General features: G+C 70.9%; 228 protein-coding genes and 5 pseudogenes (2 of these 233 cut by a window edge). 115 read left to right on the forward strand and 118 right to left on the reverse strand.

Annotated features, from left to right (window positions below; translation table 11 throughout):
* Window positions 1–26, reverse strand: the start of a protein-coding gene (locus FHR33_RS03380) for a hemerythrin domain-containing protein (protein ID WP_183643354.1). 616 nt of this gene lie to the left of the window's left edge; 26 of the gene's 642 nt are visible here — the first part of the coding sequence; the start codon lies at window positions 24–26; its stop codon lies off the left edge, out of view.
* Between the two features lie 102 nt (window positions 27–128).
* On the opposite strand from FHR33_RS03380, the gene FHR33_RS03385 reads away from it, so the two are divergent.
* Window positions 129–3,434, forward strand: coding sequence for an ATP-binding protein (locus tag FHR33_RS03385; RefSeq protein WP_246451635.1), 3,306 nt, complete (start codon window positions 129–131; stop codon window positions 3,432–3,434).
* 216 nt (window positions 3,435–3,650) lie between these two features.
* Here the strand turns inward: FHR33_RS03385 and FHR33_RS03390 are convergent.
* The 7 genes and pseudogenes from FHR33_RS03390 to FHR33_RS03420 form a co-directional block, all read right to left on the reverse strand.
* A pseudogene (locus tag FHR33_RS03390) lies at window positions 3,651–4,240 on the reverse strand (response regulator transcription factor).
* Entirely contained in the window at window positions 4,237–5,445 is a 1,209-nt protein-coding gene (locus FHR33_RS52405) for a sensor histidine kinase (RefSeq protein WP_183643356.1), read from the reverse strand. The pseudogene FHR33_RS03390 and the gene FHR33_RS52405 overlap by 4 nt, the downstream one beginning before the upstream one ends.
* A gap of 33 nt (window positions 5,446–5,478) precedes the next feature.
* The gene (locus FHR33_RS03400) at window positions 5,479–7,299 is read right to left on the reverse strand and encodes a hypothetical protein (RefSeq protein WP_183643359.1); all 1,821 of its coding nucleotides are present in this window, start codon (window positions 7,297–7,299) and stop codon (window positions 5,479–5,481) included.
* Entirely contained in the window at window positions 7,284–8,051 is a 768-nt protein-coding gene (locus FHR33_RS03405) for an ABC transporter ATP-binding protein (protein WP_183643362.1), read from the reverse strand. Before FHR33_RS03405 ends, FHR33_RS03400 begins: the two co-directional genes overlap by 16 nt.
* A gap of 475 nt (window positions 8,052–8,526) precedes the next feature.
* Window positions 8,527–9,096, reverse strand: a complete 570-nt coding sequence (locus FHR33_RS03410) for a GNAT family N-acetyltransferase (protein WP_183643365.1) — start codon at window positions 9,094–9,096, stop codon at window positions 8,527–8,529.
* Between the two features lie 143 nt (window positions 9,097–9,239).
* Window positions 9,240–9,440, reverse strand: coding sequence for a ferredoxin (locus tag FHR33_RS03415; RefSeq protein ID WP_183643368.1), 201 nt, complete (start codon window positions 9,438–9,440; stop codon window positions 9,240–9,242).
* Window positions 9,437–10,663 carry a cytochrome P450 gene (locus tag FHR33_RS03420; RefSeq protein WP_183643371.1) on the reverse strand — a complete coding sequence of 409 codons (1,227 nt, stop codon included), beginning with the start codon at window positions 10,661–10,663 and terminating at the stop codon, window positions 9,437–9,439. The genes FHR33_RS03415 and FHR33_RS03420 overlap by 4 nt, the downstream gene beginning before the upstream one ends.
* A 65-nt stretch (window positions 10,664–10,728) precedes the next feature.
* Here FHR33_RS03420 and FHR33_RS03425 point away from each other — a divergent pair, with 65 nt between their 5' ends.
* Window positions 10,729–11,325, forward strand: coding sequence for a TetR family transcriptional regulator (locus FHR33_RS03425; protein ID WP_312895344.1), 597 nt, complete (start codon window positions 10,729–10,731; stop codon window positions 11,323–11,325).
* Window positions 11,326–11,334: 9 nt separating this feature from the next.
* On the opposite strand, the gene FHR33_RS03430 is transcribed toward FHR33_RS03425, so the two are convergent.
* A complete protein-coding gene (locus tag FHR33_RS03430) occupies window positions 11,335–12,147 on the reverse strand; it encodes a winged helix DNA-binding domain-containing protein (protein ID WP_183643374.1) in 813 nt (270 codons plus the stop codon).
* A gap of 145 nt (window positions 12,148–12,292) precedes the next feature.
* The gene (locus tag FHR33_RS03435; RefSeq protein WP_183643377.1) at window positions 12,293–12,715 is read right to left on the reverse strand and encodes a VOC family protein; all 423 of its coding nucleotides are present in this window, start codon (window positions 12,713–12,715) and stop codon (window positions 12,293–12,295) included.
* Window positions 12,716–12,864: 149 nt separating this feature from the next.
* Between FHR33_RS03435 and FHR33_RS03440 the strand changes: the two genes are divergently transcribed.
* Window positions 12,865–13,851: a helix-turn-helix transcriptional regulator gene (locus FHR33_RS03440; protein WP_183643380.1), complete on the forward strand. Its 987-nt coding sequence runs from the start codon at window positions 12,865–12,867 to the stop codon at window positions 13,849–13,851.
* 90 nt (window positions 13,852–13,941) lie between these two features.
* On the opposite strand, the gene FHR33_RS48910 is transcribed toward FHR33_RS03440, so the two are convergent.
* Window positions 13,942–14,649 carry a helix-turn-helix domain-containing protein gene (locus FHR33_RS48910; RefSeq protein WP_221240908.1) on the reverse strand — a complete coding sequence of 236 codons (708 nt, stop codon included), beginning with the start codon at window positions 14,647–14,649 and terminating at the stop codon, window positions 13,942–13,944.
* Window positions 14,650–14,703: 54 nt separating this feature from the next.
* Here FHR33_RS48910 and FHR33_RS03450 point away from each other — a divergent pair, with 54 nt between their 5' ends.
* Complete coding sequence (locus tag FHR33_RS03450; RefSeq protein ID WP_183643383.1) at window positions 14,704–15,084, forward strand: DoxX-related protein; 381 nt, start codon at window positions 14,704–14,706, stop codon at window positions 15,082–15,084.
* Window positions 15,085–15,169: 85 nt separating this feature from the next.
* Here the strand turns inward: FHR33_RS03450 and FHR33_RS03455 are convergent, their stop codons facing one another.
* A complete protein-coding gene (locus tag FHR33_RS03455; RefSeq protein WP_183643386.1) occupies window positions 15,170–16,066 on the reverse strand; it encodes a glycoside hydrolase family 16 protein in 897 nt (298 codons plus the stop codon).
* A gap of 209 nt (window positions 16,067–16,275) precedes the next feature.
* Window positions 16,276–18,225, reverse strand: coding sequence for a serine hydrolase domain-containing protein (locus FHR33_RS03460; protein ID WP_246451637.1), 1,950 nt, complete (start codon window positions 18,223–18,225; stop codon window positions 16,276–16,278).
* 102 nt (window positions 18,226–18,327) lie between these two features.
* Between FHR33_RS03460 and FHR33_RS52410 the strand changes: the two genes are divergently transcribed.
* On the forward strand, window positions 18,328–20,034 hold the full coding sequence (locus FHR33_RS52410) for a sensor histidine kinase (protein ID WP_183643392.1): 1,707 nt from the start codon (window positions 18,328–18,330) through the stop codon (window positions 20,032–20,034).
* Here the strand turns inward: FHR33_RS52410 and FHR33_RS03470 are convergent.
* Both FHR33_RS03470 and FHR33_RS03475 read right to left on the reverse strand, forming a co-directional pair.
* Window positions 19,975–20,583: a response regulator transcription factor gene (locus FHR33_RS03470; RefSeq protein ID WP_183643395.1), complete on the reverse strand. Its 609-nt coding sequence runs from the start codon at window positions 20,581–20,583 to the stop codon at window positions 19,975–19,977. The genes FHR33_RS52410 and FHR33_RS03470 overlap by 60 nt on opposite strands.
* Before the next feature lie 199 nt (window positions 20,584–20,782).
* The gene (locus FHR33_RS03475; RefSeq protein ID WP_183643398.1) at window positions 20,783–21,664 is read right to left on the reverse strand and encodes a LysR family transcriptional regulator; all 882 of its coding nucleotides are present in this window, start codon (window positions 21,662–21,664) and stop codon (window positions 20,783–20,785) included.
* Between the two features lie 133 nt (window positions 21,665–21,797).
* Here FHR33_RS03475 and FHR33_RS03480 point away from each other — a divergent pair, with 133 nt between their 5' ends.
* Window positions 21,798–23,156, forward strand: coding sequence for an MFS transporter (locus tag FHR33_RS03480; RefSeq protein ID WP_183643401.1), 1,359 nt, complete (start codon window positions 21,798–21,800; stop codon window positions 23,154–23,156).
* Window positions 23,157–23,229: 73 nt separating this feature from the next.
* On the opposite strand, the gene FHR33_RS03485 is transcribed toward FHR33_RS03480, so the two are convergent.
* The 4 genes from FHR33_RS03485 to FHR33_RS03500 form a co-directional block, all read right to left on the reverse strand.
* The gene (locus tag FHR33_RS03485; protein WP_183643404.1) at window positions 23,230–24,468 is read right to left on the reverse strand and encodes an RNA polymerase sigma factor; all 1,239 of its coding nucleotides are present in this window, start codon (window positions 24,466–24,468) and stop codon (window positions 23,230–23,232) included.
* 5 nt (window positions 24,469–24,473) lie between these two features.
* Complete coding sequence (locus tag FHR33_RS03490) at window positions 24,474–24,809, reverse strand: YciI family protein (RefSeq protein WP_183643407.1); 336 nt, start codon at window positions 24,807–24,809, stop codon at window positions 24,474–24,476.
* A gap of 117 nt (window positions 24,810–24,926) precedes the next feature.
* On the reverse strand, window positions 24,927–25,382 hold the full coding sequence (locus tag FHR33_RS03495; RefSeq protein WP_183643410.1) for an SRPBCC family protein: 456 nt from the start codon (window positions 25,380–25,382) through the stop codon (window positions 24,927–24,929).
* A complete protein-coding gene (locus FHR33_RS03500; protein ID WP_183643413.1) occupies window positions 25,379–25,699 on the reverse strand; it encodes an ArsR/SmtB family transcription factor in 321 nt (106 codons plus the stop codon). Before FHR33_RS03500 ends, FHR33_RS03495 begins: the two co-directional genes overlap by 4 nt.
* An 83-nt stretch (window positions 25,700–25,782) precedes the next feature.
* Between FHR33_RS03500 and FHR33_RS03505 the strand changes: the two genes are divergently transcribed.
* The 4 genes from FHR33_RS03505 (at window position 25,783) to FHR33_RS03520 (ending at window position 28,351) form a co-directional block, all read left to right on the forward strand.
* On the forward strand, window positions 25,783–26,217 hold the full coding sequence (locus FHR33_RS03505) for a DUF1579 family protein (protein ID WP_183643416.1): 435 nt from the start codon (window positions 25,783–25,785) through the stop codon (window positions 26,215–26,217).
* Between the two features lie 221 nt (window positions 26,218–26,438).
* Window positions 26,439–26,900: a pyridoxamine 5'-phosphate oxidase family protein gene (locus FHR33_RS03510; RefSeq protein WP_183643420.1), complete on the forward strand. Its 462-nt coding sequence runs from the start codon at window positions 26,439–26,441 to the stop codon at window positions 26,898–26,900.
* Between the two features lie 74 nt (window positions 26,901–26,974).
* The gene (locus tag FHR33_RS03515) at window positions 26,975–27,325 is read left to right on the forward strand and encodes a PRC-barrel domain containing protein (protein ID WP_183643423.1); all 351 of its coding nucleotides are present in this window, start codon (window positions 26,975–26,977) and stop codon (window positions 27,323–27,325) included.
* 492 nt (window positions 27,326–27,817) lie between these two features.
* Window positions 27,818–28,351: an MBL fold metallo-hydrolase gene (locus FHR33_RS03520; protein WP_246451639.1), complete on the forward strand. Its 534-nt coding sequence runs from the start codon at window positions 27,818–27,820 to the stop codon at window positions 28,349–28,351.
* A gap of 25 nt (window positions 28,352–28,376) precedes the next feature.
* Here FHR33_RS03520 and FHR33_RS03525 read toward each other — a convergent pair whose 3' ends face one another.
* Window positions 28,377–29,291: an IS982 family transposase gene (locus FHR33_RS03525; RefSeq protein WP_183643426.1), complete on the reverse strand. Its 915-nt coding sequence runs from the start codon at window positions 29,289–29,291 to the stop codon at window positions 28,377–28,379.
* Window positions 29,292–29,359: 68 nt separating this feature from the next.
* Here FHR33_RS03525 and FHR33_RS03530 point away from each other — a divergent pair, with 68 nt between their 5' ends.
* Entirely contained in the window at window positions 29,360–29,809 is a 450-nt protein-coding gene (locus FHR33_RS03530) for an MBL fold metallo-hydrolase (RefSeq protein ID WP_221240911.1), read from the forward strand.
* On the opposite strand, the gene FHR33_RS03535 is transcribed toward FHR33_RS03530, so the two are convergent.
* A complete protein-coding gene (locus FHR33_RS03535) occupies window positions 29,796–30,152 on the reverse strand; it encodes a hypothetical protein (RefSeq protein WP_221240912.1) in 357 nt (118 codons plus the stop codon). The genes FHR33_RS03530 and FHR33_RS03535 overlap by 14 nt on opposite strands.
* Window positions 30,153–30,351: 199 nt before the next feature.
* Here FHR33_RS03535 and FHR33_RS03540 point away from each other — a divergent pair, with 199 nt between their 5' ends.
* On the forward strand, window positions 30,352–30,576 hold the full coding sequence (locus tag FHR33_RS03540) for a hypothetical protein (protein ID WP_183643432.1): 225 nt from the start codon (window positions 30,352–30,354) through the stop codon (window positions 30,574–30,576).
* A 205-nt stretch (window positions 30,577–30,781) separates the two neighbouring features.
* Window positions 30,782–30,922 carry a hypothetical protein gene (locus FHR33_RS03545; RefSeq protein ID WP_183643435.1) on the forward strand — a complete coding sequence of 47 codons (141 nt, stop codon included), beginning with the start codon at window positions 30,782–30,784 and terminating at the stop codon, window positions 30,920–30,922.
* A gap of 183 nt (window positions 30,923–31,105) precedes the next feature.
* Here FHR33_RS03545 and FHR33_RS03550 read toward each other — a convergent pair whose 3' ends face one another.
* Window positions 31,106–31,789 (reverse strand): DUF899 family protein, encoded by a 684-nt coding sequence (locus FHR33_RS03550; RefSeq protein WP_183643438.1) that lies wholly within the window; start codon window positions 31,787–31,789, stop codon window positions 31,106–31,108.
* Window positions 31,790–32,050: 261 nt separating this feature from the next.
* Window positions 32,051–32,518, reverse strand: a complete 468-nt coding sequence (locus FHR33_RS03555) for a site-specific integrase (protein ID WP_183643441.1) — start codon at window positions 32,516–32,518, stop codon at window positions 32,051–32,053.
* Between the two features lie 265 nt (window positions 32,519–32,783).
* Here FHR33_RS03555 and FHR33_RS03560 point away from each other — a divergent pair, with 265 nt between their 5' ends.
* Window positions 32,784–33,293: a flavin reductase family protein gene (locus FHR33_RS03560; RefSeq protein WP_221240913.1), complete on the forward strand. Its 510-nt coding sequence runs from the start codon at window positions 32,784–32,786 to the stop codon at window positions 33,291–33,293.
* A 105-nt stretch (window positions 33,294–33,398) separates the two neighbouring features.
* Here FHR33_RS03560 and FHR33_RS03565 read toward each other — a convergent pair whose 3' ends face one another.
* Window positions 33,399–33,776: a winged helix-turn-helix transcriptional regulator gene (locus tag FHR33_RS03565; protein WP_183643444.1), complete on the reverse strand. Its 378-nt coding sequence runs from the start codon at window positions 33,774–33,776 to the stop codon at window positions 33,399–33,401.
* 68 nt (window positions 33,777–33,844) lie between these two features.
* Between FHR33_RS03565 and FHR33_RS03570 the strand changes: the two genes are divergently transcribed.
* Window positions 33,845–34,513, forward strand: a complete 669-nt coding sequence (locus FHR33_RS03570; RefSeq protein ID WP_183643447.1) for a nitroreductase family protein — start codon at window positions 33,845–33,847, stop codon at window positions 34,511–34,513.
* Window positions 34,514–34,564: 51 nt separating this feature from the next.
* Here the strand turns inward: FHR33_RS03570 and FHR33_RS03575 are convergent, their stop codons facing one another.
* The gene (locus FHR33_RS03575; RefSeq protein ID WP_221240914.1) at window positions 34,565–34,762 is read right to left on the reverse strand and encodes a helix-turn-helix domain-containing protein; all 198 of its coding nucleotides are present in this window, start codon (window positions 34,760–34,762) and stop codon (window positions 34,565–34,567) included.
* A gap of 447 nt (window positions 34,763–35,209) precedes the next feature.
* On the opposite strand from FHR33_RS03575, the gene FHR33_RS03580 reads away from it, so the two are divergent.
* Window positions 35,210–35,809: a dihydrofolate reductase family protein gene (locus FHR33_RS03580; protein WP_183643450.1), complete on the forward strand. Its 600-nt coding sequence runs from the start codon at window positions 35,210–35,212 to the stop codon at window positions 35,807–35,809.
* A gap of 44 nt (window positions 35,810–35,853) precedes the next feature.
* The gene (locus FHR33_RS48915) at window positions 35,854–36,138 is read left to right on the forward strand and encodes a sigma factor (protein WP_221242511.1); all 285 of its coding nucleotides are present in this window, start codon (window positions 35,854–35,856) and stop codon (window positions 36,136–36,138) included.
* A gap of 49 nt (window positions 36,139–36,187) precedes the next feature.
* Here FHR33_RS48915 and FHR33_RS49730 read toward each other — a convergent pair.
* Window positions 36,188–36,625 (reverse strand): annotated as a pseudogene (locus FHR33_RS49730) (DUF4158 domain-containing protein); the annotation flags it as partial.
* Here FHR33_RS49730 and FHR33_RS03595 point away from each other — a divergent pair.
* Window positions 36,624–37,073 carry a VOC family protein gene (locus FHR33_RS03595; RefSeq protein ID WP_183643453.1) on the forward strand — a complete coding sequence of 150 codons (450 nt, stop codon included), beginning with the start codon at window positions 36,624–36,626 and terminating at the stop codon, window positions 37,071–37,073. The pseudogene FHR33_RS49730 and the gene FHR33_RS03595 sit on opposite strands and share 2 nt — an antisense overlap.
* A 161-nt stretch (window positions 37,074–37,234) precedes the next feature.
* Here FHR33_RS03595 and FHR33_RS03600 read toward each other — a convergent pair whose 3' ends face one another.
* Together FHR33_RS03600 and FHR33_RS03605 are read right to left on the reverse strand one after the other, a co-directional pair.
* Window positions 37,235–37,567 carry a winged helix-turn-helix transcriptional regulator gene (locus FHR33_RS03600; RefSeq protein ID WP_312895345.1) on the reverse strand — a complete coding sequence of 111 codons (333 nt, stop codon included), beginning with the start codon at window positions 37,565–37,567 and terminating at the stop codon, window positions 37,235–37,237.
* A gap of 39 nt (window positions 37,568–37,606) precedes the next feature.
* Complete coding sequence (locus FHR33_RS03605; RefSeq protein ID WP_312895994.1) at window positions 37,607–37,951, reverse strand: TetR/AcrR family transcriptional regulator C-terminal domain-containing protein; 345 nt, start codon at window positions 37,949–37,951, stop codon at window positions 37,607–37,609.
* A gap of 23 nt (window positions 37,952–37,974) precedes the next feature.
* Between FHR33_RS03605 and FHR33_RS03610 the strand changes: the two genes are divergently transcribed.
* The 6 genes from FHR33_RS03610 (at window position 37,975) to FHR33_RS03635 (ending at window position 42,447) form a co-directional block, all read left to right on the forward strand.
* Entirely contained in the window at window positions 37,975–38,265 is a 291-nt protein-coding gene (locus tag FHR33_RS03610; RefSeq protein ID WP_183660635.1) for a hypothetical protein, read from the forward strand.
* Window positions 38,266–38,545: 280 nt separating this feature from the next.
* Window positions 38,546–38,848: an antibiotic biosynthesis monooxygenase gene (locus FHR33_RS03615; RefSeq protein ID WP_183643456.1), complete on the forward strand. Its 303-nt coding sequence runs from the start codon at window positions 38,546–38,548 to the stop codon at window positions 38,846–38,848.
* Window positions 38,849–38,938: 90 nt separating this feature from the next.
* Window positions 38,939–39,853, forward strand: a complete 915-nt coding sequence (locus FHR33_RS03620) for an ABC transporter ATP-binding protein (RefSeq protein WP_183643459.1) — start codon at window positions 38,939–38,941, stop codon at window positions 39,851–39,853.
* A 1-nt stretch (window position 39,854) separates the two neighbouring features.
* A complete protein-coding gene (locus FHR33_RS03625; RefSeq protein ID WP_183643463.1) occupies window positions 39,855–40,637 on the forward strand; it encodes an ABC transporter permease in 783 nt (260 codons plus the stop codon).
* A gap of 11 nt (window positions 40,638–40,648) precedes the next feature.
* Complete coding sequence (locus FHR33_RS03630) at window positions 40,649–41,812, forward strand: sensor histidine kinase (protein WP_312895346.1); 1,164 nt, start codon at window positions 40,649–40,651, stop codon at window positions 41,810–41,812.
* Window positions 41,803–42,447: a response regulator transcription factor gene (locus FHR33_RS03635; protein WP_183643465.1), complete on the forward strand. Its 645-nt coding sequence runs from the start codon at window positions 41,803–41,805 to the stop codon at window positions 42,445–42,447. The genes FHR33_RS03630 and FHR33_RS03635 overlap by 10 nt, the downstream gene beginning before the upstream one ends.
* On the opposite strand, the gene FHR33_RS03640 is transcribed toward FHR33_RS03635, so the two are convergent.
* Window positions 42,448–43,608, reverse strand: a complete 1,161-nt coding sequence (locus FHR33_RS03640; RefSeq protein WP_183643468.1) for an FAD-dependent oxidoreductase — start codon at window positions 43,606–43,608, stop codon at window positions 42,448–42,450.
* A gap of 97 nt (window positions 43,609–43,705) precedes the next feature.
* On the opposite strand from FHR33_RS03640, the gene FHR33_RS03645 reads away from it, so the two are divergent.
* Entirely contained in the window at window positions 43,706–44,371 is a 666-nt protein-coding gene (locus FHR33_RS03645; protein ID WP_183643471.1) for a TetR/AcrR family transcriptional regulator, read from the forward strand.
* 117 nt (window positions 44,372–44,488) lie between these two features.
* On the opposite strand, the gene FHR33_RS03650 is transcribed toward FHR33_RS03645, so the two are convergent.
* Window positions 44,489–45,025, reverse strand: coding sequence for an RICIN domain-containing protein (locus FHR33_RS03650; protein WP_183643474.1), 537 nt, complete (start codon window positions 45,023–45,025; stop codon window positions 44,489–44,491).
* Window positions 45,026–45,421: 396 nt separating this feature from the next.
* On the opposite strand from FHR33_RS03650, the gene FHR33_RS03655 reads away from it, so the two are divergent.
* A complete protein-coding gene (locus tag FHR33_RS03655) occupies window positions 45,422–48,649 on the forward strand; it encodes an AfsR/SARP family transcriptional regulator (RefSeq protein ID WP_246451641.1) in 3,228 nt (1,075 codons plus the stop codon).
* Window positions 48,650–48,786: 137 nt separating this feature from the next.
* On the opposite strand, the gene FHR33_RS03660 is transcribed toward FHR33_RS03655, so the two are convergent.
* From FHR33_RS03660 to FHR33_RS03670, 3 genes are all read right to left on the reverse strand, one after another.
* Window positions 48,787–49,575 (reverse strand): NAD(P)-binding domain-containing protein, encoded by a 789-nt coding sequence (locus tag FHR33_RS03660; protein ID WP_312895347.1) that lies wholly within the window; start codon window positions 49,573–49,575, stop codon window positions 48,787–48,789.
* Window positions 49,576–49,734: 159 nt separating this feature from the next.
* The gene (locus FHR33_RS03665) at window positions 49,735–50,748 is read right to left on the reverse strand and encodes an NADP-dependent oxidoreductase (protein ID WP_246451643.1); all 1,014 of its coding nucleotides are present in this window, start codon (window positions 50,746–50,748) and stop codon (window positions 49,735–49,737) included.
* A 42-nt stretch (window positions 50,749–50,790) separates the two neighbouring features.
* Window positions 50,791–51,474, reverse strand: coding sequence for an SDR family oxidoreductase (locus tag FHR33_RS03670; RefSeq protein ID WP_183643484.1), 684 nt, complete (start codon window positions 51,472–51,474; stop codon window positions 50,791–50,793).
* Window positions 51,475–51,589: 115 nt separating this feature from the next.
* On the opposite strand from FHR33_RS03670, the gene FHR33_RS03675 reads away from it, so the two are divergent.
* A complete protein-coding gene (locus FHR33_RS03675; protein WP_183643486.1) occupies window positions 51,590–52,150 on the forward strand; it encodes a TetR/AcrR family transcriptional regulator in 561 nt (186 codons plus the stop codon).
* Between the two features lie 282 nt (window positions 52,151–52,432).
* Here FHR33_RS03675 and FHR33_RS03680 read toward each other — a convergent pair whose 3' ends face one another.
* The 3 genes from FHR33_RS03680 to FHR33_RS03690 all read right to left on the reverse strand — a co-directional run bounded on the left by FHR33_RS03680 (window position 52,433) and on the right by FHR33_RS03690 (window position 54,611).
* The gene (locus FHR33_RS03680; RefSeq protein ID WP_183643489.1) at window positions 52,433–53,578 is read right to left on the reverse strand and encodes an RNA polymerase sigma factor; all 1,146 of its coding nucleotides are present in this window, start codon (window positions 53,576–53,578) and stop codon (window positions 52,433–52,435) included.
* A gap of 6 nt (window positions 53,579–53,584) precedes the next feature.
* Entirely contained in the window at window positions 53,585–53,992 is a 408-nt protein-coding gene (locus FHR33_RS03685) for a YciI family protein (RefSeq protein ID WP_183643492.1), read from the reverse strand.
* A gap of 121 nt (window positions 53,993–54,113) precedes the next feature.
* Window positions 54,114–54,611 (reverse strand): pyridoxamine 5'-phosphate oxidase family protein, encoded by a 498-nt coding sequence (locus FHR33_RS03690; protein ID WP_183643495.1) that lies wholly within the window; start codon window positions 54,609–54,611, stop codon window positions 54,114–54,116.
* A 266-nt stretch (window positions 54,612–54,877) separates the two neighbouring features.
* Here FHR33_RS03690 and FHR33_RS03695 point away from each other — a divergent pair, with 266 nt between their 5' ends.
* On the forward strand, window positions 54,878–56,281 hold the full coding sequence (locus tag FHR33_RS03695) for an amidase (protein ID WP_183643498.1): 1,404 nt from the start codon (window positions 54,878–54,880) through the stop codon (window positions 56,279–56,281).
* Window positions 56,282–56,403: 122 nt separating this feature from the next.
* On the opposite strand, the gene FHR33_RS52415 is transcribed toward FHR33_RS03695, so the two are convergent.
* On the reverse strand, window positions 56,404–56,538 hold the full coding sequence (locus FHR33_RS52415; protein WP_312895348.1) for a hypothetical protein: 135 nt from the start codon (window positions 56,536–56,538) through the stop codon (window positions 56,404–56,406).
* Window positions 56,539–56,717: 179 nt separating this feature from the next.
* A complete protein-coding gene (sigJ, locus tag FHR33_RS03705) occupies window positions 56,718–57,605 on the reverse strand; it encodes an RNA polymerase sigma factor SigJ (RefSeq protein ID WP_183643501.1) in 888 nt (295 codons plus the stop codon).
* Between the two features lie 177 nt (window positions 57,606–57,782).
* Here sigJ and FHR33_RS51545 point away from each other — a divergent pair.
* Window positions 57,783–57,974 (forward strand): annotated as a pseudogene (locus FHR33_RS51545) (carboxymuconolactone decarboxylase family protein); the annotation flags it as partial.
* A 339-nt stretch (window positions 57,975–58,313) separates the two neighbouring features.
* On the opposite strand, the gene FHR33_RS49745 reads toward FHR33_RS51545, so the two are convergent.
* Window positions 58,314–58,469, reverse strand: coding sequence for a dihydrofolate reductase family protein (locus FHR33_RS49745; RefSeq protein WP_246451647.1), 156 nt, complete (start codon window positions 58,467–58,469; stop codon window positions 58,314–58,316).
* A gap of 415 nt (window positions 58,470–58,884) precedes the next feature.
* Here FHR33_RS49745 and FHR33_RS03720 point away from each other — a divergent pair, with 415 nt between their 5' ends.
* Window positions 58,885–59,097: a hypothetical protein gene (locus FHR33_RS03720; RefSeq protein WP_183643504.1), complete on the forward strand. Its 213-nt coding sequence runs from the start codon at window positions 58,885–58,887 to the stop codon at window positions 59,095–59,097.
* A gap of 59 nt (window positions 59,098–59,156) precedes the next feature.
* Complete coding sequence (locus tag FHR33_RS03725) at window positions 59,157–59,885, forward strand: hypothetical protein (RefSeq protein ID WP_183643507.1); 729 nt, start codon at window positions 59,157–59,159, stop codon at window positions 59,883–59,885.
* Window positions 59,886–60,018: 133 nt separating this feature from the next.
* Here the strand turns inward: FHR33_RS03725 and FHR33_RS03730 are convergent, their stop codons facing one another.
* Window positions 60,019–61,002: an alpha/beta hydrolase gene (locus tag FHR33_RS03730; protein WP_183643510.1), complete on the reverse strand. Its 984-nt coding sequence runs from the start codon at window positions 61,000–61,002 to the stop codon at window positions 60,019–60,021.
* A gap of 136 nt (window positions 61,003–61,138) precedes the next feature.
* On the opposite strand from FHR33_RS03730, the gene FHR33_RS03735 reads away from it, so the two are divergent.
* From FHR33_RS03735 to FHR33_RS03745, 3 genes are all read left to right on the forward strand, one after another.
* The gene (locus tag FHR33_RS03735) at window positions 61,139–61,657 is read left to right on the forward strand and encodes a TetR/AcrR family transcriptional regulator (protein WP_312895349.1); all 519 of its coding nucleotides are present in this window, start codon (window positions 61,139–61,141) and stop codon (window positions 61,655–61,657) included.
* Window positions 61,658–61,752: 95 nt separating this feature from the next.
* Window positions 61,753–62,556, forward strand: coding sequence for an AraC family transcriptional regulator (locus FHR33_RS03740; protein ID WP_183659857.1), 804 nt, complete (start codon window positions 61,753–61,755; stop codon window positions 62,554–62,556).
* A 192-nt stretch (window positions 62,557–62,748) separates the two neighbouring features.
* Window positions 62,749–63,666 (forward strand): sterol desaturase family protein, encoded by a 918-nt coding sequence (locus FHR33_RS03745; RefSeq protein ID WP_183643516.1) that lies wholly within the window; start codon window positions 62,749–62,751, stop codon window positions 63,664–63,666.
* Window positions 63,667–63,728: 62 nt separating this feature from the next.
* On the opposite strand, the gene FHR33_RS03750 is transcribed toward FHR33_RS03745, so the two are convergent.
* The 5 genes from FHR33_RS03750 to FHR33_RS03770 form a co-directional block, all read right to left on the reverse strand.
* Window positions 63,729–64,637, reverse strand: a complete 909-nt coding sequence (locus FHR33_RS03750) for an LLM class flavin-dependent oxidoreductase (RefSeq protein WP_183643519.1) — start codon at window positions 64,635–64,637, stop codon at window positions 63,729–63,731.
* Between the two features lie 122 nt (window positions 64,638–64,759).
* The gene (locus FHR33_RS03755) at window positions 64,760–65,851 is read right to left on the reverse strand and encodes an NAD(P)/FAD-dependent oxidoreductase (RefSeq protein WP_183643523.1); all 1,092 of its coding nucleotides are present in this window, start codon (window positions 65,849–65,851) and stop codon (window positions 64,760–64,762) included.
* Window positions 65,852–65,935: 84 nt separating this feature from the next.
* Window positions 65,936–66,400, reverse strand: coding sequence for a MarR family winged helix-turn-helix transcriptional regulator (locus tag FHR33_RS03760; RefSeq protein WP_183643526.1), 465 nt, complete (start codon window positions 66,398–66,400; stop codon window positions 65,936–65,938).
* Window positions 66,401–66,453: 53 nt separating this feature from the next.
* A complete protein-coding gene (locus FHR33_RS03765; RefSeq protein ID WP_183643529.1) occupies window positions 66,454–67,722 on the reverse strand; it encodes an MFS transporter in 1,269 nt (422 codons plus the stop codon).
* A 122-nt stretch (window positions 67,723–67,844) separates the two neighbouring features.
* Entirely contained in the window at window positions 67,845–68,633 is a 789-nt protein-coding gene (locus FHR33_RS03770; protein WP_183643532.1) for an MBL fold metallo-hydrolase, read from the reverse strand.
* 89 nt (window positions 68,634–68,722) lie between these two features.
* Here FHR33_RS03770 and FHR33_RS03775 point away from each other — a divergent pair, with 89 nt between their 5' ends.
* Entirely contained in the window at window positions 68,723–69,322 is a 600-nt protein-coding gene (locus FHR33_RS03775; protein WP_183643536.1) for a CGNR zinc finger domain-containing protein, read from the forward strand.
* A gap of 311 nt (window positions 69,323–69,633) precedes the next feature.
* A complete protein-coding gene (locus FHR33_RS03780; protein WP_183643539.1) occupies window positions 69,634–70,068 on the forward strand; it encodes a hypothetical protein in 435 nt (144 codons plus the stop codon).
* Between the two features lie 207 nt (window positions 70,069–70,275).
* Here the strand turns inward: FHR33_RS03780 and FHR33_RS03785 are convergent, their stop codons facing one another.
* Window positions 70,276–71,226 (reverse strand): helix-turn-helix domain-containing protein, encoded by a 951-nt coding sequence (locus FHR33_RS03785; RefSeq protein WP_417629341.1) that lies wholly within the window; start codon window positions 71,224–71,226, stop codon window positions 70,276–70,278.
* Between the two features lie 87 nt (window positions 71,227–71,313).
* On the opposite strand from FHR33_RS03785, the gene FHR33_RS03790 reads away from it, so the two are divergent.
* Genes FHR33_RS03790 through FHR33_RS03800 form a run of 3 tightly spaced genes read left to right on the forward strand, consistent with a single transcriptional unit; the run spans window position 71,314 to window position 74,339 of the window.
* The gene (locus tag FHR33_RS03790; RefSeq protein WP_246451649.1) at window positions 71,314–72,249 is read left to right on the forward strand and encodes a glycoside hydrolase family protein; all 936 of its coding nucleotides are present in this window, start codon (window positions 71,314–71,316) and stop codon (window positions 72,247–72,249) included.
* 60 nt (window positions 72,250–72,309) lie between these two features.
* On the forward strand, window positions 72,310–72,894 hold the full coding sequence (locus FHR33_RS03795; protein WP_183643545.1) for a TetR/AcrR family transcriptional regulator: 585 nt from the start codon (window positions 72,310–72,312) through the stop codon (window positions 72,892–72,894).
* Window positions 72,891–74,339 (forward strand): MFS transporter, encoded by a 1,449-nt coding sequence (locus tag FHR33_RS03800; protein WP_183643548.1) that lies wholly within the window; start codon window positions 72,891–72,893, stop codon window positions 74,337–74,339. The genes FHR33_RS03795 and FHR33_RS03800 overlap by 4 nt, the downstream gene beginning before the upstream one ends.
* A gap of 14 nt (window positions 74,340–74,353) precedes the next feature.
* Here the strand turns inward: FHR33_RS03800 and FHR33_RS03805 are convergent, their stop codons facing one another.
* Both FHR33_RS03805 and FHR33_RS03810 read right to left on the reverse strand, forming a co-directional pair.
* Window positions 74,354–75,052, reverse strand: a complete 699-nt coding sequence (locus FHR33_RS03805; RefSeq protein WP_183643550.1) for an alpha/beta fold hydrolase — start codon at window positions 75,050–75,052, stop codon at window positions 74,354–74,356.
* 128 nt (window positions 75,053–75,180) lie between these two features.
* Window positions 75,181–76,155 carry a helix-turn-helix transcriptional regulator gene (locus FHR33_RS03810; RefSeq protein WP_183643553.1) on the reverse strand — a complete coding sequence of 325 codons (975 nt, stop codon included), beginning with the start codon at window positions 76,153–76,155 and terminating at the stop codon, window positions 75,181–75,183.
* A gap of 133 nt (window positions 76,156–76,288) precedes the next feature.
* On the opposite strand from FHR33_RS03810, the gene FHR33_RS03815 reads away from it, so the two are divergent.
* Together FHR33_RS03815 and FHR33_RS03820 are read left to right on the forward strand one after the other, a co-directional pair.
* A complete protein-coding gene (locus FHR33_RS03815; RefSeq protein ID WP_183643556.1) occupies window positions 76,289–76,684 on the forward strand; it encodes a RidA family protein in 396 nt (131 codons plus the stop codon).
* A 61-nt stretch (window positions 76,685–76,745) separates the two neighbouring features.
* Window positions 76,746–77,237 (forward strand): DUF488 domain-containing protein, encoded by a 492-nt coding sequence (locus tag FHR33_RS03820; protein WP_221240919.1) that lies wholly within the window; start codon window positions 76,746–76,748, stop codon window positions 77,235–77,237.
* Between the two features lie 57 nt (window positions 77,238–77,294).
* Here FHR33_RS03820 and FHR33_RS03825 read toward each other — a convergent pair whose 3' ends face one another.
* Window positions 77,295–78,461, reverse strand: coding sequence for an erythromycin esterase family protein (locus tag FHR33_RS03825; RefSeq protein ID WP_183643558.1), 1,167 nt, complete (start codon window positions 78,459–78,461; stop codon window positions 77,295–77,297).
* Between the two features lie 90 nt (window positions 78,462–78,551).
* Between FHR33_RS03825 and FHR33_RS03830 the strand changes: the two genes are divergently transcribed.
* Entirely contained in the window at window positions 78,552–79,235 is a 684-nt protein-coding gene (locus FHR33_RS03830; protein WP_183643561.1) for a TioE family transcriptional regulator, read from the forward strand.
* Window positions 79,236–79,431: 196 nt separating this feature from the next.
* A complete protein-coding gene (locus FHR33_RS03835) occupies window positions 79,432–80,526 on the forward strand; it encodes a M20 family metallopeptidase (RefSeq protein ID WP_312895351.1) in 1,095 nt (364 codons plus the stop codon).
* A gap of 70 nt (window positions 80,527–80,596) precedes the next feature.
* Here the strand turns inward: FHR33_RS03835 and FHR33_RS03840 are convergent, their stop codons facing one another.
* Window positions 80,597–83,725 carry an AfsR/SARP family transcriptional regulator gene (locus FHR33_RS03840; protein ID WP_183643564.1) on the reverse strand — a complete coding sequence of 1,043 codons (3,129 nt, stop codon included), beginning with the start codon at window positions 83,723–83,725 and terminating at the stop codon, window positions 80,597–80,599.
* A gap of 123 nt (window positions 83,726–83,848) precedes the next feature.
* Here FHR33_RS03840 and FHR33_RS03845 point away from each other — a divergent pair, with 123 nt between their 5' ends.
* Window positions 83,849–84,994 (forward strand): serine hydrolase domain-containing protein, encoded by a 1,146-nt coding sequence (locus tag FHR33_RS03845; protein WP_183643567.1) that lies wholly within the window; start codon window positions 83,849–83,851, stop codon window positions 84,992–84,994.
* Between the two features lie 103 nt (window positions 84,995–85,097).
* Here FHR33_RS03845 and FHR33_RS03850 read toward each other — a convergent pair whose 3' ends face one another.
* The gene (locus tag FHR33_RS03850; RefSeq protein ID WP_183643570.1) at window positions 85,098–85,655 is read right to left on the reverse strand and encodes an SET domain-containing protein; all 558 of its coding nucleotides are present in this window, start codon (window positions 85,653–85,655) and stop codon (window positions 85,098–85,100) included.
* A 4-nt stretch (window positions 85,656–85,659) separates the two neighbouring features.
* Entirely contained in the window at window positions 85,660–85,986 is a 327-nt protein-coding gene (locus FHR33_RS03855) for a dihydrofolate reductase family protein (protein ID WP_183643573.1), read from the reverse strand.
* Between the two features lie 151 nt (window positions 85,987–86,137).
* Between FHR33_RS03855 and pdxR the strand changes: the two genes are divergently transcribed.
* Window positions 86,138–87,577, forward strand: coding sequence for a MocR-like pyridoxine biosynthesis transcription factor PdxR (gene pdxR, locus FHR33_RS03860; RefSeq protein ID WP_183643576.1), 1,440 nt, complete (start codon window positions 86,138–86,140; stop codon window positions 87,575–87,577).
* Between the two features lie 44 nt (window positions 87,578–87,621).
* Here pdxR and FHR33_RS03865 read toward each other — a convergent pair whose 3' ends face one another.
* The 3 genes from FHR33_RS03865 to FHR33_RS51550 all read right to left on the reverse strand — a co-directional run bounded on the left by FHR33_RS03865 (window position 87,622) and on the right by FHR33_RS51550 (window position 92,280).
* Entirely contained in the window at window positions 87,622–88,977 is a 1,356-nt protein-coding gene (locus tag FHR33_RS03865; protein WP_183643579.1) for an FAD-binding oxidoreductase, read from the reverse strand.
* Window positions 88,978–89,128: 151 nt separating this feature from the next.
* Window positions 89,129–91,594 (reverse strand): 3-keto-alpha-glucoside-1,2-lyase-like domain-containing protein, encoded by a 2,466-nt coding sequence (locus tag FHR33_RS03870; protein WP_183643582.1) that lies wholly within the window; start codon window positions 91,592–91,594, stop codon window positions 89,129–89,131.
* Between the two features lie 128 nt (window positions 91,595–91,722).
* Entirely contained in the window at window positions 91,723–92,280 is a 558-nt protein-coding gene (locus FHR33_RS51550; protein WP_183643584.1) for a TetR/AcrR family transcriptional regulator, read from the reverse strand.
* A 111-nt stretch (window positions 92,281–92,391) separates the two neighbouring features.
* On the opposite strand from FHR33_RS51550, the gene FHR33_RS03880 reads away from it, so the two are divergent.
* Window positions 92,392–93,045 carry a class I SAM-dependent methyltransferase gene (locus FHR33_RS03880; RefSeq protein ID WP_183643587.1) on the forward strand — a complete coding sequence of 218 codons (654 nt, stop codon included), beginning with the start codon at window positions 92,392–92,394 and terminating at the stop codon, window positions 93,043–93,045.
* A 42-nt stretch (window positions 93,046–93,087) separates the two neighbouring features.
* Here FHR33_RS03880 and FHR33_RS03885 read toward each other — a convergent pair whose 3' ends face one another.
* The gene (locus FHR33_RS03885) at window positions 93,088–94,251 is read right to left on the reverse strand and encodes an MFS transporter (protein WP_312895352.1); all 1,164 of its coding nucleotides are present in this window, start codon (window positions 94,249–94,251) and stop codon (window positions 93,088–93,090) included.
* Window positions 94,252–94,432: 181 nt separating this feature from the next.
* Between FHR33_RS03885 and FHR33_RS03890 the strand changes: the two genes are divergently transcribed.
* The gene (locus FHR33_RS03890) at window positions 94,433–95,635 is read left to right on the forward strand and encodes a PucR family transcriptional regulator (protein ID WP_183643590.1); all 1,203 of its coding nucleotides are present in this window, start codon (window positions 94,433–94,435) and stop codon (window positions 95,633–95,635) included.
* On the opposite strand, the gene FHR33_RS03895 is transcribed toward FHR33_RS03890, so the two are convergent.
* The 4 genes from FHR33_RS03895 to FHR33_RS03910 all read right to left on the reverse strand — a co-directional run bounded on the left by FHR33_RS03895 (window position 95,601) and on the right by FHR33_RS03910 (window position 100,188).
* Window positions 95,601–96,470, reverse strand: coding sequence for a bile acid:sodium symporter family protein (locus FHR33_RS03895; protein WP_183643593.1), 870 nt, complete (start codon window positions 96,468–96,470; stop codon window positions 95,601–95,603). The two genes, FHR33_RS03890 and FHR33_RS03895, sit on opposite strands and share 35 nt — an antisense overlap.
* A gap of 15 nt (window positions 96,471–96,485) precedes the next feature.
* On the reverse strand, window positions 96,486–97,595 hold the full coding sequence (locus tag FHR33_RS03900; protein ID WP_183643596.1) for an alkaline phosphatase PhoX: 1,110 nt from the start codon (window positions 97,593–97,595) through the stop codon (window positions 96,486–96,488).
* Between the two features lie 220 nt (window positions 97,596–97,815).
* Window positions 97,816–99,246: an MFS transporter gene (locus FHR33_RS03905; RefSeq protein ID WP_183643599.1), complete on the reverse strand. Its 1,431-nt coding sequence runs from the start codon at window positions 99,244–99,246 to the stop codon at window positions 97,816–97,818.
* A 78-nt stretch (window positions 99,247–99,324) separates the two neighbouring features.
* On the reverse strand, window positions 99,325–100,188 hold the full coding sequence (locus FHR33_RS03910; protein WP_183643601.1) for an SDR family oxidoreductase: 864 nt from the start codon (window positions 100,186–100,188) through the stop codon (window positions 99,325–99,327).
* 89 nt (window positions 100,189–100,277) lie between these two features.
* Between FHR33_RS03910 and FHR33_RS03915 the strand changes: the two genes are divergently transcribed.
* On the forward strand, window positions 100,278–101,234 hold the full coding sequence (locus tag FHR33_RS03915; RefSeq protein WP_183643604.1) for a helix-turn-helix transcriptional regulator: 957 nt from the start codon (window positions 100,278–100,280) through the stop codon (window positions 101,232–101,234).
* 232 nt (window positions 101,235–101,466) lie between these two features.
* Here the strand turns inward: FHR33_RS03915 and FHR33_RS03920 are convergent, their stop codons facing one another.
* Entirely contained in the window at window positions 101,467–101,859 is a 393-nt protein-coding gene (locus FHR33_RS03920; RefSeq protein WP_183643608.1) for a phosphopantetheine adenylyltransferase, read from the reverse strand.
* Window positions 101,860–101,870: 11 nt separating this feature from the next.
* Here FHR33_RS03920 and FHR33_RS03925 point away from each other — a divergent pair, with 11 nt between their 5' ends.
* A complete protein-coding gene (locus FHR33_RS03925; RefSeq protein ID WP_221240920.1) occupies window positions 101,871–102,752 on the forward strand; it encodes a helix-turn-helix domain-containing protein in 882 nt (293 codons plus the stop codon).
* Window positions 102,753–102,792: 40 nt separating this feature from the next.
* On the opposite strand, the gene FHR33_RS03930 is transcribed toward FHR33_RS03925, so the two are convergent.
* Complete coding sequence (locus FHR33_RS03930) at window positions 102,793–103,164, reverse strand: DUF4345 domain-containing protein (RefSeq protein WP_183643611.1); 372 nt, start codon at window positions 103,162–103,164, stop codon at window positions 102,793–102,795.
* Window positions 103,165–103,349: 185 nt separating this feature from the next.
* Between FHR33_RS03930 and FHR33_RS03935 the strand changes: the two genes are divergently transcribed.
* Window positions 103,350–103,544 (forward strand): ATP-binding protein, encoded by a 195-nt coding sequence (locus FHR33_RS03935; protein WP_281388285.1) that lies wholly within the window; start codon window positions 103,350–103,352, stop codon window positions 103,542–103,544.
* On the opposite strand, the gene FHR33_RS49755 is transcribed toward FHR33_RS03935, so the two are convergent.
* On the reverse strand, window positions 103,514–104,002 hold the full coding sequence (locus FHR33_RS49755; RefSeq protein WP_246451651.1) for a hypothetical protein: 489 nt from the start codon (window positions 104,000–104,002) through the stop codon (window positions 103,514–103,516). The two genes, FHR33_RS03935 and FHR33_RS49755, sit on opposite strands and share 31 nt — an antisense overlap.
* Before the next feature lie 64 nt (window positions 104,003–104,066).
* Here FHR33_RS49755 and FHR33_RS03945 point away from each other — a divergent pair, with 64 nt between their 5' ends.
* Window positions 104,067–104,885 (forward strand): S1 family peptidase, encoded by an 819-nt coding sequence (locus FHR33_RS03945; protein WP_183643613.1) that lies wholly within the window; start codon window positions 104,067–104,069, stop codon window positions 104,883–104,885.
* A 237-nt stretch (window positions 104,886–105,122) separates the two neighbouring features.
* Here FHR33_RS03945 and FHR33_RS03950 read toward each other — a convergent pair whose 3' ends face one another.
* On the reverse strand, window positions 105,123–105,989 hold the full coding sequence (locus FHR33_RS03950) for a helix-turn-helix domain-containing protein (protein WP_183643616.1): 867 nt from the start codon (window positions 105,987–105,989) through the stop codon (window positions 105,123–105,125).
* Between the two features lie 280 nt (window positions 105,990–106,269).
* Between FHR33_RS03950 and FHR33_RS03955 the strand changes: the two genes are divergently transcribed.
* Complete coding sequence (locus FHR33_RS03955) at window positions 106,270–106,662, forward strand: NAD-dependent epimerase/dehydratase family protein (protein WP_183643619.1); 393 nt, start codon at window positions 106,270–106,272, stop codon at window positions 106,660–106,662.
* 28 nt (window positions 106,663–106,690) lie between these two features.
* Here the strand turns inward: FHR33_RS03955 and FHR33_RS03960 are convergent, their stop codons facing one another.
* The 4 genes from FHR33_RS03960 to FHR33_RS03970 all read right to left on the reverse strand — a co-directional run bounded on the left by FHR33_RS03960 (window position 106,691) and on the right by FHR33_RS03970 (window position 110,572).
* Complete coding sequence (locus FHR33_RS03960) at window positions 106,691–107,476, reverse strand: MerR family transcriptional regulator (protein ID WP_183643622.1); 786 nt, start codon at window positions 107,474–107,476, stop codon at window positions 106,691–106,693.
* A gap of 95 nt (window positions 107,477–107,571) precedes the next feature.
* Window positions 107,572–109,113 carry a serine hydrolase domain-containing protein gene (locus tag FHR33_RS03965; protein ID WP_246451652.1) on the reverse strand — a complete coding sequence of 514 codons (1,542 nt, stop codon included), beginning with the start codon at window positions 109,111–109,113 and terminating at the stop codon, window positions 107,572–107,574.
* A gap of 82 nt (window positions 109,114–109,195) precedes the next feature.
* The gene (locus FHR33_RS53160) at window positions 109,196–109,450 is read right to left on the reverse strand and encodes a transposase family protein (protein WP_350656116.1); all 255 of its coding nucleotides are present in this window, start codon (window positions 109,448–109,450) and stop codon (window positions 109,196–109,198) included.
* 549 nt (window positions 109,451–109,999) lie between these two features.
* Window positions 110,000–110,572 (reverse strand): C39 family peptidase, encoded by a 573-nt coding sequence (locus FHR33_RS03970; RefSeq protein ID WP_183643624.1) that lies wholly within the window; start codon window positions 110,570–110,572, stop codon window positions 110,000–110,002.
* A gap of 939 nt (window positions 110,573–111,511) precedes the next feature.
* On the opposite strand from FHR33_RS03970, the gene FHR33_RS03975 reads away from it, so the two are divergent.
* A complete protein-coding gene (locus FHR33_RS03975; RefSeq protein ID WP_183643627.1) occupies window positions 111,512–112,087 on the forward strand; it encodes a DoxX family protein in 576 nt (191 codons plus the stop codon).
* Between the two features lie 315 nt (window positions 112,088–112,402).
* Here the strand turns inward: FHR33_RS03975 and FHR33_RS03980 are convergent, their stop codons facing one another.
* On the reverse strand, window positions 112,403–112,894 hold the full coding sequence (locus FHR33_RS03980) for an RrF2 family transcriptional regulator (protein ID WP_183643630.1): 492 nt from the start codon (window positions 112,892–112,894) through the stop codon (window positions 112,403–112,405).
* A gap of 81 nt (window positions 112,895–112,975) precedes the next feature.
* Here FHR33_RS03980 and FHR33_RS03985 point away from each other — a divergent pair, with 81 nt between their 5' ends.
* Window positions 112,976–113,719 (forward strand): SDR family oxidoreductase, encoded by a 744-nt coding sequence (locus FHR33_RS03985; RefSeq protein WP_183643633.1) that lies wholly within the window; start codon window positions 112,976–112,978, stop codon window positions 113,717–113,719.
* Window positions 113,720–113,755: 36 nt separating this feature from the next.
* Here the strand turns inward: FHR33_RS03985 and FHR33_RS03990 are convergent, their stop codons facing one another.
* The gene (locus FHR33_RS03990) at window positions 113,756–114,640 is read right to left on the reverse strand and encodes a LysR family transcriptional regulator (protein ID WP_183643637.1); all 885 of its coding nucleotides are present in this window, start codon (window positions 114,638–114,640) and stop codon (window positions 113,756–113,758) included.
* A 79-nt stretch (window positions 114,641–114,719) separates the two neighbouring features.
* Here FHR33_RS03990 and FHR33_RS03995 point away from each other — a divergent pair, with 79 nt between their 5' ends.
* Together FHR33_RS03995 and FHR33_RS04000 are read left to right on the forward strand one after the other, a co-directional pair.
* A complete protein-coding gene (locus tag FHR33_RS03995; protein ID WP_183643640.1) occupies window positions 114,720–115,943 on the forward strand; it encodes an MFS transporter in 1,224 nt (407 codons plus the stop codon).
* 3 nt (window positions 115,944–115,946) lie between these two features.
* Entirely contained in the window at window positions 115,947–116,606 is a 660-nt protein-coding gene (locus FHR33_RS04000; protein WP_183643643.1) for an NAD(P)-dependent oxidoreductase, read from the forward strand.
* Here FHR33_RS04000 and FHR33_RS04005 read toward each other — a convergent pair.
* Window positions 116,590–117,153, reverse strand: coding sequence for a GNAT family N-acetyltransferase (locus tag FHR33_RS04005; protein ID WP_183643646.1), 564 nt, complete (start codon window positions 117,151–117,153; stop codon window positions 116,590–116,592). The two genes, FHR33_RS04000 and FHR33_RS04005, sit on opposite strands and share 17 nt — an antisense overlap.
* Window positions 117,154–117,221: 68 nt before the next feature.
* Between FHR33_RS04005 and FHR33_RS04010 the strand changes: the two genes are divergently transcribed.
* Both FHR33_RS04010 and FHR33_RS04015 read left to right on the forward strand, forming a co-directional pair.
* Window positions 117,222–118,250, forward strand: a complete 1,029-nt coding sequence (locus FHR33_RS04010; protein WP_183643649.1) for an aminotransferase class V-fold PLP-dependent enzyme — start codon at window positions 117,222–117,224, stop codon at window positions 118,248–118,250.
* 60 nt (window positions 118,251–118,310) lie between these two features.
* Window positions 118,311–118,628 (forward strand): DUF952 domain-containing protein, encoded by a 318-nt coding sequence (locus FHR33_RS04015; protein ID WP_183643651.1) that lies wholly within the window; start codon window positions 118,311–118,313, stop codon window positions 118,626–118,628.
* Here FHR33_RS04015 and FHR33_RS04020 read toward each other — a convergent pair.
* The 4 genes from FHR33_RS04020 to yczR form a co-directional block, all read right to left on the reverse strand.
* The gene (locus tag FHR33_RS04020) at window positions 118,607–119,410 is read right to left on the reverse strand and encodes an ABC transporter permease (protein ID WP_183643654.1); all 804 of its coding nucleotides are present in this window, start codon (window positions 119,408–119,410) and stop codon (window positions 118,607–118,609) included. The two genes, FHR33_RS04015 and FHR33_RS04020, sit on opposite strands and share 22 nt — an antisense overlap.
* Before the next feature lie 2 nt (window positions 119,411–119,412).
* The gene (locus tag FHR33_RS04025; protein ID WP_312895353.1) at window positions 119,413–120,156 is read right to left on the reverse strand and encodes an ABC transporter permease; all 744 of its coding nucleotides are present in this window, start codon (window positions 120,154–120,156) and stop codon (window positions 119,413–119,415) included.
* Between the two features lie 14 nt (window positions 120,157–120,170).
* A complete protein-coding gene (locus FHR33_RS04030) occupies window positions 120,171–121,115 on the reverse strand; it encodes an ABC transporter ATP-binding protein (RefSeq protein WP_312895354.1) in 945 nt (314 codons plus the stop codon).
* Between the two features lie 175 nt (window positions 121,116–121,290).
* Window positions 121,291–122,739, reverse strand: coding sequence for a MocR-like transcription factor YczR (gene yczR, locus FHR33_RS04035; RefSeq protein ID WP_183643660.1), 1,449 nt, complete (start codon window positions 122,737–122,739; stop codon window positions 121,291–121,293).
* 101 nt (window positions 122,740–122,840) lie between these two features.
* On the opposite strand from yczR, the gene yczE reads away from it, so the two are divergent.
* The gene (yczE, locus tag FHR33_RS04040) at window positions 122,841–123,455 is read left to right on the forward strand and encodes a membrane protein YczE (protein ID WP_183643662.1); all 615 of its coding nucleotides are present in this window, start codon (window positions 122,841–122,843) and stop codon (window positions 123,453–123,455) included.
* Between the two features lie 76 nt (window positions 123,456–123,531).
* Here the strand turns inward: yczE and FHR33_RS04045 are convergent, their stop codons facing one another.
* Window positions 123,532–123,759: a hypothetical protein gene (locus FHR33_RS04045; protein WP_183643665.1), complete on the reverse strand. Its 228-nt coding sequence runs from the start codon at window positions 123,757–123,759 to the stop codon at window positions 123,532–123,534.
* 188 nt (window positions 123,760–123,947) lie between these two features.
* Between FHR33_RS04045 and FHR33_RS04050 the strand changes: the two genes are divergently transcribed.
* The 4 genes from FHR33_RS04050 (at window position 123,948) to relB (ending at window position 128,276) form a co-directional block, all read left to right on the forward strand.
* Window positions 123,948–124,412 (forward strand): hypothetical protein, encoded by a 465-nt coding sequence (locus FHR33_RS04050; RefSeq protein WP_183643668.1) that lies wholly within the window; start codon window positions 123,948–123,950, stop codon window positions 124,410–124,412.
* Window positions 124,413–124,431: 19 nt separating this feature from the next.
* Entirely contained in the window at window positions 124,432–124,677 is a 246-nt protein-coding gene (locus tag FHR33_RS04055; protein WP_183643671.1) for a hypothetical protein, read from the forward strand.
* 345 nt (window positions 124,678–125,022) lie between these two features.
* Window positions 125,023–126,696, forward strand: coding sequence for an enoyl-CoA hydratase-related protein (locus FHR33_RS04060; protein ID WP_183643674.1), 1,674 nt, complete (start codon window positions 125,023–125,025; stop codon window positions 126,694–126,696).
* Between the two features lie 50 nt (window positions 126,697–126,746).
* Entirely contained in the window at window positions 126,747–128,276 is a 1,530-nt protein-coding gene (gene relB / locus FHR33_RS04065; protein ID WP_183643676.1) for a type II toxin-antitoxin system RelB family anti-toxin, read from the forward strand.
* Window positions 128,277–128,433: 157 nt separating this feature from the next.
* Here the strand turns inward: relB and FHR33_RS04070 are convergent, their stop codons facing one another.
* Window positions 128,434–129,609 carry a macrolide family glycosyltransferase gene (locus tag FHR33_RS04070; RefSeq protein ID WP_183643679.1) on the reverse strand — a complete coding sequence of 392 codons (1,176 nt, stop codon included), beginning with the start codon at window positions 129,607–129,609 and terminating at the stop codon, window positions 128,434–128,436.
* A 98-nt stretch (window positions 129,610–129,707) separates the two neighbouring features.
* On the opposite strand from FHR33_RS04070, the gene FHR33_RS04075 reads away from it, so the two are divergent.
* Window positions 129,708–130,748: a tyrosine-type recombinase/integrase gene (locus FHR33_RS04075; protein ID WP_183643682.1), complete on the forward strand. Its 1,041-nt coding sequence runs from the start codon at window positions 129,708–129,710 to the stop codon at window positions 130,746–130,748.
* 8 nt (window positions 130,749–130,756) lie between these two features.
* A complete protein-coding gene (locus FHR33_RS04080; RefSeq protein WP_183643685.1) occupies window positions 130,757–131,383 on the forward strand; it encodes a LysE family translocator in 627 nt (208 codons plus the stop codon).
* Between the two features lie 13 nt (window positions 131,384–131,396).
* On the opposite strand, the gene FHR33_RS04085 is transcribed toward FHR33_RS04080, so the two are convergent.
* Complete coding sequence (locus tag FHR33_RS04085; RefSeq protein ID WP_183643688.1) at window positions 131,397–132,179, reverse strand: SDR family NAD(P)-dependent oxidoreductase; 783 nt, start codon at window positions 132,177–132,179, stop codon at window positions 131,397–131,399.
* A gap of 76 nt (window positions 132,180–132,255) precedes the next feature.
* Window positions 132,256–132,510 carry a helix-turn-helix domain-containing protein gene (locus FHR33_RS04090; protein ID WP_183643691.1) on the reverse strand — a complete coding sequence of 85 codons (255 nt, stop codon included), beginning with the start codon at window positions 132,508–132,510 and terminating at the stop codon, window positions 132,256–132,258.
* 50 nt (window positions 132,511–132,560) lie between these two features.
* Here FHR33_RS04090 and map point away from each other — a divergent pair, with 50 nt between their 5' ends.
* The gene (gene map / locus FHR33_RS04095; RefSeq protein WP_312895356.1) at window positions 132,561–133,334 is read left to right on the forward strand and encodes a type I methionyl aminopeptidase; all 774 of its coding nucleotides are present in this window, start codon (window positions 132,561–132,563) and stop codon (window positions 133,332–133,334) included.
* 313 nt (window positions 133,335–133,647) lie between these two features.
* Here the strand turns inward: map and FHR33_RS04100 are convergent, their stop codons facing one another.
* The 3 genes from FHR33_RS04100 to FHR33_RS04110 all read right to left on the reverse strand — a co-directional run bounded on the left by FHR33_RS04100 (window position 133,648) and on the right by FHR33_RS04110 (window position 137,205).
* Window positions 133,648–134,121: a PaaI family thioesterase gene (locus FHR33_RS04100; protein WP_183643694.1), complete on the reverse strand. Its 474-nt coding sequence runs from the start codon at window positions 134,119–134,121 to the stop codon at window positions 133,648–133,650.
* A gap of 302 nt (window positions 134,122–134,423) precedes the next feature.
* Window positions 134,424–135,254, reverse strand: a complete 831-nt coding sequence (locus tag FHR33_RS04105; protein ID WP_183643697.1) for a nitroreductase/quinone reductase family protein — start codon at window positions 135,252–135,254, stop codon at window positions 134,424–134,426.
* 523 nt (window positions 135,255–135,777) lie between these two features.
* The gene (locus FHR33_RS04110) at window positions 135,778–137,205 is read right to left on the reverse strand and encodes an FAD/NAD(P)-binding protein (protein ID WP_183643700.1); all 1,428 of its coding nucleotides are present in this window, start codon (window positions 137,203–137,205) and stop codon (window positions 135,778–135,780) included.
* Window positions 137,206–137,379: 174 nt separating this feature from the next.
* On the opposite strand from FHR33_RS04110, the gene FHR33_RS04115 reads away from it, so the two are divergent.
* Complete coding sequence (locus tag FHR33_RS04115; protein WP_183643703.1) at window positions 137,380–138,453, forward strand: helix-turn-helix transcriptional regulator; 1,074 nt, start codon at window positions 137,380–137,382, stop codon at window positions 138,451–138,453.
* Between the two features lie 81 nt (window positions 138,454–138,534).
* On the opposite strand, the gene FHR33_RS52420 is transcribed toward FHR33_RS04115, so the two are convergent.
* Window positions 138,535–139,059: a GyrI-like domain-containing protein gene (locus FHR33_RS52420; RefSeq protein WP_183643706.1), complete on the reverse strand. Its 525-nt coding sequence runs from the start codon at window positions 139,057–139,059 to the stop codon at window positions 138,535–138,537.
* Window positions 139,056–139,844 carry a MerR family transcriptional regulator gene (locus tag FHR33_RS04125; RefSeq protein ID WP_183643710.1) on the reverse strand — a complete coding sequence of 263 codons (789 nt, stop codon included), beginning with the start codon at window positions 139,842–139,844 and terminating at the stop codon, window positions 139,056–139,058. Before FHR33_RS04125 ends, FHR33_RS52420 begins: the two co-directional genes overlap by 4 nt.
* 79 nt (window positions 139,845–139,923) lie before the next feature.
* Here FHR33_RS04125 and FHR33_RS04130 point away from each other — a divergent pair, with 79 nt between their 5' ends.
* From FHR33_RS04130 to FHR33_RS04140, 3 genes are all read left to right on the forward strand, one after another.
* Window positions 139,924–140,688: a MerR family transcriptional regulator gene (locus FHR33_RS04130; RefSeq protein ID WP_183643713.1), complete on the forward strand. Its 765-nt coding sequence runs from the start codon at window positions 139,924–139,926 to the stop codon at window positions 140,686–140,688.
* Between the two features lie 85 nt (window positions 140,689–140,773).
* A complete protein-coding gene (locus tag FHR33_RS04135) occupies window positions 140,774–142,177 on the forward strand; it encodes an MFS transporter (RefSeq protein WP_312895357.1) in 1,404 nt (467 codons plus the stop codon).
* 121 nt (window positions 142,178–142,298) lie between these two features.
* Window positions 142,299–142,886 (forward strand): TetR/AcrR family transcriptional regulator, encoded by a 588-nt coding sequence (locus tag FHR33_RS04140; protein WP_183643716.1) that lies wholly within the window; start codon window positions 142,299–142,301, stop codon window positions 142,884–142,886.
* On the opposite strand, the pseudogene FHR33_RS52425 reads toward FHR33_RS04140, so the two are convergent.
* Window positions 142,886–143,042 (reverse strand): annotated as a pseudogene (locus FHR33_RS52425) (DNA-binding response regulator); the annotation flags it as partial. The gene FHR33_RS04140 and the pseudogene FHR33_RS52425 sit on opposite strands and share 1 nt — an antisense overlap.
* Window positions 143,043–143,510: 468 nt before the next feature.
* On the opposite strand from FHR33_RS52425, the gene FHR33_RS04150 reads away from it, so the two are divergent.
* Both FHR33_RS04150 and FHR33_RS04155 read left to right on the forward strand, forming a co-directional pair.
* On the forward strand, window positions 143,511–143,651 hold the full coding sequence (locus FHR33_RS04150) for a hypothetical protein (protein ID WP_246451656.1): 141 nt from the start codon (window positions 143,511–143,513) through the stop codon (window positions 143,649–143,651).
* A gap of 102 nt (window positions 143,652–143,753) precedes the next feature.
* A complete protein-coding gene (locus FHR33_RS04155; RefSeq protein ID WP_183643719.1) occupies window positions 143,754–144,581 on the forward strand; it encodes an SRPBCC domain-containing protein in 828 nt (275 codons plus the stop codon).
* On the opposite strand, the gene FHR33_RS04160 is transcribed toward FHR33_RS04155, so the two are convergent.
* Window positions 144,556–145,602, reverse strand: coding sequence for a DUF4037 domain-containing protein (locus FHR33_RS04160; RefSeq protein WP_221240922.1), 1,047 nt, complete (start codon window positions 145,600–145,602; stop codon window positions 144,556–144,558). The genes FHR33_RS04155 and FHR33_RS04160 overlap by 26 nt on opposite strands.
* Before the next feature lie 172 nt (window positions 145,603–145,774).
* Between FHR33_RS04160 and FHR33_RS04165 the strand changes: the two genes are divergently transcribed.
* Complete coding sequence (locus tag FHR33_RS04165; RefSeq protein WP_183643722.1) at window positions 145,775–146,110, forward strand: DUF3817 domain-containing protein; 336 nt, start codon at window positions 145,775–145,777, stop codon at window positions 146,108–146,110.
* On the opposite strand, the gene FHR33_RS52430 is transcribed toward FHR33_RS04165, so the two are convergent.
* The 3 genes from FHR33_RS52430 to FHR33_RS04180 form a co-directional block, all read right to left on the reverse strand.
* Window positions 146,068–146,811 carry a GNAT family N-acetyltransferase gene (locus FHR33_RS52430; RefSeq protein ID WP_183643725.1) on the reverse strand — a complete coding sequence of 248 codons (744 nt, stop codon included), beginning with the start codon at window positions 146,809–146,811 and terminating at the stop codon, window positions 146,068–146,070. The genes FHR33_RS04165 and FHR33_RS52430 overlap by 43 nt on opposite strands.
* Entirely contained in the window at window positions 146,808–148,238 is a 1,431-nt protein-coding gene (gene purB / locus FHR33_RS04175; RefSeq protein WP_183643728.1) for an adenylosuccinate lyase, read from the reverse strand. Before purB ends, FHR33_RS52430 begins: the two co-directional genes overlap by 4 nt.
* 91 nt (window positions 148,239–148,329) lie before the next feature.
* Window positions 148,330–151,539, reverse strand: coding sequence for an efflux RND transporter permease subunit (locus FHR33_RS04180; protein WP_183643731.1), 3,210 nt, complete (start codon window positions 151,537–151,539; stop codon window positions 148,330–148,332).
* Between the two features lie 112 nt (window positions 151,540–151,651).
* Here FHR33_RS04180 and FHR33_RS04185 point away from each other — a divergent pair, with 112 nt between their 5' ends.
* From FHR33_RS04185 to FHR33_RS04195, 3 genes are all read left to right on the forward strand, one after another.
* Window positions 151,652–152,128, forward strand: a complete 477-nt coding sequence (locus FHR33_RS04185; RefSeq protein ID WP_183643733.1) for a MarR family winged helix-turn-helix transcriptional regulator — start codon at window positions 151,652–151,654, stop codon at window positions 152,126–152,128.
* Between the two features lie 221 nt (window positions 152,129–152,349).
* Window positions 152,350–153,162 (forward strand): aminoglycoside 3'-phosphotransferase, encoded by an 813-nt coding sequence (locus FHR33_RS04190; RefSeq protein WP_183643736.1) that lies wholly within the window; start codon window positions 152,350–152,352, stop codon window positions 153,160–153,162.
* Window positions 153,163–153,305: 143 nt separating this feature from the next.
* The gene (locus tag FHR33_RS04195; RefSeq protein WP_183643739.1) at window positions 153,306–154,091 is read left to right on the forward strand and encodes a GNAT family N-acetyltransferase; all 786 of its coding nucleotides are present in this window, start codon (window positions 153,306–153,308) and stop codon (window positions 154,089–154,091) included.
* Window positions 154,092–154,148: 57 nt separating this feature from the next.
* Here the strand turns inward: FHR33_RS04195 and FHR33_RS04200 are convergent, their stop codons facing one another.
* From FHR33_RS04200 to ilvE, 5 genes are all read right to left on the reverse strand, one after another.
* Entirely contained in the window at window positions 154,149–154,337 is a 189-nt protein-coding gene (locus tag FHR33_RS04200) for a hypothetical protein (RefSeq protein ID WP_183643742.1), read from the reverse strand.
* A gap of 146 nt (window positions 154,338–154,483) precedes the next feature.
* Window positions 154,484–154,615 (reverse strand): hypothetical protein, encoded by a 132-nt coding sequence (locus tag FHR33_RS51555; protein WP_281388143.1) that lies wholly within the window; start codon window positions 154,613–154,615, stop codon window positions 154,484–154,486.
* Window positions 154,612–154,800: a hypothetical protein gene (locus FHR33_RS04205; RefSeq protein WP_183643745.1), complete on the reverse strand. Its 189-nt coding sequence runs from the start codon at window positions 154,798–154,800 to the stop codon at window positions 154,612–154,614. Before FHR33_RS04205 ends, FHR33_RS51555 begins: the two co-directional genes overlap by 4 nt.
* A gap of 243 nt (window positions 154,801–155,043) precedes the next feature.
* Window positions 155,044–155,412, reverse strand: a complete 369-nt coding sequence (locus FHR33_RS04210) for a cupin domain-containing protein (protein WP_183643748.1) — start codon at window positions 155,410–155,412, stop codon at window positions 155,044–155,046.
* Entirely contained in the window at window positions 155,412–156,353 is a 942-nt protein-coding gene (gene ilvE / locus FHR33_RS04215) for a branched-chain-amino-acid transaminase (protein WP_183643752.1), read from the reverse strand. The genes FHR33_RS04210 and ilvE overlap by 1 nt, the downstream gene beginning before the upstream one ends.
* Window positions 156,354–156,425: 72 nt before the next feature.
* Here ilvE and FHR33_RS04220 point away from each other — a divergent pair, with 72 nt between their 5' ends.
* Window positions 156,426–157,382 carry a LysR family transcriptional regulator gene (locus tag FHR33_RS04220; protein WP_183643755.1) on the forward strand — a complete coding sequence of 319 codons (957 nt, stop codon included), beginning with the start codon at window positions 156,426–156,428 and terminating at the stop codon, window positions 157,380–157,382.
* A 37-nt stretch (window positions 157,383–157,419) separates the two neighbouring features.
* Window positions 157,420–157,824, forward strand: a complete 405-nt coding sequence (locus tag FHR33_RS04225; protein WP_183643758.1) for a MarR family winged helix-turn-helix transcriptional regulator — start codon at window positions 157,420–157,422, stop codon at window positions 157,822–157,824.
* Here FHR33_RS04225 and FHR33_RS04230 read toward each other — a convergent pair.
* Window positions 157,784–158,623, reverse strand: a complete 840-nt coding sequence (locus FHR33_RS04230; protein WP_183643760.1) for a LysR family transcriptional regulator — start codon at window positions 158,621–158,623, stop codon at window positions 157,784–157,786. The two genes, FHR33_RS04225 and FHR33_RS04230, sit on opposite strands and share 41 nt — an antisense overlap.
* Before the next feature lie 72 nt (window positions 158,624–158,695).
* On the opposite strand from FHR33_RS04230, the gene FHR33_RS04235 reads away from it, so the two are divergent.
* Window positions 158,696–159,922: an MFS transporter gene (locus FHR33_RS04235; RefSeq protein WP_312895358.1), complete on the forward strand. Its 1,227-nt coding sequence runs from the start codon at window positions 158,696–158,698 to the stop codon at window positions 159,920–159,922.
* 80 nt (window positions 159,923–160,002) lie between these two features.
* On the opposite strand, the gene FHR33_RS04240 is transcribed toward FHR33_RS04235, so the two are convergent.
* A complete protein-coding gene (locus FHR33_RS04240) occupies window positions 160,003–160,638 on the reverse strand; it encodes a maleylpyruvate isomerase family mycothiol-dependent enzyme (protein ID WP_183643764.1) in 636 nt (211 codons plus the stop codon).
* A 60-nt stretch (window positions 160,639–160,698) separates the two neighbouring features.
* On the opposite strand from FHR33_RS04240, the gene FHR33_RS04245 reads away from it, so the two are divergent.
* The 3 genes from FHR33_RS04245 (at window position 160,699) to FHR33_RS04255 (ending at window position 162,809) form a co-directional block, all read left to right on the forward strand.
* A complete protein-coding gene (locus FHR33_RS04245) occupies window positions 160,699–161,682 on the forward strand; it encodes a sigma-70 family RNA polymerase sigma factor (protein WP_183643767.1) in 984 nt (327 codons plus the stop codon).
* A 249-nt stretch (window positions 161,683–161,931) separates the two neighbouring features.
* Entirely contained in the window at window positions 161,932–162,249 is a 318-nt protein-coding gene (locus tag FHR33_RS04250) for a hypothetical protein (RefSeq protein WP_183643771.1), read from the forward strand.
* 149 nt (window positions 162,250–162,398) lie between these two features.
* Window positions 162,399–162,809 (forward strand): VOC family protein, encoded by a 411-nt coding sequence (locus FHR33_RS04255; RefSeq protein ID WP_183643774.1) that lies wholly within the window; start codon window positions 162,399–162,401, stop codon window positions 162,807–162,809.
* Between the two features lie 52 nt (window positions 162,810–162,861).
* On the opposite strand, the gene FHR33_RS04260 is transcribed toward FHR33_RS04255, so the two are convergent.
* Entirely contained in the window at window positions 162,862–163,506 is a 645-nt protein-coding gene (locus FHR33_RS04260) for a dihydrofolate reductase family protein (protein WP_183643777.1), read from the reverse strand.
* Between the two features lie 182 nt (window positions 163,507–163,688).
* On the opposite strand from FHR33_RS04260, the gene FHR33_RS04265 reads away from it, so the two are divergent.
* The 3 genes from FHR33_RS04265 to FHR33_RS04275 are packed head-to-tail and all read left to right on the forward strand — an operon-like array spanning window position 163,689 to window position 165,644.
* Window positions 163,689–164,057 (forward strand): YciI family protein, encoded by a 369-nt coding sequence (locus FHR33_RS04265; RefSeq protein ID WP_183643780.1) that lies wholly within the window; start codon window positions 163,689–163,691, stop codon window positions 164,055–164,057.
* 7 nt (window positions 164,058–164,064) lie between these two features.
* The gene (locus FHR33_RS04270; RefSeq protein WP_183643783.1) at window positions 164,065–164,403 is read left to right on the forward strand and encodes a YciI family protein; all 339 of its coding nucleotides are present in this window, start codon (window positions 164,065–164,067) and stop codon (window positions 164,401–164,403) included.
* Complete coding sequence (locus tag FHR33_RS04275; protein WP_183643786.1) at window positions 164,400–165,644, forward strand: RNA polymerase sigma factor; 1,245 nt, start codon at window positions 164,400–164,402, stop codon at window positions 165,642–165,644. Before FHR33_RS04270 ends, FHR33_RS04275 begins: the two co-directional genes overlap by 4 nt.
* A 95-nt stretch (window positions 165,645–165,739) precedes the next feature.
* Here the strand turns inward: FHR33_RS04275 and FHR33_RS04280 are convergent, their stop codons facing one another.
* Both FHR33_RS04280 and FHR33_RS04285 read right to left on the reverse strand, forming a co-directional pair.
* Window positions 165,740–166,873, reverse strand: a complete 1,134-nt coding sequence (locus tag FHR33_RS04280) for an aminotransferase class I/II-fold pyridoxal phosphate-dependent enzyme (RefSeq protein ID WP_183643788.1) — start codon at window positions 166,871–166,873, stop codon at window positions 165,740–165,742.
* Window positions 166,870–167,514, reverse strand: coding sequence for a helix-turn-helix transcriptional regulator (locus tag FHR33_RS04285; protein ID WP_183643791.1), 645 nt, complete (start codon window positions 167,512–167,514; stop codon window positions 166,870–166,872). Before FHR33_RS04285 ends, FHR33_RS04280 begins: the two co-directional genes overlap by 4 nt.
* Window positions 167,515–167,723: 209 nt before the next feature.
* Between FHR33_RS04285 and FHR33_RS04290 the strand changes: the two genes are divergently transcribed.
* Together FHR33_RS04290 and FHR33_RS52435 are read left to right on the forward strand one after the other, a co-directional pair.
* Window positions 167,724–168,404: a hypothetical protein gene (locus tag FHR33_RS04290; RefSeq protein WP_183643792.1), complete on the forward strand. Its 681-nt coding sequence runs from the start codon at window positions 167,724–167,726 to the stop codon at window positions 168,402–168,404.
* Between the two features lie 167 nt (window positions 168,405–168,571).
* Window positions 168,572–170,236: a bifunctional NAD(P)/FAD-dependent oxidoreductase/class I SAM-dependent methyltransferase gene (locus tag FHR33_RS52435; RefSeq protein WP_183643795.1), complete on the forward strand. Its 1,665-nt coding sequence runs from the start codon at window positions 168,572–168,574 to the stop codon at window positions 170,234–170,236.
* Here FHR33_RS52435 and FHR33_RS04300 read toward each other — a convergent pair.
* On the reverse strand, window positions 170,220–171,218 hold the full coding sequence (locus FHR33_RS04300) for a saccharopine dehydrogenase family protein (protein ID WP_183643798.1): 999 nt from the start codon (window positions 171,216–171,218) through the stop codon (window positions 170,220–170,222). The genes FHR33_RS52435 and FHR33_RS04300 overlap by 17 nt on opposite strands.
* Before the next feature lie 39 nt (window positions 171,219–171,257).
* Here FHR33_RS04300 and FHR33_RS04305 point away from each other — a divergent pair, with 39 nt between their 5' ends.
* Genes FHR33_RS04305 through FHR33_RS04315 form a run of 3 tightly spaced genes read left to right on the forward strand, consistent with a single transcriptional unit; the run spans window position 171,258 to window position 173,495 of the window.
* On the forward strand, window positions 171,258–171,917 hold the full coding sequence (locus FHR33_RS04305) for a TetR/AcrR family transcriptional regulator (RefSeq protein WP_183643801.1): 660 nt from the start codon (window positions 171,258–171,260) through the stop codon (window positions 171,915–171,917).
* A 35-nt stretch (window positions 171,918–171,952) separates the two neighbouring features.
* The gene (locus FHR33_RS04310; RefSeq protein ID WP_183643804.1) at window positions 171,953–172,294 is read left to right on the forward strand and encodes a YciI family protein; all 342 of its coding nucleotides are present in this window, start codon (window positions 171,953–171,955) and stop codon (window positions 172,292–172,294) included.
* Window position 172,295: 1 nt separating this feature from the next.
* A complete protein-coding gene (locus FHR33_RS04315) occupies window positions 172,296–173,495 on the forward strand; it encodes an RNA polymerase sigma factor (protein ID WP_183643807.1) in 1,200 nt (399 codons plus the stop codon).
* Between the two features lie 29 nt (window positions 173,496–173,524).
* Here the strand turns inward: FHR33_RS04315 and FHR33_RS04320 are convergent, their stop codons facing one another.
* Entirely contained in the window at window positions 173,525–173,893 is a 369-nt protein-coding gene (locus FHR33_RS04320; RefSeq protein WP_183643810.1) for a DUF1801 domain-containing protein, read from the reverse strand.
* A gap of 57 nt (window positions 173,894–173,950) precedes the next feature.
* Here FHR33_RS04320 and FHR33_RS04325 point away from each other — a divergent pair, with 57 nt between their 5' ends.
* From FHR33_RS04325 to FHR33_RS04340, 4 genes are all read left to right on the forward strand, one after another.
* Window positions 173,951–174,547, forward strand: coding sequence for an ArsR/SmtB family transcription factor (locus FHR33_RS04325; RefSeq protein WP_183643813.1), 597 nt, complete (start codon window positions 173,951–173,953; stop codon window positions 174,545–174,547).
* A gap of 1 nt (window position 174,548) precedes the next feature.
* Window positions 174,549–175,259 (forward strand): SRPBCC family protein, encoded by a 711-nt coding sequence (locus FHR33_RS04330; RefSeq protein WP_183643816.1) that lies wholly within the window; start codon window positions 174,549–174,551, stop codon window positions 175,257–175,259.
* A 69-nt stretch (window positions 175,260–175,328) separates the two neighbouring features.
* Window positions 175,329–176,153: an alpha/beta fold hydrolase gene (locus FHR33_RS04335; RefSeq protein WP_183643819.1), complete on the forward strand. Its 825-nt coding sequence runs from the start codon at window positions 175,329–175,331 to the stop codon at window positions 176,151–176,153.
* Window positions 176,154–176,181: 28 nt separating this feature from the next.
* Window positions 176,182–176,943 carry an SDR family NAD(P)-dependent oxidoreductase gene (locus FHR33_RS04340; protein WP_183643822.1) on the forward strand — a complete coding sequence of 254 codons (762 nt, stop codon included), beginning with the start codon at window positions 176,182–176,184 and terminating at the stop codon, window positions 176,941–176,943.
* 26 nt (window positions 176,944–176,969) lie between these two features.
* Here FHR33_RS04340 and FHR33_RS04345 read toward each other — a convergent pair whose 3' ends face one another.
* The gene (locus tag FHR33_RS04345; RefSeq protein ID WP_183643825.1) at window positions 176,970–177,317 is read right to left on the reverse strand and encodes an ArsR/SmtB family transcription factor; all 348 of its coding nucleotides are present in this window, start codon (window positions 177,315–177,317) and stop codon (window positions 176,970–176,972) included.
* A 91-nt stretch (window positions 177,318–177,408) separates the two neighbouring features.
* Here FHR33_RS04345 and FHR33_RS04350 point away from each other — a divergent pair, with 91 nt between their 5' ends.
* Complete coding sequence (locus FHR33_RS04350; protein ID WP_183643827.1) at window positions 177,409–178,407, forward strand: zinc-dependent alcohol dehydrogenase family protein; 999 nt, start codon at window positions 177,409–177,411, stop codon at window positions 178,405–178,407.
* A 102-nt stretch (window positions 178,408–178,509) separates the two neighbouring features.
* Here the strand turns inward: FHR33_RS04350 and FHR33_RS04355 are convergent, their stop codons facing one another.
* On the reverse strand, window positions 178,510–178,959 hold the full coding sequence (locus tag FHR33_RS04355) for a MarR family winged helix-turn-helix transcriptional regulator (RefSeq protein ID WP_183643831.1): 450 nt from the start codon (window positions 178,957–178,959) through the stop codon (window positions 178,510–178,512).
* Window positions 178,960–179,100: 141 nt separating this feature from the next.
* On the opposite strand from FHR33_RS04355, the gene FHR33_RS04360 reads away from it, so the two are divergent.
* A complete protein-coding gene (locus FHR33_RS04360; RefSeq protein WP_183643834.1) occupies window positions 179,101–179,907 on the forward strand; it encodes an aminotransferase class IV family protein in 807 nt (268 codons plus the stop codon).
* A gap of 39 nt (window positions 179,908–179,946) precedes the next feature.
* Here FHR33_RS04360 and FHR33_RS04365 read toward each other — a convergent pair whose 3' ends face one another.
* From FHR33_RS04365 to FHR33_RS04375, 3 genes are all read right to left on the reverse strand, one after another.
* The gene (locus tag FHR33_RS04365; RefSeq protein WP_221240925.1) at window positions 179,947–181,446 is read right to left on the reverse strand and encodes an MFS transporter; all 1,500 of its coding nucleotides are present in this window, start codon (window positions 181,444–181,446) and stop codon (window positions 179,947–179,949) included.
* A 40-nt stretch (window positions 181,447–181,486) separates the two neighbouring features.
* A complete protein-coding gene (locus tag FHR33_RS04370) occupies window positions 181,487–182,557 on the reverse strand; it encodes a sigma-70 family RNA polymerase sigma factor (protein ID WP_221240926.1) in 1,071 nt (356 codons plus the stop codon).
* A 339-nt stretch (window positions 182,558–182,896) separates the two neighbouring features.
* Window positions 182,897–183,382, reverse strand: a complete 486-nt coding sequence (locus FHR33_RS04375; protein ID WP_183643837.1) for a PTH2-like family protein — start codon at window positions 183,380–183,382, stop codon at window positions 182,897–182,899.
* Between the two features lie 112 nt (window positions 183,383–183,494).
* Between FHR33_RS04375 and FHR33_RS04380 the strand changes: the two genes are divergently transcribed.
* Window positions 183,495–183,953, forward strand: coding sequence for an Lrp/AsnC family transcriptional regulator (locus tag FHR33_RS04380; protein ID WP_183643840.1), 459 nt, complete (start codon window positions 183,495–183,497; stop codon window positions 183,951–183,953).
* A gap of 861 nt (window positions 183,954–184,814) precedes the next feature.
* Here the strand turns inward: FHR33_RS04380 and FHR33_RS04385 are convergent.
* Window positions 184,815–185,285, reverse strand: a complete 471-nt coding sequence (locus tag FHR33_RS04385; protein ID WP_183643843.1) for a pyridoxamine 5'-phosphate oxidase family protein — start codon at window positions 185,283–185,285, stop codon at window positions 184,815–184,817.
* A 246-nt stretch (window positions 185,286–185,531) separates the two neighbouring features.
* On the opposite strand from FHR33_RS04385, the gene FHR33_RS04390 reads away from it, so the two are divergent.
* The 3 genes from FHR33_RS04390 (at window position 185,532) to FHR33_RS04400 (ending at window position 189,079) form a co-directional block, all read left to right on the forward strand.
* A complete protein-coding gene (locus FHR33_RS04390) occupies window positions 185,532–186,677 on the forward strand; it encodes an MFS transporter (RefSeq protein ID WP_183643846.1) in 1,146 nt (381 codons plus the stop codon).
* A gap of 303 nt (window positions 186,678–186,980) precedes the next feature.
* A complete protein-coding gene (gene blaOXA / locus FHR33_RS04395) occupies window positions 186,981–187,871 on the forward strand; it encodes a class D beta-lactamase (protein WP_183643850.1) in 891 nt (296 codons plus the stop codon).
* A 2-nt stretch (window positions 187,872–187,873) separates the two neighbouring features.
* Entirely contained in the window at window positions 187,874–189,079 is a 1,206-nt protein-coding gene (locus tag FHR33_RS04400; RefSeq protein WP_183643854.1) for an MFS transporter, read from the forward strand.
* 185 nt (window positions 189,080–189,264) lie between these two features.
* On the opposite strand, the gene FHR33_RS04405 is transcribed toward FHR33_RS04400, so the two are convergent.
* The 4 genes from FHR33_RS04405 to FHR33_RS04420 are packed head-to-tail and all read right to left on the reverse strand — an operon-like array spanning window position 189,265 to window position 192,353.
* Window positions 189,265–189,498, reverse strand: a complete 234-nt coding sequence (locus FHR33_RS04405) for a hypothetical protein (protein WP_183643857.1) — start codon at window positions 189,496–189,498, stop codon at window positions 189,265–189,267.
* A 9-nt stretch (window positions 189,499–189,507) separates the two neighbouring features.
* Window positions 189,508–190,113, reverse strand: coding sequence for a LysE family translocator (locus FHR33_RS04410; protein WP_183643860.1), 606 nt, complete (start codon window positions 190,111–190,113; stop codon window positions 189,508–189,510).
* Between the two features lie 41 nt (window positions 190,114–190,154).
* Complete coding sequence (locus FHR33_RS04415; protein ID WP_312895359.1) at window positions 190,155–191,960, reverse strand: propionyl-CoA synthetase; 1,806 nt, start codon at window positions 191,958–191,960, stop codon at window positions 190,155–190,157.
* 39 nt (window positions 191,961–191,999) lie between these two features.
* Entirely contained in the window at window positions 192,000–192,353 is a 354-nt protein-coding gene (locus FHR33_RS04420; RefSeq protein ID WP_183643865.1) for a VOC family protein, read from the reverse strand.
* Window positions 192,354–192,496: 143 nt separating this feature from the next.
* On the opposite strand from FHR33_RS04420, the gene FHR33_RS04425 reads away from it, so the two are divergent.
* Genes FHR33_RS04425 through FHR33_RS04435 form a run of 3 tightly spaced genes read left to right on the forward strand, consistent with a single transcriptional unit; the run spans window position 192,497 to window position 196,433 of the window.
* Complete coding sequence (locus tag FHR33_RS04425; protein ID WP_312895360.1) at window positions 192,497–195,055, forward strand: MXAN_6230/SCO0854 family RING domain-containing protein; 2,559 nt, start codon at window positions 192,497–192,499, stop codon at window positions 195,053–195,055.
* Window positions 195,052–195,696 (forward strand): nucleotidyltransferase domain-containing protein, encoded by a 645-nt coding sequence (locus FHR33_RS04430; RefSeq protein ID WP_183643868.1) that lies wholly within the window; start codon window positions 195,052–195,054, stop codon window positions 195,694–195,696. The genes FHR33_RS04425 and FHR33_RS04430 overlap by 4 nt, the downstream gene beginning before the upstream one ends.
* Window positions 195,693–196,433: a nucleotidyltransferase domain-containing protein gene (locus tag FHR33_RS04435; RefSeq protein WP_183643870.1), complete on the forward strand. Its 741-nt coding sequence runs from the start codon at window positions 195,693–195,695 to the stop codon at window positions 196,431–196,433. Before FHR33_RS04430 ends, FHR33_RS04435 begins: the two co-directional genes overlap by 4 nt.
* Here FHR33_RS04435 and FHR33_RS04440 read toward each other — a convergent pair.
* Genes FHR33_RS04440 through FHR33_RS04450 form a run of 3 tightly spaced genes read right to left on the reverse strand, consistent with a single transcriptional unit; the run spans window position 196,426 to window position 203,507 of the window.
* Complete coding sequence (locus FHR33_RS04440; RefSeq protein ID WP_246451657.1) at window positions 196,426–196,920, reverse strand: hypothetical protein; 495 nt, start codon at window positions 196,918–196,920, stop codon at window positions 196,426–196,428. The two genes, FHR33_RS04435 and FHR33_RS04440, sit on opposite strands and share 8 nt — an antisense overlap.
* Before the next feature lie 45 nt (window positions 196,921–196,965).
* Window positions 196,966–201,564: a hypothetical protein gene (locus FHR33_RS04445; RefSeq protein ID WP_183643873.1), complete on the reverse strand. Its 4,599-nt coding sequence runs from the start codon at window positions 201,562–201,564 to the stop codon at window positions 196,966–196,968.
* The gene (locus tag FHR33_RS04450; protein WP_183643876.1) at window positions 201,561–203,507 is read right to left on the reverse strand and encodes a CHAT domain-containing protein; all 1,947 of its coding nucleotides are present in this window, start codon (window positions 203,505–203,507) and stop codon (window positions 201,561–201,563) included. Before FHR33_RS04450 ends, FHR33_RS04445 begins: the two co-directional genes overlap by 4 nt.
* Before the next feature lie 129 nt (window positions 203,508–203,636).
* Between FHR33_RS04450 and FHR33_RS48935 the strand changes: the two genes are divergently transcribed.
* Together FHR33_RS48935 and FHR33_RS04455 are read left to right on the forward strand one after the other, a co-directional pair.
* Entirely contained in the window at window positions 203,637–204,482 is an 846-nt protein-coding gene (locus tag FHR33_RS48935; RefSeq protein ID WP_221240928.1) for an ATP-binding protein, read from the forward strand.
* Window positions 204,449–205,048: an AAA family ATPase gene (locus FHR33_RS04455; RefSeq protein WP_221240929.1), complete on the forward strand. Its 600-nt coding sequence runs from the start codon at window positions 204,449–204,451 to the stop codon at window positions 205,046–205,048. The genes FHR33_RS48935 and FHR33_RS04455 overlap by 34 nt, the downstream gene beginning before the upstream one ends.
* Here FHR33_RS04455 and FHR33_RS04460 read toward each other — a convergent pair.
* Window positions 205,034–206,242 (reverse strand): lanthionine synthetase LanC family protein, encoded by a 1,209-nt coding sequence (locus tag FHR33_RS04460; RefSeq protein WP_183643880.1) that lies wholly within the window; start codon window positions 206,240–206,242, stop codon window positions 205,034–205,036. The two genes, FHR33_RS04455 and FHR33_RS04460, sit on opposite strands and share 15 nt — an antisense overlap.
* A gap of 74 nt (window positions 206,243–206,316) precedes the next feature.
* On the opposite strand from FHR33_RS04460, the gene FHR33_RS04465 reads away from it, so the two are divergent.
* The 3 genes from FHR33_RS04465 (at window position 206,317) to FHR33_RS04475 (ending at window position 208,974) form a co-directional block, all read left to right on the forward strand.
* On the forward strand, window positions 206,317–206,766 hold the full coding sequence (locus tag FHR33_RS04465) for a hypothetical protein (RefSeq protein ID WP_183643883.1): 450 nt from the start codon (window positions 206,317–206,319) through the stop codon (window positions 206,764–206,766).
* Between the two features lie 91 nt (window positions 206,767–206,857).
* The gene (locus FHR33_RS04470) at window positions 206,858–208,156 is read left to right on the forward strand and encodes an MFS transporter (protein ID WP_183643885.1); all 1,299 of its coding nucleotides are present in this window, start codon (window positions 206,858–206,860) and stop codon (window positions 208,154–208,156) included.
* Window positions 208,157–208,350: 194 nt separating this feature from the next.
* Window positions 208,351–208,974: a hypothetical protein gene (locus FHR33_RS04475; protein WP_183643888.1), complete on the forward strand. Its 624-nt coding sequence runs from the start codon at window positions 208,351–208,353 to the stop codon at window positions 208,972–208,974.
* Window positions 208,975–208,992: 18 nt separating this feature from the next.
* Here FHR33_RS04475 and FHR33_RS04480 read toward each other — a convergent pair whose 3' ends face one another.
* Entirely contained in the window at window positions 208,993–209,787 is a 795-nt protein-coding gene (locus FHR33_RS04480) for a class I SAM-dependent methyltransferase (protein ID WP_183643891.1), read from the reverse strand.
* 158 nt (window positions 209,788–209,945) lie between these two features.
* Between FHR33_RS04480 and FHR33_RS04485 the strand changes: the two genes are divergently transcribed.
* From FHR33_RS04485 to FHR33_RS04505, 5 genes are read left to right on the forward strand one after another with little or no spacing between them, the layout of a single operon-like run.
* Window positions 209,946–213,755: a Pls/PosA family non-ribosomal peptide synthetase gene (locus FHR33_RS04485; protein WP_312895361.1), complete on the forward strand. Its 3,810-nt coding sequence runs from the start codon at window positions 209,946–209,948 to the stop codon at window positions 213,753–213,755.
* Window positions 213,746–214,999, forward strand: a complete 1,254-nt coding sequence (locus tag FHR33_RS04490; protein WP_183643896.1) for a M1 family metallopeptidase — start codon at window positions 213,746–213,748, stop codon at window positions 214,997–214,999. The genes FHR33_RS04485 and FHR33_RS04490 overlap by 10 nt, the downstream gene beginning before the upstream one ends.
* Window positions 215,000–215,023: 24 nt before the next feature.
* Complete coding sequence (locus tag FHR33_RS04495; RefSeq protein ID WP_183643899.1) at window positions 215,024–215,458, forward strand: hypothetical protein; 435 nt, start codon at window positions 215,024–215,026, stop codon at window positions 215,456–215,458.
* 21 nt (window positions 215,459–215,479) lie between these two features.
* Window positions 215,480–216,580 carry a cation diffusion facilitator family transporter gene (locus FHR33_RS04500; protein ID WP_183643902.1) on the forward strand — a complete coding sequence of 367 codons (1,101 nt, stop codon included), beginning with the start codon at window positions 215,480–215,482 and terminating at the stop codon, window positions 216,578–216,580.
* A 56-nt stretch (window positions 216,581–216,636) separates the two neighbouring features.
* Complete coding sequence (locus FHR33_RS04505) at window positions 216,637–217,815, forward strand: zinc-dependent alcohol dehydrogenase (RefSeq protein WP_183643905.1); 1,179 nt, start codon at window positions 216,637–216,639, stop codon at window positions 217,813–217,815.
* Window positions 217,816–217,915: 100 nt separating this feature from the next.
* On the opposite strand, the gene FHR33_RS49780 is transcribed toward FHR33_RS04505, so the two are convergent.
* On the reverse strand, window positions 217,916–218,110 hold the full coding sequence (locus FHR33_RS49780) for a hypothetical protein (RefSeq protein WP_246453653.1): 195 nt from the start codon (window positions 218,108–218,110) through the stop codon (window positions 217,916–217,918).
* A gap of 25 nt (window positions 218,111–218,135) precedes the next feature.
* On the opposite strand from FHR33_RS49780, the gene FHR33_RS49785 reads away from it, so the two are divergent.
* Window positions 218,136–218,300 (forward strand): hypothetical protein, encoded by a 165-nt coding sequence (locus tag FHR33_RS49785; RefSeq protein ID WP_246453654.1) that lies wholly within the window; start codon window positions 218,136–218,138, stop codon window positions 218,298–218,300.
* Between the two features lie 210 nt (window positions 218,301–218,510).
* On the opposite strand, the pseudogene FHR33_RS49790 reads toward FHR33_RS49785, so the two are convergent.
* Window positions 218,511–218,951: pseudogene (locus FHR33_RS49790) on the reverse strand (NAD-dependent epimerase/dehydratase family protein); the annotation flags it as partial.
* An 81-nt stretch (window positions 218,952–219,032) separates the two neighbouring features.
* On the opposite strand from FHR33_RS49790, the gene FHR33_RS04515 reads away from it, so the two are divergent.
* Window positions 219,033–219,205, forward strand: the 5' portion of a protein-coding gene (locus tag FHR33_RS04515) for an MmcQ/YjbR family DNA-binding protein (protein WP_183643908.1). 175 nt of this gene lie beyond the right edge of the window; only the first 173 of its 348 coding nucleotides appear in the window; it begins with the start codon at window positions 219,033–219,035; its stop codon lies beyond the right edge, outside the window.

Genomic DNA, 219,205 nt, shown 5'->3' on the forward strand with positions numbered 1-219,205 from the left:
TCCATGTCCTGGGTGTTGACGCTCATCTGTTCCTGCCCTTCATCGGTTGCGACGTGTTCAGACTGCTCCCGGGTGTTTGGAGGGGATTTGGAGTCGACTTGGAGCCGTCCGCGTAGGATGTGCGGGTCATGGTCTTGATCGGGGTGCTGGGCGCGTTCACGGCCGAGGTGAACGGTGAGTCCGTGCACCTCGGCGGGCCGCGGCAGCGGGGCGTGCTGGCGTTGCTGGTGGCGGCGCGTGGGCAGGTCGTGCCGGTCGACCGGATGATCGAGGATCTGTGGCGCGGGGAGCCGCCCGCGCGGGCGCTGATGTCCTTGCAGGCGTATGTGTCCAACCTGCGCCGGCTGCTGGAGCCCGGCCGCCCGCCGCGCACGCCGGCCCGGCTGCTGGTGAGCGCGCCGCCCGGCTATGCGCTGCGGCTGCCGCCGGAGTCGGTGGACGCGTGGCGGTTCGAGGACCTGCTCGACCAGGCCCGTACGGTCACCGACCCGCGCGTCGCCCAGGCTCGGCTCGCCGAGGCGTTGGGGCTGTGGCAGGGGCCGGCGTTCGCCGAGGTCGCCGACGAGCCGTGGGCCGCCGCCGAGACGGCCCGGCTGAACGAGCTGCGCCTGGTCGCCACCGAGCTGCACGTCGCGGCGGGTCTGCGAATCGGCGACCCCGCCGCGGTGGTTCCCGAGGCCGAGCGGCTCACCCGCGACGAGCCCCTCCGCGAGGAGGGCTGGCGGCTGCACGCCCTGGCACTGTGGAGCAGCGGCCGCCAAGCCGACGCGCTGGCGACGCTCCGCCGCGCCCGCGGCATCTTCGCCGAGGAGCTCGGGCTCGACCCTGGCCCGGCCCTGACGGCGTTGGAGGAGGCGATCCTCAACCAGCGCACGGACGTCATGCGCGCGTCCGTGCCCCCGCCACCGCCGACCGCACCGCCGACCGCACCGCTGCCGCGGCCGGCTCCGATCATCGAGGCGCCGTTCGTCGGACGCGAGGCACAGCTGTCGGCACTGGTCACGGCCGCCGCCGAGGCCGCGGCCGACGGCGCCCGCATCGCCCTTGTCACCGGCGAGGCCGGGCTCGGCAAGTCGACGCTGCTGAAACACCTGGGCAGGCGGCTCGAACGTGACGGGTGGCTGGTCGCCGTCGGCCGCTGCCCCGAGGTCGACAGCGCGCCGCCCGCGTGGGCCTGGACGGAGGCGCTGAGAGCCGTTGCCGCGGCCACGTCCCCTGGCGAGTTCGCCGGCGACCTCGCGCCGCTGCTCACCGACACCGGGCAGGCGGACGACGACGCCACCGCGGGACGGTTCCGGCTGCGTCAGGCCGTGTGGAAGTGGCTGGCGGCGGTCGCCGCGCAACGCCCGGTCGCCGTCGTGCTGGACGACCTGCACTGGGCGGACGCCACCACGCTGGAGCTGCTCGGCGGCGGCCTCGGCATGCGGGCCCCGATCCTGGTCGTCGCCGCGTACCGCGCGGACGAGAGCGGGCACCTCACCGAAACCCTGGCCTCCCTCGCGCGCGCCACGCCCCTCCGCCTGGCGCTGCCGGGGCTGGACGACGAGGCCGTCGCGGAGCTCGTACGGACCGAGTGCGAGGCCGACGAGGAGACCATCGCAGGGATCGCCGAGCGCACCGGCGGCAACCCGTTCTACGTGCGCGAAAGCGCCCGGCTGCTGAACGGAGAGGGCGCGCTGGTCGCCCTCTCCGAGGTCCCCGAGGGCGTACGGGACGTCCTCCGCCGTCGGCTCGCGCGGCTGCCCGAAGGCGGCGTGTCCATCCTCCGGCTGGCCGCGGTCGCAGGCCGGGAAAGCTCAGTGGACGTCCTCGTCAAGGCCGCCGACACCGACGAGGACGGCGTGATGGACGCGCTGGACGCGGGCGTCATCGCCGGGCTCCTCGACGAGCCCGGCCCAGGCCTCATCCGCTTCGTCCACGCCCTCGTCAGGGACACGCTCGTCGCCGACCTCAGCCGCCTCCGCACAGCCCGCATGCACGCCCGGATCGCCGCCGCTCTTGAAGGCACCGACGACATCGCGGCGCTGGCCCACCACTACGCGCGCGCCGGCTCACCGAAGGCCGTCGGCTACTGCGTCCAGGCCGCCGAGCTTGCCGAGGCCCGCTACGCCCACGACGTGGCGGCCGACCTCCTCACCGACGCCGTCGCCAACTCGACCGGGCCGGACGAACGGGTCGAACTGCTCGGCAGGCTGCTGCGCGCGCAGATCCGGGCGGGAGCCGTCGGAGCCGCCCGCGAGACACGCCGTGAAGCCGTGGAGTACGCGGAGTCCCTGGGCCGCGACGACCTGATGATCGCCGCATTCACCGCGTGGACAGAGCCGACCCCCTGGCAGGCCCGTACGTACGGCACAGTAGACCGGCCCATCGTCGACCGCCTGAGCCGCCTGTTGAAGCGCGACCTGACCCCTTCGGTGCGGTCCCGGCTCCTGACGGCGTACGCGGACGAACTGGTCGGCGAGGACGACCCGACCGTTCTGGAGGCAGCGCAGGAGGCACTCGACCTCGCCACCGGACCCCGGCTGCGGGCCGCGGCGCTTCAGATCCTGGCCCGAGTCCACGGCGACGCCGAGCTCTGCCGGGAGCTCGTGGAGATCGGCACCGAGCACGACCTGCCGGTCTACCGCGTCACCGGGCTGCTCAACCATGCCAACGTCGCCGCCGCCGCCAACGACCCGGTGACCATGCACCAGGTGATCACCGAGGCCCTGGAGCTCGCGCGCACCTACCGAATGCGCGAGGCGATCGCCGTCACCGAGATCACGCTGGCGAGCCTGGCGCTCATCGAAGGCCGATTCGCCGACGCCGAACTCCTCTACATCAAGGCCGACGAGGGCATGCGGCGCGCCGGATCGGTGCACGCCACGGGCTTTCTCCACCTCGCCCTGGCCATGATCTGGCTGAACGACGGCACGCTCGGTGCGCACCTGGACGACGTGCGCGCCCTCCATGCCACGCTCGGCTCCATGACCTCCGACCTGCTCGCGCTCGCCCTCCACGCCAACGGCCTGGACGCCGAAGCCCGCGAGGTCCGCGCGTCACCCGGCCCGATCCGCCGCGACTTCTTCTTCACCTTCCTCACAACGTTGCGCGCGATGGCCATCGTCGCCTTGAACGACCGCGACGCCGCCGAGGAGATCTACGCGACGCTGCTTCCCCACCGCAACGGCCCCCCGGCGGGCGCCACGAGCCTGTCGGTGGCGCTGCGCCCGGTCGCCCACACCCTCGGCGAACTGGCTGTCCTCCTCGGCCGCACCGACGAGGCCGCCACCCACTTCGCCCAGGCCGCCACCATCGCCGACCAATGGAACGCACCCCACTGGGCCGCCGAGGCCCGGTTGCGAACGACCACCCAGCCTCTGCCCACGGCGCCTCCCGCACCGCCAGCACCTCATCATCGTCAGGGTCGGGCTCAACGCGATAGCCGAGCTTGAACAGGGCGCCTGAGTATCGGGCGAGTTCCTGCGCGGACACCTCGGCGTCGTCGGCGCGGGCGACCTGGAACGGCTTTCCGTCGCCCCCCTCGACGACGAACCCACCGTGGTGGTCGCTGAACTCGGCCTGTCGGTAAGGCTGGCCCCACCAGCCGCCATCTGCGGCGTTCCTGAGGTGGGCAGAGGTGGGCTCGGTAAAGGCGGGCTGTTGGCCGACTATCTGAGGAAACCTCGTCGATAGCCCTCGCCGACGGCCGCGGCGCGGTCGCGGACGCCGAGTTTGTCGTAGATGTGCAGCAGGTGGGTCTTGATGCCGGCCTCGCTGATGAAGAGTTCGGCGGCCGCCTGGCCATTGGAGGCGCCGTCAGCGACGAGGGCGAGAACGTGGAGTTCGCGGTCGGTAAGGGCAGCCTTGACCGGTCTGCGTACCTGGCCCATCAGGCGGCCGGCGACGGAGGGGGACAGGACCGGCTCGCCGGCGGCGGCGGCGCGGACGGCGCGCAGGAGTTCGTCGGTAGGGGCGTCTTTGAGGAGGTAGCCGGTGGCGCCGGCTTCGATGGCGAGCAGGACGAGGGTCTTGATGTGGGGATGGGAGTGGCGCAGGGCGGTGATGGCGGTGACGCCGTCCATTTCGGGCATGCGCAATCCATGATGACGATGTCGACGTTGAGTGCGGCGGCGCGGTCGATGCCTTCGCGGCCGTCGGCGGCTTCGCCTGCGACGTGGATATCGGTTTCGGTTTCGAAGGCGGCGCGCAGGCCGTCGCGGACGATGGGGTGGTCGTCGACGAGGAGGAGGCGGATCACCGGGGGTTTCCCTGGAGCGCCGGGATGGTGGCGCTGACGGCGGTGCCCTCGCCGGGCGTGCTCTCGATTTCGAGGGAGCCGCCGACGCCGCGTAGGCGTTGTCTCATGCTGCTGAGGCCGAATCCTTCGCCGTTGGGGTTGTGGATGCCGGTGCCGTTGTCGCGGATGTCGAGCAGGACGATGGCGCCGGTGTAGGAGAGGGTGAGGCCGGCGCGGGTGGCGCCCGCGTGTTTGGCGACGTTGGCGAGGGCTTCCTGGGCGACGCGGAAGAGGGTTACCTCGATGGCTGGGCTGAGGGGGACGCGGTCGCCGGTCACTTCGACGTGGAGGTCGACGCCGGTGCTCTGGATCCAGTTGCGGGCCAGGGTGGTCATGGCTTCGGGAAGATGGGCGTCCTCAAGCTGGTGGGGCTGTAGGGCTGCGACGGAGCGACGGGCTTCGGTGAGGCTGTCCTGGGCGAGGTTGAGCGCGAGTTCGACGTGGGTGTCGGAGTCCTCGACGCGCTGGGCGGCGCGTAGCTGGGTGATGATGCCGGTGAGGCCTTGGGCGAGGGTGTCGTGGATCTCGCGTGCCATGCGCTGGCGTTCGTCGAGGATGCCGGCCTGGTGGGCTTGGGTGAGGAGCTGGGCGTGGAGGTCGGCGTTCTCCTCCAGGGCGGTCTGGAGGTCGTTGACTGCTTTGCGGTATTTGCGCTGCCGGTCCTCGATCTTGATGCCTGCGATGGAGCCGCCGCCGATGGCGACGGTCTGCACGGCGATGATCGCCAGGTAGAAGACGATGAGTTGGGTGGTGGCCTGGGTCCAGTCGAGCGACGAGCCGTACAGGACGAAGGAGGTGGCGGCGACGGCGGCGAAGGTCCACCTGGAAGGGGCGAAGTTGGCGGCGAGGAAGAAGCCGGAGATGCAGTAGATGATGAAGCTTGGGTGGTGGGAGGCCAGCAGCGCGGCGGTGGCCAGGACGCCGGCGAAGTGAACGGTGACGGCGACCCGGCGTCCGCGCACGGCGGCGGGGAGGAGGGTGTGGGCGCCGAGACACCAGGCGAGGGCCAGGGCCGTGAGCGCGAGAGTACGGGCAATCCCGCCTTCGGGCTGGTCGGGTGAGGCCAGGCTGATGACCAGGGAAGCGACGAGGGTGATGTAGGGAACGATCTCGACGGCGCGCTCGAAGCGTCGCTCCCAGGCCGAAAGCGGGAAGGGGTCGTTCACCGGGGGCGCCCTCCTCTCGGGTGCGGATGAGTTTCAGCTGGTGGCGGCCGAAGAGGACGAGCCTAGGCGCATGGGGATCAGGATGGCGTAGCCGTACATGAGCAGCCCCAGGGCGATCATGAAGATGATGGTGGGCCATTGCCAGACCGGCGGGAGATGAAGGGCGAGGAACCATCCGCGGTCCTCGATGCCGACGATCTTCATGACCATGGGCACGAGTCCTTGGGGGAACAGGGGAAGCCAGGCGATGAGGTAGCTGATCGTGACGCCGATGCGGTGCTGGATGGGCAGGTCCGCGGTGGTGGGCTTGTCGGCCTGGGGTGCCGGGCCGTGCTTCATGAGGTTGAGCAGATCGATCCCATGGTTCTCGAGTCTGCGGTGGGCGATCCGGCCGAGACCCCAGGCGCTGAGGGCGCCGGTCAGCACACCGGTGGCGATGCCGGCCCAGGGGTGAAGGAGGATGGCGCCGGCCGTGGGCAGGGCGGTGGCGGGGACCGCGATGAGCACGAGCCAGGCGACGCTGGTTTCGGCGGTTTCGTCGGCACCGGTGCTGAGCGGGTTGCCACCGCGCTTGTGGGGGTCGGTGCCGGGAACGAGCGAGGTGACGCCGAGCAGGACGATGAGCCCGGCGGCGCCGCCGAGGAGCGCGGGCAGCAGGCCGAGTACCCAGGGCCAGGCCCAGGCCTGGCCACTGACGAGGGTGCCAGCCAGGGACAGCACCACTGCGGCTGGGCCGACGACGACGAGCCAGGCCAGTTGGCGTCCGCGGACGTCGGCGCGTTCCGCGCCGGGGGTCATGAGGGTGAGCCACAGGGCAGTCCCGTCGGCGCCGTAGAGGTTGGCCGAGGACGCGGCGGCCATCACGATCGCGATGAGTCCCGCGAAGGGGACCATGATCCAGGAGTCGATGGTGACGAGGAGGAGGGGGGTGACGATGGCGTAGGAGAGGGCGAGGGCGAGGAGCTGGATGCGGACGAGGTCGCGCCACCAGGCGCGCAGTTCCTTGACGGCGGTGATGCGGGCGCCGCTGGCGGCGGGGAAGGGGCGGGGAGCGCCGCGGCGGGTTGGCATACCGCCGCGAGCGGCCGAGACGACGCGCCGCGACAGCAGGACGGCCCAGGCGGCCAGGAGGAGGGCGATCACGCCGGCGCCGGCGACGAGGATGGCGAGGGCGAGGGGCCAGGGGGCTTCGATGGCGGCCACGCCCCAGCCGGAGGGCAGCGCCCGGACGAGGACCTGGGACCAGGCGGCGGTGTCGGTGCCGCCCAGAGCTACGAAGGGCGCCCAGCCATTGCTGCACAGGGCGATGGCGGTGCCGATCGCGATGCCGACGGCGGCCGCGGTGGCGCGGGAACGGACGAACAGCCCGATGAGCGCCACGATGACGCGGGAGACCATCACCATGGTGATGAGCGTGGTGACGGCTGCTCCCAGGCCGATGAGCACTCCGGCCGGGCCGAAGCGCCAGCCGTACACGGGCAGGGACAGCAGGGCAATGAGATTGACCGCAGGTGCGGGGCCCGCGAAAGCTCCAGCGAGCAGTGCCGCCGCGATCCGGCCTGGCGTGGCCGGGAGCATGGAGAAGTATTCGGGGCGCAGGGCCTCGCTGCCGCCCCCGAAGAGGATGGGGCCGAAGATCCAGCCGGAGAACCACACGGCCAGGGTGTGGGGCAGGTAGGCGGGCCACAGCACGGCGACGGCGATCGTTCCGAAGGCCAGGAGCACCCCGAGCGAGACGCCGGTGTAGAGGTTGGCGGCGTCATCACCGCGCAGAGAGTTGCGCATGAGAGCCAGCCGCATGCGGATCATGTGCTGCGCCAGGGCGGTCGGGCCGGGGGTCAGGAGGTGAGCCATGCCAGCCCCTCCGTTCCTCCGGCGCGGGCGCCGACGAGATCGACGAAGGCGTCCTCCAGGGTTCCGGCGCCGCGTACATCGGCCAGCGTCCCGGCGGCCACGACGCGGCCGTCGGAGATGACGCCCACGTGGTCGCAGAGCTGCTCGACGAGGGCCATGACGTGGCTGGAGATGATCACGGAGCCGCCGTTGGCTGCGAACCTGCGCAGGATGGTCCTGATCGTGGCCGCGGAGACGGGGTCGACGGCCTCGAAGGGCTCGTCCAGGACGAGCAGACGGGGCGCGTGCAGGAGGGCGACGGCCAGCCCGATCTTCTTGCGCATGCCGGTGGAGTATTCGATGACCAGGCTCCGCTCCGCGGAGTCCAGTTCGAGGATCTGGAGGAGTTCGTCGGTGCGCTCGGCGACGACGGCGGGCGGCAGGCCGCGCAGCAGGCCGAGGTAGGTGAGGACCTCGCGGCCGGTGAGCCGTTCCGGCATGGCGTTGCCGTCGGGCAGCACGCCGATCAGTCCCTTGGCCTGAACGGTGTCGCGCCAGACGTCGACGCCGAAGATCTCGGCGCTGCCGGCGTCGGGGCGGAGCAGGCCGACGGCCATGGCCAGGGTGGTGGTCTTGCCGGCACCGTTGGGGCCGACCAGACCGTAGAAGGATCCGGCGGGGACGGTGAGGTGGATGTCGTCGACGGCCAGGTGGTCGCCGAAGGCTTTGCGGAGTCCGATGGTGCGCAGAGCGGGCTCCCGGTGTGTTGGCATGCCTTGAGAATCTCGCGGGGGCAGGGGGTGGCGGATCGTCCGGCCGGAGAGCGGGATGGTGGATTCCGGCATCAACCGATCGGTTGATGCCGGAAGGGGCGACCCGCCCACCGCAACCGAAGTGCCGACTTGCCATATCCCGGTCGTCCGCACCGGCTCAGGCTGGACCGCCGCCGTGCCGAGCCCGCGCACGCCCGGGTTCGTCTCACTTCGCGCGGCGGCGACAGCGGGCGCCGCACTGACGCAGACGATCACCCGGGGCCTACGCCGTGGGCTGATCCCTCTGGCCTCTGGTACGGCTGAGCGAGCAGCCGTACCAGAGCGCCGGCAACCTTGTCCGAAGGTGAAGCCGATGCGGGCGGGTGGGCGCGCGGGCAAGCCCTGCGCGCTCAGCCGGAGGGGACGACGCCCGGCTGCTGATCCTGAACGGCACCCCGATCGCGGGCGCACGACGACCAGGTGCTGCCTGTCGCTGTCAGGTGGTGAATGCGTGCAGGCCGGCGGTGCTCAGGGTCTGCTCCGCGCCGAACTCCTCGAAGGTGCTGACATGGCGGAAGCCGAGACGGGCGGCGAGCTTGAGGGAACGCAGATGGGCTGTCTGGGTCACGACCACGACCGGCTGATCGGGTAGTTCCTCGGCGGCGGCGCGCAACACGGTCGTCGCGGCCTCGAACGCGAGTCCCGCGCCCCACGCGCTGCGCCGCAGCACATAGGACAGTTCCAGCTCCTCGCCATCCTCGATGACGTGGCCGGGCCGGTCGGCCGACCGGCGCTCGAGGGCCAGTGTTCCGACGAGCCGGTTGGTCGTGATGTCCGCGATGACGAAACTTCCGGGATGGGATGTCAGGCCGGCGGCGCCGACGGCATCGATGTACCACTCGACGTCGCCGCGGGGCTTCGGACCGCCCAGATATGCCCTGACCTCGGGATCGGTGGCTAGCTCAATGAATCCTTCGCGGTCGATCTCCTGCGCCTTGCGCAGCAGGAGCCGATCCGAGGCGAGTTCCGTCGCGGACAGCGTGAGCGAATGGATCATGGTGACCATCCTGGCGGTGAACCTCCTTGGCGTTCAAGCGGACCATCCGCCACCGTTGGCTCCATCGCGCCGGACCCCGCCGTGACCGGAGCCACCACCGCCCGCGTTGAGCGCGGGTTCCCGCGCCGATGACGAGCACGGCGGCGGAGCCGTCATCGGCCTTCCTGGGCGCGGATGGCCGCGGCCGGGCAGAGCGCCACGGCGTCGCGGACGGCGTCGTGCAGGTCGGGGTGGGGTGTGGGATCGCGAAGCATGACGACGCCGTCCTGCTCGCGCTGGTCGAAGACGTCCGGCGCGGACAGGACGCACTGACCGGCGGCCACGCAGCGGTCCTGGTCGGTGATCACTCTCATGCCTGCTCCCAGGTGACGGGAAGCCGCCGCACCCCGTAGGCCAGGGACGCCTCGCGCATGGAGATCTCAGCCGCTGGCACGGCCAGGCGCAGTGCGGGAAACCGCTCGAACAGCATGCGATAGCCGATGCGCATCTCGATCCTCGCCAGCTGCTGACCGAGACACTGGTGCACGCCGTGGCCGAAGGCCAGGTGGTGCCGGGCTCCCTCACGTCCGAGCCGCAGGACGTCGGGGTCGGCGAACCGCGCCGGATCACGATTGACCGCGGGCAGCCCGATGATCACGGTCTCGCCCGCGCGGATGAGCTGCCCGTCCAGCTCGACGTCCGCCAAGGCGGCACGACTGGGCGAGCCCCGGTGAATGATGGTCAGGTAACGTAGCAGCTCCTCGACCGCGCTGTCGGTCAGTGAGGTGTCGGCGCGGTAGGCGTCGAGTTGCCCGGGGTGGCGCAGGAGGGCGAAGACGCCGAGGGCGAGCATGTTCGCGGTGGTCTCGTGCCCGGCGATCAGCAGCGCCAACCCGATGGTGGTCAGCTCCTCGTCGGTCAGGTCACTGTCGGTGATCAACCCGCCCAGCAGGTCGTCGGTGGGGCTCGAACGCTTGTGCCGCACCAGGTCGGCGAAGTAGTCGGTGAGCCGTCCCGCGGCGACCGTGGCCTGTTCCACGGAGGCCTCCAGATCGACGGCCACGGCGGTCTGCTCCTGGAAGAAGGCGTGATCCTCGTAGGGAACGCCGAGCAGCTCGCAGATCACCAGCGAGGGGATCGGCAGAGCGAACGCCTGCACGAGATCGACGGGCGGCCCGGCCTTGGCCATGGCGTCCAGGTGGTCGGCGGTGATCTGGACGATCCGAGGCTCGAGGCGCCTCATCCGCTGAACGGTGAACTGCCCGGTCAGCAGGCGACGGAACCGCCTGTGATCCGGATCGTCCATGACGACGAACATGCCGGGCGCCGGCTTGTCACCGCTCCCGGCCAGGACGTTGCGCCGCGGAAGCGGCGAGTGCTTGAGATCCATCCGGACGCTGAAGCGTGGATCGGCCAGGACCCTGCGTGCGGCGTCGTAGCCGGTGACCAGCCAGCCGACGTGGCCGTCCGGAAAGGCCAGCCGGGTGAGGGGCTGGGAGTCACGCAGCCGCGTCAGCTCTTCGGGCGGGTCGAACGGGCAGGCGGGGTCGCGCCGGGTGGGCAGGGTCACCGGGGTTCCGAGATTCTGATCGGTCACTGACGCAGCTCCGTTCCGGAAATTTGATATCTGACTCTATTTTGAGAGTAAACCATCATTTGCTGGTGCGGTACATTTCGAGCATGGGCACCAGCGGGCTACGCGAACGCAAGAAGGCCAGGACCAGGGAGGCGATCCTGCGCGAAGCGTTCAGGCTCTTCCGTGAACGCGGCTACAACGCCACCACCATCGACCAGATCGCCGAGGCCGCCGAGATCTCGCCCGCGACCTTCTTCCGCTACTTCCCGACGAAGGAGGACCTGGTCACCTTCGATCGTTTCCCTCCGCTCATCGAGGCTCTCCAGGTCCAGCCGCCCGGTGACCCGGTCGCCGTCCTGCGCGGCGCGTTCCGTACGGCGTTCGCCTCCCTGACCGCCGAGGAGATCGCCGCGGGGCATGCGCGGGAGGTGTTCGCGGCGACCGTCCCCGAGCTGCTGGCCGCCAACCTGTGCAGGAGCCCCGGCTTGCTGCGGGAGCTTTCCGAGATCGTCGCGGACAGGGCGGGATGCGGCGCGGACGACCCCCGGATCCGCAACGTCGCCGGCGCCGTCTTCGGGGTCGTGGCCATGGTCTGGCTGCAATGGGCGCAGGACCCCGACATGGACGGGCCCGCCGAGATCGACAGGGCACTCGCCCACCTGGAGTCCGGCCTAAGCCTGTAGGCGTGTCGCTCAACTGGGCAAGGCGGCGATCTCCACGCGGTGACCGTCGCTGTCGGACAGGAACGCCGCCAGCGCCCGCCCCTGCTCGGCCACGGTGGTGCGGTCGGCTCGTGAGAAGCGGCGCAGCGGAGTGACGGTCACGGCGCCTGCCTTGACGTTCCAGGTCGCGGCGACCCGGCCGTCGACCAGGACAACGCGGGCGCCTGCGACCGACAGGCCGCGATGGGCGTCGTCGATGATCCGGCTGCGGTCGTGGTAACCGAGGATCGCGTTGTCGAAGGCCGGCAGGAACCGCACGGGGGCGGGTGTGTCGGGGTCGGGGCGCGGCGCGTCGGGGAGGTCCAGCAGTTCCCGGCCTCGCTCGTCGCGGAAGGTGACCAGCTCCTCGCGTATCGCGGCCACCGCGGCCGGCAGTCCGGCCAGGCCGCACCAGGCTCGCAGGTCGGCCGTGGCGGCGGGGCCGAAGGCGGCCAGATAGCGCCGTACCAGCGCCTCGCCGACCGGATCGGAGCCCTCGGGGGCCGGCGGGTCGATGTCGTGGCGGGCCCGCCAGGCCAGGACGTCGTCGGCGGCGAGGAGGTGGACGGTGCGGCGCATGAGGTGGGTCCGGACCACGCTCCGCCCGGTCAGCAGGGCCGAGAGCACCGCCGGGTCGAACGCGCGCAGCCGCGACCAGAGCCCGACGAACGGTTCCTGCGGTTCCTGCGCCTGCAGTCCGCACAGGTGCGCGACGGCGTCGAGGACCGGCATGTCCGCGCGATCGAGCAGCAACTGCCGCGCCAGGGTCGCGCGGTTGAGCGTCCGGGTGTCGAGAACGGTCATCGGGGCCACGCCGCTCGTGTGGTGGGCGACGGGTCGTAGGACACGCTCAGGATCATGGTGGTTGTTCCCTTCGGAAGAAGGTGCGGAGACAGGAGGGTGGTGGGGAGGACGGACGGGGCGCGCCTCCCTCACCACGCATGACGGCTCAGCCGTTGTACTCGCTCACGACGTCCACGACCCAGACGACGCCGAAGCGGTCCGTGAGCATCCCGTACAGCGGCGCCCACTGCGCAGGCGCCAACGGCTGCGCGATGGTCGCTCCGGCGGACAGTTTCTCCCAGTACGCGGTGACTTCCTCCGTGGTCTCGCCGCGGAGGGAGACGAAGAAGGAGTTCTCACCCCGCTCCCACGGCGTTCGCGAGGGCACGTCGTAGGCCATCACGTGGAAGCCGTTGTCCGCGACCACCTGGCCCCACATCACCTGGTCCGCCTCGGCGGGGTCCTGCACGCTCCCAGCGTCCTTGTACGTGACGGCGGCGAGGTCACCACCGAACACGGCCTGGTAGAACTCGAGCGCCGCGCGGGCGTCGCCCCGGAAGTTCAGATGAGTCACGGACTTGACGGACATGGTCGGCTCCCAGCCTTCGGTGATTGTCTCCGGACGCTCTGAAGCGCCCGGACCGGACTGCCGATCTCGGAATCGGCTGTCCGGCCTGAGGCAACAGTCGCAGGGGTAGCGGTCAGGGTGTGGCCGCTTCTCGGGGCAGTATGGGGTTCATGCCGAAGACCTCAGCGCGACTGCTGTCACTGCTCTCGCTGCTCCAGGCGCGCCGGGACTGGCCGGGGGCGCTGCTGGCCGAGCGGCTGGACGTCAGCCCGCGCACCGTGCGTCGTGACGTCGAGCGCCTGCGCGAGCTCGGCTATCCCATCACCGCCTTCAAGGGGCCCGACGGCGGGTACCGGCTCGACGCCGGCACGGAGCTGCCCCCGTTGCTGTTCGACGACGAGCAGGCCGTCGCCCTGGCCATCGCGCTCCAGATCGCCGCCACCGCCGGTGCCGGCATAGAGGAGGCCGCGGCGCGCGCGCTGAACACCGTCCGGCAGGTGATGCCCGCACGGCTGCGCCGCCGGATCGACACCCTCCAGGTGAGCGCCGTCGAGCGCCCCTCGACCCGGCCGGACCCACAGGTCGACAGCAGCGTGCTCATGGCTCTCAGCGCCGCCGTCCACGCCCGCGAGGTGCTGCGCTTCGACTACGCGCCCGCAGGGGCGGACGACGACGGCGGCCGTACCCCGCCTCGCCGGGTGCAGCCCCATCACCTCGTCACCTGGGGCGGGCGCTGGTACCTCGTCGCCTGGGACCTCGACCGCGAGGACTGGCGCACCTTCCGGGCCGATCGGATCACCCCGCGCACCCCCACAGGGCCCCGCTTCAGCCCGCGCGAGCTGCCCGGAGGCGAGGTGGCCGCCTTCCTGGCCGGCAGGTTCCGGGGCTCCGACGGCTCCGGCGACTGGCCCTGCCGTGGCGAGGTGATCCTCGACCTGCCCGCCGCCGCGGTGTCCAGCTACACCCGCGACGGAGTCGTCGAGGAACTCGGCCAGGACCGCTGCCGGCTCGTCCTTGGCTCGTGGTCATGGACCGGCCTGGCCGCCACCGTCGGCACCTTCGACGCAGACATCGAGGTCGTCGGCCCGGCCGAGCTCAAGGAAGCCTTCGCGCACCTGGCCGGCCGTTACACCAGGGCCGCGACCGCCACCCTCTAGAGCGGCCCTGTGGCCTGGCCTGTGGCGTGGGGCGGCTCTCGGCATGCTGCTCGTCCTGGCCGGGCGGTCGTGCTGCAGGGATCGGCCTGGTCATGCATGCTCGCCGTACGGCCGTCGGCCGGGCCCGGTAGCCGCCGGCCGTCCGAGGCCTGTCGCCGGTGTGGCGCGGTGCGCGAGCGACACGGGAGTGCGGCCCAGCAGGGCGCGGGAGGTGCGGGCCAGGTGGGCCTGGTCGGCGAACCCGGCCGTGGCCGCCGCCGACGCCACGGACGAGAGGCCGAGCAGGGTGACGGCCGCCCGCAGCCGCGCCCACTGGCGCAGCCGTACCAGCGGAATCCCGACGGACGCGCGGACCAGGGCGCGCAGCCGCGGCGGCGACAGCCCTACCTCGGCGGCGATGACGTCGATGGGCAGCAGGTCGGCGGCCAGATCCAGGGCGTGAGCCACTCTCGGGTCGAGGAGCGGGCCGGGGCCGGCGAGCGTGACGAGCTCCGTCAAGGCGGCGCCGGAGCCGAGGGCCGCCCGCATCCGCCGTACGGCTCGCTCGTCGAGCACCGTCATCTCCTGGCGCGGGCGCAGCAGCCACGGATCGACGAACAGCGCCGTGTAGGCCGAGCTCACCGCGGCGGTGTGGGCGAGCTGCGGCGGCACGAGCAGCCCCGCTCCCGAGATCCGCCCGGCCACTGCGGGCCCTCGCTCAGGAAGGACGATCTTCCACACGGGATGCACGTGACGGGCGACCCTCGCAGGTCCGTTCTCCTCGAACACGGTCATCCCGCCGCCGGGGACGGACCGCAACCGGCGATCGTTTCGTTCAAGCGCCTGCGCGGGCGTAGGGGTCAGCATCGCGTCATGCACGATATCGCCGCCATCGCTCTGGCTCTCTTCCTGATCGCCGTGGGAGCCTCGCACTTCCTCTTGCCCGGATACTTCCGCACGCTCGTCCCCGGCTGGTTCCCCTGGGCGGGGCCCGCCGTCGCCGCCAGCGGGGTGGCGGAGATCCTCGTGGGCGGGCTGCTGGTCGTTCCGGGTGGCAGGGCGGCGGGGGGCTGGGCCGCCGCCGCGCTCATCACCGCCTACCTCGCCTCGCACGTGGACGCGCTACGGCACGCGCATCGCGACCGGCCGCGACTGGTGGACCGTCCGGCGGGCGCGGTGGCCCGCCTGGTGGTCAACGCCGCCTACATCGGCTGGGCGGTCACGGTGGCGCTGACCGCTCCAGGAGGCGGCTGAGACCGGTCGAGGCCCCGACGGGCAGGGCCTCGACACCAGGGCCTCGACATCAGGGCTTCGGCATCAGGTGAAGCTCCGCGACGCGTCACCAGGCGCGGGTACGCCCCACCCACACGTTCCGGGCACGGAAATAGGTGTTGCCGGAAGGGCCTGGTTGCTCGTTCCAGCCAGGACCGCCAGGCTCGATCCCGGAAGCCCAGGAGCCCATCTGCAGGTTGATGATGAGCCACTGCGGGACACCCGCCCAGCCGACTCCCCGGTGGGTCGCCTTCCAGACCCCGTCGAAGTAGTAGTCGAGCATGACGTCGTCGCCGTCCTTGTACATCCAGACGCGGTACTTGTGCCAGGCATCGGGGTTGTGGCCGCTGACCGGTTCACGCTCGACGACCTCCTCGCCACTGGCGTTCTTGCTCCAGGTGTTGAAGAGGTTGGTCGAGTTGCCCACGTATTCCAGGATGTCGCTCTCCGGCGGCCAGGCCGGCCAGGTACCCGTCGTCCAGAACGCCGGCCAGATGCCCTGTCCGGTCTGGGTCCGGAACTCGCCCTCGATGTCGTACTCGGGGAACTGGTCGTTGACGAGGATCTGCTCCTTGGCGTGAACGGCGCCCGAGCGGTACCACAGCGGAGCGTTCGGCGCGTGCGGGCTGTTCCCGTCCGGCGCGGCCAGCCGGGTCGCCGTCAGGGTCAGCACGCCCTGAGCGAGAGAGACCTGGCCGGCGTGCATCCTGGCGGCGCCGTTGTGGGTGTCGGCGCTGCCGTCCCAGGGGTAGAGGTGATTCCACTCCTGGTTGAAGGCCGAGGTACTGCTGAAGGAGGACTTCTCGATGAGGTTCTCCCATGAGGCGCCGGTGCGGCGGGCGCGGGCGGCGGCTGAGGACGTGGCATGGGCCGCGGTGGGGGCGAGTGAAAGGCCGAGGGACAAACCGCCGACGGCCGCCGCCGAGGCCAGGAGTTGACGCCGATTGATTCCTTGTTCGGACACGTTCTTCCTTTCTTCGACCCCCGTCACCGGCGTGCGAAGTGAGCCGGTACTGAGCGGGGACCAGGGCGCTCACGCAGGGAGGGACGCTGTGGACCGCGTCGAAGGGCAGTCGAGGCACCCCCCAGCGCTGGGGGGTTTGCCGACTTCGCCGCAAGCGGTCCTCGTTCAGGCGAATGATCATGATTGGGCGGGAACAGTATGCCGGTTGATCAGTTGGTGGGGAAGGGCAGGGCGAGAAGGTTGTAGGTCATGGCGATCTTGAAGAACACCACGCCGGCCAGTGCGAGCGTCGTGTGGCACAGCCGTCCTGGCCGGCCCCACCAGCCCTTCACCCAGGCCGGAACCGCGGTGACGGCGACCAGGACGGCGCACAGGAGCCCGACCGTGGCGAGGACCGGCAGCGCGGCGAGCGGGGGCGCGTTGAGGGCGGTCAGCTCCGCGGCCACGTTCGGGTCGGACATGATCATCGCGAACCCGGCGATGAAGGCGGTCACCAGCGCGGCCGTGATCCAGGCCAGGAGCCGGGCGGCACGGGCGCCGGTCGGCTGAGGCGAGGCGCCGGCGCGGGAGCGCCGCCGCAGGAGGCGCACCGAGGCGATGATCGGCAGGAGGAGGAAGGCGAGCACGAACACCAGGGCGCTGAGGCCGAACAGGATGGTGTGCGGCGTCGGGACGTCGTACCAGGCCAGCTTCTCCAGGACCTCGGACGGGTTCATCGAGCTGGACAGCGTCCCCTCGCCGTCGAAGGCGATCCGCGCCTGGCCGTCGCGCTCCTGGAAGAGGCCGGGGCCGGTTCGCATCCAGTGCTGGGTCGTCCTGGCCGGGTCGGGCGACAGCCCGGTGGTCGTCAGGGTGCCGTCGGCGTTGGCCTGCACGGTCGGCGCGGCGAACAAGGAGCCCGCCTTCATGAGGCTGGTACGGCTGGCGCGCGTGGAGCGGTAGGTGCCGGCGTATCGCGTCACGTCGTCGCCTCCGGCGGTGGCACGCGCGGTCCCCGCGGTGGCCGTTGCCGCGGGCAGGTAGCGGTCGACGATCCGGTTGACGAGGCTCTGGCCGTTCCATCCGGCGACGGCGCCGACGCCGTCGCCGTTGTAGACGACGTAGACGCCGAGGTGCTCCTCGGGGAGCAGGGCCATGACGTTGTGGTGGCCGGGCACGTCGCCGTCCTTGTAGATAAGCCTGCGACCGTTGCGCGACCGCAGCTCGAAGGCGTAGCCCATGCCCGGGATGCGGGAGTCCTGAGCGTAGTGCTGCTCCTGAAGGCGGCGGGCGAGGTTCCTGCCCAGGCGAGGATCGTCGCGGAGCTGGGCGAGCATGAAACGGCCCATGTCGGCCGGGGTGGAGACGGGGCCGGCTCCGGTGGGGGTCCACGGCGCGTACTGGCCCTTGACGGTGGCGTAGCCGTCTCCGCTCGGGCGGTAGGCGCCGGCGAGGTCGTCGTCCAGCACCGCGGCGTGCGGCACGGCCATGCTGGTGGCGTTCATCCCGAGCGGCTTGAGGATGTGCTGCTCGACGTACTGCGCGAACGGTTGCCCTGAGGCGGCCTCCACGAGGTGGCCCGCGAGCGCCATGCCGTAGTTGTCGTAGGCGACGCGCGTGCCCGGTGGGCGCACGCGAGGCGGTTGCCGGTCGGCCAGGCTGCGCGACAGCGGGCCGACGTCTTCGGGATCGGCCTCGGCGAGCCCGACGATGTCGTCGTCGAAGCCTGCCGTGTAGGTCAGGAGGTGCTCCAGAGTGACGGGCCGGCCTGGATAGGAGTCCTCGATGGTGAACGAGGTCAGGTACCGGTTGACGTCCGCTCGCAGATCGAGTTTGCCGTCCTCGACGAGTTGCATAGCCGCCGTGGCGGTGAACAGCTTGGCGAGCGAGCCGGTGAAGAAGCCGGTGCGGCCGGGGTCGATCGGCCGCCCCGTGGCCACGTCGGCGACCCCATATCCCTTGGCGAGGACCGTGCGCCCACCTGAGACCACGACGACCGCCGCACCGGGGATGCGGTCCCTTACCAACTGCTCGGGGACGACACGGTCGACCAACTCGGCCAGCCCCGGCAGATCGACCTGCCCTGGGGTCGGCTCGACGGCCGACAGGGCGGGTCCCGAGGTGAGGATCGCGGCGCCGGCCAGCGCCGTCGCCAGGATGCGAAGGAGGTGGGCTTTCATGGAGTCGACCCTGCCGACCTGGGGCGATGCCGGGCCAGTGTCAGGAGCACCGGCACCGCATGCGAAACGCATAATCAGTACATATCGGTAAGATCCTCCGCTGTGACGGTCATCCTGGTGATCCTGGCAGCCGTGGTGTTCGACCCTCTGGCCCCACTGCCCAGCGTTCCTGCGGCCGCCATGGTCACCCTGCAGATCGTGCACAGCCTGCCGCGCCTGCGCCGCCTGCGCGGTCCGTGGACCCTCGCCGCCCAAGGCCTGCTGTTCCCGTGGGCAGGGCAGGGCGCCCCCGGGTTGCTCGCCGCCTCCGCGCTCCTGATCGCGCGAGGCCCCCTGCGCTGGGTGCTGTTCTGCGCCGTCGTGGCCGCTGCAGGCCTGCTGAACACGGCCGACGCCTACACCTGCGTGAACGCCATGGTGAACGCGCTCACCCAGGGACTGGTCCTGTTCGGCGTCACCCGCCTGAACGATCTGCGCACCCAACTGCACGCCGCCCGCCACGAACTTGCCGAGGCGTCGGTCGCCGAGGAACGCGAGCGTGCCTCCCGCGACCTCGAGAGCGTCCTGGGCTCCAGCCTGTCGGCCATCATCACCTTGGCGGCGCAGGGGCGCACCGGCGACATCCTCACCCTGGCCCGGCGCGCCGCCGCACGCGCTCGGCAGGCTCCCCCCGCCCCGGCGCAGCCGTCTTTCGACGACCTCACGCCCAGACTGGCGGTCCCCATCCTGGTGGCCGCGCACCTGGGTTTCCTGACCGTCACAGCGGTGTTCCTGTGGCGGGCGGCTCTGCCTCCCGCCGTCCTGGCCATCGGCCTGCCGGCCGTGGTCGTCGTCACGCTCCTGCAGCTCCACCACTCGTTGCCCCGGCCGCCCGGTGTCCGGCCCCGGCACGCCGGGTGGACGCTTCCGCTGCAGTTCGTCCTCATCCTGGTGCCGCTGTTCCTGCCGGACCGCCCCTACCCGCAGTTGATCGGCTTCGCCGCGGGCTCGCTCCTCATCCTGTGGACCCGCTGGGCGGCCTTCCCCGCGGTCGGCGCCATGCTGCTGGCGACGGCCGCCACGATGGCGCTACGCGGTGTCCCCCCGGCCGACAACCTCTACTGGACGCTGAACGCGCTGGCCATAGCGGTCATGTTCCACGGCCTGGCGCTGCACACCGACATGGTCACCCAGGTGCGCCAGGCACGCCTCTCCCTGGCCGGGATCGCGCTGGCAAGGGAGCGCCGCCGCATCTCCAGGGACGTCCACGATCTGCTCGGTTACAGCCTGTCGGCCATCGTGGTGAAGGGGGAACTGGCCGTCCACGTCCCCGAGCGGGCCGCCGAGCAGCTCGCCGACATCACCCGCATCGCCGAGCGCGCCCTCACCGACCTGGCCGCCGTTCCGGGCGACAGCGGTCACGCGCTGTCGCTGGGAACCGAGCTGGCCTCCGCTCGTGAGGTGCTGTCCGCCGCGGGCGCGACCGTCCACGCCGATCCCTTCGTCGAGCTGCCAGGGGAGATCGACGCGCTGCTGGCCACCGTCCTGCGAGAGGCGGTCACCAACGTCCTGCGTCACAGCCGCGCCCGGCACTGCCGCATCGAGCTCACCCGGCAGAACGCCACCGCACGCCTGCGGATCACCAACGACGGTGTCGGCGAAGCCACCGCGCCGCCCGGTCAGGGCCTGACGAATCTGGCCCAGCGGGTGACCGCGCTGGGCGGCACCCTGCGGACGGCGCGCGTGCCGGGAGGCTACGAGCTCCTCGTCCTACAGCCAACCGGCCTCGGTCGCGATCCGGACGGCGTCAAGACGGTTGCGCGCGTCTAGCTTGGTGACGATCGCGCCCAGGTAGTTGCGCACCGTCCCCTTCGACAGGAACAACGTCGAGGCGATCACCGCGGGCTCCACGCCGTCGGCTGCCAGCCGCAGCACCTCGATCTCCCTGGCGCTCAGGGGGTTGGGCCTGCCCATGATCGCCTGCGCGGCAAGCTCCGGGTCGAGCACGCGCTCTCCCGCGGCCACCCGCCGGATCGCCTCGGCCAGTTGGGCGGGCGGCGCGTCCTTGAGCATGAACCCACTGACCTCGGACGACAGCGCCTTGCGCAACGTCTCAGGACGCCCCACCGACGTGAGGATCACCACTCGGCACTCGGGAAGCCGCTCCGCCAGCACCCCTGCCGCGGCGAGCCCGTCCATCTCGCCTGGCATGTGTACATCGAGCACCGCCACGTCCGGCCGCTGCTCCAGGGCTGCCGTCACCGCCGCTTTCCCCGACGCGACCTCCGCCACGACGGTCAGGTCGCTCTCCAGCCCCAGCAGCGCGACGATGGCCCCGCGGATGAGGTCCATGTCCTCCGCCAGCAGTACCCGAATCACGATCGCTCCTTCACCTCTGCACCGGCCGCTCATCATCCGCCGTGCGACCGGACGCCGGCGCATCGGGGGTCGGCCCGCGCGCTCATCCGCGCGTCGAGTCCGGTTCGGCTTACACGCACCAAATGAGTCGTCGTCTTAGACTCCCCGCCCCCCGCGGCTCTGGGGGGTGTGGTCCTGGCAGTACGGCGGGGTTCGCTGTTCAGGGACGGGCTGCGGCGTACAGGATGTCGCGCATGCCGGGCAGCGACTCCCGGTCTTCTCGCCACACGAGCCGCAGGCTGAGATCCGGGAGCGGAAGGTCGAGCGGGACCAGGGCGCCGGAGCGGAGGCTGTCGGCGACCGCGAACCGGGGGAGCAGCGAGATGCCGAGCCCGTGCTCGGCCCATGCGCGCATCACCGGGACGCCTCCGGCTTTGATCCGCCGGGGGCCCGAACCGAGGATCTTCTTCCCTGCCATCCAGAACGAGCACTCCGGCACGTTGACCAGGAGCCGCTCGTGCTCCAGGTCACCGGGTGTCAGAGCGGCGCGGGCGGCGAGCGGATGGGCGGGTGCGGCCACCAGCGCGAGGGGCACCGGGTCGAGGTCGATGAAGGCGAGCGGTCCTGCGGGGGCGGGGAAGCCGAGTCCGCCGACGTCGTCACCGGAGTCGAGCAGCAGGGCGGCCTCCAGGCGTCCGTCGATCACGTCCGCCAGGAGGCCGTCGCGGGCGCGTTCGGTGTGCACCTCGACCTCGATGTCGGGACGGCGTTCGGCGAATCGGGCCAGGACCTGGGGCACGTAGGAGCCGGCGAGCGTTTCCAGCGCGCCGAGACGCAGCAGCCGCCGTTCGGCTCTGACGTCGCGGACGGCCTGCTCGGCCTGGTCGAGCAGGGAGCGCGCCCACCCCTGCAGCCGCTGTCCTGCGGGGGTGAGGTCCATTCCCCTGGGACCGCGCACGAACAGGGCCACGCCGAGCATTCCCTCGAGGGCGCGGATCTGCTGGGAGACGGACGAGGGGGCGAGGTCGAGCGCGACGGCGGCGTCGGTCACGGTCCGATGCCTGACGACCGCCTCGAAGGTTCTGAGCTGGCGGAACTCCACGCGGAGAGGAACCGCGTGGAGCGTTCGGGAATTCCGAACGGGACGTGCGGCTGTGGCGGTGGAGCCGTGGGCCTGCGGAACGCACAGTGGGTCGCCTCCTCTCCATCTTTTGTCTTCGGGAGCTGTCTCGGACATGACCCTTGTGAACTCACCCATGCCCATGTCGGGGAACCGCCGTCCGCGCCAGGGGAGCGCTCGCGCGCTGGCGGGCCTCTCGCTGGGCTACTTCATGGTGCTGCTGGACATGACGGTGCTGTCGGTCGCCGAACCCGATCTGGCGTCGTCTCTGGAGACCTCGATGGCCGGGCTGCAGTGGGCGACCACCGGCTATACCGTGGCGTTCGCCGCCCTGCTGCTGTCGGCGGGGGCGGCGGCGGACCGCTTCGGTGCCGAGCGGCTCTTCCGCGCCGGGATCACGGTCTTCACGCTGGCGTCCCTGCTCAGCGCGTTCGCCCCCGGACTGTCGGCACTGGTCCTCCTGCGCGTGATTCTCGGCGCCGCCGCGGCGGCGTGCGTGCCCGCCTCGATGGCGATGATCGCTCAGCTCTACCCGGAGCCGGCGGCGCGGGCGCGCGCGGTGTCGGCATGGGCCGCGATCAGTGGTGCGGCCGTCGCAGCGGGTCCGCTCGCGGGCGGCGCGCTGGTCGGCGTGGCAGGATGGCGCTCCATCTTCCTCGTCAACGTGCCCATCGGCCTGGCGGTGCTGACCCTGACACTGGGCCGGGCGGTGGCCTGCCCGCGCAGTGAGCGCAGGATCGACTGGGTCGCACAGGCGGCGGCCGCCGCGGTGCTGGCCCTGTTCACAGACGCGCTGATCGCCGCCGGTGCGCAGGACTGGGCCCACGCCGTGTGGTCGTCGGTGGGGCTCGGTGTGTCTTTCGCGGCCTTCCACGGCCTGGAGCGTCGCAGCAAGGCGCCGGTCGTGAACCGGGCTCTGACGCGGTCAGGCCGGGTACGTGCCGGACTGCTGGCCGCCGCGGCCGTGAACTTCGCGTTGGCGGGGAGTCTTTTCGTCCTGCCGCTGCTGTTGCAGCGGGAGTGGCACCTCAGCCCGCTGCAGACGGGGCTGGCGTTCCTGCCGCTGACCGTTCCCTTCGCCGCCAATCCGCCGTTCACAGGCAAGATCGTGGCACGGGTGGGTCCACGCCCTCCGATCCTGGCCGGTTTGGTGATGCTGGCCGTCGGCGGAGCCGTTATGGCCGGCGCGGTCTTCGCAGGCGGAGGGTACCCGTGGCTCGCGGTGGGCCTCATGATGAGCGGCCTGGGCGTCTCCTACGCCTTGCCCGCCCTGGTGGCGGCCCTGGTCAGCGTCGCCCCGGCGGGGACGACCGGCGCGGTGGGCGGCCTGCTCAACGCCGTGCGCCAGGTCGGCGCCACCCTCGGCGTCGCCGTCATGGGCGCCGCCGTCGCGGCGGGCACGGGGTGGGCCCTGCTGGTGTCGTCCGCGGTCTGCGCCATCGCCTGGTTCGTGTTCGCTCTCACGCGCCGATGAGACGAGCGGCGCCAGCGGCACACCTGACAGACGCGCCGCCGGCCGGTCTGCTCCCGCGGCGGCGGGCGGCGCCTCAGCCCGAAGAGTGCGAAGCCGCCTCGTCGGCCCGATCGAGCAGGGCGCGCCGTTCGGGTTCGGAGTGGGCGACGGCGGCGGCCTGCCGGAACAGGGCCGCGGCCCGCTCGCGCTGGCCCTGCCGGGCGAGGAGGTCCGCTTCGGCCGCCACGGCCAGCGGGTAGCCGTCCAGCGCGCCGCCCGCGCGGGCCTGGGCGAGCAGGGCGAGACCGACCGCGGGCCCGTGCGCGTAGCCGTGCGCGACGGCGCGGTTCAGCTCGATCACCGGCGAGGGCTGGAGCTCTGCCAGCCGGTCGTACCAGGTGGCGATCGCCGGCCAGTCGGTGGAGTCTGCGGAGGCGGCGGTGGCGTGGCAGGCGGCGATCCTGGCCTGCAGCGCGTACGGCCCTGCTTCTGGCGCGCCGTCGAGGACGCGCAGACCCTCGGCGATCGCGGCGTGGTCCCACCGGCGCCGATCCTGCCTGTCCAGGGTGAGCAGGTTGCCCTGTCCATCTCTGCGGGTCTCGCGCCGCGAGTGCTGGAACAGGAAGAGCGCCAGCAGCGCGGACACCTCGCCCTGGTCGGGCATGAGCCGCCGCAGGAGCCTGGCCAGGCGGATGGCCTCCTCGGCGAACGCGGGCCGTCCGTCGGCGTTGTAGCCGTGGGTGAACAGCAGGTACAGCACCGCCAGCACGCCGGGCAGCCGCTCGGTGAGCGCAGAACCTGTCGGCACCCCGTAAGGGATGCCGGCCTCCGCGATCCTCGTCTTGGCCCTGGTCAGGCGCCTGGTCATGGTCGACTCGCTGACCAGAAAGGCCCGCGCGATGTCAGCGGTGGGCACCCCGCCGATCGTCCGCAGGGTCAGGGCCACGCGCGCCTCCAGGGCGAGGGCGGGGTGGCAGCAGGTGAAGATGAGCCGCAGCCGGTCGTCCACCACTTCCTCTCGCGCCGGGGCGGGGCCCTGATCGTTCAGCGCGAGCACCGCCAGCTCGGCCAGCTTGCGGCGTTCGACCGAAGCGCGGCGCAGCACGTCGACCGCGCGGTTGCGGGCCACCGTCATCAGCCAGCCGCCCGGGTTGCGCGGCACCCCCTCCAGCGGCCACCGCTGCAGCGCGAGCGTCAGCGCCTCCTGGGCACAGTCCTCGGCCAGCGTCCAGTCGCCGGTGACGCGGATCAGCGCCGCCACGATCCGCGCGTACGCGTCCACGCTCGCGGCGGCGACGGCCGAGGCCGTCGCCGCCGCACGAACATCGGTCACGCCGGTCAATCGTTCAGGTCGGCCAGCGGGCGCAGCTCCAGCCGTCCTGCCCTGGCCATCGGGTGGGCGCGGGCCACCTCGATCGCCTCGTCCAGGTCGGCGCACTCCAGCAGGTCGTAGCCCACGATCACCTCCTTGGTCTCCGTGAAGGGGCCGTCGGACACCAGCAGCCTGCCGTCGCGAACCCTGACCGTCGTGGCCGCCGACGTCGGCGCCAGCGCGCTGCCCTCCAGACGACGACCACGCGCGTCATTGTCCGACACCCACACCTCGATGTCGGGCTCGGCCGCCTTGTCGGTGTCGGGCTCGGTGTCGGTGCAGACGAACATCATGTACTTCATCGCTGTTCCTCACTCCCGTGAACTCACCACTATGACGAACGAGCGGCCCGAGTCCGGACAGCGTGGTCGCCGGAGCGCCGGTGGAGGGGCGTCACGAGTGCAGCGGGTGATCATCGCCTACGAGGCGGGGCTGGTGCCGCCGCCCCGCTGAGGCCGTCCGCGCCCGTCCGCGCTCTGCGCGAGACGGCCGAGCACATCGGCCCAGCCGCTGCCGGTCTCCTGTTCGAGCAGGTCGGGAAGGCCGCTGTGGCGGAGGGTGAGCCGGGTGCCCTCGCCGTCCTGGGTCAGGGTGACCTCGACCCTGGTGGTTCCCGGCGGGATGTCGGGGGCTCCGGGGGTGGCCTCCCAGCCGAAGGTGAAGACGATCCGCTCGTACGGCACGAGCTCCACGAACCGCCCGTGCATGACGGGGCGTGGGCCTCCGTCCATGTGAACCCGCAGGGTGCCGCCCGGGCGGGCGTCCAGCTCGGCCGTTCCCCACCACTGGGTCAGGCGGGCAGGATCGGTGAAGAACCGCCACACGGTCTCTGGACCCGCGTGGATGTGCAGCGTCTGCTCGATCGTCCTGCTCACAATGACCCTCTCGCGTCCCGGTCCTCTCGCTCGGCCGCCTGCCTGAGGCGGCCGAGCGAGGTGGACCACATCGTCTCCAAGAACGTCAGCGCCTCGGTCAGGCCCTCGGGGCGCAGGCGGTAGAAGCGGCGGTTGCCCGCGCGGCGCACCTCGACGAGGCCGGCGGAGGCCAGGGTCCGCAGATGCTGGGACACCGCGGGGCGGCTGATCTCGGGGAAGCGCTCGGCGATCTCTCCTGCCGGCACCTCCCGCTCCCGCACCAGGTCCAGGATGGCGCGACGGGTCGGATCGGAGACCGCCCTCAACACCTCGTCCACGCTCGGCCGCCTCCGTTGCGCGCTGCTCGCATTGTATGTAAGTGTTTAAGCACTATCTTACACAGCTAGGAGGAGCGTGCACCATGAAGGATCGGCGACCTCTTGACGCGCTGGCCGGTCACTGGCGCTCGCGCGGGCAGACCGTGGCCACCGCCTCCGAGCCCGCGATCCACGTCGCGGGGACGGACACCTACACGTGGCTGGCCGGCGGGCATTTCCTCATCCACCGCGTGGACGTGCGCATGGGGGAGGAGCGGGTCGAGGTCATCGAGATGATCGGGCCCTACGACGAGGCGAGCAGGACCTGCCCCATGCGCTCCTTCGACAGCCACGGCGGCTTCGTCACGATGCTGGCCAGGGTGGACGACGAGGGCGTGTGGACGTTCGAGGGCGAGACGGAGCGCGCGACGCTGACGATCGCCGAAGACGGTGGCGCCATGGCGGCCGTGTGGGAGCGCAGGGGCGATGACGCGACCTGGCGGCACTGGATGGACATGGCCTTCACCAGGGAGGGCTGAGGCTCCGCTCGTTCCTGCAGCGCCGCGGCAATGCCGTTGAGCAGGCGCTCCAGGCCGTACCCGTCGAGACAGCCGAGGACGAAGTCGTACACCCGGAGCGCGTGGCGCCCGAGGGTGGGACGCCTGGTGATCGACGCCACCGGCTGCCCGCGCACGAGTGGCCGACCTCGGCTCGATACCATCGGCGCGATTTTTCCGGTCGCCTTGAGGAGTTGTCCGCGATGACCCTGCCAGCCGCCCGCACCTTCGAACAGCGCAGGCTCGACACCCTGCATCGGCTGGAGCACGATGTCGACGCCTGGGTGGCCACGGCCGGCCCGGAGGGCGGCGAGCCGTACATGGTGCCGCTGTCGTTCCTGTGGGACGGCGACACGCTGCTGTTCGCCACGGCCGCCGACTCGGCGACCGCCCGCAACCTGGAGGCTTCGGGGAAGGCGCGACTCGGCCTCGGCCTCACCCGCGACGTGATCCTCATCGAGGGTACGGCCGAGCCGCTGCGGATGGGCGAGGTCCCCGCTGAGGTGGGCGACGCCTTCGCCGTCAAGACGGGCTTCGACCCCCGTGAACTGAGCAGCCCGTACCTGTACTTCCGCATCCGTCCTGAGCGGATCCAGGCGTGGCGGGAGGTCAACGAGCTCGAAGCCCGCGAGCTCATGAGGGACGGTCGCTGGCGCCTCCCCTGAGGGACGCCGGGGTTTGGCGCGCCTTCGCCGGGTAGCTGGGCGACTCACATTCTCGACAACTGGGAGTCATCTACATGACTGAGCACTGGAGCTACCGCGAGGGTGTCGTCTCCGACCCGACCATGAGCATGGTCGGCTTCGACGTCGAAGCCACCGACGGCAAGATCGGCTCAGTGGACGAGGAGAACAACGCGGTCGGCGCCAGCTACCTCGTCGTCGACACCGGGTTCTGGATCTTCGGCAAGAAGGTCGTGATGCCCGCGAGCACCATCATTCGGATCGACCCGCAGGAGAAGAAGGTCTACCTCGCCCGCACCAAGGAGGAGATCAAGAACGCTCCGGAGTTCGACGAGAACACCTACCAGGAGCCGACGTACCGCCAGCAGGTCGGCGACTACTACGGCCGCTTCCCGCACCGCCCGTAACTCGCACGGCGTCTGAGCGTCAACGGCTCTCCCCGATCGGGGAGAGCCGGGGCGTGAGCGGCAACCGAACGGCCAGTGGCGTAAACGAGCCCGCGGACAGCGCGCTACCGCCACTGGCCGTTCTGATGCGGGTGGCCTGGTTCCTGGTCCGGCTGTGCCTGGTCGGGTAGCAGGTCGGCGCGGGCGGTCCGTACGGTGGCACGGATGGCGGCCATCTCGGTCTGGACCTCCCATAGCTACGGCGAGCCGCCATCCCGGCCAGTCCTGAGGACGGCTCGGGCGATATGCGAAGAGTTAGCTCTCGGTCAGCACGTAGCTATCTCAGGTGGTGCATACCTTCCGGTAACTCCTCGTCCTCCGTGGTGATCGGGCCGCCGATAGCATCGGCCTGCGGAGGAGCTCCGGCGTGCGTACCGACTGGGAACTGGATGAACTGATCAGCGCGTGGATGCTGGTCGAGGGCGATGGGGACCTGGTCGGGGTTTCGCATGGATGGGGACCCGACAGATGGCCGCGACCGGCGACCGCGGCCAGGACGAGGCCGCGCTGCGCGTGCAGGGCATGGCAGGATCGCGGCCATGTCCCTCACCGTTCCCCGCCTCCGGATCGGCTCGACCGAGATCATCGCCCTCGCCGACGGCGAGGGCCCGTTCTTCTCCCCCCCGCGCCGAGGCCTTCCCCGAGGCCACGGCCGCTCAGTGGGCTGAGGCCGACCGCTACGACCCGGGCGCGGTCGACGCCGAGGGCCGCTGGTGGCTCCAGTTCCGCGCGTACGCCATCCGCGGCGACAAGGGCCTCACCGTCGTGGACGCCGGGATCGGTCCGGCGAACGGCCCGGCCGGCTCGTGGGCGCCCGTACCCGGTGCGCTACCCGAGTCGCTCGCCGCTGCGGGCATCGACCCGGCCGAGGTCGACACCGTGGTGCTCACGCATCTGCACACCGACCACGTCGGGTGGGCGGTCGTGACCGAGGCGGCCGTCCCATCAGCGGGCGGCGCGGTGGACGGCAACCCTTCGACTAGATGAATGAGTCCAAGGCGTATGGTCACGTTCAGTGGTCGTAGGCGATCAGGGATCGTTTGATCGGCTGGCTGGTCTTGTCGTTGTGCCAGATCACGGTGGTCAGCGCGAGGATCCTGGACAGCACGCGGATGAGGACTCCGGCTGGGGTCCGGCCCCCGTGGCGTTCCAGGTCGAGCTGGCCCTTGAAGGTTTGGTTGATCGATTCGATGGTCTGGCGTAGCGGTTTGAACAGCCGCGCTCCGGCCCGCTCGCTTTCGCCCTGGCGGGCCGGTCGCAGCAGGCGCAGATCACGCTCGGTCAGCGCGTGCTCGAAGTCCCGCCCGTAGTACTGCCGGTCGGCGATGATCGACTGGCCCGGATGGCCGGCCACCACCTCGGGAGCGGCATCGAGCATCCCGAGCAGGGTGTGGCGCTCATCGGCCTTGGCGCCGGTGAGGGCGAACATCACCGGCAGCCCGCCCAGGGTGCACAGCAGATGTAACCGCAGCCCCCAGAAATAGCGGGAGTGACTGGCGCAGTAGCCGTACTCGGCCCACCCGGCCAGGTCACTGCGCCGAGCGGTATCGCGGGAGCGGCCGCACTCCACCGGGGTGGAGTCGACGACCCACACATCGTCGCTCCACAGCGTGGTGTCGGCGGCCAACATCCTGATGATGTGCAGGACCAGCCCCGATGCCTTCCGTAGCCGTTTGCCGTACCCCGACTGTCCGGGCAGGTAAGGGAACATCCCGCCCAGTTCGGCGTGGGCATAGCGCAGCCAGCGTCGTTCGGAGACGAAGCCCAGCAACGCTGACATGACCGCCAAGGTCACCAGTTCGGCGTCGCTGAGCGTGGGCCCGATACCTGTCTTCGGCCGCCACGGGGCCAGGCCTGGTGAGGCCTTCAGTAGATCATCGACCTTCACATACAGTGCGGTTGCGAGGGTGTCCAACTTGGTCGTCACAAACTGAGGGTGGGCGCCCTCGCCCTATCTCCGCAGCTACGCCTTGGACTCATTCATCTAGCGGCGCGGTGGGCGGCGCCCGTGCGCCCGGCAGCGCGACCAGCGACCGCCGCCCCTACTTCCCGAACGCCGAATACCTGCTCCAGCGGGCCGAGTTCGACGCCCTCGACGCGCTCAACCCGCAGCTTCGCGAGACCCTCACCGACCCGCTCGCGGCGGCCGGTCGGCTCCGGCTGCTCGACGGGGACACGCCGCTGCGCGCCGGGCGGGCGGTCGCCACGCCCGGTCACACGCCCGGTCACCAGAGCGTGCTGGTCACCGACGGGCGCGAGCTGGCGCTCGTCACCGGCGACCTCCTGGTGCACGCGCTGCAGTTGCTCCACCCCGAGCTCGCCTACTCGCACGAGATCGACCCTGAGGCGGCCAGGCACTCAAGGGAGCGCATGCTCGGCCGCGAAACCGCCACCACGCTGCACCTGGCGACGCCGCACCTTACGGAGCCGTTCATCTCGGCGTGATGCGCGCAAGCACCTGTTGGCTGAGCACGACGTCGTGCGGCAGCCGCCTGAGCGCGGCCGCGTCGACAATGACTCCCTGCTGCTGGGCGATCTGCTGGAGCGAGGCCCAATGGTCTGCTTCCATGTCTTCCTGGGAACGGCCGCTGAACGGCTCATCGGGCCCGACCACCGCCCGCGTCGTCTCTTGTATGTCTGCCACCGACGTCGCGGCCCAGCCTTGCGACGAGCCCCAACCTCGGTCATTCAGCAGCAGCACCCGAGTTCCGTCGACAAGCTCTGCCTCGTGACGCGCCGACACCGAGATGGTGTCAGCCGCCTGATCATCGACGTCGACGAACGTCACTAGACGTGTGAGAGCAGTCATACACCTCATCCTCGTTGAAAGTATCTACGAGTGCAGCGGCGGCGGCCCGCGCCTGCCCGCCAGAAGACAGCGAAGCCGAAGTGCCACTGCAGCTCATCATGGGCAAGACCGGCACAGGAACCCCCACACCGCCATGCGCTACGTCAAACCCGGCGCCTCGACGGCATCGTGTTGCCCGGTGTGCGGCGCGGGGATCGGCCAGGCGCAGGCCGCCCGGCCCGCTACTGCGGAACCCCTTGCCGGCAGGCCGCGCACCGGGCCCGCCGCCGCGGTGCCGAGGCCGCCCGTCATGCCGCGCGGCTGCGAGCGCCTGGCCGACGACGCGGCGATCGCCGCCGCAGGCCTCGGCCAGGCCCTCGAGGCCGGACCGCCGAACGGGCGGGAGAGCGACCTGCCGAACTGACAGGCCAGCTGACCAAGCTGGTCGGCTCCATCAGCGCCCACGTCCGCGACCTGCCACGCCGCCACGCACCAAGTACAGCCCCACCGGCTCGAAGCTCGGTTCTTGCTGGTCGCCCTGGTAACTCAAAGTAACGTTGCACATACTCTCAGTGGTAGGCTAGAGGCGGTCCGGTTCTCCATGGCCCTGACGAAAGGACCACAACCTCATGAAAAAGCTGCTTTACATGGCCGCCGTAGCGATCACCCTGGCGATGGCGAGCGCAACCCCGGCCGCAGCGATCGACCTTCCGATCAATAACGTCCTCGACAACCTCGGCATCCTCGACAACCTCAACGTTGGTCGATAGGTGGCTGATGTGCGGGACGGGTAGGACGCGGCCTGCTTCCCCCGCCGGTGGCGGGCTGCGCGATGGCCGTGCCGTACGGTTCGACTGGCCTGGCCATCGGGCGGAGCGGATGGTGGCTTCCGCCTGAGGAGATCACACAGGCGGAAGCACTACCGGGAGCTGCGCCGGGCCGTTGTAGAGAGGTCAGTAGTCGAGGCTCGCGTCCCAGTCGCCGCGGCCCTGCGGGGTCAGGTCGAGGAGGTGCCAGACGGGGGCCAGGAGGTCGATGCCGCGCTGATCGATGTCGTCGGCCATGCGTGGGTGGGTGGAGTAGAAATGGCGGCACGTGCCGTCGCCGTCGCGGGTGAAGACGGAGATGGTGGAGTCCTGTTCGCCGTCCTTGTCCTCGCTGCCCAGGTCGTACTTGAACGTGCTGTCGCCGCAGCTCAGGAGCCGTAGCCGGTGCCAGCCGCGGTTGCGGGCGTGCTGCCGCAGGGCGGGCGGGTCGGCGGCCGCGGCGATGGCGAAGTCGGCGTTGCGGACGATGTGGTGGGCGATGCCATTGAAGCCGTCGATCCACAGCGTGCACATCGGACAGGGGTCGGTCTGTAGCTTGCCGTACATGAAGTGGTAGACGATCAGCGGGCGGTCAGGGGCGGAGAACAGCCCGCTCAGGGTGACCTCGCGGACCGGTGTGTCGCCGGCGTCGAGGTCGACGGGGCCCTCGATGAAGGTGTAGTCGTCGACGGGCGGCCCCTGCGGGAGCGCCCGTCGCTGGGCCGCGACCTTCTCGCGGTGGCGCATGAGGTCGATCTCGGCCAGGCGCAGCTCTTCGCGGGCGGCGAGGTAGTCCGCTGATTCCCCGGCCAATCTGGTGTGTCGCAACATCGCGTCCTCCTGAGATGGCCATCCCCGGTGCCAGGTCCGGATCCCGAGCTCCCAGTCCCCGCGTCCCCCGAACCGGTCCTTTGAGTTTACGGCGGCCCCAAGATTCGCCGATGGTTGAGCTGAAGTCCACGTGGTGTGCTGATCCGGGAGCTGCATGTTCCCCTCGGTCGGTCCTCCGCAGCCGTCTGGGATACCGATCTCCTCGGGGTCCCGGAGTACGCCGAAAATCGGGCGGATATGGCTGACCAGCAAAGATCGGGTTCAGGTGCTGTCGCGGTTGCTGGTCATGCGGGCGGTGAGTTCGTCGGCGTTGGGTGTCCAGGTCCCTCGCTGGGCGTCGAGCCCGTCGAGGCTACGATGGGTGCCTTCTTTGCTGGGTGTGAGGTAGCGCTGGAGGGTGCGGCGGTCTTCGCGGCCGGAGAGGTTCATCAGGTCGGCTTCGGTGGCGCCGTCCTCGCCGGCGTGGGTGAGTCGGGAATGGCGCGGGTCGTGCAGATTCCAGCCGTCGGTCGGGGCGCCGAGGTGGCGTTCGGCGGTGCGGTAGGTCATGCGTCGGCGGCGGCTGTCCGGGTCGACGTCACGTACGGGCGCGGCGCCGTCGTCAGGGGCGATGCGCGCGGACAGGACGATCGGCCCGCGGGTGCGGCGGCCGAGGAGCTGGCCGAGCATCCGGGCGGTGCGGATGTCGTAGAGCACCTCGACATCGAGGGTGTGCCCGACCCGGAGCACGTCCCCTGGATCGACCCCGACCCATCCGGCCTGGCGAGCGGCCCTGGTGTCAGCGGCTTCACCGATCAGAAATCCTCCGCCACGTCGTCAGTTCTGTCAGCCCTCTCGCACCGGTGAAAGGATTGATGACCATGACCGACGGACGTGGTCCCCGAGCTCAAGGTGTTTTACTTCGGCACGCCGGTGGTGCTGATCAGCTCGCGTAACGAGGACGGCACCGCGAACCTCGCGCCGATGTCCCCGCGTGGTGGCTGGCCCGTCCTGCATGCTCGGTCTCGGCAACAGTGGCCAGACGACCGCCAACCTGCTGCGCGAGGGCGAGTGCGTGCTCAACCTGCCCTCATCGGCAATGGTCGACGCCGTTGACCGGCTCGCGCTCACCACCGGGAAATCCGCTGTGCCGGACCGTAATGCGGCGCAGGGCTACCGATACGAGCCGGACAAGTTCTCGGCCGCGCAGCTGACTGAGCAGGCATCGGAGCTGGTCCGGGCGCCTCGGGTCGCGGAATGCCCGGTCCAGTTGGAGTGCAGGGTCGTCTCGTCGTACCCCTTCGGCAGTCCTACTCCTCATGCCACTGCCTTCCAGGTCGAGATCCTCCGCGCCCACATCGAGGAAGACCTGGTCATCCCGGGGACGCACTATGTCGACCCGCTCGGATGGGACCCGCTCATCATGAAGTTCTGCGAGTTCTTCGGCGGTGGACACAACGTGCATCCGTCGAAACTCGCCGAGGGCTGGAAGATGCCGTATCAGCTCCGGCCAGCGCTCGTCTGAGCTGGTATCGCGTGCTGGCAACCAGCCTGTGTTTCGTGGTCGTTCGTACGGAAGATGGCGGTATGTGTGGCGGGGATGGGCTGTTCGACGTCGAGCCCACGACGATTATGAGGTGTGGAACGCGGCCCTGGCTTGTTCGATGTCGTTGATGTGCGCCTCGGTCCATTGCCGGAGGGCGGTGATGGGCTCGGCGAGGCTGCGGCCGAGCTCGGTCAGCTCGTAGTCGACTCGGGGCGGGATGGTGGAGTGCATGGTCCGGGTGATGAATCCGTCCGCCTCGAGCGCGCGTAGCGTCTGGGTGAGCATCTTCTGTGAGACGCCCTCGATGCGGCGGCTCAGATCGGTGTACCGCATGGTGCCGCTGAGCAGCGCGTCCACGACCAGGATCGTCCACTTGCCGGCGATGTGGTCGAGGACTTGGCGGGTGGGGCACTTGGCGGAGTAGACGTCAGCCGGGAGTCCGGACGACTCAACAATGGCCATGAAGGGAGAGTAGCGCACTAATTAGTGCCTTCTTCCCAATGGAGAGTGACTCTCTCATAGTTGACCGCATGATGAACACACTCTCGGTCGCCGAGGCGATCCGCCACCGCCGGACCGTCCGCCATTACCTGCCCGAACCCCTCCAGCCCTCCCAGCTCTCCGAGCTTCTCGCCCTTGCCGTCCAAGCACCGACCAGCTGGAACCTGCAGGATCGCTCGATCGTCGTGATCGATACCGCCGAAGGCCGCCAAGGGCTGGTGTGGGCCACTGGCGGGCAACCCCAGCCGCAGGAGGCACCGGTCGTCTTGGTCTTCGTCGCCGAGCCCGAGTCGTGGCGCGAGGACCACAGCGACGTCTACGACCAGGCACGCCGCAACGGGGCCTGGAACGAGGAGTTCATCGCGATGTTCTCCGCGGCTTCGCAGGCGTTCCAGCAGGACCTGCAGGCGCGCGGTCTGCTGCGTGAATACGCGGTGAAGGACGCGATGATCGCCGCCACCTACGTGATGCTCGCCGCCACCGAGATGGGCCTGGCCACCTCGCCGATGAACGGCTGGGACGAGGCCAAGGTGAAAAAGATCATCGGCATCGACGACCGCGACGACCTGGCCATCGCCCTGCTGGTCTCGATCGGACACCCGGCCGAGGAGCGGCGCCATCCCGGCCGCCGCCCCATGGAACGCACCATTTTCCACCACCAGCATGGGACCCCGTGGAACACCACGGCTCAGGGATGACGGGGTTGAGTCGCGACCGGCACGCCACCGACTCATGAGGATGCACCACCCTCAGGTCACCAGGTAACGGTGCAGGGAAGTCTTGGGGATGCCGGTCTTGGCGGCGATGACACCAAGAGAATCACCCTGCCCCTTCAACAGCCGGGCGTACTCGATCTTGTCTTCGGGGTGAGCAACTGGGCGGCCGATCTGGCGGCCGCCGGCCTCGGCGAGGGTGCGGGCGCGTTCGGCGGTGAAGGTCCGTTCCATTGGGTCGTATGACGCGATCCTTACCACCACCCCTGCTTCGGCCTGCCGTTAAGGAAGCTGTCACCAGGTGCACGGAGCACGTCTGACCTGGTCAGGGCGGCGCAGATGGGAGTCCGTCGGCGGTCGCGACTTGCTGGTCGTGCTCGCGGAGCATGCGTAGGACGGTGATGGGTGCTGGCCCTTCTTCTTGCCCTTGGTGATGACCAGGCGGGCGGCGATGTCGCGTAGGTGGAGCTGTTCGTCCTGGTGGGTCCTCGTAGGACGGGGTGTTTCATAGGTCTGACGCCTATGAAACAGCTGCTCGGCCACGGCGTGTTGGGCGGTGGCGGTCGGCGTGCGGGAGAAGTCCTTGAAAAAGTTCGAAGGCGGTGTCGGATCGGGTCAGTCGTGTTCGTGGAAGTGGTGAAGCCGCCCAGCGGAGGTGGCCCAAGAAGAGGGAGTGGCACCATGAGCACCACCTTCACCGTCGACTTCTTCTGCAGCCTCGACGGCTACGGCATGGCCAGAGGTTGGCCCGGGTACTGGGGGAAGGAAGGTCCCGAGGTCCGCGAGGACCGGGTCCGCACCTTCGCGCAGGACCAGGTGCTCGTCTTCGGCGCGACGACATTCCGAGAGTTCCGGAAGTTCGTGGTCGAGTACGACGAGCCGTACTACGACAGCCTGAACGAGCTGCCGAAGATCGTGTTCTCCAGCACGCTCGAAGACCCGCTCGGGTGGCGGAACTCGATGGTTCTCAACGAGGACGCGGTGACGGCGATCGAGCGCCTGAAGCGCACCACCGACGTCCCGATGCGTTCGCACGGCAGCATCTCGCTGAACCGCGCTCTGCTCGCCGCCGGCCTCGTCGACCGGCTCGAAGTCGTCATGTTCCCCGCCATCTCAGGCCGCGCCGGCGGAGCGGCGCTCTTCCACGACGGGGCGGAGTTCGATCTGGAGCTCATCGAGTCGACCGTGCTCGACGGCCGGACGCAGAAGCTCGTGTACACCCCGCACCTTCACGGCGAGATCCCCGAGGGTGTCGGGCCGCGGCCCCGAAACGCGGGCTAGGTGTGGCGGAGCAGTGTCTTGACACCACAGGAGAGGATCTTCAGATGCGTTATCTGGGTTCCGTGATCGATGACAAGAGCAATCCCGGCAGCACGGACAGGCAGCCCGCCATCAGCGCGTTCAACGAACGGCTGATCGCCGAGGGTTACTGGGTCTTCGCGGCCGCCGTGGAGCGGTGGCCGGCCGACGGCGTACCGCCCAATCCCGGCGCCTGGCTGACCACGACCGCCAACCGCAAGGCCATCGACCGGATCCGCCGCGAGAACGAGCCGGAACAGCAGGGTCGGCGAGTCGTGTTCCATCGCCGTGGCGAGCAGGAACTCGTCTAGTTCCTTGCGCTCCAGCGTGGTCGGCAGCCGCCACCCCAGAATGCTCGGTCCGCGTCTTCGCCCGCCGCCCGTACGAGCGCAGCCCGGCCGGGTCGACGCCGAGCTGCTCGGCCAGCCTGGCCCCCGCCACCGGCGGGGCCGAAAGCACCTTGTCCGGCACGAACCCCAGCCACGGCAACGTGCATAACGCCACGGCCAAGCCGGGCCGGTCCGCCGGACCACGGCCACGACCGGGCTCGACGAACGCGACATCCGCCGGAGTCAGGGTGAAGAACCTCGCTAGCTCGTCCCTGTCAATCCCCGGGAACCCCCGCAAGCGCTCCAGCTCCTCGTCCGCGAACACCTGCGTCGCCAAGAAAGACCTCCCGCCAGGCCCAAGCCGCCCTCCAATACCTTGGATGGCCAGGAGCCCCCTTCCATCCGGGCCGTGACCCGTCCGGGCCGTGAGCCGACAATTGTCGGATGGGTCCGGCAGGATGGCGGCCATGGTTTCTTATCAGCTGGTCATTGACTGTGCGGCACCCGAGCGGATGGCCCGGTTCTGGGCGGGCGCGCTGCGGTACACGGTGGAGCCGCCGCCGGGTGGATTCGACACGTGGCGGGATTACTGGCGCAGTCTCGGAGTGCCGGAGGACGAGCTGGGCGAGGGGGACGGCAGCGACAGCATCGTCGATCCCGAGGGGCACGGGCCGAGGATCTGGTTTCAGCAGGTGCCTGAGGGCAAGGTGGCCAAGAACCGGTTCCACCTGGATGTGAAGGTGGGCGGCAGGCGGGAGGACGTACCGCTGGAGACCCGGAAAGCGCGCGTGGATGCCGAGGTGGAGCGGCTTGTCCAGGCGGGGGCGTCCGTTGTGCGGGTGCTGTCGCAGTCCGGGGTTGATCACTATGCGGTGGCGATGGTGGATCCCGAGGGGAACGAGTTCGACGTGGTCTAGCGCCGTTTTCCGCACGTCATCGGCTATCCCGCGTCTCCGCACCCCCCGCCGCACTCTGCCGGCACCCGCGCCGGAAGCCGCCTGCGACGGCGACCCGTGAACCGCCCGTACGCGACCCTTTGACGCGTGGCGGGGCGCGGCCGGCCGCACGGCGTTCCCGCTCATCTATGCAGGCTCTCGATACGCTCCATGTGCTCCTCGCCCCACTCGCCGAGCGGCGCCATCGCGGTGTTGAGCGACTGGCCGAAGTCGGTCAGCGAGTACTCCACCTTCGGAGGAACCTGATGGTAGACCTCGCGGTGCACCAGACCGCTGCCCTCCATCTCCCGCAGCTGCAGTATCAGCACCCGCTCGCTGATGCCCGGCACTGAGCGCCTCAGCTCTCCGAACCGCAGGGGCCCCTCGGCGAGCGAGAAGAGGATCAGCCCCTTCCACTTGCCTCCCATGATGTCGATCGCGGCGTCCAGCCCGCACGTGAAGGTCCGCTTCTTCACCAGCGCTCCTCCTGCAAAAGGTCCGTCCCTGCTGCCAGGCTACTCAGGAGGCAGGAGCGGGCCGAACGCCTGCAGGAAGGTGCGGACGGCGGCGCGGGTCACCTGCCGGAGCTCGGTGTCGCCGACCTCGCGGGTGCCCATGCGACAGCGCGCCTCCATGGGGCCGATGAGCAGGGCGGTGAACTGCTCGGCCGCCTCGGCGGGGTCGGTCGCGCGCAGCCGCCCCGCGAGCGTGAGCCTGGCGAATCGGTCGGCCAGAGCGTCGTTGAGCCGGTGCGCCCCGTGCTCCCTGACGATGTCGAGCACGTCCGGGAATCTGGTGATCTCCGCGTGGAGCAGCCGCCGAAGCGCGCACGACCGGTCGTCGCAGTGCTGGCGCAGCAGGGTGTGGCCGACTCCAGCGTGGCTTGCAGGTCGTCACCCGGCTCGGCCAGTGGTTCGAGTGCGGCGAGCCGCTCTTTCAGCATGGCGGCCGACGCCTCCATGGCGTGCCTGAACAGCGTCGCCTTGTCGGTGAGGTGGTTGTAGACGGTCGGCTTGGCCGTGCCCGCCCCCTGAGGCGCGGTTACGACGGTGTGGCCGCCCAGATGCAGGCCGGCAGGGCCGACGACCTGCTCGGCGTGGCCTTCGCGGCCGAGCACCCGGCGGCGAGAACGCGTTACGTGCTGGTCAATCCCGGCGACCAGTTTCGCCGGTGAGTACGACGCGGCGACCGCGGCGCACGTCGAGAGGCTCAGGAGGTACGGCCGGCCGGCCGGTCGGCGAGGGCATCGGGCCGATCGTCGCCCGCGTCGACGCGCCGCCGTCCGAGCCGGTCAGCGCCTTCGTGCTAGGTAAGCGGATCGGCCTGGGCGACCCGTCCTTCGACGGGAGGGCCGCCGCAAGGCTCCACGACCCCACCCAGAAATTAGTCACTTAAATTGACTATAATGATACGTGACTATATGGTCTCCTCATAAGCGTTCGAAGGAGACCCCGATGAGCACGACAGTCGAGCTGACCCGCTTCACGGTGGCGCAGGACAGGACCGAGGCGATGCTGGCCGCGCGTCCGGGGATGCTGGCCGATTTCCGCGCCGACAGGGAAGGCTTTCTCGGCGCCCGCCTGGTGCGGCTACCGGGCGGCGAGTGGCTGGACGTCGTGGAATGGCGCTCGGCCGACGACTTCGCCGCCTCCCGCCGCAAGGGCGCCAACCTGCCCGGCATCGCCGCGTTCTTCGCCACGATCGCCGAGCTGGTCAGCGCGGAGGAGGGTGTCCTCGCCGACGACGCCGAGCGGTGAGCTCGGCGGTCCGGTTACGGGTTTCCGCCATCGAGGTCGGCGGCCGGCCCCCATGGTCACCGCGCCCCCCGCTGCCTAGCGTGGTCCGACGTGATCAGTCTCAAGGGTTTGAGCAAGCGCTACGGCGACAGGATGGCGGTCGACGAGCTGACCCTGGAGGTGAGGCCGGGCGCGGTGACCGGGTTCCTCGGGCCGAACGGGGCGGGCAAGTCGACCACGATGCGCATGATCCTCGGGCTCGACCGTCCCACGGCGGGCACGGCGCTCATCGGCGGCGTGCCGTACCACCGCATCAGATATCCGCTGCAGAAGGTGGGGGCGCTGCTCGACGCGCGGGCGCTGCATCCGGGACGCAGCGGGCACGCCCACCTGGTGGCGATGGCGCGCAGCAACGGCATCGCGCGCGGCAGGGTCGCCGAGGTGCTGGAGACGGTCGGGCTCGGCGAGGCGGCGCGCAAGCGGGCCGGCGCGCTGTCGCTGGGCATGAGCCAGCGCCTCGGCATCGCCTGCGCGCTGCTGGGCGACCCCGAGGTGGTGATGTTCGACGAGCCCGTCAACGGACTCGATCCCGACGGCGTGCGGTGGGTGCGCCACCTGATGCGCTCGCTGGCCGACGAGGGCCGCACGGTGTTCGTCTCCAGCCACCTCATGAGCGAGATGCAGCTCACCGCCGACCATCTGGTCGTGCTGGGCAAGGGGCGGCTCATCTTGGACGCGCCGCTGGCCGAGGTCATCGCGCGCAGTTCGCTGACCGCCGTGGTCGTGCGCACGCCGCACGCCGCCGACCTGGCCGTACGGCTGAAGGCCGGCGGCGTCGCGGTGGAGCGCGTCGGCGAGAACGAGCTCGTCGCCACCGGCGTCGCGATCGAGCGCGTCGGCGACCTGGCCCACGAGGCGGGCATCAGGCTGCACGAGCTGCGCACCCGCGAGGCCTCCCTGGAGCAGGCCTACCAGGAACTGACGGCGAGCAGTGTGGAGTACGGCGCGCAGAAGGCGGGGGTATGACATGCGGCAGGTGATCGGCGCCGAATGGGCGAAGCTGTGGTCGGTCCGCTCCACGTGGTGGTGCCTGGCGGGCTTGACGGCGCTCATGGTGCTGAGCGCGCTGGCGCTGGGCGGCGCGACGGCCACGGACCTGATGCGGGAAGGCGTGCGGAGCGCCCGCTTCGCCGTGAGCGAGCCGGTGGTCTCGGCCACCACGTTCGCGCAGTTCGCCCTGGTCGCGCTGGCGATGCTGGTGATCACCTCGGAGTACGCCTCGGGCAGCGTCAGGAGCACGTTGCAGGCCACCCCGATCAGGGGCCGGATGCTGGCGGCGAAGGCGCTGGTGGTGCTGCCGGTGATGTTCGTCGCCGGGGTGCTGTCGGGCGCGCTGGCGACGGCGGCCGGCTACGTCGTCCTCTCCCTCGACACCTTCGGCGGCCACGCGGCGCTGCCGCTCGGGGAGGTCACGCTCGACCTGCTGCGCGTGGGCGTCTTCTTCGCCCTGGTCGCGGTGATGACGCTCGGCGTGGGCACCGCGATGCGCAGCGCGGCAGGCACGCTCACCGTGGTGTTCATGCTGCTCATGGGGCTGCCGCTGATGCTGTTGATGGCGGGAGGGCCGGCGGCGGTCGAGGTGTCGCTGCGCATGCCGCTCTTCGCCGGGCTGGCCTTCATGGAAAGCACCGACAACATGACCGGCGGGCCCATCCCGTACCCGGCGGGCGAGGGGCTGGCGTGGCTGCTGGTCTGGACGGCGGCGGCGTTGGCGGCGGGCTATGCCGTCCTGCGCGGACGCGACGCCTAGACTCTGTGGCCGTGTCAGCCAACCGGGTCATCCGCGCGCTGGTGGGAGTGCTCGCGGGCATGGCCCTCGGCGTCGTCGAACTCGCCTTCCTCCTCCTGGCCTGGCCCGTCACGCTGCTGCCCGCCACCCTGTTCCCCACCGCGCGGCCGGCCGTCGACAGAGGCGTCGCGAGGCTGCTGACGCTGGAGCGGGCCAGGCTCGCCACGTGGCTCGAGCACTCTCCGACGGGGGAGGGCGGCGGCTACGGCTACCTGGCCGTCCGCGCGGCAGTGGGTGTCGTCGGCGGCTACTGCTGCGCGACGCTGGTCTTCCTGGGCGGCCTGCTGCTGGTCGGCGGCGTGTGGGAGCTGATCGGCGGCCACGCGCACGTGGTGCCCGTGAACCTGCCCGGTGTGAAGGTGGTCACCAACAGCGCCGCGGTAGGGGTGAGCGGTGCGGTCGCGCTGCTGGCGCTGGCCGTGCTCGCCGTCCTGGCCATGGGGACGGCCGAGCGGCGGCTGGCCGACCACTTCCTCGGTCCCGGCAGGCACGAACTGATGCGCAGGCGCATCGCCGAGCTGACCGCGACCCGTTCCGGCATCGTCAGGGCCGTCGACGACGAGCGGCGCAGGATCGAGCGCGACCTGCACGACGGCGTGCAGCAACGAGGGGTGGCGCTGGCCATGCTGCTCGGCCGCGCCAAGCACAGCCCCGACCAGGCCAGGACGGCCGAGCTGGTCGCGCAGGCCTACACCGAGTCGCGTCAGCTCCTGGACGAGCTGCGCAGCGTGGCGTGGCGGATCTACCCGACCGCGCTCGACGAGCTCGGCCTGCGTGCCGCGCTCGCAGGGGTGGCCGAGCGGGCCGGCGTGCCGGTGACCGTCCACTACGGACTGACCGAGCGGCCCGTCTCCGAGGTCGAGACCGCGCTCTACTTCGTGGCCAGGGAGGCGATCACCAACGCGGTCAAGCACGCGGGCGCGCGTGACATCCTGGTCGTGTTGACCGAGGACGAGCGGACGGTGGGCGTGGCGATCTCCGACGACGGCGCGGGCGGCGCCGACCCCTCGGGCGGCGGGCTGTCGGGCCTGGCCAGGAGGGTCCTGGCGCTCGACGGCGAGTTCACCGTCGAGAGCGCGGAGGGCGGCCCCACCAAGATCGCCGCGAGGCTGCCGAAGGCGGCGCCGTGCGGCTGATCCTGGCCGACGACTCCGTGCTGCTGCGCGAAGGGTTGAGCCGCCTGCTCGAGGACGCGGGGCACGACGTCGTCGCGGCCGTCGGCGACGCCGCCGCGCTGCTCGACGCGGTCGAGCGGCACGAGCCCGACGTGGCGGTGGTCGACGTGCGCATGCCGCCGACGCACACCGACGAAGGGCTGCGCGCGGCGCTGGAGATCCGCGAGCGCTGGCCGGGCGTCGGCGTGCTGGTGCTGTCGCAGTACGTGGAGAAGACCTACGCGGCCACGCTCCTCGCGGGCACTACCGAAGGGCTGGGCTACCTGCTCAAGGACAGGGTCTCGGAGGTGGCCGACTTCCTCGACTCCCTCGAGCGGGTGCGGGGCGGCGGCACGGTCTTCGATCCCGAGGTGGTCAGGCAACTGCTCGCCCGCACCACCCACGCCGACCCGCTCAGCAGGCTGAGCCCGCGCGAGAGCGAGGTGCTGCGCCACCTCGCCGAGGGGTTCGTCAACGCGGCGATCGCCGAGCGGCTGCACGTGTCGCTGAGCACCGTCGAGAAGCACGTCAACGCGATCGTCGACAAGCTCGACCTGCCGCGCGACCCCGGCTACAGCCGCAGGGTGCTGGCGATCCTGCGCTACCTCGACGGCTGATCACGGCCTGCCCCCGAGGGTGCCCAGGTCGTGGGTGTAGAGCCAGGCCGTGGCCCTGTCGTAGAAGTGCCTGAAGACGATGGGCATGATCAGTTCGTTGAGGCGGCGCCTGAACGGGCCCGCGATCTTGGCGTCGCGGTTGCTCGCGGCCGATCGGGACAGCTTGCCGACCCTGGCTCTGCGCAGGCGGTCGTAGGCGGCCAGGCCGTCCTCGACGGTGGCGGCGCTCGCCACCGACTGGGCCAGGACGACGGCGTCCTCGATGGCCATCGAGGCGCCCTGTCCCGCGCCGACCGGGTGCGCGGCGTCGCCGACGAGCACGACACGGCCGCCGTGCCAGGTGGGGACCTCGGCCAGCGTGTGCATGAGGGTCGGACGGTGCAGCAGCGTGGTCGCCCTGATGATCGCGCTCGGCTGCCGCTCGGCCCGGTGGAGCGCGGTGAGGCGCTCGAGCCACTGCTCGTCGCTCACCCCCGCGAGTTCGGGCTGCAGGGGCTCGGCCACCTGCGCCGACCACCACACGGTTCCGTCGGGCGCGCCGAGGTGCAGGAAGGCGCCGTTGCGGGCGAAGACCATGTTGAACGTGCCAGGCCTGGACGCCACACCCTCGGCGATGCCGGAGACGGTGTAGAGCCCGGCGTAGGCGGGGGAGGGGGCCCGGGGGTCGAGGGCCCGCCTGGTGGCCGACCACAGGCCGTCGGCGCCCACGAGCAGGTCGGCGCGGGCGCTCGAGCCGTCGGCGAAGCGCGCCACGACGCCGTCGCCGTCGGGGGTGGTCCCTGTCAGCCGCCTGCCCGTGACGATCCGCGCCCCAAGGCCCCTTGCGTGCTCGCGCAGCGTCTCGACCAGATGGCCGCGCATCAGGGTGGTGCTCAACAGCGGGTCGTCGGCCCGCCGTCCTCGCGGCACCTCACCGAGGAGTTTGCCTGAGGCGGCCCACATGCGCTGGTCGGGTACGGCGAAGCCGGCCTGCCGTACCTGCTCCATGCAGCCGAGCGCCCGCAGACCGCGCAGGCCGTTGGCGGCCAGGCTCAGGAACGAGCCCACCTGACCCGCGGGGTCGGCATGGGCCTCGTAGACGGTGACCTCCGCGCCGATCCCGCGCAGCGCGATCGCGCAGGCAGCCCCTGCCACACCCCCGCCGATGACGATGACGTTCACACACACCCCTGAATTCGTATTCGGTGAATCTCGATTCGGTGAAATCGAACTCAGTATGCTGAGCGGCGAAGACGCGCGTCAAGCGGAAGGGGCAGCGGTGGGAGTGCGCAAGGAGAAGGCGGCGGGCACCGAGGCGGCGCTCAAGGAGGCGGCGCGGCGGCTGTTCGTGGAGCGCGGCTTCCCCAACACGAAGATCACCGACATCACCCGAGCGGCAGGGCGGTCGACGGGCTCGTTCTACGACCACTTCACCGACAAGGACGACCTGCTGCAGTCGTTGCTGCGCGACATGGAGGCGCAGGCGGACGCGGGCCTCGACGCCGGTGAGCACGAGCGCGACCACGATCTGGCCGACCGTGACCAGCTCCGGCGGCACCTCGCCGTCTCGTGGGGCGTCTTCCGCGACCATCTGCCGGTGGTGACGGCGCTGTTCCAGTCGATGATGTCCGACTCGCCGGGGTCGGGCAGGGTGTGGGAGAGCCTCGCCGCCGAGACCGGCCCGCTGCGCGACCACCTGGAACACATGCGTGAGCAGGGTCAGGTCCTGCCGGGCCCGCCCGAGCTGGTCGCTGCGGCCATGGGCGCCATGACCTCCCTGCTCGGCTACGCCGTGCTGACGGGGGGCGACCACGCCCCTGCCGCCTCCGACGACGAGATCGTCGACACCCTCACCGCGCTGCTGCACCACGGACTGGCCGGCGCGCCCACCTGTGAGCAGTGCGTCGGGGTCGTCCCCTCTGCGGGCGAGTCGTTTTCACCGTGACGGCGGAGCCGGGTCCGGCATGCCCCCGCGCAGGACGTTCGGATTTGAGGGGGGAGGGCCGGGACCGGGCGGGTGAGCCCGGGTCGCGGCCCTTGGTGTGTCTGGTGTGGCCGGCGGTCAGGCCAGGGTGTCCTGGAGCTTGATCTTGCCGTCGTAGATGACGAACTTCTGGTTGGCGTTGTTCATGCACTTCCACAGGCGGACCTTGGTGCCGTTGGCGCGGGAGTTGCCGACGTCCAGGCACATCGGGCTGGCGGTGTCGATGGTGTCCTTGATGACGATCTCTCCTCTCCTGATGACCCAGAGCTGGTTGGTGTTGCTGACGCATTGCCACAGCTGGACCTGGGCGCCGTTGGTGCGGGACTTGGTGGCGTCCAGGCACATGGGGGTGGCGGTGCCGGCGGTGTCCTCGACCTTGATCAGGCCGTTGTCGATCACGAACCTCTGGTTGGCGTTGCCGACGCATTGCCACAGCTGGACCTTGGTGCCGTTGGTGCGGGACTTGGTGGCGTCCAGGCAGACGGGGGCGTCGTGGGTGAGGGTGTCGGGGGCGGGCAGGTGGGCGGCGGCCGTGGCGGCCGCGGCGGGCAGGACGGTGGACGCGCTCACGACGGCGACGGCGACGCCGGCCAGTAGGTGGCGAGCAAGCAGCATGGTGCCTCCTGGGCAGGTTGATCAGAACGCGAACACCATCCCGCAACTGAGGGTGATTGACCAGTTGCGTTAGGTTAATGTCTGGTCATCCACGCAATTGATCGGCATTCCGCGCCCGTCCCCTTCGGCGTCCAGGGCAACCAGATCCTCCCGCGGCTCTAGGACGACAGGCTCAAGACGTGGGCCGCCTGGCGCGACCTCGCGACGGAGGCACGCGGTCACACCGCCGCCGCCCCGACCGCCCAACCCGGCGACCGATCCGCGGGAGAGCGCAGACCACACCAGGGGAACCCTCGGCCCTCATTCCACGGATGGATCACTTCTGAGACGCCCTGCAATCGCAGGGGCCCGTAGCATCCGCATCACATTCGCTCGACCTGCGATGATAACGGTCCGATGAAGGTCGGCGGTGTGCGCGCAGTGGTGGTTCGGCCGTCGCCACGATTCGGCACAATGACTGACGTGAGAGTCGAATTGCTCGGACCGTTCGAGGTCAAGAACGGCGACGGGGCCGTGGTGGAGGTTCCTGGGGTTCGGCTGCGCGCACTGCTGGCTGCACTCGCCCTCGAACCCGGCCGGATCGTCACGCGTGCGAGGCTGGTGGACTGGATCTGGGGGCAACGGCCGCCCGCGGACGAGGTGAACGCCCTGCAGGCGTTGGTGTCCAGGCTGCGCAGGGTGTTGCCGGACGGCGTGATCGAGGCGGAGTCCGGCGGGTACCGGCTGGCCGTGACCCCTGATGCCGTGGACGTGAGCCGGTTCGAGCACCTGGTGGCTCAGGCCCGTGCCGCCGAGCCTGCGGCGCGGGCGGATCTGCTGCGCTCGGCCTTGGCGTTGTGGCGAGGTACGGCCATGGCCGACATCGCCCTGCAAGACAGCGACGCGTTCGACGCCGTGGTCGCGCGTCTGGACGAGCTCTACGTCGCCACGCTCGGGGATCGGGTGGATGCGGATATCCGTCTCGGCCGTGGCTCGGAGCTGATCTCTGAGCTGACCGAGCTGGTTGCCACGTATCCGCTACGGGAGGGGTTCGTTGCCGCCTTGATGCGAGGGCTCGCCGAGGCGGGCCGTGGGAACGAGGCCTTGACCCTGTACCAGCGGACGCGCGAGCGGCTCGCTGAGGAGCTGGGCGCCGATCCGTCAGCCGAGCTGTCCGCGCTGCACACCGCGTTGCTCCGTGGCGAGTTGGGCGAGCGGGCGGAGCACCACAGGACGAACCTGCGCGCCGAGCTGACGAGCTTCGTCGGCAAGGACCATGACGTCTCCGCGGTCGCCGGTCTGGCCATCAGTTACCGACTGGTCACCTTGACCGGACCGGGCGGCTCTGGCAAGACAAGGCTGGCCACGGAGACCGCGCGAACGTTGCTCACCGAGCTGCCGGATGGGGCGTGGCTGGTCGAACTGGCCTCGGTGGGGGGCAGCGGTGAGCTGGCGCAGGCCGCCCTTACCGCGATCGGCCTACGTGACCAGGCACTGCTCGGCAGCGCGCGGGGTGGGGAGGCGATGGATCGGCTCATCGCCGCGGTCAGGGAGCGCGCCATCCTGCTGATCCTGGACAACTGCGAGCACGTGATCGAGGCGGCCGCGGCTTTCGCGGATCGGCTTCTGGGGGAATGCAGGAGGCTGCGGATTCTGGCCACCAGCAGGGAGCCGCTCGGTATCACCGGGGAGGTGCTGTGGCAGGTCGAGCCACTCGCGCTGCCCGCGCAGGGAGCCGACCCCTCCGAGGTCGAGTCGTCACCCGCGGTGCGGCTGCTGCGGGACCGCGCGGATCTGGTGCGCAAGGACATCGGTTCCGACGCGCACACCCTGGCGGCCATGACGCGGATCTGCCGGGCGCTCGACGGGATGCCGCTGGCGATCGAACTGGCCGCGGCACGGCTGCGCACCATGTCCATCGACCAGCTGGCACGCCGCCTCGATGACCGATTCCGTCTGTTGACCGGCGGCAGCCGTACGGCGCTTGCCCGGCACAAGACGTTGCGCGCGGTCGTCGACTGGAGCTGGGACCTGTTGACCGAGGCCGAACGCAGCGTGCTGCGGCGGCTGTCGGTGTTCTCCGGCGGGGCGAGCCTGGAGGCGGCCGAACGGGTGTGCGAGGACGAGGCCTTCGGCGGGCGGGAGGCGTTCGCCGAGGAGCAGGTGCTCGACGTGCTGACCGCGTTGATCGAGAAGTCGCTGCTGGTCGCCGACGGCGAGGACACGCCGCGCTACCGGATGCTCAACACCATCAGGGAGTACGCGGCGCACCGGCTCGCCGAAGCCGGGGAAGCCGAGCTGGCGCACCGGGCGCACCTTGCCTACTTCACCGAGCTGGCCGAGGCGGCCGAGCCGCACCTGCGTCGGGCCGAGCAGCTGGAATGGCTGGCCACGCTCGGGGCCGAGCACGACAACATCGGTACGGCCCTGCGCGGCGCGATCGCCGCGGGATGGGCGCACGAGGCCATGCGGCTGGTCGCGGCCGTGGGCTGGTACTACTTCCTCAGCGGGCACAGGGGCGAGGGCACGGAGTTGAGCATCGCGGCCGCCTCGCTGCACGGTGAGGTGCCCGATGCGGTGCGGGCGCTGGCGTACGGCATCGTGGCAGTGTTCGTGACCTCCGGGCCCGGCCGGGATCAGTATCAGGCGCGGGAGTGGATCGAGGAGGCGCACCGGCTCACCCAGCGCAGCGGGTATCGCCACCCGATCCTCGGGTTCATCGCGCCGTTGGAGCGGATGCTGCGGGAGCCGACGGGTTTCCTGTCCGCGTTCGAGCCGCTCGTCACCGGCGACGAACCGTGGGTGCGCGCGCAGGCCAGGCTCACTCGTGGCCGGCTGCGGCTCACGCTCGGCGGCGACGAGACTGACGTGGACACCGACATCGAGACCGCCCTCTCCGAGTTCCGCACCCTGGGTGACCGGTGGGGGATCTCGTTGGCGCTGACCTTCCTGGCCGATCGGCTCGCCATGCGCGGCGAGTTCGCACGCGCGTGTGTGCACCACGAGGAGGCGGTCACGGCGCTGACCGAGGTGGGCGGGGTCGAGGACGTGGTCGGCCTGCGGGCGCGGCAGGCTCAGCTGTACTGGCTGCTCGGCGATGAGCGATCCAGCACGTCCGCCATGGCTGAAGCGCAGCGGTATGCCGGTGGGATCACCTGGCCGGACGCGCTCGCCGACCTCGCGCTTTCGAAGGCGCAGCTGGCGCGCTGGCGCGGCGAACCGGACCTGGCCCACCAGCACCTGGCCACGGTGCGGGCGATGCCGGGCTACGAGGATCTGAGCGACATGGCCCGCGCCAGGGCCATGAACCTGTACGGCTACCTCACCGAGGATCTCGAGAAGGCCGGCCTGTATCAGAGCGAGGCGTTCCGCGCGGCGGTGGACTCGACGTATCCGCCGCTGATCGCCGAGATGTTGGTCGGGATCGCGGATCTCGCGCTGCGCCAGGGACAGTACGAGCAGGCCGTGCGATTGCTCGCGGCGAGCGACGGCGTGCGCGGTACGCCGGATCGTTCGCTGCCGGACGCTTCCAGGATCGCCGAGGAAACGCGCGATCGCCTCGGTGAAACCGTGTTCGCCGAGGCGACTCGTGCCGGGCAGCAGCGGGATTGGCGTGAGCTGGCCGAGATCACGCTCGCTTCGTGAAGGTCGCGCGCGCCCACAGGTAGCCGATCAACGAGAGCCACACACACCAGGCGATCGCCGCGACGGCCGACGGCGCGCGCAGGGTTTCGGTGATCGTCTCGCTGCAGACGTTTGCGAGAAACCGGGTGGAGCTGCTGTTACCGCTGACCGCTGTCCCGTTGTCCGTCAAGGCCGGTGAGGAGGTCATCGAGGGCCTTGTTGAGGGCTTCTGAGTTGGCCGGAGTGAACCATGTGGTGCGGATGCGTTCGTTGCTTCCGTTCGGGGTCTCGTGGTCGGCCGCGAGCTCGTGCAGGGAGCGGGTCTCGTCGCTCAGGGAACGACCGACGCCCTGGAAGAGGCTGCGAACGTAGCTGTCCGCATCGTCGGAGGCGATGCCGTGGCCGACGGCCCACGACGTGAGCGTGGCGAGGTACGAGTAGTGGGTGGTGAGCGTTCCCGTCAGCGCGGAGAAGACGTTGAACGCCGCCTCGTCCTCCACCGGGAGCGCCCCGCCCAGGTGTGTGAAGAGGGAGTGGACCGTCGGGTGTGAAGGGTAGGTCACCGTGACGGAGCGGCGTTCGCGTACGGCGGGCAGGGGGATGGCCCGTACCAGTGGGGCGTCAGTGGCCAGCGTCTGGCGCAGGTCGTCGATGCCGACGCCGGCCATCACGTTGACCACCACCTTGTCGGTGTCCACCTTCAAGCCGGCGAGTGCTTGGTGGCGGTCCTGACCGCGTACGGCGATGATCACCACCTCGGAACGGTCCACCACCTCCTGGTTGTCGGCGCAGACCCGCACGGACTCGAAGCGCTCGGACAGCTCCGCGACCGTGTCCGCTCCCCGAGGGGAGAGGAACACCTCCGGCGACTTGTCGCCTCCGTCGCACAGACCCGTCACGATGGCCCGGCCGATCTCGCCTACCCCGATGATGCCGATGCGCTTCACGCGTCCTTCTCCATTCACGTCCATGCGCGTCGCCTCTCCTCGGAGGCTTGCGGACCCGGCTGACGCTATCCGAACTCCGGATCGAAGCGATTGAGAAGTTTCGCGCCGCGACGCGATAATTTACGGTGAGCCGGCGTCGGCGCGAATCGTGCGGTGCGCTCATCTCCAGGGAGCTGTTCCTGAGGTCATTGTGACGACGACCTTGCCGGCCCTCGCGCGTCCCGCCTCGACGTAGGCGAGCGCTTGTCGCGCTTCGGTGAACGCGAAGACGCGGTCGACGACGGGCCGGATCGCGCCCGCGTCAATGAGCGAGGTGAGCTCACGGAACTGGTCTCCACTGGCCTTCATGAACAGGAACGAGTACGCCACGCGGTGGCGCCTGGCGCGGCGGCGGATCTGGAAGCTGAGCGCGCTCATCGCCAGCCTGACGATCGGATTGGCCCCGATCTCCCGGGCGAAAGCGGCGTCGGGCGGCCCCGCGATGCTGATGAGCTTCCCGCCGGGTTTGAGTACCCGCAGGGACTTGGTGAGGTTCTGGCCGCCGAGGGGGTCCAGGACGACGTCGTAGTCGTGCAGGACCGTCTCGAACGCCTGCTTGGTGTAGTCGACGATGATGTCCGCGCCCAGGCTCTTCACCAGGTCGACGTTGGCGGTGCTCGTGGTCGTGGCCACGGTCGCGCCCAGGTGTCTGGCCAGCTGGATGGCGATGGTTCCCACGCCGCCGGAGCCCGCGTGGATGAGGACCTTCTGGCCCGGCCGCAGGTGGGCCCGCTCGACCAGCGCCTGCCACGAGGTCAGGGCGACCAGGGGAAGCGAGGCGGCCTCGGCCATGGTGAGCGTGGCCGGTTTGATCGCGACGTCGTCCTGGTGCACGGCGATGAGGTCGGCGAACGTGCCGATCCGGTCCTTGCCGGGCCGCGCGTAGACCTCATCGCCCACGGCGAACCGGCTGACGGCCGCACCCACGTCGACCACCACCCCGGCCAGGTCGTTGCCCAGGATGAACGGGACCCGGTAGGGCAGGATCGCCTTGAACTCCCCGTCCCGGGTCTTGAGGTCGAGCGGGTTGACGCTCGCCGCGTGGATCCGGATCAGGACGTCGTCCGCGCCGACCCGCGGGTCCGGCACGTCACCGGCCCGCACACCGGCCTCGCCGCCGTAGCGTTCGACCATGAAGGCCCTCATCGTCGCCTCGCTTTCTCGTTGACGGCCGACTCAGGCCGGGTTCGGCGTGGTGGCCAGGCTCTGCTTGACGTTTCGTGTGGCCTCGTCGGCGAGGATCTCGGGCAGGCCGTTGGCGATGCCGTGCAGGACCTGGGCGGCGACGTCGGCAGGGTCGGCCTTCTCAGCGGCGACGCCGGCGGCCATGTCGGTGTCCATGAACCCGACGTGGAGCGCCGAGACGGCGATGCCGCGGGGCGCCAGTTCCTCGCGGACCGCGTTGGTCTGCGCCCAGGCGGCGGCCTTGGCCGCCGCGTAGGCCCCGACCCCGGCCGGATGCCACCAGGACAGCAGGGACAGGACGTTGCACACGGCGCCGCCGCCGTTGCCCTCGATGACCGGGGCGAAGGCCCGTGTCACGCCGAGCGTGCCGAAGAAGTTCGTCTCCATCTCCAGCCGCACAGCTTTCAGGTCGCTGACGATCAGAGGGGTGCCGGTGGAGATCCCGGCGTTGTTCACCAGCAGCGTCGCATCCGATGCGATCCGGGCTGCGGCCTGGATCGACTCCTCGTCGGTCACGTCCAGGCGCAGCGGGATGACGTCGGCCATGTCCACGCTCTGCGGGTGGCGCGCCGCCGCGTACACCTTCGCTCCGCGCTCCACGAGCTGGGCGGCCAGATGGCGCCCCAGTCCCCGGTTGGCGCCGGTGACCACGGCGACCGCGTCCTTCAGTTCCATGTCTGCTCCTCACGTCGCGGGGCTCATATGACCAAACCCACGAATAGATGATGATGACAATCTAATCTGGAGGATAGGATAGAAGTCAACCGACATCCAAAAGAAGGGGTGGCCGATGGGCCGCGCGTCACGGGCACAGGCACAGGAGAACCGCAAGCGGATCGTGGAAACCGCCTCCCAACTCTTCCGAGAGCAGGGCACACACGTCAGCGTCGCTGACCTGATGAAGGCGGTCGGCCTGACCCACGGCGGCTTCTACAAGCAGTTCGCCTCCAAGGAGGCGCTCATCGACGAAGCCACCGCCCACGCGTTCGGCGAACTCACCCGACGCCATACGGCTGCGCTCGAACTGCACGCCGGACAACTCGACGCCGCCCAGCAGGCGCTGATCGACGCCTATCTGTCCGTCGAGCATCGCGACAATCCCGCAGACGGTTGCCCCGTCGCCGCGCTCGCCGGCGACATGGCGCGCGAACCCAGCAACCATGAGGCCCACCGCGTCTATGCCAAGGGCGTCAGCGACTTCGCCGACCGGCTCGCCACCGAAGACCAGGACGGCATCACCCGGCTGTGCACGATGCTCGGCGCACTCCTCCTGGCCCGCGCCACCAAGGACTCCCCCCTGTCGGAGGAGATCCTCACCGCAGCCCGCACGGCCCTCACCGCGACCACCTGACGACGGCGGCCTTGGCCGCGGCCGGCTCGCCGGGCGTCACGGACCGTCGCGGCGCGCGCAGGACGCGCCGATAGCCGCGCCTGCCCTACCGCCACAATCCGTACGATCCTCCCCGAAGGCCTGCCCGTCACCCGGAGCGGCTCATGGCTAGCCTGAAAATCCTGACAGCCGAGAGCCGAGCCGACCCCTGCGGCTATGTCGAAGCCGTTGCCGAGCGGCGCGGGCGCGTGGCGCAGGCCTCGGCGATGCATCGCCGACCAGCGCGGCCGAGGCGAGCCGTACTCACGCCTGTAGCAGTTGCCGCACCCGGGCGGCCTCGCGGGTGAGGTGGTCGCGCTCCGGCAGGCTGGTCGCCGCGCGGGCGGCCTCGGCGTACAGCTCGGCGGCCTGCTCAAGGCCACCGGCGCGTTCGAGCAGGTAGGCCCGCACCGCGGCGTAACGGGGCAGGTCGGGGCTCACCTCGGCCAGTGCCGCCAGGCCTGCCTGTGGTCCGTCGGCCTCGCCGACCGCCACCGCGCGGTTGAGCCGTACGACCGGACTGCCGGTGAGGAGCAGCAACTCGTCATACCACTCCACGATCTGCAACCAGTCGGTCTCGGAGGTGCTCGGGGCGTCCGCGTGCAGGGCGGCGATCGCGGCCTGCGCCTGGTACTCGCCCAGCCGGTCGCGGGCCAGCGCCGCCTGCAGGATCGTCACTCCCTCGGCGATCAGACGAGTGTCCCAGCGCGATCGGTCCTGCTCGGCGAGCGGAATCAGGCGGCCTCCAGGGCCGGTGCGAGACGCGCGGCGCGCGTGGTGCAGCAGCATGAGCGCCAGCAGCCCCGCGACCTCGGGCTCGTCGGTCAGGGCGAAGAGCTGGCGGGTGAGGCGGATCGCCTCGGCCGCCAGGTCGACGTCCCCGCCATGCCCCTCGTTGAACACGAGGTAGAGCACGCGCAGCACGGTGGCCACGTCACCGGGCTGGTTGAACCTGACGGACGAGACGGTCCGCTTGGCCCTGCTGATGCGCTGGGCCATGGTCGCCTCCGGCACGAGGTAGGCCTGCGCGATCTGGCGCGTGGTCAGGCCGCCGACCGCGCGCAGCGTGAGCGCGACGGCCGAGGCCGGTGTCAGGGACGGGTGGGCGCACAGGAAGTACAGCTGGAGCGAGTCGTCCGCCATCTCGCCCTGGCCTGGCACGGGCTCGGCCTCGACGCGTACCTCGCGGTGCCGTCGGGAGGTGTCGGCGCGGGCGGCGTCGAGGAACTTGCGCCAGGCCACGGTGACCAGCCAGCCCTTGGGGTCGCCCGGTGGGTCGTCCGGCCACACGCGTACGGCCTCGATCAGGGCGTCCTGCATGGCGTCCTCGGCCGCCGCGAAGTCGGCTCCTCGGCGGACGAGGATGCTGATCACCGTGGGGGTGAGGGTCCGCAGCAGGGACTCGTCCACCGTTCGTCATTCCGTGATGGTCGGGGGCGCGTACAGGAACGGGCGCACCTCGAGCCACTCGTGGATCGGCTTGCCGCCCGCGCCCGGGGCCGCGGACAGCTCGGCGGCCAGCTCGAGCGCCCGCTCGTAGCTCTCGACGTCGATCACCATCCAGCCGGCGATCAGGTCCTTGGTCTCCGCGAACGGGCCGTCGGTGACCGGCGGACGCCCCTCGCCGTCGTAGCGGACGAACGTGCCCTCCGGGGAGAGCGCCTGGCTGTCGACGAACTCACCGGTGCTCTCGAGCCGAGCGGCGAAGTCCTGCATGTACTGCACGTGGGCCGTGATCTCCTCCGGCGTCCACCGGTCCATCGGCACGTCGTTGACCGCTGCCGGCGCGCCCCGGTAGTGCTTGAGGAGCAGGTACTTGGCCATCGTGTTCTCCCTTGTGCGGTACGGCCCATTGTGGCCGGTGTTCAGTGCGGGGACGGAGCCACGCGCGGATTCTCGACATCCGCTGCGACATTTTTTCGGCGGCTGTGTGCGCGGACCCCGCTCAGGCGCTTCGGCGTTCTTCGCGCTGCCGGACGAGCTCCTCGACGGCGCTCGGCAGGGTCGTCTCGAAGTCGATCAGTTTCGCCCACGTCGGGGTCACCACGATCCGCACCATGCCGTCGTAGAGGGAGCGCACCTCCGCCTCCCACCCGACCCGCTGCTCGGGCGTCATCTGGTAGCTGCCGTTCATCTGCAGGTACTCGTCCGGGATGCCGTCGACGACGTCCAGCTCGGCCCGGCCACGGACCAGCAGGATCTTGGGCGGGTGCACCTCGGTGTCGATCGTCAGGGCGACCATCGGGTTCTCGCGCAGAGCCGGGAGCTTCGGGGCATTCTTCGAGGTGCACATGACGATCTCCGAACCGTTCCAGGTGAACGCGATCGGGACGTTCCTGGGCGTGCCGTCCTTGGCCACGTACGCCAGCCGGGTCACGTCGCGTGCCAACAGCTCTCGGCTGATCGGCCGGTCCAGGATCTCGTTGATCTCGTTCGCTCGCATGGCCGTCCCTCCAGGGTGGTTGTCGTGATCCGCCCCAGGGACGGAGCCGTCTGAGCATTCTCGACACCGCCGGCCTTCTTCTCGCAGCCACCGCCATGGCAGCCGTGGATGGCGGCGACTCCGCCCTCGACGGCTCACGCCACTGGCCGAGTGCTTGCTGCGCAAGCCCCACAGGTGAGGACGGCTGAGGCCGCCGGGGAACACAAGACTGCTCTTTTCTGACGTCTCCCTCTAGATTTCCCGGCACGGACACCGAGGAGGACGCGTTGACGGAGCTGTGGGCATTGGGCGCGTGGGATCTGTCGGAGCTGGTTCGCGGTAGAGAGGTGTCGTGCCGGCAGGTGATCGAGGCGCACCTACGGCGGATCGACGGTGTGAACCACCGCGTGAACGCGATCACGGTCACGCTGGGGGAGGAGTCGCTCGACGCGGCGGACGCGGCCGACAGGGCGCTCGCGCGGGGTGACGAGGTCGGCCCCCTGTGCGGCGTGCCGATGACGATCAAGGAGAACATCGACGTCGCGGGGTCGGCGACGACGATGGGCATCGTCGCTCTGCGGGAGGCGATGGCGGCCGCCGACGCGCCTCCCGTCGCCGAGCTGCGCGCGGCGGGAGCGATCCCGATCGGCCGGACGAACATGCCCGAGTTCGGCATGCGCTGGCACACCGACAACGCGCTGCGCGGCGCGACGGTCAACCCCTGGTCCGCCGAGCACACGCCGGGCGGGTCGAGCGGCGGAGAGGCGGCCGCGGTGGCGACGGGAATGTCTCCGCTGGGAATCGGGAACGACGGCGCGGGCTCGCTGCGCTGGCCCGCCCAGTGTTGCGGCGTCAGCGCGTTGAAGCCCTCGTTGGGCAGGGTGGCACAGGCCGGGGAGCGGGCGGCCGGGCCGACTCCCTTCGCCTTCCAGCTGCTCGGCGTCCAGGGCCCGATCGCCCGGCACGTCCGGGACCTGCGCCTGGCCTTCGGCCACATGTGCGGACGGCCTGGCGGGGACCCGTGGTACGCGCCGGTGCCCCTGTACGGCCCGCCCCTGCCGGCGCCGGTGCGGGTCTGCGTGGTGACCGATCCCGACGGAGCCGAGACGGACCCGGAGGTGGCCGGCGCGTTGAGGCGCGCGGCCGGAGCCCTGGCCGACGCGGGCTACCTCGTCGAGGAGGGCCGGGCTCCGGCCCTCGCCCGCGCGAGTGAGATCTACACGCAGATCATGTCGAGCTACGGCCGGGTGCACCGGGAGCAGCCCCCTGTAGAGGCGGTCGCGTCCCCCGGGTTCGTGCACTTCTGGCAGGCGTACGAGCCGATCTGGACGCGAGCCGCAGGGGAGCAGGCGTTCGACCCGATGATGGAGCGGGCGTCCATCGCGCGCCTGTGGAGCGCGTGGATGAGCCGTACACCGCTGGTGCTCGCGCCGATTCGCACGCGTCCGGCCTTCCGGGTCGGATCGGATCTCGATCCCCGGTGGCTGGCCGACTGGCCGGACACGATGCGCCTGGCCGTGGTGGTCAACCTTCTCGGGCTGCCCGCGGTCGCCGTGCCTGTCGGGCCGGCCGGTGACCTGCCCCATGCCGTGCAGATCATCGGTCCGAGGTTCCGCGAGGATCTGTGCCTGGACGCCGCCGCGGTGGTGGAGGCGGCGATCGGGGCGCTGACGCCGATCGACCCGCGCTGACCAGGGCGCCGACCGCAGACACCCGATGGGAGCCCCTTCACTCGGGTCCGCGCGATGCGCCCCGAAGTGCACGCACTCAGCGTCACTCCGGCCAGTGCCAAGTCACCCCCTTCAAGAGGCGTTCACCACGTCACCGGCAGGGTGTTCAAGCCGTACACGACACTGAAGACCCGGAAGTCGACCTGCTCGTCCGCATCGGCCAGCGCGAGGCCGGGGAAGCGCCGCAGCAGGGCAGGGAAGGCGATGCGCATCTCCATCCACGCCAGCGGCGCCCCGAGACAGTGGTCCCCCGTGACCGAAGGCGACGTGGCCGGCGGCTCCCCGGGTGATATCGAGGGTGTCGGGATCGTCGATGAAGGCAGGGTCACGGTTGGCGGCGGGCAGCGAGCAGATCACGAGCGAGCCCGCGGGGATGGCACCGGCCGCGAAGTTGGCATCACGGCTTCAGGCGGGTGAGGTTGAGCTGGGCCAGCCGCTCGGGGTCGGACAGGATGTCGATCGTGGCGATCTTGCTGTCGGAGACGGTGAAGCTCATGACGGAGATGAGCCGGTCGTCGATGGTGTTGACCAGGCCGGCGAGGCCGTTGACGAGGGCCGGGTGGGTGGCGGCGCTGGTGGCCATGCGCTGGAAGGTGGCGAGCTGTCCAGCCACGGCCGTGGCCCCGCGGATGACCTTCATGCCGCTGGTGAGCATGCCGCCGTCGGCGCGCAGCACCACCTCGGGGTCGAGGATGGACACCAGCGCGTCGAAGTCGCCGCCGCGTGCGGCGGCCAGGAACGCATCCACTACCCGACGCTGAGTGGTCAGATCGGGGTCGGGGTTCGGGGCCGCGCCGCGGACGCGCTGGCGCGCGCGGCTGGCGAGCTTCTTGGCTGCCACGGGGGTGCGGTCCACGATGGGCGCGATCTGCTCGAACGGCATGCCGAACATGTCATGGAGCACGAACGCCAGCCGTTCGGCCGGGGTCAGCGACTCCAGGACTACCAGCAGCGCCAGGCCCACCGAGTCGGCCAGCAGCACTTCCTGTTCCGGGTCGGCGACATCCGCACGGCTGATCACCGGATCGGGCAGGCGCTCCTCCAGCGACTCCTCGCGCCGGGACTTGCGGGCGCGGAGCATGTCCAGGCACACCCGGCCGACCACGGTGGTCAGCCAGCCACCGAGATTGTCGATGTCACCCGAGTCCGAACGCGCCAGCCGCAGCCATGCCTCCTGGACCGCGTCCTCGGCCTCGCTCAGTGAGCCGAGCATGCGGTAGGCGACCGCCTTCAGATGGGGGCGGTGCCCCTGGAACTGGTCGGCCAGAAAGTCTTGCGGCGTCACGGTTGTCTTCCTCTCATCTCTGCCACGTCAGAGAGCTGACGCATCAAACCAGTCAAAGGTGACCGCGAACGAAACCGGTCACCCTCTTTCGCGCCATCCGTCACGCAGTCACGCCTGCCCAACCCCGCCCTGCTCGCCCCCGAGCTCAAGGACATCGGCGGCGCCCTGTACAAGGCGATAGGGAACGGCACGATCCCGCAAACCACCATCAGCCTGGTACAGCTGCGCGCTTGCCAGATCGCCGGCAGCACGTGGCTCACCGTCCTGCACACCGGCAACCTCCGCAAGGCGGGCGGGAGCGAGGAGAGCATCACCGTCGTGGTCTCCTGGCGGGACGCGCCCTATTTCACCGCCGCCGAAAGGGTCGCGCTGGAGCTGGTCGCATTACTGACCCCGAACCCGTCCGGCGAGCACGTGAGGGCACGGCAACCGTACCCCGCCCTGAGCAGGCCAGATCAAGGCCGCCCCCACCCAGCGCCGGCCCCGGCCTGTCCAACACCGACATCCGCAAGGGGAAACGAATCATGCACGTTCGGATGCGCGGTGCCGGACGCGGACACGCGATCGGGACCCTCATCCAGGCCGTGCGGCACGACAGGAGCAAGGCATCGTTCCGGCGGTCACGCTGATGCCGGCCGCCAAACGCGACTCAAGAGCCGCGAACCAGGGCTCCATGATGCGGCCGGCTCGGGCTGGCCAGCCCGATGGCTACCTTCTCGGCTCGTAGCGCATCGCCACCGCCCCCGAGCCGAACTCCCGCCGGCTCACGAGCTTCAAGTCGACATGCTTCGACAGCCCCGCGAACAACGTCGGGCCGTGGCCCGCGAGCCTGGGCTGCACCACGAACTCGTACTCATCGATCAAGCTTCACACCTCTCACGAACAGTCCCTTGCCCGATACCTGCTTGAGCTGCTGAACGGCCTTGCCCAGATCCCCGCGCACGAGTTCCGCGTTCCATCGACCCGCTCCAGGTGCTCGACACGACGTACTTCTTTGCCGCGTTGATCGTCTGGGCGAAGGGTTCCGTCCACTCAGGTCTCGCTCCCGTCGGCGCTGCGGCCGCCACGCTGCCTCCATCATTACGTAGGTCACCTGGCCGAAGAGGAGCGCATCGGCCTGGTTGAGGTTTCCGACGTGGTGACGATGCAGTCCGCGGGGACCGCACTCGCAGCACCCGTCCAAGGGGCGAGGCGTGGCCGCCCTGTTGCGCTCGGGCGACGATGTCGTGGAAGCGATCGTGCATGGCAGGTTGCACACGGGTGCCCGAGGACGCTCTGCGTGCTGGTCGACGGGTCGATGGCGGCCCGGCACGGGACCACGGTGGCCCGGATGTGGCAGGCACGGCGGATCCGGCCGTGGAAGGTGGAGACCTTCAAGCTCTCCACAGACTCGAGCTTCGAGTCGAAGCTGCATGACGTGGCCGGCCTGTACGTGAACCCCCCGGCTGCCGCAGCGTTGTGCGCCAGGCCGGGGGACGCGGCCGCCGGGTGACGGGCCGAGCGGGTCAAGAGCTATCGCACTGTGTAGAAAGTGCCCTAATATCCGCTCTCGTGATCGTCAATGTCCTCACCGGATTGGCCCTGCTGGCCGGTCCTGCAGCGGCCGACCCCGTGATCGGCGCACCCGAGCTGACCCATAACGAGCTCTACAAGAAGGGCAGGCTGGCCAAGATCAAGTGCTCGCTGGACAAGGGCACCAGCAAGGCCTCGACCGAGAAGTACGTCAAGAACCTGGTCGGCTGCCTCAACAAGGCCTGGGGCCCGTTGATCCCCGAGTATGAGGACGTTGACGTCAAGTTCCTCAAGAACCCCAAGGGGACCTGCACCGGGATCGAGTTCAAGGACTCCTTCATCGACCTGTGCTACGACGTCGACGTGCGTCTGGCCAACGACTGGATCAAGGCCAAGGACGACCTGGCCATCCAGATCCAGTTCGCCGGCGCCTTCGCGGGAGTGATCCAGGGCCAGACCGGGATCGGCCGCGCCTACTCGGCGCTGCCGAACAACGGCGACGAGAAGCTGCTCGACGAGCACCGCCGCCGCTTCGGCTACCAGCAGGACTGCCTGGCCGGGGCGACGATGAAGGCCCTGGGCCGCACGGCCAAGAACTGGAAGCCGCTGCTGCGCGCAGAGGCTCCCAATCCGGTCGACGAGGGCTACCGCAAGCACTGGCACTCGAAGGTGACCAAGAACGAGCTCCACTGGTTCACCCGGGGCTACCAGGCCGGCAGCCCCAAGGCGTGCAACACCTGGAAGGCCGCCGAGTCCAAGGTCAGCTGATGCAGTCCGCCAGTGCCCGCTCGTAGCGGGCCCGGCATCTGCCGAGCAGCTGGGGCTCGGCGATCCCTCCCAGGTCAGGAGGCATGGGGGAGAGGGGTCGAGACCCGCCAGGGTGACAGGCAGGGGCCCGTCATCAAGCGAAGGCCGTCCGGAGGAACTCGAGGATCTCCGCCCGCGCGGCCTTCGCCTGCGGCACCACGCCCGGCATGCTGAGGAACGCGTGCGTCGCTCCGGGATATTCGGTGAGCCGCGCGGGCGTCCCGGCCGCTCGCAGTCGTTCGGCGTAACCGCGTCCGTGATCGGCCAGCGGGTCAATGGTCGGCACCACCACGAGCGCCGGGGCCAGCCCGCTTAGATCGTCGGCATACAGCGGCGACATCGCACGAGGATCCGTTCCCGGCGGAACGGCGAACCGGCGGAGCAGCCGCATGTACGACACGGTGAGGGTTGGGCTGCTGGCGTGCTCGGTGAACGAGGCGTGGTCGTACATCGTCGAGGTCAGGTCGACGGCGGGGTTGACCAGCACCTGCGCCCGCAGCGGCAGGCCGGCTTCTCTGGCCCGGATCGCGGCCAGGGCGGTGACCATCGAGCCGGTGCTCTCACCGAAGACGGCGGTCCGCGCCGGGTCGACTCCCCACCGCGCGGCGTGCGCCACCACGTGCTGCAGCACGTCCCAGCCGTCGGCGACGGCCGCCGACAGCGGAGTCTCCTGGTCGAGGAGGCGGTGCTCGACCGAGACGACGACCGCGGGCAGTCGCGCGGCGAGGTGGCTGTTGACCCAGTCGCTCTGCGCCGCCGTCCCCACGAACCCGCCTCCGTGCACGTGGAGCACGAGCGGCAGGTCGTCGCGACCGGCGTCGCGCCCGGACGACGGACGGTACACCCGGACAGGGAGCCTGCGGCCGGGCAGCGCCACCTCCTGCCACTGGATCGCGGCGCCGCGGTCCGGACACCCGGTGACCACCCGCGCCAGGCGGGAGGCCCGCTTGCGGTTCTCCGCGTCGCGGAAGGCGACCAGTTCCTCGGCTGTCATCGCCGACCAGTCCGGCTCCTTGCCCAGGGCGCGCAGCAACCGGATGCCCAGCGGCGGCCGCTCCGTAATGGTGACCTCGCTCATGTCTTCTCCTCCGCCGAATAGTTTCGCTACCGTAAGTATCGATACCGAGAGTAGCGTAAGGGGATATCGTGTGGCCATGAGCCGAGCGAGCACATCCGCCAGACCGCCCGGTCGTCCGCGCTCCGGCGTCAACGCCGTGGTCTTCGCCGCGACGCTGAGCACGATCGACGAACTCGGCTACGCGCGTGCCACCGTCGACCGCATCGCCGCCGCGGCGGGCGTCGCCAAGACGACGATCTACCGTCGCTGGCCGTCGAAGGGCGAGCTGATCGTGGACTGTCTCCTGGACGCGTTCGGCCCGATACCGCTGGAGGGCGCCGGTCGAGCCGAGCTCATGTCCTCGGCCGTTCACTGGATCGCGGCGAAGATCGGCGAGCCTGGGGTGGGCGACGCGTTCGCAGGCGTGTTCAGTGACGCGGTCAGCGATCCGGCCCTGCGTGTGGTTCTGTCCACGCGGCTGCAGGACCGCTACCGGCTCGCGCTGCAGGACGCGCTCGGCGAGCCGGAGCACCGGGTCCTGTTCTTCATTGACGTCGTCGTCGGAACCTTGCTCCACCGGATGGGCATGACCGGCGAGCCGATGGTCGACGCCGACGTCGCCGCCCTGGTCGAGATGGTTCTGCCGTACTTCGCTGACGGCGCCGATCCGACCTAGACCTGCTGTCGGACGGACGGCGCAGGCGGTCAGAAGGCCGCCTGCGCCGCCACATCATCCACCCTCATCGGTGATCGCCTACTGTGGAATGTGTGATGAGTTCGCAGGTGCGGAACCCGCCCCGCCCGGCCGGAATCCGGGCCCCGGCGAGCTGGGCGGGAGCGGCGAGCGCCGCGCCTGGGCTGCTGGTCTTCACCGGGGAGATCGGCTCGGCCGCCTCACACGCGCACGCTGCCGTGCAGGTGCTGCTGGTGCTCGAGGGTGAGGTGCTGCTGACCGACCGGCGTGGCCGCCGGCGCCACGTGAGTGCCGCGGTCATTCCCGCGGGTGCCCGGCACGAGCTGAGCTCCACCGCCGGCGCGCACGGCCTGCTGGCCTACCTCGATCCGGCCGGTCGGGCGGGACGGGCGGCCACCGCCCTGGTGGCCTCCAGCGGCGACCCTGGCGAGGTGGAGAGTTGGCAGGCCGCCGCGCAACCCCAGGCAGGAGAGCCGGCGGACGCCGTCTCGCCGGTGTCGGCCGTGCTCTACTCGGCTGCCCAGCCCGAGGAAAGGGCCGGGCTGCCGGTGGCGCTGGCCAGCGCCCTGGAGGCGATCCCGCAGCTGATCAGTGGACCCCTGCTGCTGGAGGAGCTGGCCGCCCGCGTGGGCTTGTCGGCCAGCCGCCTGGGCCATCTGTTCGCCGAGCACCTGCATCTGCCGTATCCGGCCTGGCGGCGCTGGGCCCGGTTGCTGCATGCCATGGAGGCGGTGCGCGGCGGCGCGACGCTGACCGACGCCGCCCACCGTGCCGGGTTCGCCGACAGCTCCCACCTGACCCGCGCCTGCAGGGAGATGTTCGGCCTGGCCCCCTCGCACCTGCTGCACACCATCCGCCCCGCCACTGCCGGCGCCACCTGAACCAGCTGCTGACGGCAACGTCCACGGGGCAGCCTTTCGCCCCAAGGCCGGAGGGCAGATCCGGTAGGCCTGGAAGTCGGCGAGTTCGCCGACATTCTCCTGCGGCCGCGACGGCGATGCCTCCGTCACGGGCCCCAAGGTCAGCGGATCCGTCCAAGCCCCGGACGGCCGACCGCCGCGACGCTGGACGGCATGCACCGCACCCTGATCCAACCTGTGATCCGCTATGGCTACGTGCCGCTCATGCTGCTCGGCGTCAACGGCGCCGCCGTCGCCCTTGCCGCCTCCGGCGCCTCCAAGCTCTGGCTCGTGGGCCTGCTGCTGGCCGCGATCGGCTGTTCGTTCGCCGCCGAGCGGGCCCTGCCGTACGAGCAGGAGTGGAACAGCCCGGCCGGGGACGGCGGCCGTGACGTCGCCCATGCCAGCGTCAACGAGTTGCTGCTGCTCGTCAGCGTGGGCATCATCCCGCTGCTGGCCGCCACCGTCACCGTCGCCGATCTGTGGCCGCACTCCTGGCCCTTCGCACTGCAGGTGCTGGCCGCCGTCCTGATCGCCGACCTCGGCATCACGCTGACCCACTACGCCAGCCACAAAATCGGCGTGCTGTGGCGCTTCCACGCCGTCCACCACTCCATCAAGCGCTTCTACGGCTTCAACGGCCTGATGAAGCACCCCCTACACCAGACCCTGGAGATGAGCGCAGGCGTCGCCCCGCTCATCCTCATCGGCCTACCGCTCGACGTCGCCTCGGCCCTGGCCGTCACCGTCGCCGTGCAACTGCTGCTGCAGCACTCCAACGCCGACTACCGCATCGGCGCGCTCAAGTACGTGCTCGCCCTCAACGAGGGCCACCGCTTCCACCACCTGAAATGGGCCGGAATCGGCGACGTCAACTTCGGTCTGTTCACCCTGGTCTGGGACCACCTGCTCGGCACCTTCTCCTACGACCCCGCCCGCCGCTTCACCTCCGACCAGCTCGGCATGGCCGCCAAGCCGAACTACCCCACCGGCTACCTGGCCCAGCTGGCTGAGCCCTTCCGCGCCTCCGGCAGCTGCCACACCGCCGACGCGCCCACCGACGACGAGGTCCTGAGCGCCGCTCGCGACTGACGCCGCGGCGGCGCGCGGCCGGATCCGCCCTGCTGCCGGGCCACGTTGAGCGGGCCGGTGTCTCACTCCTTCGCGATCGCCTCGCGTACGGCCGGGACGATCTCCCTGGCCCAGCGGGCCAGGAGGGTGAGGTCGGGGGCGCCGTGACCGGGGGAGAAGAGCGTGAAGCCCGATGCGCCGTGCTCCAGCACCGCCTCGGTCAGCTCCTCGACCCACTGGGCGACGGAGCCGCCGAGCCAGCGGCCGTCGCGGTCGCGGGTGGCGGCGAGCGGCTGGTCGGTGACGCGTCCGGGGAAGTTGAAGATCGTACGGATCTCGCTCGGGTCGCGGCCGACGGCCGCCGCCGCCTCGTCGATGACCGGCCGCGAGGCCCGGTAGCGCTCGCTGAGCCAGTCGGCCGCGTGGCCGGGGATCCAGCCGTCGGCCACCCGGCCGGTGGCGGCCAGGGATTTCGGGCCGACCGACCCGGTCCAGACGGGAGGCGCGGCCACTGGAGCGGGTTCGATCTGGTTCACCTGGTAGTGGCGGCCCTGGTAGGTGACCGAAGGGCCGCCACCCGACAGCAGCTTGACCAGGACGATCGCCTCCTCGAAGGCGTCCACGGCCGCGCCCGGCGACAACCGAGGCACCCCCATGTCGGCGATGCGGTCCCACAGCCCGCCCGCGCCCATGCCCAGCACGATCCTGCCGCCCGACAGCGCCGACAACGACGTCACCATTCTGGCCAACATGGGAGCGGGCCTGGTCGGCAGGTTGGTGACGTTGGCGAAACCGGCGATGTGCTGGGTACGCCCGAGAACGAAGCCGAGGGCGGCGTAGGCGTCCAGACCTCGGCCGATGTAGGGATGGTCCGACAGGGTGAAGATGTCGAGGCCGTCCTGGTCGGCCTGCTGGGCCATGCGCAGCAGGTCGGGTATGTCCTCGATACCGGAATGCGCGCCAAAACCGAAAACAACGTCATGTGCGGACAATGCTCTGCCTTTCTGTGCAGATGGAAATGTTCACCGGGCGGCTGGCCGTACGCCCTCGTCAAAGGTGACCGCCGATGGCCGCGCACACCTTCTCGTACGCCTCGAGCCGGGTGTGGTCCATGTCAGGCGGCGCCGAACTGCTCGGTGAAGCGGCCGGTGAACAGGTCGGCTCCCTTGTACGCCGAGACGGTCTCGGCCGGGACGACGGCCGGGCCGTCAGGAGTGGGCAGCTGACCGACACCCCCACGCGGGCCGAGGGGCAGCAGGATCATGGGGTGAGGCAGCGGCTGGTAGGTGGCCGACGGCTGCTCGCCGCGCAGCTGGGCGATGATGTTCTGGGCCACCACCTCCGCGTGCTGCATCGCGTACCCGGCCATCTTCGTCTCGGCCACGTCGGTGAGGTCGCCGATGGCGTAGACGTGGTCGTACCCGTGAACGTTGAGGGTCTCGGTGACGGGCACCTGCCCCTGCGGCGTACGGGTCGTCAGCCCGCCGTCGGCCAGGTAGTCGCTGTTGACGCGCACGCCGTGCGCGCGGAACCAGATGTCGGCGGTGATCTCCTCCCCGCCGGTCGTGGCGACGGCGAAGGTCGCCGCCTGGCCCGGCTCGGTCGCGGGAGGCGTGGTGAGGCCGGTGCCCAGCCGCAGGTGGATGCCCAGCTCGTCGAGCTGGCGGTGCAGGTCCTCGCGCATCTCCGCGGGGAAGGCGGCCAGCAGTCGCTCGGCCGGGTCGACGATGGTCACGTGCTTGTGCGGCCAGACCTCCTTGATCTCCCCGGCCAGCTCCAGGCCGACAGGCCCGGCGCCGAGGATCAGCACCCGCTCGGAACCGGCCAGTTCCTTGTGGGTCCTGAGCAGGTCGTCCAGGACCTCGTCCCTGGAGTCAGAGGTGGGCTTGGCGGGGTAGGCGTAGCTGGAGCCGGTGGCCAGAACCAGGTAGTCGGCCTCGACCCGACGGCCCGAGGCCAGGGTGACGCCGCCGGGGTCCACCGATACCGCGCGGTCGCGCACCACCGTGCCGCGCCTGAGCCACTGGTCGTAGGGGTAGAACATGTTGGCCGCCCAGTCGGGCTGGGTCAGCGCCCGCAGCGAGCCTGCCGAGTTGACGAACGCGTCGCGGGGATCGATGAGGACGACGTCGGCCTCAGGGTCCAGCGCCTTGGCGACCGCGGAGCCACCGTAACCTCCGCCGACGATCACGACTGTACGACTCATGATTCACGCTCCAACACGAAAGGGGTTGAGTTCGTGCTACGAACAATATTAGTTCGTGGCACGAACTGCAACTCCTTCTCGAGTTCAGCGCGTGGGGCCTGGTTCCAGGAAAACGGTGGGAACCTTGTTGTCCATGACGACGCGGCCGAGCAGGGCGGCCAGTGTCTCTCGTTCCTCGGCGGCGAATCCCGAGGTCAGCTCCTCGATGCGGCGGCAGGTCTCGGTGTAGAACTCGTCGGCGAGCTTGGCGCCCTGCCTGGTGAGCGCCACCCTCACCGCGCGGGAATCCTCGGGATCCGGCTTGCGCTGGACCAGGCCGTTGCGCTCACTGCGGTCGACCAGGCCGGTCAGGCTCGACTTGGCCAGACGGAGCACCGCCCCGAGCTCGCTCATGCCGTACGGCTGCGCCATCAGGACACACAGCAACTGGCCCTGCTGCTGGGTGAGGCCGTACTCGCGGGCGGAATCTGCGTACACGGCATTCACCAGGAACGTGGACCGCACCAGCGCCGCCACCGTCCCGATCTGGCCGTCAACTTGCTTGCTCACCGCCCCAGAGTAACAAAATTCGTGGGACGAACTACTGCCCTCTACGGGTACGTTCAGCGGCCGCGCGCGGCGGCGACCACCGCCGGCACGATGGCCAGTGCCAGAACTCCACCACCGATGGCCAGGAGAGGGTAGCCCGCCGCGGCCACCACGAGTCCCGAGGCCACGCCGCCTGCGGCGCCCGCGATGGCGATGGAGACGTCGACCAGGCCCTGGGTTCTGGCGCGGGTGGCCGGCGGGACGGCGTCGGTGATGATCGCGGTGCCGGTGACCAGGCCGAGGTTCCAGCCCAGGCCCAGTAGTGCGAGGGCCGCCGCGAACAGGGTGACGGAGTGGCCGGGGGCGTTGGCGGCCACGATTCCGGCGGCCAGCAGGGCCAGCGCGGAGGCGGCGGCGATCGTGAGGCGGCCGTAGCGGTCGACGAGCCAGCCGGCCAGAGGCGAGGGCAGGTACATCGCGCCGATGTGGATGGCGATGACCAGGCCGGAGACGGCGGTGCCGTGGCCGTGGTCGTGCAGGTGGACGGGTGTCATCGTCATGATCGCGACCATGACCAGCTGGGTGAGCGCCATGACCAGCGTGCCGACCAGCACGCCGGAGCGGCGTCCTTCGACCGCCGGGTACGGCCGGCCGCCGGCGTAGGCCGCCTGCGCGTACGCCGCGGCGGCGCGTTCGGCCTCCAGGGTGCGGGCCAGCAGCAGCGGGTCGGGGCGCAGCCAGACGGCCAGGATCAAGGCGGCTATGGCGTAGGCGGCGCCGGCGAGAAGGAACGGCCCGGCCAGGTGGGGGATGCCGAGGCTATGAGCGAGGTCGCCGGTGGGTGCGGCGAGGTTGGGGCCGACCACGCCGCCCAGGGTCGTGGCGACCAGCACGGTGGACACGGCGCGGGCGCGGTGCGCGGGGGCGGCCAGATCCGCCCCGGCGTAGCGGGCCTGCAGGTTGGTGGCCGTGCCGGCGCCGTAGACGAACAGCGCGAGGAACAGCAGGACGGCGTCGCCTGCGACGGCGGCGGCGATGACGCCCGCGCTGCCGACCGCACCGGCCAGATACCCGGCGGCAAGGCCGGGGCGGCGGCCGCGGGCCTGGGAGATCTGCCCGACGGCGATGGCCGCCAGCGCGGAACCGGCGGTGCCCACGGCGCTGGGCAGACCGGCAAGGCTGGTGGAGCCGAGCATGTCCTGTGCGAGCAGGGCGCCGACCGTCACGCCGGCCGCCAGCCCGGCGCCACTGAGGACCTGGGCTGCGACCAGGACGATCAGGATGCGGCGCTGCGCCTGGGGGTGCGGGCGGTCCTCGATCGGGGCACGCGCGGTATTCGTCACAAGAGCGTTCTTTCGATAGGCGTGGCCCGGCCGGACGGGGGCTCACGGGTGAGGTCGGCGGCAGGCCGAGCCGACGGGCCCCGCCGAGGTATCGGTCGGGGTCCGGCTGCCCGGCCGCGTGGTCAGCCCCTGTCACCCAGGTCCAGGCGGTCGATCAGCCCGGCGTCGGTGAAAGCGGCCACCAGTTCCTCACGGCCCTCGGTGAAGTGCGCCCAGCTGTCGTAGTGGACGGGAACCACCCGGCGGGCGCCGAGGATCCTGCAGGCCTCGGCGGCCTGCGCGCTGTCGAGGACGATCAGCGCGCCGTCGAAGAGGACGGTGAAGCGGGGAGCTCCGGCGAAGAGGATGGCGGTGTCCACGGGGCCGAAGCGCTCGGCGATCTGCTCGACCAGGTCGAGCGAGGCGTTGTCGCCGCTGACGTAGACCGTGGGTAGGCCCTCCCCGGTCAGGACGAATCCGACGACCTGGCCGGTGAGCGGTTCGACCTCCTCGCGTGCGCCGGGCCCGTGGACGGCGGGCACACCCGTGACGGTGATCGTGCCGCCGCCGGGGCGGTCCAGCTCGATCGATTCCCAGTCGGCCAGCCCCTTGGCGCCCTTCCCCAGGCGCTGCCCGCCCCCGGGGGTGGTGAGGGTGAGCGGGACGTCGGCGAGCAGCGCTCGGCCTGCGTGGTCGAGGTTGTCGGGGTGCTCGTCGTGGGAGAGCAGGACCACGTCGATACGGCCGAGTCCGGCCGGTACGGCGGAGGAGGGGGCGGTCTTGGTGAGCCGGCCGCCCGGCACCTGGTAGTCGCCGGGAGCGTCGAAGGTCGGGTCGGTCAGGAAGCGCAGGCCACCGTACTCGAAGAGGGCGGTCGGACCGCCGAAGACGCGGACGGGGAACTGCTCAGTGGTCGTGCCGGTACTGGCCATATAAGAACACCTCACGGATGAGAAGCGGTTTATCCGTGAAGGACGGTACCGGTCTCTCACGGATGGATGCAAGCCGTACCATGAGGGTTATGAGCGAGACCCTGACCGCCGAGTCGGTGCTGCCGCCCGCGCCGGGGGCGGAGGACTACCTGGCCCTCGACTTCGTCAACAGCGCCATCGCGCTGCCCGGTGGGCAGTTCATCGATCTGCTCGGCACCCCCGGAGCGACGAACCAGTGGCTCACCGAACGCGGCCTCGCTCCGGCCGATGCCGGGGTGCAGGAGATGTGCACGACGCAGCTGCGTTCGCTGCGCGAACATCTCAGGGGGTTGTTCGCCGCCCGTGTGGCCGGGGTGCCCGCCTTGCCCGCGGCTCTGTCCGCCGTCAACGACGCGATGAGCAGGGCGCCCACGGCCGCCCTGCTGCAATGGGACGAGAAGAAGGGCCCCTACCGCGCGACGCCGTGCCCCACCACCGAGATCCTCGACCGCGCTCTCGCGACCCTCGCGGCCAACACGGCCGACCTTCTCACCAGCCCCGACGCCGACCGCCTCACCACCTGCGGTTCCACCCCCTGCAACCGCTACCTGCTGCGCCACGGCCGCCGCCACTGGTGCTCCATCCGCTGCGGCGACCGCGCCCGCGCCGCCCGCGCCTACGCCCGACGCACCCAGTCGAAGCCAGACTGACGAACCCCCCGGGCGCGACGGGGCACCTTCATGCCCGGACGGCACGGCGACGCACAGGCATGCCGGACGCCGGTGCGCCATCGCGCCGTCGAGACGGAACTCGTCGTCAACCAGACGAGATGTCGCTCTCTTCGAGTAGGTGTCTCTCATCCTCCGTTCTTCCCATGAACGTCATTGTTTGCCTGGCTGATCAGGGATGCCGAACAATCTCTCCGTCACGATCCTGGTGCCACAGGCCTCGGGGGAAGCGGTCAAGGGGACCACTTGCCGCCGGGGATCGGGAAGACAGGACGGGGTCTGGCATGAAACGCATGAAGAAGCTCGGTGTGGCGCTCGCCGCCGCTACGTTCGTCCCGTTGGGGTCGCTGGCCATGCCCGCGCCGGCGCAGGCGGCCGCCGCTCACCTGGAGATGCAGTGTTACTCCGGCGGGTATCGCGGGAGCCTGCGGGTGTACTACAACAGCACCTCCACGCACGACATCTTCAACCGGCTCAACTGGTACAGCTCCGGCCTGGCCCAGGGCCCGAACAACAAGGTCGAGATCAAGATCTTCAAGGACCTGTCGTGGAAACCGGATCAGGCCGTCAAGACCTGGAAGATGAAGACCCGTAAGGGCTCGGGAGGACGCAGCGTCAACGTCGCCGTCAATCGGAGGGACCGGATCTACGTGACCTTCACATTCACCTTCGACAAGCGCAAGGGGACCATCGACGGCAGCTGCTATCGCCGCAGCCGTACCATCTGACGGATTGTCAGCGGCACGCCAGGGCGGCCCAGTCGCTCGGAACGACGAGAGTGCCTGGGCCCAGGGCTCGGCCACCGATCCCACGCATGTGCCAGTTAGGCCTTCGAGGAGGCCGAGTGTGTGAGTGGTCCGTGATGGGGGCGTCCAGAGCTGTCCGATTCTCACGATGTGCCGTTCGCGTGCGACCGGTGAGGGCCGGGCGGCCGATCAGGTGCGGTGGAAGGCGTGGCGGTAGGCCGCGGGGGCGACGCCTCGGCGCGCGGCGAAGTGGTGGCGCAGGGTGTCGGCGCCGCCGAACCCGGCCCGCACGGCCACGGCTTCCACGCTCAGGTCGGTGGTCTCCAGTAGTTCCTCGGCGAGCTGGAGCCGCCGTTCGAGCAGCCACCGGTGCGGTGTCGTCCCCGTCAGCGCCTTGAACCGCCTGGCGAACGTCCGCGGCGACATCGCCGCGCGCGCCGCGAGCAGCTGCACCGTCAGCGGCCGGTCGAGGTGCTCAAGAATCCAGTCGAGCAGCTCCGACAGCTCGTACGGTGTGCGTGGCGGCGGCATGGGCGCCTCCACGTACTGGGCCTGCCCGCCGGAGCGGTGGGCAGGCACGACCAGACGCCTGGCCAAGGCGTTGGCTGTGGCGGCGCCGTACTCCAGGCGAATGAGATGCAGGCAGGCATCGATTCCAGCCGCCGCCCCGGCACTGCTGAGCACCGGGCCGTCCTCGACGTACAGGATGTTCGGATCGACCCGGACGCGGGGGTGGCGCCGGGAGAGCAGTCCGGCGAACTGCCAGTGAGTGGTGGCACACCGGCCATCGAGAAGCCCGGCGGCGGCCGGCAGGAAGGCGCCTGTGCAGACGGTCAGCACCCGGGCGCCGCGCCCGGCGGCCTCTCGCAGGGCCGCCAGCAGGGGCTCAGGGACGGGCGCGTCGAGCTGCGGCCAGGCGGGAACGGCCACGAGGTCCGCGCCCGCGATGCGGTCCAGCCCGTGCTCGACCTGGACGGAGAACCCCGAGGTCGTCGGGATCGCGCCCGGCCGCGGCGCGCAGACCGCGAAGGTGTGGACGGGCAGCCCGTCGTCGGCACGATCCAGGCCGAACACCTGGCAGACGATCCCGAGCTCGAACGTGGCGACTCGGTCTCCGACCACGGCCACGACGTCGCGGATCACGACATCGAGTATGGCAGGAAGTTCCCGTACTTGGGCATTGCTGCCACTCCCGCCAGGCCTCCTGCCGATACGAGGCTTGAGGGCATGACATCGAACACTCACCGCAGCGCCGCGCGAGCGTTCCCCCTGCCTGGTCGGGGACGCTCCGCGGTCGCTGTTCCGGCGCCCGGTCCCGGGCCGCAACGCTGGGCGGGCGCGCCGAGCGCCGCGCTCGACGCCGACGGCACGTTCGTCCTGGCCTACCGTGTACGGGACGGCGAGGACCACAACGTCGTGGCCCGCTCCGCCGACGGCGAGCGCTTCACCACGGTCGCCCTCCTGCCACGCCACCGCTTCGGCGCCGCGATGGTGGAGCGACCCGCCCTGGTGCGCACGTCATCCGACCGCTGGCGGCTGTACGTCAGCTGCGCCACGCCGGGGACCAAGCACTGGTGGATCGGAGTCGTCGAGGCCGCATCCCCTGAGGGGCTGGCGGAGGCGGACGTCCGGCCGGTCTTCGAGGGCGACGCGCGTACCGGGGTCAAGGACCCGGTGATCCGGTACGACGGCCGGAAGTGGCGGGCGTGGATCTGCTGCCACCCACTGGACGTGCCGGGCGAGGAGGACCGCATGACCACCGCATACGCCACCAGCCAAGACGGGCTGCGTTGGCAGTGGTTCGGCACCGTTCTCACCGGCCGGCCCGGCTCCTGGGACGCCCGCGGCGCCCGCCTGACGAGCGTCCTGCCGGACGGCCGCGCCTGCTACGACGGCCGCGCCTCGGCGGCTGAGAACTGGCGCGAACGCACCGGCCTAGCGGCGCCACGGAGCCTCGACGACTCGCCGCTGCTGACACCGGTCGCCGGCTCACCCGTCGCGGACGTCCGCTACCTCGACGTGCTCCCCCTCCCGAACGGTGGCCACCGGCTGTTCTACGAGGCCCGTCTACCGGACGACAGCCATGAGCTACGCACCGAACTGGTGACCCACGCCGCGAGACCGCCGTCGCTCGACGGCACCTCGACGGCTCCTCGACCGTGACGGGCATCCTGCCGGCCTCCTGCATAGACACTGTCTACGCGGCGATGGTAGACAGTGTCTATGCAGGAGGATGACGAAGGGCTGCGTGCCCGCCTGATCAAGGTCGGCGTGGAGTTGGTGACCCGCGAGGGGACGCAGGCGCTGTCACTGCGTGAGATCGCCCGGCGGGCCGGAGTCTCACACGGCGCACCGCGCCGTTACTTCCCCACCCACCTCGAACTGCTGTCCGCCATCGCCCGCGAGGGCTTCGCGGCCCTGGGCGCCGAGGTCGCCCGGGCACTGGGCGACGGCCGGGCGGATCCGCGTGCGCAGTTGACGACGCTGGGCCGGGCCTATCTCGGCTTCGCGCTGGCCAACCGCGGCATGTACGAGCTGATGTTCCGCCACGACCTGCTCGAGAGCAACCATCTGGGCCTGCGGGAAGCCAGCCTGCCGCTGTTCCACGTCGTGACGGATCTGCTGATCCGGGCAGGCCTGCGGCCGGGCGTGGACCCGCGGATCGCCGCGGGCGTGTTGTGGGCGAACGCGCACGGCCTCGCCCAGCTGTGGGGGTGGGGCAGCCTGCAGCTGACCACCGGATCGGCTGAGCTCGAACCGCTGTTGCGGGCCACTCTGGAGGCGCACCTCGGGCCGGAACCGCGGTGAGGCCGGGACGCCAGCGCCACCTCACGCTGACCTGCAGCGTCACCGGGGCGGTCATCGTCGCCCTCGACGGAACCGTGCTCACCATCACGCAGCCCGCCCTGCAACGAGACCTGCACGCCTCCTTCGCGCAGGTCCAGTGGACCAGCACCGGCTACCTCATCGCCGTGGCCGCCCTGCTCGTCCTCGCCGGCAGGGTCGGCGACCGCTACGGTCACCGGGAGGTCTTCGCCGCCGGGACCCTGGGCTTCGCCGCCACCTCGGCGGCGATCGCGCTGGCGCCCGACATCGGCTGGGTCATCGGCCTGCGCGTCGCCCAAGGCATTTTCGGCGCGCTGCTGCAACCGGCCACGCTCGGGATGCTGCGCGCCGCGTTCCCTGCCGACCGGCTCCCGATGGCCATCGCCGCGCGCAGCAGCGCCATCGGCCTGGCGGCCGCCGCCGGCCCGCTCGTCGGCGGCGCGCTGACCGCCCACTTCGGCTGGCGCTCGGTGTTCCTCCTGAACGTGGCTCCCGCGCTCGCGATCGGCGTAGCCGCTCTGGCCGTCCGTGTGCCGGCGCCGCGCAGCACCGGCGCCGGCACCGGCACCGGCACCAAGGCTGGTGGCCGCACGGCCCGGCTCGGCCTGACCGGCGCCTGCCTGCTGGCCTCGGCCCTGGCGTGCCTCGTCCACACCCTGGTGGAGTTACCGCGTACGGGATGGACCGTGGGCACCGCGCTCGGACTGACCGCGGCCGTCGCGGCGGGCGGCGCGTTCGTCCAGCACCAGCGGGTCGCCGCCCACCCGCTGATACCCCGGCAGGTGCTCGCGTCGCGGCCGCTGACCGCAGCGCTGGCTGTCCTGCTGGCGGCCTCCGCGGCGATGTTCGGGGCGCTGTTCGTCGGCAGCTACTTCCTGCAGGAGGTGCTGGCGCTGGACCCGCTGCAGAGCGGGCTGCGCGTGCTGCCGCTGGCGGTGATGATGGTGGTCGCCGCGCCGGTCACCGCCGTGCTCCTGCGTCGTCAAGGTCCCCGCCGGACAGCCCTGACGGCGTTGGCCCTGGTCAGCTCGGGAATGGTGCTGCTGGCCGGCGCGGACAGGTCGGCGGCCTCACCGGCGATGGCAGGGGCGTTCCTCCTGCTGGGCGCCGGCTTCGGCACGGTGATGGTCACGGCGACGGCCGTCGTCGTGCAGCAGGCGTCCACCGACGACGTGGGGGTGTCCGGCGGGCTGAAGCAGACCATCGTGAACATCGGCCCGGCGCTGGGCATCGCCCTGGCCACCACGTCGATCACGCTCATCGCGCCCGGCCTGGCCGGTGACGGGGCATCGCGGTGGACAGCCGCGGCCTTCGGCGGCGCGATGGGGCCCACGCTGCTGCTTCTCGCGGGCGTCGCCGCGCTCGGCGTACCGGCGGCCCTGAGGCTGCCCTCGCGCGCCGCCGCCGACCCGGTATCGCGCACATGAGGGAGAGCCTGCGGTCACTCCCCGGCTGCTTCGAGGAAGATCTGCGCCAGTTCGCGCGGCTGGGAGAACATCGGCCAGTGGCCGGTGTCCATCTCGACCAGCCGCCAGTGCTTACCGGTCAGCAGCGTGGCCACGTCGTCGCTGAGCTCGGCTCCGGCGAGCAGACAGTGGATGTACGTGGCAGGAAGTTCGTCAAGTGGCCGTGCCAGCACGGCGGGCTCGGTCAGGGTGGCGCCCGGGTGCGGCGTCGAGCCACCCACGATCCGGGCGATCTGCTTGTCGGTGAGGCCCTGGCCGTCGTAGTGGGCCGCGGGCACGAGCGGCCAAAACCCTCCGTTGTCGGCGATCGACGCCTTCACCATCGCCCCACCGTCCGGCCAGGCGGAGACGAACGCCTCGCCATCGGCCGGCACGCTGGAATCGACGAAGATCACGTGGGCCAGCCGGTCACCGATCCGCTCTGCGGCCTGACCGACCGGGATGCCCGAGTAGCTGTGACCCACCAGGACGACGTCGCGCAGATCCTGGCCTTCGACCTCGTCGACTATGTCCTGGACGTGGATCTGCTGCCCAGCCGGCACACCCCGCCTGTCGGCAATACCGGACAGCGTCACCGGGTGGGCGCCCTGGCCGGCCGCGCGCAGATACGGCACCACCTCGTCCCACGCCCACGCCCCGAGCCGCGCGCCTGCGACCAGTACGAAATTCGCCATGGCTGCACCGTAACGGAGCAGCCTGACAACCGCCCGCTCGCGTAGGGGAGCTGGCGCGCGTCGTTCGGCGCGCTTGGGCGCCTCCCCGTATGGAGCGGCCGGCGGCGGCCCGCAGAAGGTGACAACCGTCAGGATGACACTCCGTAGCGGCTGGCGATCGCGGCGGCGCGGGTGCGCAGGGAGTCGCGCAACCACTGCGGGGTCAGGGCCTCCGCGCTCGTGGCCAGCTGCCACAGCGCCCATTCGGCGTGTCTCGGATCTTGGAAGGTCACCTCCAGCCGCAGCCAGCCGTCGGCGTCGACTTCTTCGGCAAGGACGGCCAGCGCGGTGCCCACCAGGTCCTCCCGCCGCTTGGGGTGCACCCGTACCAGCACGGTGACCTGGTCGCCGCCGGTCCGGAACCGCGTGCTGCGTTCCTGCCAGGCTCGGTCCAGATTGACCCGGTCTGGTCGTTGTGCGGGTTCGGCGAGTTCCTTGGCGGCCACGATCCTGGACAGCCGGTAGGTGCGGTCCGCGCCGGACCTCGTTGCCAGCAGATACCCCCGGTCGCGTACGGTGACCAGCCCGATCGGGTCCACCGTGCGCCACTTCGGGCCCTGGTCCACGGCCGCGTAGTGAATCTGCAGTTTGTGTCCGGCGAACACCGCGCGCAGGACCTCGGCCACTATGGCGTCAGGCACCTCCTCATCGACCAGCCGACGCGAGAGGAGGTCGGTCTCCGGGTCGATGAGCAATCGCTCGGCCGCCCCGGCCGCGGTGTCCCGATAGCTTTCGGGTAGCGCGTCAACCACCTTGAGCATCGCCGAAGCGAGCGCCGAGCCGAGGCCGAAGGCCTGCGCGCCGCGCCGCGATCCGGCGACCAGCAGGGCAAGAGCCTCGTCGTGATTCAGCCCGGTGAGCTCGGTCCGGAAACCGGGCAACAACGCGAAACCGCCGTGCCGGCCGCGTTCGGCGTAGACAGGGACGCCCGCTGCGGACAGCGCCTCGATGTCGCGCAGCACCGTGCGCGTGGAGACCTCCAGCTCGCGGGCCAGCGCGGCCGCGGACAGCCGACCGTGCTGGCGCAGCAGCAGCACCAGCGACACCAACCGGTCGGCGCGCATACGAAAACTCTACCGAAATACACGACACAGGATGTCGTGATTTGTTGGGAGGCTCATCAACGACCAGAAGATGACGGCTACCGAGCCGATCGACATAGCTGATGTCGACATATCGAATGGAGCTGATGTGGCAATGGAGCGAACAGCGGTCAACCCGTGGGCATGGTCGGTGGAGATGGGCTACAACCAGGGTGAGGTCGTCTCCGGGCACACCCGGACCCTGTACTGCGCCGGGCAGACGGCGATGAGCGGCGACGGCAAGCCCCAGCATACCGAGGACATGGCGGCGCAGTTGGCGCTGAGCCTCGACAACCTGGAGGCCGTGCTCGGCGAGGCCGGCATGACCCTCGCGAACCTCGTCCGGCTCAACGTCTACACCACCGACGTCGATCGGCTTTTCCAGCACTACGGCGTGCTGGCGTCGAGGTTGGGCGCCGCCGGGGTGGCGCCGTCCACCACGATGCTCGGGGTGACACGGCTGGCGATCCCCGACCTGATGGTCGAGCTCGAGGGGACCGCCGTCGCGTGATGTGACCTCGCCGCCTCCGGCAGGGCTGCCGGAGGCGGCACGAGTAGGAGGCAGGTGGGTGATGTCGGTGCTCAGAATGGTGACAATCGGCGTCTATGGCTTCGGCGGCGAGTCCTTCCTGCAACGACTGCGGCAGGCGGACGTCCGTCTGCTGCTCGACGTACGCCAGCGCCGCGGGGTCCGCGGACCCGAGTACGCCTGGGCGAACGCGGGTCGGCTGCAGGCGGCCCTCGCCGGTGCCGGGATCGCCTACGAGCACCACCGTGAGCTCGCTCCGACCACCGAGTTGCGCCAACTCCAATACGCCGAGGATGACCGGCAAGGGGTCGGCAAGCGCTCGCGCCGCGAACTCGCCGCCGGGTACACCCGCCGCTACACCACCGAGATCCTCGACCGCGCCGACCTCACGCCGATCGTGTCGGAGCTGCCAGACAGGGGGACCGCGGCGCTGCTCTGTGTCGAACGCGACCCCGAGGCCTGCCACCGCTCGTTGATCGCCCGGCGGCTGACCGAGCAGCACCACGTCACGATCGAGCACCTGCGCCCGTGGTGACGCGTGCCGCCGCTGCCCCGGCCAGCGTCCAGCCCGAACCAGACACGCGCGCGCCGGTCAACCCAGCTTCTTCATCCTGACAGCCTGTTTGAGGAAGACGACGCCGTCGATGTGGCCGAGCTGGGCCGCATCCAGCGGGAAGTAGGCGAAATCGTGGGAGACGCGCGGGGCGGGCTGCGTGACGGCCTCGGCCAGGCGGCGGGCGTCGAGGAGAGAGTGGTCCCACGGGAGAGTGGACAGCATGCCCTCGACGGTGTCCGGTGCCGGGGCGTCGTCGCCGACCGTGCCGAGGGCCGAGGCCAGGAAGGCGTACCGGTCGCCCAGGTGCGTCGCGGTGATCGCCCCTGCGCTCCACCACTCCAGCTGCTGGTCGCCGAGCGGCATGACGCTCTTGTTCCGCTGCAGGTGAAGGTTGGAGGCGAAGACCAGGGCAGGGCCGTGCTCGGCGACCGCACGCAGGTTGGCGGCCATCATCGCGTCTCGCAGGGCAGACAGCCGGGTCCACCGTTCCGGGGACGCGTCGGCCATCCAGTAGTGGTAGCGGAGCAGACCGGTCGCGGTGCGCCCGTAGAGTGCCGCCCGCTCCCTGTCCTGCGCGCTCAACCGCGGCGCCTGCGTGTCGAGCAGCGCCACCAGGTCGTCGGCGATCAGTCGCAGCCGCTGGGCGTCGGCGGACTGGCCGATCGACTGGGACGGGTCCATGGCCGTGGCCTCGTTCGACCACCGCTCGTCGGGGCCCAGCAGCGTGTCGAGGGTTTCCCTGGTCCAGGGGAGCGGTCCGTCGAGGAGGCCGTGGAGGGCGGTGAGCGCCTCGCGTGGGCTGGCCGCCCAGTACTCCAGTGGGGCGTCGAACCCGAAGAACCGGAGTTTTTCGTCATGCTCCTCGTTGTAGGCCCGCATCCAGCGCACGAGCTCGCGGTTGGCCGGTGACGCGCCGAAGGCGTGGCTGAAGCCGCGCTCCATGACGTCATCGAGCGTGTGCGCGCCCGTCGTGAGGTAGTCGTCCACCAGGAGACCCATGAGACAGTCGCTCTCGATGGCGAACGACCGGTAGCCCTCGTGCTCGACCAGATGCCGGAAGACCTCGTTGCGAATCTCGCCCAGCTCCTCCACGAAGTGCCTGGCCTCGCCCAGGCCGAGCAGCAGGGGCTTGGCGGGCAGCGAACGGAGGAAGGCCGAGACACCCGCGCCGTCGAGCGGCCGGGCCGTGTCCTTGATATCCATGGCTTCAACGCTATCGTTGAACCTTCGGTGTAAACTTTCCCCGGTAAACCCAGTGATCGTCACGATGAACCTTCAATCGGGGATGCATTCATGAGGCCGGTGGACCTGGCGCGCGAGCACGGCCTGTCCACTCAGGCGATCAGGAACTACGAGGACGCCGGCATCCTGCCCCCGGCCGAACGCACCGTCCACGGCTACCGCACCTATACGCCGCTGCACGCGCAGGCCCTGCGCGCCTTCCTCGCCCTGGTGCCCGGGCACGGTCACCAGACGGCCACGTCGATCATGCAGGCGGTCAACCGGGGCGCCACCGAGGACGCGCTGCGGCTCATCGACGAGTGCCACGGCCAGCTCCTCGACGACCGCCGCACCCTGCAGGCCGTCGAAGCCGCGCTCCGCGATCTGGCGCCCGTGCCGCAGGAGCGCGGCGACACCTTCATCGGCCCCCTGGCCAGGAGGCTCGGCATCCGCCCTGCCACCCTGCGCAAATGGGAGAACGCCGGGCTGGTCCGGCCAAGCCGCGATCCGCAGACGGGCTACCGGGTCTACGGCGCGGCCGACGTCCGCGACGTCCGGCTGGTCCACCAGCTCAGGCGGGGCGGCTACCTGCTGGAGCAGATCGCCCCGCTGATCGCTCAGGTCCGCTCCGCCGGAGGCGTCGCCCCGCTGGAGTCGACCCTGCACGACTGGCAGGCCCGCCTGTCCGCCCGGGGCCGCGCCATGCTCAAGGGCGCCGCCGACCTGGACGCCTACCTCTGCGCCCGCCAACCCTGAGGCCGAGCCACGTCCACCCCAGGAAACGGCATGGTTACGGAGGGCAAGGTGACCATCGTCTTCATGCCCGGCCGGCGCTCCTTCCGTGCGCACGGCCCTACCAACCGCCGCTCTTTCGGTCCATGCGACGAAGCGGCGCGGGGCTCAAGCCCAGCACAATCCGAGGCGACAGCGCCGTTGTGAAGGAGAACGCCCCGTGAGCACGTCTCTCGATGTCCGCCAGATGGTCCGCGACCTGGAAAGGCTCGTCACCTGCGAGTCGCCTTCGCACGACGTCAAGGCCACGATGCGCTGCGCCGACGTCCTCACCGAGATCGCCTGGCGCATCACGGGGCGGCGGCCCGAGGTGGTGAGCAGGCAGGACAGGCCGCATCTGCTGTGGCGGTTCGGCGGCAGGACCACGGTGCTGCTGGTCGGGCATCTGGACACGGTGTGGCCGCTCGGCACGCTCGACCGCTGGCCGTTCGAGGTCGACGGCGATCTGGCCACCGGGCCCGGCAGCTTCGACATGAAGGCGGGGCTCGTCCAGGCGCTGCACGCGGTCTCCACGCTGACCGACCTGGACGGCGTCACGCTGCTGGTGACCACCGACGAGGAGCTGGGCTCGCCGACCTCGCGCGCCTGGATCGAGGAGCAGGCCCGCGGCGCCAGGGCGGCGTTCGTCCTGGAGGCCAGCGCGGACGGCGCGCTGAAGGTCCAGCGCAAGGGCGTCTCGCTCTACGAGGTGATCGTCGGAGGAAGAGCCGCCCACGCGGGGCTGGAGCCGCACAAGGGGGTCAACGCCGCGGTGGAGCTGGCCCACCAGATCCTCGCTGTCCAGGCGTTCGAGCGGGACGGCACCACGGTCACTCCGACGGTGCTCAGCGGCGGGACGACCACGAACACCGTGCCCGCCCACGCCGGGTTCACCGTGGATGTCAGGGCCGAGACCGTCGCCGAGCAGGCGCGGGTGGACGCGGCCTTCGGCGCCCTGCGAGCGCACCTTCCCGGGGCGTCGGTCGAGGTGAAGGGCGGGCCGAACCGGCCGCCGCTGGAGAGCTCCAGCTCCGCGGAGCTGTTCGCCAGGGCCGTACGGCTGGCACGTCAGCTCGGCCTGCCCGAGCTGCGGGGCGTCGCGGTCGGCGGCGGCTCCGACGGCAACTTCACCGCCGGCGTCGGCGTGCCCACCCTGGACGGCATGGGCGCGGTGGGAGACCACGCCCATGCCGAGGGCGAGTACATCGTGATCTCGGCCATGGCCGAGCGCGCCGCCCTGCTGGCCGCCCTGATCGACGACGTCCGCGCGGGCTGAGCCCGGCCGATCGCGGGTTCTCGGGGGCGCCTGCCGACCGTGCGGTGGCCGGGCGCTCACGTAGGCCCGGTCAGCTCGGTGACTCCATGACGCTGTCGATCACGCGGTCGATCGCTTCATGCCGCGGCAGGCCGGCGCCCCGGTGGTAGGCCTTGGCATAGCCGGTGCTGCCGAGCCGGTCCGCCAGGGTGGACACGAGCGAGCTCAGCTCCAGGTCGCCCCGGTCGAAGGTGCCGCGGATGACCTCGCTCATGCCGAGCGCGGTGGCCGCACCCGCCGGGTCGCCCTCGAGCGACAGCAGCCGGGCCAGGAGCTGGGCGGCCAGCGGAAGGTCCATGTTCGCCTGTGCCGCCCGGACGGCGCCGGGCAGCATCGCGCGCGCCCGTGTGGTGTCACCGGCAGTGAGGAGGTTCGTCGTCCTGGCAGGCAGCAGCAGGCTCTCGCTCGTCTCGGCAGGCAGGGACAACGCGCGGGCGACCCTCTCCAGCCGGTCGAGTTCTTGATCGGCTCGGTCGATCTCGCCGCAGCGGCGGTACAGCTCTGCCGAGCAGGCATGGACCTGGATCTCCAGCATGGGCTGACCGCGCTCCCATGCCGCCTGTTCCGCGCTCTGGAGGTCGTGCCTGGCTCCCTTCGGATCGCCGGCGCGCATGCGCTGCGTGGCGAGTCCCAGCCGGGATGAGATCTCCTCCTGCCAGGCGAGGCCTGTGCTGATCGAGATGCTGCGCTCGTAGTCGGCGACCGCTTCGTCGTGACGGCCCTCGATGGCATGGATCTGCGCCGTGCCGTTCAGCATCATCGCAGTCCAGCACCGGTCGCCCGCCTCCTCGAACGCGCGTAACGCCCTGGCCGCCGCGCTCGCGCCGCCCGTCCAGTCTCCACGGGTACGGCTGCGCAGCGCCTCGACCAGGTGGGTGTGGGCGATGGCCCAGCCGTCCGAGCCGTCCCGGACCCGGGTCATCTCCCGCTCGACCAGGTCGTCCAGGCCGGCCATGAGGGCCGCCGTCAGCGTCATGGTCAGCAGCATCGGATAGCGCGGCAGCGCGCCCGTCCTCGCACAGTCCTCGATGGCCGCCCGCAACCGCCCGGCGTCTCCTCCACCGGCCAGCAGGTGGATCGTGGTGAACGCGGCCCTGGCCGCCGGAGGCAGCGCGTCGCCGTACTCCAGCACCCTGGCCACGTAGACGTCGGCCCGGCCGTCGTAACGCAGCATGTCCCAGTACCAGTACAGCGGGGCGAGGATCCGGGCCGCCGCCTCGGCGTCGCCGTCGTCGATGGCCGCCTGGAGGGCGTACACGAAGTTGTCGTACTCGACGTCGAACAACCGCAGCGTCTCCACCTGCTGGGGCGAGCGCAGCAGCGGCTCGTGTCGCTCGGCCAGGCCGGCGTAGTGGCGCGTGAGCCTTCGCCGTACGGCTTCGCGCTCCTCGGCGGAGCGGAGGTCGTCGGCCGCGTAGGCCCGGATGCTCTCCAGCATCCGGTAGCCGTCACCGGCCCGCTCCACGATGGACTTGTCGACCAGGCCATCCAGCAGATAGGCGACCTCTCCCGCGGAGTCCTCCGAACACACCGCCTCGATCGGGCCGAGACCGGCCCTGGCCGGAAACATCGACATCCGGCGGGCGAGTGCCCGCTCTTGATCGGTGAGGAGGTCCCAGCTCCAGTCGATGACCGCACGTAGAGTCTGCTGCCGCGGCTGGGCCGTCCTGTTGCCGGCGCCGAGCAGCCGGAAGCGATCATCCAGCCGCCGGAGGAGCTCGTCGGCGTTCATCGTGCGCAGCCGCGCAGCCGCCAGCTCCAGCGCGAGCGGCAGGCCGTCCAGCCGGCGCACGATGTCCACCACCGGGCCCGCCGTCGATTCGTCCAGCGCGAAGCCGGGCCGTACAGCGACCGCCCGATCGAGGAACAGCCGTACCGCCGTCGCCTGCGCGGCGCGAAGGGGGTCGGCGTGTGCCGGGGGCAGGGCGAGCGGGGCCAGACGGCACAGCGCTTCACCGGTGACCTCCAGCGGCTGTCTGCTGGTGGTCAGGATGGTCAGGTTCGGCAGGCGCTCGAGCAACTGCCAGGCGAACTCGGCCACCGCTTGTGCGATCTGCTCCCAGTTGTCCAGCATGAGCACGCCCTCGCCACCGGCGAGCAGGGTCACCGATCGATCGAGCGGGGTCCCCGGCGGCAGGGCCTCTGTCGTGGTGATCGCGCCCAGCACCGCCTCGGGCAACCCGGCCGGCGTGTCCACCCCGGCCAGGGGGATGAGCCAGACCCGGCCGCGCCGATGGGCCCGATGCCGGCTCACCGCCTCCACGGCCAGGCGGGTCTTGCCCACTCCTCCGGGTCCTACGACTGTGACCAGCCGTGAGCTCTCCAACAGGCCGGCGAGCAGTTTCAGCTCCTGCTGGCGGCCGACGAAGCCGGTCAGCGGGGCCGGCAGCCGACCCGGTGCCGCCCGGGAGCGCTCCGACAGCTCACTCTCGCCGCGCAACACCGCCAGGTGCGTCCTGCGCAGCTCCTCGGATGGGTCGACGCCCAGTTCCTCGGCGAGCGTGCGGCGCACCTGTTCGTACAGGGCCAGAGCCTCGAACTGGCGGCCGGCGGCGTGCAACGCCCGCATCCTCAGGACGGCCAGCCGTTCGCGCAGCGGATGCGCCGCGGTCGCCGCCTCCAGCTCGGCCAGGATGTCGCCGGGGTTGCCCAGCAGCAGCTCCGCCTCGAACCAGTCCTCGGTGGCCGCGGCACGCAGCTCCTCCATGCGGGCGGCAGCCGTACCGGCGAAAGGAACGTCGAGCACGTCGGCCAGCGCGTCGCCCCGCCACAGCGTCAGCGCGTCGCCCAGCAGCGCGACCGCCTTCCTTCCGGCCCCGGCGGCCAGTGCGCCGCGGCCCTGCTTGGCCAGCTTCTCGAAGCGGTAGGCGTCGACGTCCTCGGCGCGTACGTGAAGACGGTATCCACCGGACGCCAGCTCCACGACCTCGTTCTCGCCCAACGCCCTCCGCAGCCGGTACACCAGCGCGTGCAGCGCTCTGACGCTCTGCCGCGGCGGGCGCTCGCCCCACAGCCCGTCGATGAGCGTGTCGACCGGCACCACCTGGCCACCGGCCAGCGTCAGCCTGGCCAGCAGCGCACGAACCCTGGTCCCGCCGACGTCGATCGACGCCCCGCCGTCGCCGTAGGCCCGGACCGGCCCCAGCACCTCAATCCGCATGGCCATCAGATTAGGAGGCGCCGCTTACAGCGACCGCGCCGCCTGTCGTAGCGCTGTAAGAGGGCTGTCATCGCCGACGCGCATCGTCGAGACCGTCAACGACGGCTCACCGAAAGGCGCGACATGACAGGCAAAGGGCATGAGAAGACGCAGCACGTGCTCGAGTGGGCGGTGGCCGAGCTCGAGATCCCCGGCATCGTCGCCGAGGTCAAGGACTCCGACGGCCTCTGGTTCGGTACCGCAGGAGTGGCCGACCTCACGACCGGGGCCCGGCGCGGGCCGGGGGAGTGCCTGCCCATCGGCAGCGCCGCCAAGGCCTTCACCGCCGCCGCCATCCTCACCCTGGAGGCCGAGGGCCGGTTGGACATCGAGGACCCGGTCAACAGATGGCTGCCCGGCCTGCTGAACGCCGGTGGCTACGACGGCGACAGGATCACCATCAGGCACCTGCTCAGCAACACCGGTGGCCTGTTCGCCACGGGTCTCGCCCCGGAGCTGGTGGCCGGCTATGCCAGCCGATCCCGATTCGCCGAGCATCGCTTCGATGTCTGGACCCTCGACGACCTGCTGCGGTTGACGGTGTCCCAGCCGCCGGTCGGTCAGCCCGGCGAGCGCTTCGTCTACGCCAACGGCGGCTTCTCCATCGCCCGTGCGATCATCGAGAAGGTCACCGGCCACACCTACGCCGACGAGGTCGAGCGCACGGTCATCCGGCCGCTCGGCCTGACCGCCACCTACGTGCGCCCGGAAGGCGAGACGGGGTACCGCGGTCCGCACCCGCGCGCGTACTCGACCCAGTTCTACAAGGACGGCGTCGACCCGGCGTCCGTCACCCCGGAGAACTGGGAGTCGATGATGGAGGAACCCGGGCTCGAACCCCTCGACGTCACCGAGTTCAACACCTCCTGGGAGACGGGGAACCTCGTCTCGACCACCGGCGACATGATCCGATTCGTCAACGCCGTGGCCGGCGGCGGCCTGCTGCCACCCGCGCAGCACCACAAGATGTGGACCACGGTCTCCACCGAGGGCGCCGGCTGGCTGCCGCACACCCGCTACGGCCTCGGCCTGTTCGAGCTCGACCGTGCGGTGACGGGCGGGCGTACCGTGTGCGGTGTGGCCGGCAGCTACTGGGGACACATGTTCTGCGCGCTGGGGACCTCCGACGGGGAGCACACCATCGCCTTCCACACCAACACCGAGGCGAAGAGCTGGGACCTCCTCTTCAAGATCGTTGAAGCGGAGTTCGGCATCACGATCGGCGCGTGAGCACGAGGCTCGTGCCGACCCCTGTACGGTCTCGTATGACCTCTCGCCCGTGACGTCCGCCTCGCATGAGGCCGTGATCGAGTGATCTCGATTCCCGTCTCTGTCACTCCGGTTGGTCACTGAGCGTAGAGGTCCCGGTGAGTGGTGATGAGCGGTCAACGGCGGCGGCTTCGATGCGTTCGAGCAGGGGTGGGCTCCAGTGGGTGCCGTAGGTGTCCTGCAGGCGTGGCAGTCGCCAGTCGTTGCCTGTGACGACGCCCCGGCACAAAGGCGTGTCACAACGGCAGGCCATCGACCACGCTTCGACGCCGGTGTGCGTGGCGTAGTCGATGGTGAGCTCCTCTCCTGGATCGACATCGCGTCGTGCGATCACCGTTGCTGCGTCGCGGTGCCAGAGAGTGGGGTCGCAGGAGTGGTTGCCGTAGCGCACCGGGTGAGCGGGATCGACAAGCAGGTGGATGCCTTCGGCGACGGTGAGGCTGCTGTAGGGCGGTGCGAGGCGGGCCAGAATCTCATCGGTGATGACGCGTCCGCCGAGCCGCATCACGACCTCGTCCTGTCGGATCTGCTCGATGGCGAACAGGCCGGTGCCGTGGATGGGGGAGTGCTGGGGCTGAGCGCTCGGGCTGAGCCAGCAGTCAGCCTCGTATGTCCCGCTCATGACCTCACGCACCGTCCTTCACGTCCGACGGGGACCCGCCGGTGAGCAGGTGGGGCCGGTACCGCACGTTCACGACCGCCGTGGGGTCGCCTTCGCCGACCCGGTGCAGGCGGACCGGCTCACCACCGGGGTTGTCGTAGAGCCGGATGCCGTCGCCGAGCAGGACCGGTGCGATGTGCAGGTCGATCTCGTCGATCAGGCCAGGGCGGGCTGACATCCCGGTGGTCATCCAGTCCATCTCGTGGTTCGGCCCTGCCACGAAGCCGTCCAGTGACATCGTGAAGTGCCAGAGCACCTTCCCGCCTGCGGTCTGCGGCTCGGTGTCGGTCATTCGTCGCCTCCTGCGATCTGCCTGCGGTTTGTGACGTTGCCGAAAGGAGAGGGCTCTGCCTGTCGCTCGGCTACGGTGCCGGTCTCCGTGCCCGGGCCGGGAGGTCACCCAGCCTGGCAGGGATCGGTACCTGCCGATAGGGTCCGATCCTGTGGGCCGATCGAGGACCAATTCGGGCCTGGCCGAGGACCTGCTCATCGAGCTGAACCGCGAGGCCGGGGTGCCGCTGCACCGGCAGATCGAGGCGTCCATCCGCGCCGGCATCCGGGCCGGACGGCTGCGAGCGGGCGCGTCGCTGCCGCCCAGCCGCACCCTCGCGGCCGGCCTCGGGGTCTCCCGCGGGGTGGTCGTGGAGGCCTACCAGCAGCTCGTCGCCGAGGGCTACCTCGCCAGCCGATCGGGGGGCTACACCCAGGTCGCCGCGTCGATGCCGCCGGCCGCCGACGGCGCGGGCTCCGCGGCTTCGACGGCGCAGCCGGCCGCGCGCGCAGCCGGCCTCAGGGTCGACTTCGGGTACGGGCGCACCGACGTGTCGCAGTTCCCGCGGGCCGCCTGGCTGCGCTCGGTTCGTAGCGTGCTCACCACCACGCCCAACGACCGGTTCGCCTACCTCGACGGGCGTGGCGTGCCGGAGCTGCACGTGGCCCTGTGCGACTACCTCAACCGGGTGCGCGGCACATCGTCCGTCCCGGGCAACGTGGTGATCTGCAGCGGCTACGGGCAGGGCATCGCGCTGCTGATCCAGGTGCTCGTCCGGCACGGCGCCAGGCGGATCGCCCTGGAGGACCCGTCGTCCAACGACGACGCCAGGGTGCTGGCCGCCGCCGCCGGTCTGGACGTGGTCGGCATCCCGGTGGGTCCGGACGGCGTGCAGGTCGATGCGCTCCATCGGGCCGACGCCGATGCGGTCGTGCTCACGCCGTCGCACCAGTGGCCCACCGGGGGAGTGCTGTCGGCCGCGGCGAGGGCCGAGGTGATCGGCTGGGCGAAGCGCCGCGGCGCGCTCGTGGTCGAGGACGATTACGACGCGGAGTACCGCTACGACCGGTCGCCGGTGGGCGCCATGCAGGGCCTGGCACCCGATCAGGTCGTCTACTGCGGTACGGCCAGCAAGACGCTCGCGCCGGGGTTGCGGCTCGGCTGGCTGGTCGTGCCTTCCCACCTGGTCGCCGACGTCGCCGCGGCGAAGGTGCTCGCCGACCGCGGTTCGCCGGTCATCGACCAGTTGACGTTCGCCGACTTCCTCACCCGCGGCGAGTTCGACCGCCACCTGCGCCGGATGCGTCCGGTGTACCGCCGCCGCCGCGACGCGCTGCTGGACGCCCTGCGCGCTCACCTGCCCGATCTGGAACCGGCCGGGATCGCCGCCGGGCAGCATGTGGTCGCCTGGCTCCCGCCCGACCTCGACGAGGCGGCGGTGGTGACGGCCGCAGCCCGGCACGGGCTCGGCATCCATGGCCTGGGCCCGTATCGGATCGCCGGCACCGGACCGGGCGGCCTCATCTTCGGCTACGCCATCCTCGGCGAGAGCGCCATCGCCGAGGGGGTCGCGCTGCTGGCGGCGGCCGTCCGGGAGGTACGGGGATCCTGATCACGCGCAGGCGCTCGGCCGGCGGCGCATCCAGGATCTGCGCATCAGTGTGCCGGGCGGATGTTCTGGTTCAGGTGGAACACGTTGGCCGGGTCGTAGGCGGTCTTCACCGAGGTCAGTCGGGCCAGCTTCGCGGCCGAGTACGCCCGCCGCAGGCCGCGCTGCCCATCGGCCAGTTCGTCGGCCGTCAGCGAGTTGACGTACACCCCACTCGCGTACGGCTCGAGCGACGCACCGGCGGCGCGGGCGGCGCCCATCCTGGCGTCGTCCTCGGCCGGGTCGCTCCAGCGGGAGCCGGCACCGAACTCGAACATCGTGCCGCGGTGGCTGAACGCCGCGTCTGCTTCAGGGACATCGGCGATCGCGCCGCCGTGCGCCTGCAGGCCGACGCCCGGCAGGTGCGGGCTCGCGCTCAGGTCGGCGCCGCCGCGCAGCAGGAACGCCTCGATCGCCGCGGCGGGGAATCGCCGCAGGTAGTGCGCCTGGGAATAGCGGCGGTAGGCGTGAGCGCCGGTGGAGTCCTCGCGTCGCTGAAGTTCGAGGTACGACGGGGTGGTGACGCGCGACGCGATCGGACGCCCGAGCGCCCGCATCGCGGGGAGCAGCCGGCTGCCCTCGGCCGGGTCGCCGACCCACACGAACCCCAGCGTGGCGATCGGGCCGGCGGGACCGCTGGTGACACTGGCGGTGAACGTCGCCTGTCGGGGCGCGACGGCGTTCAGGTCGCGCCAGCCCTCGATGACCGGGACGGCGTCCTCGGCGCGGAAGTCGAACTCGGCGAGCAGCGTCCTCGTGCCGGTGCGATGCAACTGGAACTCGAACTCGGTGACGATGCCGAAGTTGCCGCCACCGCCGCGCAGGCCCCAGAACAGGTCGGGGTTCTGGTCGCGGCTCGCGGTCACCACGTCCCCCTCGGCGGTGACCATCGTGTAGGAGACGACGTTGTCGCAGGCCAGGCCGTACTGGCGGGCCAGCCAGCCCATGCCGCCGCCGAGCGTGAGCCCGCCGACGCCGGTGTGCGAGACGTTGCCGGCGGTGGTGGCCAGGCCGTAGGCCTGGGACGCCCGGTCCAGCGCGCCGAGCAGCGCGCCGCCCTGCACCCGGGCCCGGCGGCGGGCCGGGTCGATCCGCACGCCGCCCATGGGCGTCAGGTCGATCATGAGACCTCCGTCGGGTACGGCGAAGCCTGCGACGTTGTGGCCGCCGCAGCGCACGCCGATCTCCAGGTCCAGTTCCCGGCCCATCCGCACGGCGGCGACCACGTCGGCGACGCCCGCCGCGCGCACGATCACGCGTGGTCGCCGGTCGATCATGGCGTTCCAGACAGTACGGGCGGTGTCGTAGCCGGCGTCGCCAGGCGTGAGGAGCCGGCCGGCCAAGCGAGTCGCTGTCGTTGTCATGCCTCTCAGCCTGACAGGAATCGGTACACCCGATAGGGTCCGATCCCGTAGGCCGAATGAGGACCAATTCGGCCCACCACTCCGAGGCGCGGGTCCGCCGACGGGTGGGCCGCGATCGAGCGGCCCGCCGGCGTTGATCACGGAATGGCGGTCAGATGACGCTGATCCTTATGTTGCGGAAGCAGACGCGCCCGGTATGGGCCTGCAGGCCGAGGTAGGCGGGCGCGTCAATGGTGGTCGGCAGGCCGCGGTCAGGATCGGTGTTGGTGAAGGTGGTGACCTGCCGGCCGTTGAGGATCACGGTGTAGTCCTGGCCGCGGACGCGGATCTCGTAGTCGTTCCACTTGCCGGGCGGCCTTGCCGGTGTCGCCGTGTAGGTCTGACGGTCGACTCCGTGGATGGCGCCGGTGCGGTGCATGTCGGCGCCGTCGGGCCGGGCCAGGTCGTCGATCTGGATCTCGAAGCCGAAGTCGACCGCCACCCAGGCGGAGTTGTCGTAGCCCTTACTGGTGGGATCGGGGAAGCGGATGAAGATCCCCGAGTTGTCGTCGGGGCGCGTCAGGCGGTACTGCAACCGCAAGGAGAAGTCGGTCGGGGTGGGGCGGGTGCACCACAGCAGGCCGAGGCCGTCGCCGGGGATGGACTGCAGCGCGCCGTCCACGATCTGGAATCGACCGGCGCCGGCCATCCGCCAGGCGCTCATGTCGGTGCCGTCGAACAGCACCTCGTGGTTGTCGGTGGCGACGAAACGGCGGGTGGGAGTGAGATGTTCGGCCAGCCGGCGGGCGAGCGCGACGCCTGTGAGCATCGGGTTGGGCGAGCCCAGCCGCGGGAACAGCGCAGGGCCCGCCGCGTAGGCGTTGTCCACCCCGTGCAGGCGGCAGTCCGCGGTGGTGACGGAGCCGGCCGGGTCGTCGCCGAGACGCAGAGTCCCGCCCTCATGATGGGTGGTGCCCAGTCCGTCGCGGCGGCGGATGAACGGCACCACGTCGCAGGGAGCCTGTCCGGCGGCCGCCGGGCGGAACGTCGTGCCGTCGAGGACCTCGAACGGTGACCCGTTGGCGAAGGCCAGGGCAGCGGCGTCGGCGCAGGCGTCCATCTCGTCCCACAGTTGCCTGTCGGCCTGGCTGGGCGACAGTTCTACCAGCGCGCGGGGGATCCCGTACTCGTCGAGTTCGGGATCCAGCCGGATCTGGTTGGCCGGGTTGTCGGGATCCATCTCACCGATCCCGCGCAAGGTGATGACCACGTGTGTGTCGCTGGCGGATTGGAACCGGTTGAACAGGTCGATGTCAGGGAGCTTCTTGAACAGCTCCGCCTCGGAGTCCGCACTGCGGGATCCGAGGCCGGCGGCCGTGATCTGCAGGTGGAAGAAGCGCTCGCGCCCGTCGGCGTCCACCGCGTGTCCCTTGAGAAGCAGGGCCGCGGCCATGAGCTCGTGTTCGGTGATCTGGCCCAGCGCCTCCCGTGGGATCCGGATGGTGAGGTTGGAGCGCAGGTGCGCCATCAGCCCGCTGCCGATCGGGCCGGTCCCCGGCAGGGCGTCGAAGGCGTGTAGCGCCAGCCGGGTGCTTTCGATCGTGCCCAGCGCGATCACGACCGCTCCGCCGGGCGGCAGCGGCACATACCCGTGGCTGGTCTGCACGCCTACGACCTCGCTGCCGCGGGTGTCCAGGCGCAGCACGTGACATCGAGGGACGATCATCAGCCGCTTGTCGGCGTCGTCTCCACCCGAGTCGGCCCAGGCGGCACGGGCGGCCTGCACCAGCAGCGGTCCTGCGCTGAACTTGTTGTTCGGGAAGAACCCGGGGCGCGTGCTGGCCTGCACGGCCAAAGGGGCCTCCAGCTTCAGCTGATCCGCCAGTTCCTGCGCGCCGCGCTCACCGGCGGCCTCTGGGTTCATGCCCAGCAGCTGACCCAGCTGCGCAGGTGAGGGGAGCCCGTCGCGCAGTGCCGGATGGTGGGGGAGCGCCCCCAGGTCCATCGCCCCGGGTACGCGTTGCCCGCGCACCGCCTCGTGCAGACGCTCCCGCAGGGCGTTGTGCAGCGGGCCGAAGATGAAGTCGTTGGTCTGGTCGACGCCGATCTGCTGGCTTGCCGTATCGAGCTGGCCGTCCTCCAGGTCGTCCACCAGCGCCTTCGGCCAGACCGTGGGTGACAGCTCCTCGGGCAGCGGCCGGGGCGCCCAGCCGCCCCAGTACAGCGACCGGCCTCCCACGCAGTAGGCCAGCCCCGGGAACGGCACCGGTGAGTGCCAGGCCAGTCCCCACACCTCGTTGCGTGCCACGTGCGCCTGCCCGGCTTGACGCAGCGCGGCGATGCTCGTGGCGGCGGGCACGTTCAGACCCAGCATCGGGAGGTTCTGGACCTGCTCGGGAAGCATGAAAGGGCCACCCTCGAGCACGAGGATCCGGTGGGTGCGCGAGACGTCGACGTTGAACATGTGCGCGGCCACCACCGCGCCGAAGCTGCCGCCTCCGATGACCACGACATCGAACGGGCGGGCGCCCGGCGTCGCCTGACTGTCTGTGCTGGCCATCGCCTCGGCCAGGGTGTTGCACACGTACCGTCCGAGGACATCACGCGAGAACTCGGTCACTTGGGTCTGCGTCGCCATGGGCGTCGCCTTTCGCCAGCGCCCGGCAACGATTCCGCAGCATCAGACGCATATCGACACTTTCCGTGACTAAGCTACCACAGTCAGTAATCGGAAGCTCAGGCCACGAGCGGGGCAGCCGCCGGCGGTCACGCCTGGGCCAGCATCGCCCGCACTCCGGGCCCCACCGCCGCGTGGAAGGCCGCGTCCAGTTCGGCGGGAGTGGCGGTGAGCTCCTCATCCACCCACCGTGACAGCAAGGCCATGAACGCCCCGACGACGCAGGTCACCACCAGCTCCAGCGATGTCGAGCGGCCCGCGCCCCGGGCGAGCAGTTCGTCGCGGATGAGGTCCTGCAGCAGCTGCTCGCCGTGGGCCATCACCACCCGGCCGCTGCGCCGCCCGAGCAGCGCCCGCACCAGGTCGCGCTGCTCGAGCACGTGCTCGAACATCGCCAGGCTGAAGGCGAACAGCGGGCCGTCGGCGCTGATCGGCGGGTGCAGGAAGGCGATCTCCGACAGGTTGGAGAACAACACCGCCTGCTTGCCGTCGAAGTGCGCGTAGAAGGTGGAGCGGCCGACGTCGGCGCGGTCGATGAGGTCGGTGACCGTGACCGCCTCATATCCCTTCTCCAAGATGAGCTCCACCAGCGCGCGCTGGATCGCCTGCCGGGTCCGCCGCACCCGCCTGTCGAGGTTTCCGGGCACTTCGCCACCCCCTGTTCGGTACCGCACAGCCGGCCGGAAGTGATTGTTGACCCCGCCACCGTAACGAACACATCATGCATTACCGAACAGGTTGTTCGAGAGGAGAGATCCATGGGACTGGGCAAGCTGCTGCACGATCACGCTGAGCACGCCGATGCCGGCGGGACGATCGATCGCCCACGCGCTTACGAACTCGCCGCGGAGATCGGCTTCCTGGGACGGCGGCGTGAGATCTTCACCCGGCTGGCCACGCTGTCCGGGGTCCGTCCGGGTGACCGGGTCCTCGACGTCGGCTGCGGCACCGGCTACCTGACCCGCATCCTGGCCCCCATCGTCGGTCCGGCCGGCCGGGTGACGGGCGTCGACGCGTCGGCGCCCATGGTCGAACACGCTCGTCGTCGCGCCCCGGGCAACTGCTCCTACCAGGTGGGCGAGGGCCAAGCGCTCGACCTGCCCGACGCGGGCTTCGACGTGGTGGTCTCCAGCCTGGCCGTCCACCACATCCCGGCCGCCGAGCGTGGTGCCGCCCTGCGGGAGATGTTCCGGGTGCTGCGGCCGGGTGGACGTCTGCTGATCGCCGAGTTCCGCCCGCCCACCAACCACCTGCTCGCCCATCTCGTCGGCATGGTGTCGGGCCCTGCGATGCGGCACAGCCCGCACGACCTGCTCGGCGACCTGATCCCGGCCGCCGGATTCCACGTCCAGGACGAGGGCGACCTGCCGGTCATGCTCTCCTACGTCCGGGCCTTGCGGCCCTCGACCTGACCGGCGTGACGATCAGGTCGACGGGAGAGCGCCCGACTCCTGTCAGATCCCTTCGCGACGTGGCCGGGCAGCAGCCCAGGCGCACAGCACCATGAGGACGGCGACCGCGCCGCCGAACGTCATGACCGCCGAGGGCGAGGCGGCGTCGACCACCACACCCCCGAGCAGGGCGCCGACGGCGATGGTCGCCTGGAAGGAGGAGGTGAACATGATGGTGGCCGCCTCCGTCGCGTGCGGCGCCGAGGCCGCGAACCAGGTCTGCGAGCAGACGGGCACCGCGCCGTAGGCCAGGCCCCACACCACCAGCAGTGCAAGCGCGCCCAGGTGGCTGGTCCCGAGCAGGGGCAGCAGCAGGGTCGCGCAGGCGATCAGGCCACCGCTCACGGCGAACGTCGCCCCGAGCGCACGCCTCGCCGTGGCTCCCGCGACGAAGTTGCCCGCGATGCCGGCGACGCCGTACACCAGCAGGAAGGCCGTGACCACGCCGGGGCCGGCGCCTGTGACCTGCTGCAGGAAGGGGGTCACATAGGTGTAGGTGCCGAAGTGGGCCAGCACGACCAGGAAGGTCAGCACCAGCCCCGCCCGCACGCCGCTGTCGCGCAGCAGCCCGGTCAGGACACTCAGCCTGGTCACGTGTTCGGCCGGCAGCGGCGGGAGCAGGACGGCCAGCGCCACGAGGATCGCGACGGTCAGCACCCCCATGATGACGAAGGTCGCCCGCCAGCCCGCCAGGTGCCCGACGAGAGTGCCCGCGGGCACGCCGAGCACGGAGCCCAGGGGGACCGCCGAGAAGATCACCGCGGTCGCGGTGCCGGCGTGCGCGGGTCGCACCAGGCGGGCGGCCAGGCCCGCGCCGATCGACCAGAACCCGCCGATGACCAGTCCGACCAGCACCCTGGACACCACCATGACCCCATAGGAGGTGGCGGCGGCGGCCAGGAAGTTGGCGACGGCGAGCAGGAGCATCAGCGCGCACAGCATGAAGCGCCTGTCGAGCCGTCCCGTCGCGACGGTGACGGCGGGGGCGGCGACCGCGGCCAGGATGCCCGGCATCGTCATCATCAGCCCCGCCGCCCCGTCGGAGATCTCGAAGTCAGAGCCGATGGAGGTCAGCAGGCCGATCGGCAGGATCTCCGCGGTGACGATCGAGAAGATTCCCAGCATCACCGAGACGACGGCCAGCCAGCCGATCAGCGGCGAGCGCACGGCGGAGAGGTCCCCGGCAGTGGTTGAGGTTGAAGTGGACACGTGCTCCACTTCAGCGGTTCAGGACCGTGGGGCGCTGGCGGGATTGAGACCTCACCGTCAGCGGGAGGACGGAGACGGCTGTCCCGATCGCGACAGAAAGGGCATTCTGGGGTGTCGTCGTGACACCTGGGAGCGGCCGATGCCCGAACCACTGCGCCTGGCGGGGCGCGCCGTCCACGAGATCCTGGACGGGCAGGCGGGCAGGCTCGCCCGCGAGCTGGTCCGCGGCTTCGTCGCCGAAATCCCCTTCTACAGGGAGTTACCCGACGAGGAGCTCACGAGCGACATCATCCAGATCACCGAGCTGAACCTGCGCCTGGTGGCCAGGCTGCTGCGTGAGCGGCGGGCGCCGACGACGGCCGAGCTGGCGCCGCTGCGCGCCTCGGCCGTCCGCAGAGCGCAGGAAGGAGTGCCGCTCGAGGCGATCCTGGCCGCCTACCATCGGGGCGCGGGCCGGATCTGGGACCACGTGCTGGCCGGGGCCGCCCCCGAGGACCTGGCCGACGCGCTGGCGGCCGGACGGCTGATGCTCGGCTACACCGAGGCCGTCACCGCCGCCGTCTGCGCGGCCTACCGGCACGAACGCGAGAGCCTCCTACGGCAGGAGCAGCACGCCAGACACGCCGCCATCTCCGCCCTGCTCAGCGGCGAACCGCAGGCCACCACCGGGATCAGGCTGTCAGCCCGCTACCTGGTGCTGTCGGTGACTCTGGACGCCCACCCGGACGAGCGCTCTGCCACGACCGCCGCGCGACGCAGGCTGCACCGCGTGCGCGAGGCGACGCAGAGGTTCTCCGCCGAGCCGGTGCTGTCGCTGCTCGACCTCACCGGCGGGCTGATCCTCGTGCCCGAGCTCACGTGGGACTCGGCGGGCGCGCTGGTCGCGGCGATCTGCGAGGCGGCGGGTGCGCAGGTACGCGCGGCGGGCGAGGTCGCGCCGCCCGAGCGGGTGGCGGCGGCGGCCAGGCTGACCCAGGAGGTGCTCGACGTGGTGCACCTGTTCCACCATCCGCCTGGCCTCTACCGGCTGGCCGACGTGCTGCTGGAGTATCAGCTGACCAGGCCGAGCGAGGCGGTGAGCGGCCTGGCCAGGCTGCTCGACCCGCTCACCGACAACCCCGACCTGCTCCAGACGCTCACCGTCTACCTGGAGACGGGCCTGGACAGGCGGCGGACGGCCGAGCGACTGCACGTGCACCCCAACACCGTCGACTACCGGCTGCGCAGGGCCGTCGCGCTGACCGGACTCGACCCCGTGGACCCCGCGCAGCTGCAGAGCATCGGCGCGGCGCTGGCCGCGCGCCGCGTCATGAACCGGCCGCGACAGGCTCCTCCTTCCTAGCCCTGAGCAGGAAGCCCGCGACCGCGGCGGTGAAGAACATGAGCACGCCGTAGGTCGCCGAGGGGATGGCCATCTGCGTGTTGGCGAGCAGACCCGCCGCCACGGTGATGGACAGCGTCGCGTTGTGGATGCCGATCTCCATGCAGGAGGCGATCGCCTGACGCCTGCCGACCCGCGCCAGCCTGGGCGCCCAGTAGCCAACGGCGAGGCTGACGACGCTGAACAGCAGCGTGATCAAGCCGACGTCGCGGATGTAGCCGCCGATGTTGTCGAGCTCCTGGAGCACCGAGGCGACGATCACCAGGGCCAGGATCACCGCCGAGGTGATCTTCACGGGGGTGTGCATGCGCTCGGCGAAGGCGGTGAACCTGGCCCTGGCCAGCATGCCGATCGCCACGGGCACCAGGACGATCGCGAACACCTGCACGCTCTTGTCGAACTGCAGCCCGAGCGTGCCCGCCTCGGCGCCGAAGAAGCCGATCGACAGGTTGGTGATCAGCGGCAGCGTGAAGACGGCCAGCACGGAGTTGATCGCGGTGAGCGTCACGTTGAGCGCCACGTCCCCGCCGAACAGATGGCTGTAGAGATTGGCGGTGGTCCCGCCGGGCGAGGCGGCCAGCAGCATCATGCCGACGGCGAGCACCGGCGGCAGCCCGAACAGCAGGACGAGTGCGAGGCACACGGCCGGCAGCACGAGCACCTGGCAGGCCAGCGCGATGACGCTGGCCTTCGGGTACTGCAGCACGCGGCGGAAGTCGGCGGGCGCCAGCCCGAGTCCGAGACCGAACATGATGACGGCCAGGGCGATGGGCAGCAGGACAGCGGCAAGGCTCATGGGGGGTTCCTGTCGTTAGCGGCGGAAGGGGCCGGTGACCTCGTAGGTGATGCCGCCCGTGCCCGCCGTCTCGCCGCTGGTGCCGCGTTGGGAGGAGAAGTACAGGCGGGAGCCGTCGGGGGAGAAGGCGGGGCCGGTGATCTCCGATCTGCTGTGGCCGTCGAGGCGGAGCACGGGCGCGACGACGCCGTCGGGCGTGATGATGTTGATCTCCATGTTTCCGCCGTCCTCGGCCACGTAGAGGTCGCCCGCGCGGGTGCCGGTGATGTTGTCGACGCCGTCGAGCGTGCCGCCGCCGCCGTAGATCGAACCCAGTGTGCCCGTCCGCGCGTCGTAGGCCCAGACCTTGCGATCTCCCTTGGCGGTGAAGTAGCAGACGCCGCCCGCGTAGTGGCAGCCCTCGCCGCCGTCGAAGTGCAGGGCCTGGCTCACCTGGTGGCGGGTCTGCCGCTGCAGCACGCCCGGCGTCGGGTCGGGGACTTCACGCCAGACAGGTCCCTCGCACAGCACCTCGAGGCGGCCGCTCGACAGCTCGCCCCAGGTCGTGGGGCGGAAGCGGTAGAAGCAGCCGTCCTGCTCGTCCTCGGTCAGGTAGACGACGCGATGGTCGGGATCGCAGGCGGCGGCCTCGTGCTTGAACCTGCCCATCGCGTTGCGCGGCTGCGCGGGGCGGGCGCCGTACGGGTCGGTCTCGTAGACCTTGCCGCGGAAGATCTCCTCGCACGACAGCCAGGTGCCCCACGGGGTGGCGCCGCCGGCGCAGTTGAGGTTGGTGCCGCTGAGGATGCGGTAGGCCCGCGTGATCGAGCCGTCGGCGGCGAACCTGATCGCCGAGGCGCCGCCGGCGAGCGGGATCTCGGAGTTGGAGACGTAGATCCAGCCGGTGCCGTCGGGGAAGCAGGCGCCCCCGTCGGGCGCGGGGTGCCACAGCAGGCCGCCGACCGGCCGGCCCGACCTGGCCACGATCCTGCTGGTGAAGCCGGACGGCAGGGCGACGCCGTTGGCGTCGGCGGGGCCGAGCGGGCCGTACGGGCTCGCACCGGCGGCGGCCATGGCGGCCTCCTGCCAGAGGGAGCCGGACAAGGCGGCGGCGGACACGGTCAGGAGGAAGGCACGTCGCTGCATGGCACACACCCTGAGGGGGGCTCGCGCATCTGTGAACTGGGCCAGGTGGCAAACCGGGGCGGCCATTGCTGTGACCCGTCACAAAGGCATGGTGTCGCGGTGAGGGGCGTCCCTGCGATCCTGGCAGGGGGCAGCCGCTGACCCACCCCCACGCGGCTCGCGTTTCCGCAGATCAACCAGAATCTGTCGGAAGTGCGGCGCATACGGCCTCGGCGATCTGTCAGGAGGCGGGTTCCGCCTGGCGGGCGTATCTGGGCAGAAGGAAGCCGGCCAGGAAGGTCAGCGCGATCATCGCGGCGACAGTCCAGAGCGCGTCGGAGATCGCGGCGGGGCCGGCGCTGAGCCCGCTGAAGAACACGGTCCCGAGTACGGCTGTTCCCAGTGCGCCGCCGACCTGCTGCAGGGTGGTGAGGGTGCCGGAGGCGGAGCCGGTCTCGTGCGGGTCGACACCGGCCAGCACGATGTCGAAGTAGGGTCCCATGACCAGCCCGGCCCCGATCCCGGTGATGAGCAGCGCCGGAGCGAGCTGCCAGAATCCGGCCTGCGAGTCCAGCGCCGGCACCAGGCCCAGGACGCCGGCGGTCATCGTCACGGCTCCGGCGTGCAAGACCTTCCGGCCATGACGCATGACTGCCTGGACCACGCCCATGCCGACGGCCATGCCGACGGACAGGGGTATGCCCGCCACGGCGGCCCGCAGCGGGCTGAAGCCGAGGCCGAGTTGGAGGTGCAGGTTGAAGACCAGGCCGAACCCGGAGAAGGCGGCGAAGTAGATCGTCCCGGTGGCCATGCCGCCGAGGAAGGCTCGCTTGCGGAACAGACTGGGCATGATCAGAGGGTCGCCGCCGCTGCGGCTCTTGCGCACCTCGTGCCATCCGAAGGCGGTGAACACCGCGACGGAGGCCGCCACCATCGCGAAGGTCCAGGCCGGCCAGCCGTACTCGCGGCCTTGTACCAGCGGGAAGATCAGCAGCAGTGCTCCGCCGGAGGCGAGGACCGCGCCGGGCAGGTCGAGCCGGACTCCTGGGGCCGGACGGCCGGCAGGCAGGAACGCGATCGCGGCGATGAGGAGCGCCAAGCCGATGGGCAGGTTGATCAGGAAGATCATGCGCCAGCCGGTGCCGAGAAGGTCGGCGTCGACCAGCCACCCCGCCAAGGTCGGGCCGCCCACCGACGACAGCCCCATGACCGGGCCCATCGCACCGAAGGCCGCCTGCAGTTCCCTGGGCGGGAACATCTCCTTCAGCATGCCGAGCCCCTGCGGGATCATGCAGGCCCCGAACAGGCCCTGCATCGCCCGAGCGGCGATCATCACCTCCGGCCCGGTCGCGGCCGCGCACAGCAGGGAGCCGGCCACGAAGCCGCCGGCACCGATGAGGAACATGCGCCGTCGACCGGCGATGTCGCCCAGCCTGCCGCCGACCAGCAGGCCGGCGGTCATGGCCAGGGCGTAGGCCACCCCCAGCCATTGGATCAGGGAGGTGCCGCCGCCGAGTTCGGCTCGGATGGTAGGGCCGGCGATGCTGGTGACGGTGGAGTCCAGCATTTCCATCACCGAGCCGGCGAGGATCACCGCCAGAGCCGGCCACCGTCGGCGGTAGGGCGCGAGGGCGGCCGGGGGCGTCGCCGGCAGTGTCAGGGGGTCGGTCATCAAAGAGTTCCCATACTGTGCGAAGGAGGGGCGTCCCGTCCGAGGAGGAGAGAGGACGCCCAGGCAGGTGGGTGACGGTCAGCGGAAGTCGGCGAGGTGGTCGCGGGCCCATTCGGCGTAGCCGCGCGGGGCGCGGCCGGTGACCTGCTCCACGTCCGGCCAGACCCGCATCAGCGCCGACCAGTCCTGCTCGGCGTAGCCGTCGGCGCCGCCGGCTGCCTCGCCGCCGTACTCGACGAAGCCCAGCATGAGGTCGGCCGACTCGGCGGCGAACCCTCCCTGGGCCTTCATCAGCTCACGGGCACGCTCGCGACTGACCTCCTCATAGCGGACGGGTTCGCCGAGCGCCTCGGCGATGGCCGCGACCTGCTCGCGCACGGTGACCAGGCCGGGCCCCGTCAGGGTGTAGGCCCTGCCGTGGTGACCGTCCTCCAGCAGCGCGGCCACCGCGACGGCGGCGATGTCGGCCTCGTGGATCAGGTTCATCGGCTCGTCGGCGAAGGGGTAGCGCACCACCCGCTCGGCCCGGATGGACGGCGCCCAGATCTGCAGCATGTTCGTCATGAACCCGCACGGCCGCACGTGCGTCCACTCCATCCCGGACTCCTCGACCGCCTGCTCCACCGGGTTGGTGTGCAGGCCCGCGGTCACCGACGCCGCCGACAGCACCACGATGCGCCGTACCCCCGCCTGCCTGGCCAGCGTGACGACCTCGCGCGCGCTGTCGGCCACCGAGAACAGGTACATCTGTTCCACGCCCTCCAGCGCGGCGGCCATGCCGGCGGGCGCGGTCAGATCTCCCTCGACGACCTCCACCTGCGGCGGCAGCTGGGCCGCCGCGGGGTTGCGGGTCAGCGCCCGTACGCTCACACCCGCCTGCACGAGCTGGTCCACCACGTGGCGGCCGACGATTCCCGTCGCCCCAGTGACCAAGATCTTCATGTGCGTTCCTTCCGCCGTGTCGTTCACGAAGGCAACGCTAGAGTCGATTCCGGTCACTTCCTGGCCGGAATGTGAGGGATTCTGGGCGCATGGCGAACACGAGCTCCCGCATGCTGCGATTGCTGTCCCTGCTGCAAACCCACCGCTACTGGCCCGGCCTGGATCTGGCCGACCGGCTCGCCGTGAGCGAGCGCACTCTGCGCCGCGACATCGACCGGCTGCGCGAGCTGGGCTACCCGGTCCACGCCAGCCGCGGCGTCGCCGGCGGCTACCAGCTGCGATCCGGTACGGCGATGCCGCCTTTGCTGCTCGACGACGAGGAGGCCGTCGCCATCGCGGTCAGCCTGCGCACCGCCGCAGGTGGCACCGTCGAAGGCATGGAGGAGACCTCGCTGCGCGCCCTGACCAAGGTCGTGCAGGTGATGCCTCCCCGTCTGCGCCGCCGCGTGGATGCCCTGCGGGCCTACACGGTCACCGCCCCGGCGGACGGCCCGCAGGTCGACGCCGCCACGCTCACCGTGATCGCCCAGGCGTGCCGCGATGACGAACGGCTCACCTTCACCTATGCCACCCCGTCCGGCGAGCCGACCACCCGGCTGGTCGAGCCGCACCGTCTTGTCTCGCTCAAGCGCCGCTGGTATCTGGTCGCCTGGGACCTCGACCGCGCGGACTGGCGCGTCTTCCGCCTCGACCGCCTCACCGACCCGGCCGCCACCGGAGCCCGCTTCCGCCCGCGCGACCTGCCCGCCGCCGACGCCGCCGCCTTCGTCGCCGAACGGCTCGGCTCCCGCCCTACCCGGCACGACATCACCGTCCTCCTCCACGCCCCGGCCGGCGCGGTCGAGCAGGTCGTCGCCGTCACCGGCGGCCAGGTGGAGCCCGTCGACGACCACTCCTGCCGCCTGCGCCTGCAGGTGGACGCCTTCGACTGGCCGGTGCTCATCCTCGCCGCGGTGGGCGCGCGATTCGACGTCATCCATCCCCCCGAGTTCCGCCACCACCTGCGCGACCTGGGCGGGCTCTTCCTGCGCGCAGGCACCGCCTAGCAGGTCACGTCCCGCTGGTGGTTCCGCTGCGCCGTTGACAGGCTGGCTGATGCTTTCAGTTCTGCGAACCCACACCTCACCCATGGGAGCCCACGCGCATGCAGCGTCGCCTGCTGAGCTCAGCTGGGGGTAGGGGCCTCGGCTCAGCCACCATGGGGCGCTAGCCAGCCACCACCCGGTGGGGAGGGGTCACGCAGGCCTGCGCCGACCTCCTGTGCACGCTGGTACCGCTCTACGCTCGCGCCGTCCATGCGCGGGTGAGGATGGCGGCCGCCGCGAGCGCGACGAGCGCCATCACATCGGCGAGTGCGACTGAGGTCAGTTTCGCGTGCGCGTCTGGGGACGCGGACACCAGGGCGATGAACGACAGTTTGCCGACCGCGGCTGCGATCAGCACCGGTATCCGCAGGGCCGGCAGGAAGGCCGCCACCAGGAGTGCGCCCCCAAGCAGGGCCAGCATCACCGCACGGTGGCGGAGGAGCAGGGTGCTGGTGGGGTCGTCGGTGATGACACCGTAGGCGGTGGCCAGTTTCGAGGGCATCAGCGCGATGAGTCCCGGCAGGACGTTGAGCAATCCCACAGCGCCGAACAACAGCATCCCGATCACGTGGGCAGACAGGCGCATCGTATCCTCCATTGAACGTTTTCGATCCGGCAAGCGCGCAGGGGGCGCCGATGTCAGTGCTTCCATGGACCCGTCGTGCTGCGGCCACGGCGAAGGTTCCGCCCACGCCGGTGATCGGAGCGGCGGTGTGGCTGTGGCCGGGCGGTGCTCTGTACGCGGGGCCGTCGCTACGGCTCGGGCCGCACTCCGGCGCGGTGTCGTGCCTTGCCGTAGGTGTGGACGCGCCCTTCGTCGTCCAACGTGCGCCCGCCGGCGCATTGCCGGCGCGGACCGCTCTCATCGCGCCACGGGTGCGAAACCACATCACCGCGGGTGGCGACCGTATGGTGTTCCTCTATCTCGACCCGGGTTCGGCCTCGGACGCGGCGTGCCGCGTCAAATTCACCGCAGGCGACCGGGATGTCCTGGTCCGGCACGAGGCCGAGGCCGCCGTCCTCGCTCAAGCGGCCCGACTTTCCGTGCACAGCCCCCCCGGGCAGATCACCACGTGGGTCGCCGAAGCGACCGGCTACGACGCGACGTCGTTCACTGACCCGCGGGTCGGCCTCGCCATCCAGCGCCTGCTCGGTGCCGACCAGCCGTTGCCGGCCGTCTTTCTGGCCGAAGAGCTGGGGCTGTCGGAGTCCCGCTTCCTGCGGCTGTTCAGGGACAATACCGGCACCTCCTACCGGCGGTTCCGCTTGTGGGCCCAGATGCACCGAGCCGCTCGGGCACTGGCAGCAGGGCACAACCTCACCCGGGCCGCGGCAGACGGTTACTTCGCCAGTCCGTCCCATTTCAGCACCGCATTCCATGCCATGTTCGGTCTTACCCCGAGCGCCTTGCTCTCCGGTGGCCTGACGATCCGGTCTCTGGATCCAGGACCGACAGGCGTACCAAGGAAGAGCGGCTGACCGGCACCACGTGTCCAGATCAATCGCCTCCGGACACCGTCTACCAGCCGCCGGCGGCCAGCAGCGCGCCGCCGCCAACGATCTCCACCCAGAAGTACAGCCAGGACGGATAGAACGCCGGAAGCCGCTCGACCGCCCGCGCCACGAGCCGCCCGAAGGCCATTCCCCATAGGGACACGGCGACGGCGGTGACGACGCTCCGCCGGATCCCGCCGGCATCGGCCGCCGCCACCATCAGCAACCCGGCGACGGCCACACCGTAACCTCCATACACGGCGCGGATCTCGGTCCGGGCCTCGGCCGAGTCGGCGACGATCCGGAAAGGTCTGATCAGTGCGGTGGGCGCGACGAGACCGTACACGCCCATTGCGAGGAAGAAGACCGCCACCACAGCGATCACGGCAGCCGTCATAGGGGTCCTCCCTGAGTGGGCAACAGTGTGTTCAGAACGAGGATGACGCGGGATGTCACACGCGGCTTTCACGAACCTGCCATGACGGCCCTTCACTCGGTTCGTGCGACGGGGCCTGTCCGACCGCGTCCGCGTCCTGGCTGGACACCTACGCCGGCCTTGACCTGACAAGGGCATCGACCCGGCTGCCGTACACGCTGTCCACCAGCGAGTGGGTGAAGAAGGGCATGCCGCTGTGCCTGATCGGCGACTCGGGCACCGGCAGGTCGCACCTGCTGATCGCGCTGGGTACCGAGGCTGCGATGGCCGGAATCCGGGTGAAGTACACGCTGGCCGCCAAGCTGCTGGGCTATACGGAGCCGAGGGCGAACCGATCTTGAGTCGGGACGTAGGGCAGGCCCTCGTCATCGTGCGAAGGAATGGCCTCACCGGTCGCATCGGGTGAGTTCCAGCCGCCGTCAATGGTGAGGATCTGCCCGGTCAGCCAGGTGGCGGCGGGATCGGCCAGACGCAGGATCCTCACGGCGACTTCCTCGTAGTGGGCGCCGCCGGGCAGCGGCCGGTGGCCGTAGGCGCTGGAGACGTTCACGATGGAGCCGGCGGTGCGGCGCAGCTGGGGCAGCGCGGCGCGGGCGAGCAGGCTGGGGTCGGCGATGCCGTCGGCGTTGTTGACAGCACGTCCAGTCGGCCCGGGCGCACTCCGGGGCGCTTGGCCATGTACTCGCCCTGCCTGCTCAGGCGCGAGGGCGGCCGACTCCCTGCGGGTCGCGCATCGTTGGGCGCATCCGCCCTGGTCGGGTGGGGTTATCCCTACCGCGTGGTGGCCTGTTGGCGTCATTACCCCGACAAAGCCGGACACATAGCTTCATAACATCACAAACAACCGATGAAGGGCTTCACCCGTGTCTGGCACCACCTCGTTGCGCCGTATCGCCTCCCGCTCCGCCGTCGTCGCGCTGGCCGGCGCGGCCTGCCTCGCAGCCACCGCCGGGAGCGCCGGAGCGATCATCAACGGCTCCAAGCCCACCGAGCCCTACCCCTTCATGGCGACCATCCCGATCACGGCCCCTCTCATGGGCCTCACGGACGGCAACTGCGGCGCGGCCCTGATCAACCCGCAGTGGGTCGTGACCGCGGCGCACTGCCTCGACATGGAGATCGGCTCGATCCCGAAGGGGACGGTGCGCATCGGCAGCGACGAGCGCAAGTCCGGCGGCGCCGTCCGCAAGATCGCGCAGGCGTTCCTGCACCCGAACTACGTCCAGAATGCGCCGAACAAGAACGACATCGCGCTGGTCCGCCTCGACCGCCCGGTCAGCATCAAACCCATCAAGATCGCCGACCGGGCGGGCAGGCCCGGCACGCCGACCCGGATCCTCGGCTTCGGCATCACCACGTTCAGCACCAACCCGGCTGACTGGAAGATGGCCGAGAAACTGCGCCAGCTCGACACCCGCCGCGGCGCACTGTCCGAGTGCGGCCCCGGCTTCGCCGATGACACCCGCCTGTGCACGGTCAGCCAGAAGCCCAAGGCCATGGCCTGCAACGGCGACTCCGGCGGCCCCCAGATCCAGCGCGGCCGCGGCGGCCGCTGGGAGCTGATCGGCGTCACCTCCGGCCCCGGCGCCAAGAGCCCCTCCTGCGAGCAGGGTCCCGGCCTCTACACCAACGTGCCCGCCTACAGCGACTGGATCAACAAGACCATCCGCGCGAACAGCTGAGCCGCGGCCCCGCAGGCCAGGTGACGGACCGGGCACGCACGGCTTGGAGAGCGAGGAGTGCGAGACCTCGCACTCCTCGCATGCGCAGGCGAGGCGCGGGCGAACATGCCTGGCGGTAGGCACGCGTCTGCTCCTCCGCTCTCGTCGCAGCAGCGGCGGGGTCCGGACAGCAGATCGGCGGTCTTCCCTTCCTCGGGAAGGCCGTCTGACCGTAGTCGTTCGTGGCGGCTTCTCCGGTCAGATCCAGCCGCGCTCGCGTGCCAGGAGCGCCGCCTGGAAGCGGTTGGCGGCGCCCAGGCGTGCCATCAGGTCGGCGACGTGAGCACGGAACTTGCGTACCGAGACGTTCACCGCCCGCGCGGACAGTTCGTCCTTGCTGTAGGTGGCCAGGGCCTGCAGGACACGCTGCTCGATCGGGGTGAGGGACGGCTCGCCGAGGTCGCGGGCCCGGGCCCAGATGTGTTCGAAGTGATCGCCGAGGGTGGCGACGATGCCCGGATGGCGGATCATCATCGCCCCTGCCGCGTAGTCGTCAGGGTCGATCCGGACGAAGGCCACCGTGCCGTCAAGGATGACCATGCTCCGCGGTGACACCTCGACGATCCGGTGCAGGTCGCCGAGAGCATGCTGCGCATGTGCGTAGGCAAGCTGCTCGGGGGCGGTCAGGGCCGCGGCCGGGATGACAGTCCGGCTGCGCAGGCCGCGCGCGAGCCTCGCCCGGAACTCGCTGATCTCCTCGGGAGTGCCCCTGCCGCGTTTCGGCGCGGTCTTCAGGGTCTGCACCGTCGACCTGGCGCGGAAGGCTTGGATGCGTCGGTTGACGGCGTCGACGCCTTCGATGCGCTCCATGGACTCCGCCACGCCTCCCTGAGGGTGGGCCAGCAGCCCCCAGAGCGAGTTCAGCCGGTGAAGCTCATGCGAGGTCTCCTCCAGCCGCTGCCGGATGAGCCGGTCCATCGCCACGGGCGGCGGGACCGCCACGAGGTCCTCATCCACGTACCCCAGCGCCTGGAGCTCGTGGAGCGTCTCATCTGCCGGGTCCGACCGGTATGAACCCTGCAGGAGGTCCAGATAGAGACGCTCCTGCGGCGCGGTGAGACGCACGCGGCCTCCTCGTTGTAAGAGTCGTGCAGCACTATGCACGAGTCGTGCAGAAAGTGCACCTTCTGGCGCCCGCGCCACTCTGCTGTTCGCCCTGATCTGGTCGGACGTGCGTCGTGGCGCTGGCCGGCTTCGTGGTGGCCAGCGGCCTGCACACGATGACGCATTTCGTGCACCGGCATCTCGGCGGCCACGGCAGCGACGTCCCGCTCCTCGGCATCTTCAGGCGATCACTGCTGCGGGCGGTGGACGTAAGGCTCCGGCCACGTACGCAGATATGGAGATGCCCAACACCCTGCGCACAACGGGCACGGCCCACCTGCTGGAGGCCGCGCGGGCGGTCGGAGCCCGCCGGTTCCTCACGCAGTCCATGGTGCCGGGCCACGGATTCGTCGACCACGGCACGCGTCCCCTCACCGAGGCCGACCCGTTCGGCCGGCCGCGGGGGAGCAAGGCGGACCCCGTGGTGGAGGCCATGCGGGCGACCGAGCAGCAGGTGTTCACCGCGGACGGCATCGAGGGCATCGCTCTGCGCTACGGCGCCTTCTACGATCTGACCGGCTCGGAAGGCTTCGTCACCGCGCTGCGCGCCGGCAAGCTGCCGGTGCCCAGGGACGGCGGCGCAGGACCGAACTGGGATGGGCGCCCACACTGCCCAGCTACCGAGAGGGGGTAAAGGCCTCCGCACCTGAAAAGCGGCGCGGTCAGTGGGAGTCCGGTCTGGGGATAGGGATGCCGGCGGCGCGGAGCCTGGCCTCGAAAAGCGCGGCCAGCCGCGCCGCGGCCGGCGTCTGCTCTTCGCCGTGGTGGGCGATCAGCCTGTACCGGGTCGCGGCCTCGGTGCGGGCTTGCATGCCGGTCACGGTCTTCAGCAGTGCGGAGTCGGCGAGGTAGTGGTCGGCCGCGGCGGTGGCGAGCTCGGCGATGCGGGGGTCGTCCGGTTCCCAGGTCGCGGCTTCGGCCGCACGCCTGGCCAAGGCGACGAGCGCGGTGTCTTCGAGGGCGTGCTCGAAATGGGTGAGGTAGTCGTCGAAGCCTTCAGGGACCAGGGCCTTGGCCAGCACCCAGCCTTCCCTGGTGGCCGCCACCTCGTCGGCGGGGAACCCGAGGCCGGGCATCCGCTCCAGCAGCGCCACAGCGCGGTCGGGCAGCAGAGCCCGGTCACCATCGGCGAGCCGATGCAGCGTGTCACGCCGCGCGGTCAACTCCTCGATCCGTTCGGTGAGCTGCCGCTCGACGTCGGCGAGCGCGGCGGCGAACAGCGCGGCGTCGGCGTCGAGCAGGGGTCCGATCTCGGCCAGCGGCACCCCGGCGGCGGCCAGCGTCCGGATCTGCACCAGCCGCAACAGGTCGGCCGACCCGTAGCGTCGGTAGCCGGAGCTGTCGCGTTCCGGCTCCTCGACCAGGCCGAGCTTGTGGTAATGCCGCACCGTCTTCACCGTGACGCCGACGAATGCCGCCGCCTGCCCGATCGTGACTCCGTTTCTCATCTGCTCAGCCTGCCTTGCGCTCGAGCTCGGCGACTACACACCACCGCCGCACGACCGGAAGGGCTCGCCCCTCGAGGCGTACGGGTCACAGGTGCTCAGTCCTTCGGCCGAGCCGGAGCACCGCAGAACACCTCGTTGACGAGCCTTTGTCGGGCGTTCTGGAACGCCGCCGCGATGGACAGCTCCGCGTCGTCCACGCAGTTCAGCGCGGCGATCAGGGTCTTGCTGCCGTCGGGTGTGCTGTACATCAGCGCCGCGTGGCCCACCGCGGCGCCGTTGTGGCAGATGACGGTGCCGCCGCCGTCGGTGTTCACCACGAACACTCCCAGGCCGTAGTCCATGTCCGGGATGCCCGTCGGGTGCGGGGTGCACATCTCGGCCAGCAGCGGGGACGGCAGGAGCTTGCCGCCCAGCAGCGCGGAGATGAACGTGTGGAGGTCCTGGGTGGTCGAGATCATGTCGCCGCCGCTGGAGATCCAGGAGGGGTTCTGGCGGGTGATGTCGGCCGTCTTCTGCTCGCCGGCGTCCTCGTAGCGGTAGTAGGCGTGGGCGTACGGGCCGGGGATCTCCGGACCGTCGGGCACCACCGTGCCCGACAGGGCCAGCGGCCCCAGGATCAGCCGCCGCATCTCCTCGGCGACCGAACGGCCGGTGACCTTCTCGATCAGCAGCCTGGCCAGCACGTAGTTGGTGTTGGAATAGCTCCAGCCCATCCCCGGCTCGAACCGCGCCGGCTTGGACAACGCCAGCTCCACCAGCTCCTGCGGCCGGTAGGTCGTGAACCGGTTGTCCATCCACTCTTTGCCCGTCGTGCCGTAGGGGATGGCGATCCCCTGCGCGACCGTCCCGTCGTCGTAGACCTCGCCGCTGAAGTTGAACACCCCGCTGGTGTGCTGCAGCAGCATCCGCACCGTGATCCGCTCGTCCAGCCCGAACTCGGGCAGGTAGTCCGCCGCCGGAGTGTCCAGCCCGACCTTGCCCTCAGCCACCAGTTGCAGCACCAGGGTCGCGATGAAGGTCTTGGTGTTGCTGCCGATCCGGACATGCCCGTTCGTCGGCGGCTTCGCGGACCCACCCAGCTCGGCCGTCCCGGCGCTGCCGACCCACTCGCCCCGCTCATCGTGCACGCGCACCGACACCCCGACGAAGCCGGAATCGACGATCTCCTCGATCGCCTTCTGCAACTCCGGGCGACCCCGCCCGGCAGCAGCCGCGCCGTCCACAGCGGCCACCCCGGCCACCCCGCCGGCGTCGAGGGCGGCGGTGATCTTGCGGGCCATCTCGGCCGTGGTGCTGGGCTTGTCCAGGTGGACCTGGGCGGATTCGACGGCGAGGAGGATGGTGCTGCGGAAGTTGTCGGCTTCTGCCGGAGCCTGCTTGCCGAGCAGCTTCATGGCTGCGGTCAGGGCCGGCAGTACCCGGTCGGCGAGTGCGGCGACGGTCTTGCCCTCCAGGTCGATGTCCTTGGCCTTCGCGGCGAGCACGTGCCCGACCAGCCCTGTCGCCGAGGTCAGGGCGATGGTGGCATTCGTGGCGGCTTTGTGGGGTGAGCCGGTGGCGGCGGCCATCAACGACACGGCGCCGTACGCGGCGGTCCGCAGGGTGCTCTTGTCCTGGTCGGAAAGGGTGATGGACATGGTGGTTCACTCCGTCGAATCTGTTGTGTCCTGTCGGCTTCGTGCCGCTGCGCCGAGCTTCCACCCTGACCCGAGGTCAACCTCAACGGTGATCTAGCTCACATCTTGGGAGTGGGGGCAGCTTCGGGAGCCGGCCTGGCCGACGAGGCGCGGATCGACGCTTCCGTTGGAGGCGCCAGCGGGTCGCCGGCACGGGCTCACTGCCGAAGAAACCGCGCGCCGCCCACTCGATCCCAACCAGCCGCCCACCGTACGGCCGAATCCGTATGGCTCGGCGATACCGGCTGCTCATCCGGGCGGAGAGCGATCCACACCGTGGACAAGCGGCCTCGACCAACGATCAATCGCGCCGCAGGCCCCGGATCGGCGAGAGTAGGGGGAGGCAGCATCTCGTCCGACGGCGCCGGGTCGGCCGGGCGTGACAGGGGCAAGAGCTGGGTGCGAAGCAGCGGAGTGACATCAGGGATCATGCTGCCGTCAGCTCCGGCGACATCGGCGACATGTCTGCTGCTTCGTGCGCGGCTTGTGCCGTAGCGACGAGGACACTCCGCGGCGATCGTCACGGATCGCAGTGCGGTGGTGCAGGCCGCGTGGGTAGCGCTCGCCCATGCGGTCATCGTGATCCCGCGCCTGATCCGCAAGGCATGAGCGGCCCACCGGCGGGGTACGCGGCCCGCCCGGCGCCTGTGACCTATCCGCGCGACCTCTTATGGTCCCGCGGTTCCGCGCAAGCTGGGGGTGAGCCTTCCCCCAACGCCAGACGACGCCGGCCGCCGAAGTCGAGCGTGTGAGCCCATCTGCGCGATCCTCCGGGCCCGCCCACAGGGGCCGGGGATTTCGCTCACGCGAAGCTCAGAGTGAGATCAGGACCAGATCTGCCGCACTCTCACTTTCTGACGGGCTGGAGCATGCCCCAGTAGCGGTGACCAGACTCGTTTCTCTCGGTCGACTCGGTGGCCTTGGCGAGCTGGGCCATGGTGATGACGTACTTGCCGCCTCCACCGGCGAAGGGATTGGGATCCCAGACGAGGATGGTCTTCGCTTCCTTGTCGTAGCCGTAGGCGACGACGAAGTGACCGACGTCCGTCGCGCCGAAGTCGACGCCCCTGTACCAGGGGAGCCGGTCGATGAAGAGCTGGACCGGAACGGCCCTGCGGAGAACGCCGACGCTGTAGGCGATCCGCTCGCCCAGACGCTTGGCGTTGTACACGTCCCATGCGGGCGCATAGGCGTATCTGGTCTTCTTGGAATATGCGTTCAGCACCCGCAGCATGTCCTCGGCGGACGTGCCGTCCTTGGTGGTGCGCATCTTCTTGGCCAAGGTGGCCTGGCCGACCTTGATGCCGAGCGTGCGGAGAGAGATCTCAGCCGCTGCCGGGGCGCACCAGTAGTCCGTGGCCTGGAAGACCCCCTTGATCGGGAGTTTGGCCCGGGTAGGCGACGTGGACCCGGCGGGCAAGGTCGCTTGCGCGATGGCACTGCTCGCCCGGAGCTGGGTACTGACGGCGGCTGGGGTGGCCTGCGCGCTGCCTGGCTGGAGGGCGACGAAGGCTGAGACCAGGACGGCACTCAGTGCGGTACATGCTGAAAGCTTCTTCACGGGGGGAGATCTCCGGGGGAGTCGGGACAGTTGTGAACGATCTTGGCCGGACTTTACATGATCCGCTTTACCGTCTTGTCTGACCCTCGCGCGCAAGTCAGTTGCACTTTCCGGCAAACGCAAAGGTCGGCCTCTTGATCAGAGCCCGCTTCGAACCTTCGGGCCGCCCACAGCAATGACACTCGGCTGCCTGGCCTCGACCAGCGGCAAGTCAGCTGAACGTTGATCCCGCACGGCAGGCCGTGCGGGATCGCTTCGGCGTCGCTCGTGCCGGCGGCGTCGGTCAAGGTTTCGTCGTGCGCCGCGGTGGGCGACGGCACGTGAGGAAACCCGGCGATGCGGGCGGCGTGCCGCCAGTCGGCGGCGACGGCCTGGTGGTCCGGAAGCCGGCCTTGATGGTGTCAATCAGCGTGGCCAGGCAGTGGGCCGACCCGGTCCGGCGGTGAGAATCGTGTTACGCGGCCCGAACCAGCGGCTTTTCCCCATCAACGGTGCAGGTCACGAATCAGGGTCACCACGGTGTGGACGCCGTGAACACAGGCCTCGCGGGCACCCGTCTTGGACGCTCGATACCCGTACCGCCCGCACCGTCCCAGCCCACCGTCACGGTACAGATTCTTGTTTCCGCAGCTAGACCGCGTCTTGCGTGTCCCACCGTGTCCCACGGACGGCGCGCAGGACCGCGCTGGGTGGTCAGATGAGTCCTGTCACCACGTACCGACCACCACGTGCTGACGAAGCAACGAACAGAACCCGCGAACTCCTCGGCCAACCCGATGAGAAAGGTAGTGGCAGGACATGAACCGTCACCTCGGCGACAACGTACTCGGCGTTAAGGACATGGAGCAGCAGCCCAAGGCGCGCGGAAAGAGGTTCACGCTCAACGGCGCGCTCTGGTCCCTTCAGGTGTTGTTCGGCTTCTTCTTCGCCGGCAGCGGTTTCGGCAAGGTGCTGTTGTACGACGGAGCTCTGTATGCGGCAGCGCCCCGGGCCGTGGCCTGGTACGCCGCGGTGCCGCAGCCCCTGATCGTCTTCATCGGGATCTGTGAGGTACTCGGCGGCGTCGGCATGATCCTGCCGGCGATGACGGGAGTCAGACCGAAGCTGACGCCGCTCGCCGCCGTCGGCCTGACGCTGACGATGATCCTCGCGGCTGTCTTCCATATCATGCGCGGCGAATACGCACTGGTGCCCGCGAATCTCTTGCTGGGAGGCGTCGCGGCGTTCATCGCGGTCGGACGATGGAAGCTGAGGCCCATCGCACCCGCGATCCTCACCACCTCACGCGCACTCAAGTCGTTCGCGGTCCTCGGCGCACTGACCCTGCTGGTATTCGTACCGACGTGGTACACGATGACCAACGTCCAATTCTGATCACGTCGTTTCGCACGCCGACGGCCCCACTGCCGTACGCCCGAGGCGCATGTGCAGACGGCGATCTTCCGCACGACCGGCGTGGTGGCGACACCCGCGGCGGGCGGCCGTGCGTCTCCCCACAGCATTGCACCGATCGTCCGAGAGGACCTGGCACTTCCCGGCCCCCTCACGACCGTACGACATACGGCCGGACGGCCAGACGGGCGCCAAGGGTGACGGGCGACTCCACCACGTCCTGCGCCGCCTGGTTGAGCTCGCCCCTCCGACGCCTTCGCCGACCACCCAGGACCTCCACCCCGGCCGCAAACGCCATCATCCAGGCGCTGCGCTCCACGTCGTTCCCGTCAGGCGCTGCCGGGTGCGGGGCGGCGCGGACGGGGGCAGTGTGGCCAGGATGTCGGCGAGGGTCACCCCGGCCAGGCTGCTGCGCCACGCCTGGTGGGCTTCGGCCATCTTCTCGGCCAGGACGCAGGTGCGTCGGCACTCCTCGGCCGGCAGCGCTCCCCGTCCCTGCTGGCGGATCTCGCGGCACTCATACGGTGAGGACGTGCCGGCGACGGCCTCGACGATCTGCAGGAGCGTGATCTCGGAGGCGGAGCGCGCGAGCCGGAATCCGCCCCGCGGCCCGGTGGTGGCGGCCAGCAGGCCGGCCCGGACGAGCGCCTGCAGCTGCTTGGCCAGATAGGGCGCCGGAAGGTCGTAGTACTGCGCGAGCTGTGTCGTCGACGCAGTGGCTCCCGGATCGAGCTGTGCCAGCGACGTGGCGCAGTGCAGGACCCATTCCGTGCTCACAGGCAGCTTCACGGCCCCGAGTCTATCGCAGACATTGCGGACCTTTTTAGTCCTTGATAGCCTCCTTGCCGTAACGAGACAAGGGAGAACGTCATGCGGATCGCCGTCGCCGGCGCGACCGGGAACATCGGAGCCCTCACCGTCGCCGCCCTGGAAAGGGACGGTCACCACGTCACGCGCATCAGCCGCTCGCTCGGAGTGGACCTGTCGACCGGCGCAGGACTCGAGGACGCACTGACAGGCGTCGAGGCCGTCGTCGACGCCACCAACGGGCCCGCGACCGACCGACAGGAGACGGTGGCCTACTTCGGCACCACCACGCGCAACCTGCTCGCCGCCGAGGAGCGGGCCGGAGTCCGGCACCACGTGCTGCTCTCCATCGCCGGGGTCGACCGCATCGAGGGCAACGCGCACTACGCGGGCAAGCGGGAGCAGGAGCGCCTCGTGAGCGCGGGACCGGTGCCGTGGACGATCGTCCCGGCCACGCAGTTCCACGACTTCGCCGCGATGGTGGCCGGCTGGAGCGAGCAGGACGGCGTCGCCACCATCGCACCACTGCTGGTGCAGCCGATCGCGCCCGCGGACGTGGCCGAGGTCCTGGCCGAGGTCGCGGTGGGGGAGCCCCGGGGGCGTCACGCCGACATCGCAGGGCCCGAACCACAGGACCTGGTGGACATGGCCCGGCGCACCCACCAGGCGCTCGGCCGTACGGTGAGACTCGTGCCGACGTGGTCGACGACGTTCGGCCCGGAGATGGCAGGCAACGTGCTGCTGCCCGGCGAGGGCGCCCGCATCACGCCGACCACCTTCGACCAGTGGCTCGCGCAACAGCGATAGAGCGCCGGACGAGACGACCTCGTCGAGCCTCAGCCGTCAGCCCGTCTCGGGCCGGCCCCCGGTCAGACCGGCCAGGAAGGCCGCGGCGGCGGGGGAGGGGCGGTGCAGGCTCCAGATCAGATGCTCCATCCGCGCGGGCGCGTCCATGACCCGCAGCATCCGCAGCTCCGTCGTCTCACCGACGAACGCCGCGGGCAGCATCGCGATGCCCAGCCCCTGACGGATCAGCCGCGCCATGAAGTCGGCGGCCGTCACCTCGAAGGCCACCTCTCTCGTCAACCCGGCCGCCGCGAACGCCTCATCGGACTGCGCACGCCCCGCCGTCCCCTCGGGGAAGTCGACGAACACCTCCTGCGCCAACCTGCGCAGGTCCACCCCCACCTCGTCCGCCAGCTGATGCCCCGCAGGCACCACCGCCACCAGCTCCCCCCTGGCCAGCTCGCGGCTGCGCACCCCCTTGGGCGACATCCCCAGCGGCAGGCCGAGGAAGGCCACGTCCATGTCGCCCTGCCGTACCCGCTCGGTCAGCTCCTCGCTGGCGCCCACCCGCAGCGTCACCTTCACCTGCGGGTGACGGGCGTGGAAGTCCTTCAACGCCCGCGGCAGGTCGACGGCGGCCACCGTCGGGATCGCCCCCAGCGCCAGCCGGCCGCGGATCTCGCCCGCGGCCGCCGCCACCTCCGCCCGCGCCCGCTCGGCCGCCTCCAGCGCCTGGCGCGCCGCGGGCAGGAACGCCTCACCCTCGGGTGTCAGCCGCACCCGCCTGCTGGTGCGTTCGAACAGCCTGGCGCCCAGCTCGCGCTCCAGCCTGGCGATCTGGTGGCTGAGCGCCGACTGCACCACCATGCACCGCTCGGCCGCCCTGGTGAAGTTGCTCGTCTCGGCGACCGCCACCACGTACCGCATCTGCTGGAGTTCCATCCATCAATCGTGAACCACGATCGTTCACATGACAAACATGTGTTGGACTCATCGATCCATGGTCCGCCACGCTAGGACCATGACGAACCGGACACTCTCCCGCGGACTGCTGTTGCTCATGTCAACAGCCACCGGCCTCGCCGTCGCGGGCAACTACTTCGCCCAACCCCTGCTCGACCTCATCAGCAGAGAACTCGCGCTCACCACAGGCGCCGCCGCCCTCCTGGTCACCGCCGCCCAAGGCGGCTACGCCCTCGGACTGATCCTCCTGGTGCCCCTCGGCGACCTGGTCGAACGACGCCGCCTGGCCGTCATCCTCTACGCCCTGACCGCGCTGTTCCTGCTCGTCTCCGCCACCGCCGCCACCGGCCCCATCCTGCTGGCAGGCACCGTACTGACCGCACTGACCTCCGTCGCCGCCCAGGTCATCGTGCCCTTCGCCGCCACACTCGCCGACCCCGCCGAACGCGGCAAAGTCGTCGGCACCGTCATGACCGGCCTGCTGCTCGGCCTGCTCCTGGCCCGCACCGCCTCCGGCGCCCTGTCCGAACTCGGCGGCTGGCGGACCGTCTACTGGGTCAACGCCGGCCTCATGCTCCTCATGGCCGTCCTGCTACGTATCTACCTGCCCCGCCTGCACACCCGCGCCGGCCTCAGCTACCCCGCCCTGCTCCGCTCGATCTTCACCCTGCTGCGCGAGGAGCCCGTCCTACGCTGGCGCGCCGGCATCGGCGCCCTGGCCCTCGGCTCCTTCAGCGTCCTGTGGACCGCCCTGACCTTCCTGCTGGTCCAGCAGCCCTACGGCTGGAGCGAATCCAGCATCGGACTGTTCGGCCTCGTCGGCGCCGCCGGCGCACTCACCGCCACCATCGCAGGACGCCTGGCCGACCGGGGCCACGTCCAGGCCGTCACCGCCGCCGGCACCATGCTCATGCTCGCCTCCTGGCTGCCCCTGGCCGCCGGCGCCCGCTCCCTCATCTGGCTCCTGGTCGGCGTCATCATCCTCGACCTGGCCCAGCAAGCGGTCCTCAACAGCAACCAGAACGTCATCTACGCCCTACGCCCCGAAGCCCGCAACCGCATCAACTCCGCCTACATGACCTCCTACTTCATCGGCGGCGCCATCGGCTCGGCCCTCACCTCACTGGTCTGGGTCGCCCACGGCTGGAACGGCGTGGTCATCCTCGGCGCCACCCTCTCGGCAGGCACCCTCGCCCTGTGGACGCTCGAACGCCTCACCACCCGCACCCCCGCCACCCCCGCCGCCGCCGCCACCCGCCCCCTCATCCCTGCAGGCAGGTAACCCATGCGCATCACCGTCTTCGGAGCAGCAGGAGCCGTCGGCAGCCGCGTCGTGACCGAGGCACTCTCCCGCGGCCACCACGTCACCGCCGTCGTCCGCGACCCCTCCCGCCAGCCGGCCCCCACCGCCGCCGCACACCCCGACACCGCCGCCGCCACCCTCGGCGTCGGCGACGCGAGCGACCCCGCCGACGCCGCCCGCCTCATCGCCGGCCACGACCTCGTCATCACCGCCGTCCGCCCCGCCCCAGGACACGAAGCCGACCTCGTCACCGCCACCCAGACCCTCCTGAGCGCCGCACACCACGCCGCCACCAGAATCCTGCTCGTCGGCGGCGCCGCCACTCTCACCGTGCCAGGCTCCGGCGCCACCATGGTGCTGGACGACCCCGCCCACCTGCCCGCCGCCTACCGCCCCATCGCGCTCGCCTGCGCCGCCCAACTCCAGGTCTGCCGCGCCTCCGACGCCGACTGGACCTACCTCAGCCCCGCCGCGCAACTCCTGCCGGGCACGCGCACCGGCGCCTACCGCCTCGGCGCCGACGAACTCCTCCTGGACGCCGACGGCACCTCGGCCATCTCCATGGAGGACCTGGCCGTGGCGCTGCTCGACGAGGCCGAACACCCCCGCCACCGGCGCACCAGGTTCACCGTCGCCTACTGACCCACTCCCGCGACAGCATCGCGAAGATCACCTCATCGCACCACTCGCCCTTGACCCGCTCGTTCTCCACCAGATGCGCCTCCTTGCGCATCCCCAGCTTCTCCAGCACCCGCGCCGAAGCGGCGTTACGCCCGTCGAGACGGCCCACGATCCGGTGCAGACCCAACTCCTCGAAACCCAGCCGCAGCATCTCCACCGACGCCTCCGGCGCATACCCCCTGCCGTGGAAGTCCGGATGCAGCACATAACCGATCTCGCCCTGCTGATGCTCACGGCTGGTCCAGATCAACAGGACCTGCCCGATCAGCCGCCCCGTCTCCCGCAAGGTGACCCCCAGATCCAGCACATCACCCTCCTCCTGCAACGCCACCCGCGTGACGCGCTTGTCGAGAAAGGCCCGGGAGGCCTCCAGATCCCGAGGCTCCCAGTACAGAAACCTGGCCACCTCGGGCAACCGCTCGAAGGAGTGCGTGGCCTCCAGGTCATCGACGGTGAAAGGACGCAGAAGCAGACGGTCGGTCAGAATCGGAAACGAAGGCTTGAGCACGACACGCAGTGTAGGAACCCCCACCCCGCCCCTGCGACACCTTTTCCCCGCCTGCCTAAGCTGCCTGCATGGACCTCGACGCGGCCAGAAAACTCTGGGAACCCGCCCCCGGCTGGCTCAACACCGCCAGCTACGGCCTGCCACCCCGCCCCGCCCTCGACGACCTGCACACCGCCCTCACCCAATGGCGGCACGGCAGCACCGACTGGCAGCCATGGGACGACACCGTCACCCGCTCACGCGCCGCCTTCGCCACCCTCATCGGCGCGCCCGCCGACGACATCACCCTCAGCTCCACCGCCTCCCAGATCTTCTCCCAGATCGCCACCGCCCTACCACCCGGCTCACGCGTGCTCGTACCCGACATCGAGTTCACCAGCAACGTCTACCCCTGGGCCATGGCCGCCCACGTCGACACCGCCGCACCCGACCGCCTCGCCGAAGCCATCACCCCGCACACCAGCGCCGTGGCCTTCAGCCTCGTCCAGTCGGCCACCGGCCACAAGGCCCCGCTCGCCGACATCATCGAGGCCGCCCGCGCCCACGACACCCTCGTCATCGCCGACGCCAGCCAAGCCTGCGGCTGGCTGCCCGTCACCACCGACGGCCTCGACGCCCTGGCCTGCGCCGCCTACAAATGGCTGATGTGCCCACGCGGCGCCGCCTTCGGCTACCTGTCACCCCGCCTGCGCGCCCGCATGCGCCCCACCGCCGCCAACTGGTACTCCGGCACCAGCATGTACGGCATGCCGCTCACCCACCGCCCCGGCGCCCGAGCCTTCGACCTGTCACCGGCCTGGTTCTCCTACGTCGCCGCCGCCCCCACCCTCGAACTGCTCAACCAGCTCGACCTCGCCGACATCCACGCCCACAACCTCGCCCTGGCCAACCGCTTCCGCGCCGGAGCGGGACTACCGCCGGGCGACAGCGCCATCGTCTCCCTCGACACCGACGCGCTCGGCACCGGAGCCGAAACGGGCCGCCACCTCGAACGCGCCGGCGTGCGCGCCGCCGTACGGGCAGGCAAACTACGCGTCTCCTTCCACCTCTACACCAGCGAAAGCGACGTCGACCTCGCCCTACAAGCCCTCACCTGACACTCCACCCGCCGACCCACCGACACCGACCGACACCGACCGACCACGAAGGCACCCCACATGACCGTCCTGCACATCGCCTACGCCACCGACTGGGAAGCCGCCCAGCACACCGGCGAATACCGCATCTCCACCCGCGGCCGCACACTCGAACAAGAAGGCTTCATCCACTGCAGCGCCACCCGCGCCCAGGCCCGCACCGTCACCGAACTCTTCTACGCCGACGTCACCGAACCCCTGCTCCTCCTCGAGATCGACCCCACCGGCCTCGACATCCGCTACGAAGTGCCCGAAGGAGCCCACGAAGCCTTCCCCCACCTCTACGGACCCCTGCCGACCAGCTCAGTGAGCGCCGTCTACGAACACAACACCCGCTGAATCCGCCGCGAGGCCACCCACAACCCCAACCCGGCCAACACCACCAGATACAGCGCGTGCCCGGCCAACGCCCACTCCACCCGGCCCAGCGCCAGCCCCCGCACCAACTCCACCGCGTGATACAGCGGCGTCACCTGCACCACCGCCGCCAGCACCGGGGGATAGCCCCCCACCGGCGCGAACGTCCCCGAAAACAGGAACAACGAGAACTGCGCCGCCGTCATCAGGTCGAAGTCCTGCCACCCCCGCAAGAACGTCGACACCGCCATCCCCGCCGCCCCGAACGCCACCCCCACCAGCATCGTCGCAGGAAGGGCCGCCAACGCCCACCACGGCTCAGCCAGCCCCATCACCGCCATCACCAGCAAGAACGCCGCCGTGTAGAACGAACTGCGCACCATCGCCCACGTCAGCTCACCCAACGCCACCTCGATCGGCCGCACCGGCGTCGCCAAGATCGCCTCGAACGTCTTGGCGTACTTCATCTTGAAGAAGAAGTTGAACGTCGTCTCCGCCAACGCCCCGTTCATCGCCGACGCCGCCAGCATCGCCGGAGCCACGAACACCGCGTAGGACACCACCCGCCCATCACCCAGCGGAATCCGCCCCACCAGCGCCCCCACACCGACCCCGATCGACAACAGGTACAGCAGCGGCTCGAAGAACCCCGACACCAGCACCAGCCAGTACGAAGCGCCACTGCGCAACGCACCCACATTGCGGCCGACCACCGCGCCCACCCGGCCCACCGACACCTGCCGGGCCACCATCAACGTCACCATGATCAGTCCTGAAGTCGCTTACGGAAGGAGAACGCCGCCCACCACAACCCGGCCACCCCGAAGGCCAGCAGATACCCCCCATGCACCCACACCGGCCACGGGGGAGCCACCCCCAACGTCGCCGCCCTGCACAGCTCCACCCCGTGCCACAGCGGCGAGGCGTACGCCAACGGCCGCACCAACGCCGGCAACTGCTCCACAGGGAAGAACACCCCCGCGAACAACGTCGAAGGGATCATCACGAACCGAAACAGCAACGCGAAATAACTGTCATGGTCGATCGAGGCCGAGAACGCCGACACCGGCGCCGCCACAGCCACCGCCAGCAGCCCCACCACCACCAGCGTCACCGCCGCCCACGGCGAGGCCAACACCCCGAACGCCGCCACCACCGCCAGGAACACCACCGCCGCGACCTCGACCCTGAACACGATGTACAGCATCCAGCCGCGCACCATGTCCCACGCCGACACCCGCGTCGCGAACATCGCGTGCGCGCCCCGCGTCCACTTGAACTCACCCAGCACGCTGTAGGTGCACTCACCCACCGCCATCTGGAAAGCCGTCGAAGCCAGCACCCCCGGCACGATCCACTCCACGTACGACACGCCCTCCACCGTGCCCACGTAACCGCCGACCCCCAGCCCGATGCTCACCAGGAACAACAACGGCAGAAGAAACGACGAGAACAACGACGCCCGCCACAACCGCTTGTACAACGTCAGGTGCCGCTCCAGCACCGCCACCGTGGGATGCGCCATCAGTCCACCAACGTCCGGCCGGTCAGGTGCAGGAACACATCCTCCAGCGACGCCCGCCGCACCAGCACACTCGAGGGCGCCAACCCCCTGCGATGCACCTCCGACACCGCGTCGTCGCCGTCCTTGGCATACAGCAGGATCCGATCAGGCAGCACATCCACCCGATCACCCACCCCCGACAGCCGCTCCACGAACCCCTCCAACGGCTCGGAACCGAACCGCAACTCCACCACCTCGGGCGAGGCATACGACTCGATCAGCGACCGAGGCGAACCCTCAGCCACGATCCGACCCCCGTCCATCACCACCAGCCGATCGCACAACTGCTCGGCCTCGTCCATGTAGTGCGTCGTCAACACCAACGTCACCCCACGCTGCTTCAACCGGAACAACCGCTCCCACAGCAGGTGCCGCGCCTGCGGATCGAGCCCCGTCGTCGGCTCGTCCAGCAGCACCAGATCCGGCTCGTTCACCATCGCCCTCGCGATCGTCAGCCGCCGCTTCATACCCCCCGACAGCGGCTCCACCTTCGAGGAGGCCTTGTCACGCAACTGCGCGAAGTCGAGCATCTCCTCGGCCCGCTCGCGCGCCTGCGCCCGCGACAGCCCGAAGTACCTGGCATACGTCGTCAGGTTCTCCCGCACCGTCAGATCAGGATCAAGGTTGTCCAACTGCGGGCACACCCCCAGCCGAGCCCTGATCGCCGGCCCCTCCCGCACCGGATCCATCCCCAGGATCCGCAGCTCACCGGCCGACGGCATCGACACACACGAGATCATCCGCATCGTCGACGACTTGCCCGCGCCGTTGGGACCCAGGAACCCGAACGCCTCACCGGGCTCGACGTCGAGATCGATGCCGTCCACCGCAGTGAACTCACCGAAGCGCTTGACCAGCCCGCGCGCGTGAATAAGAGGTTGATGTTCAGCCACGAGGCCGAACACTAACCAACCCCACCGACAAACCCGCAAGTGAATAAAGCACGGCCCGCCCCTGAGGAGCGGCCGGCGCGGGGGAGTGGCACCACCCCGCGCGCCTCCACCTGCCCGTCGCCCGCCCCAGGCCAGCGATCAACCCGCGAGCCGACCCGACCCGGCCCGCCGCCATGAACAACGCCGATCACACGACCCAATGCGGCCGCCGAGAAGCCGACGACGGCGAAACCCCATCGGCCACCGCAGCGGCCAACCGCCGCACCGCCTCACCCAGAACATCCGCAGGCACCGTGTACGGAATACGCAACCGCTGCTCGAACACCCCAGGATCAGCCGCGAAGTACGCACCACCCTCGATCCGCACCCCATAGTCCAACGCCCGCTCAGCCAACGCCGACGCCACAGGCTCACCCAGATCCACCCACAACGACAGCCCACCCGCAGGCACCCGCCACGACCACTGCGGAACATGCTCACCCAACGCCGCCACCAGAGCGGCACGCTGCTCCCGCAACCGCTCCAGACGCGAAGGCAACAACTCCCCGCCCCGCCCCAGCAGAACCAACGCCAAAAGCTGATCAAGCACCGAACCACCCATGTCCGTGGCCACCCGCTGACCCGCCAGCTCCGTCACCAACTGCGACGGCGCCCGCAACCACCCGATACGCAGACCACCCCAGTGCGTCTTGCTCATCGACCCGATCGTGATGACCTGACCACTCCCACCCGACGGAGCATGACAGGCGAAAGGCGACGGCGCGGCACCATCGAGCGCCAGCTCGGCCAACGTCTCATCCACCACCAACCACGCCCCACAGCGCTGAGCCGCACGCAGAACCCGACCCCGCTCACCCTCCGGCATGAGACAACCAGTCGGATTGTGAAAATCAGGGATCAGATAGGCCAGCTGCGGCACCACCTGACCCAACGTCGACTCCACGATCTCCACATCCCACCCGCCATCACCCACCGGCACCGACACCGCACGCAACCGCGCCCGACGCATCGCCTCCAAAGCGTTCGGATACGACGGACTCTCCACCACCACCCGATCACCCGCACGACACAACAGCCCCAACACCAGCGTCAACGCATGCTGAGCACCAGAGGTCACCAAGATCTGCTCCGGCACCGTCGCCAGACCCCGCAACGTGAAACGCTCCGCGACCGCCGCACGCAACTCCGGCAAGCCATAGGGGTGATAACCGGGGGAGCCCGCCTGCTCCACCAACTCAGGACCGACCTGCGCCAGCGCATCGGCAAGCACCGCCCCCGGCAACGCCGGAGCCGCCCTGGCCAGATCGATCGCGCTGTCCCTCGACCCCAGCAGCCGCGACACCCCACTCGGCGCACGACCCTCGGGCAGCGCCGTCCACGTCCCCGAACCCTGACGGCTCCGCGCGAAACCACTCTCACGCAACAGGTCGTACACCGCGGTGACGGTCGCCCTGCTGACGTCCAACGCCGCAGCCAGCTCCCGCTCAGCGGGAAGCCTGACATGCAACGCGACCCGCCCGTCCAGGATCAGCGCGCTGATCGCCTGAGCCAGATGCCGGTAAGCGGGCCTCGCCCCCGCCAGGTCCGGCAACATCGCGGCGAGCCGCCGGCTGCCCACCATCCGGTCAGCGGCCATACCACTCTCCTGAAATTGGCCATGTCACCCAGGCCAATCACCCTACAGACTCGCCCCCATTGGCCTGAAAGAGCCCACCACCACACCCCGGAGCCGACCACATGGAACTCACCTACGTCCCCCTTGGCGAACGACCCCTCCGACGCCTTCCCCAACTGCTCATCGGCCTCACCCTGTACGGCCTCAGCCTCTCACTCCTGGTCAGAGCCTCACTCGGCCTCAACCCCTGGAGCGCTCTACACGAAGGCCTGACCCACCACACCACCCTCAGCTTCGGCACGATCAGCGCCGTCCTGGGCGCACTCGTCCTGCTGCTGTGGATCCCACTCAAACAGCGACCCACACTCGGCACCGCCGCCAACATCATCGTCCTGGCCTACTCAGCCGACCTCGGCCTCGCGCTCATCCCAGAAAACCTCGAACTGCCCGCACGAATCGCTCTGCTGACCGGGGGAGTGCTCCTCAACGGACTGTCCGTCGCCATCTACGTCGGCGCCCGCCTCGGACCAGGCCCCCGAGACGGCCTCATGACCGGCGCCTCCGCCGCGACCGGACGCTCCATCCGGCTGGTCCGCACCCTCATCGAGATAACCGTGCTCGCCACCGGCTGGCTCCTCGGCGGCAGCGTGGGCGCCGGCACCGTGCTGTACGCACTCACGGTCGGGCCGATCACCCAGTTCTTCATGCCCAGATTCGCCTACACGAGCACACCCTGAGCCGGCCCCCGCCGGACACAGGGGAGCGGCGCCACCTCCGACACCACGGGGGAGGGGCGCCACCACACCTCAACGTCTAAGAAGTCAGCACCCGCACCGCAGGCGCCTGCGGAGCCGCCATCGACGGCTGCTGCTGCCGTACCGCATCCACCGAACGCTGCCGCGGCGAGACGCGCTCAGCGCAGCCGCCCTCGCAGTAACCGTTGGTGACGATCAGCCGCCCCCTGGCAGGCGTGTACGCCTCACGGCCGGAAGCGGGCAGGACCCCCTGGCACACCTGGCACAAAATCGCGTCGTTCCCCACGTGTGCTCCCTATCCGAAGTCTCGCCGGATAACCCACACTATGCGCACTCAATCATTCCGGGTCAGTATTTCCACGATCCGTCAAACACATCGGTCAACATCCGGGGGAGCAAGCCGACACGCCGCACATCAGATCTACTTGACATAATGTTCATTATCGAGCAACCAGATCGGGCTACGATCAAGCCATGCCGAACATCGGAGTCCCCGAAATCCTCATGCTGCTCACCATCGTCGGCATCATCGCAGCCATCATCGCGGCCATCGCCATCAGCGCCGGCAAGGCCGCGCGAGGCCGCACCCCACATCCGATGACCACACCCACGACGCCCGCCGAACTCGAACACCAGCTACAGGCTCTCGTCAACGAGGGCAAGACCATCCTCGCCATCAAGATCCTGCGCCAGCACACCGGCCTCAGCCTCCAGGACGCCAAAACCGCCGTCGACGGCATGCGCGCAGGACGCCGCCTCATCGACCACCCCGCCATGACCCGCCTCCCACAGCCACCCCCACGCCTGCACCAGGCCGACCTCGCCACCAGAGTCCGCGAGCTCAAGGCCGCCGGACGCGAGCAGCAGGCCGTGCATCTGGTCATCGGCGAGACCGGCATGACCCAGGGCGAGGCACAGACCTTCGTCCAAGCGCTGTGATCGGCGTTACGATCGACACATGCCGACGAGTCTGGGTTCCCTCGTCCTCCTGACCGTTCTCGTGACAGCGGCGATCATCTGGTTGATCTTCCTGGCCGTACGGCTGACGCGGCGCCCCCGAAACCGCCTCCTGCCCTCCCTCGACATCACCGACCAGGCGCGTGAGCTGAAGGCCTCCGGCCAGTTCACCGACGCGGTCTTCCTGGTGCGCGGCGAGACGGGAATGAGTCATCGCGCCGCCACGAGATTCGTGCGAAAGCTATGAATCGAGGCTAAACCGGACAGAAGGTGAATTCTGTTTGGTATAAGAAACGTGCGCCAGAAGCGCCCTTGACGCGCGCCGCGAGACGGACCGCGCCCAGGCGCTCTCCCGCGCGCGTACGGCCAGGCCGGAGTCCCGCCCGCCGTACCTGACGACCCCCGTTTCCCTGTGACGCACCTCTCCCCCTTCGGCGATCACTCGAGCCGGAGCTATGTCCCCTTTGTTCCCCTCTGTCCGGGTGGAGATGTCCGGAAATTCGGGAAATTGCGCTGTTCAGTCACTTGGCTTTGCTGAGTCATGTCAGCATCACTTGTTCAGTCGAAGCTCAGCTCTGAAGGATGACCTCACGTGCGGATTCTGCTCCTTGTCTCTGCGTTCAACGGCCTGACCCAGCGCGCCTGGATCGAACTTCGCGAGGCCGGCCACGAGGTGACGGTGGAACTGGCGCTGTCGGAGGAGGTGATGCTCGAGGCGGTGGCTCTGGCCAAGCCCGACCTGGTGATCTGCCCCTTCCTGAAGGACAGGGTCCCCGAGCGGCTGTGGCGCGAGCACCGGGTGATCATCATCCACCCCGGCCCGCGTGGGGACAGGGGCCCGTCCTCGCTGGACTGGGCGATCCTGGAGGGCGAGCGGCGCTGGGGCGTGACGGCGTTGCAGGCGGTCGAGGAGATGGACGCGGGGCCGATCTGGGGGTGGCGGGAGTTCGCGTTGCCGGCCGAGCCGATGCGTAAGAGCTCGCTGTACAACGGGCTGGTCTCGGACGCCGCGGTGGAGTTGGTGGTGGAGGTGGTGCAGAAGGCGGCTGATCCTTCGTTCGTGCCTGTGCCGCTGGATTACGGGCGTCCTGAGGTGTGGGGCCGGTTGCGTCCTGCGATGGTGCGGGCCGATCGGGAGTTCTCGTGGGCGGAGTCGTCGGAGCGGGTGGTGCGGCGGATCAGGGCGGCTGACGGGTCGCCGGGTGCGGCGGCGTTGCTGTGCGGGATGCCGGTGCGGGTGTTCGACGCGCGGATGGGTCCTGAGCTGGTGGGTCAGCCGGGGTCGGTGGCTGCTCGCCGGGGTGGGGCGGTGTTGGTGCACACCGGTGACGGGACGGTGTGGGTCGGTCAGTTGCGGCGTGAGGACCGGGTCGGGGTGAAGCTGCCGGCTGTGTCGGTGTTGCGTCGGCGGCTGGGGCGGGCGCCGGGTAGTCAGCCGGGGTTTTCGGAGATCACGTATCAGCGGGCGGGCCGGGTGGGGGTGGTGAGTTTCGACTTCTACAACGGGGCGATGGCGACGAATCAGTGCCGGCGGTTGGTGGAGGCGTTGCAGTACGCGGTGGCGCAGGACACGCGGGTGGTGGTGGTTCGCGGTGGTGAGGTGTTCTCGAACGGGATTCATCTGAATGTGATCGAGTCGGCGCGGCATCCGGAGATGGAGGCGTGGATGAACATCAATGCCATCAACGGGGTGTGCAAGGAGATCATCGGCTGTACGGGGCAGTTGGTGGTGGCGTCGATGGGGGGTAACGCGGGCGCGGGTGGGGTGATGATGGCGCTCGGGGCGGATCGGGTGCTGGTGCGTGAGGGGCGGGTGCTGAATCCGCATTATCGGACGATGGGGTTGTTCGGTTCGGAGTACTGGACGTATGTGCTGCCTCGGCGGGTGGGTGCGGAGGTGGCGCAGTCGTTGACGGGTGAGGCGTTGCCGTTGGGGGCGGCGTCGGCGGTGTCGCTGGGGTTGGCTGATCGGTTGTTGAAGGGGTCGAGGGAGGAGTTCGAGCAGGAGGTTCTGGAGTACGCCGAGCGGTTGGCGGGGCGGGATGACTATGAGGAGCTGGTGCGGGTGAAGCGGGAGCGTCGTGAGGAGGATGAGCGGCGTAAGCCGTTGGAGGCGTATCGGATCGAGGAGTTGGCGGAGATGAGCAGGGACATGTTCGATGATCGGCATGGGTTCGCTGAGGCGCGGCGGGCGTTTGTGGGGAAGGCGAAGGCGGTGGCGACGCCGGCGCATCTTGCGTCGCATCGTGGGGCGTCTGGTCTCTGAGGTCTCGTTTGTCGCGTGCGCATCTCATATGTGAGATATGTTTGCCTGTTATGGTGGATGACTATCTTGTGCGGATCGGCAGGCTGATCCGGGATGCGCGGCAGCATCGGGGTTGGACGCAGCTTCAGCTGGCGGAGGCTTTGGCGACGAGTCAGAGCGCGGTGAACCGGATCGAGAAGGGCAATCAGAACATCAGTCTTGAGATGATTGCCCGGATCGGTGAGGCGTTGGACAGCGAGATCGTGTCGCTGGGTTATGCGGGGCCGATGCATCTTCGGGTGGTGGGTGGCCGGCGGTTGTCGGGCAGCATCGAGGTGAAGACGAGCAAGAACGCGTGTGTGGCGTTGTTGTGCGCGTCGTTGCTGAATTCGGGGCGGACGATCCTGCGGAAGGTGGCGCGGATCGAGGAGGTCTACCGGATTCTGGAGGTGCTGGCCTCGATCGGGGTGCGGGCGCGGTGGATCAATGACGGGAGCGATCTGGAGATCGTTCCTCCGGCGCGGCTGGATCTGGGGTCGATGGACACCGAGGCGGCTCGCCGTACCAGGAGTGTGATCATGTTCCTGGGGCCGTTGATGCATCGGGCGGAGCAGTTCGAGATTCCGTACGCGGGCGGGTGCGATCTGGGGACGCGGACGGTGCAGCCGCACATGAGCGCGTTGAAGCATTTCGGTCTGGAGCTGACGGCGACGGGCGGGATGTATCACGCGAAGGTGGACGCGTCGGTCTCCCCCACCAGGCCGATCGTGTTGACCGAGCGGGGCGACACGGTGACGGAGAACGCGCTGCTGGCGGCGGCGCGTCATGACGGGGTGTCGGTGATCCGTAACGCGTCGTCGAACTACATGGTGCAGGACCTGTGCTTCTTCCTGGAGGAGCTGGGTGTGAAGGTGGAGGGTGTCGGTACGACGACGCTGACGGTGCACGGGGTGCCGCAGATCGAGGCGGATGTCGACTACTCCCCCTCCGAGGATCCGGTGGAGGCGATGAGTCTGCTGGCGGCGGCGGTGGTGACGTCGTCGGAGCTGACGATCTGCAGGGTGCCGATCGAGTTCCTGGAGATCGAGCTGGCGGTGCTCGAGGAGATGGGGCTGGATCATGATCGGGGGGTGGAGTATCGGGCGGCGAACGGTCGTACGCGTCTGGTGGATCTGACGGTGCGGCCTTCGAAGCTCGTCTCCCCCACCGACAAGATTCATCCGATGCCGTTCCCCGGGCTGAACATCGACAATGTGCCGTTCTTCGCGGCGATCGCGGCGACGGCGCAGGGCTCGACGCTGATTCATGACTGGGTCTACGACAATCGGGCGATCTATCTGACGGAGCTGACGCGGCTGGGTGCGTCGGTGAAGTTGCTGGATCCGCATCGGGTGCTGGTGGAGGGGCCGACGCGGTGGCGGTCGGCGGAGATGATGTGTCCGCCGGCGTTGCGTCCCGCGGTGGTGGTGCTGCTGGCGATGATGGCGGCGGAGGGCACGTCGGTGCTGCGGAATGTGTATGTGATCAATCGGGGTTATGAGGATCTGGCGGAGCGGTTGACGGCGCTGGGTGCGCGGATCGAGATCTTCCGCGACATCTAGGGTCCTGTCCCCCGCCTTGTCTGTGAGGGCTGCCCCGCCGCTCCCCTGCCGTTGGGGGGTGGCGGGGCTCTGCCGTCTGTGGGGCGGCGCTTTGCCGGGTGCGGCCGGCTCAGTGCAGGGCGGCCTCAGTGCAGGGCGGCCTCAGTGCAGGGCGGCCTCAGTGCAGGGCGGCCTCGATGAGGTCGGCTGCGCGCTTGGTGCCGCCTTCGGCCTGGAGTTGGCGTTGGATGGCGGCGAGGCGTTCGGTGACGTGGGGGTCGCCGGTGAGGTCGAGCAGGGCTTGGCGCAGGGCGGTGGCGGTGGCCTGGTCGGTGTCGAGGCGGCGGGCGACGCCGAGTTCGGTGAGGCGGTCGGCGTTGGAGAACTGGTCGACGGCCTGGGGTACGGCGATCATGGGGACGGCGCAGACGAGTCCTTCGGCGGCGCCGCCCATGCCGGCGTGGGTGACGAAGGCGTCGGCCTGGCGCAGGATGTCGAGCTGGGGCACCCAGGTGTGGATCTCGGCGGTGGCGGGGACGGGGCCGAGGTCTGCGGGGTCGACGTGTTTGCCGATCTGCAGGACGAGGTGCCAGCCGGGCAGGTCGCCGAAGGCTTGGAGGCATTCGCGGTAGAAGGCCGGCTGGTTGGTGAAGGCGGAGCCGAGCGAGACCAGGATGACGTGGTCGGCGTCGTGGGGGCGCTGCCAGGTGCCTTGCTGGGTGCGGGGGCCTGTGCAGGGGCCGATGAAGGTGTAGTGGGCGGCGTCGACGCGGTCGGCGTGGGGTTGCAGGGCGCGCGGGATGAGGACGAGGCAGTTGTCGGGGCGGCCGACGAAGTTCTCGTGGGTGGCGTCGATGCCTTCGTCGTCGAGCCATTGCTGGGCGCGGCGGTAGTGGTCGGCGCCTTCGGGGGTGGAGCGCAGTTGCTCGATGAGGGGGGCCATGTCGCTTTCGTAGCCGTCCCATGCGACGTAGGTGGGTGAGAGCTGGATGATCGGGATGTTCCACTGGGTGGCCAGGACGCGGGCCGGTGCGGCGCCGATGTCGTAGAGGAACAGGTCGGGCCGGTCGTCGTGGTAGGCCTGGCGGAGCTGGGGGGTCATGGCCTGGTTGTCGCGCAGGAAGACGTCGAGTTGGGCGATGGTGTCGTCGGGCCAGCCGTCGGGGTCGTCGTGGGTGGGCAGGGTGGAGGTGTAGGGCTTGGGTTCGGCTCCGGCGGAGGTGATGACGTCGTGGTAGGAGGGGTCGTTGGCGTAGGTGACGCGATGGCCGCGGCGCACCAGTTCGGCGATGACCTCCAGGCTCGGGTTGACGTGGCCGGGTGCCGGAATGCTGACCATGGCGATGTGTGACATGGTCATCAAGGTTATCGGGGCTGGTCGTGGGGCTCCTCGCGTTTTTGTCGGTGCCGCTCGGTACGGTCTTTGCGCTGATGTTCTAGGCGAGGAGGGGCATGCGGCCTGCGGAGCTCAACAGGCTGACGGTGCGGGAGGCGGCTGACCGTTATGTGGAGTTGGTGCGTGCCAAGACGTTGACGGGGGCGTTGTCGTTGTCGACGGCGGAGGTCTACGCGCGGGATGTGGCGACGTTGGTGGCGCTGGCCGGTGAGGGGGCGGTGCTCGACGATCTGACGGGCGAGGACGTGGATGCGATTTTGCTGGCGTTCGCGCGTAAGCCTGACGGGCGCAGGGCCGAGCCGACGGTCGGGTTGCAGAGCGCCTCTTCGCAGGCGCGGTTCAGGCGGTCGATCTCGGCGCTGTTCAAGCACGCGACGCTGGCGGGTTGGGTGCAGATCAATCCGATGGCGATGGCGACGGTGACGGCCAGGGAGCGGGGCGGGCTGCGGGCCGAGCGGCGGGCGTTGACGCGGGAGCAGGCGCAGGGGCTGATCGGCGCGGCCAGGGAGTTGGGGGCCGAGCCCGCGGTTGCGGCGCCGGTGGCGAAGGGGCGGCGCAGGCCGCGTAGTGACCAGCGTACGGAGTCGCGTGACGCGTTGATCGTGTTGTTGTTGTCGACGGTGGGTCCGCGGGTGTCGGAGCTGGTGCGGGCCAATGTGGAGGATTTCTACACCAACGACGGGGTGCGTTACTGGCGGATCTTCGGCAAGGGCGGCAAGACGCGTGATGTGCCGTTGCCGGGGGTGGTGGCGCAGGCGTTGGAGGCGTATCTGGCCGGGGGGCGTCCGGAGACGGCCGACAAGGCGTTGCTGTTGTCGTGGCGGGGGCGGCGGTTGGCGCGCGGTGATGTGCAGGCGGTGATCGACAGGGTGCAGCGGCAGGTCGATCCTGCGCAGCGGCGTTCGGTGACGCCGCATGGTCTGCGGCACACGACGGCGACGCATCTGCTGGCCGACGCGGTGGACATGGACGCGGTGCGGCGGGTGCTGGGGCACAGTGATCTGGCGACGTTGGGGCGTTATCGCGATGAGCTGCCCGGTGAGCTGGAGGTGGCGATGCGCTCCCATCCGTTGCTGAAGCCTCCTGATCGGCGATGATGGACGGCATGACTTCGGCTTTGTGGTCGTTCGCGGTGGTTGCGGGGTTGGTCACGATCGTGCCGGGGCTCGACACGGCGCTGGTGTTGCGGGCGGCGTTGACGCGGGGCAGGCGGGTGGCTTTCGCGACGGCGCTGGGGGTCAACACCGGGGTGCTGGTGTGGGGGGCGGCCGCGGCGGCGGGGTTGTCGGCGTTGCTGACCGCTTCGCAGGTGGCCTTCACCGCTTTGCGTTACGCGGGTGCGGCCTACCTGGTGTGGTTCGGGGTGTCGATGATCGTGAAGGCTCGGCGGCCGGCGCAGGGGGTGGCCGAGCCTGCCGTACGGGAGGGTGGCGGGCTGGTCTCGGCGTGGGCGAGGGGCGCGCTGACGAACCTGCTCAATCCCAAGATCGGCGTGTTCTACGTGGCGTTGCTGCCGCAGTTCCTGCCGCAGGAGGCGCCGCCGCTGGTGGGCGGGTTGCTGCTGGCGCTGGTGCACAACGTGGAGGGTCTGGCCTGGTTCACGTTGCTGATCTTCGGGGCGGGGGCGGCGAGGTCGTGGCTGGAGCGGCCGGTGGCGCGCAGGGTGATCGACAGGGTGACGGGCACGGTGCTGGTGGCCTTCGGGCTGCGGCTGGCGTTGTCGCCGCAGTAGCGGCTGGGAGCGCTCAGATGAGCCCGCCGTCGACGTGGATGTTCTGGCCTGTCACCCAGCCGCTGTCGGGTCCGGCGAGGAAGGCGACGACGGCCGCGACGTCGGCGGGGGTGCCGAGCCTGCCCAGGGGGGTCATGGTGGCCACGGCCTGGCGTTGCTGTTCGGTGGTCGCCTCGCGCAGCAGGTCGGTGTCGGTGGGGCCGGGTGAGATGGTGTTGACGGTGATGCCGCGTCCTGCCAGTTCCTTGGCCGCGACCCTGCTGAACTGCTCGACGGCGGCTTTGCTCGCGGTGTAGAGGGCCTCGCCCGGGCTGGGCCAGGTGGTGCTGACGGTCGACAGGTTGATGATCCTGGCGCCGTCTCGCAGGTGGGGCAGGGCGTGCTGGATGGTGAAGAAGACGCCTTTGGCGTTGACGGCCATGGCGTGGTCGTAGTCGGCCTCGGTGACCTCGGAGATGGGGCGGTCGGCGGCGATGGCGGCGTTGTTGACCAGGATGTCGAGGCCGGGTTCGGGGAAGCGCTCGTGGGCGGTGGTGAAGGCGGTGGCGAACAGCCGCTGGATGTCGTCGAGGTCGGTCAGGTCGAGGCGTACGGGCCAGGCGCCGCCGTCGGCCGAGCCGCGCAGGGCGCCGACCTCGAGGTCGATCTCGGCGGCCACGCGCCGGGCGGCGGCCTCCGCCGAGGCGTAGGTGAAGACGACCGAGGCGCCGTCGGCGGCCAGGCGTTGCACGATGGCCCTTCCGATGCCGCGTGAGCCGCCCGTCACCAGCGCGGTTCTGCCTGTCAGTGGCCCCATGGTCGCTCCTTTCGCCGGCTTGCCCTCCTCTCCCCTTCCACAGATGAGGCGCTTCAGTCGGCGCGGGCGGCCGGTGTCAGGTTCGTACGGCGGGCGTCAGGTGGAGCGCGATCTGGTCGAGGGAGACGTCGAGCACCTCGGCCAGGGCGGCGATGGTGAAGAAGGCGGGCGTGGGGATGCGGCCGGTCTCGATCTTGCGGAGCGTTTCGGCGGACATCCCCGCCGCGGCGGCCACCTCCACGATGCTGCGTTCGCCGCGTGCCTGCCGGAGGAGATGGCCGAGCCGTTCGCCGCGCTCGCGCTCGTCTGGGGTCAAAGGGGGTCGCACCATGGACCCATCCTATCAAGCGGTATAGAAATACCGGTATAGTTATCGACATAGTGGAGATCAAGACCGACAACGAGCTGGCCGCGATGCGAGAGGCGGGCAGGGTCGTGGCCCGCGCCCTGAAGGCGGTGAGCGAACACGCCGCGGTCGGCGTGCGCCTGACCGAGCTGGACGCGGTGGCCGCGGACGTCATCGACGAGGTGGGCGCCAGGCCCGCGTTCCTGCACTGCCATCCCGATTTCGCGCCCACCTCCTTCGCCGCGGTGATCTGCGCGTCGGTCAACGACGCGATCGTGCACGGCATCCCCGACGGCTACCGGCTGCGCGAGGGCGACCTGCTCAGCGTCGACTGCGGCGCCTGGCTCGACGGGTGGGCCGCCGACGCCGCCGACGCCGCCGTCTCCGTCGTCGTCGGGACGCCCCGCCCCGACGACGTGGCGCTGATCGAGGCGAGCGAGCGCGCCCTGGCGGCGGGCGTCGCCGCGGCGGTGCCGGGCAACAGGATCGGCGACATCGGCCACGCGATCGGCCAGGTGGCCGGCGGCGCCGGATACGGCACGCCGCCCGACTTCGGCGGGCACGGCATCGGCCGGCGGATGCACGAGGACCCCGCCGTCCCCAACCGTGGCAGGCCGGGGCGCGGGATGGTGTTGCGGCACGGGATGGTGCCGGCGATCGAGCCGATGTTCGTGGCGGGCGGCGACGGCCGTTACCGGGTGGCGCCAGACGGCTGGAGGCTGCACAGCGTCAGCGGCGCCAGGGCCGCCCACTCCGAGCACACGGTCGCCGTGACCGACGACGGCCCCCGCGTCCTCGCCCTCCCCTGACTCCTGCGACGCTTCGCTCCCCGCACACCCTTCGCTCCACCGCCCATGCTCAGGCCCCGCGCTCCAGCGTTTCAGCCCCCCGCGCGGCACGGTTCCGGTGGCTCCGACAACTCCCGGCCGCAACACGCCGCGCGGACGGCGGGAAGGGGCCAGGCCGACAGCGGGCGCGAGCCCAAGCCGCCGGCTGACAGCGACGCTTGCCTTGCCCGAGCCCCCGTACCCGGCGCCCCGAAACCTCGGCACCGGGTACGCGGGACCAGTCATCCTGGCATCGGGCACGAAGCCGCCGTCAAGCCCTGCTGGAGAGGCGGCTTCAGGGGTGCTCGCCCGGCTGTTCAGCTCTTTCATTCAGGCACATCAGCGTCTGCTGGCCCGTCGCGACGAGCGTCCGGTGCCCCTCCTGGACGCCGAACACCTCCAGTTGGCACACGGTCAGTGTCCGCCCGGATTTCAGAACCGTTCCCACGGCCTCGATGTGATCGCCTACGGCAGGCCGCAGAAGATTGATCTTGTACTCCACTGTGAGCACCGTGGTGTTCTCGGGAAAGAGGGTGAACCCCGCATAGCCGCCCGCGCTGTCGGCGATGGCGCTGGTGGCTCCCGCATGGATGTAGCCGTGCTGCTGGGTGACCTCGGGCCGGCTGGGGAGCACGATGTGCACGCATCCTGGAGCGATGTGCACGATGCGTGCGCCGAGATGGCGCATCAGTCCCTGACGTTCGAAACTGGCCCTGATACGCGCCTGCACCTCAGGGCTCGCCTGCTGCCGTTGCTGCCGATCGTCCATGGCCCTCCTCAATCGTGCGCCCGTCTTTCCCGGACCTCGTCCCAGCCTGTTCCGGCCTACGCGGTCTGCCCCTACTTGACCAGTTGCGCTGCCGGCAGCGCCAGACCGTGCACGATCATCGCGGCATCGCAGACGCGGGGACAGGCGCCAGAAGGAGCGAAGGAGTCTTGTGACGGTTGAGTTGTCCGAAGGAGGCGCTGCAGCCCGGTCGGCGCTGCTCGCCCGCCCTGTTCCCCCACCCCCGGGGGCGCGCTCCCTCGCCATGCCCTCCACCGCATGACCACGCGCCCCCGGACGGGCTCCTACGCGTCGAGGATGGGGATCAGCTGCTCCTCCTCGTAGCTCAGGTGGCTCTCCAGCGCGTCGATGAGCCGGTCGACCTCGGCCAGCACCTGGGCGGGGTCGGCGTCGGCGGCGGAGACGACCTGCTGCAGTTCCTCGATCAGCGCGGCGACGGTGTGGTGCTCCTCCCCCAGCCGCTCGATGGTCGGGGCGAGCTCGGGGTGGCGGGCGGCCAGGGCGGGGAACATTCCCTGGTCCTCGTGGGTGTGGTGGACGTGCAGTCCCTGGCAGAACGTCAGGCAGTTCACCCGCAGCTGGGCGCCCAGTCCGGCGCCCGACTCGGTGATCTCCTTGCGGATCAGGGCCAGCTCCCGCCTGAAGGTGTTGTGGATGAGTCTGAGCGCCTCGCCGAAGGAGCCGGCCTTGATGTTGGGCGGCCCGCTCGGGATCTCCTTCAGCGCCACGACCGGCAGGAGGCGGGTGGTCTTGGCCTGGTAGTCGGCCCATCCGGGGTCGGCCTCGACCGCGCGGGCGAACAGGCGGTCGCGCTCTTGTCCCTCCAGGACGACGGCGTGCGCGTCGTAGGTGAAGACGCCGGTCTCGACCTGGACGCGCGGGTTGGCCACCACGTTGTGGAACCAGGCCGGGTGCTGGGCCGCGCCTCCGGCCGAGCCGATGACCAGGACGCGGTCGCCGTCGGGCAGGTATCCGAGCGGGGTGGTGTGCGGGCGGCCCGAGCGCGCTCCGGTGGTGGTCAGCAGGAGCAGTCTGGCTCCTTCGAAGTATCCGCCGACCCGCCCTTCGTTGGCCCGGAACTCCTCGATGACCTGCTGGTTGAACTCGTTCGGCATTCTCTGCTTTCTTCTTCGGGATGCGGTGAGCATGACGACGTCACCACGGCAGGACCGTGGTGCGGCGGGGAGGGGACGGCGCGCCCTGACGCCCGGCGGGGCTGACCCGGCGGGTGGTGTACGGCGGCGCCGTGCAGAGGGGGATGTCGCGCGTCGGCGCGGAACGGTGGCCCACAGGCGGAGCGGACAGCGAAGGCGGACCTCTGGCCCGCCCGGCGCTCACGCCGTGGCCGGGACCCTCACTCGCTCGTGGCCCAAGCAGGCCGACCCGGCAGTCACATCAAGCACCCTAGCGGCACCGAAGTCGGCCAGGCAACGCCGCCCCGACGCCGGCGGGGGCCGCGACGGCTTCCGGCCCTCGGGCAGCCACCGGCCTCCTGGCCACGCCGCGCCGGGGCCGCGCGCCCTGGGCCTGCCGTCTCGCGCGGCCGGCCCAGGGCGCGCGGCCGACCGGAGAGGCTGTGCGCCGTACCCGCGCTGCGCGCTTGGCCCGCGCGGCGGGGACGACGGGGCGGCGGCTCGGTCAGCCGGCTCGCGCGGTGAGCACCGCCTGGGCGGCCCCGGCGGCTTGGGCGGCGACGCCCAGGATGCCGGAGGTGATGAACGGGCCGCCCCCTGCGAGGTCCCCGACCACATGCAGGCGTGGATCGGCCGGGACCAGTCCCCCGGCTGGATGCGGTGCCGCCAGGTCTTCGGCCAGCAGGGAGGCGACCAGCTGCGCGGCCGCGTGCGGCACGGCCTGCGGGGAGGGATTGACGGCATTGACGACGACGTCCGCGCTCTGCGTGCCGTCGTCGCAGCGCAGCCGGAAGCGGCCGTGCGCGGCTTGGATCTCGCGGACGCCCGCGGCCACGGTGAGCTGCCCGCGCTCCAGCAACTCCATCAGGACGCGCGCGTTGACCGGCACCATGGGCGAGGCGAGGCTGGTGGCCAGCCGGAAGTGACGCCGCAGTCGCCCGCGGTCGGGCTCGGGCAGCAGCCGCCAGGCGTAGGGGCCGAGGGCGTGCGCCGTCTCCTGCAGGACGCGGCGGCCGATCGCGGGATCGTCGACGGCGGCCAGCTGGCGTCGCAGCCTCCGTCCGGGCTCCTCGGTGCTGGCGGCGAGCAGGTCGGCCGCGAAGTCGTCGAAGTCCTCCCCGGCCTGGTCCAGTTCGGCGCGCAGCAACTGGATGAGGTCGTCCAGGGTGACGGCGCCGTTCTCGCGGTGCAGCGCCCTCACGCGTTCGGCGGTCAGGTGCCGTGGCCGGTGATCGAGGGGGCGCTGCCAGACGTGCGGCAGCAGGCCGCTGCGCGAGACCAGCCTGATCGGCCCGGTGTGCCCGCGCGCGGCGAGCGAGACGACGACGTCGACCGCGGTCAGGCCGCTGCCGATGACCGCCACGCTGCTCTCGGCAGGGACCTGCTCCAGTGTGCGGGCCAGCGGGTACGGATCGGCCACGAAGCCGGGGGCCGCGCCGAGGCCGTAGTGGTCGTGAGGTGTTCCCGCGCCCACGCACAGCGCCACGTGGTCGGCTTGGTGCACGTGCCCGTCCTCGGCGCGCAACCTCAGCCGGTCTGCGGAGGCGGCCATCGCGGTGACGCGGGCGGCGTGCACGCGTACGTGCCAGCCGCGCTCGCGCAGGGCGGCCAGTGCCGTCTCGGCGGTGTGCCGCAGGTAGTGGCCGTAGAGCGCGCGGGGAACGAGCGGCTGTCCCAGCAGGCCGTCGAGGTGGGCGGGAGCGCGCTCGCCCAGCCAGGCCGCGTAGTGCCCCCTGTCATGGTGACGGATCGACATGAGGGCGGGTGGAGCGTTGACCAGCACCGTGTCCAGGTCGGGGCCGTACGGGCGGCCTCGCCACGGGTGCGCCGACGGCTCGAACACGGTGAGGTCGCCGGGCTGTGCGGCGGTGGCGGCCAGTGTGTCCAGCAGCGCGACCGTGGCGGCGCCCGCTCCGACTATCGCGATGTCCATGTCTTTCCCTTCGTGGCCTGTCCTGGGCTTGGAAGCATCACGGCGGCCGGAGCCGCTCTCCATCCCCTCGGGCGGGTGAGCGGCGGGCGTCGATCCCCCTCAAACGAGGGGTTGGCCCGGAGCGGGAACATGGGGCAGGCTCACCGGGGGTCCGGACCACAGGCAGGAGGCTCGATGAGTGATCGGCTCCGTCAGGCCGAGGTGATGTCGGCCGCCGAGCGCGCCGGTGACGCGCTGGAGCTGTTCAGCCGCGTCTCCGACAGGCTGCGGCGGCTCGTTCCCTACGACGCGGCCGTGTGGACGGCCACCGACCCCGAAAGCGGCCTGGTCACCGCGCCCATGCTGGTCAACAACCTCGGCTCAGGTGAAGGCTGTGCCGCCTACTGGGAGAGCGAGCTCCTGGAGGAGAACGTGCTCGCCTTCAGGGATCTGGCCCGCGCCGCCGTCCCCGCGGCCGGTCTGCGCGCGGCCACCGGCGATCTGCCCGCGCGCAGCGCACGCTTTCGCCGTCTGCTCGGGGCCCAGGGCGTCGATGACGAGTTGCGCGCGGTGCTGCGGATCGGCGAGCGGCCGTGGGGTGTGGTCAGCCTGTTCCGCATGCGGCCTGGCTCGGCGTTCGGCCAGGAGGAGATCGCGTTGCTCGCCGCTCTGTCCGGGCCGCTGGCCGAGCGGCTGCGCCGGTTCGCTCGTCCGTCCGGTTCGGGTGGCGCGGCACGCGCGCCGGCGCCCGGGCTGCTGTTGTTCGACGAGCACGGCGAGGCCACGTCCATCAACGAGGAGGCGCGCGGCCATCTGGCGCTGCTGCCGCAGGGCCCGTCCGTCCCGTCGGCGCTGGGGCTGCGGCTGCCCATCTGGGTGGTCGGCGCGGCCATGCAGGCCAGGGCGATCGAGCAGGGCCGCGATCGGGGCAGCGCCAGGGTCCGTATCCGCACCGTCGACGGTCAGTGGTTGACCTGCCACGCCTCATGTCTCAGCGGCCCCGGTGGCAGGCCGGGTCCGGTGGCGCTCGTCATCGAGCCCACGGCTCGGGTCGAGGTGGCGTTCATCGTGGCCCAGGCCTACGGTCTGACACCGCGCGAGCTTGAGATCGCCCACCTGGTCGCTCGAGGGCTGCCCACCGCCGAGATCGCCGCGGCGTTGTTCCTGTCTCCGCACACCGTCCGCGGCTATCTCAAGGCCGTCTTCGGCAAGGCGGGCGTCTCCAGCAGGGGCGAGCTCGTCGCGCGGCTGTTCGCCGAGCGCCACTGAACCCCGGGGCGGGCCCCGGTGGGGGACGGTACGGCGGCCGTCCCCTCTACCGCCGCGCGGCCTGAGGCGATCACGGGTCGATCACGGGGCGGTCGCCGCGCTCCTGACCGGCTGGCGCAGCACGGTGCGCATCGTGGCGGGGTCGCTCTCGCCCAGGTCCGACAGGTACACCTCGTGGTGCAGGCCGTTGACCACCAGATCGTGGGCGTCCATGTAGTCCTGCATCGCCGCCAGCGTGAGGTGCTCGTCGCTGTGGGGGCCCTCGTGCAGCGCTTCGACGCACTCGCCCTCGGTGAAGGTGACGACCTGCACCCGGTCGACGGCGGCGCCCGAGGGGCGCGCCGCCTCCCTCGCGCGCTCCATCTGCCCGTCGGCCGGTACGGCGGGCAGCGGCAGGTGCAGGTGCCAGCGCCACTGCTCGCGCGGCACCTGAAGCGCGGGCCGCTCGTCCTCCACCCACCAGCGGCCTTCCAGCGGGCCGAAGGGGACGTTCATGGCGGCGGCGACGGTGTAGAGCGCGGTGATGGCCGAGGTGTGCTCGCCGCCGCCGGGTTCGCCGAGTCCTGAGACGGTCAGCGCGGTGACGGGCCCGTAGGTGGTGATCACTGGTCTTCCTCCAGGGGGATCTGCAGATGGGTGATGAGCTGGTCTGCGGGGGTGGTGGCCGGGTCGCTGGCGTAGACCTCCCTGAGCGGGCCGTGCACGGGGTGGTTGCGTTCGGCGCACCACGACAGCAGGGCGTGCGCGGTCAGGGAGATCTGGTCGTAGGGACCGATGTGGGTGGCCTGGGCGAAGCGGCCTCCCGGCAGGAGGCGGCTGGTGGTGCCGGTGACGGGCGCGTCGCTTTCCAGGGCCACCTCGACGGTGAGGGGTTCGTTCAGGTCGACGGGGAACAGTCCGATCAGGCGGGGCGCGGCCTGCTGGAGATGGGCGTGCTGGAGACGGGCGGCCAGGAGCCTGGCCACGCACGCGGAGGTGGCGCGGCCCACGTCCAGGTCGTCGGCGGCCTGTTCGCTCGTCACCGCCACCAGGCGGGCGCTCTCCTCGACCATGCGGACCTGGGCCGACGGCAGCCCGTCGGCCATGACCTTCTCCAGGGCGGCCAGGGTGCGGCGGCGGCGGCGCAGTTCGCTGTCCAGGTCGTCGCGGACCTGGCCGAGCGCGCCTGCCGTACCCGACAGGACCTGCGCGATGACCGCGAGCGGCACGTCCAGTGACCGCAGCAACCCGATCGACATGGCCTGGCGGGCCTGGGAGGGGTGGTAGTAGCGGTAGCCGGTGTCGTCGTCGACGTGGGCGGGCGGCAGCAGGCCCAGGTCGGCGTAGTGGCGCAGCTGTTTGACGCTGAGCCTGCTGAGACGGGCGAACTGCCCGATTGGCAGGAGGTCCATGTCTCAAGGATGGGCTCTCCCTCGGCAGGAGAGTCCAACCGGTTGACCCTCACGGTGGGTGAGGGTTCATGCTGGAGGGATGAGTTTGACGGTGGGGCGGGTGGCGCGGCTGGCGGGGGTGACGGTGCGGACGCTGCACCACTACGACGAGATCGGCCTGCTGTCGCCCTCCGAGCGCACCCAGGCGGGCTACCGGCGTTACACCGACGCCGACCTGGAGCGGCTGCAGCAGGTGCTGTTCTACAGGGAGCTCGGGTTCGGGCTGGAGGAGATCACCGCGATCCTGGACGACCCCGGCAGTGACGAGATGACGCACCTGCGCCGCCAGCGCGAGCTGCTCATGGCGCGCGCCGACCGGCTACGGGACATGGTGGCGGCGGTGGAGGTCGCGATGGAGGCGCGGACGATGAACATCACGCTCACGCCTGAGGAGCGCTTCGAGGTGTTCGGCGGCTTCCGTCCCGAGCGGTACGAGGCGGAGGCGCAGCGGCGCTGGGGCGGCACGCGGGAGTACGCCGAAAGCCGCCGCCGGGTCGCCTCCTACACCAAGGACGACTGGCTGCGGCTGCGCGATGAGGCGGCGCTGATCACCGAGGAGCTGGTGGCGGCGATGAAGGCGGGCCTTCCCGCAGGCGGCGAGGCGGTGATGGAGCTGGCCGAACGGCATCGCGAGCACATCAGCCGCTGGTTCTACGAGTGCACGCCCGCCATCCATCGCTGCCTGGGCGAGTTGTACGTCGGCGACGCCCGTTTCACCGAGACGTTGGAGTCCGCGGCGTCGGGCCTGGCGGCGTATCTGAGTGAGGCGATCGAGGCCAACGCAGACCGGCGGGAAGGGGCGTGAGCGTGGCCCGCTTAGAGAACGTTGCGTATCCAATAGCTGGGGCGTACGTTCCTTAGAGAACGAACCGTCTTCTCAAGGGGGCGTCGTGCGCGGATCGGTCACCGCCGTCCTGCCGGGCCTGCTGGTGGCCATGCTGCTCGGCGCGCTCGACCAGACGATCATGACGCCCGCGCTGCCGGCCATCGCCGCCGACCTCGGCGACCTGGCGCAGATGCCCGCCGTCGTCACCGCCTACCTGGTAGCCGCCACCGTCGTCATGCCCGTCTACGGCAGGCTCGGCGACAGGTTCGGCCGCAAAGCCGTCATGCAGGCGGCGATCGGGCTGTTCGTCGCCGGAGCGCTGTTGTGCTCACTGGCCGCCTCCATGCCGCAACTGGTCGTCTTCCGGGCGCTGCAGGGCGTGGGCGGCGGCGGCCTCATGATCGGCGCGCAGGCCGTCATCGGTGAGATCGTCAGCCCCCGCGAACGCGGCCGCTACCTCGGCTTCATCGGCGCCGCCTACGTGGTGGCGGCCGTCGGCGGGCCCCTGCTCGGCGGGTTGTTCGTCGACCACCTGACCTGGCGGTGGATCTTCGTCATCTATCCGCCGCTCGGCCTGCTGGCCTTCGTGCTGCTCACCCTCACCCTCCACCTGCCGCGCCCCTCACCCGCCTCGCGCCCGCCCCTCGACTACGCCGGAACCCTCACGCTGGCGGCCGCGGTGATCGGCGTCGTCCTGCTCGGCCAGACCCGCCAGCCCGCCTGGCTGCTGCTCGCCCTGGCCGCAGCCGCCGCCTGGCTCGTCTCCGCCACCAGGGCCGCCGACCCGGTCCTGCCGCTACGGCTGTTTCGCGACCGCGCCTTCTCCGTCCCGGTGGCCATCAGCTTCCTGATCGGCTTCGCCCTGTTCGGCACCCTCACCTACCTGCCCTCCTTCCTGCAGATCGCGCTCGGCGCCGCAGCCGCGCATGCCGGCCTGGTGGTGACCGCGCTCATGGCCGGCGTGCTGGCCACCACCGTCGTCTCCGGCCGCCTCATCACCAGGACCGGCCGCTACCGGCCCTACCCGATCGCGGGAACCGCGATGGCGGCCGCGGGACTGGCGCTGCTGGCCGTGCTGTCGGCAGGGCTCGGGACCGGCGCACTGAGGCCGGGCGCGGCCGTGGCCGCGCTCAGCGCGGCGATGGCGGTGACAGGGCTCGGCGTCGGGCTGGTCATGCAGGTGATGGTGCTGGCCGCGCAGAACGCCGTCGGCTACGCCGACCTGGGCGCGGCGACCTCCGCTGTCACCTTCCTGCGCCAGATCGGCGCCTCGGCCGGGGTCGCGGTGGCCGGCACGCTGATCACCTGGCGGCTGGAGAGCGCACCCTCGCAGAGCGCGGCGCTCGGCGAGGCGATGCCGCTGGTGTTCGCCCTGATGGCGCCGCTGCTCGGGGTGGCGTTCGCGCTGGCGCTCGTCCTGCCCGCCCGCCCGTTGCGCACCACCGCGCATGTGCAGGAGCCCGCATGACTTTCGTGACAGCCTCGCAGGAGCTCCGAGCAGGAACCGCGCACCGGCCGGCCGGTGACGTGGACGGCTCCACCGCAGCCGCGCCCGCTTCCTAAGATCAGGGCATGGTGAGGATCCAGGCATGGTGACCGACCACCGCAAGCAGCCCAGGCGCAGAGGCGAGGCGCTCAACGCCGCCATCTTCGAGGCCGTGCTGGCCGAGCTGGCCGAGGTCGGCTACGCCAGGATGACCATGGAGCGGGTCGCCGAACGAGCAAGGACGGGCAAGGCGTCGCTGTATCGGCGCTGGCCCAACCGCATGGAGCTGGCGATGGAGGCCGTCTACCACGCGATGCCCGACCCTGCCTGCCCCGCGCAGACCGGCAGCCTGCGCGGCGACCTGCTGACGCTGCTGCGCAGCCAGGCCGAGCTGCTGGCCGGGCCCGCGGGGGAGGCGCTGCGCGGGCTGCTGTCGGAGGTGCTGTCGGACGCCTCCAGAATGGCCGAGCTGCGCCGCCTGTCGCACGGCAGCAGCAGGCAGGCGATGGGCGAGGTGGCACGCAGGGCCGTCGAGCGGGGCGAGATCGAAGCCTCGGCGGTGACGCCGCGCCGGCTGGAGGTGGGGCAGGCGATGCTGCGCCACCAGTTCCTCTCGCACGGCGTGCCGATCGCCGACGAGGTGATCGTGGAGATCGTGGACGAGGTGCTGCTGCCGCTGCTGTCGCGCTGAAACCCTCCGGGCGGCGATGCCGGCGACCGAGCAGCCTTCGCCGGTCACCCGCAGCACGTCGATCTCGCGGTCGGTGAGCGGGCAGTCGTCGATGACGGCGAGGGCGGAGACATCCGGGTCGATCCATCGCCCGCCCGCGTGCAGGGTCTTGATGACCGAGCAGCTGGGCGATGACGAGGGGGCCCACGATCGAGATGCTGTAGAAGGCCGACCTGCCGTCGACCACCAGCACCCCGAGGCCCCTACGGCCGCTGCGGCGATGAGGCACGGAAGCGCGACGCGGGAGATGTCGCGCGCCGCCCGCCGGACGAAGACCACCAAGACCGCCACCACGCCCAGCCCCAGGACCAAGGCCTGCCACCAGGTACGGGCGTCGATCACCACCACCAGCGCCCCCACGGCGGCGAGCAGGGGTAGGAACATGACGAGATTGAGCGTGCGCAGCCGTCCCCGCGTCTTCTCCGTGTGCTCCCGACTCGTGTGTTCCGGTTTCGTGGGCGCCCTCACCCCTCCCCCCGGCCGCCGGAGCCGCAGGCCGAGCCGCGGCACCGCCAACGCGCCCGTCACCGGGCAGAGCGCGACGACGACGGCCGAGTCGACCGCCGCCACAACACGCGCCGAGATATGGGGTCCATGGTCGCCGAGATGATGCGCCGCAGCGGGTCGATCTGGCCCGCCGTGGCCGTCCACACCGTCAACAACCTGGCCCTGCCGATGCTGGTGCTCCTCACCGCAACCACCGGGCCGGCAACGGCGGCGGGCTGACATGCCACCACGGTGAGGCGAACGCGCGCGGACCTGAGGTCCTCACGGTCGACGGCGAGCGGTTCGCGGCTGCCCGCCGCCGGCGGCGGGTATAGGCCCTGCATGAACATCCAGTCCCTGGACAGCGATCTGGGCCGCAGCGTCCTGCGGATGGAACGCCCGCTGCCGCACCCCATGCACGCGGTGTGGCGGGCCCTGACCGACCGCGCCGTGCTGGCCCGCTGGTTCCCCGCCGACCTGCGCATCGACGACCCCATGCCGGGCGGCAAGGTGGTCTTCGACTTCGGCGCAGGCGAGCGCGCCATGATCGGGATGGTCACCGACTTCGAGCCGCCCCGCCTGCTGGCCTACACCTGGGAGGGCGACCACCTGCGCTGGCAGGTGCGCCCAGGGGCGCTGACGCTGGCCCACACCTTCGACGACAGGGCGGGCGCGGCCAGCTTCGCCGCGGGCTGGCACACCTGCCTGCGGATCCTGGCCGCCGAACTGGCCGGCCAGCCCGCCCCCGAGGCGGAGGACACCGCCGAACTGCACGACGCCTTCGTCAACGAGTTCGGGCTCGACGAGCCGGAGTTCGGCCCCGACTCGGTGCGCCTGGAACGCCAGCTGACCAGGAGCGCCGAACTGGTGTGGCGGGAGCTGACGGCGGGCCTGCAGGTGCGCGCCGACGGCCCGGTCCCGGCCGGCTTCACCTGCGAGCCCATCCCCGCGGGCAACGTCGCCGAGGTCGAGCCCGAGCGCAGACTCCTCTACTACACCCCCGACGGCACAGTGGCCTGGGAGCTGGGCCAGGGCACCGGGCAGGGCGCACGCCTGGTCCTGACCCACAGCGGAACCTCCGCCGCAGGACGTGAGCTGGCCGCCTCGGCCTGGCGCGAACACCTGAGGCAGCTGGCCGACCGGCTCAGGCGGCTGCCGGCTGAAGGGTGAGCACGGCGGCGGTCACCGCTCTGGCGCGGGCCGGATGGGTGAGGATCTCGACGCTGTCGCACATCTGGTCGACGCTGCCGCACAGCGCAAGCGCCCGCACCTGCGGGTCGCCGATGGACTCCAGCAGCGCCTCGGCCAGGCGTCCGCCGTCGATCACCTGGAAGGGCCGGTCATGGAAGGGCCGCACCGACGTCTCGACGGGGCCGGTGAGCGCGATCCTGTTGTGCACGGCGGCCAGCCGCTCGTAGGCGGCGCTGAGAGCCGCCTCCCGATCCCGCCAAGTGCGGGCGGCCAGCGCCGCCCCCAGGGCCTCGCCGAGCTCGGCGGCGCCCGGCAGGCGAGCCAGCGCGCTGCCGAGCCACTTGGCGTAGGGGGGATAGCGTCGCCGTTGCAGCAGCGCCAGCCGCATCACCTCCCTGACCAGCCGCCCGCCCAGCGTCGCCGAGCCGAGCTCGTCGCCCACCTCGGCGCACCGGCCGGGAAAGGACTCCTCCTGCCCGATGCGCTGCCACTGGCAGGCCAGCACGTACCGCCACAGGTCGTCGGGATACCAGCGCAGCGCCGCCCGCACCCGGTTCAGCTCCTCCAGCCCGTCGTGGAAGACCTCCCCGCACGTCACCTCGGCCAGCGCCTGCCACGGCGCCGACAACCAGTCCAGCGGCGTGATCGGCCCCCGCGGGTCGAAGCCCAGCCGTGAGCTGAGCCAGCCGCCCAGCTCGGCCACCCGCACCCCGTGACGCACCTGGCCGTGCTGGGCGAACACGGTCGGATAGCCGCGAAAGAAGGAGGGAAGTCCCGCCTCGACCGCCGCCTCGGCCTCGGCGGCGGCGCCGGGCGGCACGAACAGCAGCACGCGAGGACCCCAGTCGTGGTCGGCGCTGCGCTGGGTGTCGAAGGCCAGCACCTCCGAGCCGGGACCGATCAGGGCGGCACTGTGCGGGATATCGGCGACGAGCGGCGCCACCACGTCGGCGTAGTAGGCGCGGCTCAGCTCAAGACCAGGAACAAAACCGGACATCATTCGTTCAACTGTGCCTGAGCGGTCCCGGAACCTCACCCGGTTTTCTCCCCCGCCGCCCAGAGCAGCCGGGCCGCCCGGCAGGCCTCCCTGCAGGCGGCCCGGATGACCTGGCGGCCCACCCTGCCCCTAGGCTGGCCTGCGCACCACCACACCAGCGAAAGGGTCGCCTCCTGTGCTCCGCCTGTTCCGCGCCGTCGCCATCGCCGAAGCCTGCTCCTGGGTCGGCCTGCTGGCCGGCATGTACGTCAAATACATCGCGCAGGCCGGCGAGCTCGGCGTGAAGATCTTCGGGCCCGTCCACGGCGGCCTGTTCGTGCTCTACCTCGCCGCGGTGCTGCTGCTGGCCCGCCAGGAGGGCTGGAGCAGAGCCACCACCGTGCTCGGCCTGGCCTGCTCGGTGCCGCCGCTGGCCACCGTCTGGTTCGAACGCCGCCAGCAGCGCCGAAGGAGCCACCAGGGCGAGCCTCAGACGGCCACCTCGGTCGCCGCCACCGGCAGCCGGCGATAGCCGAGCCGCTCGTAGACGGCCAGCGCGGCGGCGTTGTGGTCATCGACCATCAGCGCCGCCCTGCCGTGCGCGGCCACCAGCCTGCCGCTCAACCACCTGCACACCCGCGCGGCCAGCCCCCTGCCCCGAAGGGCGGCGTCGGTGGCCACCCCCGCCAAGAACCCGACCGACGGCGCGCTCCACGCGTCAGCGGCCACGGCCGCCAGCCTGCCCTCCACCCGCAGCCCCGCCCACCGCGTCACCCCCGGCCTGCCGGGAGCGGCATAGGAGTCGGGGGCGTGGACGGCCAGCAGCTTGGAGATCTCCTCATCGAAGGAGCCCTCCAGCCACGACACCCCGTCGGCGGGACCCACCGGCACATGGTCCAGACTCATCCAGGAAAAGCCCGCCACCCACCGCAGCGGCTCGACCTCGGCCACCACGCGCCGCATCAGCTCCGCCTCACCCAGCGGGCGAAAGCCGGGGCCCACCTCGGCCAGCGCGTGCCGTACCAACGTGGCGGCCTGCGCCGGCGCCCCCCACACCGCCAGCCTGTCACGCAGCGACACCCCCGGGCCCGCGGCCACCACCGCCTCGCCCGACGACTCCCGAACAGCCCACGCCCTGGCGCCGCCACGCAGATCCTGAGCCGCCCACACCACCAGGTCGTCGTCGCCGCACGCGTCCGCCACCTGCTCCAGCGAGGTCAGCTCGACGATCACAGGATGGCGCCGGGCGCGTAGCCGGCCGCCTGCGGGTAGCGGGCCACGATCTCCCCCACCCGCTGCGAGACCGACTCGACCTGGTCGGCCGCCGCGCCCGTGAAGGAGACCCTGTCGGCCAGCAACGCCTGTAGCTGCGCCTCATCCAGCGGGAAACGCTCGTCGCCGCCCAGCCGCTCCAGCAGCCTGTTGGCCTGCCCCTGCGAGCGCATCGCCAGCGCCGAGGCCACCGCGTGCTCCTTGATCAGCTCGTGCGCCTGCTCGCGGCCCACCCCGGCCCGCACCGCGGCCATCAGCATCTTGGTCGTACCCAGGAACGGCAGATAGCGATCCAGCTCGGCCGAGATGACCGCGGGGAAGGCACCGAACTCGGCCAGCACCGTCAGCATCGTCTCCACCAGCCCGTCGAAGGCGAAGAACGCGTCCGGCAGCGCCACCCTGCGCACCACCGAGCACGACACGTCGCCCTCGTTCCACTGATCGCCGGCCAGCTCACCGGTCATCGACGCATACCCGCGCAGAATCACCGTCAGGCCGTTGACCCGCTCGCACGAGCGGGTGTTCATCTTGTGCGGCATCGCCGACGAGCCGACCTGCCCCTCCTTGAACCCCTCGGTGACCAGCTCGTGCCCGGCCATCAGCCGGATCGTCTTGGCCAGCGAACTCGGCGCGGCTGCCAACTGCACCAGCGCCGTGACCACCTCGAAGTCCAGCGAACGCGGATAGACCTGCCCCACGCTGGTGAAGCGCCGCTCGAAGCCCAGGTGCGCGGCCACCTGCTCCTCCAGCGCCGCCAGCTTGGCCCGGTCGCCGCCCAGCAGGTCGAGCATGTCCTGCGCGGTGCCGACAGGACCCTTGATGCCGCGCAGCGGGTAGCGGCCGATCAGCTCCTCCAGCCGCGCGAAAGCCACCAGCAGCTCGTCGGCCGCCCCGGCGAAACGCTTGCCCAGCGTCGTGGCCTGCGCGGCCACGTTGTGCGAACGGCCCGCCATCACCGTCGCCTCGTGCTCCTCGGCCAGCGAGGCCAGCCGCGCCAGCAACGCCACCGCCCGATCACGCACCAGCAGCAGGCTGTCGCGGATCTGCAACTGCTCGACGTTCTCGGTCAGGTCACGCGAGGTCATGCCCTTGTGCACGTGCTCATGCCCGGCCAGCGCGTTGAACTCCTCGATGCGGGCCTTCACATCGTGCCTGCTGACCCGCTCCCGCTCGGCGATGGAGGCCAGATCGACCTGCTCGACGACCTTCTCGTAGTCGTCGATCGCCTGCTGCGGCACCGCGACGCCCAACTGCGCCTGCGCCCTCAACACCGCCAGCCACAGCCGCCGCTCGGCGACCACCTTGTACTCGGGAGACCACAGGCGGGCCAGCTCGCCAGAGGCGTAGCGGGCGGCCAGAACATTGGGGATCAACGGCTTGGACGTCACGTTGCCCCAGTGTATGGGGCCCGCCCCCCGCACATGCGAAAGGGGGGGCGGCCCCGCAGGAACCGCCCCCCTCATCGTTCACGCTCCGGCGCTAGGCCGGGGCGCCCACCTTCTCCTTGGCGTGCGCCGGCGCGGCCGGAGTGCGACGCAGCCGCTCCTTGGTCCGCTCCACCATCGTGTACAGCGTCGGCACCAGCACCAGCGTCAGCAGCGTCGAGGAGATCAGCCCGCCGATCACCACGATCGCCAGCGGCTGGGAGATGAACCCGCCCGAGCCCGTCACCCCCAGCGCCATCGGCGCCAGCGCGCCGATCGTGGCCACCGCGGTCATCAGGATCGGCCGCAGCCTGCGCCTGCCACCCTCGATGACCGCCTCCACCACGCCCATGCCCTGCTCGCGGTACTGGTTGATCAGGTCGATCAGCACGATCGCGTTCGTCACCACGATGCCGATCAGCATCAGCATGCCGATCAGCGCGGGCACACCCATCGGCGTCCCCGTCGCCAGCAGAAGCCCGATCGCGCCCGTCGCCGCGAACGGCACCGACACCAACAGGATCAGCGGCTGCACGAAACTCCTGAACGCCGCCACCATGATCATGAAGACGATCGCGATCGCCGCCACCATCGCCAGCCCCAGGTCGGCGAATGCGTCAGCCTGATCGGCCGACACCCCGCCGATCGTGTACGCGGCACCCGCCGGCAGCGCCAGCGCGTCGAGCTTGGCCGTCAGCGTCTGCGTCACGCTGCCCAGGTCGCTGGCGGCCGCCTTGGCCGACACCGTCGCCGAACGCTCACCGTCGATCCTGGAGATCTGCGTCGGCCCGTCCACCTGCGACACCTTCGCCACCTGCGACACCTTGATCGGCCCGACCTTGAGGTCCTCGACCTCCTCCACATCCGCGGGCGCGTCGTCGCCACGCAGGATCAGATCGCTGGCGATGCCGTCCAAAGTCAGCTGACCCAGCGGCGCGCCACGGAAGGCCTGCGCCACCGCCTGCCCGACCTGCGCCTCGGTCACGCCCTTCTCGGCGGCCTTCTCCCTGTCGACGGCCACCTCGATCCGCGGCGCGCTGCCCTCCAGGTTGGAGGAGACGTCACGCAACTGCGGCAGCTCACCCATCGCCGCCTTCACCTGCTCGGCCGCGCGGCCCAGCGTCTGCGAGTCCGGCGCCTGCACGATCACGTCGATGGAGTCGGAGGCGAAGCCGCCGCCGCCCTGCCCGCCGACCGTCACCTCACCCACACCCGACAGCTCCTTCAGCTCGGCACGCAGCCGCTCCTGCAGCGCCGCCGTGTCCGCGCCCTCCTCGGCCGTCAGCGAGTACGACACCCGATCGGCGCCGCCGCCCGTGCCGCCCATCATGGCGTTGCCGCCGCCGACGTTGACCTGGTAGGAACGCACACCCTCCAACCCGGCCAGCACCCGCTCCACCTTCTTGGCCGCCGCGTCGGTCGTGGCCAGATCCGTGCCCACCGGCATCCGCTGGCTCACCGAGATCGTGTCCTGGCCCGAGGAGTCGATGAAGTTGGTCTCCAGCCTGCCCGCCAGGCCCATCGTCGCGGCGAAGACCACCACACCGATCAGCACCGTCACCAGACGGCGACGCGTGGCGAACCGCAACACCGGCAGGTACATGCGCTGCAGCGGGCTGCGCAGCTCCTTGGCCTCGGCCGCCTCCCTGACCGCCCTGGCCTCCTCAGGCTCCAGCGCCGGCGCCTTCAAGAACCAGTAGGCCAGCACCGGGATGACCGTCAGCGACACCAGCAACGAGGCCAGCAGCGCCACCGTCACCGTGACCGCGAACGGCGCGAACAGCTCACCCACCATGCCGCCCACGAACGCGATCGGCGCGAACACCGCCACCGTCGTCAGCGTCGAGGCCGTCACCGCGCCCGACACCTCACGCACCGCCGCGGTCACCGCCGTCCGTTTCGGCTCTCCGTACCCCAGATGCCGCTTGATGTTCTCCAGCACCACGATCGAGTCGTCGACCACCCGGCCCACCGCGATCGTCAGCGCGCCCAGCGTCAGCATGTTCAGCGAGTAGTCACCCGCCCACAACGCGATCAACGCGATCACCACCGACAGCGGGATCGACACCGCCGTCACCAGCGTCGAGCGCACCGACAGCAGGAACACCAAGATGACCAGCACCGCGAACGCCAGACCCAGCAGACCCTCGGTCGTCAGCGACTCGATCGAACGCTCCACGTACGGCGCCTGATCGAAGATCACCGTCACCGCCGCGCCACCGAGCGCCGCCCCCAGCTCCGGCAGCCTGTCGCGTACGGCATGCGAGATGCTCACCGCGTTGCCGTCCGGCGTCATCGTCACCGACACGCCCAGGCTCGGCTCGCCGTTGGTCCGCGTCAGTGTCGTGGCCTCGGCCTTGCGCCGCTCCACCTTCGCCACCTCGCCCAGCTTCACCGGCTTGGGCGGCTTCGGCGCGACAGCAGGCGTGGCCGGGCTGGCCGGGTTCGCCTGCGGCCGGCCGGGCTGGGCGAACTGGCCGGTGGGCCTGGCCGTCTGCTGCTGAGAGGCCTGCGGCGCAACCTGCTGCGGCGCGGGCGTCAGATACAGGTCCTTCAGCGCCTCGATCGAGTCGACCCGCTCGCCCACCTGGACCGTCAGCGACTTTCCGTCCTCGCTCAGCGTGCCGGCCGGGACCGGCGTGCCGTTCGCCTTCAGCACCTCAGGGATCTGCGCGGGCGACACACCCTTCTTCGCCATCTTCTTGGCGTCGGGCGTGATCACCACCTCTTCGTCCCTGGCGCCGGTGACATCGGCCTCGCGCACCCCCTCGATGCCCTGCAGCTCCGGCACCATGACGCGGCGCAGCCTGTCGGCCATCTGCCGCTCGTCACCGCCGTCGCCCACCGCCAGCACCAGCACCGGGATGTCGTCGGTGTTGCCCGCCACCACCTGCGGGTCGACCCCGTCGGGCAGCGGAATACGGCTGACGGCCTGCTGCATCTTGGCCAGCGAGTCGTCGATGTCGGTGCCGTAGGCGAAGGCCACCTGGATCTGCGCCATCCCCTCCTTCGACGTCGAGGTCATCTTCTCCATGCCGTCGATGCCGGCGAAGGAGTCCTCGATCGGCTTGGTGACCAGATCCTCGACGATCTCAGGCGAGGCCCCGGGATAGGGCGCGACGACGAACGCGCCAGGGAACGACAACGACGGCAGCAACTGCTGCTTGAGCTGCGGAATGGTGAAGGCGCCGAACGCGCTCAACACGATCGCCACCAATATGACGAGACTTCGGTTGGCGAGGCTCAACCGGGCCAGAGCAGTCATCCGGTCCTCACGGGGGAAGCGACAAAAAGAATTCGCCTCAGACTAACACTTCGCCTTGAGCGAATATTTAACTGACCATGTCTTTCCTGATAACCTTCTCAGGAAGCGAGAGGTGAGAGTGGACGACGAACGCGAGACCCTGATTCGCCAGATCAGCGAGACCCAACGCGGCCTCGGACGACTCCTGGCCCAGGACCGCTCACCCCTGTTCGACTCCAACCTCACCATGCGGCAGCTCAAAGTCGTCATCCTCCTGTCATGCACAGGCTCCGCCTCAGGACAGGAACTCGCCGGCAACCTCGGCGTCGGCCTCGGCACCGTCACCGGCATCGTCGACAGACTCGTCGGCCACGGCCTCGTCACCCGCCACGAAGACCCCCACGACCGGCGCGTACGGCGCGTCCAGCTCACCGACGCCGGCCGCGCCCTCGTCGAAGAGATCAACGACGCCGGGCTACGCAACTACCGGCGCATCATGGAGCGGCTCGACCTCGACTCCCTGCGCTCCCTGGCCGACATCACCGCCAAGATCGCCGCCATCGCGGCCGAACTCCCCTTCCCCCGCCACAACACCACCGCGGCCCACTGAACCTCCCCAACACTCCCCCATGGCGTACCTCAGGCAACGTTGCAGGAAGAAACGACCGCGAGGACCACACCAACCCCATGAACACCGCCACGCCCTGACGAGACGCAGCAGCGAGCCGACCTGACACCCGCCACCCACGGCCACCGAGGCATCGCACCCGTAAAAGCCCAGCTCGAAACCCGATAGCGCCGACGCCGCGACCCTGCAAGGATCACGTCGTCATGAGCCGCCCCCACACCTCCGAGATCCCCACCGGCCCCGTCACCGTCCCCCACATCGTCACCACCCTCGCCGGCGACGACACCATCACCCCCGTCTGGCGCAACGCACTCGGCGGCCTCACCTTCCGCCTCGACAACCCGAACGGCACCACCAGATACGCCAAATGGGTCGCCACCGGCACCCCCGAGATCGACCTGCCCGCCGAAGCCCAACGCCTCGCCTGGGCACAGCGATGGGCCACCGTCCCACCCGTCATCGACCACGGCACCAACCCCGACGGCGCCTGGCTCCTCACCGCCGCCGTCCCCGGCCGATCAGCCATCGAACCCCGGTGGATCGCCGACCCCGCCACCGCCACCGCCGCCATCGGCCGAGGACTACGACTCCTCCACGACGCCCTGCCAGTCGACGACTGCCCCTTCGACTGGAGCGTCCAACGACGACTCACCCGCGCCGACGAACGCCTCACCAACGGCGAAGGCCCAGCCGACTGGTTCCCCGAACACCACCACCTCGACCCCGAACACGCCCGCGCACGCCTCGCCGAACCACCCCCGATCGACCGCCTCGTCGTCTGCCACGGAGACGCCTGCGTCCCCAACACCCTGCTCCACCACGACGGCACCTTCGCCGCCCACGTCGACCTCGGCTCACTCGGCGTCGCCGACCGATGGGCCGACCTCGCAGTGGCGGCCTGGAGCACCGAAGAGGACTACGGCCCCGGCTACGACGGCATCCTCTACGACGCCTACGGCATCGACCCCGACCCCGAACGCATCGCCTACTACCGCCTGCTCTGGGACCTGGCCTAACCCGCCCTCACCTTCCCCCAAAGGAAAGGGGAAGGACCAGCCATGCCGGCTACGACTCACCCTCATGATCCTCGGCGGCCTCCACGACATCACCCGGGACCAACCATGACCATCCACGCCATCACCACAACCCCGGAACACCCATGAACCCCCACGAGACCCTCGCCCTCTTCGACGACCAGATGCGCCGCCACGCCCAACCCGACGACGCCCACGCCACCCTCCACCTCACCGACGGCGTTCTACGCCAGACCAGCACCCGCCAAGGCTGGAACGGCATCCTCTGGAGCGACCTCGACCACACCACCGCCGACACCGCCATCGCCAACCAGATCAGCCACTTCGCCGCACTCGGCCACGACTTCGAATGGAAGCTCTACGCCCACGACCAGCCCACCGACCTCGCTCAACGCCTCCTCGCCGCAGGCGCCAACCAAGAACCCACCGAAACGCTCATGGCCGCCACCATCAGCGACCTGCCCACCACCACCCCGCCACCCGACGGCATCCACCTGCACCCCGTCACCGACCCCGCAGGCGTCGACCTCATGATGCAGGTCCACCAGCAGGCCTTCGACACCACCGCCACCCACATCAAGCACCGCCTGCTCACCCAACTCGCCGAGGCACCCGACACCGTCGCCGCCGTCGTCGCCATGGCAGGCACCCGCCCCGTCAGCGCCGCCCGCCTCGACATGCACCCCGGCACCCACTTCGCCAGCCTCTGGAGCGGCGGAACCGTACCCGACTGGCGCGGACGCGGCCTCTACCGGGCTCTGGTCGCCTACCGCGCGCGCATCGCCGCCGCCCATGGCTACCGCTACCTGCAGGTCGACGCCTCCGACGACAGCCGACCCATCCTGAGTCGTCTCGGCTTCATCGCGCTGACCACGACCACGCCGCATCTGTTTGTTGTTGAAGGTCTTTAGTCCATTAAGGATGGGTGACCGAAGGTCGCCCCGCCAAACGCCTTTACAAAGTAGATTTCAAGCGTCGGAGAACTTCGGGAAGCCGGCCGATCGGGACAGAGCACGGTTGATCGCCTGGTCGCCCTCGTGACCGCCACGCACAGGTCCCTGGCCGACTTGCCGCAGGATCTCCTCGGGGTCCACCACGACCACCCAGTCACACTCCAGACCGCCAACGAAGCAGATCCACATGCGAGGAGTCGTCATGGCTGCGACTCTGAGCGGATCTTCTCCCAGCCGCCATCCTCGCCGATGCTCCTCCCCGGGGCCCTCCGCTCGGGTCGGCATCACCAGACGCCAAGGAGCTCTGAGTGACCGGGAGGCCGGTCCCCTCGGCCCGCCCCGGCGCCGAGTCAGGCTGTTGGCGAAGGCGGCTCGTCGTCGGTGGTGCCCCAGGCAGTCCCGCGGTGGGGGTGGACGCCGACGACGGCCGGCGGCGGCAGGTCGTCGAGTTCCGACAGCTCCCGCCATGGGTCCTGGGTCACCTCCAGATACCGCAGTCCTTCGGCTCGGTCACCGTGGCAAGGTCGGCGACAGGCCGGACATGTTCCCCCATGGATTCGGCCGCGCCCCAGCACCATCGTCCAGCGCCGAAGCCCCGGTCTTCACGATGCTCGGTATCAGCGACCGGCATCTGGACCACTACCGCGATCTTGCTCCAGCGCGACATGTGACGCTCCTTCGCCTGTTACCGGCATCGGGGGCACGCCGCGATCCAACCGATACGGCCAAGTCGGGTGGGCTCTGTGTGTGATCACTTCAGGAGGCACTACCAAGCCAACCACTGAAAGTAATAGTACATGTACATATGGCGACATTTGCGGCTGTGGCTGATGCGGGGTGTCGGCAAGAAGCGTGACGCGCTTCTTGCCGACACCCCTTCTATGAAGGATGCCCGGAGCTGTGGCCGGCCTCAGTGCGGGGAGGGCCAGCGCGGCGTGGCCGGGGCCGCCTGTTCGAGCTCGGCCCAGTCGTCCCGTACCGGGGCGAACACCTCCACCACGACCGCCCCCTCCGGACCTGCCTGGGCCTCATGGGGAACGTGCGCGAGGATGCGCCACGTACCACCGGGCCCGAGGCCGCGGGTCTCCTGGCCCACGCGGAAGGTGAGCGTGCCCTGTAGGCACAGGCCGATCTGTTCGTTGACGTGGCGGTGCTCGGGGACGAGGCCGTGCGGGGGCAGCTCGACGACGGCCAGGGTGAGCTGCTCGCCCTGGACCACCCGGGCCAGGACGTCCTTCCAGATCCGGATGGGCGGGATGGCGTTCAGGTGGGTCAGCATCAGGCGGCTCCGTACACGGGTGTGGTCCATTCGGGATGGTGGTCGGCATCCTCACGGCGGCTGATCGCCTGCAGCAGGCGCTGTACGGCGAGCGTCGTCTCGCCCGCGTGCCCGTCTCCGACGGGCCGGCCGTCCACCTCGACGACCGGGGCGACGAGCACGGCCGTGCCGCACAACAGAGCCTCGTCACAGGAGTAGAGCTCCGAGCGGTGCACGCGCCGTTCCTCGACGAGGGCACCGGTGATCTCGCCCAAGAGGTGCATGACCTGCCAGCGTGTGATGCCGGCGAGGATGTCGTCCGTGGCGGTGGGGGTGGCCCAGCGCTCGCCGGTCCTGATCAGCACGTTCGAGGTGGTGGCCTCGGCCACGTAGCCGTCGCCGGTCAGCATGATGGCCTCGTCGAAGCCGTTGCGCAGCGCCTCGGTCTTGGCCAGGGCAGGCCCGACGTAGCTGCCGATCACCTTGGCCCGGTTGGGCACCGCGGCGTCGCCGGTCCTGCGCCAGGCGCTCACCATGCAGCGCACGCCGCGCCGGTCGATGTAGTCGCCCGGCATGGGGGTGGCGGCCAGGTACAGGCGCGTGCCGCAGTCGTGCATCCGGACGGCCAGTTGCTCGTCCGCCTGCAGCAGGAGGGGGCGCACGTAGGCGTCGGCGCGCACGTCGTTGCGGCGCAGCAGCTCGGTGGAGAGGCGGGTCAGATGTTCCGGATCGTACGGCAGCTCCAGCCCGAGGATGCGGGCCGAGCGCGCCATCCGCTCGTAGTGGGCCCGCGCCTCCAGCAGGTAGAGCTCCTGGTGATCCGGGTTCCAGCAGGCTCTGATCCCTTCGAAGGTACCCGTGCCGTACGAGACCGCATTGGCCAGGACGCTGAGTCTGGACTCCTTCTCCGGCACGAACGCGCCCTCGGCGTAGACCTCGGCGTAGGGGGTTCCGAATCGCATGCCGCCAGAATGAACGAGCCCTTCCGTTAAGGACAATCGACAGCTTCTTAAAGAAGGGTTTAGCGTTTCCGCATGCTCGATGTGGCCAGGCTAAGGGTTTTGCAGGAGGTGGCCCGCCACGGGTCGCTCACCCGCGCCGCTGCCGCGCTGTCGTACACCACCTCGGCGCTGTCGCAGCAGATCTCCGTGCTTGAGCGGGAGGCCGGGGCCCGGCTGCTCGAACGGCACGCCCGGGGCGTGCGGCTGACGGAGGCCGGCCGGGCGCTCCTGGCTCACACCGAGCGGATCATGACGGAGCTGCGTGCCGCCGAGAGCACGCTGGCCGCGATCTGCGCCGGAGAGGGCGGAAGGCTGCGGTTCGGATCGTTCACGACGGCGAACGCCACGCTCATGCCCATGGCCGTACGCGCCTTCCTGCGCGAGCGGCCCGCAGTCTCGGTGGAGCTGGTCGAGGCCGACCGCGACGAGGCCGTGGCCGCGGTCGCCGCGCACGAGCTGGACCTGGCGCTCGTGTACGAATTCCCCGTCGTGCCCCTGGTGGTCCCCCCGAACGTCGAGGTGCGCCCGCTGCTCGTCGACCCACTGCACATCGCGCTGCCGCCGGGCCACCGCCTGAGCGGACGCACCCGCATCCGGCTGGCCGATCTGGCCGGCGAACGGTGGATCCAGGGGGTACACCGGGGATCCACGCTCGACGTGCTGCCCCGGGCGTGCCGGCAGGCGGGGTTCGAGCCGGTCATCGCGTTCAGGACCGATGACCAGATGACGGTCAGAGGGCTGGTCGCCGCGGGGCTGGGGGTGGCGCTCGCCCCGTTCCTCACCCTTCCAGCGACCGCTCCCGACCTCGTCGTACGCCCGCTGGACGAGCCGTCACTGACCAGGACCGTGATGACCGCCACGCCGGCACAGCGACACCGGCTGCCCGCGGCCGCCGCGATGATCGAGCACTTGCGGGTGGTGGCCGGAGACCTCCGGCGCTTGGATCTGGGGGCTGGACGAACACCGGACCATCCGATAAACATTGACTGAGTCAACCTATCCTTTGATTGGGTCAATGATGTTTGCGATGATCCAGACTCTCGACCGGTTCCACGCGTACGTCATGGCCATCATGGCCGGGTCGTTCTCCCTCGCCGAGACCCGCGTCCTGCTAGAGCTGGCGGGCCAGGACGGCTGTGAGGTCCGGAACGTGCGGCAGCGGCTACGGTTCGACCCCGGCCACCTCAGCCGTGTCCTGGCCCGGCTCGACACCGCAGGACTGGTCGTCCGGGAACGTTCGGGCGACGACCAGCGGTGCCTGCTCGTTCGACTGACACACAGAGGGCGGGACGCGTTGGGCGACAACGAGCGGACGCTGAGCGACGACGATCGGGCGCGGATCATCGCGGCCGTGCGGGCGGTCGGCGGGCCTGCCGGGGAAGAGCGGCGGCTCAGATCATCCGCCGCAGGGCGGTCTCCACAGCGTCGATGAGCGCATCGCCTTCAGTACCGGGGCGGCGGGCAAGACCGAGTTCGACGTCCGGCAGAGCGGGCAGCGCGGCCGCTTCGTGGCAGGCCATGGCCGGCTCGAGATTGGCGGGTATGAGGGCCGCGACCCCGAGCCCGGCCCGTAGCGCGGCGAGCACTCCGGCGAGACTGTTGCTTTCGAACGCCACCCGCCAGCGCCGCCCGGTGCCTTCCAGCGCTTCCAGCACCGACGTCCGCCAGGCGCACGTGTTCGAGAACAGCACCACCGGCAGCGGATCGGCGTCAACGGCGACGCCAGGCCCGACCGCCCAGACCAGCGGCAGACGCACCGTCCAGCGCGGCGGCCAGGGAAGATCCGGGACCTCGTCGAGCACGAGCTGGACACGGCCCGTGTCGTAGGCCTCCCGCATCGCCGCGTTGGAAAGACTGAGCACCTCCAGCGTCGCGTCGGGGTGCAGCCGCGCGAGGTCGGCGAGCACCTGAGAAAGGCGGGAAGCGGCGAGATCCTCGAGGAGTCCCACGCCGCAATGCCCGGTGAGCGCACGCCCCGTTTCGGCGAGCGCCTGGGCCGACAACGCGAGAATGCGCTCGGCGTAGGGCAGCAGTTCCTCGCCCGCCCGGGTCGGCCAGACGCCGGACGGCGTCCGGTGCAGCAGCGGACTGCCGACGGCCCTCTCGAGCTTGCGCAGGTGCTGGCTGAGCGCGGGCTGGGTACGGCCGAGGGCGGCCGCCGCCCGGCTGATGCTGCCCGCTCGCACGGCGGTGACGAATGACCGCAGCAGTGCGGTCTCGAGATCAGCCATAAGTATTCATTATGCCCGGTCCAACGAATGGACGACTTCCTATGGCAATACGGATGATTTACCGTCAAACCGGTGATCAGATTTCGACAGGTGCTCGCGGTGCCGGGGATGACGCCGCTGTTGGGCATCTCACTGCTCGCTCGTGCGGCGATCACGGCAGACGCGATGGCGCTGACGATGTACGTCGTGCTTGCCCTCGACATGAGTTACGCGGCGGCGGGAGCCGTGGTGGCGGCGCTCACCGCCGGTGTCGCGCTGGGCGGGCCGCTGCTGGGCCGGATGATCGACCGGCGGGGCCTGCGTACCGTGCTGCTGGCCACCGTCGCGCCGCAGATCGTGTTCTGGCTGACCGTGCCTGTGCAGCCGTACGTGATCTTGCTGGGTGCCTCCTTCGCCGCCGGTCTGCTGATGGTGCCGGTCCAGTCGATCACCAGGCAGGCGATCACCGCGATGACGACGACAGCGCAGCGGCGGGCGGCGTTCGCGCTGGACTCGGTGGCGGGCGAGCTGTCGTACATGGTGGGCCCGGCAGTGGTGATCCTTTGCGCGGCGAAGGTGTCCCCCGGCGTGGTGGCATGGGGAGTGGGCGCCGCGATCGTCGCCGGCGGGGCAGGGATTGCCCTGCTCAACCCGCCGATGCGGGCCGAGGACGAGACGGATGGCGACGCGGCGGCCCGGCCCCGGCGCAGGGAGTGGCTGGGAGCGCGCCTGGTGGCTGTTCTGACGATGGGGTTCGGCGTCGCGATGCTGCTCAGCGGCGTCGACCTGGCCATCGTCGCCACTCTCCAAGAAGCCGGTCAGGTCTCGTGGGCGGCCATGGTCATCGCCGTGTTCGGGGTGACGTCCGTCGTGGGTGGTCTGGTGTACGGAGCGCTGTCCCGGCCGATGCCCACCTGGCTGCTGCTCGGCCTGCTCGGGCTGGTGACGATTCCGGCCGGACTCGCCCATGACTGGCCTTGGCTGTGCGTGGCCGTCATCGGTGCCGGACTGCTGACCGCACCGACCCTCTCCACGGTCTCCGACGCGGTGAGCCGGCTGGCGCCGGCCGGTGTGCGAGGCGAGGCGACCGGCATGCAGGCCTCGGCGGCGAGCGCAGGGTTCGCGCTCGGCTCCCCGATCGTGGGCATGGTGATCGACGTGTCAGCGCCTGCGGGCGGCTTCGCGGCAGCCGGCCTGGCCGGCCTGCTCGCCGCACTGACGGGATACCTGCTCTCGCGCCGGTCGCCTGCCGCCGCACCGTCTGCGTCGTCTTCCGCGCAGGCACTCGAGCCGTGCGACACCGTCGCGCCGGCCCCATGACCTGAGCCCGGTACGGCCATCGGCGTCCCGCGCCGGTGAACAAGCCAGGTGCGCCCACGTGCGCGCAGGCCGAGCACCGATCAGGGCCTGGGGGCGGTCCCGCGCAGGATCGCCACGCCGTCGCCCGACAGCTCGTCGTGGTAGCCGGCGCGCCCGGTCATCGCCATGATCAGCGCCAGCGTCGAACCGGTCACCGAGGGCCCGGAGCCGCTGGCGAACGGCCCGTCGTCGGCGGCCAGCCGCAGACCACGCACCCGCCCCTTGGCCAGGACGACCTGGTCGGAGCCCACGTAGTACTCGGCCAGGCGGGTGAGCGTGGCGATCGGGTGGTCGCGGCGGATGCCCAGAGGCCGGCGGATGTCCTCCCCGTGGACCACCGTCTCGCCCAGCATGGCCACCACGGGCAGCGGCGGCTTGGTCCTGCTCGTCACAGCCCCACGGAACCTCTCCAGCGTCTCGGCCGGTGACGCCCCCAGCTGCTCGGCCAGCCGCATCGCCACCTGCCGGTCGAAGTCGAACCGGCAGCGCACCACCCCCGCCAGCCACCGCACGGGACTGAGGCGGGCCCCCGCCGTCAGGTGGGCCAGCACCTCGCGCACGGTCAGGCCCTCGCAGAGGGACGGCGTCGCCCACTGCCCGTCCGTCAGCGTCGCGAGATCGGCCGCCAGAGCCGCCCGCTCGGCGTGGATGAGCGCCCAAAGTTCGGAATCTGTCATGTTAGAGCACCTCCAGTCGTTGACAGGTAGGACTGCGGTCATGAGGCAGAATCGTCGCCTGTGACGGAGAACACCGACCTGGCGCAGGCCCGAGCGGGGGACGACGCGGCGTTCACCCGCCTTGTCCAGCCGCTCCAGCGCGAGCTGCACGCCCACTGCTACCGCATGCTCGGCTCCGTCCACGACGCCGACGACGCCCTGCAGGAGGCGCTTCTCCGGGCCTGGCGCGGGCTGCCCCGCTTCGAGGGCCGCTCGACCCTGCGCTCCTGGCTCTACACGGTGGCCACCCGGACCTGCCTGGACCTGGTGAAGACCCGCGACAGGCGCGCCCTGCCCGTCGACCTCGGCCCGTCGAGCGACCACGCGGTGCTCGACGCCGCGCCGGTGACGGAGCAGCCATGGCTGGGCCCGTACCACGACGTCGGGCTGGACTACGAGCAGCGTGAGGCCGTCGAGCTCGCCTTCGTCGCGGCCCTGCAGCACCTGCCGGGCAACCAGCGTGCCGCCCTGGTGTTGTTCGACGTGCTGGGATTCTCGGCCGCCGAGATCGCCGCGATGATGGACGCCTCCACCACCTCCGTGAACTCCGCCCTGGCCCGGGCCCGCAGGGTCGTCGCCGACCGGGTTCCAGGCCCCAGCCAGCAGCCGACCCTGCGGGCCCTCGGCGACGCCCGCGTCCGGGCCTTGGTCACGGGCTTCGCCACCGCGCTGGAGCGCGGCGACGCCGACGCGCTGGTGGCGCTGCTCACCGCCGACGTCACCTGGTCGATGCCGCCTCTGGCGCAGTGGTACGGCGGGCTGCCGGCGGTCACCGACTTCGCGGTCGAGGTCCCGCTGACCCGGTGTCCCAGCTGGCGCCACCTGCCCACCACCGCCAACGGCCAGCCCGCCGTGGCCTTCTACCTGGGCCGATCCGCCGAAGGGCCGCACGAGGCGTGGTCGATCACCGTGTTCGGGCTGCGCGGGGAGCGCATCGCCGAGATCACCTCGTTTCTCGGCCCCGACCACTTCCCTGCCTTCGGCCTGCCCTCCGAGCTCCCCTGACCCAGGTGCCTGACAGCCTGTCCATTCCTGGCCGGCGCTGGTCGTGATCCATCGCGCGTAGTCCGGGAGCGGCGGCGGGACTCGGCATGGTCGGCGCCCCGCATCCGGCCTTGATCAGTGCCGCAAGGACGACTAGCCTGATCGCCGTTGCTGCCGGACGGCGGGGCCGGGGCGATCGCGCACGCGGCAGGAGCCCCGACCACGACGAGCTGCTCGACCACACCGCATGAAGTTTGGGACCGACTGACGATGAGCGCCGAAGAGGATTTCAAGCAGGTCGGCGCCGAGCTGGCCGACCTGGGTGTACGGATCTCCACGATGATGGGAAGGCCCGCGCTCAAGGATCAGGCGGGGAAGGTGTTCGCGAGCCTGCAGCGCGACGGCGCGATGGTGTTCCGGCTGGTCAGGGACACCCCCGAACACACCACCGCGCTCCAGCTGGCCGGGGCGTCCCTGTTCGACCCCTCGGGGCAGGGCAGGGCGATCAAGGACTGGGTGGTCGTGCCCCACTCCTCGGCCGAGAAGTGGACGGATCTGGCCGAGGCCGCCCTCAGCCGCCCACGCTGATCAGCAGGCCACCTCGACGGTGCGCCGGTGGGTGCCCGAGCCCCGGCAGGAGGAGGGTGGGGGGATCTGCCGGCGTCATGGGGCAGGGAAGACAGCGATCGTCAGCGATCGAATGGCCCCGGTCACCGACCGCAACTAGCGTGACCGGCATGGACATCACCATTCACACGACCTTCCTTCCGCATGACGACCCGGACGCCTCCCTGGCCTTCTGGCGAGACGTCCTCGGCTTCGAGGTCCGCAACGACGTCGGAGGCGGCAAGATGCGCTGGATCACGGTCGGCCCCGTCGGCCAGCCCGGCACGTCCATCCTCCTCGGGCCGCCGGCCGCCGACCCCGGCATCACCGAGGACGAGCGCCGCACCATCGTCGAGATGATGGCCAAGGGCACCTACGGCTGGATCGTCCTGGCCACCGCCGACGTCGACGGCGTCTTCGAACGGCTGGCGGCCGGCCACGCCGAGGTCGTCCAGGAGCCGACCGATCAGCCGTACGGGGTACGCGACTGCGCCTTCCGTGATCCCGCAGGCAACCTGATCCGCGTCCAGGAGCTTCGCTGAGCCGTCGGCGATCTCATCGCGGCCGGGGCGCGCGATCGTGCGGGATCAGTGGTCACCGTCTCCAGAACAGCAGGTGGGTGACCCCGCTGGGGCTCGGTACGGTCTCAAGGTGGAAGCGGTCGAGCAGGTCGGTGTGGCTCTCCCACAGTCGTTCGCCTCGATGGAGGTCGACGGGCGCGACGGCGATGTGCATCGTGTCGACCAGGTCGGCCTCGAGGAACGCGCGGACGGTGGCGACTCCGCCGCCGAGGCGCACGTCCCGGCCGTCGGCGGCCTGCGTCGCGCGTGCCAGCGCCTCGGCCGGTGACGCGTCGAGGAAATGGAAGGTGGTGTCGGCCAGGGTGAAGGACGGGCGTTCGTGGTGGGTGAGCACGAAGACCGGTGTGCGGAACGGCGGGGTCTCTCCCCACCATCCCTGCCACTCGTGGTTGTCCCAGGGGCCACGCTGGGGGCCGAACTTGTTACGCCCCATGATCTCCGCTCCGATGTTGCGGGTGTGGTCGCGGGTCAGGTAGTCGTCCAGGCCGCGAGTGCCGCCCGGCTCGGTGCGGTTCACCCAGCTGGCGGTGGCGCCCGCCCAGGACCACAGGGGAGCGGGGTCCGCGTGACCGAAGGGCCGGTCCAGGCTCTGCCCCTCGCCGGCGCCGAACCCGTCCTGCGACACGTTGAAACACTGCACCCTCAACAGCTGCGACATGCGTCCTCCTCGGGAGCCGGCAAGCGACTTGTGACGGAACGCCCAGGCCAGGCGTCCCTTTGGGGAGGTAGTCGGAACAGCGGGGAGATTCTTGCGGTCGCCACCGCAAGAATGCGGCACCGGCGTCGACTCCATGGTGAACGGCGCCTCAAGGGTGCCGCCCGACCATCGAAGGAGACGACATGAAGTTCTTGTTGATCATGCACAGCAACCCGCGGATCTGGGATGCGCTGACCGAGGAGGAGCGCAACGAGGTGATGAGCGGCCACGGCGCGTTCATGGAGACCGTCAGGAAGTCCGGGGAGATGATCGGCACCGTCGCGCTGGCCGACCCGTCGCAGAGCGCTGTGGTCAAGGTCAGGGGCGGCGTCCCGGCGGTGACGGACGGGCCCTACCTCGAGGCCAAGGAGTACCTCGGCGGCTACTACCTGGTGGAGTGCGACAGCAGGCAGCGTGCTCTGGAGCTGGCCGCGCTCATCCCGGACGCCGGCGTCGAGGGCCTGGGCATCGAGGTGCGGCCCGTGGTCTACGCAGGCACGGCGGACGACTGAGCACGCGGTGAAGTTCCTGCTGAACCTCTACCTGGACGCGGCGGACCCACCGGGGGAAGGGTTTGACCATGAGGGCTTCCTGGCGGCGTCCGGGCAGGCAGGGGAGCTGATCAGTGCCCACGCCTTCGCCGATCCTTCCCTCAGCACCGCCGTGAGGGTCAGGGGCGGCGTGGTGGCAGTGGCCGACGGCCCGTACCTACCGACCTCGGAGCATGTGGCCGGCCAGTACGTGGTGGACTGCGAGAGCCGGGAGCGTGCCGTGGAACTGGCCACCCTGCTGTCGAGCGGTCAGGTCTGCGGCGTGGAGGTGCGGCCACTGATGGACTCGGCCGGGATGGAGATGTGAGCGCGTCCGAACGCCTCGAGGACCTGCTGCGCGAACTGGCGCCGCAGGTCCTCGGCGTGCTCCTGCACCGGTATGGCGGATTCGAGGAGTGCGAGGACGCGGTCCAGGAGGCGTTGCTCGCGGCCGCGATGCAGTGGCCCGCCGAGGGCGTCCCGGAAAGCCCGCGCTCCTGGCTGGTGACCGTCGCCTCCCGCCGCCTGATCGACCAGGTACGCAGCGAGCAGGCCCGCCGCCGGAGGGAGGCCACCGCGGCGGTACGGGAGGCGCCGGACGCCGGCCTCGCGCCGGACCCCGGCGACGAAGGCCCCCGTGACCACGACGACACCCTCACGCTGCTGTTCCTGTGCTGCCATCCGGCGCTGACGCCCGCCTCCCAGGTGGCGCTCACGCTGCGCGCCGTCGGCGGCCTCACCACCGCCGAGGTGGCGCGGGCATTCCTCATGCCGGAGGCCACCATGGCGCCGCGGATCAGCCGCGCCAAGCAACGGATCAAGGCCGTCGGCGCCTCGTTCGAGATGCCGAGCGCCCAGGAGCGGCCCGACCGGCTGGACGCCGTCCTGCACGTGCTCTACCTGATCTTCAACGAGGGCTACACCGCCAGCTCAGGACCCGACCTGCACCGCGGCGAGCTCACCACAGAGGCGATCCGGCTCACCCGGATGGTGCACAGGTCCTTGCCGGATGACGGTGAGGTCGCCGGTCTTCTGTCGCTGATGCTGCTGACCGACGCCCGCCGCGCGGCCCGCACCGGCCCGGACGGCGCCCTCGTGCCACTGGCCGAGCAGGACAGGAACCTGTGGGACGCCGCCATGATCGAAGAGGGCACCGCGCTGGTCACCGCGAGCATGTCCGCCTCACCCCTCGGCCCTTACCAGCTCCAGGCGGCGATCGCCGCGCTGCACGTCCAGGCGCCGCGGGCCGCGGACACCGACTGGGAACAGATCCGCATTCTGTACGCGATCCTCACTCGGATCGCGCCGAACCCGATGGTCACGCTCAATCACGCCGTCGCGGTCGCGATGACCCGCGGGCCCCAGGCCGGGCTCGAACTGCTGGAAAGCCTGGACGGCGACCCCCGGCTCGCCCGTCACCACCGTCTCCACGCCGTGCGCGCCCACCTGCAGGAGCTGGCCGGCGAGTACGCTGCCGCACGCGAGAACTACCGGCTGGCGGCCCTGCTTACCACGAGCCTTCCCGAACAGCGCTACCTGCGGGCCAGGGCAGGCAGGCTGGAGCGATAGCAGCCGACCAGGGCGCACCCGGTGGGCCGATGTCGAGAGGAAGCCTGCGGGCGCGCCGCCGCCCTCGAGCGCCTCCAGCCCGAGCACGCGGACGGTCACCGGCGGCCTCGCAGCCACGCGGCGAAGGCGTCCAGCGCGGGCCCGGGGTCGCGGCGCCCGACACCGATGCGGAAGCGGTCGCCTGGCGTGGGCGTGAGCTCCGAACGGTAGATGCTCGCGGGAAGCAGCAGGACCCCTGCCTGCTCGACGAGCTCGGCGCAGAACCGCTCCACCCCGTCCGTGCCCAGGTAGCGGGGGTAGGCGACGCAGCCGCCCTCAGGCGCCCGCCACTCGAACAGCTCCCCGAACTCGGCGAAGAACGCGTCGAAGGCGGGCAGGTTGGCGGCGATGACGGCACGGTTGCGCTCCAGGATGCGGTCGCGGGCCTTGACGGCGATCCTGGCCAGCACCTCGGACGGCGCCGCGTTGCAGATGGTCGTGTAGTGCTTGGCGCGTTCCAGTCTCGAGCGCACCTCCTTGTCGCGGCAGGCGATCCAGCCGAGCCTCAGCCCGGGCAGGCCCAGCGACTTGGAGGTCACGTTCAGCGACAGCGCCCGCTCCGACAGCTCCGCCGCCTGCGCAAGCGTGCGGGAGGGATCGAGTTCCAGGCCGCGGTAGACCTCGTCGCTGAACAGGTGGATGCCGCGCTCGTCGCACAGCTGTGCCAGGCGGGCGAAGTCGGCCGCGTCGACGAGCGTCCCCGTCGGGTTGTTGGGAAAGTTGACCGACAGCACGCGGGTGTTGGGGCGCAGCGCCGCGACGACCCGCTCCAGGTCCAGCGCCCAGTCGTCGTCCGGGTTCAGGGCCACGCCGCTGACCTCGCACAGCGACAGCGGGACGGTCTCGGCCGACTGGTAGTTGGGTGTGACGACCACGGCGTGGTCGGCCGGTCCGAGCAGGACGTGCATGGCCAGATAGAGGGCCTCCTGGGCGCCGGTGAAGCAGATCACGTCGTCGGCGTCGACGTGGGCGTAGGTTTCGGCGATCGCCTGCCGGAGCGCTGGGTCGCCGAAGGTCTCGGTGTAGCCGAACGACAGCGTCTCCCAGGCGTGCAGGTCCCCCGGGTCGGCCAGCGCGAGCAGCTCGGACATGGTCATGGTCTGGGCGTCGGAGGCCGTCAGGTGGTGGCGGGCGGTGAACTCCCAGCGGGAGAAGTACGTCTCCAGCCGGAAGTCGGGCAGACGGGTCACGAGTCGTTCCTTTGGGCTTTGAGCTCGGCGAGCAGGGCGTACAGGGTGGAGCGCGACACCTTGAGCGCGCCGGCGACGACCGGGGCGGCCCGCCGTACGGCGAACACTCCCGCCTGGTCGAGTTCGCTGAGGACGGCGAGCCGGTCCTCGCGTCCGAGGCGGTCGACGGGGCGGCCGCGTTCGCGCACGAACGAGCCGACGACCTGGTGCACCCGCTCGGTCCAGTCCTGCTCGAACAGCGCCTCGGGGCGTGGCTGCGAGGGCGCGGCGAACCCGGCCAGCACGGCGGCCGCCTGCTCCAGCGGGGTCCGGTCGAGGTTGACGCACAGCACGGCCGAGGGCCGCCCCTCCGCGTCCCTCAGCACCGCGCTGACCGAGGAGAGTCGACGGCCGTCGGACAGCAGTTTCTGGTAGGGGCCGTAGACGTCGTGCGCCGACGGCTCCAACCGGTCCAGCTCGCCCAGCAGCGAGGGGTCACCGGGCTCGCGCCTGCTCATCGGGTTCCACACGCCCAGCACGCGGTCGCTCGCGACATCGTGCAGCACGACCTCGGCATACGGTCCGAGCAGCAGGGCGATCGCCTGGCACACCGGCGCCCAGGCCCGCACCCGCGGGTCGGCGCCGTCCGCTGTCGTCTCCATGGTTGGACTATACGTCCAGATTGGAAATTCAGTCCAGCCGGGCCGGGGCTGAAGGAGGACCCTGTCCCGGCGATCAGCGAGAACATCTGTCCGGTGGCGGGCCGACTGCAGACCCAGGTCAGCCCGCGTATCCGTCGGCACCAGCCGCGAACTCGATCACGCGATGTGCGCGCCGGTTTCGAGCCGGTACCGGTGCTATGGTCCCGCCCATGCGATCGAGTTACCTCGCCTGGGACGATGCGGTGGACCTGTTCGGGCAGGGCGGGCTGCCGAAGGGGACGTACGAGAACCTGTACGAGGAGGAGTACATCCTGGTGCCGGGTCCCTCCGCGGTGACCGGCGAACTTCCCCTCGACGCGCACGAGCGGACGCCGTGGTGGGCGGGCACGCCCGAGGCGGCAACCGGGTACGTCGTGGACGGCGACCTGGACGTCGACGGGAACATCACCAATGTGGACGACGGAGCCGCCGCGCTGATCGTCCTCGGAAACCTGCGGGCGAGGAACATCTACCTGGCCGGTGACGCGAAGCTGGTCGTGCGCGGCCACGTGACGACTGAGACCTTCGTCGGCGACATGACCGACAAGCTGGTGATGATCCATGGGGACCTGCGCGCCACTGTCTCGATCTTCTTGAACGAGTTCTGCCCTGATCTGGTCGCAGGAGCCCTCCACGGCAGGACCCTCACCCCCGCCTACCTCGACCTGTCCACCGCCTCCATCGGCGGTTTGGTCGACCCGGCGCCAGAGGTCCCGCTCAGCCGCCTGCTCGTGCCTGAACTGCTGGTCACCGGCGCCCCCGGCCCCGACGACCTCCCCGAGCTCGGTATCCGCGGCGACGCCTTGCGCGACCGCCTGCTGGCCGGCCTCCCCCTCACCACGATCCCCTGATCCGCTCCAATGACGACCACGCGCGTCCACCTGCGAGATCAGCCCTGAGCGCTGATGGCTGCCCACCAGTACCGAAACAGAACGGGCGTCCGATGTTGCCGTTTTGGCAAAGAACTTTGCCAACTGACGGGTCCCGGGCCGACCATCTGCGGTGAATGGAGGCACACATGAACGCACAGACCGAACAGACAGGTGACGAGCGGCGCTACGACGTCGTGGTGGTCGGCGGTGGCGCCGCAGGGCTCAGCGGCGCGCTCACCCTGGCCAGAGCGCGCCGCTCGGTCCTCGTGATCGACTCGGGACAGCCGCGCAACGCCCCTGCGGGGCACGTCCACGGCTACCTGGCGCGCGAGGGCGTCTCCCCCGCCGACCTGCTGGCCGCGGGGCGCGCGGAGGTGAGCGGCTACGGCGGCCGGATCGTCCAGGGCGGCGTCGTGGCGGCCGAGCGCGCGAGCGACGGCTTCCGCGTGCGGCTCGACGACGGCTCCTCCGTCGTGGCCGGCAGGCTGCTGGTGACCACCGGGCTGGTCGACGAGCTGCCCGACGTGCGGGGCCTGGCCGAACGCTGGGGCCGCGAGGTGCTGCACTGCCCCTACTGCCACGGCTGGGAGGTGCGCGACCAGGCCATCGGCGTCCTGGCCGACGGGCCGCTCGCCGTCCACCAGGCGTTGCTGTGGCGGCAGTGGAGCAGCGACGTGACCCTCTTCCTGCACACACAGGACGGCCTCGGCGACGACGAGCGCGAGCAGCTGGCCGCGAGGGACATCGCCGTGGTCGAGGGAGCGGTCGCGGCGCTGGAGGTGAGCGACGACAGGCTCACCGGCGTCCGCCTGGCCGACGGCAGGGTGTTTTCGCGCGAGGCCGTCGTCGTGGCGCCACGCCTGACCGCCCGTGCCGACGTGCTGACCGGCCTCGGCCTGGAACCCACCGACCTGGAGATGGGCGGCCACGTGGTCGGCAGCTATATCGCCGCCGACCCCTCGGGAGCCACGGCGGTGCCGGGGCTGTGGGTGGCGGGCAACGTGGCCAACCTGACCGAGCAGGTCATCGGCGCGGCCGGCGCGGGCGTGCGCGCCGGCGCGGCCATCAACGCCGACCTGATCGACGAAGAGACCCGCCAGGCCGTCGCCTCCCGCCGGCAGCGCGCCCATGACACCGCCCATGACACCGCCCACGACCCTGCCCACCACCACCCTGCCCACGACCGGCGGGACGTCACCGAGCAGGAGTTCTGGGACGGCCGTTACGCCGCCAGCGACAGGATCTGGAGCGGCGACCCCAACGCCGCGCTCGTGCGCGAGGCCGCGGACCTGGAGCCCGGCACCGCTCTCGACCTGGGCTGCGGCGAGGGCGGCGACGCCGTCTGGCTCGCCTCGAGGGGCTGGCGCGTGACGGCCACCGACATCTCCCGCGTCGCCCTCGAACGCGCCGCCGCGCACGCGAAGCAGGCCGGGGTCGCCGACCGGATCGACTGGCAGCGGCACGACCTCGGCGCGTCCTTCCCTGAGGGCTCCTTCGACCTCGTCTCCGCGCACTTCCTGCACTCGCCCGGCGACATGCCGCGCGAGAAGATCCTCAGGTTCGCCGCCGCGGCGGTCGCGCCGGGCGGCGTGCTCCTGATCGTCGGGCACGCGGGCTTCCCCTCGTGGGAGCCCGAGCCGCACCCGGCGGTGCACCTGCCCACCCCTCAGGAGGTCCTGGAGTCGCTGGAGCTGCCCGAAGGACAGTGGGAGGTCCAGCGCTGCGAGGAGTACGAGCGCGAGCAGACCGCCCCCGACGGCCGCCCCGGCACCCGTCTCGACAACATCCTCAGAGTCAGGCGGACGGCCTAGCCTGCGCGCCGAGGTCCAGCTCGAAGCCGTGGGCGGCCAGCTCGGTGAGGAAGTCGGCGGGCTCCACCAGCTGCTCGACGTGCCTGACCCCTGGCGGCATGCCGGGCAGCCTCCGCAGCAGCAGCGCGGCGGTCAGCCCGGTGGCGCGGCTCTGCAGGCGTCCGCTGAAGCCGGCCCTGACCTGCCCCGACCGTACGGTCACCGCGAACCCGTCACCCCCCAGGTGGATCCTGCCCAGCGCCGCCACGAGCGCCTCGCGCACCCTCGGGCGGCGCAGCAGGCGGCCCACGGCCGGGCCTCTAGCGGCGGCCAGCAGCGCGGTGGTCAGCCGCGAGTCGAGCGCCAGGCCGGTGGCGACCTGGCCGATCCCGAGGGTGCGCGGCAGCGTGTACTGGTCGGAGAAGGGGAAGCGGTGCACGACGCGCTCGCCGAACGGGGCGGGGAAGCGCATCGCCCATGAGCCTTCCAGCCTGCCGAGCCCGTCTAGGGTCCAGCGGATCGCCGAGGGGCCGTGCTGCTCACCCGAGCCGAGCAGCACGCCGACGCGGGCCTGGCCGGTTCCCGAGCGCTCGACGCAGTGCCGTACCAGCAGGTTGGTGACGCCCGGGACCAGACCGACGCTCAGGACCGCCGTCGCGCCCCGCCGTACGGCCAGCTCGTCGAGCTCCTCGATCCCGGCGAGCACCGGGTGGGAGGCGCTGACGTCGAGGTAGTGCACCCCTCGCTCCAGGCAGGCGCGGGCGACGGCGGCGTTGTCGAGCTCGGCGCACATCAGGACCGCCTCGACGCCCTCCAGCGCCCCGGCCAGCCCGGCGGCGTCGGAGGCGTCCACGCGCATGGCGGTCGTGCCCGGCACCGGCCGGGCCGCCGAAGGGTCGCGCCCCGCCACGATCACGGACCTGCCGGGACTGTCCCGCACTAGCGCCGCCGCTGCATGTCTGCCGACGGCCCCGTATCCACCGAGGACGAGGATCGCGCCCATGACTCCCCCAAGTTTTTGTAGTGACGCTACAGTAATGTGATGAGCGCATCCGAACCAGACGGCAGGACCGCGCGGGCCAGGGCCACCCGCGCCCGCGTCACGGCCGCCGCCACGGAGCTGTTCGTGGCCGCCGGATACGGCGCCACCAGCGTCAACGCCATCGCCGCCAGGGCCGGGGTGGGCGAGCAGACCGTCTACTACGCCTTCGGCACCAAACGCGCCGTGCTCACCGCCGCGCTCGATGTGGCCGTCGCGGGCGACGACGAGCCGATCCCCACGCTCGAACGCCCCTGGGTGCGCGAGGCGCTGGCCGAGCAGGACCCGGTCGAGCAGATCAGGCGGCAGGTCGAGGGCGCGGGAGCGATCCATCTGCGGGCGGCGGCGCTGCTGGACGTGGTGCGCAGCGCCGCGGCCTCCGACCCCGACCTGGCCGAGGTGTGGGCCGACAACGTGGACCGGCGCCTGACCGTGCAGCGGGTCTTCGCCGAGGCGCTGGCCGCCAAGGGGGCGCTGCGCGAGGAGCTCACCGTCGGGGACGCCGCCGACATCGCCCTCGCGTCGCTGGCCCCCGAGACCTACAACCTGCTCGTCACCGGCCGGGGCTGGCCGCACGCCAGATGGCAGAGGTGGACCACCGGCGCCCTTGTCCACCACCTCACCACGCGAGCCTGTCGAAACGGCGGGAGCGAGTTCGTATAGAGACTGAGGAGAGGGAAACCACCCAGGAGGGCCCGATGAAGAAGTACCTGCTCAGCATCTACCAGCCCGACGGCGACCCACCCCCGCCCGAGGTGCTCGGTCCCATCGTGCGCGAGGTCGAGGCGTTCGAGAGCGAGCTCAGGCAGGCGGGCGCGTGGGTCTTCACCGGCCGCCTGCACCCGGCGGGCACCGCGACCGTGCTGCGGCCCGACGCCGGCGGCGTGCTGATGACCGACGGGCCGTTCGTCGAGGGCAAGGAGCACATCGGCGGGTTCGTCGTCATCCAGGCGCCCGACCTCGACGCCGCCCTCGACTGGGCCCGCAAGGCCACCCTGGCCTCCACCCTGCCCATCGAAGTCCGGCCGCTGCACGACTGAGATGTCGCAGCTCGAAGGTGTCTTCCGCGAGGAGTACGGCCGCGCCGTCGCCGTCCTGGTCCGTGCCTTCGGCGACATCGACCTGGCCGAGGACGCCGTCCAGGACGCCTTCGCCGAGGCCACCAGGCGCTGGCCGTCGGCGGGAACGCCGCCGAGCCCCGCGGGCTGGATCATCACCACCGCCCGCAACAGGGCCATCGACAGACTGCGCCGTGAGTCCACACGCGACGAGCGCCACGCCCAGGCCGTCCTCATGACGGCCACCGGCGAAACAGGCCAGGTGGAGGGGCCCGTGCACGACGACAGGCTGCGCCTGATCTTCACCTGCTGCCACCCCTCGCTGTCCACCGCCGCCCAGGTCGCGCTGACCCTGCGCCTGCTGGGCGGCCTGACCACCGCCGAGATCGCCAGGGCCTTCCTGGTGCCCGAACCGACGATGGCCCAGCGGCTGGTCCGGGCCAAGGGCAAGATCCGCGACGCGCGCATCCCCTACCGGATCCCGCGCGAGGCCGACCTGCCCGACCGGCTGCGCGCGGTGCTGTCGGTGCTCTACCTCGTCTTCAACGAGGGGTACGCCGCCAGCGCGGGAGACCGGCTGGTGCGCGAGGAGCTGTGTGCCGAGGCCGTCCGGCTGGGCCGCCTGCTGGCCGAGCTCATGCCCGACGAGCCCGAGGTGTGGGGGCTGCTGGCCCTCATGCTCCTGCTGCAGTCGCGCCGCGCCGCGCGCACCGCACCCGACGGACGGCTGGTGCCGCTGGCCGAGCAGGACCGAGCCCTCTGGGACCACGACCTGATCGCCGAAGGCCACCGGATCGTACGGCGGTGCCTGCGGCGCGACCAGCCAGGGCCGTACCAGATCCAGGCGGCGATCAACGCCGTGCACAGCGACGGCCCACCCACCGACTGGCGGCAGATCCTCGCCCTGTACGACCAGCTCCTGATGTTCACGCCCACGCCGATCGTCGCCCTCAACAGGGCGGTCGCCGTGGCCGAGGTCGAAGGCCCCGCCGTCGCGCTGGAACTCGTCGACGACCTCGACCTCGGCGGTTTCCACCTCTTCCACGCCATCCGCGCCGACCTGCTGCGCCGCACGGGGTGCGACGCCGAGGCGCTGCGGGCGTACACGGCGGCGATCGAGCTCACCACCAACGCGGCCGAGCGCGCCTTCCTGCGCACCAGGGCCGAGGCCATCGCCCGATAGCCGACGGGGCCGCCTGCGGTGGACGGGCCTCACTCCGGCATGTCGCACTGGTGCGCGATCGCCTCGCGTACCAGGCCGGCGACCGCCCCGGCCTGCCGCATCGCCGCATCGGCCGGCACCTCGCGCAGGTGGCGTCCCGAGCCGAGCAGGAGGTCGTGGGGGTCCTCCAGCAGCGCGCCCTTGTGGAAGATCAGCTTCACCCCCTTCTTCGTCGCCGCGATGCCGCACAACCAGTGATGCCAGTTCCCCTCGACGGTGAACGTCAGCCGCCCCCACTTGATCGACTGCTCCAGCCTGGGGTCGGCCTCCCGAACCACCTGGGCGAGCTCCTCCACCCGGCCACGCAGCGGCGCGTCCAAGCCGTCGAGCCACTCGCGAACGTCCTGTGTCTCGGCCATGCGCCCATGGTCGCACGCGTTCTTGACAAGAAAAATTGTCGGTGGGAGAGTGGAGCCATGTTCGACGTGACGGTGATCGAGGACCCGGCAGCCGCCGAGGCATCGCTGGACCCGATCAGGGCCAGACTCCTGGCCGAGCTCTCCCAGCCCGGCTCGGCCACCATGCTGGCCGCCAAGGTCGGCCTCCCCCGGCAGAAAATCAACTACCACCTCAAGACCCTCGAACGACACGGCCTGGTCGAGCTCGTCGAGGAACGCAGGAAGGGCAACGTCACCGAGCGCGTCATGCGCGCCACCGCCTCCTCCTACGTCATCTCCCCCCGCGCCATGGCAGGCGTCGCCCCAGACCCCAGCCGCGCTCCCGACCGGCTGTCGGCCCGCTGGCTGCTGGCCATCGCCGCCAGACTCGTCAGCGACGTCGGCACCCTCATCACCGGCGCCGCCAAGGCCCGCAAACGCGTCGCCACCTTCGCCATCGACGGCCAGGTCCGCTTCGCCAGCGCCGCCGACCGCGCCGCCTTCGCCGAGGAACTCGCCACCGCCGTCACCACCCTCGTCAGCAAGTACCACGACGAGACCGCCGAAGGCGGCCGCACCCACCGCGTCATCCTCGCCGTCCACCCCACCGTCGACCCCGACACCCAGGAGTCATGACATGTCGCACGAGTTCGAGCTCCACCACGAACTCTCCGTCGAGGCGAGCCCCGAGCAGGTCTGGCAGGCCATCGCCACAGGACCCGGCATCGACTCCTGGTTCATGGGCCGCACCCAGGTCGAAGAGGGCGTCATCCGCACCGCCTTCGGCGGCTACGCCCCCGACAACACCGTCACCGCCTGGGAGCCCGGCAAGCGACTGGCCGCCACCAGCGAGCCCGCCGACGACGGCCGCTTCGTCGCCTACGAGTTCCTCATCGAAGGCCGCGCCGCCAGCAGCACCGTCGTCCGCGTCGTCACCAGCGGCTTCCTGCCGGGCGACGACTGGGAGACCGAGTTCGAGGCCATGAGCACAGGACTGGCCCTGTTCTACGCCACCCTCGCCGAATACCTCACGCACTTCGCCGGCCGTACGGCCGTGCCCGTCACCGCCCACGGACCAGCGGACTTCGACGACCTACGCACCACCCTCGGACGGCCCGCCACCGGCGACACCCTCACTCTCACCCCGCCGGGACAGCCGCCGACCGAAGGCGTCGTCTACTTCACCAACTCCCAGACCATCGGCATCCGCACCCGCGACGCGATGTACCGATTCGTCAACGGATTCGGCGGCGGCACCTTCGCCCAGCACCACCTGTTCACCCCCGGCGCCGACCCCGACGAGGCCGACCGCGCCTGGACGGCCTGGATGGCCGACCACACCTCCTGACCCACCCCTCCTGCGCGCGGACGCCCCCCCCGCGCGCAGGAGCATCCCTCACCCTCCCTGGAGTCCTCCATGAACAAGGTCATGTCCACCGACGGCACCGCCATCGCCTACGACCGCAGGGGCAGCGGCCCCGCGCTCATCCTCGTCGACGGCGCCATGTGCTGGCGCGCCCAAGGCCCCAGCGGCCCCCTCGCCGACCTGCTCGGACAGCACTTCACCGTCTACACCTACGACCGCAGGGGCAGGGGCGACAGCCGCGACGCCACCACCTACCAGGTCGAGCGCGAGATCGAGGACCTGCGCGCCCTCATCGACGAGGCCGGCGGCGCCGCGCACGTCTACGGCATCTCCTCCGGCGCCGCCCTCGCCCTCGAAGCCGCCAACGCCGGCCTCCCCATCACCAGCCTCGCGCTCTACGAGCCGCCCTTCATCGTCGACGGCACCCGCCCACCCGCCCCCGCCGACCTCCTCACCAGGACACAGACGCTCCTGGCCGAGGGAAAGCGCGGCGAGGCCGTCAAACTCTTCATGACCAAGGGCGTCAACCTGCCCGGCCTCGTGGTCGCGATGATGCGGTTCATGCCGGCCTGGAGCAAGCTGAAGAGCGTCGCCCACACCCTGGTCTACGATCTCACCATCATGGGCGAGCGCCAGCTCGGCCACCCGCTCTCCACCGACCGCTGGACCGCCCTCACCATGCCGGTCCTGGTGGCCGACGGCGCCAAGAGTCCCACCTGGATCCGCAACGGAGCCAGGCAGCTGGCCGACGTCCTGCCGGGCGCCGAACACCGCACGCTCCCCGGCCAGACCCACATGGTCAAGCCCGAGGCGCTCGCCCCCGTCCTGACCGCCTTCTTCTCCGGCCACGACGCCCCGCCCCACCCGGCAGCGTGATCCTCCGCGCCTGGTAATTTGTCGGGTCGTGTCTGACTACCTACGCGAACTCTTCTCCCTCAGCGGACGCACCGCCCTGGTCACCGGCGGCAGCTCCGGCATCGGCTACGCCATCGCCGAGGCCCTCGGCAGGGCGGGAGCCGACGTGGTCATCGCCGCCCGCAGGGAGAAGGAGCTCAGGCTGGCCGCCGACCGGCTGCGCTCCCACGGCGTACGAGCCTCATGGATCAGCGCCGACCTCGGCCGGCGCGCCGACGTCGAGCGGGTCATCGCCGAGGCGGGCGACATCGACATCCTCGTCAACGACGCGGCCAACAACATCCGCAAGCCCATGGCGCAGCTCACCGACGACGACTACGAGCAGACGATCGCCGTCAACCTGACCGCGCCGTACCTGCTCGGCCAGCACTTCTGCCCCCTGATGGCCGCCCGGGGCTGGGGCAGGGTCATCAACGTCGGCTCCCAGCAGACCATCAGCGCCTTCGGCGACAGCGGCGTGTACGGCGCCGCCAAGGCCGCCATCGCCGGGCTCACCCGCTCGCAGGCCGAGGCGTGGTCCCGCCACGGCGTTCTGATCAACACGATCATCCCCGGGTTCGTGCTCACCCCGCTGACCGAGCCCGCCCAGTCCATCCCCGGACGGGTCGAGGAGCTCGCCGCCCGCCACATGGTCGGGCGCAACGGCGTGCCGGCCGACTTCGGAGGGGCCGCGGTCTTCCTGGCCAGCGACGCCTCCGCCTTCGTCACGGGCCAGCTGCTCTTCGTCGACGGCGGGTTCTCGGTTCACTGACCGGGTTTGCACTCGGCCCACGCCCTTTACAAAGTAGATCTGGTCGAGACGGCCAGGCCCACCCCTCTCGCCTGAGGGGTGGTGAGGGCGTCGAGCAGGCCGGGGAAGGCCTCGTCCATCTCGGCGCGGCGCAGCGCGTTCATCCGCGAGGTCCCCACGTAGTACTGCCGGATCAGGCCCGCCTCGCGCAGCACCTTGAAGTGGTGGGTGGCGGTGGACTTGCTGACCTGCATGTCGAAGTCCCCGCACTTGATGTCCTCGCCGGCCGCCTCGAGCTGCGTGACGATGCTGCGGCGTACCGGATCGACCAGGGCCTCCAGTATTCGCTGGAGGTCGAACTGCGGCACCTCGGGGTGCGGAGGCGTACGTCCCATGGGCCAATAGTACGACACTCATCGAAGTTTGACAGCCATCGTACTTTTGCCCGACAGTGGAGCGCGTTGACGACGAGCGAAGGACGGCGCCATGGCAAGGACTGTGCGGTTCCACGAGATCGGCGGGCCCGAAGTGATGCGACTGGAGGACCTGGAGACCGGCGAGCCGGGACCGGGCGAGGTGCGCATCAGGGTGGAGGCGATCGGGGTCAACAGAGCCGAGGCGCTGTTCCGGCGCGGTGAGTACATCGAGCAGGTGAAGCGCTTCCCCGCCAGGCTCGGCGCCGAGGCGGCAGGGGTGGTCGAGGCCGTCGGCCCCGGCGTGACCGGGTTCGAGGCGGGGCAGGCGGTCAGCAGCGTGCCCGCGTTCTCGCAGAACGACTACGGCGTCTACGCCGAGCAGGCGATCGTCCCCGCGGCCGCGCTCCTGCACCGGCCCGACGGCGTGGACGCGGTGTCCGGCGCCGCCGTGTGGATGCCCTACCTGACCGCGTACGGCGCGCTGGTGGAGGTGGGCGGGATGCGACCGGGCGATGCGGTGGCGCTGAACGCCGCCTCCAGCAGCGTCGGCCTGGCCGCGATCCACACCGCGAACCGGGTGGGCGCCACACCGATCGCCGTCACCCGCACCAGTGAGAAGAAGGAGCGGTTGCTCAAGGAGGGCGCGGCCGAGGTGATCGTCTCCGACGAGGAGGACGTGGCGGCCAGGCTGCTCGACCTGACCGGCGGCAAGGGGGTGGAGTACGTCTTCGACGCCGTCGCGGGGCCGGGCGTGACCGACCTGGCGCGGGTGGTAGCCCCTGGCGGCACGCACTTCCTGTACGGCGGGCTGAGCGGGCAGCCGACGCCGTATCCGGGATTCACCCTGGGCATGCCCGCCCTCAACATGCGCACCTACACGGTGCTGGAGACCACGAAGGACCCCGTGCGGCTACGCCGGGCGGCGGCGTTCGTGGCCTCGGGCCTGCGCAACGGGGCCTTCCGCCCGGTGGTGGACCGGCTGTTCCCGCTGGAGGAGATCGTGCGGGCGCACCAGCACATGGAGTCCAACACCCAGTTCGGCAAGATCGTGGTCACCGCCGCTCGCTGACCGCGGCACGGAAGACGGCCGGGGCCGGCGAAAGCGTCGCTCTCGTGGCCCGGCCTCCCTCCGCCACACGGCTCCTCGCCCGTGGCGGACTCCGCGGTGTCCCTAACCCCGAAGGGGCAGCGCGGCGAGCGTGCCGACGAGGGGCGCCAGCTCCGGCAGGCCCTCCGCTTGACGTAGGGCGTCGGCCAGCGAGGCGTCATGGGTCGGACGCGCCCGCTCCAGCGCGGCTCTGCCCTCGGCGGTGAGCTCGGTGTAGATGCCCCGGCGATCGTCGGGGCACAGATACCGCTGCAGCAGCCCCCGCTGTTCGAGCCGGGTCACCAGCCTGGTGGTGGCCGAGCGGCTCAGCACCACGGCCCTGGACAGCTGGTTCATCCGCAGGTGGAAGCCGTGCTGGCGGGCCAGCACGTCCAGCACGCTGTACTCGCTCACCGACAGGTCGTGCTCGCGCTGCAGCGTCCGCTCGAGCGTGTCCTCGATCCGCGCGTGCAGCGCCGCCAGCGTGCGCCAACCCTGCGCGCGAGCCTCGGCGGCGTCGTCATCGATCTCCACAGGCTCCACCCCTTCTTGCGAACGACTCTTGCATGGGGCACTATTGCCTATGCAACATGACGCGTTAGCAACTATCGCGGACGCTGCTGATTGCGCACGCTGCAGATCAGTCTAACGCCGCGACCGTCTTGGGGGGCTTGCATGACTTCGACCGCTGTTGTTCAACGTAACGGCCGGGTGGCGACCGCCGAGGATCTGGCGCCACTCGCGTTCGCGGGCTATGCCCACTTCACCGCCATGCAGGTGCGCGGGGGCCAGGTCCGCGGCCTCGACCTCCATCTGGAACGGCTGCGGACGGCCTCGATGGAGCTGTTCGGCCAGGCGCTGCCCGACGACCGGGTACGGGCCCACCTGCGGGCGGCGATCGAGGCAGGCCCCGCTGACCTCTCGCTCACGGCGACGGTCTACTCGCCCGCCGGCGAGTTCACCGTGGCCGGAGCTGAGGTGGAGCCCGAGGTTCTCATCCGGACCGGACCGGCCGCGTCCGGCCCCGCGGGCCCGCTGACACTGACGACGGTCGAACACGAACGCGCTCTGCCTGCCGTGAAGCACGTCGGCGAGGTGGCCAAGACGTACTTCCTGCGCCAGGCCGTCGCACAGGGCTTCGACGACGCCGCCTTCGTCGACCGGCAGGGCCGGCTCAGCGAGGCGACGATCTGGAACCTGGCCTTCTGGGACGGCGCCGCGGTGGTGTGGCCCGAGGCCGAGATGCTCGCCGGGACCACGATGGGCATCGTCCGCCGGCAACTGGATCGCCTGGGCGTCCCGCAGCGCGTCCAGGAGGTCACGCCCGCCGACCTGCCGGCGTTGGCCGGAGGTGTGGTCATGAACTCGTGGACGCCAGGGGTGGCGGTCCACCGCATCGGCTCGGCGCCCCTGCCTGAGGCGCCGTCCTTCCTGGAGCTGCTGCACCGGGCTTACGAGGCCGAGCCACTCACCTCGCCGTGAACGCGTGAGCGCCGCCTGGGGCCTCTGATCGGATGACTCTCATCGCCGCGGCGAGGTCCCGGCAGCGCTCGCCGGCCGCGGTGGTGCGGCCACGGCGCTCGGTCGTCTGCCCGGCATGCCGAGCGCGACGAGCATGCCGGCGAACGCGAGCACGGTCACCGCGCCCATCGCCGCCGTGAAGCCCGCACTGAACTCCTCGTCCGACGCGTAGCCCCCGGCGCTCGCGAAGACGGCGACCGAGACCGCGACACCGAACACCCCACCGAAGATCCGTAGCATCATGAACGCGCCGGACGCCTGACCGATCTCCTGTGCTCGCACCGCTCCGACCACCGCCTTCTGCGCCGCGGGCATGGCCATGCTCAGTCCGGCGCCGCCGACGATCAGCGCGGGCACGAGCTCGAGATAGCTCGTGTCCGTGTCGGCGACAAGCGCGATCCAGCCCATGCCGAGCGCCTGCAGCAGCAGCCCGCCGACCACGAACTTCCGCTCGCCGACCTTGTCGGCCAACCGGCCGGCGATGGGCGCGCACACCATCAGCGTCGCCGTCCACGGCATCAACCGCAGGCCGGCGCCGAGCGGCCCTTCCCCTTGTACGGTCTGGAAGTACTGCGCGAGGAAGAACATCGTGCCGTACAGCGAAGCGAACACGAGGAAGTTGGCCGGGTTGGCCGTCGCGAACGCCCTCAACCGGAAGAACCGCATCGGCAGCATCGGTGCCTTCGTGCGGCGTTCCCACAGCACGAAGGCGACCACCAGCGCGACACCGAGCACCATCGCGCCCAGTACCTCCGCGCTCCCCCAGCCGGCCGCGTTCCCACGGACCAGACCCCACACGATGCCGAACGCGCCCAGGGTCACGAGCACGACCCCGACCAGGTCGAGCCTGCTGTTCGGGCCGAGGCTCTCCTCGACGCGCCGCGCCGTGAGGATGATGGCGATCACCCCGATCGGCAGGTTCAGCCAGAAGATCCACTGCCAGGCCAGCCCCTCGGCGATGACGCCGCCGACGAACGGGCCGCTGAACGTCGCCAGCCCGGTGATGCCCAGGTACAGCCCCATCGCCTTCCCTCGCTGCTGCGGCGGGAACATCGCGCTGATCAGGGTGAGCGACAGCGGCAACACCATCGCGGCACCGACACCCTGCAACGCCCTGGATGCGATGAGCATGCCGATGTCGGGGGACAGCGCGCACGCCGCCGACGCGACGGTGAACACCGCCAGCCCGACGGCGAACATGCGGCGGCGGCCGAACCGGTCACCCAGCGCCGCTCCCGTCAGCAGCAGGACCGCGAACGTCAGGTTGTAGGCGTTGACGGTCCACTCGAGCGCTTCCAGCGATGCCGTCAGATCCTGCCGGATCGTGCTCAGCGCCGTCGTCACGACCAGGCTGTCCAGGGCCATCATGAACGACGCCAATGAGGCAAGCGCTAACACCCATGCCTGCTCGGACGTCATCCGTCCCCCGTCGATGGTCACCGCTTCTCCTTCTGCTCGGGTCTTCTCGAGATGCACTGGCGGATTTTCGCGCCCCTGCACGTGCTGTCTCTGCGTCGGGTCTGCATCCACACGCCGCCCATCAGGTGCGGAGCGATCGTGGAAGTCCGAAGACCGGCAGAAGTGAGTTGTCCAGGAATCGCGTCAGCGCGGTGATCCGGTCGCCGGTCAGAGTCAGGACGAGCACGCCGTGCGCGTGCAGGATCGGCGTCCGCGGGTCACGTATGTAGCAGCCGAACGCCGGTTGGCCGTTCGCCCGCGTCGGCATCAGCACGTGCCGGCGGCCGTCGCTCAGCGCGACGGTGGCCAGGAAGTGCCGGACGGCGTCCACGCCCTGGTATTCCAGCGGCAGCGGCGGCATCGTCAGCCACGCGTCGTTCGTCAGCATGGCCACGATCGCGTCGACGTCTCCGGCTTCGAACGCGCGGGTGAAGTCATCCATGATCCTGCGCTCCTGTGGCGAGTCGGGGAGCGGAGCGCTCTCCCGAGCGGGACCCGGCAACTCACGCGCCAGCGCCCCCCGTGCTCGTTTCAGCGCGCTGGTCACCGCGTTCTCTGTCGTGTCGAGGATGTCCGCCACCTCGACGGCCCGGAAGCCCAGGACGTCCCGCAGCACCAGTACGGCTCTTTGCCTCGGCGGCAGCTGCTGCAGCGCTGCCAGGAACGCCAGCGACACCGACTCCCTGACCTCGTATCGCGCCTCCGGTCCAGGCGTGTGGTCGGCGATCTGGTCGAGCAGCACATCGGGGTACGGCTCCAGCCAGCTCGGTTCCGCTCGGCGGTGCGACGGCTCGGGAAAGGGGACCTCCGGCTGGTAGGACGCGAATTCGTGCGGACGGCGGGCACCGGCCCGCAGGACGTTGAGACAGCGGTTGGTCGCGATGCGGTAGAGCCACGTCCGTACCGACGCGCGCTCCTCGTAGCCGCCGATCCCGCGCCAGGCCGCCAGCAACGTCTCCTGCAGCAGGTCCTCGGCGTCCTGCACCGAGCCGAGGATGCGGTAGCAGTGCACCTGGAGCTCACGCCGGTACGGCTCGACGAGCCCGCGGAACGCCTCACCGTCTCCTCGCCGCGCCAGCGCCAGCAGATCCTCGGCCGAGCGCCGGTCATGGGCCGGGGCATCGCTCTGCCCGGCCGGCGGCATCCCTTGCATGGTGGCTCCTTCTCGCTTGTCGTTCCTCTCGAATAGATGGACACCGCCGATGCCGGAAACTGGTCGGCCTGCGCCCAGATTCCGCCATTCCTGTCCGACTCGGCCCTACGGCTCAGGGCTCGGCCCTTTGGCTCCGTGCCATCGGCGTCGTCACAAGCAGAGTCGTCACGGCAGCAGAGTCGTCACGGCAGCAGAGGAGAGAGGACGGTGCGTGAGGGGCCGGGTGACCGGCGATGTGCGGTCAGGCGCGCGCGCCGGGCGGCCGCCGAGACCGCTCGGCGCCGAGGGCCGGTCTGGATGACGCCAACGCGGCAGCCGGCATCGCGCAGGCGCCCCTTTTCAGGGCATCAGGGGCAGGCGGCCCACGATCTTGTCCACGCGGTTGCGGGGGCCGACGATGCTGACGGCGTAGTAGTCGAGGTCCTCGGCCCGGCTCTCCTTCACGGTGTGGAGATAGTCCGCGTAGACGCGGGTGTGCTGCGCGGCGGAGGGCATGTCGGCCACGAAGCAGCCGTCGGACGCTGCCGCTCTGGAGCGGACGACCCGCAACGTGGCGGCGTCCGCGACCAGGATGGAGCAGCCCGCCCAGGGCAGCCCCGGGTGCGCGCAGCCGTCCGCGTCGACAGCGTCCTCCCCCAGCAGACCGGTCACCGCGCTCGAGGTCGTGGCCGCCGCGCAGACGGCGGCGTTGACCGCGCGACCTGCGGGCAGGCCCTCGTTGACCACGATCACCCACTTCAGGCGTGCCGCCCGCGTCGAGAGGGTCGGGTCCCTCTCCTCCGGCGCGAAGCCGACAACCTCTGACGTGATACCGCGCTCGGCCATTTCTTCCATCCCTTGCTCACTCATACGGGCTACGCCGGATACGCTATAGAGATATACGACAATCGAACAAGAGATTCGTATTTATATCGGACAGCACGGGATGTGGGCGGTCATGGACGAACTTGATAAGGCAATCCTGCGGGAACTGCAGTCAGATGCACGGAAGACCAACCGCGATCTCGCCGCCGCGGTGGGCGTCTCGCCGACGACGGCGCTCGATCGCACCCGCGCCCTGCGGCAGCGGGACATCATCCGCGGCGCGATCCTCGACGTGGACCTCGCCGCGATCGGACGCCCGGTCCAGGCCCTCATCGCGATCCGCGTACGCCCGCCGTCGCGACGCAACATCGAGGGCTTCCGCAACTGGGTCAGCGAGCTGCCTGACACGCTCGGCGTCTACGTGACGACAGGGACCGAGGACTTCATCGTGCACGTCGCGGTCCCCGACAACGCCAGCCTCTACGCGTTCGTCATCGACAAGCTCACTGAGCGCCCCGAGGTCGCCGACGTCCGTACCTCGATCGTCTACGAGCACATCCGCAACCACCAGATCGCACCCGTCACCCCATGAGCACACCTCACGACCCCCGCACCCACACTGCAGGCGCCCCGTCCGGCGGCTGACGCGGGCACGTTGACCCGGCCCGCCTGACGCTCTCGCCGTGGCACGCGCGCTACGCCGACGACCTCTTGCGCCTCTCCCGCGACGAGCGCGTGATGCGCCACATCGGCAGCGGGCCGTGGACGGCCGTGTAAGCCGGAGAACGGCACCGCCAGGCGCTGCGGCAGTGGCGGGACGAGGGCTTCGGCATGCGCGCGATCCTGCGCGACGAGCGCTTCGTGGGCCTGGTCTCGCTCGCATCCTGCACGCTGCCCGGCGCGGCCGAGCCCGTATGGCGGATCGGGTGGTGGATCGACCCCGCGGCCTGGGCCAGGGCATCGCGACCGAGGCGGCGACAGCCGTATGAGAAGAAGTGGCCCGGTTGGGCGCCGCCACCCTCGTCGCGCGCCACCACCCGGCCAACGAGGGATCCGGACGGATCGTGACCAAGTTGGGCATGCACCTGCACGACGACGGCACCGACCGATACGGCCGCCCCTGCCGCATCTCCGTCCTCCCCCTGCGACCCCCGCAAGCCGCCTCACCCGACTGATCGGACGCGCCGCTCCAGTCGACTGGACCCTCCGCCGGTCCGCGCTCCACCCACGTCCGGGTGGCGCACCCGGCGACATGGTCATCGGAGTCGCGTGCTTCGCCTCCCTCGCGCCGGCACCACCCGTGAGGAGGGAGGGAGGGAGGGCGTGCGTCTGACCTTACGCACGCCCTCCCTCCCGCGCCGGCCGTACCTGTCAGGAAGGAGCGATCACTTGCGTCTGACCTGGCGGATGCCCTCCCTCCTCACAGGTGGCACCGCCTGTCAGGAAGGAGCGATCACTTGCGTCTGACCTGGCGGATGCCTTCCCCCTCGTGCCACATGTCGATCACCAGATGGTCGCCCTCCACCCGCGTCCAGACCGCCTCCGTGAGGTCGACCCTGAACAGGTGCGGCCCCTCCCCCGGCAGCTCGAACCTGGACAGCACCTCGGGGTCGGTGACCTCGAGCGCCCGCCCCGCGATCTTCGCATCGCCCTGCCAGCGCGAAGGATCGTCGTCATCGGGCGTCGTCGGCGCGGCGTGCAGCGCCATCCTGGGGTCACGCCGCAGGTCGAACGCCTTCATCGCTCCCGGCATCGACCCCAGCCACATCTCCCCGTCCTTGAAGTCGACCTCCGTGGCGCTGATGCGCGGGGAGCCGTCCTTGCGGATGGTCGCCATGGTCTTGTGCTTGTGCGCGTCGAGCAGCCCCCGAACGGTCGCCGCCAGCGCGGGTGCCTGCGTCTCGAACTCCTGCCACGAACTCATGCAGGACATCATCCTCGACGCCACCGACAGTTCGGACGGCGGCACGCGCACAGGTCAGCGCTCGGGCCGGCCTGACTATCGTGCCAGCCTGCGGTGGGGAGCGGACCGGTCAGTGCTCGGGCCGACCTGACCACCGTTCCAGCCTGTGGCGGGGAGCGAAGACACCCGACCTCGCGGCGGTCCGAGCACGCCCGAGGCAGGCTGTCCGCTTTACTGGACAACGTGCCGTTCTGACACAATCTCCGGGTGATCCCGCGCCGGGCCAGGGTGGCCGTCTCGTTCTTCTTCGCCCTTCTCGGCATCGTCTCCGGCGTGTGGGCGGCCCGCATCCCCACCGTCAAGCAGTCTCTGCACCTCAGCGACGGACAGCTCAGCCTCGGTCTGCTCGCCGTCGCCGTGGGCCTGGTCATCGGCATGCAGTTCGCGGGCAGGATCACCGACCGTCTCGGCAGCGCCAGGGTCGTGGTCCCGGCCGGCGTCACCTGTGCCCTGGCGATGATCCCGCCGGGTTTCGCCCCGAACCTCGCCGTCCTGATCGTCACGCTGTTCCTGTGGGGACTGCTCAACGCCTCACTCGACGTCGCCATGAACACCCACGCGGTCGAGGTGGAGCGGGCGTACGGCAGGCCGCTCATGTCCTCCTTCCACGGCATGTTCAGCGCGGGAGGCCTGCTCGGCGCGGGCGCCGGCGCGCTGTTCGCCTGGCTGGAGGTCTCCCCCGGCCTCACCTTCGCCGCCGTGACGGTCCCCCTGGCCGTGCTCGCCGTCCTGGCCCGCAGAGCGCTGCTGCCCTCGGCCCCCTCCCACCACGAGGATGGCCCGCGCAGGCGGGTCAGGTGGCACGGCAAGGTGCTGTTCATGGGCGCCATGGCCTTCGCAGGGCTGGTGGGCGAAGGCGCGGCAGGCGACTGGAGCGCGGTCTACCTGCACGAGGACCTGGGCACGGGGACAGGGCTCGCGGCGATCGGCTTCGCCGTCTTCTCCACCACGATGACCGTGGGCAGGTTCGCGGGAGACCGGCTGGCGATGCGGTTCGGCCCTGTCAGGCTGGTGCGCTGGTCGGGACTGCTGGCCGCGATCGGGCTGGGCGGGGCGTTGCTGGCCGCGCATCCCGTCGCGGCGATGGCCGGGTTCGGGCTGTTCGGATTCGGCCTGTCCACCCTGGTGCCGCAGGTGTTCTCCGCGGCGGGCAACCACGACCCCGCACGGGCCGGCGAGGCCATCGCGCAGGTGGCGACGCTGGGATACGCCGGGCTGATGCTCGGTCCCGTGATCATCGGTGGTGCGGCCGAGCTGGTCGGGCTGCCGCTGGCTCTGGGCATACCCGTCCTGCTGTGCCTGTTCATGTCGCTCTCTGCGGTGTCGCTCCGACCCACCGCCTTTACAAAGTAGATCAGGCGGAAGCGGGGGGAGACCCGAAAGACGAGCGCGCAGCAGGCAGAGCGGCGCAGCCGTACCGCCTGACCTGTCGCCGCCGACGCCGAACGTCGACCTGGCACTCGAAGTGTTCTACGCCCCCTTCCAGCGGTGGCTGCACCGCAGTGGTCCGCTGGACGCCGACTCACTCGTCGATGCGACCCTCAGCGCCTTCGGCCCCGACCACGCGGCCTGAACTGCGTTGATATGGATTTGAATATCGGCCTTCCACCAATATCAATATTGGACAGTAACGATGTCCTGTGATGGTCTCTGCGCATGAAAAAGACGATTCCGCAGGTCCTGCGCCACGGGCTCGGCGCCGCCGTGCTCGCCTCGCTCACTGTCTGCGGCATCCCCGCGTACGGTGCCGCCGCCCACGAGAGCGCCCCGCACGGCGGCGCCATGGTCGCGACGGCCCATGAGGTCAGGCCGGGTACCGTTGTACGCGATGATCTGCGCGCGGTGTTCGACGCGGCGAAGGTGCGGGGCACGTTCGCGTTGCTGGACGTGTCGTCCAGGAAGGTGACCGTGGTGGACCGCTGGCGCGCCGAGAAGCCGATGGTCCCCGCCTCCAGTTTCAAGGTCCCGCACGCGCTGGTCGCTCTGCAGACCGGCGTGGTCAAGAGCCCCGACGAGGTGATCCCCTGGGACGGCACGCCGCAGCCGTTCCCCGAGTGGGAGAAGGACATGAGCGTGCGGGAGGCCGTTCGCGTCTCCAACGCGGCGGCGTTCCAGGTGATCGCCCGCCGCATCGGCCTCCAGCGCGAACGGCAGTGGCTGCACCGGCTGAACTACGGCAACCGGCAGACCGGGACGGTGGTGGACCGGTTCTGGCTGGACGGCCCGCTGAAGATCTCGGCGGTGGAACAGACGAGGTTCATGGAGCGGCTGGCCGCCCTGCGCCTGCCCGCCAAGCGCGAGCATCAGCGCACCGTCCACGACCTGATCAAGCAGGAGGAGAAGAACGGGTACGCGCTGTACGCCAAGTCAGGCTGGCAGAACGCCCCCGGTCCCGGCACGGGCTGGTGGACCGGGTGGGTCGAACGCGGCGGACGCGTGTACACGTTCGCGCTGAACATGGACATCGCCAAGGACGGCGACGCCGCCAAGCGCGCCACCCTCGCGCGTGAACTGCTGCACCGGCTGAACGTCCTGCCCACGGCGTGAGCATGCCCTTCTCCGGCCACGGCGACCGTCGCACGGTCGTCGTGGTCGTCGCCATTCAGGCGGCCATCTCGCTGGGCTACTTCGCGGCGATGGCGCACGTCGTCATCCACCTCAGAGTCGACCTGGGGCTGGCCGCCGGGCTGATCGGCCTGGTGCTGGCGCTGCGCAATCTGGTCCAGCACACGCTCTCCCTGCCGGTCGGCGCGCTGGTGGACGTGCTCGGCCCGGTGCGGATAGGCATGCTGGCGTGCCTGCTGCGCGCGGCCGGGTTCGCGCTGCTGGGCACCGTGTCCTCCCTGCCCTGGCTGGTCGTCGCGGCGGTGTTGCTGGGCGCGGGCGGGGCGCTGTTCCATCCGGCGGCGCAGTCGCTGCTGGCCGGGCTCGCCGAACGGCGGAGGGCGCGCGGATACGCGGCGTACATGATGACGTTGCAGATCGCGGCGGTGCTCGGCCCGGCGCTCGGGCTGGCGCTGCTGAACGTCGGCTACTGGCTGGTGGCGCTCACTGCGGCCGCGCTGTGGATCGGCGCGGCCTTCCTGTTCGCACTGCTGTGGCACGCCCCGCCCGTCCGGGTCGTGGACGGGGTCGTCTCCGGGGTGCGGACGGTGCTGCGGGACCGGGTCTTCCTGGGGTTCGCGGTCGTGTCGACGCCCGCGATGCTGGTGACGGACCAGGCGTCGGTGGTGGTGCCGCTCGGCGGCGTGGACGCGGGGGCGGTGACCGTGTTCGCCTGCGTGCTCGCCATGGTGTCGGCTGCGGTCCAGCCGTGGTGCGCGGTGCCGGGCCGCGCCGACCGGCCCGGCGTGCTGCGCGCGGGGCTGCTGTTCGCCGCCGGTGGCCATCTGCTGCTCGCCGGCGGCGCGGGCGGCGAGCTGACGGGCCTGGTGCTGGTGGCCGCGCTGCACGGGCTCGCCGACGGCCTGCTGCAACCGGCGGTGTTCCAAACGATCGCCCGGCTCGCCCCGCCGGCGCGTTTCGGGGCCTACCTGGGCGTGCAGACGTCCCTCTCGGGTCTGTTCGCGTTCGCCGGCGGCATCGCCGTGGGCTGGTCGTTCGACCGGGGGCCGGGCGGGGCGACGGCGGCGCTGGTCGTCCTGGCGTTGACCGCCTGCGCCGCGGCGGCCTGCGCCCGCTCACACCCCGCACAGGCGATCGATGCCCGGGACGCGGCACCGGCGGCCAGCGGGGTCAAACAGGAACGACCCTAGGGAGCAGCGGCTGCGCCGGCTACGCCGCACACTCGCCCCCTGACTGCTCTCATGTCCTATGGTCGCGATGGGTGGGACTGTACGGCCGCCAGGAACGCCTCGACCTCGGCTCGACACGCTGCCGCCTCCCGTGGCCGGCCGGATCAGGCTGGGCTACTCGTGGCAGGTGGCGCTGGGCTGGTTCGCTAGATTCCTCGGCTGAGCAGCCCGCGCCCGCCGTACTTCTTGTGCACGGCCTGCTTGCTGACGCCGATCGCGTCGGCGATGACCGACCAGGCCAGCCCCGCGACCCTCGCGCGGCGGACCTGGACCGCCTCCATGCGCTCGATCTCGCGGCGCAGGGCGGCCGTCGCCCGCAGCGCCGTCAGGGGGTCGTCGTCCTCCGTCTGCCGCGCCAGCGTGGCCAGGTCGTTCGTCATGGGTTCACGCTATCTGGACTCCACCACCAGCCGCACGCCCAGAGCGATGAGCACGACGCCCGAGATCTGTTCCAGCCTGCGCCGTACGGCGGGCCGCCCCAGCACCGCCCTGGCCTTGGCGACGGCCCAGATGACCCCGGCGTACCAGACGGTGTCGACCAGCACCCACACCACGGCCAGCGTGACCAGCGTCAGCGGCACGTTCTGGCCCTGCGGCACGAACTGCGGCAGGAACGACATCGCGAACACCGCCGCCTTCGGGTTGGCGAGGCAGGTCCCGAATCCGGCCAGGAAGGACCTGCGCACGCCGTCGACCGGCTTGACCTCGATCTCGGCGTGGTCCTTGCGGCGCAGCGACTGCACGCCCATGTACAGCAGGACGAGGGCGCCGACCACGCGCATGATGTCGTAGGCGAGCTCGGAGGCCAGCACGAGCGCCGACAGGCCGAAGGCGGCGGCCAGCGCCCACAGCAGGATGCCCGCCTCGTTGCCCAGCATGGCCGCCAGGCCTGAGCCGCGTCCCGCTCTGACGGTCTGGCGCAGGATGACGGCGGTGCTGACGCCGGGGACCATGGCCACCAGGACGCAGGCGCCGATGAATGCGATCAGATACATGAACCGATCCTGGCCACGACCACGAGGGCGGGGCAAGGGGATTACCTCTCGATCGCTCCCGCGATCTCCTCGAGCGCGGCGGGGTCCTCGATGGTGGAAGGGGTGCGGTACTCCTCGCCCTCGGCGATGGCGCGCATCGTGCCGCGCAGGATCTTGCCCGAGCGGGTCTTGGGCAGCCGGCCCACCACCACCGCCCTCTTGAAGGCCGCCACCGGGCCGATCCTCTCGCGGACCAGCGCGACCAGCTCGGCCTCGATCTCGTCCGCCGCGCGCTCGGCTCCGGCCTTCAGCACCACGAAGCCGACAGGCAGCTGCCCCTTCAGCGAGTCGGCCACGCCGATCACCGCGCACTCGGCCACGTCGGGGTGGGTGGCCACGACCTCCTCCATGGCGCCGGTGGACAGCCGGTGTCCCGCCACGTTGATGACGTCGTCGGTACGGCCCATGACGAACAGGTAGCCGTCCTCGTCGAAGTAACCGCCGTCGCCTGTGAGGTAGTAGCCGGGGAAGCGCGAGAGGTAGGCGGCGTGGAAGCGCTCGTCGTCGCGGTAGAGGGTGGGCAGGCAGCCGGGCGGCAGCGGCAGCTTGATCACCACCGCGCCCTCGACGCCCGGTGGGCACTCCTGGCCCTCGGGGTCCAGGATCCGCACGTCGTAGCCGGGGACCGGCTTGGTGGGCGAGCCGGGTTTGATCGGCAGCGTCTCGATGCCGACGCAGTTGGCGGCGATCGGCCAGCCCGTCTCCGTCTGCCACCAGTGGTCGATGACCGGCACGCCCAGCAGGTCGCAGGCCCAGTGGTAGGTGTCGGGGTCGAGCCGCTCCCCCGCGAGGAACAGGTGGCGAAGGTCGTGCTTGCGCAGGTAGGACCCGGTGGGGTCCTCCTTCCTGATGGCGCGGATCGCGGTCGGCGCGGTGAACAGCGTCCGCACGTCGTGCTCGGCCACCACCCGCCAGAACGCGCCGGGGTCGGGGGTGCCGACCGGCTTGCCCTCGTAGAGCACGCTGGTGCATCCGGCCAGCAGCGGCCCGTAGACGATGTAGGAGTGGCCGACCACCCAGCCGACGTCGGAGGCGGCCCAGAAGACCTCTCCTGGCGCCGCGCCGTAGACGTGGCTCATGCTCCAGTGCAGCGCGACGGCGTGGCCGCCGTTGTCGCGGACCACGCCCTTGGGGGCGCCGGTGGTGCCCGAGGTGTAGAGGATGTACAGCGGGTCGGTCGCGGCCACGCTGACGCAGCCCGCGGGCTCGCTGTCGAAGCCGGCCCAGTCGTGCCAGCCCTCGCCGAGCTCGGCCGTCAGCTCGGGTCGCTGCAGGACGACCACGGCGTCAGGCCGGTGGGAGGCCTGCGCCAGCGCGGCGTCGAGCAGCGGCTTGTACGGCACGACCCTGCTGACCTCGATGCCGCACGAGGCGCTGAGCACGACCTTGGGCCTGGCGTGGTCGACGCGCACGGCCAGTTCGGCCGCGGCGAACCCGCCGAAGACGACGGAGTGGACGGCGCCGAGCCTGGCGCAGGCCAGCATCGCGATGACCGTCTCGGGCACCATCGGCATGTAGATGACCACGGTGTCGCCCTTGCCCACCCCGAGGTCGCGCAGCATCCCCGCGGCCTTGGCGACCTCGTCACGCAGCCCCGCGTAGGTGTAGGTGCGTTTGACGCCGGTGACGGGGCTGTCGTAGATGAGCGCCGCCTGCTCGCCCCTGCCGTCGAGGACGTGCCTGTCGAGGGCGTTGAAGCAGGTGTTGAGCCGTCCGTCGGGGAACCAGCGTCCCTCGCCGTAGACGGTGCGGGGTTCGACGTCCCAGGTGATGCCGCGGGCCGCCGCGTCCCAGAAAAGCTCGCTCACACCTCCGATCAGATCAAGGGGGGCCGCCGCGCGCAAGCGTCAGGGGCCCTGCAGGCAGAACTCGTTGCCCTCGGGGTCGGCCATCACGATCCAGTCCTCGACGTACTCGACGACGCGGGCGCCGAGCGCCGTCAGCCGCCGCGACTCCGCGTCGAGGTCGTCGCAGCGCACGTCGAGGTGGACGCGGTTTTTGACGATCTTGCTTTCGGGGACGAGCTGGAACCACAGCCGGGGCGAGCCGCCCTCGACCAGGACCGTGGGATCGTCCTCAGGATCGAAGGGCTCGGTGCCGTCGTAGGGCGCGATGCGGTAGCCGTCGAGGGCCGCCGCCCAGAACCTGGCGAGCGAGGCGGGGTGACGGCAGTCGAACACGACGTCCTTGAGCCTGGCCATATATCGGGCGACATTACCGGAGCTCCCCGGTAATGTGCACGATCAAGGGTGGTTCCTGGACGTGCTTCCTTCTCCCCTCTTTCCAAGGCAACCAGCGCGTCCGCTCTCCACCCTTTCTTCATGCCCGGCGAGGAGGTGCTCCCGTGATCGGACCCGCTGACGTGCTGCTGCGCAGGAGGAACCTGGTGGCGCTCGACCTCATGGCGGGTGACTCGCGAGGGCCGCGCCGCGAGCAGCGGCTGGGCGCGCAGGCCGGCGTCGTGGCGCTGGAGGCCGAGCTGCTGCAGTTCGGCTTCCTGCTGTCGGCCGAGCTGCGCCGGTCACTGGCCGCGCTGCCGGTGGCGGAGCTGGCCGCGACGGGCAGGGGCCTGCTCCACCGCGTCGCCTCCGCGCTGGGCGGCCACGTCCACCACGTGCCGATGTTCAGGAAGTTCCCCGAGAGCGTGCCGCGCGACACCGAGGACTTCTTCGTGCGCAGGATCTTCACCCTGCTGCTCCAGGAACCGCGCAGGCCGTGCGTGCTGTGCGGGAAGGTCGGCACCGTGCACCCGGTCGCGCCGTGCGCGCACCTGGTGTGCCGCTCCTGCTGGGACGGCTCCGACTTCAGCGCCTGCCCGATCTGCCACCGCAGGATCGACCCCGCCGACCCTTTCCTGATCCCGTCGGCCAGGCGCGAGCGCGGCGCGGTGATCAACACCTACGCCACCGCGGTGCTGCACGCGTGCCACGACGCGGGCGCCGCCTCCCGCGAGCTGGCCGGGGCGATGCTGGCCAGGCAGACGCCGATGCCCCAGGAGGACCGCGACGACCTGCTGACGCTGCTGGACGCCTACTGGCCGCTGTCGGCCGGGTGGCTGCCGGAGACGATTCCTGTCAAGGAGACCAGGGCGGTCGCGCTGGCGGCCGCGCTCACCGCGCCAGGCCCTTCGCATGGGCGGGTCGCCCGTCCCGAGGCGGGCGCCGCCGACGAGCTGCTGACCCGGCACCTCGGCACGGCGAGCGACGTGCTCAGGCTGATGTACGTGCTCATGGGCGCCGACCCCGGGCTGCGTGTACGGCCCGAGCGCCGCCGGTCGCTGCCCAGGCGGCTGCGCAGGACGCTGCTCGGCCTGCTCGACGGGTTCGCGCTGCCGTACCTGATCGAGGATCTGCGCCGCCATGGCGAGCAGTGGAAGCGCATGGCCGAGGTGCTGCACCCGCACGAGGAGCACGCCCGCCACCCCCACGCCGCGCTGGCCTTCGCCGCGCTGCGCGGCACCAGGCTCGACCCCTCGACCGCGTTCGGCGCCGCGCTGCTGGAGGCCGCCGCCCGCCATCCCGGCCTGCTGAGCGTCAGGGAGGGGCGGCTGCGGGTGACGACGTTCGCCACCCACGTCGAGGCGGCGCTGGCGGCCAAGGACGCCGAGCGCGCGCTCGCCCTGCTGGCTACGCGCCCCGGCGAGCTGGGCCGCCGCCTCAGCCAGCTGGTGCGCATGGCCCCCGACCTGGTGGGCGGCGCGCTGGCTCAGGCGCTGCCCGGCATCGCTCCCGGCGTGCTGATGTCGGCGCTCGGCCAGCTGCGCACGCCGCCGGGCGGCCTGCGGCTGTTCCTGCCCAGGGGCGGCACCGCCCGTCTCCACAGCAGGAACGACGAGCGTCCCGCGCTGCCCGACGCCGCCGTGCTCGGCGCGGCGGAGCTGATCACGGGCGAGTTGCTGCGCCGCGCGGGGAAGCTGCCGCCGCTGGCCTGCCCGCTGCTCGACGAGGGCCTGGCCGACCTGGTCGCGCCGACGTCCGAGCGGGCCGACTCCACCGCTCTGGTACGGCTGGCCCGCGGCAGCCTCCAGCCGCTGCCCCGCGAGCAGCTGATCAGGTTGTTCCTGCATTGGGCCGAGCCCGAGGGCACGGTCGTCGATCTCGACCTGTCGGTGGCGCTCTTCGACACCGACTGGCGCTTCGTCGGGTTGTGCGACTACACCTGCCTGCGGCTGGGCGAGGACGCGCTCGTCCATTCGGGCGACCTGACCTCCGCGCCCGAGCCGCTCGGCTCCTCGGAGTTCGTCGACCTCGACGTGGCCAAGGTGGCGGCGCTGGGCGGCCGCTACGTCGTGCCGATCGTCTACAGCTACAACGACGTCCCCTTCGACCGGCTCACGCGTGGATTCGCCGGGTTCATGCGCTCGCCCGCCGAGCTGTTCGATCCGCGTGCCGTACGGCAGCGCTTCGATCTGAGCGGTGCCGCCAAGATCCTGGTCCCGCTGGTGGCCGACCTGTGGGAGGGCACGACCCGCTGGGCCGACCTGAACGTCTCGGCCTTCGGCGGCTTCCACAGTGTGGCGAGCACCTCCAACCAGCTGGCCAGGATGGGCGCGGCGGTGGAGAGCGCGTTCGGCTCCGGCGCGAGGGTGACGCTGTGGGAGGTCGCCTGCTGGCACGCCGCCGCCCGCTCCAGCTCGGTGCTGGTGCGCAGGGGCGAGCGCGTGGAGCGTCTGGACCGGGGGCGGGACGAGCCGGTGCGGGACTTCGCTGACCGGTTGGTCGCCCGCGCCGAGCGCGGCGAGCATTCCGGCGGGTACGAGCGGGTCGACTTCGCCGCGCTGGTCTCCGGCGAGGTGGACCTGCCCTCCTCCGCCCAGGTCTACGCGCTGTACCCTGGCCGGCTGGGCGACGTGCGCAGGATGGACGCCGCCGACCTGATCAGCGGTCTGGGGGCGAGCGGGTGAACGACGACCTGATCCTGTCGGTGATCGTCGGTTCGCGGGCCTACGGCCTCGACACCTCCGGCTCCGACACCGACAGGCGCGGGGTGTTCGTCGTGCCCACCGAGGCGTTCTGGCGGCTGGACAAGCCGCCCACCCACCGGGACGGGCCGCTGCCCGAGCAGTTCTCGTGGGAGGTCGAGCGCTTCTGCTCGCTGGCCCTCGACGCCAACCCGACGGTGCTGGAGACCCTGTGGTCGCCGCTGGTCGAGCACGTCACGCCGACGGGCGCGCGCCTGCTGGGCCTGCGCGGGGCGTTCGTGTCGCAGCTGGCGCACAGGACCTTCGCCCGCTACGCCGACGCGCAGTTCCGCCGGCTCGACCCGGTCGCGCCCAAGTGGAAGCAGGCCATGCACATGATCAGGCTGCTGCTCAGCGGCGTCCATCTGGTCGAGCACGGCTCCCCGCTGGTCGACGTCAGCGAGCGACGCGAGCGGCTGCTGGCCGTACGGCAGGGGCTGGTGTCGTGGGAGGAGCTGCAGGAGTGGCGGGCCGAGCTGATGGCCGCCTTCGAGCGGGCGCTCCCGCACAGCGTGCTGCCCGTCGCGCCCGACCGGGGCGCGGTGGAGGAGTTCCTCATCGACGTGCGAAGGGCGAACCTGTGACGCTTCCCCCGTGGCTGGAGCAGATTCCCGGCGAGCAGCCGTACCCGCTGGTCTTCGCGACGGTCAGCGGCGCGCACCTGTACGGCTTCCCCTCGGCCGACTCCGACGTGGACCTGCGCGGCGTCCACGTGCTGCCGGTCGAGGAGGTCGTCGGGCTGCGGGTCGGCGAGGCGACGATCGACAGGTCGTGGGTGCGGTCGGGCGTCGAGGTCGATCTGGTGACGCACGACCTGCTGAAGTTCTGCGGGCTGCTGCTGCGGCGCAACGGCTACGTGCTGGAGCAGCTGCTCTCGCCGCTGGTGGTGGCCTCCTCGCCGGTGCACCAGGAGCTGGTCGCGCTGGCCCCCGGCCTGGTGACGCGCAACCACGGTCACCACTACCTCGGCTTCGCGCGCACGCAGTGGCGGCTGTACGGCAGGACCGGCGAGCTCAAGCCGCTGCTCTACACCTTCAGGGTACTGGCCACCGGCATCCACCTGATGCGCACGGGCCTGCTGGAGGCCGACCTGACCAGGCTGTTCGCCTATGGGCCCGCGTACCTGCCCGAGCTGGTGGAGGCCAAGAAGGAGGCCGAGCACGCCCCCGCGCCCGCCCTTGCCGCCTCCTGTTCGGCCGAGAAGGACGTCGCGCGGCTGACGGCCGAGCTGGAGCAGGCCATGGCCGACTCCGGCCTGCCCGAGGCGGCGACCGTCGGCGCGGACGTGCACGACCTGGTGGTGCGTACCAGGCTCAGTTGACGCAGTCCTGGGTGTTGAGCCCGAGCGCCATCTCGTAGACCTTGCCGCGCGAGACCAGGAAGGAGTAGTACGCCTTCGGGTTGCCCTCGACGCTGACGTAGGGGTAGCCGCTGGCGCTGGTCCTGAGCCGGGGGTAGGCCCGCTTCAACTGCTTGGTGGTGGAGCCGAGCCCGATGCCCTGCGGGGTCTTCACCCCCTTGGCCGCGAAGATCACCGCCACGCCGCGCTTCTTGGAGATGAACATGCCCACGGCGTTCTCGCCGGTGGGGTGCGCCTTCAGGTCCCAGCCGGAGCAGCCGCCGTCGTTCGTCTTGAGCACGATCTTGCCGGTCGCCCTGGCCGTCTTGGCGCTCATCCCGAGTGTGACGCCGCCGTACCCGAAGGGCCCGAGCGCCTCCTTGGCCTGCGCGACGGCCGGAGAGGCGCTCACGAGAAGCAGCCCCGCGGCCAGGCTCGCGGCGGTCTTCATGACAGTGGTACGGGTCATCGGGTCTCCGTGGACGTCGGGGGTGGCCACGAAGATCGTATCGGGTCAGCGGGTCTTGAGCAGCAGCACCATCTCGTCGGCCAGTCCGGGTCCGAGGATCCGCTTCACCTTCAGCGCCAGCTCGAGCATCTCCGTCGGGTACGGCTGCCGCAGCCCGCTGGGATAGCCGGCCCGGATCGCCGAGGTCACCTCGGCGGCGAGGGCGTCGGTCAGGGTGGGCAGCACGAGCACGGCCTGCGCGTTGCGGGCGAACGCCCTGGTGGCCACGGAGAGGAAGGCGGCCCTGCTCTCCCCCAGGCCCCTGGGCCGCTCGTCGGGCTCTGGTTGCAGCACGACGAGGCCGATCGCGTCCTCCAGTTCGGGGCCGATCAGGCGCTCGCCCGCCCTGACGCGCCTGGTGACGGCGGTGGCGCCGTCGTCGGCGGTGCGAAGGCGTGGGCCCGCCGCGGTGTCGACGACCTGGCCGACCAGGTGGAGCAGGCGGTAGCCGAGCATCCCTCCGCGCGCGCTCGGCGCCTTCCTGCCCTGGGCCAGGTGCGGGGGGCCGAGGTAGGCGTCCTTGCGTGCGGCCACCCAGACCCGCCGCGCCACCTTCTCTCCGTAGCCTTCGCGGAAGACGACCAGCCTGTCGCGCACGACGGCGGGCACGGCCTCGGCCAGGCGGCGCTCCCAGTGCTGGTCGCGCACCTCCGGCGACAGCTGCATCGCCATGGGGACGGGGCCGGTGCCGGGCGGCTGCCTCATCTCCAGCGTGATGGAGCCGTCCTCGTGGGTGAGGGCGCGCCTGAGGGTGGAGGGCGCGCGCACGTAGCGTCCGCCTCGCCCGACGAGGCCGCCGTCGAGCCAGGGGAGCGAGCCGACTTCGCTGACCGTGCTTCCCTCCGCGTCCACGCTGAACCGGTAGAGCGGTGGATGGCGCATGACGACCGACCACAGGTACGCGTACCCGCCGCCGGTCAGCGCGGCGGGCACCAGCGAGACGGCGAGGGCCGCCGCTCTCGGCCACCCGTACGGCAGGGTCGCCCCCGCGATGGCCAGGGCACCGCCCGCCGCCCACGCGCCGAGCAGCAGGGCGACGACGTTCTCGTTGGCCCTGCCGCTGATCACCAGGCCCACGGCGGCCACTCCTACCACGCTCGCAAGGAGCAGGGAGGAGACCACTCCCACCCCCTCGGCCGGTGCGACCCAGAGCATGAAGCCTAGGGTGAGCGCCACGGCCGAGCCCGCGTACAGCGCCCCCGCGGCCACCCGCCAGGCCGTGCGCCTGTCTCCCGCGGGCCGCGCAGGGGCGACCGCGGGCTCGGGGCCGAACAGCATGCGCCTGGCCGTGTCGAGCACGGGACCTCGGGTCTCCCCTCGCCGCACCCCCTCGGCGGCCCTCGCCAACCGGGGCCACTGCGAGCCCTCGACGGACTCGGGCACGCCGAGGAAGAGCGGTCCCTGGCTCCGCGTGGCCGTGGAGCGGGTCCGCGCGCCGGAGAACGTCTCGGTCAGCACCCGCAGGACCAGCGCCTGGTTGGCGCCGTCGTCGTCCTGCGCCTGCCTGAGCAGCGGCTCGGCCTCCGACAGCAGGGCGACCGCCCGCCATGGGTCGCCCTTGACGAGGTGCTGGGCCTCGGCCAGCAGCGCCCTTCCCCTCCGGCCGGGGGCGCCGGAGGCCAGGTGCTCGGGCGGGTCGGCCTGGCCGCCCTCCATCAGCGCCGCCAGGGCGCGGGCGGCGCTCCGTTCGGCCGGGGCTCCGGCGGTGGCGATGGCCTCCAGCTCGGGCACCCACGCCGTCGTACGGCAGCGCAGCGCCAGGCCGAGCAGCGCGAGTCTGGCCCGCTCCACCAGGTCGGCGTCGCCCTCGTGGACGGCGTGCTCCACGCACCCGTCAAGCAGCCGCCTGGCGCGCTCGGGATCGCCCGCCACCGCCCACGCCCAGGCCAGCTCCACGGCCAGGGGACCGGGGGTGCCGGGGTCGAGCTCTTCGAGCGTCTGGCGGGCGAGCCTGCGGTGGCCGAGCTCGAAGGCGACGGTCAGCGCCGCGACCTCGTCGCCGTCCGGCGCGGCGAGGGCCTCGGCGCGCCAGAGCTCCCACGGGACGGCGTCGAGCGGCTCCGCCCACCTGACGGCCACCTCGAGCCTCGCCTTCCTGCAGTGGAAGAGCAGGTTGGCGGGAGGGTCCCAGTCGAGCAGCGGCGGCCCTGGAGGAAGCGCGGCGAAGGCGATGGCCAGCTCGGCCAGGCGCGCGGCCTCCTGCACCGCCTCGGCCGCCCGCGCCTGCGTGACGGCCAGCGCGGCGGCGGCCGCGTTGACCGCGCCGGGGTCGTGGCGCGACTCCCACAGCGTGGCGAGGGTGTCGTCCGCCCACGCGGCCCTGGAGGGCGCGGCTTCCAGCGCGGCGACCGTCGATCCGACGAGGACTCCGTCGCGGTCGGGCGGCTCGGTGACGGGCGGCTCGATGACGGGCGGCACGTCGAGCCAGTCCTCCTCCTCGGCCTCCCGCTCCTCGGGCTCCTCCGCCGCATCGGACGTCCGCGCCACGTCCTGGCCGGTGGCCGTCATGCCGAGAAGGGCCCGCGTCCGCAGTTCCTCACGATGGCGCGGCGAGGGGTGGCGGGCGGCGTGCAGCTCCACCATCGACCACACCCGCGGCCCCGGCCTGCCCGCTCTGGAGTCGGCGGCCGCCTGGGTGGCCAGGATCGCCGCGATGATCGTCTCTCCCTCGCGGCCTTCCTCCACCGCGGCCACCCGCGCGCACACCTGGGTGGCCCAGCCCCAGTGCCCGCCTTCGACGACGCGCCGTTCCAGCCGCTCCCACAGCTCGCCGGCCTCCGCGGGCGGAAGGAGCCGGACGGCGGCCTCGACGCTCTCCACCGGCAGCTCGGGCAGCGGGGTGGCGTCGACGACCGCGGCGGCGTCGCGGCCCAGCAGCGCGGGGCCGGCGGGCGGCAGGACCGCGCGCAGCCTGTCGCGCAGGTGCTCGTCCACCTCGATCACCTTGGCCCTGCCGTCGGCTCCGAGCGCGACGACGTTCACCCAGTCGTACATGGCCAGCGCGTCGAAGGCGGGACCGGGGTCGATGCCGTGGCGGCGAAGGGCGGGCGAGAGCAGGTGCAGATCGAAGCGACCCAGCTCGGCCGCCACCGCCAGCGCGACGCGAAGGTCCGAGGAGAGGACCCTCCCGACGATGCGGCGCTCCACGTAGGGGTCGCCGGGGGCCTCCAGCAGCTCGCGCGCGTCGAGTTCGGGTTCGACGGCGGCCCAGTGGGCGTAGGCGGCCAGCTCGAAGGGGTTGTAGCGGCCGTCGCCCCGCTGCCTGGCTCTGTCGAGCACGGCGGCGCGCAGGTCGGCGCGGAGCCCTGGCGCCCGCCGGGACAGGTAGCTGTCGGCCTCCTGCTGGGCGAACCCGCCGAGGCGCAGCACCCGCACGTAGGGGCGCTCGCTCAGCAGCGGCCCTGCCGTGAGCGGCTCGGGAGGGGGCACCAGCCAGCGGCGGCCTGCCAGCACGACCTTCAGCTGCGGCAGCTCGGCCCTGAGAAGTTCGAGCAGCATGAAGGTGTGCTCGATGCCCGGCGCGGGCGAGCCCGGCGGGTAGAGCTTGGCCAATTCCTCGCAGGTGTCGAGCACCAGCACGACGGGCTCGGGCAGGGAGGCGACGAACAGGGCGAAGGCCGTCGCGAGGGCGCGCAGGAGCGCCTCGACGCGCGAACGGTCGGGGATGGTCCTGCCCAGCTCCTCGTCGAGGGCCAGCGAGGCGTCCTCGAAGTGGCGGAAGGCGTTCGCGGTCCGGCGGTGCGTGCCGTAGCCGAGCAGCTCGTCGGCCAGGGCGTGCAGCAGCAGGCCGGGCCGCTGCTCGGGGTAGCGGGGGTCGAGGTGGTCGAAGTCGGCCCTGGCGACAGGGAAGGGCGGCACCTGCCGGTCGGCTGCGAAGCGGCCTGAGGCCAGGTAGCGCACGAGCATCGTCTTGCCGGTGCCGCCGCCGCCCAGCAGGTGCAGCGCCCACTGCTCGCCGTCGCCGAGGATCAGCTCGGTGAGCGCCTGCTCGGCCTCCTGACGGTGCAGGTAGTGGCGCAGGTGCTCGAGGTCGTCAGTGGCGCGGGCCAGCCTGTCGACCCGCCAGGCGGCGCGGCGGGCGGCGTCGGCGAGCGGCCCTCCGAGCGTCCGTCCGAGCACCTCGGCGGCGGTGACCAGGCGGGAGGCCGCGGCCAGGTCACCGTCCTGGATGAGGCGGTCGACGGTCGCCACCAGCTCCAGCCCCGTGGGTTCCTCGCGCAGCCGTACGGCCCGCAGCCACGCCTGCGCCGAGGGGGACAGCGGCGAGATCGCCCCGATCGCGGCCTCCAGCCTGGCGCACTCCTCACGCAGCACGCCGCGCACCTGTCCGGCCAGCTCGGAGCGCAGGCCCGAGCGCACCCAGAACGCCTCCTGGCGGCGTCCTCTGGCGCCCAGCACCCGCCGCCTTTCGATCAGGCCGAGGCTCTCCAGCCGTTCGAGCAGCTCGGCCAGTGGCTCACCGGTGAGGGAGACGGCCCTGGCCAGGTCCTCCGTCCACTCGGGCAGCAGCGCGAGCCCGGCCAGCAGGCGCGGTTCGAAGCCGGACAGGCGGCGTTCGAGGAGCTCGGCGCCGCGCCGTTCCAGCTCCTGCTCCAGCGAGCTCATCCGAACCGCTCCAGGTAGTCGGCGTAGGCGGCCTCGTCGTCGTCGGTGACGAACAGCTCGTGCAGGGTCATCAGCTGGGCGGCGAGGTAGAGCTTGTCCTCCACGACCGTCGGGTCGCCCTTCAGCAGCCGCAGCCCTTCGCGGATCTTGCCGGGCGGCACGTTCCTGGGCGTCACGTACACCCGCTGGTACTCGGGCTCCCTGTCGCGCCGCCACGGGTGCAGCAGCACCCACTGGAAGCCGAGCACCGCCTCCTCCTCGCCGAGCGCGGCCAGTTCGGGGAAGGCGAAGCCGGGCGCGCCCGCCTCCCTCTCGCTGAAGGACTTCAGCAGGCGGCCGTGGTCCTCGGTGAGGGAGGCGGTGGCCACGACGGGGACCGGCCGCTCGGCGGTGCCGAGCCCGGTCGCGCGGACCATGGTCAGCAGCGCGGTGAGCGCGTCGCCGAAGGCGTGCAGGCCGTCCATGAGCACCACGACGCGGGTGTGCGGGCCGAACGGCTCGCCGAGCCCTGCCAGGGCGTCGCCGAGCGCGGCCAGGTCGGCGGCCAGGACGCGGCGGGCGGCGCGAGGGTCGGGGTCGCCGAGGGCGTCGATCCACTCGAAGGCCTCGTCGAAGCCGCCGGGCTGCCTGCCGTACACGCGGGGCGGGGGCGCGCCCAGGGTCTCGGCGGCCTCCGCCGCGAGGAAGTACAGCTCGCGCAGCAGTTCGCGGACGCTCCGCGGGGGCGTGCCGCTGAAGGGGCCGACGAACAGCGGGACGTGGCCGTCGCGCAGCAGCCTGAAGCCCGCCTCGCGCAGCAGCCTGGTGCCGCCCGTCCTGCGGATGGTGCCGTCGCGGCAGGCGACCAGGAGGCCAAGACCGTCGGTGAAGAGCCTGTCGACCTGGTCGAGGATGCGTTCGCGGCCGATGTGCAGCGGCTTGTGGCGCAGCCTCAGCTCATCGGCCCAGCGCACCAGCCGCCTTCCCGCCGAGGGGTCGACCAGCGGCCCGGTGACGTCGAGCCCCTCGGCCATGAACAGCGCGGGCCTGGCCCAGTCAAGGTGGTCGCGGGAGGTGCCGATCAGCGCTGCTCTGCGTCCCTTGGCCGAGGCCTCCACGACGAGTTCGCCGCCCGAGAGCGCGCCCGCCAGCCTGCGGGCGAACAGCCTGCAGGCCCGCTCGCTGATCTCACCGGCCATGGCCGACACCAGCGGGACGCCCGCCGCGACCAGTTCGGCGGCGAAGCCGGCGCCGCTGTGGCAGGCGCCGAGCACGACCGCCTTCACCGGGCCTCCGGCGGAGAGCGCGGCGGCCAGGTCGGCGGCCCCCACCCACGAGCCGCGCAGCATCAGCACCGACGCGCCGTCCTCGTCGACCGAGCCGTGCGCCACCAGGTGGACGATGTCGGGCCTGAAGCTGGCGCAGACCTCGGCGAGGTCCTCCGCCGAGACCTGGGCGACGCGCGTGACGGCCACGCCGTCGGCGTCGAGGGCGCGTAACAGGCCCATGAACATCGCGCCGGGCCTGATCACCTCGTCGGTGAGGGCGGCGCCCGCGGCGAACAGCACCCGCGGCGCCCGTCCCTGGCTCTCGGGGGCGCGGGCTCCTCCTGGCACCAGCCTGGTGATGGCCAGCAGCAGGTCGGGCCTGGCGGCCAGGTGGTGCTCGCCGTCGTGCATGGCCTCCCAGAGCCAGCGGTGCAGGTCGCTGTCGGCCGGCCACACCAGCGCCAGCTCCGCCCCTGCCGCCGCGCGGACCTCGGCCAGCGCCGTCACGGCGGGCCAGGCGGGGGCCAGCAGCGCGTCGAACAGGGCTCTGCCGTAGGCCGCCACGTCGGCGGCGCCGGCGCTGTCCTCGCGCGCCTCGATCGGCCCCAGCTCGTACGGCCCGGCGACCACGCTCTCCTGGTGGAGCACCCGCACCCACCGGCCTTCGACGACGACGCGGACGCGGGGCAGGCTCACGCTCCCATCGTTGCCCTCCGGCCCCTCGCGACGGTAGCGGAGTCATCAGATCGTTGCCGGGATCGGTGTCGCATCCCTGAGTAGAGGCTACTCATTCCCGACGGGCGCGAGGTTTGGCACAGTGATCGGGTGACGAACATCGACCACGCCACCGCCCACGCGCTGGCCGTCAGCCTGGCCAAGGTCTACGACGCCGTCTCGACGAAGATCGCCGAGGACAACGCCTCCTCGCCGCTGGTGGCCAGGGTGACGGGCCATCTCGGCTGCCCGCTCGGCGAGGTGGTGGTGGTCGAGGAGAAGTACCGGCTGTGGGAGCACGCGGGGCTGCAGACCGGGGCCGACCGCTACCTGGCCGCCCACTCCCCCGAGGCGCGGTGGTTCGGCGTGGTGGGCGGCGAGCGCCGCTGGGAGAGCGTCGTCAACATGCTGCTGTACGCCATGCGCGACGGCAGCCGCCTGCTCGGCAGGCCCGACTACGGCACCACGCCGATCGGGCCCGTCGAGAGCATGGAGGTGATGCAGCTCGGCCTGGTCGAGACGGTGGCGCCCGACGGAGCGCCCGTCGTCATGGTGGTCAGCAACGTCGACGAGTACGACGGCCACGCGATGCTGACCCTGCTGTCGCCCTCCATGGCCGCCGCCACGGCCGTGCGTGACGAGGTCGAACGGCTCAAGCGCCTGCACGACCCGTTCAGGGGGCGGGTGCTGAGCTTCGGTTTCAGCGAGCACAGGGACAACGAGCTGGTCAGCTTCCTGCCCAGGCCCGAGCTCACCGCCGAGGAGGTGGTGCTTCCCGAGGGCCGCCTCGCGGCGGTCGAGGACCACATCGTCGGCATCGCCGAGGCGCGCGAGCAACTCGTCGAGGCCGGACAGCATCTGCGCAGGGGCCTGCTGCTGTACGGCCCGCCCGGCACCGGCAAGACCCACAGGTGCGCTACCTGGTGGGCAGGTTACGCGAGCACACCGCGATCCTGATGACGGGTCCAGGCATGCGCCACCTCGACCACGCGATCGCGCTGGCCCGCAAGCTGCAGCCGTCGATCGTGGTGATCGAGGACGTCGACCTCATCGCCGAGGACCGCAGCCAGTTCGAGACCTCACCGCTGCTGTTCTCGCTGCTGGAGGCCATGGACGGCATCACCGGAGAGGCGGACGTGTCGTTCGTGCTCACCACCAACAGGGTCGACGCGCTGGAGCGGGCCCTGGTGCAGCGGCCCGGCCGGGTGGACCTGGCCGTAGAGGTGGCGCCGCCTTCCGCGCCCGACAGGGACCGCCTGATCCGCCTCTACGCCCGCAACAGGCCGATCGAGGCGGACGTGGCCAAGGTGGTGGCGGCGACCGAGGGCGTCACGGGCGCCTTCGTCAAGGAGCTGCTGCGGCGAGTCATCCTGCTGGCGATCAGGGCAGGCGACCACGCGCTGACCGACGAGCACTTCGACACCGCCTTCCATGCGATGTCAGGCGACGCGCAGGCGCTGACGAGGGCGCTGCTCGGCGCGGGCGCGGAGCAGCAGGAGCGGACGCCCTCACGCCTGTGCTGAGCGCACCGCCAGCGGGAAGGGGTTGTCGGGCAGCAGGACGAGCCTGCGGGAGTCGCCGCGCTCGGCCGCGTCCAGGTGCAGCAGCGCCGCGCCGATGCCCGCGGCGCCGACCATGTAGCCGGTGTCGGCGGTGATCTCGTGGGGTCGCAGCCTGCGGTAGGCCTGCCACCAGCGCCCCTGGCTCGAGGCGTTCACCAGGTGCTCGCCCAGCACCCTGGCGAAGGCCCTGCAGTCGTCGCGCTCCCACAGCCCGACGAACAGCTCCAGCAGGCCCGCCGCGCCGCAGCACTGGCACATCACGTCCCAGAAGCCTGGCGTGCGCCGGTGCGGCACGCCGCTGGTGAGGATGCCGTGGACCAGCCTGTCGACCCAGTCGGAGTCGCCCAGCTCGTGGAACATCCTGGCCACCCCGGCCGAGCCCGAGCAGAAGCCCAGGTAGTGCAGGTGACGGCCCTGAGGCACGTGGTGGGGCACCAGCGCGCACGCTCCGGTGACCTCGCTGACCGCCCTGACGAAGCCCGCCCCGCTGTTGGCCGCCTCGAGGAAGCGCGGGTCGCCCGTCACGGCGTGCAGGCGGGCCAGCAGGAACGCGGTGCCGGCCGTACCCGAGAGGAAACCAGGGGTGACGGCGTCGACGGGCAGGTCGGCCGGTGGCTCGGCGCCGAAGCGATGGCCGGGGACGGGCAGGGCGGCGATGCGCAGGCCCGCCTCGACGGCGACCCGCTCGTAGGCGGGCTCGCCGAGCATGGCCGAGGCGTGCAGCAGCGTGAGGATGATGCCGCCGTCGCCACGCTGGCTGGGATCGCCCGTCCAGGTGGGGCCGGCGGCGGCCAGCAGGTCGGCGGCGGCGGCCGCCGCGCGGGTGAAGGAGTCGTCGATGGCCCAGCCCGCCTCGGCCAGCGCGAACACCACGCCGGCCAGGCCGTCGTGGAAGGTCGGGTCGCTCTGCTCGGCCCAGACGGCCGACAGGTGGCGGGCGCCCAGCTCGGCGTCCTCGAGGTAGGAGTCGTCGCCGGTGGCGGCGGCCAGCTCGAGGAAGAACAGCACGATGCCGGCCGCGCCCGAGTAGAGCGAGGCGGGCCTGTGAGGCAGCGCGGGCCGCTCTCCCGCCCGCCAGTGGCGGCCTCTGTCGTCGTCGATCCCGCACGCGCGGATCCACCCGGCGGCTTGCACCGCGGCCTCGATCGGGCTCATGACGCCAGTCTCGCACCACCGCCAAAAACCCGCAAACACTGTAGGTTAAGCATGTTTTAGTAGGGTGTGCGGTGATGACAGATCACAGTGTTTCCGAAGAACTGCGCGCGATGGAGCGAGACCAGTGCACCGCCTGCCTCGGCACCGCCGAGGAGGAGATCGTGCCCGGCTACAACCGGCCCTGCCGTGCGTGCGCGGGCACCGGCCGCCGCCGCGAGCAGCTGATCTGGCAGCTGGCCCACGACGAGGCCGCGCAGCTGATCACCCTGCCCGTGGTGCGCGACCTCGTGAAGCAGACCAGGGGCGCGTTCCGGCTGTCGGAGATCGCCGACGCGGTGCGGGCCGCGCTCAACCTGCCCGTGGGACGACTGCCCGTCGGGCCTCGCGTGCGCGACCTGCTGCTGGACATGCAGGCGGCCGACGAGATCGTGATGGTCTCCGCGCCCGACGAACTGCTGGAGGGCACCGAGGTCGTCCTGCACCGCGACCCCGCCTGGGAACGGGTCCGCACCCTCGGCGCCTGACGCCCCGCTTTCCTCCGCGCCCGGCGGCGATGACGCCGTGCGCTTCCATGCGCCCGCCCTCGAAATGTATTAGCGCTGTTATATTTGGCCCATGCCATTCAGGGACGGGCTGATCGATCTTCGCCCCCTCCGCTCCAGCCGGCCCTTCCGCGACCTGTGGGCCGGATCCTCCCTCGCCTCGCTCGGGCAGCAGGTCGCCGCCGTCGCCGTCCTGTTCCAGGTCTGGCAACTCACGCACAGCCCGCTCTGGACCGGCGCCATCGGCCTCGCGACCGCCGCGCCCCTGCTGCTGCTCGGGCTGGTCGGCGGTTGGCTCGCCGACGCCGCCGACCGCAGGACGCTCGTCCGCCTCACCACCGCGGGCCAGGTCGTGACGGCCGTGGGCCTGACGGCGCAGGCGGTCGCGGGCAACACCTCGGTTTTGCTGCTGCTCGCCCTCGTCGCCGCGCAGTCCGGCTGCGCGGCCCTCGGCGCCCCCTCGCGGCGCACGCTGCCCGTCCTGCTGCTGCCCGCCGGTCAGGTCGCCGCCGGGCTCGCCCTGCAGAACGTCGCCTTCCAGGCCTCCATGCTGGCCGGTCCCGCCCTCGCCGGCGTCGTGCTCGCGCAGTGGGGGCCGCCCGCCGCGTACGCGCTCCAGGCCGTCGCCTGCCTGGCCTCGCTGGTCACCACGGCCGGGCTGCCCGCGCTGCCGCCGCAGCGCACCGGCGCCCGCCAGGAGACGGCGAAGCGGAGGCGTCCTGCTCGCGGGGGATGGCGGGTCATCCTGCGGCGCCCCACGCTGTGGGGCTCCTTCGCCACCGACGTGGCCGCGACCGTTCTGGCCATGCCGATCGCGATCTTCCCGCTGATCAACGAGGTCCGCTTCGGCGGTGATCCCCAGACGCTCGGGCTGTTCCTGTCCGCGATCGCGGTCGGCGGCATCGGCGCGGGCCTGCTCTCGGGAACCGTCACGCGGCTGCGTCGCGCCGGCCTCGTCCAGCTCCTCGCGGCCATGATCTGGGGTCTGGCCCTGGCGGGCTTCGGCCTGGCGGGCCCCCTCTGGACGGCTCTGGGCTGCTTGGTGCTCGCCGGAGCCGCCGACACCGTGGCGGTGGTGACCAGGGGCGCGCTGGTCCAGCTGGAGGCGCCGGACCAGTACAGGGGGCGGGTGTCCTCCGTCGAGCACGTCATCGGTGTCGCGGGGCCCGAGGTGGGCAACTTCAGGGGCGGACTGCTCGCCTCTCTCACGTCGGCGCCCGTGGCGCTGGCGGCGGGCGGCGTGACGGCCGCGCTCACCGTCGCCGCCATCGCGCTGGTCAACCGCCCCCTTCGCGACTACCGCACCCCGCCATCTGAGTCACAGGATCTCCACCCGGTTCCGTGCCATGAGCCTGAAGGGGACGCCGTTTGATCAGGATCGCGGACCGTGCGCGACCGGCGGCCGAGACCCCGGCGCCGCGCGACGGAAGGACACCGGGGGCCGACCCTGGTCGTAGGCCTCTTCCTAGGAAAGTCGCTGGTGCCGGTCGGCTGTTCGGCCGAAGCGCCCGCCGCGGGACGGGCGCGAAGATCCTTCGTATCTTCCGTCCCGTCCAGGAGCAGCGCATGACCACCCGCCCGCACGCCGGTCCCGTCCACGGGCAAGCGGCTCCCACCCGTCAGATCGTTCTGCGCACCGCGGCCTTGACGTTCGTCCCCGTGGTGCTCGCCGTGGCCGGTCTGCTGCACCCCCACCACCTGACCCAGGAGACCGCCGAACGTTGGGTCACCCTGCACCTGCTGCTCCTGCCGGTGTTCCCCCTGCTGGCGGGGACACTTCTGCTGCTTGTGCGCGGGCTGAGGGGAGCGTGGGTGACGACCGTGCGGGTCGGCTCCTACATCTACGCGATCTTCTACACCAGCCTCGACGCGATCGCCGGGGTCGCCTACGGCACGATGGTGGCCAACGCCGACGATCCGGCCTCCCTGGCCAGGATCGGGCCCGCCGTCGACGTCGTCGGCGGGACGCTGGGGCTGATCGGCTCGGCGGGCTTCCTGCTGGCCGCGGTCGCGACGACGGCGGCCCTGGCCTCGCGTCACGGCGGGCGGCGCGTGGCGCTCGGCGGAACGGTCCTGATCGCCGCTTCCGTCCTGTGGCTGGGCAGCCACATCTACTGGCCCGAGGGCGTGCTCACGGTGCTCGGCCTGGGCCTGGGGTTCGGCCTGCTCACCGTCTCGACACAGAGATAGCTCGACGCCGGCAGGGCGTCAGACACGGCAGAGGATCTCGCCGTGCAGGACGGACATCCAGCCGTCGCCCGAGGCGGCCCACTCGCGCCAGCCGTCCGAGATCCGCCGCAGGCCGGCCTCCGTGGCCGCGCCGGAGGCCAGCGCCTGTGCGGCCATGTCGGAGCTCAGGATCCGCTCGGCCCACATGCCGCCCCACCACGCTCTGTCCTCCTCGGCGGCGAAACACCAGGTGGAGGAGGTGGCGGTGACGTCGGTGAACCCCGCCTCGCGGGCCCACGACAGCAGGCGGCGCCCGGCGTCGGGCTCACCGCCGTTGGCGCGGGCCACCTTCTGGTACAGCTCCATCCACTCATCCAGCGCGGGCACCAGGGGATACCAGGCGAAGGCCCGGTAGTCGCTGTCGCGGACGGCGACCACGCCGCCCGGCCTGGTCACCCTGCGCATCTCGCGCAGCGCCCGCACGGGGTCGCCGACGTGCTGCAGGACCTGGTGGGCGTGGACCACGCAGAAGGTGTCGTCGGGGTGGTCCAGCGCGTGGACGTCGGCGACGGCGAAGGTGGCGTTGGTCACGCCGCGCCTGGCCAGCTCCGCCCTCGACAGCTCCAGCGCCTGCTCGCTGACCTCGGTGACGGTCAGGTGGCCCACCCGCGCGGCCAGGTCGGCGCTGATCGTGCCGGGCCCCGCGCCGACGTCCAGGACCTTCATGTGCGGCAGCAGGTGGGGCAGCAGGTAGGCGGCCGAGTTCTCGGCGGTGCGCCACCGATGGGAGCGCAGGACGGACTCGTGATGACCATGGGTGTAAACAGCGTTCATAGCCACGAACCCTAGCTGATTCTCACATTTCAAGAAGATCTGTCTCGTATGTAGAGACAGGGTGCGCGCATGTCCTATGAATGCGGGGAATACCGGAGGACAATGCCACGTTGGCGTCGCTGTCCCCTCACCCCTGGAGCCGCGCCTTGCGTCCGTCCGTGGCCGATCCGCAGGAGCTCGCCATCCGCGCCGTCTACACCTCAGGGCCGGCGGCGGCGCCCCCGCGTACCCTGCTCGACATCTTCCAGGCCACGGTGGCCCGCCATCCGGGCGCTCCCGCCCTCGACGACGGCGCGGCGTCCTTCACCTACGCAGAACTGTCCGCGGAGGTCGAGAGGGTCGCCGCCGAGCTGGTGGAGGCGGGGGTACGGCGCGGCGACAGGGTCGGCGTGCGGGTGCCCTCGGGCACCACCGAGCTCTACGTCACGATCCTGGCCGTCCTGACCGCGGGCGCGGCCTACGTGCCCGTCGACGCCGACGACCCCGAGGAGCGGGCCGAACTGGTCTTCGCCGAGGCGGGTGTCAAGGCGGTGGTGACCGACAAGATCACCCTGGCCGACAACGGCACGCCGGCCGACTCGGCGACCCCCGCCGACCGGCTCACCGTGTCCGGCGAACGGCCCGCCGAAGCGCTCGCAGGGCCGCCCTCCCCTGCCGACGACGCCTGGATCATCTTCACCTCGGGTTCGACCGGCAGGCCCAAGGGCGTGGCCGTCACCCATCGCAGCGCCGCCGCCTTCGTCGACGCCGAGGCGGGCCTGTTCCTGCCCGGCCGTCCCCTCGGCCCAGGTGACCGCGTGCTGGCCGGGCTCTCGGTCGCCTTCGACGCCTCGTGCGAGGAGATGTGGCTGGCGTGGCGGCACGGCGCCTGCCTGGTCGCCGCCCCCCGGTCGCTGGTGCGCACCGGCATGGACCTCGGCCCCTGGCTGGTCGCCCACGGCATCACGGCCGTCTCGACGGTGCCCACCCTGGCCGCGCTCTGGCCCGCGGAGACGCTCGACGACGTCCGGCTGCTGATCTTCGGAGGCGAGGCCTGCCCTCCCGAGCTGGCCGCCCGCCTGGCCGTCGAAGGCAGAGAGGTCTGGAACACCTACGGCCCCACCGAGGCGACGGTCGTGGCCAGCGCCGCTTTGATGACCGGTGAGGGCCCCGTGCGGATCGGCCTGCCGCTGGACGGCTGGGACCTGGCCGTCGTGGACGCCCAGGGCGAGCCCGTCGAGATGGGCGGCACCGGCGAGCTGATCATCGGCGGGGTCGGCCTGGCCCGCTACCTCGACCCGGCCAAGGACGCCGAGAAGTACGCCCCGCTGCCCAGCCTCGGCTGGGAGCGCGCCTACCGCAGCGGCGACCTGGTCCGCGCCGAGCCCGAAGGACTCGTCTTCGCCGGTCGCGCCGACGAGCAGATCAAGCTCGGCGGGCGGCGGATCGAGCTGGGCGAGGTCGACGCGGCGCTCAGCGCGCTGCCTGGCGTGGCGGGAGCGGCGGCCGCCGTCAGGGGTCAGCTGCTGGTCGGCTACCTCGTGACGGGCGACGACTTCGACCTCGCCGAGGCGAGGGAGCTGCTGCACGACTCGCTGCCGGCCGCGCTGGTGCCGCGCCTGGCCGTCGTGGAGGAGCTACCCACCCGCACCTCCGGCAAGATCGACAGGGACGCGCTCCCCTGGCCGCTGCCAGGCTCGCAGCCCGGGGCGGGCGGGTGGCCCGCCGAGCAGTGGACCGCGGTGCTCGGCGTCGCTCCCGAAGGGCCCGACAGCGACTTCTTCACCGAGGGCGGCGGCAGCCTCTCGGCCGCGCGGCTGGTGTCGGCCCTGCGGGCACGCTACCCGGAGGTGACGGTCGCCGACCTGTACGAGCATTCGACGCTGGGCGGGCTGACCGCGCTGCTGGAGCGGTCGAGCCCGCGCGCCGCCACGGGCGAGGCCCGGCGGGTCAGGCCCATGCCGAACAGTGCCTCGATCGCGCAGGTCGCGCTGATGGTGCCGTTGATGACCGTGTCGGGGCTGCGGCTGACGGTCGTGGTCGCGGCGCTGGCGAACCTGCTCTGGACGCCGGTGACGAGCTGGTGGTGGATCGCGGCGGGCGCGCTGCTCCTGCTCTCCCCTCCTGGACGGCTCGCCCTGTCGGCCGGATGCGCACGGCTGCTGCTCGGCGGCCTGCGGCCGGGCGCCTACCCACGCGGCGGCGCCGTCCATCTGAAGCTGTGGTTCGCCGACCAGTTCGCGGCCAGGCTGGGCCTGCCCGACCTGGGCAGCGCGCCGTGGATGTCCTGGTATGCCAGGCTGCTCGGCGCGCAGGTGGGCGAGGACGCGGACCTGCACTCCCCTCCCCCTATCACCGGCCTGCTCAGACTCGGCAGGGGTGCCTCGGTCGAGCCCGAGGTCGACCTCAGCGGCGTGTGGTACGACGGCGACCTCGTGCGCGTCGGTGAGATCAGGATCGGCGCCGGCGCGACCGTCGGCTCGCGTTCGACGCTGCTGCCCGGCACCAAGATCGGTAAGTACGCGCAGGTCGCTCCGGGCTCGGCGGTCGAGGGGGCGATCCCCGCCGGTACGCGGTGGGCCGGAGCTCCCGCGGCCAGGCTGGGCAAGGCGCGCAGGACGGAGGAGCGCGCCGCCCGCTCCCGCCTCTGGGTGGGCGTGTACGCCCTGTCGGCCGTGGGTCTCAGCCTGCTGCCCGTGGCGGCCGCGGCGACGGGGCTCGCGGTGCTGCTGGCCATGGGCTCGTGGTGGGCGCTTCCGGTGGCCACGGTCGCGGGCATGGCGGTGTTCGCGCTGGTGACTCTCGTCAGCGTGCGGCTGCTGTCGATCTGCCTGCATCCGGGCCAGTACCCGGTGCACAGCCGTCCCGCCTGGCAGGCGTGGGCGACGGGCAGGCTGATGGCCTCGGCGCGGGTGTGGCTCTTCCCGTTGTACGCGAGCATCCTCACCCCCGCGTGGCTGCGGGCGCTGGGCATGCGGGTGGGCCGCGACGTCGAGCTGTCCACGGTGCTCGCGCTGCCCAGCATGACCTCCGTCGGCGACGGCGCGTTCCTGGCCGACGACACGATGGTGGCACCGTACGAGCTCGACGGCGGCTGGATGCGCATCGCCGAGGCCCGCATCGGCAAGCGCGCCTTCCTCGGCAACTCGGGGATGACCGCGGCAGGGCGCAAGGTGCCGAAGGACGGCCTGGTCGGCGTACTGTCGGCGACGCCGAAGAAGGCCAAGTCCGGCTCGTCGTACCTGGGCATGCCGCCGGTCGAGCTGCGCCGTACCAACGAGACGGGCGACCGCAGCCGCACCTACGATCCGCCGTGGCGGCTGAAGGCCGCCCGCGCGCTGGTCGAGAGCCTCCGCCTGCTGCCCGCCACCTGCACGGTCGCGCTCGCGGTGCTGAGCGCGGGCGCCCTGCTCCAACTGGCCCAGGCGTACGGCGTCGCCGTCGCCGCCCTGGCCGGAGGCCCGGTGCTGCTGGCCGCGGGCGCGGTCGCCGCCGCGACCGCCAGCCTGGCCAAGTGGGCGCTCCTGGGCAGGATCGCCCGCGGCGACAGGCCGCTGTGGAGCTCGTTCGTGTGGCGCAACGAGCTGGCCGACAACTTCGTCGAGGTGCTGGCCGCGCCCTGGTTCGCCGAGCCGTGGCTGGGCAGCGCCCCGCTGAACGTGTGGCTGCGCTCGCTCGGGGCAAGCATCGGGCATGGGGTCTCCTGCCACACCTACTGGCTGCCCGAGGCGGATCTGGTGAGCCTCGGCGACGGCGCCTGCGTCAACCGCGGTTGTGTGTTGCAGACGCATCTGTTCCATGATCGGGTCATGAGCATCGACACAGTCGACCTCGGCGCGGGCGCGACGCTCGGCCCGCACGGGGTCGTCCTGCCCGCCGCCAGGATCGGCGCGCACACCACGGTCGGGCCCGCGTCACTGGTGATGCGAGGCGAGGACGTCCCGGAGGGCACCCGGTGGTTCGGCAACCCGATCTCCCCATGGCGCTGAGCCCCTACTTCCCCGGCCACGGGGATCCGCGCTACGGCGTCGCCCACTACGACCTCGACCTTCGCTACCGCCTGTCCACCAACTGGCTGAGCGGCACGGCCACGCTGTCGGCGCGCACCGTGGAGCCGCTGGTCGACCTGGAGCTCGATCTCGGCCCCTTCAGGGTCAACTCGGCCAAGGTCGACGGCGTGGGCGTCAGGCACACCCACCGCGCGGGCAGGCTCAGGGTGCTGCTCGACAGGCCCAGGCCCGCCGACGCGCCGCTCTCGATCGAGATCGCCTACGCCGGACGGCCGCACCCGGTCGCCAGCCCGTTCGGCGGCGTGGGCTGGGAGGAGCTGACCGACGGGGCGATGGTGGCCAGCCAGCCGACCGGCGCGCCCTCCTGGTTCCCCTGCAACGACCGTCCCGACGACAAGGCGACCTACTCGCTCACGGTGTCGACGGCCTCGGCCTACCAGGTGCTCACCAACGGGGCCCCGGTGGCCAGGAGGCGCGCGGCGGGGGCGACGACGTGGGTCTTCGCGCCCACGGAGCCGATGGCGACCTACCTGGCGAGCGTGCAGATCGGCCGCTACCAGACGAGCGAGGGGCTGGCCTGCCCGGCCAGGCTGGCCGGTAAGGCGCGCCACGACTTCGGGCGGCAGAGCCAGATGATGGCGCTGTTCACCGAGCGCTTCGGCCCCTACCCCTTCGCCGGGTACACCGCGGTCGTCACCGACGACGACCTGGAGATCCCGGTCGAGGCGCAGGGCCTGTCGATCTTCGGGCGCAACCACGTCGACGGGCGGCGCGGCTTCGAACGGCTGGTCGCGCACGAGCTCGCGCACCAGTGGTTCGGCAACAGCCTGACCCTGGCCAGGTGGAACGACATCTGGCTGCACGAGGGCTTCGCCGCCTACGCCGAGTGGATCTGGTCGGAGGCCTCGGGCGGGGAGAGCGCGGCCGAGCTGGCCGCACGCTGGCACCAGCGGCTGTCGGCCATGCCGCAGGACTTCACGCTCGCCGACCCCGGCCCTGCCCTGCTCTTCGACGACCGCGTCTACAAGCGGGGGGCGCTCACCCTGCACCATCTGCGCACGACGATGGGCGACACGGCGTTCTTCTCGATGGTCAGGGCGTGGACGGCCGCGCACAGGCACGGCAGCGTCAGCACCGCCGCCTTCCTCGCGCACGCGCCCTCGGAGCTGGAGCCGCTGCTGTCCTCCTGGCTGTACGGCAGGGCGCTGCCCCGTTTTCCCTGACCTCCTCGGGGCAGTCGCACCCCCATGATGGACCACATCTTCAGGGGAGCGCTTGCGGGAGCGAAGGCGACGACGGCGATGAGCGGGGTCATGCTCGCGGGGGACAAGCTGGGTCTGATGCGCGACCAGCCGCCCAAGCGCATCGTCAGGGCGCTGCTCCCCGGCCATCCCCGCGCGCCGAAGCAAGGAGAGAAACCGCTGGCCGTGCTGATGCACTACGCGTTCGGCGCGGGAGCGGGCGCGCTGCTGGCGCTGGTCACCAGGGGGCGCGGCGTGTCCTGGCCGGTCGGAGCCGCGTACGGCCTGGCGATCTGGCTGGCCAGCTACGAGGGCTGGGTCCCCGCGGTGGCGGCCATGCCGCCCGTCCACCGTGACCAGCCGGGGCGTCCGCTGGTGATGGCGGCGGGGCACGTGGTGTTCGGCTCGGTGCTGGCAGGGTCGCTGCGCAAGAACGCCTGAGACGGCCGAAGAGGTGAAGGCATGTCCGATCACACGCCCGCCGACGGCCACAGACCCGCCCATGGGCACGCGCACGACCGCGGGCACGACCATGGGCACGACCATGGACACGGGCATGGGCATGGGCGTTCCGGTGGTGGGGTCAGGCGGCTGCTGTCCCTGGTGGGTCACGCGTTCGCCGCGCACAGCCACGACAGCGCCGACAGGTCCGACCGGGCGCTGGAGTCCAGCGACAGAGGCATGCGGGTGCTGGGCGTCTCCTTCGCCGTCCTCATGGTCACCGCGACCGTCCAGGCCGTCATCGTGGCCCGTTCGGGCTCGGTGGCGCTGCTCGGCGACACCCTGCACAACTTCGCCGACGCGCTGACGGCGATCCCGCTGGCCATCGCGTTCACGCTGGGCAGGCGCGCCGCCACGCGCCGCTTCACCTACGGCTACGGCAGGGCCGAGGATCTCGCGGGGATCGTCATCGTGCTGCTGATCGCCGCCTCGGCGGGGCTGGCGGGCTACGAGGCCGTCAGGCGCCTCCTGGACCCGCAAGAGGTGCGGGCGCTGGCCTGGGTCGCCGCCGCGGGCGCGATCGGCTTCCTCGGCAACGAGTGGGTCGCCCGCTACCGCATCAGGGTCGGGCGTGAGATCGGCTCGGCCGCCCTGGTTGCCGACGGCCTGCACGCGCGCACCGACGGCTTCACCTCGCTCGCCGTGCTCCTCGGCGCGGGCGGCGCGGCGCTCGGCCTCCCCCTCGCCGACCCTGTCGTCGGCCTGCTGATCACGGTCGCCATCCTGTTCGTGCTGCGCGACGCGACGCGCGAGATCTACCACCGGCTGATGGACGCGGTCGATCCCGCGCTGGTCGAGAGGGCCGAGGCCGTGCTGGCGTCGGTGCCGGGCGTGCGGCGGGCCGGCTCGGTGCGGCTGCGCTGGATCGGTCACGCGCTGCGCGCCGAGGTCGACATCGTGGTGAGCCACGAACTGACGCTGGTGCAGGCGCACGCCGTCGCGGTGGAGGCCGAGCACCGCCTCATGCACGACCTGCGGGGCCTGCGCGCCGCCACGGTGCACGCCGATCCCGACGGCCCCACCGGCGCCGACCAGCACGCCGTCCTGGTCGAGCACCGGTAGGAGCGGCCGTCACGGGCGCGGCCGTTTCGGCGGTGTCTCACGGGTAGGCGGTTGCCATGAAAGCACTCACCTGGCACGGCAAGCGTGACGTCCGGGTCGAGGACGTCCCCGATCCTTCGATCAAGGAACCGACCGACGCGATCATCAAGGTCACCACGGCCGCCATCTGCGGCTCCGACCTGCACCTGTACGAGGTGCTCGGCCCGTTCATGGGCGAGGGCGACATCCTCGGCCACGAGACGATGGGCGTGGTGGAGGAGGTGGGCGCCGAGGTCACCCAGATCAGACCCGGCGAGCGGGTGGTCATCCCGTTCAACATCTCCTGCGGGCACTGCCACCTGTGCCGCATGGAGCTCTACGCGCAGTGCGAGACCACACAGGTGCGCGAGCACGGCACGGGAGCGGCCCTGTTCGGCTACACCAAGCTGTACGGACAGGTGCCCGGCGGCCAGGCGGAGTACCTCAGGGTGCCGCAGGCGCAGTTCGGCCCCGTCACCGTGCCGGAGGGCCCGCCCGACGAGCGCTTCCTCTACCTGTCCGATGTGCTGCCGACCTCCTGGCAGGCCGTGCAGTACGCCGACCTGCCCGAGGGCGGCAGCCTCACGGTCTTCGGGCTCGGCCCGATCGGCCAGATGAGCGCACGCATCGCCAAGCACCGCGGCCACCGCGTCATCGGCGTGGACGGCGTGCCCGAGCGCCTGGAGATGGCCAGGCGGCACGGCGTCGAGGTGCTGGACGCCCGCGACCTCGACGTGCCCGACAAGATCCGCGACCTCACCGGCGGCAGGGGCACCGACTCGGTCATCGACGCGGTCGGCATGGAGGCGCACGGCTCGCCGGTCGCCAAGTTCGGCCACGCGGTCACCGGGCTGCTGCCCGACATGGTGGCCGCGCCGCTGATGCGCACCGCGGGCGTGGACAGGCTGGCCGCGCTCAACCAGGCCATCGACACCGTCCGGCGCTGCGGCACCATCTCCGTCGTCGGCGTCTACGGCGGGATGGCCGACCCGATGCCCATGCTGAAGATGTTCGACAAGGGCATCACGCTCCGCATGGGGCAGGCCCACGTCCGGCGCTGGATCCCGCACCTGATGCCGCTCGTGCTGGACGACAGCGACCCCCTGGGCGTCATGGACCTGGCCACGCACCGCCTCCCGCTCGCCGAGGCGCCGCACGGCTACGAGATCTTCCAGAAGAAGCGCGACGGCGCCATCAAGGTGCTGCTCAAGCCCTGAGCCGCCGCCTGTCACGCGTGAGCCCCGGCCATGGCTTCCGGGGCTCACGCTCCTGCGTGGTCTGCTGCGAATCGGCTCTCGTCACCTGGTCGCCGGCGGGTCAGGGTCTGGCGCCGACCCCCGTGGTGAACTCCTCCTTCAGGTGGCCGGGCGCAAGGGGCGGGGTGTCCATGCCCGCTCCTCCCGACATCCCCTCGATCATCTCGCGCATCGCCTGCGCGGCGCCGTACTGGGGCTGCCAGCCCAGCTCGGTGCGGGCTCTGGTGGTGTCGAGGACGGGCAGGCTGAGCGCCATCTCGAGCAGGCCGGGTGAGGCCGGGATGAGGCGCGCGTGCCAGCCGGCCGCGACGGCGGTCCTGGCCAGCCACGGCGAGAGGGGAACCAGGCGCGCGCCGAACAGGTCGGCCAGCTCGGCCGCGCCGAGGACCGGCTCGGCGGCCAGGTTGAAGGCGCCCGAGACCTCGGAGACGACGGCCAGCCGGTAGGGCCTGGGCGGCGTCGGAGGTGTGCAGCGCCTGCACGCGCAGTCCCGGGATGTCGGGGATGAGCGGCATGCGGTGTACCAGCCTGCCGGGCAGGAACGGCCCGCCGAACAGCCGCCGCTGCTCGCTGGCCGCCTCCCGCTTGAAGATGAACGCAGGACGCATCCTGACCACCCTGATGGCCGGGTGGTCGCGCTCGAACAGGTCGAGGACGCGTTCGACGTAGGCCTTCTCCCTGCTGTACGCCGCGCGTGGCCAGCCGTGCGTGGGCCAGCTCTCGTCGACCGCGTGGTCCTTGAGGCCCGGGGAGTAGGCGCCCACGGACGAGGCGTGGATCAGTGCGGGGACCCGTGCCTGGGCGACGGAGCGGAAGACGGCCATGCTGCCGAGCACGTTGGCGCGCCAGGTGACCAGCGGGTCCCTCGTCGGCTGGAACAGCCAGGCCAGGTGGATCACGGCGTCGGCGCCCTCGAAGACCCCTGTCAGATCGTCGTCGGCGACGTCGGCGGTGTGCCAGCTGGTCTTGGGTCCCGGACTCCATCGAGGCCTGCGGCGGGCGACGCCGACGACGGAGGTGACGCGGTGTTCGGATTCGAGCGACTCCAGCACGCTGGTTCCGACGTTTCCTGACGCGCCGACCACGATGACTCTCATGAAGCGCGACTGCCCGGACGAATACCGATCAAACCGGACATGGGCGAACCTGGAGGCCCCGCCGAGCACTAGATTGGCGGCATGGTCACGGTCGAGGACGTACGCCGCCTGACGTCGAAGTTTCCCCGCTCCTCCGAGCACCTGATCCGCGATCGCGTGAAGTTCCGCGTGGGCTCCATCGTCTACGTCGCCTTCTCCAGAGACGAGACGATCATGGGGTTCGGCTTCCCCAAGGAGGAGCGGGCCGCGCTCGT

The sequence above is a fragment of the Nonomuraea dietziae genome (genome assembly GCF_014195505.1).
Taxonomy (GTDB): domain Bacteria; phylum Actinomycetota; class Actinomycetes; order Streptosporangiales; family Streptosporangiaceae; genus Nonomuraea; species Nonomuraea roseola.

Excerpts from the sequence above, each read along its gene's own strand:
- FHR33_RS03385 (WP_246451635.1), top strand. The coding sequence starts at position 129 with ATGGTCTTGATCGGGGTGCTGGGCGCGTTCACGGCCGAGGTGAACGGT.
- FHR33_RS03400 (WP_183643359.1), bottom strand. The coding sequence starts at position 7,299 with ATGGCTCACCTCCTGACCCCCGGCCCGACCGCCCTGGCGCAGCACATG.
- FHR33_RS03405 (WP_183643362.1), bottom strand. The coding sequence starts at position 8,051 with ATGCCAACACACCGGGAGCCCGCTCTGCGCACCATCGGACTCCGCAAA.
- FHR33_RS03410 (WP_183643365.1), bottom strand. The coding sequence starts at position 9,096 with ATGGTCACCATGATCCATTCGCTCACGCTGTCCGCGACGGAACTCGCC.
- FHR33_RS03415 (WP_183643368.1), bottom strand. The coding sequence starts at position 9,440 with ATGAGAGTGATCACCGACCAGGACCGCTGCGTGGCCGCCGGTCAGTGC.
- FHR33_RS03430 (WP_183643374.1), bottom strand. The coding sequence starts at position 12,147 with ATGACCGTTCTCGACACCCGGACGCTCAACCGCGCGACCCTGGCGCGG.
- FHR33_RS03435 (WP_183643377.1), bottom strand. The coding sequence starts at position 12,715 with ATGTCCGTCAAGTCCGTGACTCATCTGAACTTCCGGGGCGACGCCCGC.
- FHR33_RS03440 (WP_183643380.1), top strand. The coding sequence starts at position 12,865 with ATGCCGAAGACCTCAGCGCGACTGCTGTCACTGCTCTCGCTGCTCCAG.
- FHR33_RS03450 (WP_183643383.1), top strand. The coding sequence starts at position 14,704 with ATGCACGATATCGCCGCCATCGCTCTGGCTCTCTTCCTGATCGCCGTG.
- FHR33_RS03460 (WP_246451637.1), bottom strand. The coding sequence starts at position 18,225 with ATGAAAGCCCACCTCCTTCGCATCCTGGCGACGGCGCTGGCCGGCGCC.
- FHR33_RS03480 (WP_183643401.1), top strand. The coding sequence starts at position 21,798 with ATGACCCTTGTGAACTCACCCATGCCCATGTCGGGGAACCGCCGTCCG.
- FHR33_RS03490 (WP_183643407.1), bottom strand. The coding sequence starts at position 24,809 with ATGAAGTACATGATGTTCGTCTGCACCGACACCGAGCCCGACACCGAC.
- FHR33_RS03505 (WP_183643416.1), top strand. The coding sequence starts at position 25,783 with ATGAAGGATCGGCGACCTCTTGACGCGCTGGCCGGTCACTGGCGCTCG.
- FHR33_RS03510 (WP_183643420.1), top strand. The coding sequence starts at position 26,439 with ATGACCCTGCCAGCCGCCCGCACCTTCGAACAGCGCAGGCTCGACACC.
- FHR33_RS03515 (WP_183643423.1), top strand. The coding sequence starts at position 26,975 with ATGACTGAGCACTGGAGCTACCGCGAGGGTGTCGTCTCCGACCCGACC.
- FHR33_RS03520 (WP_246451639.1), top strand. The coding sequence starts at position 27,818 with ATGGGGACCCGACAGATGGCCGCGACCGGCGACCGCGGCCAGGACGAG.
- FHR33_RS03545 (WP_183643435.1), top strand. The coding sequence starts at position 30,782 with ATGAAAAAGCTGCTTTACATGGCCGCCGTAGCGATCACCCTGGCGATG.
- FHR33_RS03550 (WP_183643438.1), bottom strand. The coding sequence starts at position 31,789 with ATGTTGCGACACACCAGATTGGCCGGGGAATCAGCGGACTACCTCGCC.
- FHR33_RS03560 (WP_221240913.1), top strand. The coding sequence starts at position 32,784 with ATGCTCGGTCTCGGCAACAGTGGCCAGACGACCGCCAACCTGCTGCGC.
- FHR33_RS03565 (WP_183643444.1), bottom strand. The coding sequence starts at position 33,776 with ATGGCCATTGTTGAGTCGTCCGGACTCCCGGCTGACGTCTACTCCGCC.
- FHR33_RS03570 (WP_183643447.1), top strand. The coding sequence starts at position 33,845 with ATGATGAACACACTCTCGGTCGCCGAGGCGATCCGCCACCGCCGGACC.
- FHR33_RS03575 (WP_221240914.1), bottom strand. The coding sequence starts at position 34,762 with ATGGAACGGACCTTCACCGCCGAACGCGCCCGCACCCTCGCCGAGGCC.
- FHR33_RS03580 (WP_183643450.1), top strand. The coding sequence starts at position 35,210 with ATGAGCACCACCTTCACCGTCGACTTCTTCTGCAGCCTCGACGGCTAC.
- FHR33_RS48915 (WP_221242511.1), top strand. The coding sequence starts at position 35,854 with ATGCGTTATCTGGGTTCCGTGATCGATGACAAGAGCAATCCCGGCAGC.
- FHR33_RS03595 (WP_183643453.1), top strand. The coding sequence starts at position 36,624 with ATGGTTTCTTATCAGCTGGTCATTGACTGTGCGGCACCCGAGCGGATG.
- FHR33_RS03615 (WP_183643456.1), top strand. The coding sequence starts at position 38,546 with ATGAGCACGACAGTCGAGCTGACCCGCTTCACGGTGGCGCAGGACAGG.
- FHR33_RS03625 (WP_183643463.1), top strand. The coding sequence starts at position 39,855 with ATGCGGCAGGTGATCGGCGCCGAATGGGCGAAGCTGTGGTCGGTCCGC.
- FHR33_RS03650 (WP_183643474.1), bottom strand. The coding sequence starts at position 45,025 with ATGCTGCTTGCTCGCCACCTACTGGCCGGCGTCGCCGTCGCCGTCGTG.
- FHR33_RS03655 (WP_246451641.1), top strand. The coding sequence starts at position 45,422 with ATGAAGGTCGGCGGTGTGCGCGCAGTGGTGGTTCGGCCGTCGCCACGA.
- FHR33_RS03665 (WP_246451643.1), bottom strand. The coding sequence starts at position 50,748 with ATGGTCGAACGCTACGGCGGCGAGGCCGGTGTGCGGGCCGGTGACGTG.
- FHR33_RS03670 (WP_183643484.1), bottom strand. The coding sequence starts at position 51,474 with ATGGAACTGAAGGACGCGGTCGCCGTGGTCACCGGCGCCAACCGGGGA.
- FHR33_RS03675 (WP_183643486.1), top strand. The coding sequence starts at position 51,590 with ATGGGCCGCGCGTCACGGGCACAGGCACAGGAGAACCGCAAGCGGATC.
- FHR33_RS03685 (WP_183643492.1), bottom strand. The coding sequence starts at position 53,992 with ATGGCCAAGTACCTGCTCCTCAAGCACTACCGGGGCGCGCCGGCAGCG.
- FHR33_RS03690 (WP_183643495.1), bottom strand. The coding sequence starts at position 54,611 with ATGCGAGCGAACGAGATCAACGAGATCCTGGACCGGCCGATCAGCCGA.
- FHR33_RS52415 (WP_312895348.1), bottom strand. The coding sequence starts at position 56,538 with ATGGAGATGCGCATCGCCTTCCCTGCCCTGCTGCGGCGCTTCCCCGGC.
- FHR33_RS03730 (WP_183643510.1), bottom strand. The coding sequence starts at position 61,002 with ATGAGCGAGGTCACCATTACGGAGCGGCCGCCGCTGGGCATCCGGTTG.
- FHR33_RS03740 (WP_183659857.1), top strand. The coding sequence starts at position 61,753 with ATGAGTTCGCAGGTGCGGAACCCGCCCCGCCCGGCCGGAATCCGGGCC.
- FHR33_RS03745 (WP_183643516.1), top strand. The coding sequence starts at position 62,749 with ATGCACCGCACCCTGATCCAACCTGTGATCCGCTATGGCTACGTGCCG.
- FHR33_RS03755 (WP_183643523.1), bottom strand. The coding sequence starts at position 65,851 with ATGAGTCGTACAGTCGTGATCGTCGGCGGAGGTTACGGTGGCTCCGCG.
- FHR33_RS03770 (WP_183643532.1), bottom strand. The coding sequence starts at position 68,633 with ATGGCCAGTACCGGCACGACCACTGAGCAGTTCCCCGTCCGCGTCTTC.
- FHR33_RS03775 (WP_183643536.1), top strand. The coding sequence starts at position 68,723 with ATGAGCGAGACCCTGACCGCCGAGTCGGTGCTGCCGCCCGCGCCGGGG.
- FHR33_RS03780 (WP_183643539.1), top strand. The coding sequence starts at position 69,634 with ATGAAGAAGCTCGGTGTGGCGCTCGCCGCCGCTACGTTCGTCCCGTTG.
- FHR33_RS03790 (WP_246451649.1), top strand. The coding sequence starts at position 71,314 with ATGACATCGAACACTCACCGCAGCGCCGCGCGAGCGTTCCCCCTGCCT.
- FHR33_RS03795 (WP_183643545.1), top strand. The coding sequence starts at position 72,310 with ATGCAGGAGGATGACGAAGGGCTGCGTGCCCGCCTGATCAAGGTCGGC.
- FHR33_RS03805 (WP_183643550.1), bottom strand. The coding sequence starts at position 75,052 with ATGGCGAATTTCGTACTGGTCGCAGGCGCGCGGCTCGGGGCGTGGGCG.
- FHR33_RS03810 (WP_183643553.1), bottom strand. The coding sequence starts at position 76,155 with ATGCGCGCCGACCGGTTGGTGTCGCTGGTGCTGCTGCTGCGCCAGCAC.
- FHR33_RS03815 (WP_183643556.1), top strand. The coding sequence starts at position 76,289 with ATGGAGCGAACAGCGGTCAACCCGTGGGCATGGTCGGTGGAGATGGGC.
- FHR33_RS03820 (WP_221240919.1), top strand. The coding sequence starts at position 76,746 with ATGTCGGTGCTCAGAATGGTGACAATCGGCGTCTATGGCTTCGGCGGC.
- FHR33_RS03825 (WP_183643558.1), bottom strand. The coding sequence starts at position 78,461 with ATGGATATCAAGGACACGGCCCGGCCGCTCGACGGCGCGGGTGTCTCG.
- FHR33_RS03830 (WP_183643561.1), top strand. The coding sequence starts at position 78,552 with ATGAGGCCGGTGGACCTGGCGCGCGAGCACGGCCTGTCCACTCAGGCG.
- FHR33_RS03840 (WP_183643564.1), bottom strand. The coding sequence starts at position 83,725 with ATGCGGATTGAGGTGCTGGGGCCGGTCCGGGCCTACGGCGACGGCGGG.
- FHR33_RS03845 (WP_183643567.1), top strand. The coding sequence starts at position 83,849 with ATGACAGGCAAAGGGCATGAGAAGACGCAGCACGTGCTCGAGTGGGCG.
- FHR33_RS03850 (WP_183643570.1), bottom strand. The coding sequence starts at position 85,655 with ATGAGCGGGACATACGAGGCTGACTGCTGGCTCAGCCCGAGCGCTCAG.
- FHR33_RS03855 (WP_183643573.1), bottom strand. The coding sequence starts at position 85,986 with ATGACCGACACCGAGCCGCAGACCGCAGGCGGGAAGGTGCTCTGGCAC.
- FHR33_RS03865 (WP_183643579.1), bottom strand. The coding sequence starts at position 88,977 with ATGACAACGACAGCGACTCGCTTGGCCGGCCGGCTCCTCACGCCTGGC.
- FHR33_RS03870 (WP_183643582.1), bottom strand. The coding sequence starts at position 91,594 with ATGGCGACGCAGACCCAAGTGACCGAGTTCTCGCGTGATGTCCTCGGA.
- FHR33_RS03880 (WP_183643587.1), top strand. The coding sequence starts at position 92,392 with ATGGGACTGGGCAAGCTGCTGCACGATCACGCTGAGCACGCCGATGCC.
- FHR33_RS03890 (WP_183643590.1), top strand. The coding sequence starts at position 94,433 with ATGCCCGAACCACTGCGCCTGGCGGGGCGCGCCGTCCACGAGATCCTG.
- FHR33_RS03895 (WP_183643593.1), bottom strand. The coding sequence starts at position 96,470 with ATGAGCCTTGCCGCTGTCCTGCTGCCCATCGCCCTGGCCGTCATCATG.
- FHR33_RS03900 (WP_183643596.1), bottom strand. The coding sequence starts at position 97,595 with ATGCAGCGACGTGCCTTCCTCCTGACCGTGTCCGCCGCCGCCTTGTCC.
- FHR33_RS03905 (WP_183643599.1), bottom strand. The coding sequence starts at position 99,246 with ATGACCGACCCCCTGACACTGCCGGCGACGCCCCCGGCCGCCCTCGCG.
- FHR33_RS03910 (WP_183643601.1), bottom strand. The coding sequence starts at position 100,188 with ATGAAGATCTTGGTCACTGGGGCGACGGGAATCGTCGGCCGCCACGTG.
- FHR33_RS03915 (WP_183643604.1), top strand. The coding sequence starts at position 100,278 with ATGGCGAACACGAGCTCCCGCATGCTGCGATTGCTGTCCCTGCTGCAA.
- FHR33_RS03920 (WP_183643608.1), bottom strand. The coding sequence starts at position 101,859 with ATGCGCCTGTCTGCCCACGTGATCGGGATGCTGTTGTTCGGCGCTGTG.
- FHR33_RS03930 (WP_183643611.1), bottom strand. The coding sequence starts at position 103,164 with ATGACGGCTGCCGTGATCGCTGTGGTGGCGGTCTTCTTCCTCGCAATG.
- FHR33_RS49755 (WP_246451651.1), bottom strand. The coding sequence starts at position 104,002 with ATGACGCCAACAGGCCACCACGCGGTAGGGATAACCCCACCCGACCAG.
- FHR33_RS03955 (WP_183643619.1), top strand. The coding sequence starts at position 106,270 with ATGCCCAACACCCTGCGCACAACGGGCACGGCCCACCTGCTGGAGGCC.
- FHR33_RS03960 (WP_183643622.1), bottom strand. The coding sequence starts at position 107,476 with ATGAGAAACGGAGTCACGATCGGGCAGGCGGCGGCATTCGTCGGCGTC.
- FHR33_RS03965 (WP_246451652.1), bottom strand. The coding sequence starts at position 109,113 with ATGTCCATCACCCTTTCCGACCAGGACAAGAGCACCCTGCGGACCGCC.
- FHR33_RS03975 (WP_183643627.1), top strand. The coding sequence starts at position 111,512 with ATGAACCGTCACCTCGGCGACAACGTACTCGGCGTTAAGGACATGGAG.
- FHR33_RS03985 (WP_183643633.1), top strand. The coding sequence starts at position 112,976 with ATGCGGATCGCCGTCGCCGGCGCGACCGGGAACATCGGAGCCCTCACC.
- FHR33_RS03990 (WP_183643637.1), bottom strand. The coding sequence starts at position 114,640 with ATGGAACTCCAGCAGATGCGGTACGTGGTGGCGGTCGCCGAGACGAGC.
- FHR33_RS03995 (WP_183643640.1), top strand. The coding sequence starts at position 114,720 with ATGACGAACCGGACACTCTCCCGCGGACTGCTGTTGCTCATGTCAACA.
- FHR33_RS04000 (WP_183643643.1), top strand. The coding sequence starts at position 115,947 with ATGCGCATCACCGTCTTCGGAGCAGCAGGAGCCGTCGGCAGCCGCGTC.
- FHR33_RS04010 (WP_183643649.1), top strand. The coding sequence starts at position 117,222 with ATGGACCTCGACGCGGCCAGAAAACTCTGGGAACCCGCCCCCGGCTGG.
- FHR33_RS04015 (WP_183643651.1), top strand. The coding sequence starts at position 118,311 with ATGACCGTCCTGCACATCGCCTACGCCACCGACTGGGAAGCCGCCCAG.
- FHR33_RS04020 (WP_183643654.1), bottom strand. The coding sequence starts at position 119,410 with ATGGTGACGTTGATGGTGGCCCGGCAGGTGTCGGTGGGCCGGGTGGGC.
- yczR (WP_183643660.1), bottom strand. The coding sequence starts at position 122,739 with ATGGCCGCTGACCGGATGGTGGGCAGCCGGCGGCTCGCCGCGATGTTG.
- yczE (WP_183643662.1), top strand. The coding sequence starts at position 122,841 with ATGGAACTCACCTACGTCCCCCTTGGCGAACGACCCCTCCGACGCCTT.
- FHR33_RS04050 (WP_183643668.1), top strand. The coding sequence starts at position 123,948 with ATGCCGAACATCGGAGTCCCCGAAATCCTCATGCTGCTCACCATCGTC.
- FHR33_RS04055 (WP_183643671.1), top strand. The coding sequence starts at position 124,432 with ATGCCGACGAGTCTGGGTTCCCTCGTCCTCCTGACCGTTCTCGTGACA.
- relB (WP_183643676.1), top strand. The coding sequence starts at position 126,747 with ATGGTGGATGACTATCTTGTGCGGATCGGCAGGCTGATCCGGGATGCG.
- FHR33_RS04070 (WP_183643679.1), bottom strand. The coding sequence starts at position 129,609 with ATGTCACACATCGCCATGGTCAGCATTCCGGCACCCGGCCACGTCAAC.
- FHR33_RS04075 (WP_183643682.1), top strand. The coding sequence starts at position 129,708 with ATGCGGCCTGCGGAGCTCAACAGGCTGACGGTGCGGGAGGCGGCTGAC.
- FHR33_RS04080 (WP_183643685.1), top strand. The coding sequence starts at position 130,757 with ATGACTTCGGCTTTGTGGTCGTTCGCGGTGGTTGCGGGGTTGGTCACG.
- FHR33_RS04085 (WP_183643688.1), bottom strand. The coding sequence starts at position 132,179 with ATGGGGCCACTGACAGGCAGAACCGCGCTGGTGACGGGCGGCTCACGC.
- FHR33_RS04090 (WP_183643691.1), bottom strand. The coding sequence starts at position 132,510 with ATGGTGCGACCCCCTTTGACCCCAGACGAGCGCGAGCGCGGCGAACGG.
- FHR33_RS04100 (WP_183643694.1), bottom strand. The coding sequence starts at position 134,121 with ATGGACGATCGGCAGCAACGGCAGCAGGCGAGCCCTGAGGTGCAGGCG.
- FHR33_RS04105 (WP_183643697.1), bottom strand. The coding sequence starts at position 135,254 with ATGCCGAACGAGTTCAACCAGCAGGTCATCGAGGAGTTCCGGGCCAAC.
- FHR33_RS04110 (WP_183643700.1), bottom strand. The coding sequence starts at position 137,205 with ATGGACATCGCGATAGTCGGAGCGGGCGCCGCCACGGTCGCGCTGCTG.
- FHR33_RS04115 (WP_183643703.1), top strand. The coding sequence starts at position 137,380 with ATGAGTGATCGGCTCCGTCAGGCCGAGGTGATGTCGGCCGCCGAGCGC.
- FHR33_RS04125 (WP_183643710.1), bottom strand. The coding sequence starts at position 139,844 with ATGGACCTCCTGCCAATCGGGCAGTTCGCCCGTCTCAGCAGGCTCAGC.
- FHR33_RS04130 (WP_183643713.1), top strand. The coding sequence starts at position 139,924 with ATGAGTTTGACGGTGGGGCGGGTGGCGCGGCTGGCGGGGGTGACGGTG.
- FHR33_RS04140 (WP_183643716.1), top strand. The coding sequence starts at position 142,299 with ATGGTGACCGACCACCGCAAGCAGCCCAGGCGCAGAGGCGAGGCGCTC.
- FHR33_RS04150 (WP_246451656.1), top strand. The coding sequence starts at position 143,511 with ATGGGGTCCATGGTCGCCGAGATGATGCGCCGCAGCGGGTCGATCTGG.
- FHR33_RS04155 (WP_183643719.1), top strand. The coding sequence starts at position 143,754 with ATGAACATCCAGTCCCTGGACAGCGATCTGGGCCGCAGCGTCCTGCGG.
- FHR33_RS04160 (WP_221240922.1), bottom strand. The coding sequence starts at position 145,602 with ATGATGTCCGGTTTTGTTCCTGGTCTTGAGCTGAGCCGCGCCTACTAC.
- FHR33_RS04180 (WP_183643731.1), bottom strand. The coding sequence starts at position 151,539 with ATGACTGCTCTGGCCCGGTTGAGCCTCGCCAACCGAAGTCTCGTCATA.
- FHR33_RS04190 (WP_183643736.1), top strand. The coding sequence starts at position 152,350 with ATGAGCCGCCCCCACACCTCCGAGATCCCCACCGGCCCCGTCACCGTC.
- FHR33_RS04195 (WP_183643739.1), top strand. The coding sequence starts at position 153,306 with ATGAACCCCCACGAGACCCTCGCCCTCTTCGACGACCAGATGCGCCGC.
- FHR33_RS04200 (WP_183643742.1), bottom strand. The coding sequence starts at position 154,337 with ATGACGACTCCTCGCATGTGGATCTGCTTCGTTGGCGGTCTGGAGTGT.
- FHR33_RS04205 (WP_183643745.1), bottom strand. The coding sequence starts at position 154,800 with ATGTCGCGCTGGAGCAAGATCGCGGTAGTGGTCCAGATGCCGGTCGCT.
- FHR33_RS04210 (WP_183643748.1), bottom strand. The coding sequence starts at position 155,412 with ATGCTGACCCACCTGAACGCCATCCCGCCCATCCGGATCTGGAAGGAC.
- ilvE (WP_183643752.1), bottom strand. The coding sequence starts at position 156,353 with ATGCGATTCGGAACCCCCTACGCCGAGGTCTACGCCGAGGGCGCGTTC.
- FHR33_RS04220 (WP_183643755.1), top strand. The coding sequence starts at position 156,426 with ATGCTCGATGTGGCCAGGCTAAGGGTTTTGCAGGAGGTGGCCCGCCAC.
- FHR33_RS04225 (WP_183643758.1), top strand. The coding sequence starts at position 157,420 with ATGATCCAGACTCTCGACCGGTTCCACGCGTACGTCATGGCCATCATG.
- FHR33_RS04230 (WP_183643760.1), bottom strand. The coding sequence starts at position 158,623 with ATGGCTGATCTCGAGACCGCACTGCTGCGGTCATTCGTCACCGCCGTG.
- FHR33_RS04240 (WP_183643764.1), bottom strand. The coding sequence starts at position 160,638 with ATGACAGATTCCGAACTTTGGGCGCTCATCCACGCCGAGCGGGCGGCT.
- FHR33_RS04250 (WP_183643771.1), top strand. The coding sequence starts at position 161,932 with ATGAGCGCCGAAGAGGATTTCAAGCAGGTCGGCGCCGAGCTGGCCGAC.
- FHR33_RS04255 (WP_183643774.1), top strand. The coding sequence starts at position 162,399 with ATGGACATCACCATTCACACGACCTTCCTTCCGCATGACGACCCGGAC.
- FHR33_RS04260 (WP_183643777.1), bottom strand. The coding sequence starts at position 163,506 with ATGTCGCAGCTGTTGAGGGTGCAGTGTTTCAACGTGTCGCAGGACGGG.
- FHR33_RS04265 (WP_183643780.1), top strand. The coding sequence starts at position 163,689 with ATGAAGTTCTTGTTGATCATGCACAGCAACCCGCGGATCTGGGATGCG.
- FHR33_RS04285 (WP_183643791.1), bottom strand. The coding sequence starts at position 167,514 with ATGGAGACGACAGCGGACGGCGCCGACCCGCGGGTGCGGGCCTGGGCG.
- FHR33_RS04290 (WP_183643792.1), top strand. The coding sequence starts at position 167,724 with ATGCGATCGAGTTACCTCGCCTGGGACGATGCGGTGGACCTGTTCGGG.
- FHR33_RS52435 (WP_183643795.1), top strand. The coding sequence starts at position 168,572 with ATGAACGCACAGACCGAACAGACAGGTGACGAGCGGCGCTACGACGTC.
- FHR33_RS04300 (WP_183643798.1), bottom strand. The coding sequence starts at position 171,218 with ATGGGCGCGATCCTCGTCCTCGGTGGATACGGGGCCGTCGGCAGACAT.
- FHR33_RS04305 (WP_183643801.1), top strand. The coding sequence starts at position 171,258 with ATGAGCGCATCCGAACCAGACGGCAGGACCGCGCGGGCCAGGGCCACC.
- FHR33_RS04310 (WP_183643804.1), top strand. The coding sequence starts at position 171,953 with ATGAAGAAGTACCTGCTCAGCATCTACCAGCCCGACGGCGACCCACCC.
- FHR33_RS04315 (WP_183643807.1), top strand. The coding sequence starts at position 172,296 with ATGTCGCAGCTCGAAGGTGTCTTCCGCGAGGAGTACGGCCGCGCCGTC.
- FHR33_RS04320 (WP_183643810.1), bottom strand. The coding sequence starts at position 173,893 with ATGGCCGAGACACAGGACGTTCGCGAGTGGCTCGACGGCTTGGACGCG.
- FHR33_RS04325 (WP_183643813.1), top strand. The coding sequence starts at position 173,951 with ATGTTCGACGTGACGGTGATCGAGGACCCGGCAGCCGCCGAGGCATCG.
- FHR33_RS04330 (WP_183643816.1), top strand. The coding sequence starts at position 174,549 with ATGTCGCACGAGTTCGAGCTCCACCACGAACTCTCCGTCGAGGCGAGC.
- FHR33_RS04335 (WP_183643819.1), top strand. The coding sequence starts at position 175,329 with ATGAACAAGGTCATGTCCACCGACGGCACCGCCATCGCCTACGACCGC.
- FHR33_RS04345 (WP_183643825.1), bottom strand. The coding sequence starts at position 177,317 with ATGGGACGTACGCCTCCGCACCCCGAGGTGCCGCAGTTCGACCTCCAG.
- FHR33_RS04350 (WP_183643827.1), top strand. The coding sequence starts at position 177,409 with ATGGCAAGGACTGTGCGGTTCCACGAGATCGGCGGGCCCGAAGTGATG.
- FHR33_RS04360 (WP_183643834.1), top strand. The coding sequence starts at position 179,101 with ATGACTTCGACCGCTGTTGTTCAACGTAACGGCCGGGTGGCGACCGCC.
- FHR33_RS04370 (WP_221240926.1), bottom strand. The coding sequence starts at position 182,557 with ATGCAAGGGATGCCGCCGGCCGGGCAGAGCGATGCCCCGGCCCATGAC.
- FHR33_RS04375 (WP_183643837.1), bottom strand. The coding sequence starts at position 183,382 with ATGGCCGAGCGCGGTATCACGTCAGAGGTTGTCGGCTTCGCGCCGGAG.
- FHR33_RS04380 (WP_183643840.1), top strand. The coding sequence starts at position 183,495 with ATGGACGAACTTGATAAGGCAATCCTGCGGGAACTGCAGTCAGATGCA.
- FHR33_RS04385 (WP_183643843.1), bottom strand. The coding sequence starts at position 185,285 with ATGAGTTCGTGGCAGGAGTTCGAGACGCAGGCACCCGCGCTGGCGGCG.
- blaOXA (WP_183643850.1), top strand. The coding sequence starts at position 186,981 with ATGAAAAAGACGATTCCGCAGGTCCTGCGCCACGGGCTCGGCGCCGCC.
- FHR33_RS04400 (WP_183643854.1), top strand. The coding sequence starts at position 187,874 with ATGCCCTTCTCCGGCCACGGCGACCGTCGCACGGTCGTCGTGGTCGTC.
- FHR33_RS04405 (WP_183643857.1), bottom strand. The coding sequence starts at position 189,498 with ATGACGAACGACCTGGCCACGCTGGCGCGGCAGACGGAGGACGACGAC.
- FHR33_RS04410 (WP_183643860.1), bottom strand. The coding sequence starts at position 190,113 with ATGTATCTGATCGCATTCATCGGCGCCTGCGTCCTGGTGGCCATGGTC.
- FHR33_RS04420 (WP_183643865.1), bottom strand. The coding sequence starts at position 192,353 with ATGGCCAGGCTCAAGGACGTCGTGTTCGACTGCCGTCACCCCGCCTCG.
- FHR33_RS04440 (WP_246451657.1), bottom strand. The coding sequence starts at position 196,920 with ATGACCCGTACCACTGTCATGAAGACCGCCGCGAGCCTGGCCGCGGGG.
- FHR33_RS04445 (WP_183643873.1), bottom strand. The coding sequence starts at position 201,564 with ATGAGCTCGCTGGAGCAGGAGCTGGAACGGCGCGGCGCCGAGCTCCTC.
- FHR33_RS04460 (WP_183643880.1), bottom strand. The coding sequence starts at position 206,242 with ATGAGCCCGATCGAGGCCGCGGTGCAAGCCGCCGGGTGGATCCGCGCG.
- FHR33_RS04465 (WP_183643883.1), top strand. The coding sequence starts at position 206,317 with ATGACAGATCACAGTGTTTCCGAAGAACTGCGCGCGATGGAGCGAGAC.
- FHR33_RS04470 (WP_183643885.1), top strand. The coding sequence starts at position 206,858 with ATGCCATTCAGGGACGGGCTGATCGATCTTCGCCCCCTCCGCTCCAGC.
- FHR33_RS04475 (WP_183643888.1), top strand. The coding sequence starts at position 208,351 with ATGACCACCCGCCCGCACGCCGGTCCCGTCCACGGGCAAGCGGCTCCC.
- FHR33_RS04480 (WP_183643891.1), bottom strand. The coding sequence starts at position 209,787 with ATGAACGCTGTTTACACCCATGGTCATCACGAGTCCGTCCTGCGCTCC.
- FHR33_RS04490 (WP_183643896.1), top strand. The coding sequence starts at position 213,746 with ATGGCGCTGAGCCCCTACTTCCCCGGCCACGGGGATCCGCGCTACGGC.
- FHR33_RS04495 (WP_183643899.1), top strand. The coding sequence starts at position 215,024 with ATGATGGACCACATCTTCAGGGGAGCGCTTGCGGGAGCGAAGGCGACG.
- FHR33_RS04500 (WP_183643902.1), top strand. The coding sequence starts at position 215,480 with ATGTCCGATCACACGCCCGCCGACGGCCACAGACCCGCCCATGGGCAC.
- FHR33_RS04505 (WP_183643905.1), top strand. The coding sequence starts at position 216,637 with ATGAAAGCACTCACCTGGCACGGCAAGCGTGACGTCCGGGTCGAGGAC.
- FHR33_RS49780 (WP_246453653.1), bottom strand. The coding sequence starts at position 218,110 with ATGGCGCTCAGCCTGCCCGTCCTCGACACCACCAGAGCCCGCACCGAG.
- FHR33_RS49785 (WP_246453654.1), top strand. The coding sequence starts at position 218,136 with ATGAGGCGCGCGTGCCAGCCGGCCGCGACGGCGGTCCTGGCCAGCCAC.